Raw genomic sequence first — 167,886 nt, 5'->3', positions numbered from 1 at the left:
CTACCGGCCCACCACCATCCGCACCCAGGACCCCACCCCCGGCCGCACCCGGCCCCCCCCCGGCGACCGCCCCCGCCACGACCCCCGGACCCGCCGCCCCCCCGGCCCGGCCCCCCCGCCCGGACCGGCCGGTCCCCCCTGCCCGCAAGGCCACCGAAAGGAATCAGATGCCCCAGCACAAGGACCTCTCCCGGAGAGGGTTCCTCTCCCGGACCGCTGCGCTCGGGGGCGCGGTCCTGGCGCCGGGCCTGATCACCGCGTGCAGCCGCACCGAGGTGGGGTCCGGAGCTCCCGCCGACGACGGCGAACTGCTGGCGAAGCTGCGCGGGCAGGGGTACGTCCGCGTCGGGTTCGCGGGAGAGGCTCCCTACGGCTTCCAGGACGGCAACCAGCTGGCGGGCGAGGCCCCCACACTGCACCGGGAGATCTTCTCCGCACTCGGGGTCCGTGACATGCGCCCGACGCTGACCGAGTTCGGGGCCTTGATCCCGGGTCTGCTGGCCGGACGCTTCGACGTCGTGAGCGCCGGAATGGCCATCACCCCCGAGCGGTGTGCCAAAGTCGCCTTCTCCGAGCCAGAGTTCGTCTCGCCCACGGCGCTCATGGTGCCCAAGGGCAACCCCCGGAAGCTGAGCGATCTGGATTCGGTCGCCGCCGGCGGCGCCACGGTCGGGGTGCTGACCGCCGCCGTCGAGGCGACGTACGCGCAGGGGGCCGGCGTGGCCGCTTCGTCGGTCAAGTCCCTCGCCAAGCAGCAGGACGGCCTCGACGCGCTGGTGGCCGGGCGGATCGACTGCTTCGCGCTCACCGGCATCTCGCTGCGCTGGCTCGCCCGGACGAACTCCGACGCGCCGGTCGAAGTCCTGGAGCCGTTCCTTCCGAAGCTGAACGGGACACCGCAGTACAGCCCCGGAGGCGCAGTGTTCCGGCCCGGGGCGACGGCGCTGCGGGACGCCTTCAACGGCGAGCTGGCGAAGATCACCGGCGACCCCGCCCGCTATGTCGCGCTGATCGGCAAGTACGGGTTCACCGAGGCGGAGGTCCCCCCGGCGACGCTCCGGACCGCCGGACTGTGCGCGCAGTGACGAGAACCTCGACATGACCGACTTCTTCCACGAGTTCGCCCGATCGCTGCCCGGCATCGGCGAGGGCATCGGGGTGACCCTGCTGGCCACCGCGCTCAGCGCGGCGGTGGCCCTGCTGGTGGCCTTCGGCTTCGGACTCATGACGCGCTCGCCCCGGTTGCTGGTACGCGGACCGGCCCGGTTCGCCGTCGAGTTCTTCCGCGGTACGTCGCTGTACGTGCAGTTGTTCTGGCTCTTCTTCGCCCTCCCCGTCCTCGGTATCCGGCTGGAACCCATGGCCTGTGCCGTCGTCGCCTTCGGCCTGAACTTCGGTGCGTACGGCTCCGAGGTCGTGCGCGGCGCGCTCGGCTCCGTCCCGCGCTCCCAGTGGGAGGCCGCGCTCGCGCTCGGGATGAGCCCGCGGCAGCGCTTGACCCGGGTGATGCTGCCCCAGGCGTGGGTGCAGATGGTCCCGCCGTTCGGCAACCTCCTCATCCAGCTCCTCAAGGCCACTCCCCTGCTCTCCTTGATCACCATCGCCGACCTCACCTTCGAGATGGACCAGCTCAGGTCGCTCACGGGCAGCACCGCAGAGGCCTACCTCGCCATTCTGGTGATCTACTACGCCATCGCCGCAGCACTGAACTCCTTGATGAAGGCAGTGGAGTCGTCGGCGAAGACCCGGCTCGGCCAGGACGCGGGGGGCTCCTGATGTGGTCCTGGGAGACGGCCCGGGAAGGGCTGCCGGTCATCCTGAGCGGGTTCCGCACCACCCTGCTCGCCACGGTGCTGGGCTCCGCGCTCGCGATGGCACTGGGTCTGGTGATGGCGGTGCTGCTGCGCAGTCCGACGCGCTGGGTGACCCTGCCCCTGCGCCTGGCCGCCGACTTCGTGCGGTCCACGCCCGTGATGATCCAGCTGTTCGCCGCCTGGGTGCTCATCCCCGGACTCGACGCGCTGACCCTGGGCATCGCCGTACTCGGCGTCCACTACGCCTGCTACACGTGCGAGGTGTACCGGGCGGGAATCGACGCGGTGCCTGCGGGCCAGTGGGAGGCCTGCACCGCGCTGTCGCTGCCGCGGCGGCGGGTGTGGTGGGCGGTGGTCCTCCCGCAGGCGGTGCGCAACGTCCTGCCGGCGCTGGGCAACTACGTGATCTCGATGTTCAAGGAAACCCCGTTCCTCTCGGTGATCGCCGTGCAGGAGATGGTGCAGCGCGCGAACGAATACGGCAGCGTCCACTTCGCGTATCTCGAGGCCTTCACCCTGGCCGCCCTGCTCTTCCTCATCGCCGGCTACCCCGCCTCCGTGCTCATGAGACGACTGGAGAAACGCCTTGCCCAGTGAGATTCCGACCCCGGCGGCGGAGATGGTCCGCTTCGACGGGGTCGTCAAACGCTTCGGCGAACAGACCGTGCTGGACGGGCTCGATCTGAAGGTCGCCCGCGGCGAGAAGGTCACGCTGATCGGGCCCAGCGGCTCCGGCAAGACCACCATCCTGCGTCTGCTGATGACGCTGGAGCGGGTCACCGAGGGAACCATCCATGTGGACGGAAAGCCCTTCTCGCACATGCCGGACCGCCGCGGGGGCGGGCTGGTGCCCGCCGACGAGAAGCACCTCGCCGTAGCCCGCCGGCGCATCGGCATGGTCTTCCAGCAGTTCAACCTGTTCCCGCACATGAAGGTGCTGGAGAACGTGATGGAGGCCCCCGTCCACGTACTGGGCCTGAGCAAGGACGAAGCGGCCGAGCGCGCCCGGGAGCTCCTGGACCTGGTGGGGCTCGACGACAAGCACGGCGCGCACCCCGTACGCCTCTCCGGCGGCCAGCAGCAGCGGGTGGCCATCGCGCGCGCCCTGGCCATGCGACCGGACATCCTCCTCCTCGACGAGGTCACCTCGGCACTCGACCCGGAGCTGGTGGCCGGGGTCCTCGACGTCCTCAGGGACATCGCACGGACCACGGACATCACCATGCTCTGCGTCACGCACGAGATGGGCTTCGCCCGGGACGTATCCGACCGGGTCCTGATGTTCGACCACGGCCGGGTGCTGGAGTCAGGGCCTCCCGAACGACTCTTCGAAGCACCCGCCCACGAGAGGACCCGGTCCTTTCTCGGCGCCGTCCGCTGAGCCGGACAGCACACCCAGGCACCGCACCCGGTGCCGTCCACACGGAAACAGAAGGCCGTCAGCACTTGTCGACTCAGAGAACCATCCACATCGCCGGCACCTGGCGAGGCGCCCACTCCGGCGACACCCGCCAGATCATCGACCCGGCGGACGGTCAGCCCTTCGCCGTGGTCGCCGAGGGCGGCCCGCAGGACGCGGACGCCGCGGTCACCGCGGCGCGCGCCGCCTTCGACGCGGGTACCTGGCCCGGCACGCCGGTCCCCGAACGGGCCGCGCTGTTGCGCCGGACGGCTTCCCTCCTGATCCGGGACCGCGAGGAACTGGCCCTCCTGGAGAGCCGGGACGCGGGCAAGACGGTCGAGGAAGGACGGGCGGACGTGGACTGCGCCGCCGACGCCTTCCGCTATTTCGCCGACCTGGTCATCGGTGAAGGCGCCGGACGCGTCGTCGACGCCGGCACGGAGACGGTCCACAGCGTGGTCGTGCACGAGCCGGTCGGGGTCTGCGCGCTCATCACCCCGTGGAACTATCCGCTGCTCCAGGTGAGCTGGAAGGTCGCACCGGCACTCGCCGCCGGCAACACCTTCGTCGTGAAGCCGAGCGAGCTCACCCCGCTCACCACGGTCGCCCTCGTCGCGCTGCTCGCGGAGGCGGGACTACCGGCCGGCGTCGCGAACGTCGTGACCGGACCTGGCCACACCGTGGGGGCCCGTCTGGCCGAGCACCCCGACGTCGACCTGGTGTCGTTCACCGGCGGTGTGACCAGTGGCGTGAAGGTGGCGGAGGCGGCCGCGCCCGGCGTCAAGAAGGTGGCACTGGAGCTCGGCGGCAAGAACCCCAACGTCGTCTTCGCGGACTCGTGCGAGACGCCGGAGGGCTTCGACACCGCGGTCGACCAAGCGCTCAACGCCGCCTTCATCCACAGCGGGCAGGTCTGCTCCGCCGGTGGCCGCCTGATCGTCGAGGAGTCCCTGCGCGAACGCTTCGTCGCCGAGCTGAGCCGCCGGGCCGGTCGCATCCGGCTGGGCAGGGGAACCGAGAAGGGCGTCGAGTGCGGGCCGCTCGCGTCGCTCGCCCAGCTGGAGCGGACCGAGGCGTACGTCGCCTCCGCCCTGGCCGACGGCGCGGTGCTGCGCAGCGGCGGGGCCCGGCCGAAGCCGAACGGAGTCCTTCCCGAAGGCGGGTACTTCTACGAACCGACGGTGCTCGACCGGTGCCATCGCCAGATGCGCGTGGTGCGTGAGGAGGTCTTCGGTCCCGTGCTGACCGTGGAGACCTTCCGCAGCGAGGACGAGGCCGTGGCGCTCGCCAACGACACCGACTACGGGCTGGCCGGAGCCGTGTGGACAGCCGATGCCGGCCGCGCCCGGCGGGTCGCCGCGAGGCTCCGCCACGGCACGGTCTGGATCAACGACTACCACCCCTACCTGCCCCAGGCCGAGTGGGGCGGCTTCGGCAAGTCGGGCATCGGCCGCGAACTCGGCCCCACCGGGCTCGCCGAGTACCGGGAGACCAAGCACGTCTACCACAACCTCGCGCCGCGTCCCGTGCGGTGGTTCTCGGGATGACACGACGACCGGGCTGCCCGCGCCCCGGCAGCGGCCCGGTCCACGGCGCGACCCGCCGACACTCGCACCGACAGCACCACCCGCATCACCCGCATCACCTGGAGAAACACGTCATGCCCGACCACATATACGACTACGTCATCGTCGGCGGCGGCACCGCCGGCTCGGTGATCGCCTCCCGTCTCACCGAGCAGCCCGGGGTCACCGTCGCCGTCATCGAGGGCGGACCCAGCGACGTCGACCGGCCCGAAGTCCTCACCCTGCGCCGCTGGATGGGCCTGCTCGGCGGGGAGCTCGACTACGACTACCCCACCACCGAACAGCCCCGTGGGAACTCCCACATCCGGCACAGCCGGGCCCGCGTCCTCGGCGGCTGCTCGTCCCACAACACCCTCATCGCCTTCAAGCCCCTCCCTTCCGACTGGGAGGAGTGGGTGGCACACGGCGCGCAGGGCTGGGACGCCGCCGCCATGGAGCCGTACTTCGCCAAGCTCCTGAACAACGTGGTGCCGGTGGCCGAGAAGGACCGCAACGCCATCGCGCGCGATTTCGTCGACGCCGCCCACCGCGCGCTCGGCGTGCCGGTCGTGGAGGGCTTCAACGCGGAGCCCTTCCATGAGGGCGCCGGCTTCTTCGACCTGGCCTACGAGCCCGAGGGCAACCGGCGCTCCTCCGCGTCGGTCGCGTACCTGCACCCCGTCTTGGACCGCCCGAACCTCCACCTGCTGCTGGAGACCTGGGCCTACCGGCTGGAGTTCGAGGGCGACCGGGCGACCGGAGTCCACGTCCGCACCAAGGACGGCCAGGAGATCCTCGTACGGTCCAGGCGGGAGGTCGTCGTCTGCGCCGGGGCCGTGGACACTCCCCGGCTGCTGCTCCACTCCGGGATCGGTCGGCGCGAGGACCTGGACGCCCTCGGCATCGAGGTGCTCCACGATCTTCCCGGGGTCGGCGAGAACCTGCTCGACCATCCCGAGTCCGTCATCGTGTGGGAGACGCGGGGACCGATACCCGACAACTCCGCGATGGACAGCGATGCGGGGCTGTTCGTCCGGCGCGACCCGGACTCTGCGGGGCCCGACCTGATGTTCCACTTCTACCAGATCCCCTTCACCGACAATCCCGAACGGCTCGGCTACGAACGGCCCCGGCACGGCGTGTCGATGACTCCCAACATCCCCAAGCCCCGCAGCCGGGGGCGGCTCTACCTGACCAGCTCCGACCCCGCGGTCAAACCCGCCCTGGACTTCCGTTATTTCACCGACGAGGACGACTACGACGGCCGGACCCTGGTGGACGGGATCAGGATCGCCCGGGAGGTCGCCACGACCGAGCCTCTCGCTTCCTGGCTGGTCAGAGAGGTCTGCCCCGGCCCGGAGGTCACCGGGGACGAGGAGCTGAGCGAGTACGCGCGCCGTGTCGCCCACACCGTGTACCACCCCGCCGGAACCTGCCGCATCGGCGCGCCGGACGACCGCCTCGCGGTGGTCGCACCCGATCTGACGATCAGGGGGCTCCAGGGCATTCGCATCGCCGACGCGTCCGTCTTCCCCACCATCCCCGCCGTGAATCCCATGATCGGTGTGCTGATGGTCGGCGAGAGGTGCGCCGACCTCCTGGTGTCGGCCGCCGCGCCGGAAAGGACCGTCTGATGGACACCACCAGCGATCCCGTGTTCTCCGTGCGAGGGCTGTGGAAGGTCTTCGGCCCGAAGGCCGGACAGATTCCGGGCGACACCCGGTGGGCGGGACTCACCACCGAGGAGATCCGTGCCCGTACCGGCTGCACCGCCGCCGTCCGGGACGTGTCCTTCGACATCGGCAAGGGCGAGGTCTTCGTCGTCATGGGCCTGTCCGGCTCGGGCAAGTCCACCCTGGTGCGCTGCCTGACCCGGCTGATCGAGCCCACGGCCGGATCACTCGCCATCGACGGCGAGGACGTCCTCGCCATGGACCCGTCCCAGCTGCGCGAACTGCGACGGCACCGTGCCGCCATGGTCTTCCAGCACTTCGGTCTGCTCCCGCACCGCACCGTCCTCGACAACGTCGCCTACGGGCTGCAGATCCAGGGGGTCTCCAGGGCCGGGCGCCGGGCCCGCGCGCTGGAGGTCATCGAGAAGGTCGGGCTCACCGGTCTGGAGGACCGCCGCCCCGACCAGCTCTCGGGCGGTCAGCAACAGCGGGTCGGTCTGGCGCGGGCCCTGGCGGCAGACCCCGAAGTGTTGCTGTTCGACGAGCCGTTCAGCGCCCTCGACCCCCTCATCCGACGGGACATGCAGGAGGAGGTCATCCGTCTGCACCGGGAAGAGGGCCGCACGATGGTCTTCATCACCCACGACCTCGCCGAAGCGCTCAAACTCGGCGACCGCATCGCCCTCATGCGCGACGGCGCCGTCGTCCAGCTGGGTACGCCGGAGGAGATCGTGACCCGCCCCGCCGACGACTACGTGCGGGAGTTCGTCCGCGACGTCCCGCGCGAACAGGTCGTGACCGTGGCCCGGGCCATGCGCCCCGCCCGGCCGGAGGAGACCGGCGCCGGCGCGGCCCTGGCCCCCGACGCCACGGTCGCGGAGGGCATCACGGCCGTCGCCCGGGACGGTGTGCCCGCCAGGGTGATGGCCGGGGACCGCCTGCTCGGTGTCGTCGACCAGGCCGCGCTTCTTGCGGTCGTCGCCGGACTGGAGCCGCGCGCCGCCGACGCGGGCGTGGTGACGGCATGAGCACGACCGCCCCGGACCCCGTCGTGGAGGCCGATGCGCCGGAGGTCCAGCAGCAGGGCCTCTCGTCGTGGACGGCCTGGCGGCCCTCGCCTCCTTCCGCCCGGACCCTGCTCCTGGCGTTCGCCCTGCTGCTGCCGGCCATCGCGCTGCTCGGCGACGCCGGCTGGCCGCAGGCCCTGCGCATCGATCTCGTGCCCACCCTGGACTCGTTCGCCGACTGGGTGGTGGACAACCGGGACACCCATCCGGTGTTCCTGTACTTCCTGCTGCACCTGTCGAACACGGCCACCGCATCGGTGGACTGGGTACACGGGCTGCTGACCTCCGCCGGCTGGACCGGCCTGCTGGCCGTCTCGGGAACGCTCGCCTGGTACGCGGCCGGCGCGGGCCGCAACGGCTTGCGGCACGCGGCCGTGGCGTTCGGGGCACTGGCGGGATGCGGGCTGCTGGGGCTGTGGGAGCCGGCGGTGGAGACCCTCGCCCTGATGCTGGTCGCCGTGGCAGTGGCGGCGGCGCTCGGCCTGCTGCTCGGGCTGGCCGCCGGCCTGTCGGACACCGCCCAGCGGGCGCTTCGCCCCGTACTGGACACGATGCAGGTCCTGCCCTCGTTCGCGTACCTGCTGCCACTGGTCCTGGTCTTCGGTATCGGCACCCCGTCCGCTCTGATCACCACGGTCGTCTACGCGACCCCGCCCATGGTCCGCATGACCGCGCTGGGTCTGCGGGGGGCCGACGCGTCGGTACTGGAGGCCTCCCGCTCGCTCGGTTCGACGAAGTGGCAGCGGCTGCGCACCGCGCGGCTGCCGCTCGCCCGGCACCAGCTGCTCCTGGGACTCAACCAGACGATCATGATGGCGCTGTCCATGGTGGTCATCGCCTCCGTGGTCGGCGCGGGCGGTCTGGGCGAGAGCATCTACCAGGCCCTCAAGACCCGTGACTTCGGACAGGGCCTGACCGCGGGCCTGGCCATTGTGATGATCGCGGTGTGGCTGGACCGGACGACGGCCGCGGCCGGAGCCGGTACCGGCGCGCGGCCCGGGCAGCGGGCGGCCGCGGTCGCCGCCGTGGTGGCCGTCGTGGGCCTGTTGTCGGGGCAGTTCCTGGCGCGGGGCTGGCCCGAAGGCCTGACCGTGGACTTCGCCGCCCCGCTGAACACGTCCATGGACTGGATCGTCGGCCACTTCTACCAGGACGTTCCGGTCCTCGGCGGCACGGACGTCTGGGCGGGGGGCATCACCACATGGGTGCTGAACCCGCTCAACGACGGACTTCAGGCCCTTCCTTGGTGGTCGCTGCTGATCCTGGCCGGGCTGACCGCGCGCGCCGTGGGGACCTGGCGGGGCGCCGTGACCGCCGTGCTCGCGCTCGCGGCCGTCGGGGTCCTCGGCATCTGGGGCAAGTCGCTCTACACCCTGTCCCAGGTCCTCGTCGCCGTGGCGCTCACGCTGCTGCCGGGCTTCGCCCTCGGCGTGCTCGCCGCCCGGGTCGGGCGGGTCGAACGGCTGCTGCGGCCGGTCCTCGACGCAATGCAGACCCTGCCGCAGTTCATCTACCTCATCCCGGTCGTCCAGCTCTTCAACGCCGGCCGGGTCGCGGCGATCACCGCGGCGGCCGTCTACGCCCTGCCCGCCGTCGTGCGGATCACGACCCAGGGCCTGAAGCAGGTGGACCCGGCCGCTGTGGAGGCGTCGCGCTCGCTCGGCGCCACCACCTGGCAGCAGATCCGCCAGGTGCAGTGGCCCCTGGCCAGGCCTGCGCTCTTGGTCGCCGCGAACCAGGGGGTCGTACTCGTCCTCGCCGTCGTCGTCATCGGCGGCCTGGTCGGCGGCGGCGCTCTCGGCTTCGACGTGGTCAAGGGCCTGACGGGCGGTGAGCTCGGCACCGGGCTCGTCGCCGGCGCGGGCATCGTCTGCCTGGGTCTGATGCTCGACAAGCTCACCCAGCCGAAGACGCCGTCGGCGTCCGCGGCGCCGGCGGCCCGGCACTGAGGCCGGGCCGCCTCGACCGTTCCCCCGTCCCCTCCCCTCGTTCTGTCCCCTCCCCCCTTCCCCTTGTGAAAGGCATGCTGAAATGATCACCACCATCCGTCACCGCGCTTCCTCCAGAACCGGGGTCGCCGCCGCGGGCCTGCTCGCGCTGCTGACCGTCAACGCGTGCAGCGCGGCCGAGACCACCAGCAGTTCCAAGGTCGTCAACCTCCACACCCCGTCCTGGGTGGGCGCGGAGGTCAACACCGCCGTCGCCGCGTACCTCCTGGAGCACGAGCTCGGCTACACCGTCAAGACCAAGCAGATGGACGAGACCCCGGCCTGGGACGCGATGAGCCAGGGCAAGATCGACGCCATCCTGGAGGACTGGGGCCACCCGCAGGAGGAGAAGCGGTACGTCGAGGGCAACAAGAGCGTCGTCGCGGCGGGCGATCTCGGGGTCACCGGCCACATCGGCTGGTTCGTTCCCAAGTACGTGGCCGACGAGCACCCGGACGTCACGGACCACAAGAACCTGAACAAGTACACCGATCTCTTCAAGACCCCGGAGAGCGGTGACCAGGGCCAGTTCATCAAGGGCGACCCGTCCTACGTGTCCTACGACAACGCTCTGATCAAGAACCTCCAGCTCGACTACAAGCCGATCGAGGCCGGTGCCGAGGCGACCCATCTCGCGCAGCTGGAGCAGCTGTACAAGAACAAGAAGCCGTTCCTCACCTACTGGTGGACGCCGCAGTGGATGAACGCGACCCTGGACCTCGTCGAGGTGAAGCTTCCCGAGTACAAGGAGGGCTGCGACCAGGACAAGGACGCCGTGGCCTGCGCCTATCCCGACGTACCGCTCAAGAAGTGGATGAACGCGAAGTTCGCCGCGGAGGACAGCGACGCGGCGAAGTTCCTGAAGAACTTCCAGTGGACGACCGAGCAGCAGAACCTCGTCGCCAAGTACGTGGCCGCCGACAAGATGACCTCCGAGAAGGCCGCCGAGAAGTGGGTCAAGGAGAACGAATCGGTCTGGAAGGCCTGGCTGCCGAAGAAGTAGCGCACGCAACGGCCGGCCCTGCCCCACTCGTTCATGAGGCAGGGCCGGCCGATGGCGCCACCGGGGTGGCGCGGCCCCGTCGCGTCACCGGTGGCCGGACAGAGTTGATCCGCCGGGTGTACCGGCGGCCGCACTGCCGGGAAGCGGCGGCGCGGGTCGCGGACTCCGCGCGGTCCAACTGCCCAGCAGCCTCAGCGCCTCCTCCGCGTCCGCGTCCGGGGCGGTGAAGACGACCAGTGTTGTGTCGGTGTCACCGGCCAGCGCCATGGTCTCGTAGTCCAGCTCGAGGCAGCCGATCAGAGGATGACGGAAGCGCTTCGTCCCATAGCCCTTCTCGCGCACTTCCTGCGACGCCCACAGGTCCCGGAACTCCGGGCTCCGGCTGCTGAGCCCGACTACCGTCTCGGCCAGGTGCGCGTCCTGCGGACGGCGGCCGGCCGAGAAGCGCAGGAAGGCGACGGTCTGGCGGGCCACGTCATCCCACTGGGGGTAGAGAGCCCTCGCCTCAGGGTCGAGGAAGACGTGGCGCGCGAGGTTCGGCGGACCGGTCGAGGCTCGGGCGAGGCCGGTGACGAGCGCCCGGGCGAGATGGTTGGCGGCGAGGACGTCCATCGCGGCGTCCAGCACGTACGCCGGGACCGCGCTCACAGCCGCCAGCAGACGGTGCACCTGATCCCTGACCGCCCCGCCGGGCGCATCGCCGGTACCCCCCGCGCCGACGCCTCCCCGGGGAGCGGAGGAGGACGCCTGATCGCCAAGGCGCTGCGCAGGGCCCTGCACGGGCACGCCCCCGCTCGAAGGCGCGGCGCGGCGGGTGAGGTCGTACAGGTGGGCGCGCTCCGTCGCGTCGAGGTGCAGCACCCGGGCCAGCGCGTCCAGCACCGCGTCGGACGGGTGCCGGGCGCGCCCCTGTTCGAGACGCGTGTAGTAGACGGCGCTGACGCCCGCGAGTTCGGCGACTTCCTCGCGGCGAAGACCCGGGACCCTACGGGGGCCGAAGACCGGGATGCCGGCGTCGGACGGGCGCACCCGGGACCTCCGGGACACGAGGAAGGATCCGAGCGGGTTGGATGAGTTCACGCGAGCCAGTATGCGCGCGCACCGGTGCCGCCGCCTCTCCCTGCCAGTACCCCCCTTCGCCTGCGGCCCGCGTCCCGTCCGTGCCCCGCCTGGTACTCACGAGGTAGTGGCTGTGCCGGCGCCGGACCGCCAGGGTGATCACAGGTGCACGACCGCACCGCGCCGCGGCCCGACGCACTCGATCGTCCGGGCGGCAGCACACCGATGTGAGACAGGACAGGAGCGACTTCGATGCGCGCAGTGGTCTTTTCCCGGTACGGCGATGAGAACGTCCTTGAGGTCACGGAGCGGCCCGCCCCGGTTCCGGCGGAGGGTGAGGTACTGGTGAGGGTCCTGGCGGCCGGGGTGAACCCGGTCGACTGGAAGCACCGCGCCGGCGAGGTCCGCAACGACCGGCCCTTCCCCCTGGGGATGGGCTGGGACGTCGCGGGCGTCGTGCTGAGCACGGTGCCCGGCGGCCCGGCCGTCGGGGAGGCCGTGTACGGGATGCTGCCCCTGCCGTACGGCGGCGCCTACCAGGAAATCTGCGTCCTCCCGGCCTCGGCCGTAGCACCCAAGCCGGCCTCGTTGTCCTACACGGAGGCCGCTGCGGTCCCGTTGGCCGCTCTGACGGCGTGGCAGGCTCTGGAGGCGGCCGGGGTGCGGGACGGCCGGCGCGTACTGGTCCATGCGGGTGCGGGCGGCGTGGGGCACTTCGCCGTACAGTTTGCCCGGCACTTCGGAGCGCATGTCACCGCCACCGGCTCCGCCCCCAACCTGGAGTTCATCACGCACCTCGGCGCCGATCGCGCCCTGGACCGGGCGGAGACCGATCTCTCCTCCGCGGGACCCTTCGACGCCATTGTCGACACCGTGGGCGGCGCGGTACAGCGCGCGTCGTGGCGGCTCCTGCGCCCCGGTGGCACGCTCGTCACCCTGCCCGAGGACGTGGACGAGACTCACCGCGTTCCGGGGGTCGACGCCCGGCGCATCATCGTCTCGGCCGACGGCACCGCACTGCGACGGATCGGTTCGCTCATCGACGCGGGCTCGGTACGGGTCGTGATCCAGTCGGTCCTCCCCCTGGAGGACGCAGCCAGTGCGCACCGGATCAGCAAGGAGGGCCGGGTGCGCGGGAAGCTGGTCCTCAGCCTCTGACCGGTCGGCCCGCGCCGGGACCGCGAGGCTCGGGCGGGTGCCCAGGTGCGCGGTGCCCAGGTGCCCCGGCGGTCACTTGGGTATCGAAGAGGCGACGTCGTCCAGCGTGGCGTCCGTCACGAGCCCGGTGTCCTCCAGGACGTCCATGTGGTCCTGGACCGTGATGTTGGCCTGCGTGGACAGCCTCCTGACCGTGGGGCTCTTCGTGGACGCGCGGACCTCGCCGATGGTGATGAAGACCTTGCCGTGGGAGGCCCGGAGCAGATCCACGAAGAGCCGGTCGAACGCCGGCCCCTGGGCCCGCTTCAACTGGTCCACCCAGCCTTGCTGTTCGGCGGTCGCCTGGTCGGGGATCGGGACGTTCAGCGCGAGCGCGTCCTCGCGGACCAGTTGGTCGAGTTTGCTGTGCCCGTCGAGAAGGTGCAGCCCGGCCCGTTTCACCGCTTCGCTCGACGCGCGCGTCTGGGCGAGTCGGCCCGCCGGGATCTCCCACAGTCCGGCCTGCCTGACCTTCGTGAGGAAGGTCTTGTCCAGGTCGGTGAGGGCGCCGGTATCGGCCACGTCCGCTGCTGGGCCCGTCGCCGCCGCGGGGAGTTCGCCGGACACCACCTCCACCCGCGAGTCGTTGCGCTGGGAAAGCCACACGCTGGTGGTGGCGATGGCGGCGACGAGAACGACGACCACAGCGGTCAGACGCCCGCGGCCCCGGTTTCGACGGAATGAGCGCCGGTTGCCGGCGTGAGATTTCATCATGCCTCCTCAGGTGCCCGTCGGTCCGATGTGCTGTGGTGGCACCCGATCCCGCCGAGGCCCTGGCCACGCTAACCTTTGCCCTGGGCAAACGATTCGATTCAGCAATGATGCTCAAAAGCCCGGGACCTGCGGCGGCGGTCGGATATGCTCCCCGCCCTTCGGGCCGGGTCGGCACGCGGCCGGTCCGGGCGGGCGATCCGCTCCCGCCCGCGGAGGCGGACGCCAGGGGACCTCCGGACCCGGCGGCCGCGCTGCCCACCCGATTCCCCTCGGGATAATTGGGTAAAAAGGATAAAAGCTTTCATTTCATCGCCCTCCGCCGGGCGGGAGGTGTGCGCCATGGATCCCTGGCTGGTCTGGCTGATCACCGCGGTGGTCCTGTGTGCGGCGGAGATCTTCACCCTGACCGCCTCCCTTGCCCTGCTCGGCGGCGCGGCGCTGATCACGGCCGGCTTCGCCGCGCTCGGGCTCCCGCTTCCCTGGCAGTTCCTCCTCTTCGCTGCGGTGTCGACCGCCGGCCTGATCTTCGTGCGCCCGGCGGCACTCCGCCGCCTCTCCCCGCGGGCCGAAGAACGCTTCGGCGTGGACGCCCTCGTCGGTGGCGCCGCCTACGTCACCTCGGAGGTTTCGAAGCTGGGCGGACGGGTCCGTGTCGGCGGCGAGGAGTGGACCGCGCGCTCCTACGACGAGACGCTCGTGATACCGCCCGGCACGACCGTGGACATCCTCGAGATCAAGGGCACCATCGCACTCGTCTACCCACGGGAGTGAAGCATGGAGATCTCCGCGTTCCCCGTAGTCGGCCTGCTGGTGGCCCTGCTGGCGGTGTTCACCGTGGTCCGGGCGGTGCGGATCGTCCCGCAGGCCCGCGCGCGCAACGTCGAACGGCTGGGCCGCTATCACCGGACCCTGAAGCCCGGGCTCAACGTCGTCATCCCCTACATCGACCGCGTGTATCCCGTGATCGACCTCCGCGAGCAGGTCGTCTCCTTCCAACCACAGCCCGTGATCACGGAGGACAACCTCGTCGTCGAGATCGACACCGTCCTATACTTCCAGGTCACCGATCCGCGCGCGGCGGCCTACGAGATCGCCAACTTCTTGCAGGCCGTGGAGCAGCTGACGGTCACCACCCTGCGCAATGTCGTCGGATCCATGGACCTGGAGAAGACCCTGACCTCGCGGGACACGATCAACAGCCAGCTGCGCGGGGTGCTCGACGAGGCCACCGGCAAATGGGGGCTCAGGGTCAACCGGGTGGAGATCAAGGCGATCGACCCGCCGCAGTCCATCAAGGACGCGATGGAGAAGCAGATGCGGGCCGAGCGGGACAAGCGGGCCGCCATCCTCGGGGCCGAGGGGCAGCGGCAGTCCCAGATCCTGACCGCGGAGGGGGACAAGCAGTCCGCCGTCCTGCGCGCCGAAGGCAACCGGACCGCCGAGATCCTCCGGGCGGAGGGCCAGTCCCGGGCCATCGACGAGGTGTTCCAGGCCGTCCACCGCAACGACCCCGACCCCAAGCTGCTCGCCTACCAGTACCTCCAGATGCTGCCGCAGCTCGCGCAGGGCCCGGGAAGTACCTTCTGGGTGATCCCCGGCGAGGTCACGTCCGCCCTCCAGAACGTCACCCGTGCCTTCAGCGAAGTCCTCCCCCAGTCGACCGCCACCCGCGAGGCGTCCTCCGACGGACTCGCCGTCCAGGCGGCCAACGACGCGGCGAAGGCCGCGGAAGCCGCCGCCGAAGCCCTCGCCGACGCCGCGGAGGCGGACAGCGAGGCAGGCAGCGTGCTCGCGGCACGGCCCCGGGCCGCCGAGCAGGGCGGCGACGCAGCCCCGCTGTCCGGTTCTCCGGACTGACTCCCCTGCCCGGACCAATCCGGGCGGCGGCGGGGCGGGCACCGGCGGAAAGGGCTCCTCCCCGCCGCGCCGCGGCCCTGTCCGTCAGCCGCGCTCCGGTACGTAGGCTCCCGCCTCGCGCTGGTAGATGTCCGGGATGCCATCGGCGTCGGCGTCGATGTTCTCCTCCTCGCACAGGCGCCGGTACAGGGCGTTGCGCCGGCGCAGGAGGACGGTCGCGATCAGGGCCGCGGCGACGGACGCGATCAGGACCGCCGCCTTGACCTGCTCCCCGACGCCTGCGCCGGGGAAGGCGAGTTCGCTGATGAGGAGGGCGACGGTGAAACCGATTCCGGCCAGGACGGACAGGCCCAGGACGTCGGCCCAGGCGAGGTCCGGGTTCAGTTCGGCCTTGGTGAAGCGGGCGGCCAGGTAGGTGCCCAGGAAGATGCCGAGGACCTTGCCCACGACCAGGCCGATGACGACACCGAGCGGTTCGGGGGTGGTGAACACCGCCGCCAGCGCCGGGCCGGAGACGGTGACGCCGGCCGCGAAGAGGGCGAACAGCGGCACCGCGACCCCGGCGGAGAAGGGGTGCATGAGGTGCGAGACCCTGGCGGCCGGAGAGGCCTCCTCGCCCTTGTCGCGCGTGGTGCGCAGGATCAGGCCCATGGCGACGCCCGCGACGGTGGCATGCACGCCCGCGTTGTACATCAGGACCCAGATGGCGATGCCGAGGGGGACGTACCACCACCAGCCGCGCACGCGGAAACGCTGGAGGGCGTAGAAGATCACGAGTCCGGCGAGCGCACCGCCGAGCGCCCAGAAGTTCATGTCGGACGTGAAGAAGACGGCGATGATGAAGATCGCGCCGAGGTCGTCGACCACGGCGAGCGTGAGCAGGAAGGCGCGCAGAGCCGCCGGCAGGTGGGTGGAGATGACGGCGAGGACGGCGAGGGCGAAGGCGATGTCGGTGGCCATGGGCACGGCCCAGCCGTCCATGCTGCCGCCGCCCGCCCACGCCGTCGCGGCGTAGAGCACGGCGGGTACGGCCATGCCGCAGACCGCGGCGATCACGGGCAGGGCCGCCGTGGCGGGGGTACGCAGCTCACCCAGGACGAGTTCTCGTTTGAGTTCGATGCCGGCCACGAGGAAGAAGACCGCGAGGAGTGCGTCGGCGGTCCAGTGTCCGACGGAGAGGTCCAGGCCGAGCGCGGGTATGCCGAAGTGGAAGTCGCGTATCGCCTCGTACGCACCGCTCCACGGCGTGTTGGCCCACACGAGGGCGACGACGGCGGCGGCCAGCAGGACCAGTCCGCCCACGGTCTCGGTCCGAAGGGCCGAGGCGATCGCCTGCCGCTCCGGCCAGGGCACGAGTCCGAACACGATACGCGGGCGCGGGCTGCTCATGATGATTACCTTCCGGGGCGTCGGCTGAGAACGGGCACACGGCCCCTATCGCCGACCAGACTTCCCGGCACACCCCGCGTCCTTCATCCGTACGGATGGTTGCATTGACGCGTTCTTTACACCCTATCGGCGATTCCGCGAACCCGCCAGAGGGGTTCCCACCTGCTGAAACACCAAAAAGCGGGGGCCGTCCACACCAAGGCGCAAGGTGTGGACGGCCCCCGCGGGAACCGGGCCGCCGGGGCGACGGTCAGACGGTGGTCTTCACCGGTTCCTGGTCGTCGTCCCCGTCCTCTGCGGTGTCCTGGCCGGCGTCGCGGCGGCGGACGTAGTCGAGGAAGGAGCTCAGCTCCCGCTTGACGACGGGGGCCAGCAGGTACAGGCCGATGATGTTGATGACGGCGAGCATGAACAGCACCGCGTCGGCCATGTCGATCAGGGTCTGCAGGGTCAGCAGGGAGCCGGCGACGGCGAACAGGGTGTAGAAGACCTTGAAGGTCAGCTCACTGGTGCGGCTGCGGCCGAAGAGGTGCGTCCAGGCCTTCATGCAGTAGTAGCCCCAGGTCAGCACGGTGGAGATGGCGAAGAGCATCACCGCGATGGTGAGGATGTAGGGGAACCACGGCATGACGGTGCCGAAGGCGTCGGAGGTGATCGTCACGCCGCCGATGGACTCGCCGTTGCGCGCCTCGCCCCAGCTGGCCGGGTTGGCGATCACGATCGTCAGCGCGGTCATGGTGCAGATGACCACGGTGTCGATGAACGGCTCCAGCAGGGCGACGAGGCCCTCGCTGGCGGGGTGCTTGGTCTTGACGGCGGAGTGCGCGATCGGGGCGGAGCCGAGGCCCGCCTCGTTGGAGAACGCGGCCCGCTTGAAGCCGATGATCAGCGCGCCGAGGACACCGCCGGCGACGCCCTCGGGGTTGAAGGCGCCCTCGATGATCGTGGAGATCGCGGCGGGAACCTCGGTGACGTTGACGCCGATGACGACCAGGCAGGCGACGATGTAGATGCCGGCCATCGCCGGGACCAGCTTGCTGGTGACCGAGGCGATGGAGCGGATGCCGCCGAGGAGGACGATGCCGACGATCGCGGCGATGAGGATGCCGAAGAACAGGGCGCCTGCGGAGGAGCCCATCATGCCGCTCTCGCCGCCGGTGACGGAGACGAGCTGGGCGTAGGACTGGTTGACCTGGAAGAGGTTGCCGCCGAAGAGGCCGAAGAAGAGGATCATCGCGGAGGCGAGGACCGCCAGGACCTTGCCGAGGGTCTTGCCGCGGGCGCCGAAGCGCTCCGTCAGGCCCTTGGGCAGGTAGTGCATCGGGCCGCCGGAGACGGTGCCGTCGGGGTGCACCTCGCGGTACTTCACACCGAGCGTGACCTCGACGAACTTCGTCGCCATGCCCAGGAGGCCGCAGAGGATCATCCAGAAGGTCGCACCGGGACCACCGATGGACACGGCGACGGCGACACCGGCGATGTTGCCGAGGCCCACCGTTCCGGAGACGGCCGCCGTCAGCGCCTGGAAGTGGTTGACCTCGCCGGTCGAACCCTTCTCGTCGTACTTGCCGCGCACCACGTCCACCGCGAGGCGGAACTTGCGTATCTGGACCAGCCCGAACCAGCCGGAGAAGACCAGGCCGGCCACGACGAGCCAGGCGACGATCAGCGGAAGCTGGGTCCCTCCCACAGGGACGGAGTAGAAGACGATGTCCCCGAGCCATTTGGCGATGGGCTCGAAGAAGCCGCTGACGGCGTCGTCTACGGCGTTGGTGATGGTGTCGAGTGACATCTGGCTTTACCTCGATGCGCAGAACCGGCGCAGTGCGGTGCGTCGGTGTGAGTGCGGGCTTTGAGCGAACGCCGCCGTCCGGGCGGCGACCCTGGGCGTCTCGGTCCGCGGACGTGGACCAAGGCCTCCCAGGCCGTGCAGAGCCGGTGCGTGCCGGCACTCCGTTGTCCGGTGAGGGGTGGGCCGAAAACGGAGTTGCGCATTCTTAGCACGGCCTTTATCGATTACTTAGTGACGTGGATCACTCTCCCGGGCCCGCACCCCGGAATCCCAAGGGCCGGTGATGCGATCGTTATCCGGATTTGAGGTTCCGATGAGCGAACTGCCCTGTCCGGTCTGTTGCGGTTCGGCCAGCCGGACCGGCGGGCGAACGGACCATGGCGGGCAGGAGGAAGTCCAGTGAACTGGCTGGTCAACACCGTCGGAGCGGCCTGTGTGCTGTTGGTCCTGAGGGACGTCTTCCACACGCTGTGGCATCCGACGGGCCACGGCGGCCTGAGCAGGCTCGTCATGACGGGCCTGTGGCGGCTCTCCGCCGCAACGGCACCGCGCCGCCGCGCGGCCGGACTGGTGGGACCGATCGCGATGGTGGTCGTCGTGGTGATGTGGGCATTGATCGTGGTCGTGGGGTGGGCGCTGATCTACTGGCCGCACATGCCGGAGGCCTTCGCCTACGCACCCGGGCTGATCCCCGCCGAGCACGCGTCCTTCACGGACGCGCTGTACATCTCCCTGGTCAACATCTCCACGCTCGGCCTGGGGGACATCGCACCCGCCGAGGGGTGGCTGCGCATCGTCGCCCCGCTGGAGGCCGTCGTGGGCTTCGCCCTGCTGACCGCGACGGTGTCCTGGACGCTGGGCATCTATCCGGCCCTGGCCCGCCGCCGGGCGCTGGCCCTCCGCCTCTCCCACCTCGCGCGGACACATCCCGCGGCGGAGCAGATCGACACGGACTCGGGCGCGGCGATCCTCGACAGCCTGGCGGCCGGGATCTCGGTGCTCTCGGTCGACTTCATGCAGTACGCCGAGTCGTACTACTTCCACGACGGGGACGATCGCACCTCCCTCGCCTGCCACCTCGGCTACGTGTGCGACCTGGCCGACCGGGCCGCCGGCGCCCGGCACGCCGATGTGAGGCTGTCCGCCGCGGTCCTGAACGCCGCCCTGGAAGACCTCGCCGCCATCCTCGACCAGCGCTTCCTCCGCACCCGCGGCACCCCGCGGCAGATTTTCCGGGCCTTTGCGGACGATCACGGACGCCGGTCCGGTACCTGACGCGCCCCACCCCTGCCTCCGCCGCCCGGAGAAGCCGCGGGCCGCGTACGGGGCCGGGCGCTGCGCCGCGGGCCTACTCCTCGCCCCCGCGGGGCGCGGGCCCGCCGCCGGCGCGGCGGGGCAGGTCTCGGGGGCCGGTGGCTCGGGTGATGGCGCTCTCGACGGCGGCCACCCGGTCCGCGAGCAGACCGAGGGCGGCCACCGCGCGGCTCACGGAGTCCTCGCCGGAACCGCCGAGCGCCTGGCTGCGGACGTACGCCGCGGTGATCTCGGCCCAGCGCGCGGCCGGGCCGTCGGTGAGGGTGCCGCGGAGGGCGGCGAGCTTGAGGAGATCCGCCTCCGCGCCCGTGGTGAGGGTCTGGGCCTCCGCCGAGTAGTGGTCGTCGATCAGCGCGGACAGCTCCGCGTCGTTCATGGCCGGAGAGATCCGGGCCGCGATCTTGTTCATGTTCCGGTACGAGCCCTGGAGCCGGAAGGGAGGTTCGGTGCGGCTCGTGCCGCTCCGGGCCGCCGAGGCCATGTAGGCCCCGTTCACCGCGAGGACCGTCCGCCGGGCGGTGAGCAGGTGCCGGAGGACCACGAGGATCCGGTCCAGTTCGGCCGCCTGGAACGGGTGGGTGAGCCGGTCTCGGCGCGCGGTGGGGTCTTCGGCCGCGAGGCGTACCAGCAGCTCCAGATCGGCCCGCTCCCGTCCGGCGAGCGGGGCGAGGACGGGGTTGGAGGTGAGGGCGTTCTCGACGAAGCTGAAGGCGAAGGCGTCTTCCTTTCCGTTCAGCACGTCGCCGAGGTTCCACACGTCGGCCCGGTTCGCGAGCATGTCGGGAACCCGGAAGCGCTGCCCCGACTCGGTGTACGGGTTGCCGGCCATGCAGACGGCGAAGCGCTTCCCCCGCAGGTCGTGTCCGTCCAGCGTGCGGGTCGCGTCGCACAGCGGAATGAACTTCTGGAGCAGCTCGGGCGAGGTGTGCTGGATGTCATCCAGGTAGAGCAGGACGTTGTTCCCGGCGGCGAGCGCGAAGGCGATCTTCTCCAGCTCGCGGCGGGCGGCGGCATCCGGCGCCTCGGCGGGGTCCAGGGAAGTGGTGCGACCGAGGGCCGGACCGTCGACCTTGACCAGGAGCAGCCCGAGGCGTTCGGCGACGTATTCCATGAGGGTGGTCTTGCCGTAGCCCGGCGGTGAGACCAGCAGGAGCAGGCCGTGGCTGTCGGTGCGCTTGGCGTCTCCGACCGCGCCCAGCTGCTTGGCGAGGTTGTCGCCGATGAGGGGCAGGTAGACCTCGTCGACGAGCCGGTTGCGGACGAAGGAGGACATGACCCGGGGCCGGTACGCGTCCAGGCGCAGCTGTGCCCGCTCGGCTGCGAGCAGGCCGCTGCGGCGCTGCTGGTAGGCGCGGAAGCCCGGGACGGCCTGGGCCGCGAAAGCCGCCGTGCGGGTGAGGAACTCGTCCAAGCGCACGTCCATGGCACGCCCGGTGATCCGGGGATGGGCGCCGAGCAGGCCGGTGACGGTCGCCGTCGTCGCGCCCGTGGCCTCATAGCGGTCCAGGGCCGGGCACAGTTCGACCGCTGCCGCCTCGGCGATGTCCCCCGCGTCGATGTCCTCGCCGCACGCCGTCGCGTAGGAGGTGAGCCAGCCCTCGACGAGGTGCCGTCGTGCCGCCAGGTCGGGGAGGACGGCGAGGTCCTCGTCGTACGGTGAACTCCCCACGGTCCGGCGGAACGTGTCGAGCAGGGTGTGGGCCGCGGCGGAGAGCGCGAATCCGTCGGGGCCGGTGGTCAACTCCTCGAAGAGGTACGCGGCGGCGTGCGCGGCATCCGTTTCCCGCTCGATGGACCGGGAGATCTCCGAGGCGAGTTCCGCCCGGAGGCCTTCGATCGCCGGCGCGAGCCCGAAGGTTTCGCGGGCCCGGACCAGGGACATCGCCCGCCGGACGAAGGCATCGCGGAAGTCCGCCCTCGCGCCGTGGGCCCAGAAGAGTACGGCCGCCGCCCGGACGTGCGGCGGGTAGCGCAGCAGGCCGGCCTTCTCGTGCAGCCTGAGCACCGCGTCGAGGATCACGGTGGCGTCGTGATCGTGGACGCCGCGTTCGTAGCCCTCGTCGTACGCGGCCTCGGCGGCCCGCCGTACGACCGCCGGCAGGTCGGCGTCGGCCAGGGCGGCGGCGCCGTGGTCGGCCAGCAGCCGCGCGGCCAGGTGTTCGGCCCGGTACACCTCGGGGGACTCGGACGGCAGCAGCCGGTCCCAGTAGGGACGGGTGTCGGCGAAGTCCGGGTCGGTGACCGGACGGCGGTAGTCGGTGCCGGTCAGGGCGAAGGCCTGGCCGTCGTGGTGCGGTACGAGGGTCAGCTCGGGGCTCTGGCGCGTGACGGCGAAGCGGTGGCGGCCCAGGCGGATCGTGTCGCCGCCGTCGCCGAACAGCTCCCCGCGGTCGCGCAGGGCGCGCCCGGCCTCCTGGCGGGCGGCCAGCAGCCGGCCTTCCAGCTCTTCGGCCCGCACGGCGTCGCCGAGCTGCCTCAGCTGGTCGGCGGTGCGGCGGACCTTGTCCGCCATGGGGTCGGAGGTGAAGTAGGTGTTGATCTCGTCGAGGCTGGCGAGTCCCGACGTGCGGCGGGCGACCGCTTCCAGGACACGGCGCGCGGAGTCGGAGAGGGCTTCGGCGCGCCGGGCCCGGGCGTCGCGCAGGGTCTGCTGGCGGGAGGAGAACGCGTCGTGGACCTCGGTCCGCTTCTCGGTGATCTCGGCCAGGAACCCGTCGTGCTCGGCGAAGCGCGACTCCAGGTTCTCCAGCTGGAGCAGCAGGCGCGCGAGCTGGGCCTCGCACTCCTCGGGCGTGGACGCCGTGGCCAGGGCGCCGGTGACGGCCTGGCCGAGCAGCGCGAACTCGGCCGCGAACTCGGCCCGTCCTTCACGGTCGAGGAGCTCCCGGCGGCGGGCGGCGAGCGTGGCGCGGGCCCGGTTGACGGACCCGAGGACCTCGGCGATCCGCTCCAGGATGGTCGTGCGCACGGTCGCGTCACCGATGTCGAGGCCCGCGACGACCTCGACGAGGGTCTGGAGGCCGAAGGTCCGCTCGGCCAGCCGCTCCTCGACGGGGACGGCTTCGGCGACGGTGGTGATGGCCTCGGCTTCGGCAGTGAGCCGTTCGGCCTCGACGTGATGGGCGGTGAAGGCGTCCTCGCGGTGCAGGAAGGCGACGGCACGCCGGGCCGCGGCGGTGATGTCGCCTTCCACGCTCGCGGCCAGGGCCTCGATGCCGTCGGTGTCCGCGTGGCGCATCTCCTTGAGGGTGACCAACCGGCCCTGTGCCCGCCGCAGCTCGGTGATGCGGTCGATCCACTCCTCGGCGGTGGCCGGGGCCTCGCCGCGGATGCGGCGGACCAGCCGGGCGATCGTCCGGGCGGCTTCGCCGAGGGCGTCGGCGGCCTGACGGGTGAGGGCCTGGACGCTCTCGAACTCCTCCAGTACCTGCGCGGCCGTGGACCGTACCTCCTCCAGGGGGCCGCGCAGGTCTCCGGTCTCCGCGTCGCCGAGCCAGGGGAAGCGGTCGGCGGCGCGGACACAGGCGGCGAGCAGCGTCTCGTAGGCCGCCCCCACCGGAGCGGCCCCGGTCTCCATGGCCTGCCGGGCGATGGAGAGGCAGTCGGCGATGCCCCGCACCAGGTCGGGGTTGCCGATGCGGGCGAGTGGTCCGTCCGCGGACGAGGGGACGTGGGTGTCGGACGTGTAGGGCGTGCGCCAGATCTGTACGGGGTGCATCCGCGCGGGCTCGCCGGAGCCGGCGCGCAGCACGACGAGTGTGCCGTCGTCGAAGAGGGCGTGGCCGTGGCAGGAAATCGGGGCGGCGACCTCTTTGCGGATCAGGTTGTAGGACAGCAGCAGGCCGCGCCCACCGGAGCCGGCGTGGAAGGCGAAAAGGACGTCCTCGCCATGGGGAGAGCGCACGGCCTTTTCGAACGCCAGGTCCGTGGTGTCCGTGTCGAAGGTCTTCACGGTGCCCGAGGCGAGGCAGTATCCGCCGGGGAAGACGATGCCCTCGTCGTCGGGCAGCCGGCGGCAGGACCGGCCGATGCCGTCGAGGCGGACGACCGTGTTGGTGACGGTGTTGTAGACCAGGTGGCGCCTGGTCTCCTCCTTGTAGGGGCGGACGCGGAGCAGGATCAGCGCGCCGACGGTGGCGTGGGCGATCTCGGCGTCGGCGAGGGACTGGAGGGGCTCGTCGACCGGCTCGCGGTGAATGCCCTCGCCGGTCTCGGTGTCGTTGTCGGTCTTGACGACGAGGGCGCCTCCGACCGTGGAGACGAAGATCCGTCCGTCGACGGATGCGTGCGGGTACCGGCCCGGGACGTGGTCGTCGCGGGTGGTCTCGCACCACTCGACGTCGTGGGCGGGCGGGAAGACGTGGTCGCGCTCCCCCAGTGCGTCCAGGAACCTCGCCTCGCCGTCCTGGGTGAGGGACCAGCGCAGGACGCGGATGTCCTCGGCCTGCTCCCCGGTCCGGAAGACGGCCAGCAGCCTGCCGTCGGCGTGACGCAGCCGCAGCAGGCGCGCGCCCTGGTAGTAGCGGTGCAGCGCCCCGAACTCCCGGGTGAAGGCGGGGTCTTCGAGGAGGCCGGGCACGGCGGCGGCGGGCAGCGGGTTCAGGTCGCGGTCGTACAGGGCCAGCACATCCGCGACGGACGTCTCCTGGCCATGGCCGGCGGCGCCGTGGTAGCCGAAGAGCAGTGCGTCCCCGATGGCGACGATGTCGCCGGGCACCCGGCTCTGCTCGGTCCGCAGGCGCTCGGAGCCCGAGAGCGTGAGCCCGGCCCCGCCGAACTCGGCGGTGCGGGCGGCGTTGAGGGCCTCCGCGCGCCGGGCCAGCTCGCCGGCCTGCGCTGCCAGGCGGTCGCGCAATACCTCGTACGTACCCGCGTCCAACAGCGTCGTCATCTGCTCCAGCTCCCTCGCGTACAAGATGGTGTGCGGTTGCGGAGCCGCCACTACTGCGGCGGCTCCGCAACCTTGACCGCACCCCCGTGGCGGTCAGTTCTTGGCGGCGCCGTTCAGGACGGCACCGCTGGGCCCGGCGAGTCCGCTCACCGGCAGGTCGGCCAGGCCCAGCTGTCGGGCTCGTGCCAGCAGCTCGTCCAGCTGCCCGGATCCGGCCGGCATCAGCTTCATGAGAAGGGCAGAGACGGTCAGGTTCTGCACGTCGGACGTGGACAGCGAGCCCAGCATCTTGGTGAGGTCCTCGGTGAAGGAGGAGGCTGCGCCGTCCAGCCAGGGCCCGGCCAGGGTCCGGGCGGTCTGCGAGTGCTCCATGAACCCGTCCACGGCCCGGCCCATCGACATCGCGCCCACGATCCGGTCGAAGAAGGCCGCCTCACCGCCGACGATGCTGATGTCGGCGCTCTCCAGTCCCGTCGCCAGCACGGTCGCCTGGGCCTCGGCCACCTGCCGCTGCATGTCGAGCCCGGCGAGGCGGACTTCCTTCTCCGCCTCCAGCCGCAGCCGGTACTCCTCGTGGCCGCGCGAGGCCTCGTCGAGGGCGGCCATGGCCGCGGCCTTCTCGGTGAGGCCCTCGGCCTCCGCCTTCAGCTTCTCCCCGATCGCGGCCGCCTGGGCCAGTGCCATTTCGCGGGCGCCGTCCGCCTCGGCCCTGAGACGTGCCGTGGTGGCTCCGGCCTCGGCCAGGCCGGTCTTCTCGATCGCGTCCGCTTCCTTCTCCCGTACGGCGACGGCGGCCAGACCCTCGGCGGCTGCCTCCGCCTGAATTCCTTCAGCGAGCCGGATCTTGGCCCGGGCGTCGAGGTCGGCGGTCTTGTTCCTGGCCTCGGCGAGGGTGAGCTCCTCCGCCGCCCGGTGCACGGCCGCCTGCTCGGCGGCCTCCGCCGCCTTGATGTCCTTGACCAGCTTCTCCTGCGCCTGCGCCTCGGCGGCGATGACGACGGCCTGACGCTCCCGCTCGGCCTCTTCCACCGTCCGCAGCCGCTTGATGGACTCCTCCTGCTCGGCGACGGTACGGTCGACCGCGATCCGCTCCCGCACGACCTCGGCGATGTCCCGCTTCTCGGTCTCGACCTCCTTGTCGGCGGCGATCCGGGTCAGCTCGGTCTCCCGTTCCCTCGCGATGACCTCCAGCAGGCGGTCCTTCTCGATCCGCTCGTTCTCGATGGCGATGACCCGCTCGCGGTTCTTCTGTGCGACGGCGACCTCACGGGCCTGGTTCTCACGCTGGATGCCGAGCTGCTCCTCGGTCTTGAGGAAGGCGCTCTGCGCCCGCAGCCGCTCCTCCTCCACCACACGGGCGGTTTCCGCCTCCTCCCGGGCCCGGACCGTCTCGATCTCGCGGCGCTGCTTGATCTCGGCGTCGGCCTGCCGACGCTCGAGTTCCAAGATGGCCTCGCGTGCGTCGACGTTCTGCCGGGTGAGCTCCTTCTGCTCGTGCTGGCGGAACTCGTTGGTGCGCACGCTCTCGACGGCCGTCAGCTCGGTGATCTTCCGGATGCCCTGGGCGTCCAGGATGTTGCCTGCGTCCAGCTGGGCGAGCGGGGTCTGCTCCAGGTAGTCGATCGCCGCGTCCTCCAGGCTGTAGCCGTTCAGATCGGTGCCGATGACGTGGATGATCCGGTCGCGCAGTTCGTCGCGCATCGTGTAGAGATCGGTGAAGTCGAGTTGCTTGCCGACCGTCTTGAGCGCCTCGGAGAACTTGGCGTTGAACAGCTCCTGCAGCGTCGCCTTGTCCGAGGCCCGCTGGGTGCCGATGGCCTGGGCGACCTTGATGACGTCCTCGACGGTCTTGTTGACCCGGACGAAGAAGGAGATCCGGATGTCGGCGCGGATGTTGTCCTTACAGATGAGACCGTCGCGCCCGGTGCGGGAGATCTCGATGGTCTTGACCGAGATGTCCATGATCTCGGCCTTGTGCAGCACGGGCAGCACCACCTGGCCGGTGAAGGTCACATCGACCTTTCTCATCTTGGAGACGATCAGGGCCTTGCCCTGCTCCACCTTGCGGAACAACCGCGTCAGCACGATGAGGGTGACGACCGCGAGAACGAGGACGACGATGACGAGCGTGCCAAGGCCCAAAGAGATGGCATCCATGAGGAATCCCCACGTGAGAAGTCGAAGCCGGTAGGCCCGGAGGCCGGGAGGGGCGGCGGGTCAGCCGCGCGGGTCGAGCGCCGCGTCGAAGGGCGCGACCCAGAAGAATTCGCCCGCGTCGTCGTACGCGTACAGCAGCGCGGTGCTGCCGAGCGTGAGCGGATCACTGCCGTGCTGGCGGACCTGGACGATCGCGGTGGCGCCGTCACCTGCCGCGACTTCCGCCTGACCGAAGCCCTGGTCCACCCGCCCGGTGCGGATGACGCAGGTCAGGCCGACGAAGTCCAGCCGGGACGGCCCGGGTTCGTCGGGGAAGAGCTTGGCCAGCGGCCGCAGGAGGTGTCGGGTGACGCGCCACGACAGCAGGAGCGAGGCGAACAGCAGGGCGGCGCCGAGGAAGTTCTCCACCCCACCCGGCCATCCCGTACGGGCGAGGAGCACGGAGCCGACAAGGCTGGTGAACCAGGCCAGGCCGATCAGCACCGACGCCGACACGGTGACGGGCACGCCGCCGAGGCCGAGGACACCGCCGCCCGAATCGGCGGCGTCGTGGTCGGCGGCCCCGCACAGCACGAGCAGCCAGAACCCGAGGACGACGGCCAGGGCCGATGTCAGCAGCACCGTGGGAAAGCCGAGAGCGGCCCCGATGAACTCGTCCACGTCTCCCCCTCCCTTCCGGCACCCGGCATCAGGTGCGTGGGCCGGTGCGGCCTCGCTCCATCCTGCCCCGGAGGCGACCCCACGCACATTGCCGACCATCGGCAATCTTTACGCCTCTTTCACGCCGACCGCAGGATGGCCGGGCGACGAGCATTGGCGTTAGCATCTAACTAAAGTTAGCGACTAACGAAAGGTGGAGGCATGCTGTCGACGACGGTGGTGGTGGCCGGCGCCGGGCCGACCGGATTGGCGACCGCCTGTGGACTGCGCGCCGCGGGCGTTCCCGTCCGGGTGCTGGACATGGCGCCGGGACCGGCGGCGACCTCGCGGGCCCTGGGCCTTCAGCCGCGCGGTGCCGAGGTGCTCGACCGACTCGGCGCTCTCGGCGACCTGGCCGAGCGATCGGTGCGGATCTCCCAGGTCCTGACGTACGTCGACGGACGCCCCCTGGCGAGACTGCCCGTCGGGCGGCCCACCAGGCTGGTCACCAGGCCCGGCCTGCTCATGTCCCAGGCCGAGGTCGAGGCCCGGCTCCGGGACCGGCTGGCCGGGCTCGGCGTCGAGGTCGAATGGGGCCGCGAGGTGCTGGACGTGCGCCAGGACCCGGAGCGGGTCGTCTTGCGCCTCGACCACGGCGAGGAGGAGGCCGGCTGGCTGGTGGGGTGCGACGGCGCGCACAGCCGCGTGCGCAAGGCCGCCGGGATCGCCTTCCCCGGCGTGCCGGTGGTGGAGCGCTTCCTGCTGGCCGACGTGACGGCCGGCCTGCCGGTCCCCCGGGACACGGTGGCGGTCTGGCTGCGCGGGGACACGATGCTCGGGGCGTTTCCGCTGCCGGGAAAGGACCTGTGGCGCCTGATGGCGCCCGCCGCACCCGGATCGGCGGCGGACCCGGCGGACAGCCTGGCGGAGCTCCTGCGGCGGGAGGCCGGCGTTCCCCGCACCGCGGTACGGGAGGTGCACTGGACCTCCACCTTCCGGATCAACCGGCGTCTCGCCTCGTCATACCGCAGCGGCAGGCTGCTGCTCGCCGGTGACGCCGCGCACATCCACAGCCCCTTCGGCGGTCAGGGCATGAACACCGGCCTGGGCGACGCGGAGAACCTGGCCTGGAAGCTCGCCCTGGTCGCCACCGGGCGGTCCGACGACGCCCTGCTGGACACCTACGAGGCCGAACGCAGACCGGTCGCCCGCGAGGTGCTGTCGTCCACCACCGCCATGACGGGCGTGGTGCTCGGCCGGAGCACGTGGGCCCGGGCCCTGCGCGACCACGTCTTCGTCCCCCTGCTCGACCGGCCCACCGTGCAACGCCGGCTCTGGGAGAAGTCCTCCCAGCTGACCCTCAGCTACCGCAGGGGCCCCCTCGGCACCCTCCACCGGCTCCCCAGGCCCCTCCCCGGACCTGCCCCGCACCCCGGCGACCGCGTACCGGACGGGCCCTGCATCCGTCAGGACGGCAGCACCACGCGCCTGTACGAGGAACTGCGCACGGGCTGGGCCCTCCTCAGCCCCGGGGCGCCTCCCTCCGCCCAGGAGGCCGTCGCCTTGCGGCACCTCGGTGCGGACAAGGTGACCGCACTCACCGTGCCGGGCGGCTCCCGGCGCACCCTGCTGGTACGACCCGACGCCCACCTGGCCTGGCGCGGAACGCGGGCGGCCGCTCTGGACCGGGCGCTGACACGCATACTCGGGAACGGCACAGGACAGTGAGCGAGCACCGAAAACGCCCGGAGGCGGTAGTTCCATGAGTACGTCCCCCACGCCGGTTCCCGGCCTGCGCGAACGGAAGAAGGCGCAGACGCGCCGGACGATCCAGGAACAGGCCCTGCGCCTGTTCCTGGCCCAGGGGTACCAGAACACCACCGTCGAGGAGATCTCGGCCGCGGCGGGGGTCTCGCACATGACGTTCTTCCGGCACTTCCCCACCAAGGAGGCCGTGGTGGAGTCCGACGACTACGATCCGCTGATCGCCCGGCTCATCGAGGAGCGGCCGCGCCACGAGGACAGCCTCACCGCCCTGTGCAGCGCCCTGAGCCAGGGCCTGCGGGCGGTGTACGCCGACGGCAAGGACTCCCTGCTCGCCCGTACCAGGCTCATCCTCGGCACGCCCGCCCTGCGCGCCCGGACCTGGGACAACCAGTACGCCACCCAGCGGCTCTTCGCCGACGCCCTCAGATCGCGCCACCCCGGCGAAAGCGACCTCTCCGCCCGGGTCGTCGCGGCGGCCGCCCTCGGGGCCGTGACGACGGCACTCGCCGCCTGGGTCGAAAGTGACGGCGCCCTCGACCTCCCCGCCCTGGCCGACGAGGCCTTTCGCGCCCTGCGCCCGTCATAGCGGCCACCGCCCCCGCGGGCGGTCCCCGGCCCGGTCCGGTGCCGCCACGGGCTCCCTGCCGACCCTCCGCCGAGGACCCGCCGTCCCCTACCGCTCCACGTCCTGCCCGCCCAGAGCCATCACGACTCCGGTCAGGAACAGGCTCAGGCCGATCACCACGAAGGGGAAGCCGGGACCCGGCAGGACGTACATCACCGCTCCCAGGCAGGTGACGGGAAGCCCCGCGGCGGCGAGTACGAGACCGAGACGGCGCTCGGCCGTGACCCAGCGGTAGAGGGCGGCGCGGCAGGTTCGGAACCGCATCAGGCCGCCCTCCGGACGGTGCCCGTCATCGGGGGAACGGCATTCGGGGGAACGGCACCGGGCAGATCGGCACGGCACGGCAGCGGCACCACCGCCGGCATGAGCAGCGGCATCGTCGTCCTGCCCAGCGCTGTCGCGTGGATCATGTGCTTCCATTCGTGGGCGCCGTTCCGGAATGAGGCGCTCACCTTACCTGGACCATACGTGGCGTGTTCATGCCGGTGATCGGCAACGAAGAAGGCCGAGCACTGCCGCCAGGGGCCCGTCAGAACCGCGTAAGGGATCCGTAAAATCCATAGCGGTGTGCCGGGAAGCCTGGTCGGCGGTCAAGGGGACACCTCTCACTCGCCGATCGGGGGCTCGTTTTCCATGGTGCTCGTCGCTGTCTTCGGGGTCGTGCTGCTCATCGCGGTCCTGCTGTCCGGGCTCGCCGCCCGGACCGTCCTGTCCACCTCACTCCTCTTCCTGCTCGGCGGCGCTCTGGTCAGCGACGGCTTCCTGGGCCTGATCCACGTCACACCGGACAGCGAGATCGTCGCGGTGACCGCGGACCTCGCGCTGTTCGCCGTGCTGTTCACCGACGGCATGCACGTCTCGTTCCCGGCCCTGCGCCGGAACTGGCGGAACCCGGCACGGGCCCTGGGCCTGGGCATGCCGCTGGCCCTCGTCGGCATGGCGCTGGTCACCCACTACCTCGTGGGTCTCGACTGGACGACGTCGTTCCTGGTGGGAGCCGTTCTCGCGCCGACGGACCCGGTGTTCGCCTCGGCCATCGTGGGCCGCAAGGAGGTGCCGGCCAAGCTCCGGCAGCTGCTGAACGTGGAAAGCGGGATCAACGACGGACTCGCCCTGCCCGTCGTGCTCGTCCTGATCGCCGCCGCCGGTCCCACGTCCGGGCATGCGGAGGCCTCGCTCGGCAAGATCGGGCTGGAGCTGCTGCTGGGCCTCGTCTTCGGTGTCGTACTGCCGCTGCTGCTGGCGGGCCTGGTCCGGGTACGGAACCTGGGCGCCGAGCCCCGGCTCCAGCCGCTGCTGCCGCTGGCCACCGGGATCATCCTGTACGGACTGTGCCACCTCACCCACGCCAACCCGTACCTGGCGGCCTTCTCCGCGGGCGCCGTCATGGCGAGCGTCTCGCCGACGGCCAAGGAGGTCTTCGAGCCCCTGGGAGAGGCGGTGGCGGAACTCGCCAAGTTCGCCGCCCTGCTGGTGTTCGGCGCGCTGCTCACTCCGGCGCTCTTCGGCGACCTGTCGTGGGGCGGGTACGCGGCCGTGGTACTGGCCATCGTGCTCATCCGGCCCGCGTCCCTGCTGGTGTCGCTGCTGGGCACGAAGTTCGAGAAGCGGGAGAAGCTGGTCGCGGCGTGGTTCGGCCCCAAGGGATTCGCATCGGTGGTCTACGGTCTGCTGGTCCTCCAGGCCGGTATCCCGCAGGGCGAGACCGCATACACCCTGATCGCGGTCTGCATCGCCTTCTCCATCGTCGCCCACAGCAGCACGGACGTTCCGGTGGCCCGCCTGTTCCACATCCAGGGCGACGCCGGCGTGCCGAGCGGCGAGCTGCTCACGGCGGCTGCAGCGGCACCGGCCGCGGAAGCCGCACCGGCCGCAGAAGCCGCACCTGCGGCCGAGGCGTACGACCGCGCAGAGAAGGCTCCGCGACAGGAGGGCCGTGTCCGGAGCTGAGACGGAACGCCCCGCTCGCCGGGGCATACGCAGAGAGGGCCGGCGCCCGGTCGGGGGAACCCTGGCGGGGCTCGGCGGCCTGGCCTCGCTCGGCTCGGCCGCGGTCGCCTTCGCCGCTCTCCGGGCGGACGTTCCGCACGAGCCGGACGAGCGGACCTATGCAGCGACGCTGCCCGCCGCCGACGAGTTGAGCGCGTACGCGGCGCAGGCGGACATCTCGGGCGGCGGGTCGAGCGACTTGGCTCCGGCCGTCGTCTCCCTGTCGACCGAAGGCCCGCTCTACTCCGTGGCCCTGGCGCTCGTCACCCTGGTGATCGGCGCGCTGGGCCTGTTCGCCTGCTGGTGTCTGGTCGGCCCGCCGGGGCGGATGTCCTGGGGTCGGTCGAAGAGCCTCACGCTGGCCGCATGGGCCGCCCTGGCCCTGATCGCCGACGCGTTCCTGATCCTGTGGCTGCTGGTCTGGCTCGGCGGGCCCTACTGGCTGCATCCGACGCTCTGGCTGCTGACGGTGCTCCCCGCCGCCGTGTCCGCCGTTGCCCTCAGGACGAAAGGCGCACGTACATGACCTCGACACGTACCGTACGGGCCCTGGCCGGGGCGGCGGCCTGGTGGGGCCTGGTGACCCTGGCGCTCTGGCTGGTCGGTCTCCTCCTCGGCCAGTCGGCTCCCCTGTCGGGATGTGCTCTCGGCGCCCTGGCCGTCATCGTGATCGGCGAGATCGGCGACCGCGTCCGCAGGGCCTGGAAGCACATGCGGCAACGATCCCTCTGATCGCCCCGAGGGCCTCTGACCGCATCGACTCCTTCGGGAAAGGTAGGACGACCTCATGAAGACCAGCGACTCCGACGGCGTCGGGGACCGCCGGTGAACGACGAACCCGTCTTCGTACGACACGCACGGACCCGCCGGTACGTCTACAACCCCCGCAACCCCGTGGGTCGCGCCTTCATCGTCATCGCACCGCTCGTCGCGATCGGCATGCTCTACTCGCTCTACGCCGGCTGGCACTGGAGCGAAGGCGAACTGCGCACGGCCGTCCGCCAGGCCGCCGACGCACTGAACGCCAGGCCCCACTACGCAAGCGGCACCACGGCCCAGGACGACCTCGTCCGCAGCGCCGTCAAGGAGACCGGAACGGGTCCGGGCCACGGGCTGACGGTCCGGGGAAACGGCGCCACCGGCTACACGATCTCCACGGACGACACCACAACGGAGTTCTGCATGCACGTGACCTTGACCCCGGTCGCCCCCGACGAGCCGTATCCCTCGGCCTTCGAACTCCACCACGTCACCGCGACCGTCGACGAGGGCGCCTGCCGGCAGCCGTGACGGGGAACCGGCCTTCGCCCTTGGAGGACGGCGAGCGCCGCTGGACCGTCCCAACCCACGACGCCGGCGGGCGGTGTTGCACGCGCGTCGCCGGGCCCCGATCGTCACTGCTCCTGCTGCGGCCAGTCCAGCAATCGGGCTCCGATGACCGCGGTCTGCAGGGTGTAGCGGTGACGCGGATCACCGGGGTCGGCTCCCGTGAGCTTGTGGATGCGTTCGAGTCGGTAGGTGAAGGCGCGCACGCTCAAGGACAGCGCGCGGGCCGCATCGGTGGCCACACAGCCCGCGTCGAAGTAGGCGTGGAGGGTGTCGATGAGCGGCCTGGCACCGCCCCGGGCCTCCTGGAGCGGGCCGAGAACCGTACTGACCAGATCGGCCATGGCCTGCCGGTCGCGCCCGAGGACCGGGTAGACCAGCAGGTCCGCCGCGTGCAGGACCGGGCCTTCCAAGGCGATGCTCCGGGCGAGGTCGAGGGCGTTGAGGGCCTCCTCGTACGAGTGGACCACTCCCCCGGCGCCCGCGTGCGCCCTGCCGATGGCCACCAGGCCGCCGTCGGTGGCCGCGTAGGCCCGTTTGGCGAAGTACGCGAGGACCTCCGGCCGGTCACCGGGGGCGACGCAGATCAGCCGGCCCTCTTTCGTGGTCAGCAGGATGCTGCGGTTTCCGAAGCGGGCCAGGACGGCCGCTTCTATGCCCCGGACGATGCTGTAGCCGTCCCCGTACGGTTCCGGCCCCTGGGCCACCGCCACCGCATGGGCCTGGGAGAGGCGCAGCCCGAACCGTTCGGCGCGTTCCGCGAGCCGGCCCAGGTCGCTGCCGCCGTACAGCAGGTCGTCGATGAACTCCCGGCGCGCGGCTTCCTGCTGCCGCACGGCCTGCTGCTGGGCCCGCTCGTAGCCCTCGGCGAAGGCGTCGACCGCATGCTCCACCGCGCCCAGCAGATACGGCAGCTCGCCTGCGGGAAGCTCCGACTGGATGTCGCGGGCGAGGGCCAGGTGGGCCCGCACGAGAGCCCGCAACCCGATACCCGCCTCGGCGGCCCGTTCTCCCGCGTCGCGGCGGGCCTCCAGCTCGCCGCGGGTGAAACGGCGTCCGGTGGCGCAGGCTTCGCGCAGGAGGTCGGCACTGCCCTCCAGGTACTCGTCCGTCATCCGCTGCTCGTCGCTCAACCTTCGCCCCGCCCCTTCGTGCATGTCACTGGCCGGGGGCCAGCCTGCCATGCCCGGGGCCCACGGGGCCGCGCAGGTCAGGCCGCGGCCACAGCCGGGCGCCGGGAGTGCACCGGGTGGCCGTCGGCGTGTGCGAGAACGGGACGCATGCGCCGCGAGGACGCGCCGCGCCGGAGCGCGGCCGACATCCGCTACGCCCCGGCGAGTTCCGCCGCCCCGAAGGAGACGTCGAAGCGGTCGCACCAGATCGCCACGCTGGAGTAGTCGGCGAGGTTCACGTCCGCCGGGATCTCGTAGTTCTGGTCGCCCTTGTTGCCCTTGAGCTTGCCCAGGCTGACGTACTTGCCGTCGTCGAACACCCGCCAGCCCGCCACCCCTTCCTTCACCGGGGCGTCGGTCAGCCACACCCGCAGGTCGGGCCCGTTGCTCGTGTCGAGCCCCTCCAGCCGGAGCACGTGGGAGCCGTCTGCCAGCCGGACGACCTTCGCCGTGCCCTTGGTGTCGTGTTCGTGGCTGATGAAGGAACCCTGGCTCAGGGTCCGGGGCGTGGCGGGCGCCGCCGGGGCGGCGGACGCGGACTCCGAAGCGGAACCGCCGGGTGCGCTCGGCGCGCTCGGCGCTGCGGTGGGCAACGCCTCGCTGACCGTCTCGTCCTGCCACAGCTTCCACGGCTGGAACAGGTACAGCCCCACGGCCAGGGCAGCCGTCACCAGCACGGCGACACCCGCCGCCAGAGGCCCGCGCCGCCCACGACTCAACTTCATTCCACAACTCCCTGTTCCGCGCCCGACGGGCGATGTACCTACCGTGCGCATTCAACTGGATGCCGGGCCCGCAAACCATTACGCCCGCATTACGGACGCGGGGATGCGGCGCGCGCGGCCTTGCGGCCACGCGCCGGGCGGGAGCGGTCCCTTGCGCACTTAGAGACTCCCGGAGGGCTTCCGCCGGCGGTGGTGGAGATCCTCGACCGGGGAATTCATGGCGAGGCGACCTCCCGTGCCGCGTCCCCGTACTGGTGTGGCCCCGTGGCCCCCGGTGCGTCGTCGAGCATCGAGTGCTGGGCCGCGTGGGGTTTCTCCCCCGTCAGGCTGGCGACGAGTCCGCCGGGGCGGCGCAACGGGGTGGCCGTCGGCCGGGCCGTCGCGTCTGACCTGCGTCGCGGCGCACCGGCGGGGGCGCTCAGGGGTCGCAGGCGTCGTCGGCGGGTTCTAGCGTGGAGTGAGGGGTGTCGGTTTCTCCCGGCTGAGAGGAGTGGTTGACATGGCGGGCCGCCCCCGGAGCGAAGTCGAGTCGGAGATCAAGGAGACCTTGGGTCTTGTACCTCATTTCTTCTCCCGCATCCCCGACGAGTTGCTGGACCACGAGTGGGAGATCTTCAAGAGGATCGAGCTCGGGGAGACGCTCATCCCGAACAAGTACAAGGAGCTCATCGGGATCGCGTTGCACTCGGAGACGAAGTGCCGTTACTGCACCCTCTTCCACACCGAAGCGGCGAAGCTGTTCGGTGCCACGGACGAGGAGATCCAGGAAGCCGTCCACTACGCGAAGAACAGCCTCGGCTGGAGCGGCTACCTCAACGGCATCCGTGAGGACTACGACGACTTCGAGCAGGAACTCGGGCAGATCAAGGAATACCTCGCGTCGAAGGGCTGATCATGCAACTGGAGTGGGCCCGGCCCGGAGTCCTGAAGGCGACCGCTCACGCCGTCGAGTTCGCCGCGCTGGTGGCGGCCGCCCGCTTCGTGGCCGAGTCCGCTCCCCCCGACATACCCGAGGAGTCGCTGCGGCAGCTCCGGCACATCCTGCGCGACTACGACGCCCAGGCACGCCGTCTGCGGGACGCGCCGTCTCCCCCGGGGCCGCACGGCACGGGGCGGCGGTGAGGACGCCGTGAGCAGGCCGCCCTGAGCGGCGGCTGCTCCGCGACGCGCACCCCGCCGCCCGTGCGGCGAGGGTCCGGCCGGTCAGGCTCCCCGGCGGCTCCGCTCCCGCACGTCGGCCATGAGCCGGTCGAGGAACTCCGCCGCGCCGAGGGCGCCGACGGCCAGGGCCGCGGCCTGGCCGGCCCACAGGCTGCCGAGGTCCGCCTGCCCCTGGACGCCGGCCTCGTGGCGGACGGGCTGCATCAAGGCGCTCTGCACGGGGTACCGGGGCACGGTCTCCTCGTACGGGGCCATGTCGCGGACGAACCGGTTCACGATTCCGCGGGCGGTCCGGCCCGTGAAGAGACGCGTGAGGACGGTGGTGCGCGCCTCCGGTGAGCCCAGGGCGCGTTTGTGGGCCTCGCTCGCCCCCGATTCGCGCGTGGCGAGGAAGGCCGTGCCGATCTGGACGGCGTCGGCGCCCAGGCCGAGGGCCGCGGCGACTCCCCGGCCGTCGGCGATCCCGCCGGCGGCGATGACGGGGACGCGTACGGCGTCGGCGACCTGGGGCACCAGCGAGAACGTCCCCACGAGCGACTCCCGCACCGGCCGCAGGAAGGCGCCCCGATGCCCACCGGCGTCGGCGCCGGAGGCCACGACGGCGTCAACGCCCGCCTGCTCCAGTACGACGGCCTCGTCCACGGTGGTGGCCGTGCCGATCACCGCGATGCCTCGGCGGCGGGCCTCGTCCATGACCCTGCGGGGCGGGACACCCATCACGAAGCTGATGACCGGGGGCGCGGCCGCGAGCAGCGCGTCCACCTGGGCGTCGAAGTCCGGCCCCGGCCTGACGTCCTCGGCCGCGACCGGGCGCAGCCCGAGTTCGTCGTAGTAGGGGCGCAGCCGCCCGATGTGGGGGGCCAGTGCGGCAGGGTCCGGCCACGGTCCGGCCTCGCCCGGCTGGGGGACCCAGAGGTTGACGGCGAACGGGCGGCCGGTGCGGGCCTTCAGCTGCCGGACGAGGTCCGTGATCTGCTCCGGGGCCAGGACGTGCGCACCGTAGGAACCCAGCCCTCCCTTCTCGGAGACCGCCGCGGCCAGGGCGACCGAGGACAGCCCCCCGCCGAACGGGCCCTGCACGACGGGCAGGTCAATGCCCAGCAGGTCACCGAGGCGTCCGGCGTTCACGCGGTCACCGCCAGGGCTTCGACGGCCCGGCGGCCGTGGGCGAACTGCAGTGCGGTCCGGGCGACGTGTTCGCCGAGATGCCGCGCGGTGCGCAGATCGGCCTCCGCGGGCGACTCCTGCGGACCGAGATCGGAGGGCGACTGCGCCATGGCGCCCACGAACGAGCCCAGCCGGTTGAGGTCTTCGGGGCTGCCGTCGGAGCTGTAGATCCAGCCGGGCGGCAGGCCCAGCGGAACCCAGTGCATCCCGTGCTGCGCCGCCAGGACCGTGAGTGACAGCAGTGCGTTGTCCTTGTTGCCGTTCGCCCCGGCCGAGTTGGTGAACCCGGCGGCGAGCTTGCCCTGCCAGCCGCGTGCGGCCCAGACGGGGGCGCCGGCCTCCGCGAAGCGCTGGAACGCCGCCGAGGTGGCGCCCATGTACGTGGGGGAGCCGAAGACGATCGCCTCCGCCTCGGCCAGGGCCGCCCACAGGCCCTCGTCGAGGGTGGAGACGTCCCGCAGGTCCGCCCGGACTCCGGGCACCGCAGCGGCGCCCTCCGCCACGGCCGCGGCCTGCCGGGCGGTATGCCCGTGGCCGCTGTGGTAAGCGATGACGACAGAGATGGGTGCGGACACGGCGGCCCTCCAGAAAGTGGTGTGCCCCGGGGACGGGGTGAACGGTCGGCCGGACGCGGGGACCGGCTTCGAGAAGACTATAGACGACCGGTCAACTAAAACGCCACCGGTGGCGCCGCCGAGGAGTTGACCGACCGTATACTCCGGCCATGGGACGGACCAGCACCGCGCGCGAGCGGCTCCTCGACGCCACGGGCGAACTCATGCAGCACCGGGGGTACAGCAGCCTGGGCGTGGCAGAGATCTGCGCCGCGGCCGAGGTCAAGAAGGGCAGCTTCTACCACTTCTTCGCCTCGAAACAGGACCTCACCCTGCAAGCGGTCAACGCCTACTGGGAGGACCAGCGCCGCGTCTGGACCGCCGAGCTGAACAGCCCGGATCCCGCCCTGGTCCGGCTCCGCCGGCTGTTGGAGGGCATGGCGCAGGCCCAGCGGCACCGGAGGGAGAGCTGCGGCACGGTCGACGGCTGCTTGCTGGGGAACCTCGCCCTCGAACTGAGCACCCAGGAGCCGGACGTCCGCGCCAGGCTGGAGGAGATCTTCGACGAGCAGACCGCGCTGATCTGCGCCCTGCTCGGTGAGGCCGCGGACGCGGGCGACATCCCGCGCGAGCGGGCCGACGCGTCGGTGGCGCGCGCGGTGATCGCCCACCTGGAGGGCCTGGTGATGTTCGCCAAGCTCAAGAACGATCCCGCGGTCCTCGACCCCCTCTGGCCGCACACGCTGCTGCTGGTCACCGCCGCGAGGCCGTAGGGAGCCCCGGCCCGCACCAGGGGCGGCCCCGTCAGCCCATGTCCATCTGCTCACCGGAGGGGCTCAGGCCCGGCACCAGGGCGTCCTGGAAGAGGCCGAGGGCCGTCACGACGGCCAGGACCACGAACAGCACACCGACCACGTTGGCCAGGACCGGCCCTCGGCTCCAGAGCTTCTCCACGAAGATGACCACCGAGACCGCCGCCATCGCCGCGATGTTCATGGCGCCGAGCGGCACGAGGACGAGCATCAGGCCCCAGCAGCAACCCACGCAGTACAGACCGTGGTGGATCCCCACCCTCAGGTCCCGGGCGACCGGGCGGAAGGCCGCGTAGCGCACCAACTGGGCCAGCGGACTGCGGCAGTGACGCAGGCAGACGTCCTTGAGCGGACCGAGCTGCTGCAGCCCGGCGAGCAGGAAAGCGGCGGCACCGATCCAGCGGCCGACCGCCGGATGCGCGTCCACGGCGTCCCCGGTCAGCGCGAGAACGCCGTAGGCGATCAGTCCGAAGAGCGTCCACGCGACCAGGTAGCCACAGGCGAACTGCGCGACCCGGGCCGCCCGCCCCCACCCCGACGCCTGGCGCCCGATGGACCGGGCCCAGGTCACGGCGACCGGTGCCACGGAAGGAAACATCATCGCGGCCATCATGACCGCCCACAGCAGCAGGAAGAGCGGGAGAGCCATGCCCATCGTCCCCGCCGAGACCCCCATGTCACCGGACTGGGCCACGATGACGAGCCAGCAGAGCAGGGCGATCAGGGCCATCACCGACCAGGCGACGGCCATCGTGCGTGCCGGGAGAAGATTGCCGGGCCGCAACGGAGGCAAGCTACGGGCCGCGTCACGCGCCATGGCTACAGCGCAGCACACGAACACGCGGCGCGCACGCCGGCAGCGGTGCCACGGAATGCGATCAACGGTCCGGGCGAGAAGGATGGGATCCAGAGCCCGGCATGCCGGGTAGGCACAGGGCTGGAACCTCCCCCTCCCACCCGGTCGACCGGTGGCCGTGGCCGGTACCCGCATCACCCGGGTCCGGGCGCGAGGAGGTGGCGGCATGACCGAGACGACACAGACGATTCCCGCCTGGCACGTGTCCGGCGACTGGTTCGACACCTGCAGGTGCGACATTCCGTGCCCGTGCTCGTTCGCCCAGCCCCCCACCTACGGGGAGTGCGACGGGGTGCTCGCCTGGCACGTCCGCGAGGGCCACTACGGGGACGTCCGACTCGACGGGCTCAACGTCCTCATGGTGGCCTCCTTCGTCGGCAACGTCTGGGCCGAGCACTCCGACGCGTACGGGGCGGTCTTCCTTGACGAGCGGGCCGACGAGCAGCAGCGCGAAGCCCTTCAGATGATCTTCGGTGGGCAGGCGGGCAGCTGGCCGCAGCAGATGCTCACCATGTTCGCGGGCGAGATGAAAGGTATGGACGTCGCCCCCATCGCCTTCGAGGCCGACGACGACCTCGGCGGCTGGCGGGTCTCCGTACCCGGAAAGGTCGAGGCGAGCGCCGTCGCCCTCACCGGCCCGACGACACCCGAGGGCGCGCGAGTGCAGTCGACCAACCTGCCCGGTTCCGAGACCGGCCCCGGCCAGGTGGCGACGTGGGGCCGCACCACGGTCAACCGCGCGGACGCGTTCGGCTTCCGCTGGGACCGCGAAGGCCGGTCGAGCAAGCACATCACCTTCGACTGGACCGGGCCCGACTGAACCCGTCCGGTGCCCGGTCGTCACCGGCCACCGGCCACCGGCTCGGGGTGAGCGCTGCAGAAGGCCCGGACGGCCAGGCCGAACTCCTCGGGCCGTTCCAGGTTGCTGACGTGCCCGGCGCCCGGAATCACGACGAGCTCGGCCGCCGGGATCGCCTGCCGGAACTGCCGCGCGACGGACAGCGGCGACCGTGCGTCCCGCTCTCCCCAGAGCAGGAGGGTGGGCACCGAGACGGTGGCCAGCACGTCCCGCAGGTCCGCCTCGGCCATGAGGGCCAGCTGTGTCCGGAAGGTCCGCGGCCGCACGGCGGCCGCCAGCTCGGCCAGCAGGGGCAGGTAGGCGGCGGGCGGCTCGCCGGCGAACAGGCCGGGCAGGGTCGGATCGAACGCGCCGCGCGGCGCGGCCAGCATCCGGCGCACGCCGGCGACCCGGGCCCGGACCTCGTCCGCCGGAAGGGAGCCCGCCCAGCCCGCGTAGGTGTCGGCGAGGATCAGCGTCCTCACGAGGTCCGGACGGCGGCGGTAGAACTCCAGGGCGACCGTGCCGCCCCAGGAGAGACCGGCGACGTGCGCCGGACCCAGCCGCAGGGCCTCGACCACCGCCGCCAGACAGCGGGCGTAGTCGGCGAGCCCGAAGGACTCCGGAACGTCGCCGGAGCGGCCCGCTCCCGGTTCGTCCCAGGCCACGACCGTGAACGCGTCCGCCAGCGCTTCGACCTGCGGCCGCCAGACACGGGCGTCCTCTCCCGCGCCGTGGAGGAACACCAGGGGCGGTCCCTCGCCGGCCCGGTCGTACGCGACCTCCACCCCGTCGACCCGCAGCGTCGCCATGTGCTTCAGGATAGGCCCGTCCCTCCTCCGCGGCGCCGAACACCGGCCGCGGCCACGGCCGGAGCGCGCTCCGGCCGCCCCCGGCGGACCCGGGCGGCACCGATCCCCGCTCCGCCGTCACGGTATGGTGTCTGGTGGTGCGGACGGCCCGGCGGTCGTCCCGCCGGCTACCGTGCCGGGGCCTATGGCGCCCCCGGCGAGTTCCGATCCGTGCAGGAGGGAAGCGTGGGCGAGCGCATGACGTTCGACGCCGCCTGCCCGCCGTGACGCTCCGCACCCGGTAGCACCCCCCGTACTCCTCGCCCGCAGGGGCAGACATCCTTCCCCGGCATGCCCGCTCCGGGCCCGTCGGAGCCGCCCGCCGGGTTGCCCCGCCGCCCGGCGCCCTCCTGCCCGCCCCGTCCCCCGCCGGGCAGGCTGCCCCCCGAACACGACAGGTCCCGTCTCCTTTGTCTTCTGCCGCCACTGCTGTGTCCCCGGCCGCCCGTCTGCGCGGCCTGAAGCCGGACTGGATCTCCGACCCGAAGGTCTGGCGCACCGAGGTGCTCGGCGGGCTGGTCGTCGCGCTGGCCCTGATCCCCGAGGCGATCTCCTTCTCGATCATCGCCGGCGTCGATCCGGCACTCGGCCTGTTCGCCTCGTTCACGATGGCCGTCGTCATCTCGATCGTCGGCGGTCGGCGGGCGATGATCTCCGCCGCCACGGGCGCCGTCGCACTTGTCATCGCCCCGCTGAACCGCGAGCACGGTCTGGGTTACCTCATCGCGGCCGTCATCCTGGCCGGCGTCTTTCAGATCGTGCTCGGCGCGCTGGGGGTGGCACGGCTGATGCGGTTCATCCCCCGTTCCGTCATGGTCGGCTTCGTCAACTCGCTGGCCATCCTGATCTTCATGGCCCAGGTGCCCGAGATGCTGGACGTGCCCTGGGCCGTCTATCCGCTGATCGCCGCCGGCCTGGCGCTCATGGTGTTCTTCCCGAGGGTCACCACCGTGGTCCCGGCCCCGCTGGTCTCCATCGTCGTCCTGACCGTGATCACCGTCGCGGCCGCCATCTCGGTGCCCACGGTGGGCGACAAGGGCGAGCTGCCCTCGTCCCTCCCGGTGCCGGGCCTGCCGGACGTGCCGTTCACCCTGGACACGCTGTCGACGATCGCCCCGTACGCCTTCGCCATGGCCCTGGTCGGCCTGATGGAGTCGCTGATGACGGCGAAGCTGGTCGACGACATCACCGACACCCACTCCGACAAGACCCGCGAGTCGATCGGCCAGGGCATCGCGAACGTCGTCACCGGCTTCTTCGGCGGCATGGGGGGCTGCGCCATGATCGGCCAGACGATGATCAACGTGAAGGTCTCCGGCGCCCGTACCCGCCTGTCGACCTTCCTGGCGGGCGCGTTCCTGATGGTGCTGTGCATCGTCTTCGGCCCGGTCGTCTCCGACATCCCCATGGCCGCCCTGGTCGCGGTCATGATCATGGTGTCGCTGGCGACGTTCGACTGGCACTCGGTCGCGCCGAAGACGCTCCGGCGGATGCCCGCGGGTGAGATCTCGGTCATGGTGATCACCGTCGCGTGCGTGGTCGCCACCCACAACCTCGCCGTCGGCGTCGTCGTCGGCTCGGTGACCGCCATGATCATCTTCGCCAAGCGTGTCGCACACCTCGCCGAGGTCACCGCGCTGCCCGACCCCGACGGGAAGAGCGTTGTCTACCGCGTCACCGGTGAGCTGTTCTTCGCCTCCTCCAACGATCTCGTCGGTCGCTTCGGCTACGCCTCCGACCCCGACCGGATCGTCATCGACCTGAGTGAGGCGCACATCTGGGACGCCTCCTCCGTCGCCGCCCTGGACGCGATCGAAACCAAGTACGCCCAGCGCGGCAAGACCGTCGAGATCACCGGCCTGAACGACCCGAGCTCCGACCTCCACGGCAAGCTCACCGGGGAACTCGCCGGCAGCCACTGACACGGCGCGCGGACGGACGACCGGAGCCCCGGCCCCTGCGGCCGGGGCTCCGTCCCGTCCGCGCCGCCCCGTCCGGGCCGGTGGGCGGGGTCCGGGCCGGGCCCGGTCCGATCGGGTGGATCCGCCCCGCACGGCGCAGTGCGGGCCGGCCCCGCGGCTAGAGATGGGACGTGATCGTCCACGACCCCGAAGGATGGAACAGCGGCCCCTACGCGGCGGCGATCCGCACGCAGCAGGGTGATCTTTCGCTGCGGGACGCCGAGGGCTGGTGTCTGCCGCTGGACGTCGAGCGGTGGTGTGCACGGGCGGACGTCGGCGATCGTGCCGTGCTGCGGCGGTGCCGGGGCCGGGTGCTGGACATCGGCTGCGGGGCCGGCCGGCTCGTGGAGGCGCTGACGCGCCGCGGGCACACCGTGCTCGGCATCGACGTGTGCTCGTCGGCGGTCAGCTCCACGGTGGGCCGAGGAGGCGCCGCGCTGCGCAGGTCGGTGTTCGACCCGCTGCCCGACGAGGGCGGATGGGGAACGGCTCTGCTGATCGACGGGAACATCGGCATCGGTGGTGATCCCCGCAGGCTGCTGCGCAGGATCAGGGGTCTGGTGCACGGACAGGGGCTGCTCCTGGTGGAGACCGCCGCGGCGGACGTGGACGAGTGCCGCCGGGTCCGCGTCCACGCAGGCCGCCACCCCGCGGGCGCCGTCTTCCCCTGGGCGGCCGTTGGCGCCTCGGCGCTGGACCGTCACGCCACCGCGGCGGGGTGGACGGCGACCGAGCGGTGGTCCTCCGCCGGGGGCCGTCACTTCGTGGCCCTGCGCGCCCGGGCCTGAGCCCGCGCGGCGCGCCTGCCGGCCCTGGTGCCGTGCCACATCCGTACGAGGAGGACGGCCGCCGAGGCAGCGAAGAGAGCGGCCGTGATCAGCAGCCAGCGCGTCAGGAAGACGTCGGCGGGAAGGGCCGTGGCCGCCGTGAAGTGGTCCACCCGGCGCAGGACGAGGGGCCACCAGACGAGCAGCAGGACACCGGCGACGAAAGCGGGGACCCGCACGTAGTTGACGCTCACCCGCACCGCGCCATGCCCGGCGCCCGAAGGCCCGCACCAGGCCTGCACCGCCCGGTCCGTCACCGAGTACAGCGGCAGCAGCACCAGGTCGTGCACCAGCGCCGCTCCGACGAACCACAGGGCCACGCCGATGCTGTCTCCCCTGAGGAGTCGCACGCCCGCGTAGAGGGCGAGAGCGAAGGAGGCGAGGACGAGGAGGAGGTGGAGCGGGGAGGCGCCGTAGCGGCGGCGGAAGGCGAACGTGCCCGCGGGCGGGAGGCGGAATGTCATGCCTGCTCCCCGAAGGTGAGGCGGGTGACCCACTTCGTGTTGTGCACACCGGGTGCACCGGGGACGATCACGCGGGCCGGGTAGCCGTGGTCGGCGGAGAGGACGGCACCGTTGACGCGCACGGCGAGGAGCGAGCGCGCGTCCCTGGCCTGGTTGTCGCGCAGGACCACGGAGCTGAACGACCCGCCGCGCTGCACCGACTCCACCAGGACCTTCGGGGTGTCCGTGCCGAGCCCGACAAGAGCCGCCAGGTCGGTGAGGCGGACCCCGGCCCAGTCCTGGTCCGATGTCGACCAGCCCTCCACGCAGGCGATCGGCAGGGACGATCGGCTCTGGGGCAGGGCCAGCAGCTGGCCGTAGGTCAGGTCCACCTGTCGGCCCGCACCGCGGACGGTCAGCCGCCAGGCGGGGCCGATGTCGCTGGGCCGGATGCCCACGGAGGCCGCGGTCTTGTTGATCTGAAAGCCGTTGGGCCCGGAGCCGGGCTCCTGTCCGTGCGGGGCGAGCAGCGCCGTCTGCCGGAACCAGCCGCCCACGCTCTGGCCGGCCGTGACCACCAGCAGCGCCAGTGATCCGAGCCCGACCATGCCCAGGGCGCCCCGGCGGGAGATCGTCGGCGCCGCCGGGCGGGGCGAGACCAGTCCGGCCGCCTCGGGCGCACCGGCCGCCGGCTCCCGCCCCCGGCGCCGCACCGCGCGCAGGGCCCTCGGCAGGCGGAAGACGACGTGGACCACGAAGGCCCCGATGAACACCCAGGCCCCGTAGAAGTGCAGCACGTAGAAGGAGCCCGGGAAGATGTAGTGCAACTGGACGTTGAGGATGCCGGTGACGAACTCGAAACCGGCGCCTCCGACCAACAGGAGCAGGGACAGCCGCTCGATGCCGTGGGCGACCGACCGCACCGGGGGCCACTCGAACAGCTTGGGGATCACCGACCACAGCTTCGCCAGGAGCACCGGTACCAGGACCACGCCGAGCGTGACGTGCACCCCCTGCGTGACCCGGTAGAGCCAGTACGGGGAGGTCGGCCAGGAGAACAGGTAGAAGCCGAGCCACCCCTTGTCCGGGGTCTGGTCGTTGCGGACCGCCAGGTCCGGGTTGTACGCCGCGTAGGAGACCAGCCCCGTCACGAACAGGACGGTGATCCCGGCAAGGAGGACCAGCCCGAGCACCGAGGTCAGCCACGGGCCGCGCAGCGGGCTGCGCCAGAAGGCCGGACGCGAGGGTCCGGGCGGCGGACCGGCCGTCCGCGCGGCCTCCAGAGCCGATCGGAACCGCTCCGGCAAGCTGGGCCTGGACTCGTCCGGCTCCCCGCCCGCCGGGCGTGTCGACGTGTCCGCTTCGCCGTTCTCCCGCGGTCCCGAATGCCCTGGCCCCCTTGATTCCGGCGAGGGCCGCGGCGCCTCCTCGGGACCGTGCTGCCCGCTACCGCTCGCGCCCAAGGGACACCTCCGCAGACTCCCGCAATCGAGGGGTTCGGGACATCGCCCGCCGAGGAGAAGATGCCGCACCGGGGCCCTGAGCGCCCTCGTGACACGCCAGACCCGGGAGCGAGTCGCCACGGGTGTGGTCCCCGGCTCCCGCCCGGCGGGACGGTGCGGTGCGCCGGCCGCGGTGGCGCCGGCCCCGCGGTGTCAGCGGGCGCGTCCGCGTACGGTCACCGCCTCCCCTCCGGATCCGGGCGACGGCCGCGCGCCGCGGCCTGCAGGAAGAACACCGCGGCCACGACGCCGAACGCCACCCCGATGGCCGTGCACGCCGTGGTCAGACCGGCGGGGGCGTCCAGCATGCGCGGCACGGTGTTGAGGCATGCCTGGGCGTAGAGGCCGAGCATGGCGTAGGCGTAGGGCCTGGCCACGACTCGACTGTGGAGCCTCGCCGGAGTCCACCCGCGCAGGAGTGCGACGGGGAGCGGAAGCAGGAGGAGCGTCGCCGCCGCCAGAAAGGCGGCGGGGACGGCCGGATGTGCGTTCATGGGTACCTCTCTGGTGCGGCTGCCCACACTAGGTCCGGACACCTGCCGGCCCCATGCCGGAGTCCGGCAGTCTCGGCGCCCTGTCACTGCCGCCGGTCACTGCCGCCGGTCACGGCCTCCCGGACGCTGCTGCCGCACGCCGGCCGGAGGAGCCGGCTCAGGTCCCGGAGGCGGAGACGGCGCCGCGGCCGAGCAGCTCGGCCAGTCCCCGGCGGGTGGCCGCCAGGACCACCCGGTCCTGCGCCTTGAGGACGTACCCGGGGTGCAGGTCCCAGACCAGGCCCGCCTGGGTGAGCCGGCTGTCCTCGGGTGCCGCGGCCAGGTCGGGACGCCGGTCCTCGGGGGCAGTGGTGTCCAGCGCGATCACACGCCAGGCACCGGGCCGGAAGGACTCCGCGATGGTCCGCCCCTCCAACTGTGGATGGCCGGCCACCACGAGCGCGGCGAACAGCAGCACGCGGCGCTCGACCGGGATCGCCCCCAGGACCTGCCGGCCCATCATCGCGCCGGCGAAGGCGGGTGCCGCCAGGTGGGTCACGCTGCGGCTGCGGGTGAGAGCGGCGGGGTGGGTGGCGCGCAGGGTGCGGTAGACGGCGGTGGCGAAGTCGTCCTCGTACAGGCGCATCACGACACGCAGATCGGGCCGGACCGCCCGCGCGTACAGGGCGGCCTCCAGGTTGGTGATGTCCGCACTGGTCAGGGCGAGCAGGGAGTGCGCCCTGCCGACCCGTGCCGCGTCGAGCACCCCCTCTTCGGTGACGTCGCCGAGGACGACCGGTACGCGCAGCCGGCGGGCGAGTTCGATACCGCGGGCCTCCGGATCGGATTCCACGCACACCACGGGGATCTCCAGCTCCCGCAGTCGGGCCAGCACCCGTGTCCCGATCTTGCCGAGCCCCAGCAACACGACATGGCCGGAGGTCCTGCGGGCCGGCCGGCGCAGCGCGGTCGCGGTCCGGAAGGCCCCCAGGCCCTCAAGCGCCGCCGCCACGAGGACCGGCAGCAGGAGCAGGCCCACGAATCCGGCGAGGATCTGCAGCGTCTTGCGCTCGGGCGGCTCGTCCACCGCCGGGTCGTTGATCGCGAAGATGTCGAGGAGGGTGATGTAGGCCCCGTGCAAGAGGTGGTCCCCGGTGGTGATCCAGGACGCCACCGCCAGTGCGGCCACGGCCGCGAGTATCCCTGCCAGGGACCAGCGCAGCCGTCGGGAGAACAACGAGGCGACGGGCAGGGACGCCCCCGCCAGACGGCCTGCCGCCATGGCGGGGCCGATGGGGGACACCGCTTCCAGGGCCACGATCCCGCGGCCGGTCGCGCCGGCGACCGCCCGGTCGTCGGGCAGCAGTTGCGGTCCGCGGTCACCGCTGTGTTCCGAGCCCTCCGTGCCGGCCGGGTCGCCCGTGGTCGCCGACAGCAGGGCGAGGGTGCACAGGCCCGGGTCCGCGACCTGGCCCGGGCCCGGCGGCGTGCGTTCGACCGCCCTCAGCAGCAGGCCGTCAGCCTGCACGATCTTGCTGGTGCCGGCGACGGCAGAGGCGGCCAGGGCCGGTGCGGCGGTGTCGGCGTCGGACAGGACCGTGGTCGACACGTCCAGTTCCTGCGGGTCCAGTCCGGGCTCGGCGATGATCGCCGCCTGGTCGAACAGCTCCTCCAGGTGCTGTCCCAACTTGCGGTTGTAGAGCCTGATCACCAGCCGGAGCCGGGGGTTGAGGCGTCGGGCCACCAGCGCCGCCCGTACGTTGGTCTCGTCGTCCTCGTACACCAGCGCCAGGGCGGCGGCCCGCCGCACTCCGGCCTCGGCCAGCAACTCCTCGTCCGGTTCGGCCCCTTGCACGACACGCAGGTACGGTTCCGTCTGCTCGGTCCCCGGCAGACGGGAGCTCCGGGCCACGGGTACCCGCCCGAGCAGTCCGAGGGCCCGCCCGGACCGCCGCCCCACCGCCGGCTGCGGTGCGCGGGCCTCGGGCACCACGAGCGTCACCCGCTCGCGGTAGACGTCGCGGAGTTCACCGGCGAGCCGCCTGGCCAGACCGTCGTCGCCGCAGACGACCATCCAGCCGCCGGGCGTGGGAAGGGGGGACCGAGAGAGATTCGACACCGCCCAAGAATGCCTCGTCAGGAGGGCAGTTGTCGCCGCGGGTCCGGATCATGCGCCGGTCGCCGCAGGGCCATGCCGGCCCCGGGAACGGATCCCCCGGCTGCCCGCGCCGGACCGCCTTCGGCCGGGCGGGCAGCCCCCTGCCCATGGGGCTGCCCTACTTGGGCGGCAGTCGGGGACAGCGGAACGCCCCCTGCGAGCTCTGCCGGGGCAGAGCGGCGTTCACCCACACGAGAGTGCGGCGCCGCGGCGGCCCCGGGTACGGCTACCGTGGGGCCCGGGCCGGAACCGAACCAGTCCGCGGTGTCCGGCCCACCGGCGGGGAACGGCCCCGAACCGTGCCCCGGCGGCGTGGCCCCGGCGGCGAGCCGGGGCCATCAGCGGCTGCGCGACCGCGTCCCCCGACCGGCCCCGCACCGCGGGCGGATCCCCGGCACCGGTATGACGGAACTCTTACGTCCGCGCGTGGGAGGTGCCCCGGCGGCCCCGCACTGCGTAGCGTCCGGAGCATGCGCGTACTCGTCACCGGAGGGGCCGGGTTCATCGGCTCCCACATCGTCACCGCCCTCACCGACCGTGGGCACGAGCCCGTCGTCCTCGACGCCCTGCTGCCCGCCGCCCACCCCGGTACCCCGCCCCTGCCCGAGGCCGAGTTCGTCCATGCCGACGTACGGGACGCGGACGCCGTCCGGGTAGCGCTGCGCGGAGTGGACGCGGTGTGCCACCAGGCGGCGATGGTCGGCCTCGGCAAGGACTTCGCCGATGCCCCCGCGTACGTCGGCTGCAACGACCTCGGCACGGCGGTCCTGCTGGCCGAGATGGCGGGGGCGGGGGTCCGGGAACTCGTCCTCGCCGGGTCGATGGTGGTCTACGGCGAGGGTCGGTACACGTGCGAAAGGCACGGAACGGTGCGCCCCGGAGCACGCCGGACCGAGGACCTGGCGGCCGGCCGGTTCGAACCCCGCTGTCCCGACTGCGGGGCCGAGCTGACGCCGGGTCTGGTCGGCGAGGACGCGGCGACCGATCCGCGCAACGTGTACGCGTCGACGAAACTGGCGCAGGAGCACCTGGCGGCGTCCTGGGCCCGCTGCGTGGAGGGCCGTGCGGTGTCGTTGCGCTACCACAACGTGTACGGGCCGGGCATGCCCCGCGACACCCCGTACGCCGGCGTCGCGTCCTTCTTCCGCTCCTCTCTCGCCCGCGGCGAGGCCCCGCGGGTCTTCGAGGACGGCGCCCAGCGCCGAGATTTCGTCCACGTCCGGGACGTGGCCGCGGCGAACGCGGTGGCGCTGGAGGCCGCCGGCACCCGGCCGGCGGGTGCCCTGACGGCGTACAACACCGGCAGCGGGGATCCGCACACGGTCGGCGAGATGGCCGCCGCGCTGGCCTCGGCGCACGGCGGACCGGCACCGGTGGTCACGGGCGAGTTCCGACTCGGCGACGTCCGGCACATCACCGCCGACTCCGCACGGCTGCGCGAGGAGCTCGGCTGGCGCCCGGTGGTCGACTTCACCGACGGCATGGCCGAGTTCGCACGGGCGGGTCAGCGCGCATCGGCCGGCCTGCCCGGCTGATGCCGGAACCGGCCGGCGCGGCCGGCCGGTTCCGCGCCCGCCGGGCACCGTGGGCGTCCGGCCGCCGGCGTCGAGGACGTTCGGCCGCGCGTCGCCGGTACGAGGGCGGTCCCGTGATCCCCGGCGGCCTCGGGCGTGCTCGGGGGCGGGCTCCGCAGGGTTCCGGCGAAGTCCCTCCCGCTCTCGCCCGGTGCGCTCTACGCGGGGGCCGGGAGGGTCAGTTCGAAGCGGCACCCGCCGGGCACGTTGTGCACGTCCGCGTGGCCCGAGTGCGCCTCCACGATGCCCCGGACGATGGCCAGACCGAGGCCCGCGCCCGAGGGGGGCGTACGCGCCGGGGAGCCTCGCCATCCGGTGTCGAAGACGCGGGGCAGGTCCTCCTCGGGGATGCCGCCGCAGGCGTCGGTGACGGACAGCACCACCGCGTCCGCGCGGCGTTCGGCGGCGACGGCGACCGTCCCGTCGGCCGGGGTGTGACGGATGGCGTTGACCAGCAGGTTGGACAGCACTCGGGTCATCTCCTTGCCGTCGACCTCCACCGGCAGCGGGGCGACGCTGCCGCCGGCCAGGCGCACCCCGTGCTCGCGGGCGAGTGCGTCCGCGCCCGCCAGCGCGTCACCGACCAGGTCGTACAGGGACATGCGGGTGGGGCTGAGGGAGAGCGCGCCGGCATGGATCCGGGACAGCTCGAAGAGGTCGGTGACCATGGAGTTGAGGCGCTCCACCTCGGCGCGCATCTGCTGGTGGTAGCGGGCGGGGTCGGCCACCACTCCGTCCTCCAACGCCTCCGACATCGCGCGCAGCCCCGCCAGCGGGGTCCGCAGGTCGTGGGAGATCCAGGCCACGAGCTCACGCCGGGAGGTCTCCAGGGCCCGCTCGCGTTCGCGTGAGGCCAGCAGCCGGTCACTGGTGAGGGCCAGTTCGCGGCTCAGCGCGGCCAGTTCGGCGGGGGCCGGCACCAGGGGGACCCGGAAGGTGCCTTCTTCTCCGAAGTCGCGAGCGGCGCCGACGAGTTCCCGACAGCGCAGCACCACCTGGCGGCCCAGCAGCAGCGCCGTTCCCAGCGATACGGCGGCGGCCATCGCGACGACCGTGGTCACCACGGCCAGGTCGTGGGAGGACAGGAACATGGCCCACGCCACCATGAGGGTGCCGGCGAGCATCGCGGACACCGCGACCGCGGCGACGACCGCGAGGGAGACGGCGACGCTGCGCCGCCGCAGTATCCGCAGCGCGAGGGCGCCGAGGAGTCCCGCGGCCGCCGCGCCGAGGAAGGCGTACAGGGCTATCAGCAGCAGGTCACCCACGGCCGTCCTCCGTCCGGGCCGGGTCCGGCGCGTCACCGGACGGACGAGGTCCCGCCTCGAACCGGTATCCGGCGCCCCATACCGTCCGGATCAGCCGGGGGTCGGCCGGATCCTTCTCGATCTTGCTCCGCAGTCGGCGGACGTGCACGGTCACGGTGGAGAGGTCGCCGTAGTCCCAGCCCCAGACCTCGCGCATCAGCCGCTCCCGGTCGCAGACCTGGCCCGGGTGCCGCAGGAAGTACACGAGCAGGTCGAACTCCCTCAGGGTCAGCGCCAGCTCCCTTCCGTCCCGCGTCGCACGACGGGCCGCGGGGTCCACGGTGAGGCCCGCGACCACCAGCAACGGTTCGTCGGCCGGAGCGGTCGAGGAACTGCGGCGCAGGACCGACCGCACGCGCAGGACCAGCTCCCGCGGGCTGAAGGGCTTGGTCACGTAGTCGTCCGCACCCACCTCCAGGCCCAGGATCCGGTCGTCCTCGTCGCCGCGCGCGGTGAGCATGACCACGGGGACGGAAGGCCTTCCGCTCCCGCTCGCACGCAGCCGGCGGCAGACTTCCAAGCCGTCCATACCGGGCAGCATCAGGTCCAGGACGACCAGGTCGGGACGGTGACGCGCGGCGCTCTCCAAGGCGGCCGGGCCGTCGTCGGCACGGTGCACGGTGAATCCGGCCCGCTCCAGATAGCCGGCCACGACCTCGGAGACGGTCGGATCGTCGTCCACGACCAGGACGCGGCCCGTGCCGTCACCGGGGGCGGGCCCGGGGCCGAGCCCGGTTTCGTTGCTGATTGCCATGCCCCCAGGGTGCACCACGCCGCGACGTCCGGAGCCGGGCCGTCCGCCGTACGGCACGGCGTCCGCGTTTCGTAAGGTCTTCGGGCGCCTTTGGGCGCCTTCCGGTTCCTACGGTGTGGAGGGTGACTCCTTCTGCTCGTCCGCCCCGCGCGGACCTCGTACTTCCCTGCCTCGACGAGGCCGAGGCACTGCCCTGGGTTCTGGCGCGGGTGCCGTCCGGCTGGCGGGCCATCGTCGTCGACAACGGCTCCTCCGACGGCTCGGCCGACATCGCCCGCTCCCTCGGCGCCACCGTCGTCCACGAGGCCCGGCGCGGTTTCGGCGCCGCCTGCCACGCCGGGCTGCGTGCCGCCCGCGCCGAGTTCGTCTGCTTCTGCGACTGCGACGCCTCCATGGACCCCGGCCTGCTCGCCCCGATGGCCGAGCGGGTCGCCGCCGGCGAGGCGGACCTGCTGCTCGGCCGCCGCCGCCCACAGGGACGCGGCGCCTGGCCCGCGCACGCGCGGGCCGGAAACATCGCGCTGTCCCGGATGCTGCGCCACCGGACCGGCCTGCGCCTGCACGACCTCGGCCCGATGCGGGTCGCGCGCCGCGAGGCACTGCTCGGCCTGGAGCTGACGGACCGGCGCAGCGGCTATCCGCTCCAGATGGTCGTACGGGCCGCCGACGCCGGCTGGCGGGTGGCCGAGACCGATGTCCCCTACCTGCCGCGCTCCGGCAAGTCGAAGGTGACGGGGACCTGGCGGGGCACCTGGCACGCCGTGCGCGACATGCGCCGGGTCCTGGCCGAGCCACCGGTCACCCACGGCGCACCGACCGAGGGGATCTCCGCATGAGCACCGTCCTCGTCATCGCCAAGGCTCCCGTCCCCGGGCGGGTGAAGACCCGGCTGACCGCGCAGTTCACCCCGCAGCAGGCCGCCGACCTGGCGCGTGCCGCGTTGGAGGACACCCTCGCGGCGGTCCTGGCGACGCCGGCCCGGCGCCGCGTCCTGGTCCTGGACGGAGAGCCCGGGCCCTGGGTCCCGCCCGGCATCGAGGTCGTCCCCCAGTGCACGGGAGGCCTGGACGTGCGGCTGGCGGCAGCCTTCGCCCTGGCGGCGGGGCCCGCCTTGCTGATCGGGATGGACACCCCGCAGGTGGCCCCCGGCCTGCTCGCGCTCGGGCTCGACTTCACGGAGGCGGACGCCTGGTTCGGGCCCGCCGACGACGGCGGGTTCTGGGCGCTCGGCCTGGCCGCACCCGACCCGGCGCTCCTGCTCGGCGTCCCCATGTCGGCGGCTCACACGGGTGAGGTGCAACGGCAACGGCTGACCGGCGCGGGGCTGACCGTACGGGACCTCCCCGAGCTCTGCGACGTGGACACCCCCGACGACGCGCAGCGGGTGGCCGCGGCCGCGCCGGGGACCCGGTTCGCCGCGCTGCACGCCGGACTGTGTGCGGTGACACGATGACCGCCCAGCTCACCGAGCCGGCCGCGCGGGCCTGGCAGGCCGACCCGTACGCCGACGCGCTGCGCGCCGGGCAGGGCCCGCTCTACCTCCGGCGTCACGACGGCTGGCTGCTCCCCCTGGACGTCGAGCGGTGGTGCGCCGAGCCCGACGCGGCCGACCACACCGTGCTGGCCCGGTGCACCGGGCCCGTCCTCGACATCGGCTGCGGACCGGGCCGTCTGGTCGCCGCGCTCGCCGGACTGGGACACACCGCGCTCGGTGTGGACGTCACTCCCGAGGCGGTGACGCGCACCGTGCGGGCGGGCGGCAGCGCGCTGTGCCGGTCCGTCTTCGACCCGCTTCCCCGTGAGGGCGGTTGGGGCACGGTCCTGCTCATGGACGGCAACATCGGCATCGGCGGCGACCCGGCCGCCCTGCTGCGCCGGGCGGCCGAACTGACCGCGCCCGGCGGCTCCCTGCTGGTCGAGGCGGCCTCCTCCGACGTGGACGAGCGCGTGGAGGTCTCCGTCGAGGACGGCGCGGGCGGCCGCGGTGCTTCCTTCTGGTGGGCGCGGCTCGGGACCCGCGCCCTGCGGGCAGAGGCGGGGGCTGCGGGCTGGACCCCGTACGACACCTGGCAGGTGGCGGGCCGGCATTTCGTGCACCTGACGCACTGACCGGTGGACCGCAGGGGGAAGCCGGGGGCGGAATCCGCAGTGGTACGGATTCCACCCCCGGTTTCTCCGCGCCGGCCGGTCCTCAGCGGCCCGCGCGGCGGACCCTGCCCACCATGGCGCGCACACCGGTGTACGCCGCGGTCAGCACCGCGATGGCCGCCATGAGGAGGAGCCAGTTGCGCAGGTAGTCGAGCGGGAGCACGGTGGGGTTGGCCACGCCTGCCGGACGCAGCAGCGGGGGAAGCGCGATCGCGGTCAGGGAGCCCGCGACGATCAGGGCTCCGCGCACGACACCGCGCAATCGCAGCCCGACCGCGCCGACGAGTGCGGCGACGGCCAGCACGAGCGGCGCGACGAGTCCGTCGTGCACCACGACCGCTCCCCCGAGCCACACGGCGATCCGCCACGGCTCGCGCTGCTGGAGCAGCAGCCAGCCTCCCCAGGCCGCACACATGGCCCCCGAGACTCCCACCGCGTACCGGATGCCCATCACACGACCTCCAGCCGGCCGACCCACTTGGTCTGCAGAACACCGGGCCGGTTCGGGGCGATGATCCGTGCCGGATAGCCGTGGTCCAGGGACAGCACCTCGCCGTTCAGCCGCAACGCCAGCAGGGTGAGCGGATCCTGCGCGTAGTGCCGGCCCATCTCCATGACCCGGTAGGCGCCCGCCTCCTCCACCGAGACCACGCGGGCCCGCGCACCGGGGCCACCGCCGGCCCTCTCCAGGAGGTCCCGTACCCGTACCCCGGTCCACCGCGCGGACTTGCTCCAGCCCTCGACGCAGGCGATGGGCAGGGTCGCGTGGTGCTGGGGCATGGCGCGCAGTTCCTCCAGCGTGAGGGTGTACGGGCGCGGCCCGTCCACGGTCAGCCGCCAGTCGGCCAGCGAGGCCCGGGAGACGCGCGCGGCTGCCGCCGTCCGGTTCACGGGCAGCCCCTGCACCCCGTGGGCGGGGCTGCGCGGGCCGAACAGCTCCAGTGCGCCGAGTGCGGTGACGGACTGTCCGGCGGTGGTGACCGTCACCGCTCCGACCGCGGCGGTGACACCGAGGAGGAGCTGGCGCCGGTCCGGACCGTCGGCGGCGGGCAGGGCCAGAGTTCCGGGGGATCGACGGGTGAAGTGGTCGCGGATCTGCGGCCATCGCACGGCCAGGTGCAGGAGCAGCGATCCGAGCAGGAGCCAGGCGACCGCGTAGTGCACGGGAACGAAGTTGAAGGGCCAGGGGTACCACTGGAAAGTGTTCAGCAGCCCGGTGAACAGTTCGAACAGTGCGGCCGCGACGAGGACGGCCACGGAGATCCGCTCCAGGGCGTGGCGCAGCGAGCGGACCGGCGGCCACGCGAACAGCCGCGGGTAGACGGCCCACAGCTTCGCCAGCAGCAACGGGACGGCCGCGATCCCGGACGCCACGTGGAGTCCCTGGGTGAGCCGGTAGCCCCAGTACGGGCGGCTCGGCAGCCGGTCGGCCAGCCAGCCCGGCGGGTGCTGAAGGTAGTGGCTCAGCACACCGGTCGCGAAGCAGACGACCATGGCCAGGCCGAGCCAGCGGCCGATCGCGGTCGCGGTACGGGCATCGTGCAGGCGCCCTTTGAAGGTGACGGGCGGCCCGGAATTCAAAGTCCAACGCATGCCCCCATCACACCCCCGGCGAGGGCCGCGCAGGTGGCCGGAACACCTTACGAAACACGGACGTCCGAGGTGGCGAGGCCCCCGGACGGGCCGATACCTGGAACGCTTCCGCAGGTGAAACCCCTTACCGCCATCTCCTCTCGCGCCGCACTCGTGACCACCGCCCTCGCCCTCGCCGCACTCACGGCGGTGCTCGCCCTCACCGTCATGTACGGGGGCTACTTCAGCAATCCCGGCGGACTTTTCGGGTGGTACGCGGTCTGCTGGGCGCTCTTCGCGGTCGCTCTGCTCGCGCTGCGCCGGGTCCCGCCCCGCCGTGTCGCGGGGCTGATTCTCGCGGGGGCGGTCGCCGTCACGGTGACCGGCCTGCTGGCTCCCCCGCGGACCAGCACCGACTCCTACCGCTATGCCTGGGACGGCCGTGTCCAGTCGGCCGGCGTCTCCCCGTACGACCATCCTCCGCAGGACCCGGCTCTCGCCCGGCTGCGCGACCCCTGGCTCTTCCCCACCGGGGCCGCCTGCCAGGGCCCCGACCTCGCCCGCATCCCGTCCGCCGAGGGCACGGGCCACTGCACGCGCATCAACCGACCCGCCGTCCACACCATCTACCCGCCCGTCGCCGAGGCGTACTTCCTGGCCGTCGACCGGCTGTCCCCCGAGGGCGCCCGGCACAAGCCGCTCCAGACCGGTGCCGCCCTGATCTCCCTCGGCGTCACGGGCGCCGTCCTCCTGGTCCTGCGACGGCGCGGCGACGACCTGCGCACGGCGGCGTACTGGGCCTGGTGTCCGGCCGTTCCGCTGGAGGCGGTCAACAACGCGCACGTGGACGTGCTGGGCGTGCTCCTCACGGTCGCCGGACTCGGCCTCGTCGCGTCCCGGGCCCTGGCCGGGCGGGCGGCGGGCGGCGTGCTGATCGGCGCCGCGGTCGCGACGAAGCTGATGCCTGCCGTCGTCCTTCCCGGTGCGCTGTCGGGGGTCCGGCGCCTGCGCGACGCGGTCGCGGTGCTGCTGCCGGTGGCGGCGTTCACCCTGCTCTCCTACCTGCCGTACGTCCTGCTGTCGCACGGCTCGGTCTTCGGATACCTCGGCGGCTACGTCGAGGAGGAGGGCTACGACGACCCCTCGGCCGGATCCCGCTACTCGCTCCTGCGACTGGTCCTGCCCGACAGTTGGGCGTTTCCCGTACTGCTCGTCATCGTCGCGGCCGTGTCCCTCCACGTCATCCGGCGCGGCGATCCGCAGCGCCCCTGGAGCGGCGCCCTGCAGGTCACCGGCTGGTCCTTCGTCCTCCTCACTCCGGGCTACTCCTGGTACGCGCTGCTGCTGATCGCCCTCGTCGCCCTCGACGGCCGCTGGGAATGGCTCGGCATCCCCCTGGCGGGCGCCGCCGTCTACGTCCTCGGCCCGACCTTCGGCTACCAGCCGGCCCTGAGCAACATCGCCTACGGAGCGGCGACCGTCCTCGTTCTCGTGAGGGGCCGCATCCGACGGCGGCCGTGCCCACCGGGGGCCGGCGGGTCCGAGCCGCTGCCCTCGCCCGGTGCCGCCCGCTCCCCGCGCTGAGGGGCGGGCCCGCACGGTGGCACCCGCCGCAGGTGGTCGGCCGCATGCGACGGCGGTCGGGGACCGGCCCGCGGGTGTGCGGGCCTCCGACGGGGTGGTCCGCACCCCCGCGGGCCGGCGGGCGCTCGTGCCGAACGATGGCCCCCGCGGAGCCGACCGCTGAGGTCGGGCGCACGGGGTACCGCCTCCGCTCGCGGGTCGCCGGCCCCTGGTGGCTGCTCAGTTTGCCGGGACGGCTGGGTCGGTGATCCGATACCCCACGCCGGGCGTGGTGGCGATGACCGGAGGGGCACCGAGTTTGCGGCGCAGACGGCTGATGGTCACCGTGACGGTGTTGGTGAACGGGTCGGCGTGTTCGTCCCAGACCTGTTCGAGGAGGTTCTCCGTGCTGAGGAAGGCGGGGCTTGCGTTCAGGAGGGCTTCGAGCACCGCGAATTCCTTGATGGAAAGGTCGAGTTGGCGGCCGTCGCGGCTGGCGGTGCGGCGGGTCGGGTCGAGTTCGATGCCCGCGCTGCTCAGGGTGCGGGAGCGGGCGGCGGGCCGGCGGCGGGCCAGGGCGCGGATGCGCAGGACGAGTTCGGGAAAGTGGAAGGGCTTGGCGAGGTAGTCGTCGGCGCCCAGGGTCAGGCCGCTGACGCGGTCGCCGGGCGAGTCGGCGGCGGTCAGCATCAGGACCATCACGCGACCGTCCCGCTCGGTGATCATTTGGCAGAGGGTGTCGCCGTGGATGCCCGGCAGGTCGCGGTCGAGCACGACGACGTCGTACGCGTTGACGTCCAGTTTGGCCGCGGCGTCGAGCCCGTCGTGGGCCATGTCCACGGCCATGCCCTGGTCGCGCAGTCCCTCGGCAATGACTTCCGCGAGGGGGCGGGCGTCCTCGACCACCAGGACTCTCACCGCACCACACCCCTCTCCGTGTGGGGAGTTTCCGCCGTCGCCCTGCCGTCCGTACGGGGGAGGGTGACGGTGACGCGCAGGCCGCCGTCGGGGCGGGCGCGCAGGTCCAGGGTGCCATGGTGGGCCCGGGTGATGGCGGCGACGATGGAGAGGCCGAGGCCGCTTCCCCGGCCGCTGCCGGTCCGGTCGGCGCCAAGGCGGCGGAAGGGCTGCCCGAGGTCCGCCACTCGCCGCTGGTCGAGGACCGGTCCACTGGACTCGACGACGAGGGACACTGCGCCTGCGCCGTCTCCTTCGGCCCCTACCGCGACACCGATCCATCCCCCGGGGTCGTTGTGCGCGATCGCATTGTCGACCACGTTGTCGACCGCACGGCGCAGCAGCGTCTGGCTGCCCCACACCCACGCGGAGCCGTCGATCCGGTTCTCCCGCACGGTCAGGTCCTTGGCCGCAATGTCCTTCGCCCGGCCGGTCAGGGCAGTCAGCGCTAGTTGGCCGAGGGGGAGGCGCGCCGAGTCGGTGAACTCGCCGTGCTGGGTGCGAGCCAGGACGAGGAAACCCTCCAGCAGCCGGTCCACCTGGTCGAGTTCGGCGCGCATCCGGGCGGCCAGCGTGGCCGTGGTCTCGGGCACCGGGCCCGGCTTGGCGAGGGCCACGCCCAGGGAGGCCCGCATCGTGGTGAGCGGGGTGCGCAGCTCGTGGGAGGCGTTCGCGACGAAGAGGCGCTGCGCATCGAAGGAGTTCTCCAGGCGGCCGAGGAGATCGTCGATGGTATCGGCGAGGTCCTTCACCTCGTCGCCGGGGCCGCCGATGGCCAGGCGTTCGTGCAGGCTGTCGGCGGTGATCCGGCGGGTGGCCGCTGTCATCACCCGCAGCGGGCGCAGCACCCGGCCTGCGACGAACCAGCCGAGGCCGACCGAGATCACCGCCATGACGCAGAGGGCGATGGCGGAGCCGAGCAGGATCTGCCGGGACTGCGTGTCGTGCGCCTGGGCCAGTTGCTGCTCCAGGCCGTCGATGCGGGCCTGGGCCTGTGCCGCCGTGGCTCGCTGATCGGTGCCACCATCGGGGGCGGTCTGACTGGAGCGCGATCCGCCGGATGCCACCAGGGCCGCGATGGCGAGCAGCCCCGTTCCCGACAGCAGGAACAGCGTCGCGTACAAGGCGGTGAAGCGGGTGCGGACAGTGCCACGGCGCAGGCCGAGCCGGGCAGTCAGGCCCGCGAGCCGTCGGGGCGGACCCCAGTTCATCCGTATGCTCCCTCTCGCCACTGCACCGGGACACGTACCGGGCCAGGCTAAGCCGAGGCACCTAACAGCGAGATGACAGAGGCCGTTCGGCCGCTGTCACGCGCTCCGTCGCAGGGTGGCGTCCATGAGCGATGAGAGTACGAAGGCGACGATCGAGGTCATCGGTCTGCGCAAGCGCTTCGGGCCGCGGCTGGCTCTGGACGGGATGACGTTCACCGTGCGGCCCGGACGGGTGACCGGCTTCGTCGGCCCGAACGGCGCGGGCAAGTCCACCACCATGCGCGTGATCCTGGGCCTTGACGCAGCTGAGGGATCGGCCCTGGTCGGCGGGGTGCCGTACCGCACCCTGCGGCGCCCGCTTCGACATCTGGGGGCACTGCTCGACGCCTCCGCGCTGCAACCGAGCCGCACCGCCCGTAACCACCTGTTGTGGCTGGCCCACTCACAGGGCGTGCCGGCCCGGCGGGTGGACGAGGTCATCGATCAGGCCGGCCTGGGCACAGCGGCCCGGCGCAAGGCCGGCGGCTTCTCGCTGGGCATGCGCCAGCGCCTGGGGATCGCGGCGGCGCTGCTCGGTGACCCGCCGGTGGTCATGTTGGACGAGCCGTTCAACGGCCTCGACCCCGACGGCATCGTGTGGATGCGCGGCTTCCTGGCGGAGCTGGCCCGGCAGGGCCGCGCCGTCCTGGTCTCCAGTCACCTGATGAGCGAACTCGAAGACACCGCGGACCATCTCGTGGTGATCGGTCGCGGCCGGGTCGTCGCGGACACCAGCGTGTCCGACCTGCTCGCCGAGGCGTCCGGCGGCCGGGTCACCCTGCGTACCTCCGCACCTGCGCGCGCCGCTCAGGTGCTGCACGGCGCGGGCGCCGCCGTCCTCACCACCGGCCCCGACACCCTCGGCGTCACGGGCCTGCCCGACGAGGAGATCGTCGCCCTGCTCGCCCGGAACGGGGTGCCGTTCTCCCAGGTGTCCGCGCACCGGGCGACGCTCGAAGAGGCGTACATGGAGCTCACCCGGGACGCGGTGGAGTACCGGGGCATCCCGGCGGGGGAGGCCGCGCGATGACCGCCGCCCTCACCCCTCGCCCCCCGGCCACGGAGCGCGCCGAGCGGGGCGGGTTCCTCAGAACGCTGCACGCCGAGTGGACGAAGTTCCGTACGGTACCCGGCTGGGTTCTCGCCATGGCGGGGGCGCTCCTGGTGACGATCGTGGTCGGCCTGCTCGGCACGGCCGCCCCCGCTCCCGGCGGTCGCGGCGCCGACTCCGCCTCGTATCCGAAGGGCCCCGGCGGCGAGGCCGTCAATGACAGCTTCTACTTCGTCCACAGGACACTCACCGGTGACGGCGCCCTCACCGTTCCCCTGCGGTCCCTGACCGGTGCGGCCGACACCGGGATCGGCGCGACGGTCCAGGGCGCCCAGCCCTGGGCGAAGGCAGGGATCATCGTGAAGGAAAGCCTCACCCAGGGATCGCCGTACGCGGCGGTCATGGCCACCGGTGGTCACGGTGTGCGCATGCAGTACGACTACACGCACGACACGGCGGGCCCGTCCGACGGGGTCACCCCGGAGTCCCCGCGCTGGCTTCGGCTGGTCCGCTCCGGTGACAGCCTCACCGGTTACGCCTCCACCGACGGCTCCCAGTGGACCTGGGTCGGCCATGCGAAGCTGCCTGGGCTTGCGCGCACCGTGCAGGCCGGGCTCTTCGCCACGTCACCGGAGGCGAAGCAGGACACCGCGGCGGGTACGGGCTTCAGCCCCGCCGTGGCCACCGCCGCCTTCGGCCGCCCCGGCCTCACCGGGCGCTGGTCCCCGGGTGCGTGGAGCGGTACACAAGTGGGCGGCGACGCGGGCACGTCCGGCAGCTACACGAACACCACTGAGGGCGGCTTCACGCAGACCGACGGCGGCGGGTTCACCGTGACCGGGGCCGGTGACATCGCGCCGGTCGTCGGCGGGCCCGTCATGGGCGTCGGCTTCTCCGTCGAGAACTTCCTCGTCGGCACCTTCGCCGGGCTGATCGTGGTGATCGCCGTGGGCACGGTGTTCATCACCGGCGAGTATCGGCGTGGTCTGCTGCGTACGACCGTGGCGGCAACTCCCCTGCGGGGCCGGGTGCTCGGCGCCAAGGCGCTGGTGGCCGGGGGCATCGCGTTCGCCATCGGCCTGGTGGCCGCCGCGATCACCATTCCCGTCGGGGAACACGGCGCACGCGGCAGGGGCTTTCGAGTCTTCCCCGTCACATCGGCGATCGAAGCGCGCGTCATGATCGGAACCGGCCTGCTCTGCGCAGCCGCCGCCGTGCTCGCTCTCGGCGTCGGTGCCGTGCTGCGGCGCAGCGGCACGGCGGTCGCCCTGGTCATCGCTTCGATCGTGCTGCCCTTCCTGCTAGCCACCTCCGGGGTACTGCCCCCGGGTGTCTCGGAGTGGCTGCTGCGGGTGACCCCGGCTGCGGGCTTCGCCGTCCAGCAGACGCTGCCGCAGTACGCGCAGGTGCTCAGCGTGTACGAACCGTCGACCGGCTACTACCCGCTGTCTCCGTGGGCCGGCCTCGCCGTGTCGTGCGGATACGCCGCGCTCGCCTTCGGTGTGGCCGTGGTGCGACTGCGGGGGAGGGACGTATGAGCCTCATGGGCGGTGCACGACGCGCGCGTGCGGCGGACGGCTCGTGGCGAGGGGGCTTCGGCCGCGCCCTGCGCGCCGAGTGGACAAAGCTGCGCACCGCAGGGGAAACGGGCAGGTTGCTTCTGCTCGCCGTCGCACTGACCGTGGCCGTCGGCTGCGGCACCGCCAAGGCCGTGACGTGCCCGGACGCGGGGTGTGGCCAGGACGCCGTCAAGCTCGCCCTGACCGGCGTCACCGTCGGGCAGGCGGTCATCGCCGTTCTCGCGGTGCTGGCCGTCAGCGGCGAGTACGGCACCGGGATGATCCGCACCACGCTCACTGCGGTGCCGAACCGGATCACCGTACTCGCCGCCAAGGTGACGATCCTCACCGCGGTCGTCCTCGCCTCCGGGACGCCTGCCGTCCTGGTCTCCCTCCTCGCCGGCCGCTCCATCCTGCCCGGCAACGGATTCACCGAGGCGCACGGCTATGCCCCGCTTTCCCTGGCCGACGGCCCGACCCTGCGCGCGGCCGTGGGCTCGGTCCTCTACCTCGTCCTGATCGCCCTGCTCGGCCTCGGCGTGGCGACGGCGGTACGGGAGGCGGCGACCGCGATCGGGATCGTGCTCGGGCTGCTCTACCTCTTCCCGCTCGTCACCCATGTGGTCAACGACCCGGCGTGGCAGCGGCACCTCCAGCAGATCTCGCCCATGACCGCCGGACTCTCGGTCCAAACCACCGTCCATCTGCACGAGCCGCCCATCGGCCCATGGGCCGGCCTGGGCGTGCTCGGGGCGTGGGCCGCGGCGGCGCTGCTGGTCGGCAGCCTGCTGCTGCACCGGCGCGACGGGTAGCCGAAGGGAGCCGTACGCGAGCACGGTGGCTTCTGGCCCCTCCCCGGCCCGGGCGCCTCACCCGGGCGCCTCGCCCGGTCGACTCGACGCGGACAGCCGCCTGCACGGGAAGCATGTCACCGCGGTGGGCGCCGCCTTCCCACCGGCCGAGGCCCTGGCCTCGCAGCTCGCCACGCCGCCCGGGTGAGCCGGCCCGCACCGCGCCCGACTGCCCGACGGCCCGACCGTCCGACGACCCGACGACCCGACCACCCGACCGCACCGCATCACCGGCAATCCGCCCGGCCCTCGGCTGCGAAGTACGGGTGAACCAGCCGCTCACCAGCGGCGTGTCGAGTGGCGGGAGCGGCAGTGGCGGAACACCGGAAAGCGGCGGACACCGGCGGGGCGGGGCCGGCCGCCGCCGGCGTGTGGACGATCTCGCGCGGGAGGACCCCGTACGGGGCGGGCGGACGCCTCGGCAGCCGGGCCCACCGGCGTGCGCTTCCCCGCCCCGCGGGGCGGGCCAGGCTCTCCCGTGCGGTCGCCGGCGGCGCCCGCCGGCCCCTCCTCGCCGCAGGAGACCACCGATGAAGCCCGCGGCCGAACGCCTGACCGCTCTGATGGGCCACCTCTTCACCGGCCCCCTCCCGGTACGGCTGCGCGACTGGGATGGCGCCGAGTCCGGACCCGCCGACGCGCCCGTGGTCGTGCTGCGCTCCCCCGACCCCCTGCGCCGACTGCTCTGGCAGCCCGGCGAACTGGGTCTGGCCGAGGCCTACATCAGCGGCGACCTCGATGTCGAGGGCGACCTCGCCGGCGCTCTCTCCCAGGCCCGTCGGGCTGTCCGCGACCAGGGCATCACACGACCGCGGCCGGCCCGGATGGCGTCGGCCGCAGCGCTCGCCGTCTCCCTGGGCGCGGCCTCTCTGCCGCCGCGCCGACCCGACGGGCGCGCACGGCTGACCGGCCGCCTGCACAGCTCTTCCCGGGACCGCGCCGCGATCAGCCACCACTACGACGTGTCCAACGACTTCTACGCGCTGCTGCTCGACGAGTCGATGGCATACTCGTGCGCCTACTGGGCCCGGCCCGCGGACGCCTCGTACGGCCTGGCCGAGGCCCAGCGGGACAAGCTGGAGCTGATCTGCCGCAAGCTCGGGCTGGGGGCCGGCGACCGGCTGCTGGACGTCGGGTGCGGCTGGGGCTCCCTGGCCGTGCACGCCGCCCGGGAACACCGGGTGCGCGTCACCGCGGTCACCCTGTCGCGGCAGCAGCGGGACTTCGTCGCCGCGCGGGTCGTGCGCGAGGGCGTGGCCGGACTGGTGGAGGTCCAGCTGCGGCACTGGCGCCACATCGACGGCGGGGGCCACGACGCGGCTGCCGCCGTCGAGATGGGCGAACACGTGGGCGACACCGAGTACCCGGCCTTCGCCGCCAAGCTGCACGACGCACTGCGCCCCGAGGGCCGGCTCCTGATCCAGCAGATGTCGCGCGGAGCCGACGCACCCGGCGGAGGGCCCTTCATCGAGACCTACATCGCGCCCGACATGCACATGCGCCCCGTCGGACGCACCGCCGACCTGTTGGAGGCAGCGGGTCTGGAGATCCGGTCCGTCGAGTCCCTGCGCGAGCACTACGCGGCCACCATCGACGCCTGGCGCACCCGTCTGGAAGACCGCTGGTCCGAGGTGGAGAGCCTCGTCGGCGAGACCACCGGCCGGGTGTGGCGCCTCTACCTGGCCGGCGCCTCCCTGGCCTTCACCGAACGCCGCATGGGTGTCGACCAGCTGCTCGCGGTGCGCCCCACCCGCGACGGCGGATCAGGCATGCCCGCCACGCCCACCGCCTGGTACCCGTCGGCGGGCCGCCGGTGAGCGGCCGGCGCTCGGCGCGCGCCCCCAGGGCGGCGCTCACGCCGGGCGCCGGCCGACACGGGTCTCCAGCAGCCACAGGTTGCCGTGTTCGATCGTGAACTCGATGTCGCACACGTCGCGGTAGTGCTCCTCCAACTGCTGCGCGTACGTGCACAGGCGATCGAACGCCGCCGGGTCCAGCGTGGCCAGCTCCCGAAGCGGCAGGCTCTCGCGGGCGCCCGCGACGACCTCCTCGCCCTGGGCGTTCGGGAGGTACGTACCGTACGGCCCGGGGCGGCCGTCGGCCGGACCGCCGCAAGACACGACGCCGCTGCCGGAGTCGGCTCCGGAATTGCCGAAGACCATGCTCTGAACGGTGACGGCCGTCCCGGAGCGCAACGCGTTGAGGACCGCCTGCCACAACTGCTCGGCCGGATCCTGCGGAAACGCCCTGCCGGTACGTTCGAGAACGAGGTCCTTGAACGTTTCCACGACCCGGATGAGGTCGCAGGCGTCCAGCCGGGAGTCGTCCGCGACGCGGTGTTGGACCCTGATGCGCCGGAGCGCGTCCTCGAACGCGGAACTCTCGACGCCCATGACCGTGCTGCCGAACATCTGAACGAGACGCCGGTAGGAATCCCAGCCGAACCTCTCCCGATCGGGCATCCTGGCCAGCCCCAGCACGGACAGGTCGTTCAGGCCGATGTCCAGGATCGTCTCCGGCACACCCGGCACGGAGTGCCCGGCCCCCGCCCTGACCGACAGCAGAAGCGGCTTGTCCACCTGTCCCAGCCGCTTGCCGGCAGCCCGCTCCAGCGCCGCCAGGTGCTCGCCGACCTCCTCTTCCAGGCCCTCCGGCGGCTCGCCGGTGGCCAGGAGCACGGCGCCGGCTTCGGCGGTGATGGTGAAGCCCGGCGGTACGGGCAGGCCCATGGCCGCCATCTCCGCGAGGTTCGCGCCCTTGCTTCCGAGAAGCTCGGCCATGCCCCGGTCGCCCTCGCTGAAGTCGTACACATACACGCCCATGCCTGCCACCGGCTTCTTCACCCACTCCTGCCCGTCGGGTCGCTGATCACTCAGGCGCGGCAGAATGCCGCCTTCCGGTTTCCTCTTCTGTGCGGCGGGTGCCGACGCCGGGCCCGCCCCGCCCCGTCCCGGTGGGATCGGTTCAGCTCTCTCTCGGTCCCGGTCGACCTCGGCTCGGCCCGTGCGCGCGCAGCGTGTCCAGACGCTGTTCGTACTCCTCTTCGTCGATCTCCCCCCGGGCGAACCGATCGGCGAGCACCTGCTGGGCGGACGGCGTAGCCGGAGGCCGCGCCGGACCCGAAGCGAGACGGTCGACGCTGCGAAGGAGCAGGACGACTCCCGCGACGGCCAGGGCCGCGACGAGGACCATGCCGAGCGACATGGCGACCCAGCCCCATCCGCCCATTCCGTGGTCGTACCAGAACATGGCTCACGCTCCCTGTGCGGTGGCCCGGGACACGACCGGCAGGGCGTGTCCCCCGTGCCCTCACTGTCACCCGGCGCGTGCCGTCCGGGCATGGGCCGATCGGGTCCCGGCCGGGGACGACAGGCCCATCGCGCTCGCCCCGTCTCCCCGTCCGGGGAGCGGGAGACGCGCACGGTGGCGGGCAGGGGCGGGGCTGATCGGTCCCACATGGGGCCACTCGGCCCCTGCTCGGTCGGCGCGCCGCGGGTGACGCTGGAGGAGAGCCGCTGGTCCGCGGCACCGCGAGGAGGTTTACGTCATGAAGCACCATGTGACCGTCGGCATCGACGGCTCGCCCGAGAGTCGGGCCGCGGCCCGCTGGGGGGCGCGGGAAGCGGCCCTGCGGGACGTACCGCTGAGGCTCGTCCACGCCGTCGACTGGCTCATCAGCCCGGCGGTGCCACGGCCGGGCCGCGAAGTGGCCGACCGCTGGGCCGACGAAGCGCTCGCCGAGGCGGTGGAGGACGTGCGACGCCGGCATCCCGGGCTGGACGTCTCGACGAGATGCCTTTCCGGCAGGCCCGCGGCAGCCCTGGCCGCGGAGGCGGCCGACGCCGGACTGCTCGTCCTCGGCTCGCGAGGGGTGGGAGGCCTGGTCGGATTCCTCATCGGTTCGGTGAGCCTGTCGACACTGGTGGCCACCGAGACGCCGGTGGTGCTCGTACGCGTGTCGGACACGCCCGAGGAGGCCCGGCCCACCCGCTACGGGGAGATCGTCCTGGGCGTCGACATCCACGAGGCGGCGGACAGGGTTCTGGCGTTCGCCTTCGAGGAGGCCGAGCGCCGCGGCTGCGCCCTGCGTGCGATCCACAGCTGGAAGATGCCGTCGATGTACCGGTACGCACCGTTCTTCGACCCGGAGAACGAACGGGAGGTCGGCCGTAGTGTCACCGTGATGCTCGACGACATGCTGATGCCGTGGCGCCACAAGTTCCCGTCCGTGAGCGTCACCCACGAGGCGTTCGAGGGATCCGCGGGTGAGCGGCTCGTCCAGGCCGCGGCAAGGGCGGACCTGGTCGTCGTGGGCCGACGCCTGCGCCGCTCGCCTCTGGGCGTGCATCTGGGGTCCGCTGCCCACGCGGTGGTGCACCACGCCGCTGCGCCCGTCGCGGTCGTCGCCCACGACTGACGGCCCCTCACAAGGAGATCGGACCATGTCCCATCGCACTGTTGCAGACGTCATGACCCGGAACGTGGCCACGGTGAGCCCCGAAGCGCCCCTCAAGACAGTCGCCCGGAGCCTCAACGACCACGAGGTCTCCGCCCTGCCCGTCGTGGACCCCCGCCGCCGTCCGGTCGGCATCGTCTCCGAAGCCGACCTGCTGCGCAGGCAGGCCGGGCTGCCCGATACCGAAGGGCGCGACGCCCTGCACGCCACGGCATCCGCGGTCCGGGCATCCATGGAGGCCCGGACCGCCGGCGATCTGATGTCCGCCCCCGTCCTGACCGCGCGGCCGGAATGGGGCATCGTCGAGACGGCCCGCTTCCTGCACGAGCGAGGCGTCAAGCGTCTGCCGGTGGTCGACGAGACCGGGACCCTGGTGGGCATCGTCAGCCGCACCGACCTGCTGCGCCCCATGCTCCGCCACGACGACGCCATCCGCGACGAGATCGTCGACGACGTGCTGGGCCGTACCCTCAGGATGACCCCGGGAGGGGTTGCGGTGACCGTGAGCCAAGGCGTCGTCTCGTTGAGCGGGCGGGTCGAGGAGCGGTCGGCCATTCCGATCGTCGAACGACTGTGCCAGTCGGTCGACGGGGTCGTCAGCGTGGACCAGGCCCTCGGCTACGCGGTCGACGACCTGTCCGGGGTCGCCGCCCCTCGCCGTGCCGCGCAGTGAGCGCACAGGACGAAGGGCGGAAAGAGCCCGCCCGCTTCTCGCGGAACCCGATCGTGCGGTGCACGGCCACCAGCCGCTTCTCCACATCCTCTCGGGAACTCTTTCCGCCCCTTCCATGACAGCACGCCCGGTTTCGGGAGAACAGGGCCGACCGGTCCCGGACGGCCCCCTGACGGCCCTACCTCCGACGGGCACGGGGGTCCATGCTCGAACCTGCCGGGACGCCGCGCTGGAGGCATCATGAAGCACCTTCGCACCGTCGAGGACGTCATGACCCACGCCGTCATCTCCGTCGATCGCAGAACACCGTTCAAGGAGGTCGTGGAGGCCATGCGGCAGTGGCGAATCAGCGCTCTGCCCGTCCTGTCGGAGGAAGGACGGGTGGCCGGCGTGGTCTCGGAAGCGGATCTGCTGCTCAAGGCCCAGGGTGCGGACGAGTCCCGCGCCGTCACTGCCGGGCAGCTGATGACCGTACCGGCGGTCACCGTGACCCAGGACGCCACCATCGCCGGCGCCGCCCGCCTGATGGCCCGCGGCCACCTCAAGCGACTCCCGGTCGTCGACGGCGACGGCCGCCTCATCGGCGTGGTCAGCCGGGGCGACCTCCTCAAGATCTATCTCCGCCCCGACGCCGACATCGCCGAGGAACTCCGGGAGCTGATCGTGGCGAAGCTCATCCCCGCGGGATCGGCCGTGGTGCAGGTCCACGTGGCCGACGGCATCGTGCACCTGCGCGGTTCCGTCCCCGACCCGGCGCTGAAGGACGTGCTGGTGCGTGTCGCACGGACCGTACCAGGCGTCGTGGACGCCACGGCCGTGCATCTCGACACCGAAGTCCGCGCGTGAGGGAGGGCGCAATGAGGCACCGCAGTGTCGCCGACCTGATGACCCCGACAGCGGTCAGCGTCCAACGGGGCACTCCGTTCAAGGAGATCGCCAGGCTCCTCAAGGAGTTCGACATTTCCGCGGTGCCCGTGGTCGACGAGGCCGAACGTCCGGTGGGCGTCGTCTCGGAAGCGGATCTGCTCCGCAAGCGGGGCCCCGGCAGCGGCACGAACACCGCCGCCGAGCTCATGACCAGCCCCGCCGTCACGGCCCGGACCGAATGGAGCGCCGTCCGGGCGGCGCGGGTCATGCGGGGGCGGCAGGTCAAGAGACTGCCCGTGGTGGACGCCGCCGGCCGGCTGGTCGGCATCCTGAGCCGCAGCGACCTGCTCCAGCTCTTCCTGCGCAGGGACCACGCGATCCAGGAGGAGATCCTCGAAGACGTGGTGACCCGCACCCTCGGGCTCAGCCCGTCGTCCTTGACCGTCGAGGTCGACGACGGGCTGGTGACCCTCAGCGGCACCGTGAGCCGGCGCAGCCTGGTCCCGATCGTGCTGCGTCTGTGCCAGAGCGTCGACGGCGTCGTCGACGTGGTCAACCGGCTCGACTACGCGCAGGACGACGTGTCGGTCGGCGCCCCAACGCCCTCCGAGCGGTAGGAGAGGAACATGAAGCATCGGGAAGTCCGCGAGCTGATGACCCGCGAGGTCGTCACCGTCCCCAGCAGCGCTCCGTTCAAGGAGGTCGCGCGCACCCTGACGGAGCACGGGGTGTCGGCCGTTCCCGTCGTCGACGCGGCGGGGCGGCCGCTCGGCGTGATCTCGGAACGGGACCTGCTACCGAAGTCCGCCGGCCAGAGCGACTACTTCCGGTCGCTTCCCGCACGGGAGGCCTGGGAGGAGGACAAGGCCGCGGGTACGCGCGCCGAGGAGCTGATGTCCTCGCCGCCCGTGTGCGCCCGACCGGACTGGACCGTCGCCGAGGCCGCCAGGCTGATGGAGGCCCAGGGAGTCAAGCGGCTCCCGGTCGTGGACGGCTCGGACGTGCTGATCGGGATCGTCAGCCGCCGGGACCTGCTGCGGATCTTCCTCCGCGACGACGAGGACATCCGTCGCGAGATCATGGGTGAGGTGCTCGGACTCGGCGTGCGCCAGAGCCCCTCGGCCATCACCGTGACCGTCACCGACGGCCGGGTGGAACTGGACGGGACCGTCGGCCTCAGGAGCCTCATCCCCCTCGTCGAACGCCTCTGCCGAACCGTGGACGGTGTGGTCTCGGTGACCCAGCGTCTCGGATACTCCACCGACGACACGAATCCGGTCTGAGGGAACGCCGCGCCACCTGTGGCCGGCCGGCCGCGCCGGGGCGTCGTCAGTGGGTGCGTTGGATGTCCAGTTCCAGGAAGTGGGCCGAACACGAGATGCACGGGTCGTGGTTGCGGACGGCCCGCTCGCACAGCCGCGTGAGCTCGGCCTCGGAACCCTCACCGCGGTCGAGCCCTGCCTGCACCAGCCGACGCAGGTCCTCCTCGATGGCGCCCTGGTTCTGGGCGGTCGGCGGCACGATGCGGGCACCGGTGACCCGGCCCCCGCCGTCGAGCGCGTAACGGTGGTAGAGCAGGCCGCGCGGTGCCTCCGTGGCACCGTGCCCGGTGCCGGCCCGGGGCGGTACCTCTGTGTACGGGCGGGCCGGACGCTCGTACTCGGCGATGATCCGGAGCGCCTCTTCCACCGCGTACAGGACTTCCACCGCCCGGACGAGGATGCTGCGGTAGGGGTTCCTGCAGGCCTCCCCCCGCCCCGTGCCCGCGCGCGACGGGGGGTCGCCGAGGCCGGCCGCCCGTGCCGCTTCCAGCGCCAGCGGGGACAGCAGATGACCGCTGACCGCCCAGCGGGCGAGCGAGCCGGTGAGGTGCCTGCGGCCGTCCAGCCGGGAGTGCAGGGCTGTGGAGTGGGGGACCTGCTCCTCGGCCACGTGGGCGGTGAAGTCGTGCAGGGGGAAACCGTACGGCGGGGGCGTCGCGGCGTACGGGAGCACGGTGGGGACGCCGGACTCGATGGCGTAGGTGCCGGGCTCGGCGAGGGCGAGCAGGTCGGCGTCGCACTCGGCGTCGGGGAACTCGAAGCCGGCGACCCAGCGCACCGTGTCCCACGCGTCGTCGAGGGCGGTGCGCAGCCGCTCCTCCAGGGGGCGGAGCTCAGCACGGGTCGGGGCGCGGTGAAAGCCTCCGAGCCGGACGTTGACGGGGTGGATGGCCCGTCCCCCAAGCAGTTCGACCACGGCGTTCCCGGTCTGCTTCAGGCGCAGTCCGCGCCTGACGTGCTCCAGATGGGAGCGGGACAGACCGATGACATCATCCTCGCCGAGGAAGTCCGGTGCGTGCAGCATGTGGATGTGCAGCGTCTGGCTCTCGATCCATTCGCCGCAGTACAGCAGGCGGCGCAGGGCGGCCAGTTGTCCGTCGACGACCACGCCGCACGCGTCCTCGATGGCGCGGCAGGCACTCATCTGGTAGGCGACGGGACAGATCCCGCAGATCCGGGAGGTGAGATCGGGTGGTTCCGTGTGCGCCCTGCCCCTGAGGAAGGCTTCGAAGAACCGCGGCGGTTCATAGATGCTGAGCCGCGCCTCGGTGACGGTGCCGTGGCGGATCCTCAGGTGCAGCGCGGTCTCGCCCTCGACACGGGCGAGGGAGGGGATGCGGAGCTCCCGGGCGGGGGGCGTGGGCTCGCTCATCCGGGTCCTTCCGCGTCGGCCGTGCCGGGTTGCGCCTGTTCCTCCACGGCGGTGAAGGCGGTCACGTTGAAGGTGTGCAGGAACCTGGCGATGTCCTCCTCGCCCATCCCGTCACGCTGCATCAGCGGGACCAGCGCGGGCAGGTTCGTGGTTCCGGCCGGCCCGAAGCAGCCGTAGCAGCCGCGCCCGTACGTCGGGCACAGGGCTCCGCAGCCCGCGTGGGTGACGGGGCCGAGGCAGGGCGTGCCATGGGCGACGGTGACACAGACGTTGCCACGCCGCTTGCAGGAGAAGCAGACGCTGTGGTTCGCGATGGCGGGCTTGCGCCCGGCGAGGAACGCGGTGATGACCTCGACGAGCTGACCGCGATCGATGGGACAGCCGCGCAGTTCGAAGTCGACCGGCACGTGGGCCGAGACCGGCGTGGACGTCGCGAGCGTCTCGATGTATGCGGGGCGGGCGTAGACGGCCGCCAGGTACCCCTCGACGTCGGCGTAGTTGCGCAGCGCCTGCACGCCGCCGGCCGTGGCGCAGGCGCCGATGGTGACAAGGTGGCGGGCATCCGCGCGGATGCGACGGATACGCTCCAGGTGCTCGGGCGTACTGACCGACCCTTCGACCAGGACGAGGTCGTAGGGGCCGGGAGCGATGTCGCCGGACGCTTCCAGGAAGTGGGCGATGTCCAGTTCGGCGGCGATGCCGAGCAGTTCGTCCTCGCAGTCGAGGAGGGTGAGCTGGCAGCCGTCGCAGGAGGCGAGCTTGAACACGCCGAGTCGGGGGCGGGCGGGAGGCTGGGGTGGGGTGGGGGTGCTCATCTCACAGTTCCCGGACGGTGAGCAGGGGTTCGGCCTGGTCGTAGCGGACGACCGGGCCGTCGCGGCAGAGGAGGAGGGGCCCGAGCTGGCAGTGCCCGCAGTGGCCGGTGGCGCAGCGCATGTTGCGTTCGAGGGAGACCTGGATGCGGTCGGGGCGTACCCCTCGGTGGATCAGTGCCCGTGCGGTCGCGCGCATCATCACCTCGGGACCACAGACGAAGGCCACCGTGTCCGACGGCGTGAACCGGGCCTCGCGCAGCAGGGTGGTGACCACGCCGACCCGGCCGGTCCAGCCGCTGGAGGGCCGGTCGACGGTGACGGCGCCGAACGGCCTCTCCCAGCCGGGGAACTCGTCCGTGTACAGCAGATCGGCGGGGGTCCGGGCCCCTGCGAGGACGTTCAGCCGCCCGAAGGCGCGGGGGTCGGCCAGAACGGTGTCGACGAGGGGACGCAGTGGGGCCAGCCCGATGCCGCCGGCGATGACGAGCAGGTCGTTGCCGTGAGCGGCGGCCGTGTCCCAGGCGGTGCCGAAGGGACCGCGCACGCCGACCCACCCGCCGCTGCGCAGGCCGTACAACGCGCGGGAGACGGCTCCGACGGCGCGCACCGTGTGCGCCAGCCGGTAGCCGCCCTCGATCCGGGATACGGATACCGGGATCTCGCCGACGCCGAACGCGTACAGCATCGCGAACTGGCCGGGTGCGAAGGGATCCAGGGCGTCCCCGGCAGGCTCCACCACGAGCGTGACCGTGTCGTGCGTCTCGTCGCGGCGGTCCACCACGCGGCAGGGAACCGGTGCCGACGTCACGGTGCGGCTCCGCTTCCCCGCGGTCCCGGCGGTCCCGGCGGTCCGTAGAGGTCCAGCAGCCGGGTCCGGGTGGCCCGCAGCCGGTCGCCGATGGTCTCGGCGACGGCGGTGACCAGCGACAGGCCCAGTGCCGTGTCCTCGGCGCACAGGTCCTGGACGGCGTCGGCATCGAACTCCCAGGCGCGGACGGGCTCCCGGGTCTCGGCCGCCAGGTGCCACTGGCGCGGGGGACACAGCCAGGACCAGCCGAGCAGGCTGCCCGCGCCGACGGTCTCGACGACCGCACGGCCCCGACCGGGCACGTGGATGTCGAGCGCGACCGTGCCCGAGCGAATGATCCAGAAGCGGTCGGCCTCCTCCCCTTCCTCGAAGATCCGGGTGCTGCCCGGAAGGGCGACGTCACGGGCGAGGGCCATCAGCCTCCCGTGGTGCTCCGCCGTCAGCGCGGCGAGCACGCCCTCGCCGGGAGGCCCACCCGGATGCGCGGTCACGGCGTGTCCTCGCGCCGCGCGGCCTCCTGGTGCAGGGCGTGGGCTTCCTCGGTGAGGTCGATCCCCGTGGGACACCACACGATGCACCGGCCGCAGCCGACACACCCCGAACTGTCGAACTGGTCGTGCCAGGTGCCCAGCTTGTGGGTGAGCCACTGACGGTAGCGGCTGCGGGGAGAGGACCGGACGGGGCCGCCGTGCAGGAGCGAGAAGTCCAGGTCGTAGCAGGAGTCCCAGAGGCGCCAGCGCTCGGCGTGATCGCCGGTCAGGTCGGTCACGTCCTCCGTGGTGGTGCAGAAGCAGGTGGGGCAGACCATGGTGCAGTTGCCGCAGCTCAGGCAGCGGGCGGCGACGTCGTCCCAGCGATCCGCCTCCAGATTGTCCCGCATCAGGGTGCGCAGGTCCACCGGCGGCATGGAGCGGCCCATGCGTTCGGCGGCGGCGCCCACGGCCCGGACCGCGGCCGTCCGGGTGGCGTCGTCGGGGCTCCGCCGCGGCAGTTCCGCGAGGACCGCGGCGCCCTCCTCGCTCCCGCTCCGACACAGGAAGCGGTGGCCCGCATCGTCCACGATCTCGGTGAGGGCGAGGTCATACCCGGCGTCGGCGGCCGGCCCCCCGCCCATGGAGACGCAGAAGCAGGTGGCACCCGGCTCGGTGCACTCGGCCGCGATCAGGAAGGCACCCGTCCGCCGGGACAGATAGGTGGGGTCCCGGTACCTGCCTGCGCCCATCACCCGGTCCAGGATCCGAACGGCGCGCAGGTCGCAGGGCCGCACGCCGAGGAACGCGTACGACGTGCCCGGCCGCTCCTCCTCGCGGACGACGGGAGTACCGTCCGGACCCCGGTCCGCGGACCACTGGCGGACGCGCTGCGGGTGCAGGAACGACTTCCACGACTGGGGTCCCGCGCTGTGCGCGAAGGCCGCCCCGTCCTCGCGGGGGCGGAGCCGGTACCGCCCGGCCTCCAGCTCGACCCCCCAGCCGTAGGGGAGTGCGTCGGCGGAGTCCAGTTCGTCGAGGACGATCGCGCCGTCGCGGACGGTCGGGCCGATCACTGTGCGGCCGCGCCGCTTCAGGACACGTACGAGGGCGTCCAGCCCGTCGCGGTCCAGGACCGCCTCGGCCTGATGGTCGGGGACGGCTCCGGCGTCCGAAGCGTCGGTCATGGTGCACCTCTCGGTTTCCACGTGCCTGGATCCGGCAGCATGTCAGACCTGCGGGCTCAGGCGGTCGAACCCGGTCCGGCGAGTCCGATCGCCGTGCCGGTGGGCGTCCGCCTCGATGCGTCGGGCCAGCAGCGGCAGGGCTCCCGCCACCGCCGGGGTGAGCCCGGGGCCCAGCGAGCGGTCCGCCCCCTCGACCGCGTACACGATGAGACGGCCGGGGCCCCGCCCGACGCGCTCGGCGAGGACCAGGGCCTCGGCGAGCCCCAGGCCGTGGGTGCTCTGCCGGCCCGCGGCGGCCGGGTGGGGCGTCCCACCGGGAGTCGCGCACCACCGGTGCGTCCGCCCGGGCTGCGCCGCGGGCGGGAAGCAGGCGTCGACGACGACGGCGAGGGCCCTGCCTTCCCACAGGCCGATCAGCCGGCCGGGATCTCCGTCGCACTGTGCGAGCTCGGTGCCGGGAGGGAGGGGCCGCCGCGCCCTCCGTGCGCGCAGCAGCGCGATCGTTGCCCACCCCGCGCCGTCATCACGTCTGAACTCGTTTCCGATCCCGATGATCGCCGTACCGGCGAGGGGCTTCATGGGTACCCGCTTTCCTCTTCCGGGTGTCTGCGGGCACAGCCTGCCCTGCGCGCGGGACGGTCACCTGCGCCACGGGCCGAACGGCGTACGGCGCGGGCACCGGGTCGGGGGACGGGCCTGCGGGTCGGGCCTCGACGGGTCGGGCCTCGACGGGTTGGCCCTCGACGGTGGCGGCCGTGGTCAGGATCCGAGGCGGAAGCCCGTGACGAGTTCGGACCGGATGCGCAGGACGTCGGCCATCGGTCGGTCCCTCCACGGGTCGAGCAGGGCCGCCAGCCGTTCGGCTTCGTCGCGGTTCACGATGAGCTCGGCGTGACCGATCACGACGACGCTCCAGCCGAGATGGGTGCAGGCGTCGATGGCGTCGGCTTCGTAGCCGAGGACGAGACCGGGTTCGCCGGGCGTGGGCGCCAGTGACGCGCGTGAAACGCCCTCGTCCACCCCGACGAGAACGTCCTCCCCGTCGACGTGGTGGCTCGTCGGCCGGATGGCCGGCAGCGCCCGGTGGGTGAAGACGAGGCGGCCGAGCGAGACGGTGGCCAGGAGCCGCAGCGCCTCGGTACGGTCCAGTTGCCGTGTGGGCCGCACCCGGTTCGCCGCGGGGCCGTCGGCCGGTCTCCTGCTGGTTTCCTGATCCATTCCGCGGCCCTCCGCTCCGGCCCCGTGACCTCGGCCTCGGCTCCACCCAGCGTCCGTTCCGTTCCGTACCCCGGGCCAGGGCCGAATGGGCCCCTGTCCCGGGGAACCGGGGGCCGGTCGGCCCATCCCCGCCGCCGGCGGTACCGCCCAGACTTGAACCGGAACCGACCGGAGGCCGCCATGAGGACCACTCCCCCTACGAAAGTCGCCGGTGCGCTGCCGGCTGAACACCGTTCCCGGCTGATGGGTGTTGCCCGGGAGGTCAACTTCCCCGAGAGCGCACGCCTCTTCGACGAGGGTGGGCGCGCGGACAGGTTCTGGATCGTCCGTACGGGCCTCGTGGCCTTGGACGTGCCCGTGCCCGGCAGACCGCCTGCGGTGATCGAAAGCCTCGGACCGGGTGAACTCGTCGGGTGCTCGTGGATGTTGGAGCCCCGTTCCTGGAGGCTGGGGGCCGTGGCCACGACGCCGGTTCGCACCTACGAGTTCGACGCCGCCGCCGTGCGCACGATGATGGACGCCGACCCTGCCTTCGGCTCCGCGATGGGCCACTGGGTCGCGCAGGTGCTCGCACACCGGCTGCACTCCGCCCGGGTACGGCTGCTCGACCTCTACGCCCCGCACGGCAGCGGCAGCCGTGTCTGACGGCCGTAGCCGTGTGACGGCGGGCAGCACTCACCCGGAAGGCGGGCGGTGTCCCACGGCGTCCAAGGGGACCCGCCAGCGCAGCGTCGTGCCCTGACCGTTCGGCCCGGGCACGGACACGGAGAGTTCGCCTCCCAGGCGTTCGGCCCGTTCCGCAAGGTTGCGGAGCCCGCTGCGGCGGCCTCCCTCCGCCATCCCGACTCCGTCGTCGCCGACCAGTACGGTCAGGACTCCTTCGGCGGCCGAGATCGAGACGTCCGCCCGGCGCGCCTTGGCGTGCCGGGCGACGTTGGTGAGCCCTTCCGTGATCACGGCGAGCACCTCGTCGGCGGTCTCGTCGGACACCTCGGTGTCGATCAGGCCCTCCATCCGCAGGGCCGGGGTGAAGCCGAGTACCGGGGCGGCTTCCTCCACCGCCCGTACGGCGCGGACGCGCAACTTCGGAGGACCTCCGGGAGCCTCGTGTTCCCGGAGCCCGAAGATCGTCGAACGGATGATCTTGATGGTGGCGTCCAGATCGTCGATCGCCCGCGCGAGGCGCTCGGAAGCCTCGGGGTGCTCCACGAAGCGCTGGGCGCTCTGGAGGGTCATGCCCGTGGCGAAGAGCCGCTGGATGGCGAGATCGTGGAGGTCGCGGGCGATGCGGTCGTGGTCCTCCAGCATGCTCGTCTGCTCGGCGTCCCGGCGGCGGGCGGCGAGCTCCAGCGCCACCGCGGCCTGGCCGGCGAACCCGGGCAGTGCCGCGATCTGCGCGCGGGCGAACCCCGGGCGACCACGCCTGCGGGCCAGGGTGAGGACGCCGCTCACCCGCTGCCTGGTGCCGAACGTGACGACGACGGCGGGGCCGAATCCCCGCCACCGTTCCGGCTGCACGGTGATCCGGTCGTCGGCCTCGACGTCGGCCACGGCGATCAGTCGGTCCTGCTCGCCGAGGGCGACGGCTGCCAGTGTGCCGCCGCTGCTGGGCAGCACGACGCCGCGGTGCGCCTCGGCGCCCTCCCCCACGGCCAGCGAGTCGCGCAGTTCACCGCTCTGGCCCACGACGGAGAAGACACCGAGGTCGGCGCCGGTGATGTCGCGGGCACGCTCCAGCATCCCTTCCAGCACCTCCGTCTCGGCCGAGCCGGAGAGCAGGGCACTGGTGAATGCGGAGCTGGCGGCCAGCCAGCGCTCCCGGAGGCGCACCTCTTCGAAGAGGCGGGCGTTCTCGATGGCGATGCCGGCCGCCACCGCCAAGGTGGACAGAACGCCCTCGTCCTCCTCGTCGAAGGCCATGCCCCCGCGCTTCTCGGTCATGTAGAGGTTGCCGAACACGGCCTCGCGGACCCGGATGGGAACCCCGAGGAAGGAGTGCATCGGGGGGTGGTGGGCCGGGAAGCCGTAGGAGGCGGGGTGATCGGACAGTTCGGCGAGGCGGAGCGGCTCGGGGTGGCGGATGAGCTCGCCGAGGATTCCGTGGCCGGAGGGCAGGTCGCCGATCTCGGCCCGGAGGTCGTCGCCGATGCCGACGGGGAGGAACTGGGCGAGCTTCCGGTCGTCGCCGATGACCCCCAGCGCTCCGTACTCCGCGTCCACGAGCACGACGGCGGCTTCGACGATGCGCCTCAGGACCTGCGGCAGGTCCAGCTCCCGGCCGACGGACATCACGGCGTCGAGGAGGCCGTTGAGACGGTCCCTCGCCCCACGGACCTCGTCGATGCGGACCTGGAGCTCCGCGAGCAGTTCGTCCAGCCGCAGCCCCGGGAGCCCCGGGCGCGCGGGATCCCGCTCGTCCCCGCCCATGCGCACCTCCAAGCGACGCCCGGGGAAGTCCGGCCTGCCTCCTCACCGTATCCCCGCCCCCGCGTTCCCGCTCAGGCCGTGGGCGTCATGCGGAGTCGTCCGGGCCCAGATGCCGGATGTGGGCGTCGGGCCCGGGGAAGTACAGCGTCGTCCTGCCGGTGTCCGACCAGCGGACGTCGTACGGCGGAGTGCCGTCGTCGTGGTGCAGGCCGACGACTTCGCCGTCCCGGCCCGGCTTGCCCACCGTCGGCCCTCCCACGACTATCTCGTCGCCGAGACGGGCCCGGGTGCCGTGCCCTGACATGCGGTTCTCCATGACCATCAGCTCCTTCGGAATGCGTGCCTCACCAGTCGGGCCGCCGCGAAGCCGCTCAGGAGAGCGGCTGCGGCCAGGGCCGTACCCCGCAGTCCCAGAGGTTCGGTCTCCAGGACCGACCGCAGCAGCGGAAGGTGCAGCGCTGCCGCCCCGAGCAGCGCGGAGGCGAGGACGGACAGGGGCAGGAAGAGGTTCTCCCGAGTCAGCAGGCGCGTCCGCAGTCCCAGCACGACGCCGAGCTGCCCGGCCAGCAGGGAGAGGAAGAGGACGCTCTGCCAGGGCAGGCCCCAGGCCCGTGCGATGGTTCCGGCGGTGAGGCAGGACGCGGTGACCACGGCGGCGAGCACGAGGAGCCTCTGCCACGCGCCCGCGCCGAGGATGTGCTGGCCGGGCGGCCTCGGTGGCTTGCGCATGGCGTCCGGCGCCACCGGCTCGGCGCCCATGGCCACCCCGGTCAGGCCGTGGGTCAGGAGGTTGATCCACAGGATCTGGCCGGCTCGGAGCGGCAGCGGGAGGCCCAGCAGGGGGCCGATCAGCATGACGAGGATCTCGGCGGCACCCCCGGCCAAGCCGTAGACGAGGAAGCGGCGGATGTTGTCGTAGACCCGCCGGCCCTCCTCGACGGCCGCGACCACGGTCGACAGGTCGTCGTCGGTCAGCACGAGGTCGGCCGCCTGGCGGGCGACCTCCGTGCCCTGCTGCCCCATGGCCACCCCGATGTCGGCGCGGCGCAGCGCGGGCCCGTCGTTGACGCCGTCTCCGGTCATGGCGGTGACGGCTCCCCGGGCCCGCCAGGCGTCGACGATGTCCAGCTTCTGCTGCGGGTCCGTCCGGGCGAAGACGCGTGCGGCGGTGAGGTCGGCTACCCGGCCGGCCGCAAGATCGGGTCCGCTGACCACGGCTTCGCCGTCGGCGTCCCGGCCGACCAGGCCCACCCGGGCGGCGATCGCGCGAGCCGTCGCCGGGTGGTCTCCGGTGATCAGGACCGGGGTGATGCCGGCCTCGTGACACGCGGCGAGCGTGGCGGCTGCCGCGGGCTTGGGCGGGTCGCTGACGGCGACCAGCCCCAGGAGCCGCAGTCCTGCCTCGGCCGCCTCGGCACTGTGCGGCCGCTCGGCGTGTTCGGCGGATGCCACGGCGAGCACCCGGTATCCGCGGGAGGCCAGGCTCGCCGCCTGCTGCCGGGCACCGGCCACCAGATCTGCGCGGTCGGCGAGAACCGCTGGGGCGAGCACCACCTCCGGGGCACCCTTCAAACACACGAGGGCACCACCGGACGGCAGACGGTGGACCGTCGTCATGCGCTTGCGTCCGCTGTCGAACGGCACCTCCCACGTCCTGGGGTGCGTGCGCCGGAGCTGCTCCGGCTCGCCGCACCCGGCCTTGACGGCCGCCGCCAGGAGGGCGGCCTCCATGGGGTCGCCGACCGCGGTCCACCGGTCCTCGTCCGGCGGCGTTGCGTGGGGCGGCCGCAGGGAGGCGTCGTTGCAGAGCGACGCGGCCGTCAGCAGGTCCCGCACGGGGCCGAGCTCGGCCGCCGTCGGCGACCGCCCCTCGACCCGGACGTCCCCCCGCGGTTCGTACCCCACTCCGAAGAAGTCGGCCGCGACCCGGGGGGTCCACACGTGCTGGACGACCATGCGGCCCTCGGTGAGGGTGCCGGTCTTGTCGGTGGCGAGGACCGTGACGGACCCGAGGGTCTCCACCGCGGGGAGCCGCCGGATGAGGGCGTGCCGGGCCACCATCCGGCGGGCTCCCAGGGCGAGGGCCAGGGTCACGACGGCCGGCAGGGATTCGGGAACCGCCGCCACGGCGAGGCTGATCGCCGTCACCGCCATGATCCCGGGCGGCAGGCCCTGTACCAGCCCGAGGGCGAAGACCAGCAGGCACAGCACCAGGGTGACGACGGCCAGGACACGCCCCAGCGAGGCGAGACGGCGCTGCAGGGGTGTCGGCTCCCGCTTGGTGTCGAGAAGGGCGGCGATCCGGCCGAGAGCGCTGTTCGGTCCGGTGGCCCTCACCGTCGCCACGCCGCGGCCCTTCACGACCACGGTCCCCGCGCTCGCGGTCGAAGCGGCCGTCTTGTCCACGGGTACGGACTCCCCCGTGAGCATGGACTCGTCGATCGTGAGGGCGGACGCCTCGTCGACCTCGGCGTCGGCCGCCACGATGTCCCCCTCGGCGAGCAGCAGGACGTCACCGGGCACCACGGCGGCTGCGGGGATCTCGCTCGGGGCTCCGTCCCGCAGGACCCGGGCGTTCGGTGCCGACATCGCGGAGAGGGCGGCCACGGCGTGGTCGGCGCGGATCTCCTGCACGACGCCCACGGTCGTGTTGACGACGATCACCACGGCGATGACCACCGCGTCGGGGTGGTCGCCGATCGCGATCGTGAGGACCACCGCGCCCAGCAGCACCATGATCAGCGGGTCGCGCAGCTGAGCCAGTACGCGGGCGTACCAAGGGGTCGGCGGGGCGGGCGGGATCTCGTTGCGGCCGTGGTCGGCGAGCCTGCGTTCCGCCTCGCGGCCGGTGAGTCCGCCGGGCGTGCGAACCAGTGCGTCTGTGGTGGCCGGGGTGATCGCCATGGGGGTCCTATCCGGCGGGAACCGTGATCACCGGGCAGACCGCCCGGTGCAGCAGTCCGTGGACGACGGAACCCAGGCGCATGCCGGTGTAGCCTCCCTGTCCGCGACGGCCCACCACCACGGCCAGGGCGTGCTCGGCGGCCCGCGCGAGCTCTTCCACCGGATGCCCGATCGGCACCTCGTGGGAGACCACCACGTCCGGGTACTTCTGCGACCATCCGGCCGTGGTCTCGTACAGCATCCGCCGCTGTGCCCGCAGCGCGACCTCCTCGTCGTGGAGGAGGAAGACCGGCGGCTGCCACACCGCGACGGCACGCAGCACGGCGCCGCGCAGATCGGCCTCCTCGTAGGCGAGCGCGAGCGCGGCCCTGGAGGACTCGCTGCCGTCGATGCCCACGACCAGTGAGGGTGGCTGCCGGGTGGTGTCCTCGGGGTTCGCGACCACGACGACGGGGCAGGGCGCCTGGGCCGTGACCGGGACCACCGTGGAGCCGGCGCTGAGGATCTCCGCGGTCCGGCTCAGACGGCGCGATCCCAGCACGAGCATGCGGGCCCGGCGGGACATGCGGCCGATGGCCGGGACAGGAGGTCCTTCGATCAGATCGGCGGCGACGTCCGCTCCCGGGTGGCGTTCCCTCGCCCAGTCGGAAGCGGCCGCGAGGGCTTCGGAGCCCTCGCGGCGCCGAGCCTTCACTCGGGGGGTGTCGTCGACCTGTCGCGTGTGGGGCGGCGCGGGGACCGCCACGACGAGCCGGAGCCCAAGCCCGCGGCGGTGGGCCTCGTCCGACGCCCAGGCGAGGGGCAGGTGCCAGTCCCTGGCCGGGTCGATGCCGACGGCGATCTCGCGGTGTTCGGCGGGTGCCCTCACGATGCGCTCTCCTTCTCGTCCTTGTGGCGCGGAACGAGCAGCACCGGACAGTGTGAGTGGTGCACGAGGCTGTGGGTGTGCCGCCCGAGGGTGGGGCCCAGGTACGCGGACGCCCTCCGCCCGCCCATGACCAGCAGGTCGGCGTGCCGGGAGGCCTCGACCAGAGCGGCGGCGACGGACGTGCTCTTCTCGGCGTCCGCCCGGACGGTGAGGTCCGGGAATTCCCGGCGGATCTGCTCGGTCACCGCCGTCAGGTGCCGGACGTACTCGTCGGCGATCTCCGTGAGGTCGTCCATCATGGTCACGACGTCGCCGACGGACTGGAGCACGTTCCACACGTGGAGCAGCCTCAGCTCGGCCTTGCGGAGCTCTGCCTCGTGCGCCGCGTGGCGCACACAGTCCAGATCGTGCGCGTCGCGGACCCCGGCGAGGACCGTCCCGTTCTCCGGGCCGCTGCCGGTTCCCCTGACGACGATGACGGGCGTCCTCGCACCGGCGGCGACCTTCAGGCCCACCGAACCGAGCATGAGGGAGCTGAACCCTCCCAGCCCCCGGTTGCCGACCACGATGGTGCCGCGGAGACCGGCGGCCCGGTGCAGGCCGGCCGCTGCGTCGCCCCGACTGAGTTCCGTGGTGACCACCAGGCCCGGGTACGTGTCCTTGACCGCGACCACGGTTTCGTCGAGCAGTTCGCGGCCGGCGGCACGGACGCGCTCGATGGTCTCGGCCGATGCGTAGAGGGCCCGGCCGTCCGTGTCGGCGCCGTACACGATGCGCAGGGGGCGCCCGCGACGCTCGGCCTCTCCGGCTGCCCAGAGCGCGGCCTGACGGGCGGGCTCGGAGCCGTCGACACCGACGACGACGGGGCCGGGCTCCGGGCCGCTGACGGTGTTCTTCATGATTCCTCCTCGCCCGGGGCCACTCAGGGTGTGACCTCACGCTGTCACCACGGATCGTGCTGCGAAGAGGGCCGCTCAGGACCCTCCTGGGGGCCGAAGGTCCCGGTCGGACCCCCTGCGTGCGCACGCTTCGCTGTCCGGCCACCCGCGGTACGCGGTGCGGGAGGCCTCCGGACCGTCGCGACGTCCGTGGCCCGGCGGGTCCGCCGGGCCCAGCGCCGCAGTTCGTCGGTGCCCCATACGAGAACCGGGAAGGTCGCGATGAGCGCGACGACGTCGGGGGAGAGGGCGGCGGTGCCGAACAGGTCCTGCAGCGGCGGCGCGTAGACGAGCGCTGCGGTGAAGGCGAGCTCGAAGGCGATGCCCGCCAGGAGCAGGCGGTTGGTGAACAGGCCGATCTCGCGCAGGGCTGCGTGGTCGGTGCGGGCGGCCATCGCCGTGCCGACCTGGCAGGTGACGATGCCGGCGAACGTGGCCGTGGTCGCAGTGACGTACGCGTGGTGGAGCGGGGTGCCGGGGCCCGTGGGGTCGCCGGGGTGCCATCCCGCCCGCCACAGCACGGAGAAGAACGCGGTCATGACCAGGGCGGCGGACACCGTCCCGAGCCATCCCCAGCTCCGGATGAGCATGTCGCGGGAGATGACGCCCTGCGAGCTCGGCCGGGGCGGTCGGCTCATGACGCCGGGCTCGGCGCGTTCCCGGCCGAGGGCGAGGGCGGGGAGGGTCTCGGTGCCGAGGTCGATGGCGAGGATCTGCAGGACGGTCAGGGGCAGCGGGACGGCGCCGGCCGAGAGCGCGAACACCAGGAACGGAACGACCTCGGGGGTGGTGTGGGCGAAGATGTAGACGATGAACTTGCGGACGTTGTCGTAGACGCGGCGCCCCGACTCGATGGCGGCGACGATGGTGGCGAAGTTGTCGTCGGTCAGCACCATCGTGGCGGCCTCGCGTGCCACGTCCGTCCCGGAGCGTCCCATCGCGACCCCGATGTGCGCGCGGTGAAGCGCGGGGGCGTCGTTGACGCCGTCGCCGGTCATGGCCACGATCTGCCCGTGTGCGCGCAGGGTGTCCGCCACGTGCAGCTTGGTCTCGGGCGAGGAGCGGGCGAAGACGACTTCGGCATCACCGGGTGCCAGGAGCCGGTCGAGTTCCTGGTCGCCCACCGTCTCGGCCTGCGCCACCAGCGCGAGGCCGGGGACGCCGATCCCGACCTCCCGCGCGACGGCGGCCGCGGTGGCGCCGTTGTCACCGGTGACGACATGGACCCGGACGCCCGCCTCGTGGCATCGGCGGACGGCCTCCGCGACCTCGGGCCGCGGAGGGTCGTACAGGCCGACGAGCCCCAGCAGGCGCAGGCCGCTCTCCGCTTCATCGCGCCGCGCCGGTATGACGGCCCCTTTCGTCAGGTCGCGCACGGCGACGGCCAGCACACGCATGCCGTCGTGGGCGAGCCGGTCCGCGGCGGCGAGAGCGGCGTCGCCGCCCCCGGCGTCGCCCTCTCCCCCGGCGTCGAGAGCACGCGCCACCGCCTCCGGTGCGCCCTTGACGACGACGCGGGCGCCGCGTGGCGCCGTCTCCTGCACGACGGACATCAGGCGCAGCCGGGGGTCGAACCGGAAGACCGCCCGACGGCCGGAGTCCCGGTCGGCGAGGTCGACTGGGGCGCCGCGGGCGGCAGCTCCCTCGACCAGGGCCACCTCGGTCGGATCGCCGTGCAGGTGACCCTCGGCATCCCGCGTGACCGTGGTGCACAGGGCACCGGCGCGGGCGAGTTCGGCTGCCCAGGGACCGTCGTCCGTACCGTGTCCAGGTGTCCACACGGTCTGGAGCCGCATGCGGTTGCGGGTGAGGGTGCCGGTCTTGTCGGTGCAGATCACGTTGGTGGACCCGAGCGTCTCCACGGCGCTCAGCCGCTTGACCACGGCTCCCTGGCGGGCGAGGGACCGTACCCCGACGGCGAGGGCGAGGGTGATGATCGGCAGCAGGCCCTCGGGCACATTGGCCACCAGCAGGCCGATGGCGAAGACCAGCGAGTCGGTCAGCGGGAGTCCCACGGCCATCCCTGCCAGGAGGAACACCACGCCCATGGCGCCCGCGACCGCGGCGATCAGCCAGGCGACCTTCTTGACCTGCCGTTCCAGGGGGCTGGGGTCGCGTCGGGTGCGCTGGCTGAGCGCCGCGATCCGTCCCAGCTCGGTGTGGCCGCCCGTGGCGAACACGATCGCCCTGGCCTGCCCTTCGGTGCAGGTCGTACCGCTGAAGACGAGGTTCGGCTCCTGAAGCGGCGGTGCCCCTGCGAGGCCGGGGCCGGCGACGCGTTCGGCGGGGGCGGACTCCCCGGTCAGCATCGACAGGTCGACCTCGATGCCGCCGTCGGTCAGGCGCGCGTCGGCGGGCACTTTGGCACCCTCGTCGAGGACGATGAGGTCGCCTGGCACGAGCTCGCGCGACTCGACGGCCGACGGTTGTCCGTCGCGGATCACCCATGCGCGCTCGGGCAGATACCGGGCCAGGGTCTCCACCGCCTGCTCCGCCTGGCGCTCCTGCAGGAGCGCGAAGGCGGCGTTGACGACGACCACGGCGACGATGGCGCAGCCGAGGACGGGCGTGTCCGCCACGAAGGCCAGTGCGGCAGCCGCCCAGAGCAGCAGGGCGAGCGGGTGGACGAGCTGGCGGACGAGTTCGCGGCCCAGGGAGGTACGGGCCTTGCGGTGGACCTCGTTGGGGCCGTACACGGCGAGGCGGCGGGCCGCCTCGCGTGCGGACAGTCCGCTCGGCCCGGTACCGAGTTCGCGCCGCAGGAGCGGCAGCGGTTCGAGAGGGTCGGGGCTCGGGGGCGGACCATCGGCCGGAAAGCGGGGCCGGCCGGCCGGCTCAGTCATCGCCGGGGCCCTGCTCGCGCCGCAGCCGGCCGGACCAGCGTGGCTCCACGGCCTCCCACTCGTGCTCCCACCCGGCCAGGCTGCGGGCATCGGCGAGGAGCAGGCGCAGGCGGACCGTTGCCCCCGAGGCAAGGACGAGCACGCCGAAGGAGCCGGCTCCGGCGACCGCGGCCGTGAAGACGCGCTGGGCGCGGGACGCCGGGGGCTTCGCTTCCATGCCCGCGTCATCGACCCAGACCGTGACCGTCCGGCCTGGCGGTGTTCCCGGCGGAACGGAGACCGTCCCGGTGTGCCGTTGGGCGGCAGGGTACTGCCAGACGGCCGGCGCAACCGTCCCAGAGGCGGTGCCGGAGCGGTCGGAGACGGTGTGCTCCGCAGCGCCTACCGTCGTCGCTTCGATCCGGTGGCGATGGCGGGCGGCTTCCCGCGCCGTCCGGTCTTCCGCGTCGTGGACGGCCGTGGCCACGGCGACGCCGCAGGACAGGGCGATCAGGAAGGACAGCACGAAGGCGATGTGCCACCGGCGCCGGGTCCGGTCGACCGGACGGCGCAGCGCGTTCGCGCGTCCGCCGAGCAGTCGGCGGACCCGGCCGCCCGTCGCCGGACGCGCTCGTGCGGGCCCGTCTCCGGGTGTGCCTGCCTCGGGCATCGTGCACCTCCGCGCTCGGACGCCGTCCGGCCGCTCAGTGGGGAGCGGCGAGTTCGGCGCTGATGTGGTGGGCCCACGTCCGAATCCGTTCGGGATTGCGGAAGTCTCCTCCCTTCCCCGCCCGGACCATGGCCCGGGCGATGAACCCCGGGGTACTGGCCGTGACGCTGCCGCCGAAGGTGACGTGCTCGCGTGCACCGAGGCGCTCCATCTCCCGGGCCACCGCGGGCACCGGCGCAATGTCGTGCGTCTCGGCGGAACGGTCGACCGGGCCGCTGCTGAACAGGTAGACCGGGCGGTGCTGGAGATCACCGGCGTTGCGCTCGGCGCAACGCCTGGCCTTCCCGCTCCAGTGTCCCGCGTACAGGGCGCCGCCGAGCACCACGGCGTCGTAGCCGCGGACGTCCTCCACGTCGTCGGCCGGGACCACGACGGCGTCGAGGCCGTCCTCACGCAGGGTCTGGCCGATCTCGGAGGCGATGCCGGCGGTGGCACCGTGCTTGGTGCCGTAGGCGACGAGGACACGCTTGGACGTCATGACGACTCTCCCTTGCCGTCTGCCGCGGTACGTCGGACGGGGATGCTGCGCCTGGACTCCTCGGGCGCGGCCGGCATGGGCACGCGCACGGTGAGGATGCCGTCCTCGTACGCCGCCTCGACGTCGTCGGAGGGGATCGGCCCGGGCAGCCGGACCGTCCTCTGGAAGGAGCCGTAGCGGAACTCCGAGTGGTCCTTCTCCTCCTTGCTCTCGGTGTGCTCGGCGCTGACGGTGAGGGTGTCTCCCTCGACCGTGATCCGGATGTCCCGGTCGGGGTCCATCCCGGGAAGTTCGGCGCGCAGCGTGTACCGGCCCTCCTTGTTGGTCACCTCGATCGGGATCGGGAGGGTGTCGAACGAGGACCGCCACAGCGGGAACCGGGGGAAGTCGGTGCCGAACCAGTCCCTGAAGTCGGGGAACGGGCTGCGCCTGCGCTCCAGGTGCGTTGCTGACATGGTGTGCTCCGTTCCGGCGCCCGGTCAGCGCCTTCATGCGTCGTCTCCCTTCACTGTCCCGAGGGGGAGGCTGCGCCGCTTGAGACCATCGGGTCCCCGATGGGGCCGTTCGGCCCTCCCTGGGCCGGTTCGGCGGCGGCGACGTGCTGCTTGACGGCGGCGAAGCTGTCCGGGGCCACGGAGATGGAGTCGACCCCGGCCCCGACCAGGAACTCGGTGAAGGCGGGGTCGTCGCTGGGACGCTGGCCGCAGAGGCCGACGGGGCGGCCGGCGGCCCGGGCGCGGTGGACGAGGGTTTCGATGCTCCGGGTGACCGCCGGATCGGTCTCGTCGAAGACGTGGGCGAGGGCTTCGGAGTCGCGGTCGACGCCCAGGGTGAGCTGGGTCAGGTCGTTGCTGCCGATGGAGAAGCCGTCGAAGCGTGCGGCGAATTCCCGGGCCAGGATGACGTTGGCCGGGATCTCCGCCATGACGTAGACCTTCAGCCCGTTCTCCCCGCGCCGGAGGCCCTCCTCCGCCATGACGCCCAGCACCCGGTCGGCCTCGTCGAGGCTCCGGCAGAAGGGAATCATGACGATGACGTTGGTCAGGCCCATCTCGTCGCGGACCCGGCGCAGGGCCCGGCATTCGAGGGCGAAGCCCTCCCGGTATCCGTCGCTGTAGTAGCGGCTCGCGCCGCGCCAGCCGATCATCGGGTTGGCCTCGGCCGGTTCGAACGGCCCGCCGCCGACCAGGCGCGCGTACTCGTTCGTCTTGAAGTCGCTGGTCCGTACGACGACCGGGGCGGGCCACCGGGAGGCGGCGATCCGGGCGATACCGTACGCCAGGCGGTCACTGAAGTACCGCGTGCGGTCGAGGTGTCCCCGTGTCAGCCGGTCGACGGCGGCACGGTCGGCGGCGTCCAGGCGTTCGGGGTGCAGCAGGGCCATGGGGTGGACCTTGACCTGGTGCGCCACGATGAACTCCAGCCGGGCCAGGCCGACGCCGTCGGCGGGCAGGCGCCACCACCGGAAGGCCGCGGAGGGATCGGCGAGGTTGAGCATGACGCGTGTCCGGGTGGCGGGGATGTCCGCGAGGTCGGTCTCGGTCTCCTCGTAGGCGAGAAGCCCGTCATAGACCATGCCGCGTGCGCCTTCGGCGCAGGAGACCGTCACCTTTTGACCGTCGTGCAGGGCGTCGGTCGCACGGCCGGTGCCGACGACGGCGGGGACTGCGAGTTCGCGGCTGACGATCGCGGCGTGGGAGGTACGGCCGCCGTGGTCGGTGACGACGGCGGAGGCCCGCTTCATGATCGGTTCCCAGTCCGGGTCGGTGATGCCGGTGACGAGCACCCCGCCGGCGGGGAAGCGGTCGAGATCGACGGGCGAGTCCAGGACGACGACCGGCCCGCTGCCGATGGCTTCGCCGACGGCGATGCCGTCCACGACGGGGGCGTCGGGCACGGCCGTCAGGCGGCAACGGCGCAGGGTGGAGGCGGCACGACGGGACTGCACGGTCTCGGGCCGGGCCTGCACGATCCACAGCTCTCCGGTGAGGCCGTCCTTGGCCCATTCCAGGTCCATGGGGCAGCCGTAGTGTCCTTCGACCGCCAGTGCCCACTCGGCGAGGAGCCGTACCTCGGCGTCGGTCAGCACCCGCTGCGAGCGCTCCTCGGCAGTGGTGTCGACGGTCCGGGTCAGGCCGTGTTCGGCGTAGACCGCCTTCCGCCGCTTCGCCCCGACGCGGACGTCGATCAGCGGGTCCAGCCGGGGGGCCTTCAGGCTCGGCTTGAAGACGGTGTATTCATCGGGGTCGACCTGCCCGCTGACGACCGTCTCCCCCAGTCCGTACGCCGCACTGATGACGACGACCTCGGGGAATCCGCTCTCCGGGTCGAGGGTGAAGATCACCCCGGCTCCGGCCAGGTCCGACCGGACCATGGCCTGGACACCGACGGAGAGGGCGACCTGGAGGTGGTCGAAGCCCATCCGCTCCCGGTAGTCGATGGCACGGTCGGTGTACAGGGAGGCGTAGCAGCGGTGCACCGACTCCAGCAGCCGGGCTGCCCCGCGCACGTTCAGGTACGTCTCCTGCTGGCCGGCGAAGCTCGCCTCCGGCAGGTCCTCGGCGGTGGCACTGCTGCGTACGGCGACCTCCGGATCCTCCCTGCCTTCGTCGCGCCCCAGCTGCTCGTAGGCCGCGACGATCTCGGCCCGCAGCGCCGGGGGCAGCGGCTCGGCGAGGGTCATCGACCGGATCGCTGCCCCGACCTCGTCGAGCGCGTCGCCTTCGCGCAGGCGCGCGATCTGCTCCTCGATCCGCCCCCGCAGTCCGTGCCCGTCGAGCAGCTCTCCGTACGCGTCGGCCGTCGTCGCGAACCCGGGGGGCACGCGCACGCCGGCACCGGCCAGGTGGGCCGTCATCTCCCCCAGTGAGGCGTTCTTGCCCCCCACACTGCCGACGTCCTGCCGGCCGATCTCCGCGAACGGGACGACACGCCGGGTGCTTGCCATGACGACCTCCGGGCTCAATACGGGAGCGGGCGGCCGGACGGGGTGCGCAGGTCCGGCGGCGCGGGCTCGATGGGCTGCTTCGGGCGGGACCGGATCCGGATGTTTCGCTGCCCGCTCACTGCCTGACCACCCGGCGCCCGGTGATCCGGATCGCGGTGACCTTCATCCAGTGGGTCCGCGGACCGCCGGCCCAGGGCAGGGAGTACGCGACGGCGTCGAGCCGGGCGAGCTCCTCCGCATCCGTGACCCCCTCCGCCTCGCCCACGGCCAGGACGCTCCAGCCCAGGCGCGTGACGTCGTCCACATGGTCGACCTCGAAGGCCACCTCGGTGCCGGCGGCCCGCGCGAGCACCGCCTCGCCCGAGGTCCGGAACGCGATGTCGCGGCCCGCCACGACGTAGTTGACCGGAAGTATGGCCGGGCCCTCCGGCGTGAAGACGGCGACCCTGCCCACACCGTGCGTGGACAGCAGCCGCCGGCACTCGCCCTCGGACAACTCGACCAGCCTGGCATCCGACATGGCCGTCCCCCGACCCGGCGGGAATTCCGTCGTCGCGCCCGAGAGTTCGGCGGCGGTCGTCCCCAGCGCATCGGCGAGTCGCAGGAGGGAGCCGATCGCCGGCGCTGCCGCGTGCTCCTCCAGGTAGGTGATGTAGGCGCCGTCAGCCCCGCAGCGCTCGCCCAGTTCGTCCCGGGTGAGGCCGAGTTCCTCACGGCGCAGGGCGATCCGCCGCCCGAGGTCGGTACGTCCGGCCGGCGCCTCCGCGGCACCCGGCCCGTGCTGGGTTCTGCTCATCGTCTTCCCGTCCTCTCGGAGTCGCAGTTGTGTGGGGTGGCCCGGACCGTCGCAGCGCGTGCTGCGGCCGGGGAGACCGGTGGTCACGGTGGGTGCCCGTCCGATGCGTCCCGTGCCGGCCACGACGGCGGGGGCCTCGGGCCGACGTCCCCGTTCAGGACCCGGCCGCGCACGGTGACGGCTTCGGCGCGGACGACCGCGTCGGCTGCGGTCCGTCCGGAGTCCTGGAAGACGACTGCCTTCACGACACTGTCCTCCTGACTCACGTGCCTCGGGAGTTTTCACCGCCAGGCTGGGCCGGGCCCGACCGCCCGCACATGGGCCGGTCGGGCCCCTGGACGGGCCTGTCGGCCCCCTGCACGTCCGTGCGCGCGGTGCCATGGTGGAAACCGGACCCCCTCACCGAAGGGAGGGCGGGTCATGTCCGGGACAGCCCCGCGCCCCGCTGCCGCGTCGCCCAGACCCGCACTCCTGCGGTTGCTCGGTGCGGTACGCACGGTCACCGGTAGCAAGTTCCTCGTCGAGAGCGACCACGCCCGCGTCCTGGTCGACTGCGGGCTCTTCCAGGGTTTCGCGGATCTGCGCCGGCGCAACTGGGACAAGCCCGGATTCGATGCCGCGGACCTCCGCGCCGTCGTGGTGACGCACGCCCACCTGGACCACTGCGGCTACTTGCCGCGGCTGGTCCGTCACGGCTTCCGCGGTCCGATCCTCAGCACCCCCGGAACGGCCCGCCTCGCCGAGATCGTGCTCCGCGACAGCGCGCGCCTCCAGATGGAGGCCGCCGAGCACGCCAACAGCCACGGCTGGTCCAAGCACCGCCCCGCAAAACCGCTCTACGACGACACGGACGTCGAGAACACCTTGAAGTTCTTCGACCCGGTCGAAGTCGGCGGCGAAGTCGAGATCATGGCCGGAACGAAGCTGCGGCTGCACCACGGGGGGCACATCCTCGGTTCCGCCTGGGCCCGCCTCACGCTGGAGGACGGCCACACCCTGGCCGTCAGTGGCGACCTCGGCCGCCCCGGACACCCCCTGCTGCTGCCTCCGGAGCCGTTCACCGGTGCCGACGTGCTGCTGCTGGAGTCCACCTACGGCGACCGCCACCACGACCACGAGACGGCTCGGCGCGAGTTCGCCGGCGTGATCACCCGCACGCTGGCGCGGGGCGGGACCGTGGTCATCCCGGCGTTCGCGATCGACCGGACCGAGGTGGTCCTGCACGAGCTGGCCGCGCTGCGCCGGGAGGGCACGCTGCCGCGGAGCGTACCGGTGTACGTGGACAGCCCCATGGCGCTGGCCACCCTGGACGTGTACCGCGCCGCCCTGCGCTCCCGCGCTCCCGAGCTGCGGCCCGAGATCCTGGCCCAGGGCGAGGCGGCGCTCAGCCCGGAGCCCTTCCTGGCCGCCCGTACCGTCCAGGAGTCCATCGACATCAACAGCACCACGGGCCCCGCGGTCATCGTCTCCTCCGCCGGCATGGCCACCGGCGGCCGGGTCCTGCACCACCTGCACCGGCTCCTGCCTGACCGCCGCAACGCCGTCGTCATCGTCGGCTTCGCGGCCGCCGGCACCCGGGCGCGTGACCTCGTCGACGGCGCCCGCACGCTGAAGATGTTCGGCGAGTACGTTCCCGTACGCGCCGAGGTGGCCGACGTACCCCACTTCTCCGCCCACGCGGATGCCGACCAGATCATCGACTGGCTGCGCTCCGCACCGCCACCGCACACCACCTACCTCGTCCACGGTGAGGAGACGGCCGCCGAGACGCTCCGGGACCGCATCGACCGCGAGCTGGGCTGGACGGCCGTCGTACCCAAGCCCGGGGAGGCCGTCCTGGTCCGCTGACCGGGGCGATACGGACCCTGCCCCACGCACCGCACGCACCGCGGACACCCCAGACACCCCAGACACCCCAGACACCGACTAGGGAGCCAGGTCCCGCCTCTTCAGCAACACGTGGCCCAGGGCGAATCCCACCACTCCGACTCCGACCAGGACTCCCAGCTGCGCCCACAGCGGGTGGCCCTGTGCCAGCGCGTCACCCGGCGTGTAGTAGTGGAAGGGGCTGACGAACCGCAGGGGCGCCGCCGCGGACCAGGCCAGCGCGATGAAGTTCACCGCGAAACCGACCGCGCCGAAGGCGATCGTCGCACCGATCACCTGGGCGCGCCGGCTCCCCCACGCCGACACCGCCAGCGCCGGTCCGGCCAGGCACAGTGCGAAGCCGAAGCCCATCAGCCCCGCGGCGAAAACACCGCCCAGCGGCACGTCCCGGTGGATGTCCGGCGACAGCCAGACGCCCGCCGCGACCGTCAGCGTCGCCGCGGCGTTGAGGGCGAAGGCGGCGATCACCACGGCGGCCGTCCGCTCGGCGAGGAGTCGGCTGCGGCTCACCGGGCGCACCATGACCAGCTCGATCGTCCCGGATTCCACGTCGGCCGCCACCGCGGCCGCGGCCAGCGCCCCGATCGCGGTCAACTGCATGGCGATCCAGAACGGATGCACCAGTCCGGCCCCGAGCAGCCCGGGATAGCTGGCGATCGAAACGGCACCGCCCGACCCGCTGAACGCCCGGTACGCCGATGGCGGACCCTTGCCCCCCGCCGAGAACAGCTGCCCCGGCGCGATGGTGTTCGCCACCACCACGATCAGGGCCTCGAAGACGACCATCCCGGCCAGGAGGGCCAGCAGCATCCGCCGGCGCCGGTGCAGCGCCAGCCACAGCAGGGGCCACCGCGTCGTCACGGCGCGGCCCCCTCGGCGCTGCCCTTGCGGTAGAGGTCCAGGAACGCCTCGTCCAGCCCCGCCTCCTCCACGATGACGTCGGCCACTCCCGAGGCCAGCAGGGCACGCAGGGCTTCCACCACTTCGCTCGGGGGGACGAGGAGCTCCACCCGGTCGCCCTCCCAACCCAGCACCCACCGGTCCGCGCTCCCGAGCGGGCGCGCCCCTCTCCCGTCGTCGAAGGCCAGCCGGATCCGGCGTGCCCGCGCCTCGCGGAGGGCAGCCACGCTCTCCACCGTGACCAGGCGCCCGTCCCGGACGATCGCCACGCGTCCGCAGGCCCGCTGCACCTCCGGCAGCACGTGGCTGGACAACAACACGGTACGGCCGTCGGCCGCGGCCTCCTCCATCAGCTCGAAGAAGGTCTGCTGCACCAGGGGGTCCAGCCCCTCGGTCGGCTCGTCGAGGACCACCAGCCGCGGATCGTGCTGCAGCGCCTGCACCAGGCCCAGCTTCTGCTTCATGCCGCGCGAGTACCCGCCCACCGTGCGCCGCAGGACCGCGGGCGTCAGGCCCAGCCGCTCGCACAGTTCCGCTCGCCGGGAGCACGGACGGCCCTGGAGTGCGCACAGGAGGTCGAGGGTCTGTGCTCCGGTGAGCTCCGGGTACAGCCGCAGCTCGCCCGGGAGGTAGCCGAGTTCCCGAGCCACCCGGCGGTGATCTCCGAGCGGGTCCATCCCCAGCACCCTGACGTGCCCGGCGGTCGGACGCAGGAATCCCGTCAGGCACCTGAGCGTCGTGGTCTTCCCCGCCCCGTTCGGCCCGAGGAAGCCGAACACCTCGCCGGGGCCGATGCCGAGGGTGAGGTCCTCCACCCCGACCACCGTTCCGTAGCGCTTGGTCAGTCCCCTGAGCTCGATCACATCCACGGTGCCCACCCCACCAGTCTGTGCCCTGGCCCGGACCGACGCGCGTGCGGCATCCCGGCGGGTGCCCCGGCACGGGTGCGCCGGTGGGTGTGGCTCCCGTCCCGGGCCCGGTGCGGGAAGCCGGCGCCCGCTCCGCTGTCGGCCGTCTTTCCCCGCAGTGGTGGCATGATGCCGACCGGCGGGTTGTCATGAGCCATGCTTCCAGACCGATCGGTTGACCGCGGCATCCCCGCGGAAACGACGAGCCTCGTGGGACGGAGCCATGACCTGGCCCTGGCCCGCCTGCTCCTGACACGGACACGCCTGCTGACCGTGACGGGGACCGCCGGCATCGGCAAGACCCGTGTCGCCCGCCGGGCAGCGCGCGACCTCCAGTCGTCCTACCCGCACGGGGTCTGTCCGGTGGACCTCTCACTCGTCCGGGACGGCTCCCTTCTCGTACAGGTCATCGCCCAGGCCCTGGATCTCCGGTGCCCGGACGCCGGCCGGGAGGGCTCTTTGACCGAGTACCTCGCCGACCGCCACCTGCTCCTGTTCCTCGACAACTGCGAACATCTCGCCGCCCACTGCGCACCGCTGGTCGGCGCCCTGCTCGCGGCAGCCCCGGACCTGAGGGTCCTGGCGACCAGCCGACACCAGTTGGGGGTGTACGGGGAGCACATCCTGGACCTGCGTCCGCTGGCCACCCCCGACCCGGACCGGTTGCCCGCGCCCGATTCCCTGCCCCGGTACGCCTCCGTGCAGCTCTTCGCCGAGCGTGCGGCGGCAGCGTCCGGAGGATTCCCGCGCCACCATGACGACTGGACGGCGGCCGGGCTGCTCTGCTCCAGGCTCGACGGCATCCCGCTGGCCATCGAACTCGCCGCCGCCTGGTTGCGCGTCCTGCCGGTCCGGCAGATCCTCGACCGCCTCGACCAGTGCACCCGTCTGCCCGCGCGGTCGGCCCCCACCGGCTCCGCCAGGCACCGGACGCTCCACGACGCGATCGACTGGAGCTTTCAGCTCTGCACCCCCGACGAACGCCGCATGTGGACCGAACTGTGCGTCTTCCACGGCGGGTTCGGGCTCTGTGCGGTGGAGGCGGTGTGTTCCGTGGCCGGCCCCGCGCGCCACCACACGCTCACCACCCTCGCGGCGCTGGTCGACAAATCCCTGCTGATCCGGGAGGACCATCCGGATGAAGCCCGCTACCGCATGCTGGAGACCATTCGCTGCTACGGCCTCGGCCGACTGCGTGCGGACGGCCGTGAAGCACAGACCCGTCGACGCCACCTCGATCACTACCGCAGCCTCGTCGCGGACGGCGAGACGGACTGGTTCAGCCCCCGGCAGAGCGCCTGGTTCGCCCGCCTGCACCGGGACCAGGCCAACCTGCGGTCGGCCGTCGAGTTCGCGCTGACCGCTCCGGGTGAGGGAGAGGATGCCCTGGAACTGGTCGCCTCCCTCTGGAGCCACCACCTCGGCAGCGGCAGCCAGGAAGAGGAACGGCACTGGCTCGCACGCGCTCTCGCCCGCCACACCGCTCCGACTCCGGCGCGGGCCAAGGCCCTGTGGGCCGACTGCTGGCTTGCCCTGCTACGGGGCGACACGTCCACCGTCACCACCCGCATGGCCGAGTGCCTGGCTGTCTCCGAGGACCTGGGCCACGCGCCGATCCGGGCCCATGCGCGGCAACTCAGCGGCCTGCGCGCTCTATTACTGGACGATCTGAGCGGCGCGGTCGCCTCTCTCGAAGAGGCTCTGGAGCTCTACGCGACCGCAGGCGACCGCGGCAACCAGTGGACGACCCTCTTCCTGCTCGCGGTCGCCTGCTCCCTGACCGGACATCCTGATGCCGCCGACCGGGCACGCCAGAGCCTGGCTCTGTGCGACAGCCACGGTGCTCGCTGGTCGCGCTGCTACGCGTTGTGGCTGATCGGCCTCCAGGCCTGGTTACGGTCGGACACGGGCGAGGCCGTCGACGCGCTCAAGGACGCGTTGCGCACCGAAGAGCCGGAGCGCAACCTGCTGGCCGTCGCACAGTCACTGGAGCTGCTTGCCTGGATCGCCGCGGCCGACGGGTCCGCGGGGCACAGTGCCGTCTTGTTGGGAATGGTCAGGGCCCTGTGGCGACGGATCGGTATCGCGCGGCCCGCGCTCGGCCGCCTGCTGCGGCACCGCGGCGCCTGCGAGGAGCAGCTGCGGCGCGCCCTCGGCGCGCAACCGCTGGAGGACGCGCTGCGTGCCGGTGCGGAGATGCCCTTGGCACGGGGTGTGGAAGCCGCCCTGGCATGGGAGCCCGCCGACACGTCGAAGGAGGGCGGCCCGCCGTCGCCGCTGACCCGGCGCGAGACGGAAGTGGTCGAGCTCCTCGTCCAGGGGTTGGCGGACAAGCAGATTGCCGCCCGACTGGTCATCTCGCCGCGCACCGTCGAGGGCCACGTCCAGCGGATCCTGGCCAAACTCGACCTGTCCTCCCGGGTCCAGGTCGTCACGTGGGCCGTCGGACTCGATCCGGCCGGAGAGCGGCGGGCCGCCGAAGCGCCCCCTTGGCAGAGTGCGTAGTTCCACCCGGTCGGGTCGGCCGGGTGAAACGGGTGGTAACGCGCTGCTGCGGCCCGCTGTCCGTGACGCAGACTGTGCCGTGCCTCCGGGTCCGAGCCAGGATCCGGTCCTGCCCCCTGGGCGTTCCGCGGAACGCCTCCCCGGGGCCGGAGCACGACCGGCTTCTCCCGGGGCGCCCCGGCCGAGGCCGTGCGGGCACGTGCCTGCGCTCCCGCTGTGCCGAACCCTTCCCGTGCCGCGCAACGGGACCGCCCGGAGTGGACCACGTACCGGTGGTCTTCGAAGGCGGTCCCCACGTCGGTCGAAGAGCAGCGCATCCCCATGGTTGTCATGCACGCGACCGTCGTCGCGGATCTTCCCGACGGCGGCACCACCCCCACACCCGCCGGGCCGCGCCGCCCGGCACATCCCCGAGGAGTTCGCCTTGCCCGCGAGCCGTCGCACACTCCGCCTCCTCACGCCGCTGACCGCGGCTGCGCTCGCCCTGCCGCTCGTCGTCATGGCGCCACCCGCCGGCGCCGCCCCCGCGCCGGATCCCAAGCCCACGGCCTCGGTCGCTCTCGGCGACAGCTACATCTCCGGTGAAGCCGGCCGCTGGAAGGGCAACAGCCTGACCAACGCCCAGGACCGCGCGGGGACCGACCGGGCCTGGACCGGAAGCGGCTACGACCCGGCCCGGATCTACGGCGGGTCCGCAGCCAACGGCTGCGACCGCTCCGACGTTTCGGAGGTCCTCAGCGCGCCCACCGTCGCCGAGAAACAGATCAACCTCTCCTGCTCCGGTGCCGTCACCGCCAACGTTCCGCGCGCGACCCACGGCGGTCAGCCCCTCAAGGGCGAGGCACCGCAGGCCGATCAGCTGGCCGCGGTGGCCGAGCGGTACGACGTGCGGTTGATCACCCTGTCGATCGGCGGGAACGACCTCGGGTTCGCCGACATCATCTCCACCTGCGTGCAGGACTACCTGTTCTGGTGGTCCTACTGCCATGACGACCAGCAGGACGCCGTCGACGCCCGCATGGACAGGGCGATGGCGGGAGTGCGCCAGGCGATCGACGAGATCCGTGCGGTGATGACCACGGCCGGATACGCCGGCGACAGCTACCGGATCGTCCTGCAGTCCTACCCCTCGCCTATACCGCGCAGTTCGGAAAACCGCTACCCGGAGAGCGGGTGGAGCCGCTACAGCACCGGCGGCTGCCCGTTCTGGAACCTGGACTCCGACTGGGCCCGGGACCGCCTCGTCCCGCAGATCTCGCGCGAGATCTCCAAGGTCGCTGCCGCCAAGGGCGTCCAGTTCCTCGACCTGCGCGACATGCTGCAGGGACGGGAGGTCTGCTCCAGGGCCACCCGCATGGCCACCCCGAACACCCCGCCGACCGCGACCACCAGCGACTGGGCCCGCTTCCTCGACATCGGCTCCAGCACCCAGGGCACCATCGAGGAGTCCTTCCACCCCAACTACTTCGCCCAACAGGCCCTCGGGCGTTGCCTCACGCTGCTCCACGCCGAACCGAACGGCAACTGGTCCTGCCGCAACACCAGCGGCCGCGATGCGAGCGGCATGTACCTCACGGCCGCCCCGTAGAACCACCGCCGAGGAGACGGCCGCCAAGGCGGTCGACGGCGACACCGACGGAGGGAACAGCGACCCGTGGACGACGCAGGCAGGCGCGCGGCTCCGCGGATTCCACACCCCTCTTCCGCTCCAACGGAAGCCGGCCCCGGGGATCGGATGGAGCGGTGGGATTCGTGGGGCGCATCGTTGCCCTTCCCCCTGTTCGTGTATGCGGTCAAGGGGTGAATGTAGCGGCCACGGAAATGTGGGCGTGAGTCCGTACCGGGCCCAACCGATCACGGGACGGGGCGTGGTGCGGTGTGCGCTGTCGACGGCGGCGCACACCCCCGAGGGTCAGTCGTCCGAGCCCTGCCGAGCAGGAGGTGGACGGACCCGGCGGCGACCCTCCCGGCGATGGCCGCGGGCGCAGTGATCGCCGGGGACTTCGCACGGCGGGTCTCCGCCCGGTGACCGGCCGAGCGGAAATCCGCCAGGTGCCGAGAACCCGTGGGCGGACGGACGGCACCACCCGCCGGTCGCGGCGTCTCCTGCCCCCCTTGGGCTGCCGGTGGGCTGCTGCCGGTGCGCGTCCCATCGGGTGAAGACCCGGGGATGCGTGAATCCGCGGAGGCGAGGACCGGGGAAGGCACTGGTGGTCACACCCGCTCAGGGTGAGGCGACCACCCCTCCCCCGACACCGGAAAGCACACGCACATGACCCTGAGGAAGACCACCCGCGCCGGGCGAGCACTGATGGCGCTCGGTGCCCTGACCATGGCGGGGCTCCTGCCTGCCACCGCTGACGCCGCCATCCTCAATTCCGACCTCGAAGTCATCAGCGGCGACCCCGACCCGGCCCCACCCGGCGCCCTTGCGCCAGTACGCGCCCTGATCGCCAATCTGGGGCCCGCCACGACCACGGCACGCTTCACCGTGAACGTCCAGTTGCCGGAGGGAACCACCGCGGAGTCGCCGTTCTACCCGGACAACTGCCACGTTCTTCCCGGCAGCCGGGGCAGGCGTGTCCGCTGCACCGTGCCCGCAAGGCTCGCCCCGGAAAGGACGGCCTCTGTGCTGATCCCTGCCCGGATCGGCCAAGACACCGAATCCGGAACCCTCAGCGGTGGGCTGGTACAGATCGTCGCTCCTCTCGACGACCGCACTCCCGACAACAACGAGGCGCCCTTCACCATCGCGGTCGTAGAGTAGGCGGATCCTCGCGGGTCCGGCAGGTCGCTGCCGATTCGATCCCGCTGATCACGACTTGGATCGCCACGGCCCGGTCGGGTGACCCTGCCGCCCGCCCGGCATGCGGGCACAGCCGCCAGGTGCGGCTCGGCTTCACCGGCTTCCTCCCCGCACGGGTCGGTTCCGGCCCGGGAAGCGGGGGGCCTGCCGAGCGACCGGTTTCGAGGCGATGGTGATCCGTTCCCGCCGGATGGCGGCCGCCTCGTTGGGCCGGGCGACGGCCTCCTCCCCGGAGAAGGCCTGGTCGTTCGCCGAGGGCGGGCCATAGGCCTGCAGAGGCTGTGTCAGAGCACCCGACGGGGTCCGGGCCGTTGGACGCGCACGCGGATGCGGGTCTTCAGGTGCCGGGGGGAGAGCACGGCCGCAATCTGCGTGAGGACGCCGTGCGTCACCGCGGCCAGGACCTCACCGGGGTGGGCTCTGCTGTCCACGGTGAGGGTGACGGCCAGGGTCATCGTGGGCCCACGACCGGTCAGCCGGCAGCGGGCCCGCACGATCCCTGGGACGGCCGAGCATCCCGTTCGGACGGCACGGCGGACGGCCGCGCTGTCCAGGTGGCAGCCTGGCGCCAAAAGGCCCAGGCGGCGCGGAGCGCGCCGCGGGATCTGTGCGGTGAGCAGAACCAGGGAGGCCGCGAGGGCCAGCAAGCACACGAGGATCAGCAGCCCGGGCCCCGCTTGCCGCACCTGCCGGACTGCGGCGTCGGCGGCCTCGCTCTCGACCCTGCCTGCCGTGGCGGCCGCGGCAGTGAGAAGGGCGAGGCCGGCGACGGCGAGCACCATCCGGTTGAACACGGTGCGGCTACCCATCCGCGACCTCCGCTCCAGGCCGAACGGTTCCCGCAGGACGTGCCTCCCGGGCGCCGATGAGCACGAGCCGCACCTCGGGTTCCCCTGCCAGGCCCATGGACTCGACGGTCCGCGAGAGGACCTCGGCCGTCGCCTGGCGGAGTTCTGGAGGCCTGCCGAAGGCTGCTCGGGCCCGTACGGTGATCTTGCGGGTGGTGAAGCGGACGCTGCGCACCCGCAGTCCGGGTACTTCGGCGACGGCCGCCAGTACCCTACGGGCGGCGTGTTTCCGCGTCATCCGGGCCAGGACCGGGACCGGCTGCGGGCATCCGAGTGCCGACGTGCGCCGATGGCCGGGGGTGAGCGCCAGGAGGATCAGCCAACCCCCGGCGACGGCCGCCGCGAGGGCCACAGCCGGGCGCACGAAGGAATGGCTTGCGGACGTGCGCGCCAGTTCCTCCGCCTGTTTCCAGGGTGGTGGGGGCAGGCCGGGGGCATACCTGTGGCAGACGGTCCACAGCAGCAGGACCGACACGACCGCCGCGGCGGCACCCAGTCCTGCGGCGGCGGTCCCGCGTCGGGACCACGGCCGGCGTCCCGTGAACGGTGCCGGGACGGCGGCCTCCGAGCCGGGGCGGCCCGGTTCGGCGGTGAGCTTACGGACCCGGATGTACGCGGGCTCGACGTCCAGACCGGTCAAGTGCCGGGTCCGCCCGACCAGGTGGTCGTGGAGGTGGGCCATCCGGTTGATGCCGTCCGGCGGCGTGAGCGGCAGGTCCACGTCCACGGTCACCTCCACGGAACGTCCGGTCCTGCTCGCGGTGCTGCGAAGGACGTGCCCACCGGCCGGCACGGCGATTTCGGCGCAGGCCTGCCGGGCGATCTTGGCCGCCACCCGGTCGGACACGACGGTGACACCCCGCTGGGCGGAGCTCACCGCTGCCCGCGCTCGGCGACCAGGAGATCACGCAGATCCCCGCCCCGCTCGGTGTAGCGGCCGGCCGCGTAGCCGAGCCCGCCCAGGGCTGCGACCAAGAGGAACGCGCCGAAGCCGCCGAACCAGCCGGCGAAACCCAACGCCATCCCGACCACCATCCCGAGAACGTCCCTGCCCATGACCGTCTTCCCTTCCCTCATCGACGACGTGCCGTACCGTCCGCAGACGGATCCAGGTGCGGGCGTCAGGACACCCGCGCCTCGGCGGTGTCGTCCCCGTCATCGCCGGGCAGGTGGACGTCGGTGATCGCGATGTTCACCTCCACCACCTCCAGTCCGGTGATGCGCTCCACCGCGGCAATCACGTTCTCCCGGACATCGCGGGCCACGTCGGGGGCCGGGACGCCGTACTCCAGCACCAGCTCCACGTCGATGGCGGCCTGGCGTTCACCGACCTCGACCTTCACCCCGCGTCCGACGTTGGGCCGCCCGCCGGGCACCCGGTCGCGTACGGCGCCGAGCGTCCGGGACAGGCCGCCGCCCATGTCGTGGACACCGGGGATCTCCCGGGCCGCCCGTCCAGCGATCTTGACCACCACGGTGTCCGCGATCGACGTCCTGCCGCGGGTACCTGCGGGTTCGCTCACTTCGGTCCGGCCCGCCCCGGGCACCGTGCCGTTGGCGTGTTCCGGGCGGGCCAGAGTCTTCTCCTGCGGTGCGGTCATCGCTTCTCCCTGGACTGGTGCGTCTGCGGTTCGTACTCCTTTGACACCGCGAGACCGCCGTTCGTTACGGGACCTTTTGCCGTGAACGGGTGAACAGCAGTGCGGATCGGTGCGGCGTAACGAAAGCCGGGCAGGCGGTGTCAAAGCAGTGGAGGCTGGAAGGAGCTCGTGTTGAACGCTCGGTGGGGTCCGGACGACGATGAGGCCGAGGCGGGTGACCGGCTGTTGGCCGTCCGGGCAGCGGAAGGGGACGAGGAGGCGTTCGAGGTGCTGGTACACCGTCACTCCCCGGCCGTGCTGCAGCTCGCCGAACGCCTCATGGGCAGTCGGTCCGAAGCCGAGGACGCCGTCCAGGACGCCTTCGTCAGCGCCTGGCGCAGCCTGCCCGAGTACCGGGGCGAGGCCGGGTTCGGCACCTGGCTGCACCGCATCGTCACCAACCGGTGCCTGAACCTGCTGCGGGCCCGCAGACACGCCGCCGACCTCGACACCATCACCGAGCCCGCGGCACCCGAACACCAGTCCTCGCCCGCCCGCGCCGCCGAGTCGCACGCGGCCGTACGCGACCTCGCCCAGGCCATGGGTGCACTCTCCGCGGAACAGAAGGTCTGCTGGGTGCTGCGGGAGATCGAGGGCCAGCCCTACGAGACGATCGCCCACACGGTGGGGATCCGGCCCGAAGCGGCCCGCGCACGCGTCTTCAGGGCCCGCCGCATGCTGACGGAGGCGATGGCCGCATGGCGATGAACACCCCCGATTCCCACGACCCGTTCGAGGACGAAGACCTCGAACTCCTCGCCTGCGGGCGGGACCTGGCGACCGTGTGGGAGCAGGCCGGCACGGCGGAGACCGACCCCCACAACGCCGACTGCACCTACTGCCGGCAGGCCGTCGCGGACCTGGAACACCTGCGCGCCGCCCTTCCCCCGACCACCGCACCGTCCGCCGACATCGACACCGCCACCGTGGTGCGGCGGGTCATGGACGCGGTCCGCATGGAGCTGCGCCCGGGACGCAACCTGCCGCTGGGCGAGGCGGACGAGGACAGCTGGATCTACGAATCCGTGGCCGCCCGCACCCTGCGCACCGCCGCCGAGGAGGTGCCCGGAGTACGGGCCGCCAGTTGCCGCATCACCCCGCCCGGCAGCCGCACCAGCCCGGCACGCGGTCCCGTCTCCGTCCGCCTCGGCATCACCGCCGCCTACGGGCTCGACCTGCAGGCCACCACCCGTGCGGTACGCGAGAGCCTCGCCCGCGCCGCCCGGGACCGACTCGGCCTGGCCGTCGCGGACCTGCACGTCACCGTCACCGACCTCCACGAACCCTCCGACCCGTCACAGGAGGCCGGGCCATGAAGAGCGAACGGGCCAAGGACCTCGCCCTGATCGTCGCCGAAGCCGTCCTCGCCGTCCCGGGCGTCGCATGCCTGCGCCCCGGCCTGCGCAGCTTCCTGCACACAGCGGGCACCCGACCGTCCGCCGCCCGTGGCCCCGGAGCACCGGGGGCCGCGGTGCGCATCACCTTCGACTCCCAGGGGTCGGTTGCCGGGCTGCAGGTCGATGTGGTCGTCCGCGCACCACAGCAGGCGGCCCGTACGGCCAGGGCCGTACGGGCGGCGGCCGCCGAAGCGGCAGCGGCCACACCGGTGACGGTGAAGGTCACCGTCACCGGCATGGTGTAACCGTCCCGCACAGCCGGCACCGCGCTCAGGGGAATCCGGGCCCCCTGTCGGCCGTGACGGCCGACAGGCGGCCGTTGCCCGCCGGTGCGGGGGAAGGGCTGGTCCGGGTGGCCCGTGCCCGTCGAGTGCGGGCACGGGCCACCCGTTCAGGAGCGCCTCAGCTTGCTCTGCCGCTCGCGCGATGGCGGCGCGCGGGATGTCTCGGTTCCCTGAGCGTCAGGAAGAGCGCGAGGAGAAGGGGCACGGTCGTCATCACAACGAACGTCATCGTCCGGTTGCTCCCCGCGCGCAGGGGGCTTTCCGCAAGGCCAGATCGCGGTCCAGGGCCAAGAGCCGGTGGACGGTCGCGGATGTGGCCGTGTGGGACAACGTGCGGCCGCGGCTGCACCAGCCGGAGAGGGCGCTGAGCAGCGCGGAGTCGCAGAAGGTGACGGCAGTGGTGTCGAGCTCGACATGCCGGTAGCCGTAGACGGCGGCCGCCGCCAGCGTGATCCGCAGGGGCGCGGCAGTGAAGTGGTCGACCTCACCCGTGAGCCGCACCCTCAGGACGTCGCCACCGGAAGTACAGCCGAGCTCTATGCCGGAGGTCTCCGTCTCGTCCGAGTCCGGCGGGGCAGCTATCGGGGAACTGATCAGGATGCTCACGCACCCACAACACCACCGGCCGGGCCCTGGGAAACGATGAAAACGCCCGCTTCACCCGGCCGGTGAGCAAGACGTGCGCACACGAGGGACCGCCCTCCCCGGCGCGTCACAAACCCGAGGCTGCGGTGTCGCCCCTCCCACCGGTGGGTGAAGCCGCTCCGCGGCCGCGTCACCCGGCATTTCGGTCAGGGCGCGCCAGTGTGCCCGTGCAGTGGCGCGCCGGCGGGTGGCGCTCCGCCCGGGCGGCTCAGGCCTGGCGGGCCGCGTCCCAGGAGTGCCACAGGGCGGCATAGGCACCGCCGGCCGCCAGCAGTTCGTCGTGGCTGCCGAGCTCGACGATGCGTCCGCCGTCCATGACCGCGATGCGGTCCGCGTCGCGTACCGTGTCCAGGCGGTGCACGATCGAGATGACCGTACGGCCCTCGATGAGCGCGGCGAGCGAGCGTTCCACCCGGCGCGACGCCGTGGAATCCAGCAGGGCGGTGGCCTCGTCGAGGACCAGCGCGCAGGGGTCGGACAACAGCAGCCGGGCGAGGGCAAGTTGCTGAGCCTGCGAGGGGGACACCAGGGCCGCGCCCGGCCCGATCTCGCTGTTCAGGCCGTCGGGCAGGGAGCGCACCCAGTCCGCGAGGAGGACGGTCTCCAGCGCCTTCCACAGCCGCGCGTCCACCGCACTCGGCCCGGTGCCGTGCTCGGCGCCGCCCTCGGTACCGTGCTCGGCGCCGTCGGCCAGCAGCAGGTTGTCCTTCACCGTCCCGGTGAACACGTGCTGTTCCTGGGTGACGAGCACGATCTCCCGCCTCAGCTGGCCCACCGGCAGGCTGGTGATGTCGGCGCCGCCGATCCGCACGGTCCCCCGGGTGGCGTGGTGTACGCCCGCGAGCAGCTTGCCGAGAGTGGACTTGCCCGCGCCGGAGGCACCGACGACCACCAGTCGTTCACCGGCGGCGATGTCGAGGTCGATGCCGGTGAGGACCTCGCGGCCCGGTCCGTACCCGAAGCGGACCTCTTCGAGGCTGATGGCATGGCCGTCGGTGGGGGCCGGCGGCTGCGGCACCTCGCGGGGCAACCGCTCGACGCCGAGGATCCGGCGCAGCGCGGCGTTGCCGATCTGGAGTTCGTCGGTCCAGGTGAGGAGGTCGTTCAGCGGCTCGCCGAGGGCCTGGACGTAGAGCACGACCGCGGTCAGCTCCGCCAGCCCGACCTCGCCCCGCTGGTAGGCGAGTCCGCCGATGAGCAGGGTGAGCGCCATCGGGACCATGGTGGCCAGGTCCAGGCTCGGGAACCAGATGGTCTGCAGCCACGTGGTGCGCTGCCGGGTGCGCACCACCCGGTCGACCGCCGTGCCGTGCCGCCGGAGCTGGCGCGGACCGAGCCCGAGGGCCTCGACGGTGGCGGCGCCGCGTGTGGTCTCGTGGGTGACGGCCAGCACGTCGGCCTCCTGCGCGAGGAGGAGCTCGTACGCGCGGGTGGCGCGCGGCCGGTACCACCCCGTGGAGAGGACGGCGAAGGGTACGCCGGCCAGCAGACCGAGGGCGAGCAGCGGTGAGGTCAGCAGGATCGCCGCGAAGGTGAAGAGCAGGGTGACGGCGGCCAGCGCGATGCGCGGGACGGCCTGCCGGATGCTCTCGTTCAGGCGGTCGGCGTCGGTGGTGGCGCGGCTGAGCAGATCGCCGGTGCCGACCGCCTCCACCTCGGACAGCGGAAGCCCGAGCACTCGGCGGACGAAGTTCTCACGGGTGCGGGCGAGGACGCGTTCGCCGAGCAGCGTGGCCCGGGTGCGGGCGGCGCGGGCGAGGAGGGCATGGCCGACCAGGATGGCGACGAAGGCGAGGGCGAGCATGTCGACGCGGCCGGTGGTGGTGCCGTCCTTGACCGACTCGACCAGGTGTCCCAGCAGTCGGGGGCCGATCAGACTCGCCACCAGAGCCGCGGCGAACAGCAGGAAGGTCGCGGCCAGTCGGCAGCCCTCGCCGCGGAGGAAGACGCGGGTCCAGGCGCGGACCTCGGCCCGGCCGGCGAGCGGGAGCCTGCCGCCGCCGGACGGTGCGGCGGCGGGGTCCGGGGCGGCTTCCAGGCGGGTGGGGGTGGTGGTCATGAGGGCACTCCTGCCGGGCGGTCGGTGCCGCCGGGGGCGGACTCCGCGTCGAGGCGGACCACGTGGTCGGCGGCGGCTCGCCACAGTGGGCTGTCGGTGAGGACCACGGTGGTCCGACCCGAGCGCAGGGCGGCGACCCGGTCGACGATGCGGGCCTCGGTGTGGGCGTCGACCGAGGCGGTGGGGTCCTCCAGAATCAGCAGGTCGGGTGCCGCGAACAGGGCGCGGGCGAGGATCAACCGCTGGCGTTGGCCGCCCGACAGGGCGCGGCCTCCCTCGTCCAGCCAGGCCTCCGGACCGCCGGGCAGGGCAGCGACGACGTCGGCGGCGTCGGCGGCGAACAGGGCCCGGTCCAGGGCCTCCCGCGAGCGGGCGGACCCGGCGGTCAGTTCCTCCCGTACGGTGCCGCTGAAGAGGACGTCGGCCGGACCGGAGCGCAGCAGCCTGGCCGACAGCTCCTCGGGATCCGCCCGGTCCAGGGCTACCCCGCCGAGCCGGACGGCCGAGGGGCCGCCGCGGGCTCCGGGGCGGCTGAGGCGGTCGGCGAGCTCGCCCGTACGGTCGGCGGGAGCGGTGACCACGGTGAGGCGGCCGGCGGCGGCGGTCAAGCCGGTGTCCGCATCGGCCAGTGCGAGGGCCCCGGGCGGCAGGGCAACGGGATGGGCGGGGCGGACGGTCTCGGGGGCCAGCCGCAGCAGGTTGCAGACCCGGCCGGCCGCGACCTTGGCGAGGCTGAGGGTCTCGGCGGCTTCGGTGGCCGTGCTGACCGGCAGGGTGAGGAAGGCGGAGGCGCCGTAGAACGCGACGAGTTCACCGGCGGTGATAGTGCCGCTTAGGGCGAGACGGGCGCCGAGCCAGACGATGCCGACGGTGACCAGTCCCGGCAGGAGGACTCCGGCCGCCTGGAGCCAGGCCTCCATCCGGCCGGCCGACTCACCGGCCCGGCGCACCTGCTGGCTGGTGCGCCGGAAGCGCTCGGCGAAGCCGGCCTCTCCGCCGATGCCGCGCAGGATGCGCAGCCCGGCCACGATGTCGCCGGCCTGGGAGGTGGCGATGCCCATCTGCTCGCGCTGGGCTTCGTCGCGTTCCTGGAGGGGCCTCAGCAGGGGGCCGATCCCAAGGACGGCGGCGGGGACACCGATGAGCACGGCCAGCCCGAGGACCGGCGAGGTGAGGGTGAGGGCGACGGCCACCACCACGGCGGCGACCACCGCCCCGACGGTGCGGCCGACGACCTCGAAGGCGTTGCCGATGCTCTCCACGTCGGCCGTGGCGGAGGCGGCCACGTCCCCTGAGCGGGCCTTGCCGCGCAGGGTGGCGCCGAGCCGCACGACCTGCCGCATCAGCACCCGGTGCGTGACCGACAGGGCGTGGGCCTCGGCGCCGACGGCGGCCTGGATGAGGCCGGCGCCGGCGAGGGCCTGGAGGAGGCCGAGGCCGAGGGCGAGCAGCGACCACAGGTAGAGCCCGGTCTGACCGGTGTTGCGCCCGGCTTCGTCGATGGCCCGCCCGAGGACCAGCGGGATCAGCGCCAGGGGGACCATCCAGAGGGCGCCGAGCACAGCGGCGAGGACCAGCGGCCGGGGGCGGATCCGTGCCAGCCACCACAGGTAGGCCCAGGGGCCGCCGGCCTGCGCCTCGGGGACGGCGGCAGGGGCGACCGAGGCGTCGAAGAGTCGGTTGGTCACAGATACCGGTCCCTCGTGCCCGCACGGTCGACCTTCCCGGTACGCGTGTGCACCAGCTCGGGCACGGCGACGATCCGATCGGGCACGAGGGGGCCGGGGACGGCGGCCCGCAGCTGCTCGCGCAGGGCCGCGGCGTCGTCGTCGGCGCGCTGTCCGCCGGCCACCGGGTCCGGTTCCCGCGGCACGCCCCGTACGCCGACTGCCCCGGGACCCCCGGTCACCCCCGTCCGGTCGGTCGTCCCGGTCGCTTCGGGCGCGAGGACCACGAAGGCGACCAGGACCGTGTGCTCGCCCTTGGCGTGCGCCACGGCGGCGACGGCCGTGACGCCGGGAAGCCGCCCCACGGCTCCTTCGACGTCCAGCAGGTCCACGCGATGCCCGCGGATTTTGACCTGGTGGTCGATGCGTCCGTGGAAGACGAGCGAACCCTCGGCGTCCTCGGTGACGAGGTCTCCGGTGCGGTACCACCGGTCGGTGCCGCTGCCGGGGTCGGTTTCGACGAACCGGGCGGCGGTGCGCTCGGGGTCGTCGACGTACCCGGTGGCCAGTTGGGGTCCGGCCACGAGGAGTTCGCCGGGCCCGTGCGGCACGTCGGGCCTGGACACCACGGCCTGCCGGACGGAAGGCAGCGGTCGACCGATCGGTACACCGTCCGGGAATGCCGCGGCCGCACCCGGGCCGGCGAGCACGGCGCTATGGGTGACCAGCGCGGTTTCGGTGGACCCGTAGGTGTTGAGCAGGACGACGTGGTCGGCGCCGAGCCGCCGCCAGCGCTCCAGCATGTCCGGCCGGACGGCCTCGCCGCCGATCACGACGGTCTCGACGGAGCCGGGCAGGGCGCGGCCGGTGTCGAGCAGATGGCCGGTGTAGAGGTGCCAGTAGTCGACGGGCAGGTTGACGAGGGTGACCTCGTGGTCGGTCAGGACCCGGTCGAGGTCGGCCTCACTGTCCTCGTCGAGGATGACGAGCCCGCCGGCCAGCAGGGTCGGCAGGATCTCCTCCAGGCTGGTGTCGCCGTCCGCCCGGTGGAAGTTGAGCGCCACCGTGCCGGGGCCGACCCCGTACTGCCGGCCCAGGTGCGGCAGGACCGCGTGGAGGGCGCCGTGCGGGACGACGGCCGCCTTGGGGGCGCCGGTGGAGCCGGAGGTGAACAGGACGTAGGCCGGGTCCTGCGGCCGGACCGACTCGCCGGCCTCGGGCAGGGGCGCTTTGGAGCGGCCCCAGTTGGGCCGCAGGACGCGGTCGACGGCGGGCAGCCGGCCGGACTCGGCGGTGGCGACCAGCTCCCGACAGCCGAGTGCGCGCAGGGCTGCCTCGGTGTGCTCGACCGGCTCGTCGGCGAGGGGGACGTAGCCCCGGCCGGCGGCCAGGACGCCGAGGACCGCCGCGATGTCGCGGACGCTGTGGTGCGTCTGGACGGCCACCACCGGTCGGCCGGCCGCCGGGCCGCGGGCGGCCACGAGGTCCGCGACCGCCCCTGCCCAGCGGGCCAGCTGGCCGTATCCGACGGTCACGCCGTTGTCGACGACGGCGGGCCGGTCCGGGTCCGAGCGGGCGATGGCGAAGAAGGGGTCCAGCATGCTGGGCAAGGTCATGGCAGGTGTCTTCCGGTCCGTCCGTGCGGCGGTCAGCGGGTGGGGGCCTCGGCGTCCGGCGCGCCGGGGGCGGCCAGGGCGTCCACGAGGGTGACGAGGGCATGGCGGTGGCGGGCGGCGAGCGCGCGTACGGTCGCCTCCTCGTGCAGGGCCGTGGAGTACCACCATTCGACGCGCAGGGCCCCGTCCTCCGTGGTGGCGATGACCTCAACGGCATGGGGGCGGGTCCAGTGCGGGGCGGTGATGTCTCCGACCGGTTCCGGGGCCACGTCCGGCAGGAGGGTGCCCAGGGGCAGCGTGTCGGCGTCGTCGCCCTCGAAGTCGTAGGAGACGTCGCTGGGCGGTGCGGCACGCAGCACGGCGGCGATCCGCGGCCGGCCGTGCCGGGCGAGCGCGCCGTGGCCCACGCCGCCGCCGGGGAGGGCGGCGAGGTGGCTCACGGTCGTGGCCAGGCGTTCGGCCGGGGTGGCGGCGGCCAGATCCAGGCGGACGGGGACGGTGGTGGTGAACCAGCCGGTGGTGCGGGCCAGATGGGTGTCCCCGACGGTCTCCTCACGGCCGTGGCGCAGCACGTCCACGCGGACCGCGGGTTCGCCGAGCCGTTCGGCCAGGATCTCGCCCAGGGCGTGCAGGACGAGGTCGCCGGCGTGGGCGCGGTGGGCGCGGGCCGCCGTCCGCAGGCGTGCGGTGAGCTCGGCGGGGAACTCCTCGCGGTGGATGGCCGCGGTGGCGGCGGTGTTCACGGCCCGCGGGTCGGCCACGGGGTGGTCCGGGGGCAGGGTGGCGGGGGTGCGGGCCACCTCGGTCCACCACTGCGCCTGCTCCTCCGCCTCGGGGGTGCGGGCGTGGGCAGCGAGGGCCCGCGCCCACTCCGGGTAGGCGGTGCCCTCGGTGGGCCACACGTCGTGGCGGCCCTGTTCGAGAGCGGTGTACACCTCCTCCAGGTCGGCGAGCAGGACGGACCAGGACACCATGTCGATCGCGATCTGGTGGATGACGATCAGCAACCGGCCGGCCCGGGCGGGTCCCGCGTCGAAGCGGACGAATCGGGCCACGCGGCCCCGGCCCGGGTCCAGGGAGCGCTGTTCGACGGCGCAGCGCAGGGCGACTGCGGCCGAGAGGTCGGCGTCGGCCAGCTCGGAGACGTCGACGGTGTCGAGCGCTGCTCCGAGGGCGGCGCCGGGCGGACCGTCGGTGTCCAGAGCGGCGGTCTGCTGCCGGGGGCGACGGGCCGGGCGGTCCTCGACGGCCAGCCGGAGCGAGGCGTGGCCGGCGACGAGCCGGCGGACGGCCTCGGCGAACAGGCCGGGGTCGATCCCCGGTTTGGTGGTGAAGAGCAGGGCCTGGTTCCACTGGCCGCGCTCGCCGGTCTGCTCCTCCCACGCCTGCTCCTGGGAGGGGGTGAGGACGACGGGCCCGTGGGCGGCGCCGGGCGGGGCGGCCTCGGCCCCGCCGCGCAGGGCGGCCCGCCCGGCGACGAGCGCGGCGAGCCCGGCGGTGGTCAGCCCGGGGGCGAACATCTCGCGCAGCTGTACCCGTACGCCGAAGGACGCCTCGATGCGGCGGGCGGTGCGGATCAGGTCGAGGGAGTCCACGCCGAGGTCGATCAGTGGGCCGGTGGGGTCGGCACCGGGGTCGAGTACGGCTTCAGCGAGCCAGCCCGCGAGCAGGGCGCGGATCTCCTCCTCGGGCGGACCTCCGGGGGCGGTGGCCCCGGCCCGGGCGTCGGGGTCCGTGACCTCGGGGTCCGGGGCGCCGGGGGCGCCCTGCTGCCGTACCGGGGCGGTCACGCGCTGGCCTCCCCCGGGAATCCGGCGGGACGGCGTATCAGGAACGGGCCGAGGGCGAGGGCGTCCAGCGGCAGCCGGTGGAAGGTGGCGAGGGCGTCGCGGGGGCTGCACACGACCGGCTCGTCACGGCCGTTGAAGGAGGTGTTCATGATGACCGGGGTCCCGGTGTGCCCGCCGACCGCGCCGATGAGGCGGTGGTAGAGCGGGTCGACCGCGGCCGAGACGGTCTGCGGGCGGGTGGTGCGGTCGCTGTGGACGACGGCGGGCATGGCCGCGGCGCCGGCCTCGGTGACGGGTGTGGTGACGATCATGTAGGGCAGGGGGGTGGCGGTGCCGATCAGGGCCTCGGCGGCCTCCTCCTGCATGCTCGGCGCGAACGGCCGCCAGGCCTCGCGGTCCTTGATGCGTACGTTGACCCGGTCGCGGGTGGACTCCGGGTCGGGTACGGCGACCAGGCTGCGGTGTCCCAGGGCGCGCGGGCCGCCCTCGGCACGGCCCTGGAACCAGCCCGAGACCCCGCCCGCGGCCAGTACGTCGGCGGTGGCGGCGGCGATGTCGGCGGGCTCGGTGTAGGAGGTTCCGGAGGCGTCCAGGATCCGGCGGATCTCGTCGGGGGACCACTGCGGGCCCCAGGCGACCGAGCCGTCCATGGGCCGGATGCGGTCGCCCTCCTGGGCGGCGACCCAGACCGCGGCGCCGAGCGACACGCCCTGATCGCCGGCGAGGGGCTGCACGAAGAGGTCGTGGACCTCGGGCATCCGCATGATCTTGCCGTTGAGGGTGGCGTTGAAGCCGACGCCACCGGCGATCAGCAGCGTGGTCTCGCCGGTCTCCCGGAGCAGGCCGCGGACCAGACCCATGACGGCGCGCTCCAGCGCGGCCTGGGCGGTGGCGGCGATGTCGCGGTACTCGAAGGGGTCCCGGTCGGTGACCCTGGCGTAGCGGCCGGTGCGGGGGTCGAAGCGGCGCACCCGGCGGTTGGGGGTCTCGGGGAGGGTCTTCTCCAGGTGCTCCATCCAGTACCGGATGGTGGCGGTCTCCTCGTCCGTGGTGCCCGTGGAGCGCAGGTCGGGAGGGACGACGCCGATGGTGAAGTCCTCGTCGGTGAAGCCGAAGGCGCCGCCGAAGCCCAGGTCGCCGGGGGTGCCGTAGGAGGCCAAGCCCATCATCTTGCCCGCGGCGTCGGCGCCGAGGCCGGCGTACTCGCAGACGGCGGCGTAGAAGTAGCCCAGCGACCAGCCCGGGGTGTGCGCGCGCAGTGTCTTGATCTCGCCGTCGATGCCGACGGCGAGGGTGGTGCTCTCGTTCTCTCCCTGGCCGTCCAGGACGAGGATCGCGCCGCGGTCCCGGCCGGAGAGGTGGTAGGCGCTGGCGGCGTGCGCGATGTGGTGGTTGACGAAGGTCAGCCGCGGGTCGCGGGTCCGCGGGAAGAGCGCCTTGGGCAGGAGGTGTTCGAGGGCGGCCGCTTCGCTGTCGAACCAGTCAAGCCCGCGATCCGCGAACAGGGTCGGCAGGTCCCAGCCGTGGGCGACCACGTCGATGTCGTCCAGGGTGAGACCGCCCTCCGCGAGGCAGTGGGCGGCCGCGTGGAGGGGCGCTTCACCGTAGGCGTGCTTGTTGCGGGTGAAGCGTTCCTCCTCGGCGAGGGCGATGACCTCGCCGTCCACGACGAGGCAGGCGGCACCGTCGTGGCTGGCGCCGGGCCAGCCGTTGACTCCGAGCACACGCATGATCAGTCCCCAAGGGTCGGTCGGCATCCGCCGGATCCGCCTCGGGCCCGTGGGGCGCTCGGCGTCCGGTCACGCCAACGGATCTTGTCGGTCCGACGGGTTGTACACGACCTGGGAGTTTGTGCGGAGATCCGCGGCGAAGATCGCGGACGCCGCCTTCAGCACCGCGTTGGCGTGCCGCAGTTGCTCGACCTCGCGGCGCAGCCGCCGCAGTTCGGCCCGCTCGTCGGCGGTCAGCGCGCTCTGGGCGGGGCGGCGCGCGGCGGCGACGGGCGGGGCGACGGCGCGGGCCGCGGCGCCCGGCTCGGTCCGTCGGGCCGCGGCGGCGGAAGCGCCCGCTCCGGGGCGGCGGCCGGCCGTCGGCCGGGTGGGGGGCAGGCCGTTCCCCGGCTGGCCCCGGACGGGGACATCGCGTCCTTCCAGGACCGCGCTGAGGCGGTACCAGCGGCGGGTCCACGCTTCCGGATCGCCCTCGCAGGCGGCCACGTAGGCGAGCGTCACCTTCAGGGAGGGCTTGTGCAGTCCGCGGGCCGCCTCGGCGAGGGTGGCCACGGAGTAGTGGGCTCGTTGCGCCATGATCCGGTAGGAGGGGTTCCCGGCCTGCTTGCGCAGAGCGCGCAAGGTGTGGGCGAACTCCTCCAGCGGTCCGGCTGTGGGGTCTAACAACCGCTCTGGCCTGGGCATGCCTCTCCCCTGAATGTTCGACGGTGCCGGGTGAAGCGCCGGCTCTCCCGTGCCGTACAACCTGGTCAACGGCGTACGGATCCGACACGAGAACCGGTCCGACGCGCCGGGCGCGGCGGGAAACCATCACACCGGATCTCTCGGACATTGGTACATGCCACTGACATATCCATCAATCTGCAATCGACGCTTCCGGCCACGCGGAGGGCGGTTCGTCCGAATGAGACTCCTCGGATCGAGACCGCCGTATCGTCCGTTCGCAAGCGTTTCCCGGACGTTCCCCTTCCCGCCCCGGAACGCCGCGCCGCGCGGGTGCCCGCCCGTTCGTTGCCCGCACAACCATCCGCCTTCGGCGGTCTTTTGTACAGGGGCACTCGGCCCGAGTGCCCCGTACAACCGCCCCTCGTGTACAACGCCGGGGCTCTGCAAGATCGGTTGCTGTCAGGCGATACGGCCGAAACCGACGGGAATGGGTGGCGGGTGGTGGACACAGCACGCGGCCAGACGGAACCGGCAGCACTCCAGGACGTCTACGAGTACCGGAGCAGTCGGCTCGTGGAACCGGACTGGCGGCGCTTCCCCGGATGGCGCGAGGTCACCGAGGCGGAGTGGGCGGACCCGCAGTGGCAGCGCGCCCACTGCGTCAAGGACGCGAAGGGACTGCGCGCGGTCGTCGGCGACCTGCTCGACGAGACGTTCTACGAGGACTGGGAACGGGACAGGCTGCACCGCGCCACCATGTCGGTGCTGCTACCGCCGCAGATGGTCAACACCATCGCCCCGGAGGCCGCGGCGGCCCGCCCGGGTGAGCTGACCAAGGCCTTCTACGACGACCCGGTACGCCGCTACATGCTGCCGGTGTTCTCCGACCGGCACCCGCAGTGGCCCTCGCACCCGATGGCCAGCCGGGACTCGCTGCACGAGCAGGACATGTGGGTGGTGGAGGGACTGACCCACCGCTACCCCACCAAGGTGCTGGCCGAGTTGCTCTCGACCTGCCCGCAGTACTGCGGACACTGCACCCGCATGGACCTGGTGGGCAACTCCACCCCCCAGGTCACCAAGAACAGGCTCCAACTCAAGCCCGTCGACCGGGCCGAGCGGATCCTGGAGCACCTGCGCTCCTCCCCCGGCATCCGGGACGTGGTGGTGTCCGGCGGCGACCTGGCCAACATGCCCTGGCCGCGGCTGGAGCGCTTCGTGGACGGACTGTTGGACATCGAGTCGGTCCGCGACATCCGCCTCGCCAGCAAGGGGCTGATCGGACTGCCCCAGCACTGGAACTCCGCGCCCGTGCTCCAGGGCGTCGAACGCATCGCCCGCAAGGCCCGCTCGCGCGGCGTGCGCGTCGCGCTGCACACCCACGCCAACGCCGCGCAGCAAGTGACGCCCGCAGTGGCCCGGGCCTCCTGGGCCCTCCTGGGCGCCGGTCTGCACGACGTACGCAACCAGGGCGTACTGATGCGCGGGATCAACGACAACGCGCACGACCTGCTCGACCTCTGCTTCGCGCTCATCGACCACGCAGGCATCACTCCCTACTACTTCTACATGTGCGACATGATCCCGAACGCCGAGCACTGGCGGGTACCGCTGCACCGCGCCCAGCTGATCCAACATCAGATCCTGGGCTACCTGCCGGGGTTCTCCACCCCGCGGATCGTCTGCGACGTACCGATGGCCGGCAAGCGGTGGGTGGACCAGGCCGACTCGTACGACCGCGAGCTCGGGGTGTCGCACTGGAGCAAGAGCTACCTCACCCCGCTGGAAGCGGCGGACCCGGACGCCCACAGCGGCTCCTACCACTACTACGACCCCATCGACACGCTCCCGCTCTCCGGGCAGCGCTGGTGGCGGGAAGCCCGTCAGGGGTAGAGAAGGGACAGTTGCACAGCATGAGCAGTCTCCGTCCACGGCGTGAAGACCCTCCGGTGCTGGAGGAGTGGTACCGCCGGCACCTCGGCCCGGACATCCACGACATCAGCTCCAGCGGCGTCCACCCGTACACCTTCGCCGAGATACGCGACCTGTGCCGCATCCCGGCCGCCGACCTCGACGACATCGTCATGGACGACAGCGTCTCGCAGGGCGGCGCCGGCATCCGCCAGGCCATCGCCGACCGCTATGCCGGCGGCGACGCCGACCGGGTCCTCGTCACGCACGGGTCCAGCGAGGCCATCGCGCTGACGCTGAGCGCCCTGCTGCACCCGGGCGACCGGGTCGTCGTCCAGCAGGGCATCTATCACTCCCTGGGCCACTACCCGCGGGCGGGCGGCTGCGACGTCCTCGAACTGCCGGCGCGGGCCGTGCGCGACGGCGAGATCGACCCGGAAGTGCTGGACGACCTGGTCACCCCCGGCACCTCCGCGGTGATCGTCAACTTCCCGCACAACCCCAGCGGCGTCACGCTGTCCCCGCAGGGCCTCAAGGCGCTGACGGAGCGCACCGCGGCCACCGGCGCCGTGCTCGTGTGGGACGCCGCCACCGCCGAGATCGCCCACCGCTGGGAGGTGCTGGCGGACCCCGGTGCGGAGGGCGGCGACACGGTGTCCTACGGCACCTTCTCCAAGACCTTCGGCCTGCCCGGTCTGCGGGTGGGCTGGGCCGTCGCGCCGAAGGAGCTGATCACCGCCACCTTCCCGCTGCGCGACCGGACCACGCTCTTCCTCTCCCCCTTGGTCGAGCTGGTCGCCGAGCGTGCCATGCGGCACGCCGACGAGCTCATCGGCCGCCGGGCGGCCGAGGCCCGGCGCAACCTCGCGCACCTGACGGAGTGGATGGCCGGGCACGAGGAACTGGTCCGCTGGACCCCGCCGGAGGGCGGCGTGTGCGCCCTGCCCGTCTTCCGGGAGCTGGAGGAGACCGAGGCCGGACCGGAGGCGGTGGAACGGTTCTGTCTGGAACTGCTGGCCCGCCACCGCACCCTGCTGGTACCCGGCACCGCCTTCGGCGCGCCGCACGGCGCCCGGCTCGGCTTCGGCGGCCCGGAGGAGGGCTTCCGGGCCGGTCTCGCAGGGCTGTCGGAATTCCTGCTGGCGCGGAGGGCCGGACGGTGAACGCCGTGACCGAGCCCGACGTGCTCGACCTGTGGGAGCACTCGGTCCGCGAACACGCTGACGGGCCCGCCCTCGTGACCCCGCACCGGGTACTGACCTACCGGGGCGCGGACCGGCTCACCGACGCCTGGGCCGGCTTCCTCGCGGAGCGCGGCGCGGGCCCGGGAGAGCTGGTGGGCCTGGCCTTCGGCGACCCCGCCCGTACGGTGCTCGGCATGCTGGCCGCGCTCAAGGCGGGCGCCGGATTCACCGTCCTGGACGACCGGCTGCCACCCGCCGCCCGCACGGCACTGGTCGCCCGCACCGCCGCCGCGGTGTGGCTGGGCGACGGGGCGCACGCGCCCGAAGGGGCCCACGTACCGCACGGCCCCGCCGATGACGCGGCCACAGAGCCCGAGCGCCCGGTGCGCCGGGCCGGCGGATCCGACGTGGCGTACGTACTGTTCACCTCCGGCTCCACCGGCCGGCCCAAGGGCACGGTGGTCGAGCGGGACGCGCTGCGCCGCTTCGCCGCGGCGGTCGCGAGCCGGCTGGAACTGACCGCGCACGACCGCTGGCTCCAGGTGGCCTCGCTGGGCTTCGACGTGCTGATCGAGGAGGTGTTCCCCGCGTTCGCCGCGGGCGCGGCCGTGGTGTGCCGCGAGGACACCCGGGCGCTGGACGCCGAGGAGCTGCACATCGCGCTGGCCCGGACTCGGATCACCGTGGTCGAACTGTCCACCCAGTACTGGCTGGAGTACGCCCGCTGGCTGGACGGGAACGGCGCGGCCACACCGAAGACGCTGCGCACCGTGGTGGTGGGCGGCGAGCGGATGGACCCGGCCCCCTACCGGCGCTGGCAGGCACGCCAGCCCGCCGCCCTCGCCCACGTCTACGGGCTGACCGAATGCACCGTCAGCTCCACCTTCTACACCGGTCTGCTGCCCTCCGACGCCGAGGAGGTGCCGCTCGGCACCGCCCTGCAGGACGTGGAGATCAGCATTCGGCAGAACGGCCGCCCGGTCCCGGACGGCGGGACCGGGGAGATCCACATCGGTGGTCCGCTGCTGGCCCGCGGCTTCCTCGACGACGAGGAGGCCACCGCCATCCGGTTCGTGCCCGACCCGTACGCCGCCCGACCCGGCGCCCGCTTGTACCGCACGGGGGACCTGGGCCGGATCGGCCCGGACGGGCAACTGGTCTTCCTCGGCCGGGTCGACGACCAGGTCAAGATCCGCGGTCACCGGCTGGAGCCGGCCCGTGTGGAGCGCGCCCTGTGCGAGGGCGGCTGCGTCGGCCAGGCCGTGGTCTTCCCCGACCCGGAGACCGGCACCGTCCTGTGGGCGTTCACCGTGCCGGCCGACCCGGCGGCGGCGCCGCTGCCCGGCGAGGCCGTCCGGCTCACGGGCGCCGACCGGGACGCCCTCGTGGCCCCGCTGGAGGCACAGCTGCCCGACTGGGCGGTGCCGCGGGTGCTGTACCGGGTGTCCGTCCTGCCGAAGAACCCGCACGGCAAGGTCGACAAGCGGCGGTTGGCCACGTGGGCAGCCGCGGCTTCCGCCACCTCCGGCACGCCGGCGGCAGCGTCGACCGCGGAAGCCCCGGGGATCGCGCAGGAGCCGCTGAACGGGGTGCTGGCCCTCTTCCGCGAGGTCCTGGACGCCCCCGGTCTCGGCCCCGACGACAACTTCTTCGACCACGGCGGGCAGTCCCTGCTCGCCCTGCGCCTGCTCGCGCGCCTGCGCGAGTCCCAGCCCGCCGCCGCCGGGCTGAGGGCGAGCGCGCTCTTCACGGCCCCGACGCCCCGGCTCCTCGCCGACGCGCTCGCCGGCCGCGCGGTCGCCCACCCCTGACCAACACCTGTCCGGCGGGAGGGCATCTCTCCCCGTCCCGCGCAGCCGTACCACCCGAGGGCCCGCGGCCCGGCTCCGGCCGCCCGCGAGCAGCAACCATCCCCCGACCACTCAGCGAGAGTTGGCATGTCGAACCTCACCGACCAGTCCACACCCGGCTACACCCTGACCGCCGACGAGGCATCCTCCATCGCGGAACTCGGCCTCGAACTGGCGTCGTCCTACCCGTCCTTCGGCGACTCCGTGCTGCTGCGCGACCTACCGCGGCTCGCGGCCCGGCTGCCCGAAGGCGTGCAGCACTTCCTGCGCGACTTCAAGCTGGCCGACCGCCACGGCCACGCCGTGATCCGCGGTCACGATTTCGACCAGCTGCGCATCGGCCCCACCCCCGACCACTGGCGGGGCCGCGGACGGCCCGGTCCGGAGTTCCCCGAAGAGCTGCTGCTGATGCTGTACTCGGCGCTGCTCGGCGAGCCCTTCGGCTGGGCCACACAGCAGGACGGGCACCTCGTGCACGACATCTTCCCGATCCGCCAGCACGAGAACGACCAGCTCGGCATGGGCAGCAAGGAGCTGCTGACCTGGCACACCGAGGACGCCTTCCACCCCTACCGCAGCGACTACCTGATCCTCGGCGCGCTGCGCAACCCCGACCACGTGCCCACCACGGTCGGTGAGCTGGACCTGTCCTCCCTGTCGGCCGAGGACATCGACATCCTCTTCGAGCCGCGGTTCTACATCGCGCCCGACGAGTCGCACCTGCCGAAGAACAACACGATCGCCTCCGAGGAGGAGGCGGCCCGGTTCACCACCATTCAGCGCATGATCGACGAGCGGCCGCTCGGCCCGCTGCTCTACGGCTCTCGGCTGGACCCGTACATGCGCCTCGACCCGTACTTCACCTCCGTACCCGAGGACGACACCGAGGCCCGGCGGGCGTACGACGCACTGTTCAAGGTGGTCGACGCCGGGATGCGGGAAGTGGTCGCGGACCAGGGCGACGTGCTCTTCATCGACAACCACCGGGCCGTGCACGGCCGGCTGCCGTTCCAGGCCCGCTACGACGGCACCGACCGCTGGCTGAAGCGGGTCTGCGTGACGACGGACCTGCGCCGCTCCCGCGAGATGCGGGCCACGGCCGCCACCCGGCTCCTGGGCTGACGCGCCGGTGGCCCTCACGCTCACCGACCTGTCCCGCGATCCGTGGCTGCTGCCCGAGGTCGACGCCCTGATCGCCAGCAACATGCCCGCGTTCATGAGCTGGGAGTCCCCCGGCAATTGGCGCTGGCACGGCATGTACGACCGCTACGCCGCGCACCAGCTGTGCCTGGTGGACGATGGCGGGCGCCTGGTCGCGGCCGCCAACGGCCTACCGGTCCACTGGGACGGCACGCCCTCGTCGCTGCCGTCCGGCAGCGACGAGGTCCTGGTGCGGGGGGTGGACCGGGCCCCGCCGGACCGCCCGGACGCCGTGTGCATGCTGTCGGTCTCCGTGGACCCCGCGCACCGGGCGGCCGGCCACGCCGAACGGCTGCTCACCGAGGTCCGGCGGCGAGCCGCCCGGCACGCCCCGCGCGGGGTGATCATCCCGGTCAGGCCCACCCGCAAGCCGCTCTACCCGCTGATCCCGATCGACGAGTACGCGGCCTGGCGGCGGCCCGACGGGCGCTGCTTCGACCCCTGGCTGCGCACCCACCTGGAGTTGGGAGCCCGCCAACTCGGCATCGCAGGAGCCTCCCTGGTGATCCGTCAGCCTATTTCCCGCTGGGCGGAGTTCCTCGGGCACCCGCTGCCCGGACCGGGCGAGCACCCCTTGCCCGGAGCCCTCGTACCGCTGCGGGTCGCCGCGGACGGGCACGGCACCTACACGGAACCGAACGTGTGGGTGCACCACCCCGCCGGGCCCGGCACGCCGTGACCGGCTCCGGGCCGCGCGCCCGGCCGCCCCACCCCACCCCCGAATTCCGACGAACCCTGGAGAGAACCATGCCTCCCGTACGCCTCGCCATCGTCGGGTGCGGCGCCGCCGCCCGCGGCTGCCACCTGCCCGCCCTGCCCGCGCTCAAGGGCGACGTACAGCTGACCGCGCTCATCGACCGCGACCCGCGCCAGGCCGAGGACGCCCTCGCCCTGTACCGGGAGCTCGGCGGCACCGACGCCGACCGGGTGGTGCTCGCGACCGACCCGGCCGGAGCCGCCGACGCCTTCGACGCGGCGGTCGTCGTGGCGCCGCACACGCTGCACGCGCCGATCGTCCAGGCGCTGCTGGCGGCCGGCAAGCACGTCCTGCTGGAGAAGCCGATGACCACCTCGGTGGAGGACGCGAAGGCGCTGGCCGCCACCGCAGCGGCCGAGGGCGCCCCGGTGCTCGCCATGGCCCACCCGCGTCGGCTGTTCCCGGCGTACGCCTGGGTCAAGCGGCTCATCGACGGAGGCGAGCTCGGCGACGTGGTGCGGGTCGACTGGTCGGAGGGCCACCCCTACGCCCACGAGCCGGTCTCCTGGTCGATGTTCGACCGGCGCCTCGCGGGCGGCGGCGTGCTCACCGACACCGCCTCGCACGTCTTCGACACCCTGCTGTGGTGGCTCGGTCCCGAGGTGGACGTGGTCCGCTACGAGGACAACTCCCTCGGCGGGGTGGAGACCGACTCCTCCGCCCACCTGCGCTTCGGCACTGCCGACGTGCACTGCGCGTTCAGCCGCCTGCGTGACCTCGGCATCAGCTGCAAGGTCACCGGCACCCGGGCGACCGTGACCATCGGCACCGACTTCCCGGCCGGCGAGTGCACGCTGATCACCGCGGACGGGGTGGAGCTGCACCGGGGCGACGTGGACGCCGTCGCCCCCGCGCAGGGCGAGTGGGAGCTGCTCTTCACCGAACAGCTGGGCAACTTCGCCGCCGCGGTGCGCGGCACCGCCGCCGCCCACTCCACGCCGCAGGACGGCGTCCGCGTCGTCGAGCTGATCCAGGAGTGCTACGGCAGCCCCGGCCACCAGCGGGCCGCGCAGCCGTGGACCGTACGGGACGGCGCGGCCCCGGCGGGGCCCGTCCTGGCCGGCCGCACCGTGGCGGTGACCGGCGCGAGCGGGTTCATCGGGGGCCGGATCGTCGAACGGCTGATCCTCGGCACCGAGGCCCGGGTCCGGCCGGTGGTGCGCGGCTTCGGCCGGGCCGCTCGGCTGTCCGTCCTGCCGCAGGACAGGCTGGAGTTCCGCCAGGGCGACCTGCTGGACCCCGAGACGCTGCGCGCGGCCTTCGAGGGCTGCGACACCGTCGTGCACTGCGCCTTCGGCAGCGCCGGTGACGAGGCCGGCCGCTGGGCCGCCTCCGTGGAGGGCACCGCACACGTCCTGGCCGCGGCTCGCGCCGCCGGCGTCCGCCGCGTGGTGCACCTGAGCACCGTCGACGTCTACGACCCGGCCGTCACCGGCGCCCTCACCGAGGACTCGCCCGCCCGACCGGCCGACCCCGCCGACCGCGAGTACGAGCAGCAGAAGCTGGCCGCCGAGCAGCTGGTCCTGGAGGCACACGGCGACGGCCTGGAGACGGTCGTCCTCCAGCCGGGCGTGGTGTACGGCCCCTGGGGCGGCCAGTGGACCACCGCCCAGCTCCGGCGTCCGGCGGGCGACTTCGCGCAGCTTCCGGCGGGCCCCGACGGCGGCGTGTGCAACGCCGTGTACGTGGACGACCTGGCCGACGCGGTGCTCCTGGCCGCGGACACCGGGGCCGCCGCGGGCGAGCGGTTCCTCGTGGGCCACCCCGAGGAACTGCATTGGGGCACCTTCTTCGACGGGATCCGTGCGCTGCGCGGCCCGCTGGACACCGCGGGCGGGGCTGCCGGGGAGCCGGTCGCCGACTGGGAGTTGGAGCTGTACCGGGCGACGGCCCGCGCCGGCTACGACAAGGCCCGCCGGATCCTGGGCCACACGGCGCGCGTGCCGTTCGCCGAGGGTGCCGCGCTGACCGGGCAGTGGGCCCGCTGGGCCGGGGAAGCGCCGGAGGCCGGCGCATGAGCGGCATCACCGACGTCCTGGTGGTGGCGCCGCACCCCGACGACGACGTCATCGGCTGCGGCGGCTCCATCGCCAAGCACGTGCGCGACGGGGCCCGGGTGACGGTGGTCATCGTCATCGGCCGCGAGCGCAGCGCCCTCGACGACGCGGTCAGCGACGCCGAGTTCGCCGCCGAGACCGAGAACGCCGCGAAGGCCCTGGGGGTGCACCGCTGCGTGCGCTTCGAGGAGCCCTCGCGGGACTTCGTCCTCTCTCGCCGGGTGCACATGGACCTGGTCCGGGTCATGCGCGAGGTGCGGCCCCAGGTGGTGTACCTGCCGCACGACAACGACGACGACGTCGAGCACCGCATGGTGCACCAGCTGACCACCGAGGCGCTGTGGATGGCGCAGTCGGACTTCTTCCAGGAGACGGGCGGCAGGGCGATGCCGGCCCCCCGGCTGGTGCTCGGCTACGAGGTGTGGGCGCCGATGGCGCGCTTCCAGTACGCCGAGGACATCGACGGGCAGATCGAGACCAAGGTCGAGGCGATGCGAGCGTACGTCTCCCAGCTGCGGCACGCCGCGTGGGACGAGGGCATCCGCGGTCTGGCCCGCTACCGGGGCGCGGTCTCGGCCGGTTCCGGGCACGCAGAGGTGTTCCAGGTGCTGAGCCTGGGCGCCCCGCCCGCCGGGCCGGTGTCCGGTGGCGGCCATGACTGACCGGCTCCTGGTCTGCGGGCTCGGCACGGGCATGGACCGCTCCCTGACCGAGCTGCGCTCGCCCCGGCGGGAGCTCGTGGTGGTCACCGGCCACCCGACCGACCGGGTGCGGGCGGCCGCCGACGTGCTGCTCGTGTGCGACCCGAACGACGCGGTGGCGGTCCTCACGGAGCTGTCGGCGGCCGGGATCGACCGGATCGACGGGGTGTTCTCGCTGGGCGCGGACAACCCTCCGGTGATCAGCACCCTCGCCCGACGCTTCGGCTGCCCGGGGCTGCCGCTGGAGACGGCCTTGGACTGCACGCTCAAGGACCGGAGGCTGCGGATCCTGCGCGCCGCCGGACTGGACCTGCCCCGGTTCGCCACCGCCGAAAGCGTCGGCGAGGCGGAGCGGGCGGTCGCGGACATCGGCCTGCCGGCGGTGCTCAAGCCCAGCGACCAGACCGGATCGCTGGGCGTGTTGAAGGTGGAGACCGCCGGGCAGGTGCGGGGGCTGGCGGAAGAGGCGCTGCGGCTCAGCCCCGGCGGGCGGATCGTGGTGGAGGAGTTCCTGGAAGGAACGGAGCACACCCTCGCGGCCTTCATGGTCGACGGGGAGCTGCACCGCTTCGGTTTCGCCGACCGGGAGTACGGGCGCAAGGAGGAGTTCGCCCCGCACTTCTTCGAGGGCGGCGACACCCTTCCCAGCCGGCTGACCGCCGAGCAGATCGAGGAGGTCACGGACGTGGTGCGGCGCGGGGCACGCGCCCTCCGCCTGGACCCGGCGGTGATCAACACCGACATCCTGCGCACGCACGACGGCCGCGTGATCCTTCTGGAGATCACCTGCCGCCTGACCGGTGCCCGGATCGCCACCGAGGTGATGCGGCTGGCCACCGGAGTGGACCCGCTGCCCAATCTCGTCCGGCTGGCCCTGGGCCAGCCCCTGGAACCGGGCGAGCTGACGCCCCGACACAGCCACGCCGCGGTACAGCGTTTCGTCCCGGCGGACGGCGGCGTGGTCGAGTGGGTCGGCGACCCGCGGGACGTCGCCCGCCGGTCCGGGGTGCACGACGTCTTCTGGGGCCTCGAACTGAAGCCCGGCACCGTGGTGCCGCCCTACCGCGGCGGCGCCGACGTACTGGCCGGGGTCATCGCCCACGCGGCGCACGCCGGGGAGGCCGAGGCCGTCGCCGAGCGCGCCCTGCGGGCCTTGCCCCTGCGCTTTAAGGCCGGCTCTCCATGACGGGGCCCGAGGAGCGGGCCCGCCATACGCACACGAGTTCGACGAGGGAGAACTGAGATGACCACCGAACCGGTGGACGAGGCGGCGGTCGAGAAGGGCATCGCCCGGACCAGCGTGATCATCGCCCTGCGTGACGACCTGCGGATCGCCGACTGCATCGCCTCGATCGACGAGGACGTCGAGATCGTCCTGGCGCTCAACGGCCCGAGCAACGCCGTCCTGAAACTGATCGCCGAGCACCCCCGCCCGCTGACCGTGACCGAGATCGAGGACGTCGGCAACCTCGGCGCCGCCTACAACGCGGGGGCCGCCGCCACCGACCGGCAGTACCTGCTGCTGATGGACTCCGACTGCGTCTTCGCCCCGGGGGTGGTCCGCGCCATGGTCCGCGCGGTGCTCACCGACCCGGTGGTCAAGGGGCAGGTGGTGTACGGGGAGTCGGACGGGACACTGAGCAGACTCACCGCCCGTGTCAGGGAGTTCGACGAGGGCGACTACATCAGCGCGCTGTCCCCGCCGCTGATCTACAACCGCGACATCGTCGAGCACATAGGCGGCTACCACTTCGACGAGCTGATCCACTGGTGTGAGGACCGCGAGTTCGACTTCCGGCTCCAGCTGGCGGGCATCCCCGTGGTCTACCTTCCTCAGGCGCGGATCTTCCACGACGCGCAGCACGGCTTCGGCAACATGCGCAGCTACTTCCGCTACGGCGTCGGCGAGGGCATCGCCCAGGAGACCGGCGTGTTCACCACGCCGGCAGTGCCGGTGGTGTGGCGACTGTTCGAGGCGTCGCGGACGCTGGTGCACTGCGCCCGCAACAAGGGTGTGGGTGCGGCGGCCTACTACGCGCTGCTGAAGGCGGCCTTCCACACGGGCACCGTCCACCACCTGCTCAACGACCCGTACCAGGTGCGCGACCGCTACCCCGCCTCGGCGAAACGGGCGCGCATGGTGCGGTCGATCCCGCAGCACAGCACCAGGCTGAGCAGCGCCCAGCTGCGACGGCTGCGACGGGCCCACTGGGAGGCGGGCCGGCGGATCGAGAAGGTGGCCGACCTGTCGGTCTTCCACCCGGACGCCGCTGGCCCTGGCGGACCGTCAGTCGCCGGGCAGGCACGGCAGCAGCAGGCGTGAAGGGTGGTCGCCGCCGTGATGGACGGTGTGGTGGGCGAGGACCCGCGGGTGGACGTCGAAGCGTGGCGCGTTGCTCGCCGCGATCTCCAGACGGATCCGGTGGCCCGCGCGGAACACGTGACCGACCGGACCCAGCGCGACGGTGACCTCGGCCGGCTCGCCGGGGGCGGATGCAGCATCCGCCTCCGGCGCCAGCCTGCGCACGCTGTCACACAACAGCTCGGCCCGGCCGTCGGGGTGCACGTCGACGAGCTTGCCGGTCACGTCGGCCCCCGCCGCGTCCGGGGTCACATAGACCGTCAGGACGGTGTCGCCGATGACGGTCAGTGGCGCCGTGAGCCGTTCGCCCGTGAAGCACAGCACGTCGGCGCGCCCTTCTACTCCGCGCTGGTCCAACGGACCGCAGTCGCCGCCGGTGAACTGGCCAGGGAGCGCGGTGGCGCCGCCGGTGGTGGGCACCGGGTCGGCCGGATCGTGACGGATGCGGTCCGTTCCGGGGGCCTCCGGGGCGGGGCCGGGCGTCAAACCTCGGCCGCGGAGGTGCAGGACGAGGTCCCGGGTTCCGGGAACGGGCCAGTCGGGGAAGACGCGCCATGCATCGACGCCGGTGACGAACAGCCGCACCGGGTCGGCTGCCGGGACGTCGGGGCGCAGTCGCAGATGCCGATCGAAATGGTCCAGATGGAGACCGGTGACATCAATACTGCGTTCATCGGCCGCCAGTCCGTAACGGCGCTGCGGAAATATTCCGCCGGTGACGCAATGGGACCACGGCCCGACCACCAGCTGCGACGGAATTCCGCATTCACGAATTCCCCGGTAATTCTCCAGGGCTCCGGCGAGGAAAATGTCGTACCAGCCGGTGAGGTGGAGGACCGGGACGTCGACCGCCGCGTAGGACTCGCGCGGGGCGGCGCGCCGCCAGTACGGGTGGCCGCCCGGGTGCGCGCGCCACTGGCGGTAGTACGGGGCCAGCCGGTCCAGCAGGCCTGCGGCGGCGTCCGGGTCCCGGTAGAGCTCGTCGATCCGGTCGACGGCACGGGCCACCTCATCCAGATCGGCCCCGGTCAGCCCGGCCCCCTCCAGCAGCAGGTCGTAGAGCACCCAGTACAGGACGAAGCCCAGCTGGAAGGCGCCGCCCTGCCGGGTCCAGCCCTCGTCGAATCCCGATCCGGCCACGTGCGGGGCGATCGCGCCCAGGCCGGGCGGGCGTTCGGCCGCGGCGAGCAGTGCGGCCATCGCCTCGTACGAGCGGCCGAACAGGCCGGCCGAGCCGTCGCACCAGGGCTGCCCCACCGCCCAGGCAACGGTGTCCGCGCCGTCCGCCGCCTCGTGCCAGTACGGCTCGAAGGAGCCGTCGGAGCCGAACCGGCCGCGCACGTCCTGCACCAGCACGGCGTATCCGGAGCGGACCAGCCGCAGGCCGTCGACGGAGGCGCCGCCCGGGCTGCCCGATTTCCCGTAGGGCGTCCGGCGCACGAGCACCGGCACAGGTCCTTCGACGTCGGGACGGTAGAGATCGGCACTCAATAAAGTCCCGTCACGCATGGGCATTTTCAGATCGTGTTCCACAATGATTCGCACCCGCCCATATTCCATCAGGACGAGGGAATTCACAATGCACCCCTCAGGAATCCATTTCCTGGAACCGTTCTTCGAGACGGCACGTACCGATCCGGCCCGACCGGCCGTGGTCGACAACGGCCTCGTCGTCGGCTACGGCACCCTCGCCGCCTGGGTGCTGGAGGTGGCCGGCGCCGTCGCTCCCCGGACGGATCAGCCCCAACCTCCGGTCGGGGTCGTCGTGCACCATTCGGCCCGCGACGTGGCGGCCCTCCTGGGCGTTCTCGCGGCGGGCCGCGCCTACGTGCCCCTGGAGGCCGGTCACCCCGGAGCCCTCCTGGACTCCCTCCTGGCCCGGCTGGGGGTCTGCGAGGCCGTGGCAACGGCCGACGCCGGCTGGCAGCCGTCCGTCGCACGGCTGATCCGCCCGCGCTGGGCGCCGTCCCCGCCGACGCCCCCCGTGCTCCCCCGCTCCGGCGTACGCCCCGAGGATCCGGCGTACGTGCTGTTCACCTCCGGTTCCACCGGCAGACCCAAGGGGGTCGTGGTGCCGCACCGGGCCCTGGCCGCCGTGGTGCCGCCGCTGCGCGCGCTGTACGGCATCGGCCCGGACGCCACCGTGCTGCACTTCCACGGCGCCGGCGGCGACACGAGTCTGGAGGAGATCCTTCCCACCCTGACCGGCGGCGCCACCCTCGTCGTCGACGACGCGGCGCGCGAGGGCTTCGCGCAGGTAGCCGAGGACCAGGAGGTCACCGTCGCGGTGCTGCCGACCGGATTCTGGTACAGCTTGACCGGTGACCTGCTGGCGCAGGGCGCCGGCCTGCCCCCGTCCCTGCGTACGGTCGTGATCGGCGGGGAGGCGGTGCGCGCCGACATGCTGGCACGCTGGGGGCGGCTCGACGCCCACGGCGTGCGGCTGCTCAACACCTACGGATCCACCGAGACGGCCCTGGTCACCCACGCCGCGCAGCTAGCCGGGCCGGGCGCGCCCGCACTGCCGGAGACGGGCGGGGACCTGCCCATCGGGCTGCCCTTGCCGCACGTCGGACAATACGTCGACGACACGGGCGAGTTGTACGTGTCCGGGCCGGGTCTGGCCCTCGGGTACCACGCAGCCCCTGGGGCGACGGCGGCCAGGTTCACCGAGGACGGAGGAACCCGCTGGTACCGCACCGGGGACCGGGTCTCCGTGGCGCCCGGGGGTGCCCTGGTGTTCCAGGGCCGCTCCGACCACCAGGTCAAGATCCGCGGCCACCGGGTGGACCTGGTCGACGTGGAGGCTGTTGTCGGAAGCTGCGAGGGGGTCCGGGAGGTGGCGGCCGCACGGGTCGACCGGGCGGAACACAGCACGCTGGCCGCCTTCTTCGTGCCGCTCGCGGGCCACGACCCCCGCGAGGTGGCGGCGGACGTCCGGGCCCGGCTGGCCGACACGGCGGCCCCGCACCTGGTGCCCAGCCTGCTGGTACCGGTCGCGGAACTGGAGCGCACCCACACCGGCAAGGTGGACCGCAACGCCACCCGGGACCGGTACCTGCCCGCGACCGGGGAGGGGCGATGAACGCCGCGACCGGCGCCGCGGGGACGGCATCCGGGGGCGTGCCGGACGCACCCGCCGAGGCAGCGCGACCTGTCGGATCGGCAGCCGCGCCGGAACGGGCCCTGCCCGGGTCCACCGCGCCTGACGTGGCGGACTCCGGTGCCCGCGCCGACCGGTCGGAGCTCGCCGCGTACGCCTCCCGCCGCCTGGGCGTGTCCCTCGACCCCGCGACCGCCCGCGCCGACGAGAGCGGCTGGGACTTCCGGGTCACGCACGTCCGCGCGGCCGACGGCACCTGGTGGATCCTGCGCCAGCCGCGCCGGTCCGAGGCCTCCCGGCAACTGGCCTTCGAGGGTGCGGCCTTGGCCGCGGTGCGCGGTCGGACGCCCGTACCGGTACCCGACTGGTGCCTCCACGGCCCGGACCTGGTCGCCTATCCCCGCCTGCCCGGCGAGGCGGCGGGCACCGAGGATCCCCGCACTCTGGTCTACCGCTGGTCCATCGACCCGCTGTCCCACCCCGGCCGCTACCTGGAACCCCTGGCCCGGGCCCTGGTCGCGGTCCACACGACGGCGCTGGACAGCTCCCCCGTCCTCGCGAGCCGGGGCCAGGCGGACCCCGGCACCGTGCGCACCCGGATCGCGGACCGGCTCGCCCGGGCCCGCGCCGAACTCCCGCTCCCCTCGGCCGGGCTGCGGCGCTGGAGGACCTGGTTGGACGACGACCGGCTGTGGCCCGATCGACTGGCCCTCGTCCACGGCGACGTACACCCCGGGCACACCCTGGTGGCGCGCCCGGACTCCGGCCCGCCCACCCTGTCGGGGCTGCTGGACTGGGCCAATGCCGATGTCGGCGATCCGGCCGTCGACTTCGTCGACATGCTGTACGCCGGCGGCCCCGCCGTCCTGGACCGGCTCCTGGACGCCTACCGGACGGCGGGCGGCGAGGTGCGCGACGGCATGCGGGCGCACATCCTGGCCCGGGCCTCCTTCCTCTGGGTCCACGTGGCGCTGCGGGGCCTGGACACCGGCCGACCCGCATGGGTGGAGACGGCCCTGCGCAGGATGGCGCCGTGAGGGGCCCGGCGCCGAACCCGCGGCCGACCCAGGACGCGGCGCGTTCCGCGCATAGGACGGGACGCACCCCCGGCGGGACGGCGTACACCCGCCACGGAACGGGGGACCTTCCGGTCGTGCTGGTCGCGGGCGGGGGCGGCGCGGGACGGATCTGGGAACACCACCAGGTGCCGGCGCTGACCGCCGCGGGCCGACAGGTGGTCACCTTCGACCACGGGCCGACGGCGGTCGCCGGAGCGGCCGAACTGGCCGCCCGGACACGGGAGCTGGTGATCTCCCTCGATCTGCCGCCCTGCCCGCTGGTCGGTCACTCCCTCGGCGCCCTCGCCGTCCAGGAGCTGCTCCTGACCGATCCGCATCTGGCGACCGGGGCGCTGCTCACGGCGACCCGCGGCCGACCCGACCCGGTGGCGGAGGCCCTGGCCCGCGCGGAGGCCGCGTCCGCCGGAACGGGAAACCGCCCGCCGCCGGAGTACGAGGCCTTCGTCAGCCTGGTGCAGAACCTCTCTCCCCGGACGCTGGCCGACGAGCACGCGGTCGCAGAATGGCTCGACTTGTTCGAACTCGCGGCGCTGACCGGCGCATCACCCGCGAAGCGACCGGGCCGGCCGATCGCCGACCGGCTGGCCGACTACGGCCGGATCCGCGTCCCCGTGCTGGTTCTGGGATTCGCCGACGACGTCCTGGCACCCGCCCCGCTGGGCCGGGAGGTCGCCGCCGCGATTCCGGGAGCCCGGTACACGGAGCTGCCGGACACCGGCCACCTCGGGTTCCTGGAACGGCCCGAGGCCTTCAACAGCGTCCTGCTGGAGTTCCTCACCACCCTGGCCCCGACCGACCCCGGAGTGTCCCATGCCCCTTGACCCCCGCACCCCCGTCACCTCGGAGATCGAGGTCGTCCACGTCGGCCAGGAGCCCCCGGACTGCTGGGCCGCGGCCGTGTACCTGTGCGGCCCGACCCCCGCCGACCCCGCCGAACCGTCGTGGCGGCCGGGCGCCGTCGATGCGCTGCGATCCGCGTGGTCCGGTGCCGGACGCCTGGTGGTGTTCCTGCCCGAACCGGTCCCCGGCGGCGGCTACCCGGCGTACGGGGACCAGATCGCATGGGAGGAGGACGCCATGCGCCGGTCCGACGTCATCCTGTTCTGGATCCCCCGCGCCATGGCCACGCTGCCCGGCCTGGTGTCCAACATCAAGTGGGGCTCGTGGTGCGACTCGGGCCGCGCCGTGCTCGGTGCGCCGCCGGAGGCCGAACGCATGGCCTACCTGCTCCACTTCGCCGACGCCCTGGGGGTGCCGGTGGAGCGGACGCCGGCGGGTGCGGCCGAGGCCGCGCTGCGCGCGGTCGGGCCGGGCTGCGCGCGCAGCGGTGGCGAGCGGGCGGTACCGCTGACGGTGTGGCGGACCAGGCCGTTCCGGACGTGGTACGCCGCACGCCGCGAGGCCGGGGACCGGCTGCTGGACGCGCGCGTGGAGTGGTACACACCCACGGCCGGGCCGGACGGGCCCGCGTGGCTGCTGACCGCCACCGTCGCGCCCGCCGACGGCTCCCGCCCCGCCGTGGTCCGCCTGCTGGCTGCTCAGGGACAGGGCATGCTCATGTAGAGCGCCTGCTCACCCTCGGATTCGGTGCCCAAGTACAGGGCGGTGTCCAAGCCGCAGAGGGAGAAGCCCATCCGCCGGTAGGCATGGATGGCTGGGGCGTTGACGTTGGTCACCTCCAGCCAGACGTGCCCGGCGCCCCGCTCCCGGGCGAAGTCCAGCACGTGTCCCATCAGGGTGCGGCCGACACCCCGGCCCCGATGGTCGGCAGCGATCTCGATGTCCTCGATGGTCAGCCGCCGGTTCCACGGGGAGTAGGAGACGGCGGCGAAGCCGACGAGTGCCCCGGCCGGGTCGACGGCCACGAAGGTGCGGCTGTCGTCGCCCTCGGCGTCCGTCTCCGCGCCGTCCCCCTCGTCTCCTCCGTCATCCTCGGGGAACACCTTGACCAGCGGCGGATCCACGGGAACCTCGCGGAGGGCGAAGCCGTCGCCGGTGACGGCCACTTCGAAGACCGTGCTGGTGGTGAACGACCCGTCGATGGCCTCGATGGCCTCGGTGTCCTCGGGGCGGGCGATGCGGTACTCGTACGTCGTGTCATTGATCGTGGTCATGGCACGAGACTAGGGCCGCACTGACCCAGTATGGGCGGGTTTCAGCCGAATAGGCCGGGCTCATACGCCGCACTGGTTGACGCGCAGTACGAGGCGGACGTCCGCGGCGGACGCCTGCGCCGCAGGGGTCGGCGGTCCGGCGGCGCGGGCGGACGGGGACGTGCCGGCCCTCTCTCAGCAGTGACGGACGGCGGTGGCGGAGGACGTGGCCCGGCCCCGCCGGTCGCCCTCGCCCGGACGGACTTCAAACGCGTGATCGCCTCCACGTCGGTCAACCGCGTGGGTCACATCACCGGTGGCCTCGCGGGGCGGCTCCCGGTCGCGCGCATCGCGAGCGACGCCGGGCAGGTGGGCGTCGGCCGGAGAGTGCTCCGTCGGCGCCACGCCCTGCCGCGGGAGTCGGCGGCGTGTTCAGGCGGTGAGCTCGGCGAGCTGTGCGGTCAGGGTGGCGGCGGGGGGGTAGGTGGCGCCCAAGGCGGTGACGTGTTTCCAGTGCAGCCGACCGGTGCCGGTGAGGATGAACACCGCCCGGCGCAGCCCGATCAGGGGTGCGGTAATCCCGAAGGACCTCGCCACCGCCCGCCCCCGGTCGGACAGCAGGGGCATGCGCAGACCCCGGTTGCGCGCGAACCGCTCGTGGCTGTCCAGTTCTTGGGGGCTGATGCCCCACACCGTGGCGCCGGCGGACTGGAGCTCAGCCAGGCCGTCGGAGTAGGAACACAGCTGGGCAGTGCACACCGGGGTGTCGTCACCGGGGTAGAAGGCGAGGACCAGGGGCTTGCCGCGCTGTTCGCACAGGGTGTAGTCGCGGCGGTGGAAGATTTCGCCGTCCAGGTGTCCGCCGGGCAGGCGGAAGTCGGCGACAGTGTCCCCGATTTTCGGGGTGTGGGCCATGGGGTGGTACCTCGATTCCTTGGTCGGAGGGGCAACCGGGCTGCTCGTGGGAGTACGACCGTGGACAGTGCGGGCGCCGGACTCGGGCCGGTGGCGGGCGGCCTGCCACCACAGGTCGATCACGACTTCCTGAGCGACCTCCTCGGACCGGGTCCGGTCACGTACGACCGTGACCAGGATCCCCGACACCAGCGGCGGGAGGGCGTCGTAGAGGGCGGAGAAGGCCGTTTATCGCCGTGGGCAATCTTCTGCATCGCCTCCCTGAGGTCGTTGCGGGCGCGGTCGTAGGGGTGGCCGGTGCAAGGCGTCGGCTGAAGCGGCGGCCGGGGCGGCCGTCGGAGGGCGGGGCGTCCATCGCATGCCGGTCCTTGTGTCGTCGCTGGTGCGGGGCCGGACCGCCCCCGAGGACGGTCCGGCTTGCGGAACCTGTGCGTGTGTCGCCCGTTCTTCGTAGCCGACGGGCCTGCGGATGGGAGACCTCCGCGTCACGCACCGACCGCGGCTCATCCGTTCGAGGGAAGCCGGAGCGGGCGGCCAAGCCGGCAGGGAAGCGGCGGCGAAGACCGGGCGTGAGGGGTCCCGAGGTGTTCACGAGGCTTCCTCACCGGCCGCGCGGGACCTCCCCGCGGCCGTACACCCTCACGGGAGGTACGAGAACATGGCTGATGTGCGACAAGGTCTGGCCGTTGCCCTGGCGGCCGGTGCGTTCGTGGTGGCGGGGGCGTCGGTGGCTTCCGCCGATGCGGGTGCGCAGGGGGTGGCCGCGAACTCGCCCGGCGTCGGCTCGGGCAACCTCGTTCAGGTGCCGATCCACATCCCGGTCAACGCCTGCGGCAACACCGTCAGCCTCGTCGGTCTGCTGAACCCGGCATTCGGCGACACCTGCGTCAACGCCTGACACCGCTCCGACTCCGGTCCGGCGCCGTCACGACGGGGAGGCACGGACCGGTGACCCGAGCCGGCGCGGGTCCCGGCACGGCCTCTGTGCCACGCCGCATCCGCTGCCGGGCGGGTCGGCTGCGGGTGGCTGTCGGCACAGCCACCCGCAGCGCCCCGACCCTTCATTCGGCCCACCAGGTGAGGACGGCGACCACCCGCTTGCCGCTGCCCGCGCGGCTGCCGAAGAGGTCCGCGCCGAGCGTACGGATGATCTTCAGCATGTGGCCGCCGGGCCCGAGCCGCCGCTTCCCGGCGTCCGAACGCCGACCTGAGACGTCGTGGGAGCCGTCGCCGAGGGCGATGCCCGCCTTCCCGGCCGCGACCGGGGCCGGGAGCACGGAGGACCCTGCGCGTGCAGGACCGCGTCGGTCACCGACTCGGAGACGATCAACACGCGTTCCTCGGCGACAGCGCACGGCAGCGGAACAGCGGCTTCGAGACCCTCCGGAAGCACCCGGCCGCCCTGTGCTCAGTGGGGGGCGGGCCCGGCCCGGCGCGGCGGTCCCGGGGTCGGGACCGGTCGCCCGCGCCGGGCGACAGGGTGTGCCGCTACTTCTGGTTGAGCGGCAGGGCCAGGTCGGTGACCTGGTACCTGGCCGGGAAGGCGCCCCTGCCAGTGGCCCTGCCCGTCAGCACGTCGACCGCGTACAGGCGGTAGGAGCCGCCGGTTGCGATGGTCGCGAACCCCTGGTTCGTCCCGAGGGCCGGGTTGTAGTAGATGTCGAAACCGGCGTCGAGGGCGGCTTCCACACCGAGATTGCCGGTGGGGGCAAGGGTGCCGGAGTTGGCCGGGGACTGCAGGGAGATCCGGTCGGCCATCGTGTCGAGATCGAACAGCGTCGTCGCGGTCGCGGCGTTGAGGTCGTTGTTGGTGTAGGCGGCGCCGGTGACACCCACGGCCGTCGACGTCGGGGTGGTGGGATGCGTGAGGGTGCCGTCAACGGTGGTCGTCAGCGGGGCGGCCGCATCGTCGATGTTGTGGCGCAGGTTCTGTCCGGTGTCGGAGATGACCCGCAACCGGTTGGCGGCGGGGTTGAAGTCGACGCCGAAGGAGGTTCCGGCCAGTGCGACGGTCAGCTGGGACACCTTCATCGCCTTGGCGTTGAAGGTGTCGAGGGTGTAGATGCCGCCCCTGTCCCCGACGCCGTAAAGCTTCTCGTTCTGGACGCGGAAGTCGATGCCGACGAGCTTGGTGTCGCCGGACAGGCCGGAAACCTTGCCCAGCGGCCAGGTCTTGTCCGGCCTGTGGGCGTCGAACTCGACCAGGCGCTGGTCGCTGGTGAGACCGATGGCGTGCAGGGCCTTGCGGTCGTGGGCGGGCAGGGTCTGCGGCGGGGCGTCGGCCGCGGCCAGGGCGGGTGCCGCACACAGGGCGGCGAACACGGCGGCGGATACTACGGTCATGGCGCGCTTGCGCATGGATTCTCCCGATGATGATGCCTCGGCCCGACGACCGACGGCCTGTGGGGATTCGAAAGCGCCACAGCACTGGATGGGGCGTGCGCGCGGACACCACCCTCTCGGCCCAAGCGGCGGACGCATTCTTGCTCCAGCCGGGGGTCTGGCGGCGCGTCGTCAGCCTTGGGGCGCGCGACCTGTGCACGTACCGGGGGCAGTGCGGGCATGGATGCGTCATCAGACCGGCCCCCGACGGACGGTCCCGGACACGAACTCTGCCGCACAGGCCCCGTCGTGCAGGGGATCCGACTGCCGCACCGGTCCGAGGTCCCGCCCTGGCCCTTTGTTGCACATGACGTGCAGGAGTGCGCTGTTGACTCGTTCGGCCTAAGTCAACCGGTCGTGTCGGGGGCGTTCCGCGGCGGCCCGGTCTCTTCATCTTCAGCGCCCTGAACTGCACTTCTACCAGTATCGCTGCACCACCGTGTCGGCCGGAGGCCGACCGTGCGCCCCGCGGCGGCACCCAGGCGTGGTTTCCTTCGGCCTGCGCAACCCTTGCGCGATGGTGTGTCCGGGCCCGGCCAGTCCCCGTTGCCTTTCCTGGCCCTGCCCGGGCAGTGCGAACCTCCCGGTTCGCCGCGGTGCCGACCGCCACCCCGGACCTGCGCCACCGCGCCCTGCCCCGAAGCAGCGCCCGGTACGCAGTCAGATGGGAAGGAACCCCTCTTCGTGAAGGCAACACCTGCGGCCTCCGGCCGGCGCCGGATGCTGGACCACTCCCTGCTCGTCCTCGGTTCCGGCGCACTCGCGACCGCGCTGGCCGTCCTCACCATCGGCCCCGGCGTCAGCTCCGCCTCCAGCCACCGCGAAGCGCCGCTGATCGCCGGCGACCCGCGCGCCGACAACACGGACGTCTACGCGTTCACCAGCCCCGACAAGTCCGACACCGTCACCCTGCTGGCGAACTGGATCCCCTTCGAGGAACCCAACGGCGGCCCGAACTTCTACGCCTTCGGCGAGGACCTCCGCTACAACATCAAGATCGACAACGATGGTGACGGTGACTCGGACGTCACCTACACCTGGCGGTTCAAGAACCGGATTCGCGATGCTGCGAACCAATTTCTCTACAACACCGGCCAGGTGACCACCCTGGACGATCCCGACCTGAACTTCCGGCAGGTCTACGACCTCGTCGAGACCCGCGGCGGCAGGAGCAAGGTCCTGCTGTCCAACGCACCCGCCGCGCCGTCCCGGGTCGGGCCGGCCTCGATGCCGAACTACGCCTCCCTGCGGGCCCAGGCAGTACGCGGCCTGCCGGGCGGCGGGAAGGCCTTCGCCGGGCAGGCCGAAGACCCGTTCTTCGCCGACCTGCGGGTCTTCGACCTCCTCTACGGCGGAGACCTGTCCGAGCGCGGGCAGGACACCCTGGCCGGCTACAACGTCAACTCCGTCGCCCTGCAGATCCCCAAGAAGCACCTCGCCCTGGGCGGCAACGCATCCCGGAACCCGGTGGTGGGGATCTGGTCGACGACCGACCGCAAGGGCGTGCAGCTCTCCGACTCCCGCGACAAGCACCGCGACCAGTGGAAGCAGGTCTCCCGCCTGGGCAACCCCCTGGTCAACGAGGTCGTCGTCCCGCTGAAGTACAAGGACGCCTTCAACACGCTCAACCCCGACCAGGACCGCACCGTCCAGCCCGTCGTCGACAAGGTCCTCGACCCGATCCTGCCCAAGCTGATCCAGAAGGTGTACGGCATCCAGGCCCCGCCCGCACCCCGCAACGACCTGTTCGAGATCTACCTCACCGGCATTTGCAAGGCGTGCGGGCCCATCCAGGCCGACCTCAACGCCCACCGCCTCAACCGCGACGCCAACCTCCGCAAGATTGTCCCCGCGGAGGAGCTGCGCCTGAACATGGCCGTACCCCCGACCGCGAACCCGAACCGGTACGGCGTCCTCGCCGGCGACCTGGCCGGATTCCCCAACGGGCGCCGGTTGACCGACGACGTCATCGACATCTCCCTGCAGGCCGTCGAAGGCGCCGCCCAGAGCGGACAGCTCATCCCCGCGCTCGCCGACGGCGACAAGGTCAACACCAACGAGGTCCCCTTCGGCACGTCCTTCCCCTACCTGGCCCTGCCACACACCAAGTCCGTCAACAGCGGACCGTCGGGCACCGCCATGTCGAAGGAGAAGTCCGCGGCCTCGCTCGGAGGCGTCGGCGCCGGACTGCTCGCAGCGGCCGGATGGCGGATGCGACGTCGCAACCGCGCCTGATGTGACGTCACCCCTTGATCAGGGCCCTGGGGCCGGACCGCGCCCGGTCCGGCCCCGGGGCACGTCACCTCACCCAGAAACGGCACCTTTTGATGCACCGTGATCCGCGCACGCCTGCACCCGGCCGCCGACTGAAAGCCGTCGCCGCCGCCCTCGCACTGGCCACCGCGATGTTCGCCGCCGGGGCCGTCCTCATCGACCCCGTCAGCCCGCGCCCGCCCGAAACCACCACCCCCGTTCGTGCCGGCGCGCGGCCCGCAGGCACGGTTCAGTCCCTGACCGCACGCCTTGAACGACTGCCCGGTGACTGGAACGCCTGGTCGGCCCTCGGCATGGCCTACATCGAGCAGGCCCGCGCCACCGGCGACCCCGCTCTCTACGCGAAGGCCGAGAAGGCCCTGCGCCGCTCCCTCACACTGCAGACCCACGGCAACACCGGAGCCGAATCCGGCCTCGCCGCGCTCGCCGCTGCCCGCCACGACTTCACCGGCGCCCGCACCCAGGCCGAGGTGGCGATCGCCGGCGACCCCTACGGCGCGGCCGCCTACGGCGTCCTCGCCGACGCCCACACCCAGCTCGGCAACTACCGGGACGCCGAGCAGGCCGTGCAGAAGATGAACGACCTGCGCCCCGACGCCGCCTCCCTGGCCCGGGCCTCCTACACCTTCGAGCTGCGCGGCATCACCGACCGGGCCGTCGGCCTCATGCGCCGTTCCCTGACCGCGGCCACCACTGCCGGCGAACGTGCGTTCGCCCACGCCTGTCTGTCCGGCCTCGCCCTGGAAGCCGGTGATGCGCGGCGCGCACTGCAGGAGGCCGAGCAGGGCCTGCGGGCCACTCCGGGCGACGCTGCCCTCCTCGATGCCCGGGCACGCGCCCGGGCAGCCCTGGGCCAGTCGGAGCGAGCGCTGGCGGACTGGCAGCGCGCGGTGGAGATCGCGCCTCTGCCGCATGTGGTGCTGGCCCTGGGCGAGATGCACCAGGTCCTCGGGCATGGGCCGCAGGCCGACGCACAGTACGCGCTGCTCAAGGCCCAAGATCGTCTGCGGGCAGCGGCCGGCAGCCCTCCCGACACCGACGCGATCCTCTTCGAAGCCGACCACGGCAGCCCCGCGAGGGCCGTGGCCATGGCTGAACAGGCCCTGCGGACGCGGCCTTTCGTCGCCGTCCACGACGCGTACGCCTGGTCCCTGCACCGCGCGGGCCGCGACCGCGAGGCCCTCGCCCACGCCGACCAGGCCCTGGCCCTCGGTACCCGGCAGGCTCTCTGGTCCTACCACCGCGCCATCATCCGTCACGCGCTGGGCGACCACAACGCGGCGCACGAGGACCTCGAAAGCGCCCTCGGACCCACCTCCGCCCTCCATCCCCTGCACGCCGGCCACGCGCGTGCTCTGCTCGAGCGAATCGGCACCCACCCATGAACCCTGTCTTCCGCGCAGCCTTCGCCCGTCTCGGACTGCTGGCCGTCTTCTGCTGCCCGGCCACCCCGGCTGCCGCAGCGGCACCCGCCCACCCTCTGGGTAACTTCACGGTCAACTACCACACCGGCCTCGTCCTGCACCCCACCCGCATCGACGCCACGGTCGTCGTCGACCGCGCCGAAATCGCCGCGCTCCAGGAACGCCCCGCGATCGACACCGACCACGACAGCACCCTCACCGAAACCGAGTCCCGCCGGTATGCCCAGGGGCGGTGCTCCGAACTGGCCGGCCAACTCCGGGTGCGTACTGCCGCCGGACCTGCCCGCTGGCAGCCCAAAACCTCGGCCCTGACGTGGGAGCCAGGCGAGGCAGGATTGCAGACCAGCCGCCTCACCTGTACCTTCTCCGCTCCGGCCGCCCTCAGGCGCGGTGGCGGCGTCAGCGTCCGCACCGCCTATGACACCACCCGCGTCGGCTGGCGCGAGATCACGGCCAGGGGCGTCGCACTGGGCATCACCGGCACCGATCTGCCCGCCACCTCACCCACCGGTGAACTTCGCACCTACCCTGCGGACCCGCTCGCCTCCCCCCTGGACCAGCGCACCGCCGAACTGCACACCACGCCCGCCGCCTCCGACACGGCCGCCACGCCTGCCGCGAGCACCCCGGTCGGGCGGACGGCAGACCGGGTGGCGGGCTGGTTCGACTCCTTGGTCGCGCGGCGCGAACTGACCATTCCGGTGGGACTCCTGGCACTCGTGCTCGCACTCGTCCTCGGCGCGTCCCACGCCCTGCTCCCCGGCCACGGCAAGACCCTCATGGCGGCCTACCTCGCCGGACGGCGCGGCACCCGCCGCGACGCCGTCACCGTCGGCGCGACAGTCACCCTCACCCACACCGCCGGCGTCCTGGTCCTCGGCCTTGCGCTCCCCGCGGCAACCCACCTCGCGGGCGAAACCGTCCTGGCCTGGCTCGGCGCCACGAGCGGGCTGATCATCACCGTCATCGGCCTGTGGCTACTGGCCGGAGCGCTCCGCAACCGCCGGCATGGCCACGGCCACCACCACCACGGGCACGGGCACGGGCACAGGCACGGACACGCACACGGGCACGGGCACGGGCACGGGCACCATCATCACGATCACGATCAGGAGGAACGCCCGCACCGCCAGGGCGGGGGACGCGAGCCCGCAGTGCCGTCCGCCCGCCCTTCTGCCGCCGGGCCCGCGCCGTCACCCGTAGCACGAAAGACCGCCGTCCTGGTCCTGCCCGAACCGGCTGCGGACACGGCACACCCCCACAACCAGACCCGCGAACCCACGTCGCACCGCCACCGCACCGACCGCCGCCTGGGGAAGGCGGGCCTGATCGGGATGGGCATCGCGGGCGGGCTGGTACCCAGCCCCTCCGCACTCGTCGTCCTTCTGGGCGCCGTCGCCCTCGGCCGCACCGCCTTCGGAGTACTGCTGGTCCTCGCCTACGGACTGGGCATGGCAGGCACCCTCACCCTGGCCGGGCTCTTGCTCCTGCACCTCAAAGAACGCCTGCAGACCAGCCCCAAGAACACCGCCGCACGCACGCTGCGTGCCACCGCCGCACGCGTCGGACCACTCTGCACCGCCGGCCTCGTCGTGCTGGTCGGAGCCGGGCTCACCCTCCGCTCCCTGGCCGGTTGAAGCGGTCGTCAGGCGATGATCGTGGTTCTCTGGCGACTCGGCCTCGTGGACCGGGCAGTGCGGTTCTCGACCCCATGCTGTGGCTGCCCGCCGGCGCCCTGGCACGTGCAGGAGCGGACGGCTTGGCCACTCGCCGTTTCCCACACCCCGGGCGTGTTCACCAGCGCCCTCCTCGGTGGACTCGGGGACACTGAGCAGATGAGGCTGATCAGCGAAGGGGACCGCGCCGGACGACTGGAGCTGTGGAGAGCGTACGCGTGCACCGCGGCGGCGGTCGCCGCGACGGCAGCTGCCGGAGCGAAGGCCGTGGACGCCGACAGCTCCTGGTACCGGGCGCTGAACAAGCCGTCCTGGCAGCCGCCGCCCGCGGCGTTCCCCGTGGTGTGGACACCGCTGTACGCGTCGATCGCCTTCGCCGACGGCCGAGCGCTCGGCCGCGCACGGGGACGCGCCCGGGCTCGTCTGGCCGGCAGTCTGGCGGTGAACCTGGCGCTGAACGCGGGATGGACCTGGGTGTTCTTCCGTCTGCGCAGTCCGAAAGCCGCTCTGGTGGGCACACTGCTGCTCGACGTGAGCAACGCGGACCTGATCCGCCGCACCGCCCGCGCCGACGCCGCCGCGGCCGCCGCCCTGATTCCGTACGGCGCCTGGTGTGGCTTCGCCACCTGGCTGAACGCGGCTGTCGCGCGCCGCAATCCGCACCACTGAACGTCGTAGGTCCGACAGCACCGTCACGCTCGGGCCGGGTGGGCCGGGTGCCCCTCGCCGAGCAGGATCGTGGCGTCGTCGCGCAGCTGGTGACCGGGGCGGCTGAGCGCCCCGAGGGGGAGGAGCGGACCGCCTTGGCCGCCGCCCGGTGCGGGCCGGCCGGACTCCTCGGCCGCGGCGCCTCCTCGCTCGGCCGACCCGATGGCCGGATCTGAGAGAACCTCGTCATTGCGGACGCCCGGTTGGGGGAACGAGGATCAGTACATGACCGCACCCCACCGCGTCGTGATCGCCGCCTTCCCCGGCGTGGAGCTCCTGGACATCACCGGCCCTGCCGAGGTGTTCTCGGTCGCGTCCCGCGTCGCCGAGCAGGAACCGCCCCGCTACACCGTTCAGGTCGCCACCGGGGACGGCGGTCCGGTAGCCACCTCCAGCGGCCTGCGGGTCCACTCCGACCTGCGGCTGGACGAGGTGACCGGCCGCGTGGACACCCTCCTGGTGTCCGGGGCGGTCACTCGGCCCGAAGCCGGCAGCGTCCGGGCCGTCGTCGATCCGGTGGTCACCGACTGGCTCCGTACGGCGGCGCCGCAGGCGGGGCGTACCGGATCGGTGTGCGCCGGTGCCCATGTGCTGGCCGCGGCCGGCCTGCTGGACGGCCGAAGCGCCACCACCCACTGGCTCACGGCGGCGCAACTGGCCGCCGCGCATCCAGAGGTCGAGGTGGACCCCGATCCGATCTTCATCCGCTCCGGTTCGGTGTGGACCTGCGCCGGAATCACCTCGGGAATGGACATGGCACTGGCGATGGTGGCGGAGGACCACGGTCAAACCCTCGCGCTCGCCACCGCGCGCATGATGGTCATGTACGTCAAACGATCCGGCGGCCAGAGCCAGTTCAGCGTGCCCCTCTCCGTCCGGGCCCCCGCCGAGGACCGCATCGGCGAACTCCGCCGGTGGATCACCGAACACCCCGACGCAAATCTCTCCGCCGAGGCCCTCGCCAAGCGCCTCGACCTCAGCACGCGGCACTTCTCCCGGCTCTTCGCCCAGCGCACCGGCACCACGCCCGCCGCCTACGTGGAATCCGCACGGCTGGAGGCCGCACGGCGCCTCCTCGAGGAGAGCGACGCCGCTCTGCCGCACGTGGCCGCAGCCAGCGGCCTCGGCTCCCTGCAGACCCTCCACCGGTGCTTCCAACGCCACCTGGGGACGACCCCCGCCGAATACCGCCGCCGCTTCCGCTGAGGCCGCCCCCTCCCCCACCACCCAGCCCCACTCTCCCCGGCCCGTCGTCCCTGCCCAGGGCCGTCGGATGCCGAGGCATGCCCGCCCGCCCCGGCTCGTACACGAAAGGCCCCCATGTCCGGCACGAAGATCATTCCGATTCCGGTGCTCGGCAAGCACGCGGTCAACGCCTACCTACTGCTCGGCCGCCGCCCCGTCCTCGTCGACGCCGGTACGCCGGGCAGCGGACGCCTCATCCACGACCGGATCGCCGGTCACGGGGTGGACCCCGCCGACCTCGCCCTGATCGTCATCACCCATGGCCACATCGACCACTTCGGCTCCGCGGCGGAACTGCACCGCCTCACGGGCGCACCCGTCGCAGGCCACATCGCCGACCTCCGCCCCTTTCGCACCGGCCGGCCACTGATGCCGTACCTCCCCACGGGCCCCATGGGCCGCCTGATGAACAGGAACAAGAAGCTCCACCTCGCGGCGGACCCGTTCGAACCTGGAATGCTGCTCAGAGGCGAAACCGACCTGGCGGACTTCGGGCTGGCGGGACGGATCATGCCCACCCCCGGGCACACCGCGGGCTCCGTATCCGTTCTCACCGAGGACGGGGCCCTCGTCGCCGGCGACCTCGTGGCCAACTCCTTCATGGGCCTCATCCCCGGCAAACCGGCGAACCCGCCCTTCCACGACGACCCGCTGGGCAACCTCACGAGCCTGCGCGCCATGCTGGGGCTCAACCCCAGCCGCCTCCACGTCGGCCACGGCCCCTCCCTGGACCCCGAGCGGGTCCGCCGATGGGCGCGGCGGGAAGAGCGGCGGCTGACCCGCCTCCACTCCCGGGGGCGCCTTGGCAGCCGCACGAGGAGCTGACACAGGAGACCCGCGCACGGCTCGCTCCTGACCGCCGGCCCGCGACCTCACAAACCGCGACCGCACACCGGTCGAGCCCGGAAGCCGTCCAGCGCATCGGTCCACGGCACGCCCGTAGCCGGACCGGCGGCGTCAACGGGATCGAGGAGCGGGGGAAGTGATCAACCCGAGCGTCGCGGCCGTGCGGCACCTGTGCCGGGCGGGGTGGACGCGCGGATGACCGCCGCCGCGATCCGCTCATGGCTCCGGCCGTGAACGCTCGACAGGAGCTCGCCCTGATCAGGGCTGGCAATCCCGCCACGCCGCAGTTCGGTTCACCTCGGCGGATCCTCGCCCGTGAGTCCGTCGACGGACTCACGGATGAGGTCGGCGTGAACGGCGTGGCGGGCGTACTCCTCGATGAGGTCGAGGAGGATCCTGCGGAGGTTGGAACGCGCGCCGCTCCGGGTGGTGTAGGCGCCGAGTTGGTCCAGCCCGCCCGTAGTGAGCGCCTTGTCGACGATGGCGCGGGAGCGGTCGACCGCTTCCTGCCAGAGAGCGTGCAGTTGCTCAGGGGTGTCCTCGGCGGCAGAACGGTAGTCCCAGTCGGGGTTGTCGTCCCAGTCCAGGGTGTCCCAGGGAAGACCGACTGGGGAGCCGAGCCACAGCCGTGCGAAGTGGCTGTCCTCGGTGTGCGCCAGGCGCTTGAGGAGGCCGCCCAGAGTGACGGTGGACGGGCCGAGTGTGGCGCGGAGGACAGTTGCTGCCTCGGTGGCGGCAAGTGGAGGCTCCGGCCAGGCTTCGGTTCTGCTCTGAGTCATGATCGCCGACCCTGGCGAACGCAACTGACCGTGCACCCGACGGGGGAACGGCGACGAACCGATCGGCGATGCCACAAGAGCCGTCGGACAGGGTCTCTGCGCGCAGGGCCGCGCGTTCTCGTACCCCGCCGGCCACTACCAGCACCGTGACCAGCGGTCTGCGACAGCCCTCCTCTGGAACTCTCTCGGGTACAGCTCATATTCGTCACCGTCACCCTGAACCAGAGCTGGATCTGCTGGGACGTCCCGGACGGGGACGGTCGGGACGCACGCCCGTCCCAGCGGTACGCGATCGTCTACCCCTGCTCGGGCGTCTTGGCGGACCGGAACCGGCATCAGGCACCCGGAGCTCTCGCCGCGCTGCGCGAGGCACGCCGGGCCGATCGCCGGCGCGCGGGCCGTTCGGTCCTGTACTACCTCACCTCGGCGGGCCAGGTCCTGCTGGGAGCACAGGGGGCCGGGCTCGACGGCTGCTGACAGCCCGTCGGACCCAGGATCGTTCCGGGCGCGGGCTGGGCGAGGGCGCCGTAGGGGTTCAGCGGGCGGGAGTCTCCCGTACCGGATGCTTGCTCAGGATCGAGACCCTGTTGAACGCATTGATCGTGATGGCTGCCCAGATGGCGGCGGAGATCTCGTCGTCGTTCAGGACCTCGCGGGCCTGCGCGCATGCCCGCTCCTGGGCGAGGGCGTCGGCGGGGTGGGTGGTGGCCTCGGCGAGGGCGAGGGCGGCGCGCTCGCGGGCGGTGAAGAGCTCGGTGTCCCGCCAGGCGGCGAGCACGCCGAGGCGCCGGGTGGTCTCCCCGGCGCGCAACGCGGCCCGGGTGTGGACGTCGAGGCAGAAGGCGCAGCCGTTGAGCTGGGACACCCGGAGGTTGACCAACTCCAGCAGGATCCGGTCGAGTCCGGCTTCGGCAGCGGTCGCGCGGACGGCGTCGGCGGCCTTGACCAGCGCCTGGTAGGCGGCGGGGCTCTGCTGGTCGAGGTAGATCCGATCACCGGCCCGGTCGGCCGCCACGACCTGTACCGTCTCGCTCACGCCGCACTCCTTTTCACCTGTTGTCCCGGGTTGCCTTCGGAACTATGATCACCCACAATTGTTGAAAGTGAAACTATTTTGGCGGCGGAGAGGCTGGGAGATGGATCACACGGCGGCCGGTGACAGGGCGGTGGCGACCGAGGTCGAGGTCCTCGCCGCCCGGGACGTCCCCCTGGGAGGGCCACGGGCGATGACCGTACGGCGGACTCTGCCTCAGCGGGCCAGGACGCTCATCGGGGCCTGGTGCTTCGCCGACCACTACGGGCCCGACCGGGTCGCCGACTCCGGGGGCATGGACGTCGCACCCCACCCCCACACCGGACTCCAGACCGCCAGCTGGCTGTTCAGCGGCGAGATCGAGCACCGCGACAGCATGGGCACCCACGCCTTCGTGCGGCCCGGCGAGATCAACCTCATGACCGGGGGCCACGGCATCAGCCACACGGAGGTCTCCACCCCCGCCACCACCGTCCTCCACGGCGTCCAGCTCTGGGTGGCCCTGCCCGGCGAACACCGGCACGCACCGAGCGAGTTCCAGCACCACGCCCCCGGGCCGCTGCGGAGGGACGGCGCGGAACTCCGGGTCTTCCTGGGCACCCTCGCCGGCGACACCTCCCCCGTGCGCACCTTCACCCCGCTGCTCGGTGCCGAGGTCCTCATCGACGCCGGTGCCACCGTCACCCTCGACGTCGACCCCGGCTTCGAACACGGACTCCTCGTCGACGAGGGCGACGTCCGCCTCGACGGAACTCCCCTGCTTCCGGCGGAACTCGGCTACGCCGCCCCCGGGCGCACCACCCTCGCCCTCGCCAACGACTCCGATCGCCCGGCCCGGACGGTCCTCTTGGGCGGACCGCCCTTCGAGGAGGAGGTCGTCATGTGGTGGAACTTCATCGGCCGCAGCCACCAGGACATCGTCGAGGCGCGGGACCAGTGGGAGCGCGCCTCCGACCGCTTCGGCACCGTCGACGGCTACCCCGGTGAACGGCTGCCCGCCCCCGCCCTGCCCAATGCCGTCATCGCCCCCCGCAAGAACCCTTCCCCCCCCCCGCTGACCCCGTACCGACAGGACGCCTCCGCCATGACCGACCGGAACTCCACCGCCGCCCCTGTCGTCCGCCGCGTCGACGCCCGCCACCGCTACGAGATCCTCATCGACGGCGAGCGGGCAGGCCTGACCGCCTACCGCGACCGCGACGACCAGCGAGTGTTCTTCCACACCGAGATCGACGACGCCTACGCCGGCCGGGGACTCGCCGCGATCCTCGTCGAGCAGGCCCTGACCGACGTCCGCGCCTCCGCCCAGCGCATCGTGCCCGTCTGCCCCTACGTCGCCAAGTTCCTCACCAAGCACCAGGAGTTCGCCGACATCACCGACCCCGTCACCCCCGACGCCCTCACCTGGCTCGACGCCCAGCTGGGACGGTGAGCCCCCGCGGGAACACAGGGTGCGGGGTGCGGGGTGCGGTCGAGCGCGGTGTGTTCACAAGGAGTGGAGGCGACCGCGGCCGGCCGTGAGCGCTGCACCGTTGCTCCCGGCACCGCGAGGTGACCCTGCTGGTGGCCCGCCGCCTCGACCCCGGGCCGCGAAGCCGGCTTCGAGCGGTGGGGGAAGGGCACCCTCGAAACCGCGGCATCGCTCCCCGGCCGGCTGGGGTGCGGACTGTTCCGCCCCTCCGGCCTCCGAGTGGAAGGCCGTCACGGCCCGATGGGGGCCGATCGTCGACGAGCCCGACGAGTTCGACGGAGCCGCGGACGCCCGCGGCGGGAACTGCCGGGGGGCGGAGGCGGACTCCCGCGAACGTCAGAGGTGCACCCATCTCGGGTTCGTGAGGGCGGCTGGTGGTCCGGGCAGGGGCGGCATCTGGGCCGGTGTGGCGGGTACGAGGGGCCCGCTCCCCGAGTCCGGTCCTCGCCCACCGTCCCGTGTCAGCGCCCGCCCGGCCATCTCCGCGGCAGCGTCCACGACGACGGAGGGGGCGACCGGGCGGCGCCGTGCCACCGATCGACGCGCCCATGACCCCCGCGCACGCGCGACGCGGAGGGACGGCAGGCACGGCTGCCCCGGAAAGACCTGTACATCTCCTGGGCACATCCGACAACACAGAGGATTGCATACCCCTAGGGGTATTTTCGGAAGGTCGGAATTCCGACCCCGACTTCGCGCTCTGCGGAAAGGCCCTTACGATGCCGCTATGGATCAGCAGGCGAAGCGCGCGAGGACGCCCCTCGGGCTGCGCTCTTGCCTCCTGCTGGTCCTGGCCGTACTGACCGGCCTCGTGGCCATGCACGGCCTGGGGCCCGGCGCCGTGGCGGCTTCGGCCGCCCCACCCGGGTGCGCGGCCGCCCACGAGGCGGCCCCCACGCACGGCATCCCTGCCGCCGGCGGGCCCGTGAGGCATCACGACCCGGCTGTGCATGCCGGTGAGTCGACCGGCGACGGAAGCGGCGGGCACGCCCAGCACGCGGATGCGACCTGTGCTGCCGCGGGCACGGCGGGCGCCCCTACCCTTTCCTTCCCGGCCGCCGGGCCCGGCGGGGTCGCGGACGCGCCGGCCCTGGGGCCCGGGACCCACGCGAACGGTGCCGCCGGTGGACGCGCGCCGCCGTCACTGAGCGAACTGCAACTCCTGCGCATATAGGGCGGCCCCGAGCTCTCGGACCAGCCCACACCCCGGCACGCCCCTCCGCGCGTGCCTTCACCGCAGGAGTTGCACCACCATGACCACCAAGCGTTCCCTGACGCGCCGCGCCACCGCTGTGGCCGCGACCGCCACCGCCGCCCTCGTCCTCGCCGCCTGCGGTGGGAACGGCGACGACACCGGTTCCGCCCAGAACGGCAACAGCCCCGCTGCGCCGTCCGCGTCAGCGTCCGCCCCCGCGCAGCGGGGCGAGAACAACGCCGCCGACGTCGCGTTCGCCCAGGGGATGATCCCCCACCACCGCCAGGCCGTCGAGATGGCCGACCTCGCCGCGACCCGCGCCGAGGCGGCCGAGGTGAAGAAGCTGGCCGCCGAGATCAAGAAGGCCCAGGACCCGGAGATCAAGACCTTGTCCGGCTGGCTGACCTCCTGGGGCGAGCAGGTCCCTGCCGAAGGCGAGGGCCACGATGGGCACGACATGTCCGGCATGATGTCGGCCCAGGAGATGAAGCAGCTGGAGTCCTCGTCCGGCAAGGCGTTCGACACCGCCTTCCTCCAGATGATGGTCGAGCACCACGAGGGCGCAGTCGCCATGGCCAAGACCGAACAGTCCGACGGGAAGTACGGACCCGCCAAGGACATGGCCGGAGCGATCATCACCTCCCAGAGCGCGGAGATCGCCCAGATGAACACCCTCCTCGGCAACAAGAGCTGACCCGGTCCGGCACGTCTCGGTGCGGGCAGCCGGCATCGGCTGCCCGCACCCCGCCGAACAGCCTCTTCTCACACTGTCTGGACATCACCTATGACCATCCGCTTTCGCCTACCCGCGCTCGCGGCCGCCGCGACGGGCGTCGCCCTGCTTCTGACCGCCTGCTCCACCGCGGACCCCCGGCCCACCGCGACCAGGGCCGGCGATCCCGACCCCGGAACGGGGCACCTCCACGGTCTCGGCGTGGACCCCGTCGACGGCAGCCTCTACGCCGCCGGACACCTGGGCGTCTTCCGCCTCAGCCCCACCGGCGCCGTACGGATCGCCGACCGCTACCAGGACACGATGGGGTTCACCGTCGTCGGCCCGCGTACCTTCCTCGCCAGCGGCCACCCCTCCCCCACCGACCCCGCCGCCACCTCGCCGCATCTGGGGCTGATCCGCAGCACCGACGCCGGGCAGACCTGGACCACCGTCTCCGCCGGCGGAGAGGCCGACTTCCACTCCCTCCAGCAGGCAGGCTCGATGCTCTACGGTCTCGACAGCCAGACCTCCCGTATCTGGGCCAGCGAGGACGGCGGCACGACCTGGGACCGGCGCGCGAAGCTCCCAGCCGGTGACCTGGCCGCCCACGCGGCGGCGCCCCAGGAGGTGTGGGCGACCACCCGCGAGGGCCTGCTCCACAGCACGGACGGCGGCACCACCTTCGAGCCGGTCCCAGGAGCACCGGCCCTGACAGCCGTGGAACGGCCCGCCCCGGACCAGTTGATCGCCCTCGCTGCCGACGGCACGGTCGTGGCCAGTGGCGATGGCAGCTCCTGGACCGAACGCGGCCACCTCCCGGGCGGTGTACGGCCCGCCGTACTCAACGCGGCAAGCCCCACCCACCTGCTGGCCGCCGACACGAACGACGCCGTCTACGAGTCCAAGGACGGCGGACGCACGTGGACCGCCGTGCACCGGCCGGACCACGCGGGGACGAGCCACTGAGCTGCCCAAAGTCAGCTGCAAGATCACCCATCGGAGTGAGGACGGAGCCTCCCGGGGCCGCCCGGTAGGGCGCCACGGGGCCGTGGATAGGATCGCGACGTGAACACCGCCCGGCCCCGTACCTCCGCGCTGCGGACCCGCATCCTCGCGGGCCCGCAGCGCGTGCTGCTGGTGGCCCTGCTCGTGTTCGCCTTCCTCTACTCGCACGGAGTGAGCCCGGACGGCGTGCGCGGCCACACCGACACGGCCGCCGGCGTCATCACCCCCACTGCCGATCCGGTGCTCGCCGAAGGCGCCCCGGACGACCGTCACGGCGGCGGGCACGGAGCCTCCCACGCCGCGGAGGAGTGCGCCACCAGCCAGCCGCAGCAGCCGCCGACGCTGAGCCCTCCCCCCGAGCACGCCCTGCTGCGGATCCTGCCCTCGGTGCTCGGCGCGTCCCAGGACCGGTATCCGGGCACGGCTCCTGCCCCGGGCTGCTCGCGCCCGCCGGGCACAACAGCGATCCTGCGCATCTAGACCACTCCCGCTCCCGGCGCCTCCGTAGGCCGTCGGTGAGCCGATGCTGCCCACACGCACGTCACTCTGCCCGTCCCGAACAGGGGCCGGGCCGGTGCAGCCTGCCCTCCGGTGGCCGCTCCTGCCCCTACCACTGCGACGCGACCGTCGCCGATTCGGCCTGGGCTGCACCCGTACACCTGCAAGGAGTTCCCATGACACCCGCCCAGCTCGCCGACGGCGCCCCCGCCGCGGCCGTCCCCACCCCCCGGTCGGCCGGCCGCACCGAGATCCGCGAAGCCCGCTCCCGCCGAAAGAGGCTCCTGGCCCGCTACCTCGGATACGTCGGCTACTTCGTCGGCGCCGGCCTGATCAGCGGTGCCGTCGTCCACCATCCACTGGATCCCGCCCGCTACACCCGCATCGCCCTGTACGGCGTCCTGGTATTCCTCGCCGCGACAGCCCTCAACGAGTTCCTGCTCACCCGTCGCAAGCCGACGTTCCGGCAGGTGGCGGGCATCATGGTCGCCTCCTTGCTGCTCTCCTTCGGCATCGGCATGCTCAGCGGCGGCCTTCAGCACTTCGAGGACTTCCCCACCCGCGCCGCCACCCTCGTCCCCGTCGGCATCCTGCTCTCCTTCATCGCCTTCGTGATCAAGGACGAGGACGCCTCATGGCGGCGGATCTTCGGGCTGACGGGGCTCGCCGTCCTCCTCACGGCCGTCGCCGCCTTCACCGGCCTGCGCTACGTCGCGTCCTCCATGGCTCCGGAATCGGCCGGGCACAGCCACGGGACCGGCGCCGATGAGAGCGAGACCCACGACGAGGAGCCGACCGTGACCAGCAGCGGGCAGCCCGCCCCGCAGTCCGAGCCGGCAACCCCGGCCCGCAGCGCTCCTGCCACTTCGTCGGTCGGGCAGTCACGCGACGACGGGCACGCGCACGGGCACTGACCCCGAGGTCACGCCGTCGTCGGCGGCTGCTGCCCGGCGCCACCCAGCAGCACGGCCAGCAGCCGCCCGACGACCGTTTCCGGCTCCTCCCCGCTGCCGGGAACGCGTGTCATCAGCAGGTGGTGCATCGTGCCGACCAGCGCCAGCGCGATGGTGGGAGTGTCGGCGTCCGGTGCGATCCGGCCACCATGCTGCTCCGCCTGCAGGTACGCGACGAAGGCGTGCTGGATTGCGTCGAAAGCAGGTGCTCCGGCCCGAAAGCCTTCCCGGGTCCGGAGTGCCGCCGCCGGCCGCGTGAGCGCCAGGCCCACCACCGCCGGAGGTAGCGCATCGAGCAGGGCGAGAACGACGCTCCGGAGGTTCTCCGCGACCGTGGCCTGCCCCACCTTCTCGTCCAGCGCCCCGGCTTGTCGGGCGCTGCGCGCGAACCGGTCCAGGACCAACTCGGCGACGAACTCGTCCAGTCCTGCGAAGTGCGCGTGCAGGACGCCCTTGCCGCAGTCCGCTTCCACGGTGACGGACCGGCTCGTGAGGCCCGCTGCGCCGTCCCGCGCCACCACACGCTCCGCCGCCGCGAACAACCGCTCGCGCAGGTCTGGAATCGCCACTCCACGAGGTGACACAACAACCCCTCCCATCAAGCCCGTTGCAAGTACGGGCGATCGCCCATACTGTTTGGGCACTTGCCCATACTAGGTCGGGACGCCACGCTGCGCCCCGGCGGGACGGAGTTCACCCATGGGTCGATTCGCCAACACCGCACAGGCCGAGGCGTGGAACGGCTACGAGGGCGAGCAGTGGGCCCGCAGCCAGGAGCGTTGGGACGCCGTCAACAACGGCTTCAACCAGCCCCTCCTGGACGCCGCGGCCATCACGACAGGCGATCACGTGCTGGACATCGGCTGCGGGGCCGGGCGCAGCACCCGCCTCGCGGCCCGACGCGCCGCCCGGGGCCGCGCGCTCGGCCTGGACCTGTCCGGCCCCATGCTGGAGAGGGCCCGCGAGAGCGCCCGGCGCGAAGGCGTGGAGAACGTCTCCTTCGTTCAAGGCGACGCCCAGGTGCACCCCTTCGACGCCGAGGGCTTCGACGCGGTCATCAGCCGGTACGGCATGACGTTCTTCGCCGACCCGGTCACCGCGTTCGCCAACCTCCACCGCGCGCTGCGGCCCGAGGGCCGGCTGGCCTTCGTCTGCGCCGCCGAAGCCGAGGCCAACGAGTGGCTCCAGGCACTGGCCTCGCTGGAGGGCCTCCTCCCGCTCGGCGGCTTCGGCAGGCCCGGCCGGCCCGGCATGTTCTCACTCACCGACCCCGACCGCATCCGCACCCTGGTCACCGCGGGCGGATTCGCCGGAGTCGACGTGCAGCGGATCGAGGTGCCGGGCAACTGGGGCACCACCGCGACCGATGCCGCGGCGTTCCTGCTGGACTCCGGCCCAGGACGCCACCTGCTCAGCCAGGTTCCCCCACCGCAGCAGGCGGAGGCGCGCCAGGCACTGGCGGACACCCTGCGCCCCCACGAGGAGGACGGGGCGGTGTGGCTGCGCAGCAGTTCCTGGCTGGTCACCGCCACACCCAGCGGGGTCGGACGAAGCTGACATCCGCCCCTACCGGGCAGTTGCCGTTCAGGAGTGGACCATGCGGACGATGGCCCGGGAGGCGGCTCCGACGACCCGATCGCGTCGGGGACGCAGGAGTGGAGCTGGACCTCCAGCACGCTGAGCCCGAAGGGTCACGGGCCCCAGGGGTGGCACCGACCCGGGAATCACCGGCGGCAGCCCGCAGCGGCTCGGGGGCGCGGGCGGTGACGACACCTTCGTCCGCGGCCTCCGCCTTCCCGGTGACGCGGTTGACACGCGACGCACGGCGTGTCCGTCTCCACGGCCTCGCCCTCACAGGACGACTCCCGCCGCATGCGGGACCTGAGGAGTCCACGGGGGACCGGCCTGGGGGCATATCGGGGCAGCCGATATGCCCCCAGGCCGCAGACGGCTCCGCCGCCTCGCGCTCCCGGAGGAGCATCAGGTGAGGCAGAACTCGTTGCCCTCGATGTCCTGCATCGTGATGCAGGACTCGTTGACGCCATCGGCGCGCTGCGTCAGCACGTGTTGCGCGCCGAGCGCCATCAGCCGCCCGCATTCGGCCTCAAGTGTGGCCAGGCGCTCCTCACCCACGAGCCCGACGCCGACCCGCACATCGAGATGCACCCGGTTCTTGCCGACCTTGCCCTCGGGAACTCGCTGGAAGAGCAACCGCGGGCCCGCACCCGAGGGATCAGTGCACGCGAAGTAGACCTCGTCCTCTGGCGGCAGCGTGTGGTGGTACTCCTCCCACGTGCCAAAGCCCTCCGGGACCGCCGGTACGACGTACCCCAGCACCTCGCACCAGAAGGCGGCGAGGCGCGCAGGCTCCGCACAGTCGAAGGTCACTTGGAACTGTTTGATCATTGACATCGGCGCACGATAACAGGGGCCCTGCTCATCTCCCCACGTCGGGAGGTCCACGGTGGGCGAAGAAGGCCTCCACACCCGCAACCGCATCCTTGCCGCACCAAACCCTGGCCGTGGACCTAGGCCCACCCGACCATCATCCCCCTCCTGAACGGCATCACGACGGATCAGGGGCTGGCGCGGCGCTCCCGGTCAACGGGCGCCGAGACAGGCGCTGCCTGTCGATCCGACCTCGCGAGTCGGTCTCCCCACCGTCCGGGGAGACCAACGGCGGTCAGGACGCGCCGACCACGACGATGTGCGCAGAGGCGTCCGTGAACACGCCCTGCTCGTCCGCCAGGCGGGCGGTGGCCACCGCGTCCGCAACCAAGGCCTGCGCGGCCTCCTGCGAGGAGCATTCGCCGCATCGGGCGCGGCCAGACGTGTCCAGCGGGTTCGGCCAGCTGGCAGCAGTTCTTCCGCTCCGTCTTCGACAGTGCCCGAGCAGAAGGAGGATCGGCTGGCTCTTCAACTACCGCCGGATCACCGTCCGGTACGAGCGAAAGAGCTCCCGCTTCCTCGCCTTCCTCGGCCTCGCCGCAGCCCTGACCTGCTACAAGAAGCTCGCGAAACTCGCCACGTGAGACATGCTCTTCACGACCGCTCGTCAGGGCCTGCTTGAACTGGCCTGCAGCGTCCTACGCCTCCGCCGCCGAACCTCGATCTGAAACGATCAGTAAGACTCGGCACTCCCGAGGGTGTGGGTGATCACCGATCCCGTACGCTGGGCGCCTTTGAAGTGCGGCGAGGGGTGGGGACCACATGTCGACGGGTACGGGCGCGGGCGCTGATGGGGAGGCTGTGGCGGACGTGGTTCCCGCGCGCCGCCTCGGGCGCCGCAGGCGGAAGTGGGTGGCCGCCGTGGTGGGCACGCTGGTGGTCGTGGGCGGTGCCGGTGCCATCGCCGGCGGCATCCTCTCCGACATGGGTCTGCTGCCCGGTGACTCGATGGAGCTTGCCTGGCAGGCCCCGGTCGACCGTAGTGCTGCCGCGTACGGCAACGGCGACTGGCTCGTGGGCGACACCGTCGTCCGTAGCAGGTATGACGCTGTCACCGCCTTCGACGCCGGATCGGGGCAGCGGCGCTGGGAGTACGCCGTACCGGGCCGGGATGAGATCTGCGCCGTCAGCAAGGCGGCCGACGGCTCCGTCGCCCTGCTCGCCCATGGCGAGAGGGGAAAGGCGGATGCCGACGATGAGGCCGAACAAAACGGGGGGTGCGCCACCGTCAGCGCCCTCGACCTCTCCAATGGCCGGGAACTGTGGCACACCCGCCGCGCGCCCGGGAGCGGTGAGCTGACCGCCGAGGTTGATCTCATCGCGACCGGCGGCGGTCTCGCCGTTCTGCGTGACGTGGACGACGACTGGCGGTACGAGCCGTCTGAGTATCGCCGTGTGCTGCGCGGTGACCAGGCTCTGCGCGCCTTCGACCTGCGGACCGGCGTCCCGCGTTGGAAGGCTGCGGTTGCCGAGGGATGCGTCCCGCACCGCGTCGCCGCCGCTGCGCGGCAGGTCGTCGCTGTCCTTGTCTGTGGGCGCACGGAACTCAGGCTTGCCGCTTTCGACCCGGCTGACGGGAAGGAGCGGTGGATGGTGCCCCTGGACCGGCGTTCGGTCGACCTGGGGGCCGATGTGACGTTCGTCGCCGCCGACCCGCCGGTCGTACGGGTCGCGGCGGTACAGACAGGCGGGCTGCGGGCTTACCTCGCGTTCAGCCCCGACGGTCGTCCCGGGGGGCGCGTCGAGTTCGACGGCGACGCCGGGAAGATCCTCCAGTACGAGCCGGCACGGGTGACTGTGGACGACGGACGGCTCTATGCCGTCACCGAGGTCCGGTGCGGGAAGAGCGGGTGCGATCAGGTCGTCGCCTTCGATCTGGCCGGTGGCCATGAACTGTGGCGCACAGTCCTGCACCACCAGGACGAGGGGCTCGCGCTGCGGGCCGTCGGTGACCGGGTGACGGTCCTGGTCGACCGTGGCCTCAAGCAGTCGAGGAAAGAGGGACTGTACGTCTTCGACGCCGCCACCGGAGAGAAGAAGGACCGGCGCAGCTACTCGCAGGACGTCGACCACGACAAGCCCGTCGCCGACCTGATCGTCCACGACGACCTGGTCATCGCCGTCCAGTCGGGCGACGGAGTGCGTCCCTTCGCGGCCTACCGCCCCTGGTGACCCGAAGCCCGACCCCCTCCCCTCCCACGCCCAGCCCCGGCCGGGGACCTCGCCTCGGCCGCGTGCCGGCCCGCTCGAAATGCGGGGCTGCGCCCGCACTGGGGCGGGGGCGGGTCGGACGTGACTGCGGAGAGCCAACCGCCACTTCGCTGGCGGCTTCGGGCGTACCGGGCCTGGACAGCCCGCCCGCCCCTGGACCTGGCTGGTTACCGGACGGTTTCTCCCTCACGTCGACCGCCCGCAGGTCAGGTGCCGCAGGGGTGGCGGGGTGCCCCTTTCTCTTTGGTCACCATGGATGGGCGCTGTTTCCGTGGCCGTTGAGAGGCGGTCTAACGTGGTGGCTCGGCCATCCGACCGTGCTCGTGAGATCGTCCGTCATGGCTGTGGATCTTGCGCGGGAAGCGCCGGTGGCGGACCGGAAGGTTGTCACGGCGATGGTCTACGTGCTGAACAGCGGTTGCGTCTGACGCTGCCTGCCGCCGACGTTCGGCACCTCGCCCGCCACCGCGCATCACCGGTTCACGACGTGGACCAAGGCCGGTCTGTGGCGGCAACTGCACCGGGCGGTGTTGGACGAATTCGGTGCCACGGGCGAGCTGGATTGGACCTCAGCGATTCTCGACACCGCATCCGTCTACGCGAAGTACGCGGCGACCAGGAGCACGCGGTCCTCCAACGGCAGGCTCCAGGGCCGGCCTGTGCGTACCGGGTCCACACCCTCACGCCGCAGAGCGGTGATCAGCTTGCCGAACTGGCGCGGGCTCAGCCCGGACGCGTGGATGGTCCCGCCGTCCCACCCGCGGGGATGGTCCCCCGATTGTCAGGAACCGATCGCGCCTGGGTCGCCTCCACCGCCGTCGGCTCCCCGCGCGCGGCGATGGCCCCTCGCCAAGCTGGTCGAGTTCCACGAGCACAGGCCTCCAGGTCCACCTCTCGGTCGAGACCGGACCAGCGAGGCTGTTGTCACCTGTCCACAAGGGACTGGAACGCGCCCACGCACGCACCCCAGTGACGGATGGCAGCCCTTGGCTGCTCCGCCGACAAAATCTCAGGCTCCGACGCCGCAATGACAGATCCCGCCGACCGCTGCGGACACGGGGACTGGGTGCGACCCGCGAGCAGATCTAACTACTCGTCAGCAAAGTCAGCAAAAGGTCAGCCTTCGTCTGAGCAAAGTTGATTACAGCCTGCTACAGATAAAACTCGGCCACCGGCACCGGCGACTGTCTGAACATGCCCGGGAGCTTCTCGTCCAACAGGAGAAGCGGAGGGCTGGGCGCGAAAGCCACCCCCAGCCTTCAACCGCGTAAAATAGCAGGTCAACGAACCCTTCCCCTGGGCTTCAGGTGGGTAGGAGGCAGTTCCGGGGACGGAATCGGAGGGCCGTCGTAGCCCTTCACCTCACCGAATCGGGACCCGTTCATCCAGTCTTCGCGGGCCTGCGCGATCTCCTCGTGGGACCGTCCGATCCAGTTCCAGAACATCACGATCTCCTCCTCGAACGGCTCGCCGCCCAGGAGCATCAGGCCCGCGTCCGAGGCCGCGCGCAAGGGGAGTTCCGTGCGGCCGCAGCCGAGGTAGAGCATCGAGCCCGGGAGCACCGGGACGCCGTCCACGTGGGCTTCGCCTGACATCGACAGGACGGTGTACTCGAAGTCCGGGTCGAGGGGGAGGCGGGTCTCGGCGCCCGCCGTCAGGGTCAGGTCCGCGCCCACGATCGGGGTGTACGCCGTGCCGGGTGAGGTCGCCGTGTCCAGGGTGCCGAGGATGACGGTCGCCGTCAGGCCCGGGGCCGTCACCCGGGGCAGGTCCGCGTGGTGCTGGAAGTGCGGTTCCACGTTGCGGTGGGCATCGGGCAGGGCCACCCACAGCTGGGCGCCGTGCAGGAAGCGGGCGTGCGGGCGCGGGCTCTCCTCGGAGTGGCTGATGCCCCGGCCGGAGGTCATCAGGCCGAGCTCGCGCGGGCGGATCGTCTCCAGGCTGCCGACGCTGTCGCGGTGCAGTACCTCGCCCTCGTGGAGCCAGCTGACCGTCTGGAGTCCGGCGTGCGGATGCGGCGCCACCTGCATGCCGGGCTCGTCGGCGATGTCGTCCGGACCGTAGTGGTCCACGAAGCACCAGGCGCCCACCATGCGGCGGCCCAGGTTGGGCAGGAGTCGGCGGACTTCGGTGGACTCACCGAGCTTGACCGTGCGCGGGCTGAGGAGCTCGCGCACCGGTTCGGCCACGACGAAGCCGCGGCCGCCGCAGGCGGAGAGAGCGGGCTGGCGATCGAGATTGCTCATGGGCACAACCTAGCTCCGAGGGGCGGGGGTGTTGAGTGGAATGCTCCGGCCGTCGGCCGTGTTGCAGGCAGCGGACGAACCACCCGAACGGCGGAAGGAACGCGATGAAGGCGCCGACGGAGTACTACGAGCACGGGACGGCAGCCGAGCGCTGGGCGCGCGCCCAGCTCTTCTTCGACGCCCGGGAATACGCGACGGCCGCCCGGATCCTGGAGCCGCTGGCGGACGAGGCTCCCGAGCAGCTTGCTCCCCGGCTGCTGCTGGCCCGGGCCTTCTACCACTCCGCCCAGCTCTCCCGCGCCGAGCGCGAGCTGCGTGCCGTGCTGGAGCGCTGGCCCGTGGAGGACTACGCCCGGCTCATGCTCGGCCGCACCCTGGAACGCCTGGGCAGGACCGGCGAGGCCCGCCCCCACCTGCGGATGGCCGCCGCGATGGCCGGCGAGTTCCCCGAGTAGGGCTGGCTCCCCCGGGAGGGCGGGTTCCCGGAGCAGGGCAGGCTATCCGGGCTCCGCGGGCGTCCCGGGCGTCCCGGGCGTCCCGCCGCCGCGGCCGCCCGGCCCGTGTGTGCGGGGCCGGGCGGCCGTCTCGGTTAGCCTGGGGGCACGATGAACCGTCTGACCACGCCTTTCGGCTCCTACGAGCTCACCCGCTTCCCCGAGGACCCGCGCGACCGGCTCCGCGCCTGGGACGCCGCCGACGAATACCTGCTGCGCCACCTCGACTCCGGTACGGGGGAACGCGGTCCGGTGGACTTGGCCGGGGCCGGGCAGATCACCATCCTCGGCGACCGCTGGGGGGCGCTGACCACGGCACTGGCCGCGTACCGCCCGACGCAGATCACGGACTCCTACCTCTCCCGGGCCGGTACCGCGGCGAACCTGGACCGGGCCGGGATCGGCACCGCCAAGTCCACGGTGCGGCTGCTGACCACGCAGGACCCGCCGCCCGAGCGGATCGACGTACTCCTCGTCCGGGTGCCCAAGAGCCTGGCGCTGCTGGAGGACCAGCTGTACCGGCTGGCGCCGCACGTGCACGCGGGCACCGTCGTCGTGGGCACCGGCATGGTCAAGGAGATCCACACCTCCACGCTGAACCTCTTCGAGAAGATCCTCGGCCCGACCAGGACCTCGCTCGCCGAGAAGAAGGCCCGCCTGATCTTCTGCACCCCCGGCGCCGCCGCGACGCGGGGCGACGACCCGTGGCCGGTGACGTACCAGCTGGACGGCGACGCGGGCTCCGGCGCCGGGCTGACCGCCGTGAACCATGCCGGGATCTTCTGCGCGGACCGGCTCGACGTCGGGACGCGCTTCTTCCTGCAGAGCATCCCGACCAACACCAACGGCGCCCGGGTCGTGGACCTGGGCTGCGGCAACGGCATCGTCGGCACCGCCGTCGCCGTGGCGGACCCGCGCGCGGAGGTCGTGTTCACCGACGAGTCGTACCAGGCGGTGGCCTCGGCGAAGGCCACGTTCCGGGCCAATGTGCACCGCGAGCGTGAGCGGGCCGACTTCCTCGTGGGCGACGGCGTGGCCATGCTGGACCCGGGCTCGGTCGACCTGATCCTGTGCAACCCGCCCTTCCACTCCCACCAGGCCACGACCGACGCGACGGCGCTGCGCATGTTCGCCCAGTCCCGCAAGGTGCTGCGGCCGCACGGCGAGCTGTGGGTCGTCGCCAACCGGCACATGGGCTACCACACCCACCTGCGCCGGCTCTTCGGCAACAGCGAAGTCGTGGCGAGCGAGCCGAGGTTCGTGGTGCTGCGGGCGGTCAAGCAGGATCGTCGACGCCCTGTGTGACCTGCCGGTACGCCCTACACTCTGGCGCGTGAACAGCCAGGTGGGGGATGGAAGCGGTGGCGGGCGCTACCGCCGGGAGGACGTGGCGCGGGCAGCCGGCGTCAAGGTGCGCAACCTGCGCTACTACCAGGAGCGCGGGCTGCTCCCGCCGCCGCGCCGGGAGGGCCGGATCGCCTGGTACTCCGACGACCACCTGACCCGGCTGCGCCTGATCAGCGACCTGCTGGGACGCGGCTACACGGTCAACGGCATCGCGGAGCTGCTGAAGGCGTGGGAGGACGGCGGCGGCCTGTCACAACTGCTGGGCCTGGAGCGGGAGATGACCCGCGACTGGGTGCAGGAGGAACCGGTGACGATGAGCCGGGCCGAACTGCGCGAGCTGTTCGGCCCGACGGCCACCGCCGAGGACACCCGGCGGGCCGCGGAGCTCGGCTACGTCACCGTCGACGGGGACCTGATCACGTACCCGAGCCGGCGGCTGCTGGAGGCGACACTGGCGCTGGTGCGGCAGGGGGTGCCGCTGACGGAGATCCTGGACGCGGGCGAGTTCGTCCAGGCGCAGGCGGCCGCCCTCGCGGACCGGTTCGTCGGACTGTTCCGGCGGCACGTGATCGGCCCGGAGGGACTGGAGCCGTTTTCGGCCGCCCGGCTCCAGCACGTCACGGCGGCCGTGACGGCTCTGCGGCCGGTGGCGGGCGAGGTCGTGGCCACGGAGTTCTCCCGGGCGATGGCCCGGCGGGTGGACGCGGAGGTCGCCGAACTGCTGCGTACGGAGCAGTAGGAGTCGACTCAAAGGGTGCGCTCGCACAACCTTGCCAACCACCATTGGCACTCTTACATTCAACTCGTCGGTAACAACGGTGCACAGCCGAAATAAGGGACGATCTCATGACCGATTCCTCCCATTTATCCGACGATCACAGCGATTCCGGCCGGGTCCGCTGGCGCCGGTTCGCCGTCCTGACCGTCCCCGCCGCCGCGGTGACCGCGGGCCTCGGCATCGCCCTCGCCCAGGGCGCGTTGGCCGCCTCGTTCGCCGTGTCGGGACAGCAGTTCAAGGTGTCGGCGAGCAGCCTGGAGGGCGAGGGATTCGCCCAGTACGGCAGCGTCGACGTCAATGCCCGTGACGAACTCATCCCGGTGGCCGTGACCGCCATCCGGGAAGCGAAGCTCAACAACCTCTGCCAGTCCGTGGTCACCACGCTCCCGGTGATCGGAGACATCTCGCTCAACCTCACGGCGGGCCGGAAGACTCCGGTGGAGGCGAGCAACCTCTTCGTCGACGCGACCCAGCTCGCCGGTGACGCCGTCTTCAGCAACATCGAGATCGGGCGGGACGCCTCCACCCTCGACAAGGGACCGGCCGACGCGCAGGGCATGCAGGACCTCTTCGCCCAACAGGCCGACACGGTCCGCATCACCGGTCTCCAGCAGACGGCGTGGGCGACGAACGCCGGCACCTTCAAGCTCTCCGGCCTCAGCATGAACGTCAGCAAGGGCAAGAAGGAATGCTTCTGAGCCGCCGTCAGCGGTGGCGCCGGTGGCGACGCGGCAGGCCGTTCTGGGGCGGGCTGTTCGCGATTCTGGCCGGGGCGTGGATCTGCGTCCTTCCGCTGGCACCGTTGAAGATCATGCTCCAGCAGGGGGTTGCGGGGATCCCGTCCGTCCTGATGGGCATCGTGATGGTGGTGCTCGGCCTCACCGCCTGGTTCTCGCCGCCCCAGCGCGCCCTCGCGGGTGTCCTCACCACCCTGATCGCCACCGCCGCCCTGGTCCTGTCGAACCTGGGCGGGTTCCTGATCGGCACGCTCCTCGGCATCCTCGGCGGCGGCCTGATGTTCGCCTGGCAGCCGTACGCCGTCCAGCGCGCCGGGGGCGCGGCGCGGTCGGCGGATCCGGGCCGGGCCCCGGACCGTTCACCGCTCCCGGCCCCGGAGCAGGCCCCGACCACGGAGCAGGCCCCGCTCGCCTCCCCTGCCACACCTCCGGCCCCGCCTCGGAGCGCACCCCCTCCCCCGCCCCGCACCCCGCACCCCGATCCCCAAGGAGCACAGCCATGAGCCGCACGCGCACCGCGCTCGCCCTCGGGACGGCCGCCACCGGAGCCTTGGCGCTCGCCTCCGTCACCGCCTCCGCCGCCCCCACTCCCGCCCCCGCCCCCGCTCCCGTGGCCGTGGCCGGGTCGACCACGGTGACCCCGGCCGGCCACGACTTCAAGGCCGTCCTCAGCGGGAAGGCCACCCTCAAGGCCGGTTCGGTGACGGTGACCTGCACGGTCTCCGTCTCCACCGGCACGGTGCCGGCCGCCCCCGGCAACAGCAACCCGGCCGGGGCGGTGTCCTCGCCGATCTCGCCTCCGACGTACGGCTCCTGCACCTCCAGCATGCCCGGGGTGACCCCGACGGTCACCACCAGCGGTGCCTGGACGGTGTCCATGCAGGACGGCTCACCGATCACCGCCACCATGACCGTTCCGACCGGCGGACTGGTCCTCAGGACGACCGGGCTCGCCTCCTGTACGGTCACGGCGGCTCCCACGGCCGCGGCCAGCGTCGCCGGCACCTGGGCCAACGGCAGCCCGTCGAGCCTGACCTTCACCCATGCCTCCGTGCCGGTCAAGGTCACCGGCGGGTTCGGCTGCCCGACGAGCGCGACCGCCTCTGTCTTCAACGCGGTCTACAAGGTCTCCGACGTCACCGACCCGACCCAGGGGATCACCGTCAGCCCCTGATCCGACCGCTACGACGGCAGGCGGGTCCAGACCGGGCCGGCCCGGTCGGCTCCGGGCCCGGTCGGCTCCTACGTTGACCCCGCCTGCCGTTCGGCGCTTCCGGGGCGGTGGCCGTGCCGCGAAACCGCATCACCGGACCGTGCGGACCGCGGGCGGGACGACGGCATGCCGCAGAGCACCGCCCCGCCGGCCGCAGCGCGCTCGGACCGCCACGGCGTCCACGGCCTCTTCTCCGGCGCCCGCCCGGCCACGATCCCCGGCCAGGCCGCCCGGTCGCCCCGGGCCTGCTGACGCGGGCCCGCGAGGCCCCCGGCTACCGACGGTCCACGACCACCCTGTAGTGGGTCGTCAGCCCGCCGTCGTCACCCAGCACGTGGAAGGCGACCAGCACCGGGGTTCCCCGTGGGGTGTCTGCCAGGACGCGGTCCAGCCAGGCCAGCGTCGACTCCGCCAGGAAGCCGTGGTGCGCGCCCGGGACGGAGGAGTCGCAGGCGGCGAGCACAAATCGGTCGCCGCGCAGCACTTGGTCGACGGGCAGCGCGGACGGAGCCTCCTCCCCGAGCAGTCCCCGACGGAATGCGGCGCGCTCGTCGTGGTTGCCGGGACAGATCACCAGGGGGTGTCGCGAGCGCAGCAGTTTGGCGGCCTCCTCGTACTCCGCTTCCTCCCCGTGGTCGGCTATGTCCCCGCTCACCAGTACGGCGTCCAGGTCGTGGGGCAGGCCGTCGAGGTACTCCATGACGGGGCGGGTGCGGTCGGCCGCTCGCCGGTCGCCGTCGAGGTGGACGTCGCTGAGGTGGGCGATCACGATCACGTGCGGTGCCTCCTGGGTCCCCGGCCGGTGCATGTGGTCGACCGTTCAACGGTGCGGACCGGCCCCGTCGTTCCCCACCCTCCTTGTGGCGCCGCCCCAGCCGGGGCGGCGCGCCCTCCGGGTGTGGCGTACCAGCCCCCAGCCGGCCGCGGCGAGCGCGAGCGCACCGCCGGCGAGCGGGGCCACGGCCGTCCCGGTGGAGGCGAGCGCACCGCCTGCGGAGGTGGCGCCCGTACCACCGCCCGTACCACCGCCCGTAGCACCGTCCGTACCGCCGCCCGGGGTGCCGGACGCGCCGCCGACCGAGGCCGCGGCCGTACCGCTCGTACCGGCCGTGTCTGCCGTACCGACCCCGCCGATGGCGGACTCCGAGCCGCCGGGTCCTGCCGGCGTCGCCGAGCCGTCGGTGCCGCCCGCCGCGTCCCCGGTCGCGGGCGCGGTGCCGCCGCCCGTCGTGGTGTCCGCGCCGGTGACGGTGAGCGTGGCCGGGGCGGTGCGGCTGACGCCCGCGTCGTTGGCGAACTCCGCGCGGTGGCGGCGGCCGTCGTCGGCTGCGGCGGCCCTGAAGGAGTACCGGGTGGACGTCGCTCCCGGCACGGCCTGCCAGGTCCGGCCCCCGTCCGTGCTGGTCTGCCAGACGACGGCCGGGGCCGGGGTCCCCTCGGCCTGGGCGGTGAGTGTGACCTCGGTCCCCGCTGCGACGGTCCGGTCCTCGGGGCTCCGGGTGACCCTGGGTGGCGTCGAGCGGTCCAGCCGGGTGATCCGTCCGGCGGCCGGGTCCGACACGAACACGGTGGCGGCGCCGGGCCGGACAGCGACGGCCGCACTGCCCAACTGGACGTGGTTCCCCGGCAGTGCGACGGTGCCCGTGGCCCGGCCGGGGTCCCGGGTGCGGTGGACGGTGAGCGCGCCGTCGCCGTCGCTGCCCGGCTGGGAGGCATCCCCGGTGTCCTGCCACACCACGAAGGCCTCGTGTGTGACGGCGTCGAAGCCAGCCGCCCGGGGCACGTCGGCGCCGGCGCCCTCGACGGTGCCGATCCGCTCTCCGGCCGCGTCGTGGACGACGACGGAGGTGTCCAGTCCGACCCATACGGCGCCGGTCTCGGGGTCGACCTCGATGAAGCCCCCGAAGCCGTCGCCCGCAGGGAGTGCGACGGTCGCCGCGACCGTGAAGGCGGCGACGTCCACGCGGTACATCCGGCGGTTGCCGAAGTCGGCGAACCATACGGTGCCGCGCGCCCGGTCGTACGCGAACCGCTCGCCGCCCTCCAGGGTGAGGGAGCGTTTGACGGCCGCCGTGGCGATGTCGACCTCCGACAGTACGGGGCCCTGCGCCACCAGCACCGTCGAGGACACGGGCCCCGGGGCGGCGTCCGTGACGGGTCTGCCCGGCACCCATGCCCCCGCCGCGGCGGCGTCCCCGTCCTGGGCCGTGCCGATGCCGCGCAGCGGGTAGACGAAGACCGCGCCGTCACCGGGCAGCGGTACGACGAGCTGCCGGACGGACCGCCGGCCGAGGGTGCCGGTGGGGCCCGGGGCCCGGCCGACCGTGCTGAGGACGGTGCCGTCGGCGGGTTCCAGAACGTGCAGGCCGCTCTCGTCGACCTCGGCGGTCTCGGGCAGGTCGTCCGAACCGGCGTACAGTTTCTTCGAGTCGGGGTGCAGGAGCAGGTCACGAACCCGGCCGGCCGTTGTGAACTGTGCGGTGGTCCGGTACACGACGGTGCCCGCCGGCGCCCCGTCCCCCTCACCCCCGGCCGCCGGGACGGGGCCGCCGGCGGCGGCGGCCGGGGCGAGCAGGAGCACGAGCACGAGCGCCGCGGATACGGTGCCGGCGCGGCCGGGGGTGAGGGGGTGTCGGGGTGTCACGGCTTCCTCGTCGACGGGCGGGCCGGGGTGCGGCGGACCGGGGAACGGCCTGAACAGGGCGTGCAGTCGCGTCAGTTGAAGGACATCCGGACGTGGACGTCGTACCTGCGGTTCGAGGAGTCGAAGTGGTCGGCGCGCGTGACGACGGCGCATTCGACCGTCTCGCCGCAGATCCGGCCGCCGCCCAGGTCGGCCTTGACGTGGAGGGTGACGCTGAAGGAGCCGCCCGGACCGTACGTGGAGGTGTTGGCGAGGGTGCCACCGAAGGTGTCGTTGACCCAGTGCGAGGCGCCGGTGGTGCCGGACTGGTCCGAACCGCCCAGACAGGGGGTGGGCTTGCTCGCGCCCTGCGCGCCGTTCACCGCGCAGAGCCCGACGTATATGCCCTTGCCGGTGTTAAAACCGCTGCCGGTGACGGTGACGTTCTGCCCGGCCGCGGCGGCGGAGGACGGCGCCGTGACGCTGAGGCGGTAGGTGGCCGAACCGTCGGTGACCGTGCGCGTCGCGGTGGCGGCCGCGGCGGAACCGGCCGCGCCGACGGCGAGGGCGACGGCGGCGGAGGCGGCGACGGCCGCGCGGGCGGCGGTGCGGGGCAGGGAGGCGGCGTAGGCAGCGCGCATCGTGGGAGCACCTTCCAAACAGAGGAACCAGCGTAACTAAGGTGAGGCTAACCTAATTTCGATCACCCGTGTACTGCTGGTTCGCGCCACGTGACGGCCCGTCGGAACCGATGACGGGCCTGCCCGGCCAATCCTCCCGATGGCGGCCTTCCTGATGCGGGCGGGCCCGCCCGCAGGCAACACTGGGGGCATGGCGAACAAGGCAGCCCTGGAGGGCGGCCCGGACGACCTGCTGGACCGGGTCGTCGAGGCAGCCCCTCCCGGAGAAGACCTGAAAATTGCGCACCGCGGCGGCTACGAGCACTTCAGGATCACCTCGCGTACGCAGGAAGGCCCCGCGGGACCGATCCCGGTCTACGAGTGGTGGGAACGCACGGAGATCGCCGAATAAGACCGAAAACCGCGCCCCGGACACCCGGGGCACGGCAGGGACCTCACCGCACTAGGGTCTGTTGCGAAAGTGGATCTTGTTCGTTCATGATCACGTCTTGTGGGACGTGGAGATCTGACGAATGGCCAGTGGGCCCGGCTTGAGCCGTTGCTGCCGCAGGGCATCAAGCCGGGCCGGCCGCAGGTGTGGACGCGGCGGCAGCTGATAGACGGCATACGGTGGCGGACCCGCACCGGCGCCCCGTGGCGTGACGTGCCCGAGCGCTATGGCCCCTGGGATCGGGTCTACGACCTGTTCCGACGCTGGCAGCGGGACGGAACCTGGGCCGCGATCCTGACCCGGCTCCAGGCCGAGGCGGACGCGAAGGGCCTGATCACCTGGGAGGTCAACGTCGACTCCACCGTCTGCCGGGCCCACCAGCACGCCGCCGGGGCGGCGAAAAGGGGGATCTCCAAAAGGAGCCGCCCGGTGGTGTCTTCGTCGAGTCGGCCGACCACGGCCTCGGGCGGTCCCGGGGCGGCCTGACCAGTAAGATCCACCTCGCCGTCGAGCAAGGGCAGAAGCCCCTGTCTGTGGTGATC

At 72.6% G+C, this 167,886-nt stretch carries 158 protein-coding genes and 3 pseudogenes; 89 read left to right on the top strand and 72 right to left on the bottom strand.

The genetic code is table 11. The features are described 5' to 3' along the window. Positions 1 to 167: 167 nt before the first annotated feature. The 9 genes from ehuB to ACFW2G_RS06145 all read left to right on the top strand — a co-directional run bounded on the left by ehuB (position 168) and on the right by ACFW2G_RS06145 (position 10,512). On the top strand, positions 168 to 1,085 hold the full coding sequence (ehuB, locus tag ACFW2G_RS06185; RefSeq protein WP_037916858.1) for an ectoine/hydroxyectoine ABC transporter substrate-binding protein EhuB: 918 nt from the start codon (positions 168 to 170) through the stop codon (positions 1,083 to 1,085). Between the two features lie 13 nt (positions 1,086 to 1,098). Continuing rightward, entirely contained in the window at positions 1,099 to 1,776 is a 678-nt protein-coding gene (gene ehuC, locus ACFW2G_RS06180; protein ID WP_384581364.1) for an ectoine/hydroxyectoine ABC transporter permease subunit EhuC, read from the top strand. Further along, positions 1,776 to 2,411: an ectoine/hydroxyectoine ABC transporter permease subunit EhuD gene (ehuD, locus tag ACFW2G_RS06175; RefSeq protein ID WP_384451545.1), complete on the top strand. Its 636-nt coding sequence runs from the start codon at positions 1,776 to 1,778 to the stop codon at positions 2,409 to 2,411. Before ehuC ends, ehuD begins: the two co-directional genes overlap by 1 nt. A gap of 22 nt (positions 2,412 to 2,433) precedes the next feature. Further along, the gene (ehuA, locus tag ACFW2G_RS06170) at positions 2,434 to 3,195 is read left to right on the top strand and encodes an ectoine/hydroxyectoine ABC transporter ATP-binding protein EhuA (RefSeq protein ID WP_384451619.1); all 762 of its coding nucleotides are present in this window, start codon (positions 2,434 to 2,436) and stop codon (positions 3,193 to 3,195) included. A gap of 65 nt (positions 3,196 to 3,260) precedes the next feature. After that, a complete protein-coding gene (locus ACFW2G_RS06165) occupies positions 3,261 to 4,763 on the top strand; it encodes an aldehyde dehydrogenase family protein (protein WP_037916852.1) in 1,503 nt (500 codons plus the stop codon). Between the two features lie 113 nt (positions 4,764 to 4,876). Continuing rightward, a complete protein-coding gene (locus ACFW2G_RS06160; protein WP_037916849.1) occupies positions 4,877 to 6,415 on the top strand; it encodes a GMC family oxidoreductase in 1,539 nt (512 codons plus the stop codon). Continuing rightward, positions 6,415 to 7,482 (top strand): glycine betaine/L-proline ABC transporter ATP-binding protein, encoded by a 1,068-nt coding sequence (locus ACFW2G_RS06155; protein ID WP_384451550.1) that lies wholly within the window; start codon positions 6,415 to 6,417, stop codon positions 7,480 to 7,482. The genes ACFW2G_RS06160 and ACFW2G_RS06155 overlap by 1 nt, the downstream gene beginning before the upstream one ends. Next, a complete protein-coding gene (locus ACFW2G_RS06150; RefSeq protein ID WP_384680848.1) occupies positions 7,479 to 9,470 on the top strand; it encodes an ABC transporter permease subunit in 1,992 nt (663 codons plus the stop codon). Before ACFW2G_RS06155 ends, ACFW2G_RS06150 begins: the two co-directional genes overlap by 4 nt. An 82-nt stretch (positions 9,471 to 9,552) precedes the next feature. Continuing rightward, positions 9,553 to 10,512: an ABC transporter substrate-binding protein gene (locus ACFW2G_RS06145; protein WP_384581368.1), complete on the top strand. Its 960-nt coding sequence runs from the start codon at positions 9,553 to 9,555 to the stop codon at positions 10,510 to 10,512. Positions 10,513 to 10,596: 84 nt separating this feature from the next. Here ACFW2G_RS06145 and ACFW2G_RS06140 read toward each other — a convergent pair whose 3' ends face one another. Then, positions 10,597 to 11,592 carry a helix-turn-helix transcriptional regulator gene (locus ACFW2G_RS06140; RefSeq protein WP_384448634.1) on the bottom strand — a complete coding sequence of 332 codons (996 nt, stop codon included), beginning with the start codon at positions 11,590 to 11,592 and terminating at the stop codon, positions 10,597 to 10,599. Positions 11,593 to 11,823: 231 nt separating this feature from the next. On the opposite strand from ACFW2G_RS06140, the gene ACFW2G_RS06135 reads away from it, so the two are divergent. Beyond that, positions 11,824 to 12,729, top strand: coding sequence for an NADP-dependent oxidoreductase (locus ACFW2G_RS06135; RefSeq protein WP_384581370.1), 906 nt, complete (start codon positions 11,824 to 11,826; stop codon positions 12,727 to 12,729). Positions 12,730 to 12,801: 72 nt separating this feature from the next. Here the strand turns inward: ACFW2G_RS06135 and ACFW2G_RS06130 are convergent, their stop codons facing one another. After that, on the bottom strand, positions 12,802 to 13,482 hold the full coding sequence (locus tag ACFW2G_RS06130) for a DUF4142 domain-containing protein (protein WP_384448628.1): 681 nt from the start codon (positions 13,480 to 13,482) through the stop codon (positions 12,802 to 12,804). A gap of 339 nt (positions 13,483 to 13,821) precedes the next feature. Here ACFW2G_RS06130 and ACFW2G_RS06125 point away from each other — a divergent pair, with 339 nt between their 5' ends. Together ACFW2G_RS06125 and ACFW2G_RS06120 are read left to right on the top strand one after the other, a co-directional pair. Further along, a complete protein-coding gene (locus tag ACFW2G_RS06125) occupies positions 13,822 to 14,253 on the top strand; it encodes an NfeD family protein (protein ID WP_384581372.1) in 432 nt (143 codons plus the stop codon). 3 nt (positions 14,254 to 14,256) lie between these two features. After that, positions 14,257 to 15,339, top strand: coding sequence for an SPFH domain-containing protein (locus ACFW2G_RS06120; protein ID WP_384448624.1), 1,083 nt, complete (start codon positions 14,257 to 14,259; stop codon positions 15,337 to 15,339). An 84-nt stretch (positions 15,340 to 15,423) separates the two neighbouring features. On the opposite strand, the gene nhaA is transcribed toward ACFW2G_RS06120, so the two are convergent. Further along, a complete protein-coding gene (gene nhaA / locus ACFW2G_RS06115; RefSeq protein WP_037916842.1) occupies positions 15,424 to 16,728 on the bottom strand; it encodes a Na+/H+ antiporter NhaA in 1,305 nt (434 codons plus the stop codon). 250 nt (positions 16,729 to 16,978) lie between these two features. Continuing rightward, complete coding sequence (locus tag ACFW2G_RS06110; RefSeq protein ID WP_384448621.1) at positions 16,979 to 18,520, bottom strand: alanine/glycine:cation symporter family protein; 1,542 nt, start codon at positions 18,518 to 18,520, stop codon at positions 16,979 to 16,981. Between the two features lie 399 nt (positions 18,521 to 18,919). On the opposite strand from ACFW2G_RS06110, the gene ACFW2G_RS06105 reads away from it, so the two are divergent. Further along, on the top strand, positions 18,920 to 19,795 hold the full coding sequence (locus ACFW2G_RS06105) for a potassium channel family protein (protein ID WP_384581374.1): 876 nt from the start codon (positions 18,920 to 18,922) through the stop codon (positions 19,793 to 19,795). Positions 19,796 to 19,868: 73 nt separating this feature from the next. On the opposite strand, the gene ACFW2G_RS06100 is transcribed toward ACFW2G_RS06105, so the two are convergent. From ACFW2G_RS06100 to ACFW2G_RS06090, 3 genes are all read right to left on the bottom strand, one after another. After that, positions 19,869 to 24,725, bottom strand: a complete 4,857-nt coding sequence (locus ACFW2G_RS06100) for a DNA repair ATPase (RefSeq protein WP_384581376.1) — start codon at positions 24,723 to 24,725, stop codon at positions 19,869 to 19,871. Between the two features lie 93 nt (positions 24,726 to 24,818). Next, positions 24,819 to 26,882, bottom strand: coding sequence for a flotillin family protein (locus tag ACFW2G_RS06095; RefSeq protein ID WP_384581378.1), 2,064 nt, complete (start codon positions 26,880 to 26,882; stop codon positions 24,819 to 24,821). A gap of 60 nt (positions 26,883 to 26,942) precedes the next feature. Beyond that, positions 26,943 to 27,542: a hypothetical protein gene (locus ACFW2G_RS06090; protein WP_384581380.1), complete on the bottom strand. Its 600-nt coding sequence runs from the start codon at positions 27,540 to 27,542 to the stop codon at positions 26,943 to 26,945. Positions 27,543 to 27,743: 201 nt separating this feature from the next. Between ACFW2G_RS06090 and ACFW2G_RS06085 the strand changes: the two genes are divergently transcribed. Continuing rightward, positions 27,744 to 29,249, top strand: a complete 1,506-nt coding sequence (locus tag ACFW2G_RS06085) for an FAD-dependent monooxygenase (protein ID WP_384581382.1) — start codon at positions 27,744 to 27,746, stop codon at positions 29,247 to 29,249. A gap of 34 nt (positions 29,250 to 29,283) precedes the next feature. Next, on the top strand, positions 29,284 to 29,874 hold the full coding sequence (locus ACFW2G_RS06080; protein ID WP_037916823.1) for a TetR/AcrR family transcriptional regulator: 591 nt from the start codon (positions 29,284 to 29,286) through the stop codon (positions 29,872 to 29,874). 87 nt (positions 29,875 to 29,961) lie between these two features. Here the strand turns inward: ACFW2G_RS06080 and ACFW2G_RS06075 are convergent, their stop codons facing one another. Next, positions 29,962 to 30,177 carry a hypothetical protein gene (locus ACFW2G_RS06075; RefSeq protein ID WP_037916821.1) on the bottom strand — a complete coding sequence of 72 codons (216 nt, stop codon included), beginning with the start codon at positions 30,175 to 30,177 and terminating at the stop codon, positions 29,962 to 29,964. A gap of 369 nt (positions 30,178 to 30,546) precedes the next feature. Between ACFW2G_RS06075 and ACFW2G_RS06070 the strand changes: the two genes are divergently transcribed. The 4 genes from ACFW2G_RS06070 (at position 30,547) to ACFW2G_RS06055 (ending at position 33,192) form a co-directional block, all read left to right on the top strand. After that, positions 30,547 to 31,863 (top strand): cation:proton antiporter, encoded by a 1,317-nt coding sequence (locus tag ACFW2G_RS06070; protein ID WP_384448603.1) that lies wholly within the window; start codon positions 30,547 to 30,549, stop codon positions 31,861 to 31,863. Continuing rightward, positions 31,850 to 32,428, top strand: a complete 579-nt coding sequence (locus ACFW2G_RS06065) for a hypothetical protein (RefSeq protein WP_384581384.1) — start codon at positions 31,850 to 31,852, stop codon at positions 32,426 to 32,428. Before ACFW2G_RS06070 ends, ACFW2G_RS06065 begins: the two co-directional genes overlap by 14 nt. Beyond that, positions 32,425 to 32,634 carry a hypothetical protein gene (locus tag ACFW2G_RS06060; protein WP_384581386.1) on the top strand — a complete coding sequence of 70 codons (210 nt, stop codon included), beginning with the start codon at positions 32,425 to 32,427 and terminating at the stop codon, positions 32,632 to 32,634. Before ACFW2G_RS06065 ends, ACFW2G_RS06060 begins: the two co-directional genes overlap by 4 nt. 93 nt (positions 32,635 to 32,727) lie before the next feature. Next, a complete protein-coding gene (locus ACFW2G_RS06055; protein ID WP_384581388.1) occupies positions 32,728 to 33,192 on the top strand; it encodes a hypothetical protein in 465 nt (154 codons plus the stop codon). 104 nt (positions 33,193 to 33,296) lie between these two features. Here the strand turns inward: ACFW2G_RS06055 and ACFW2G_RS06050 are convergent, their stop codons facing one another. Both ACFW2G_RS06050 and ACFW2G_RS06045 read right to left on the bottom strand, forming a co-directional pair. Beyond that, a complete protein-coding gene (locus ACFW2G_RS06050) occupies positions 33,297 to 34,343 on the bottom strand; it encodes a CdaR family transcriptional regulator (protein WP_037916814.1) in 1,047 nt (348 codons plus the stop codon). Positions 34,344 to 34,552: 209 nt separating this feature from the next. Further along, on the bottom strand, positions 34,553 to 35,125 hold the full coding sequence (locus ACFW2G_RS06045) for a DM13 domain-containing protein (protein ID WP_052030099.1): 573 nt from the start codon (positions 35,123 to 35,125) through the stop codon (positions 34,553 to 34,555). A gap of 499 nt (positions 35,126 to 35,624) precedes the next feature. Here ACFW2G_RS06045 and ACFW2G_RS06040 point away from each other — a divergent pair, with 499 nt between their 5' ends. Together ACFW2G_RS06040 and ACFW2G_RS06035 are read left to right on the top strand one after the other, a co-directional pair. Next, a complete protein-coding gene (locus tag ACFW2G_RS06040; protein ID WP_384581390.1) occupies positions 35,625 to 36,017 on the top strand; it encodes a carboxymuconolactone decarboxylase family protein in 393 nt (130 codons plus the stop codon). A gap of 2 nt (positions 36,018 to 36,019) precedes the next feature. Continuing rightward, positions 36,020 to 36,247 (top strand): hypothetical protein, encoded by a 228-nt coding sequence (locus ACFW2G_RS06035; RefSeq protein WP_037916808.1) that lies wholly within the window; start codon positions 36,020 to 36,022, stop codon positions 36,245 to 36,247. Positions 36,248 to 36,328: 81 nt separating this feature from the next. Here the strand turns inward: ACFW2G_RS06035 and ACFW2G_RS06030 are convergent, their stop codons facing one another. Both ACFW2G_RS06030 and ACFW2G_RS06025 read right to left on the bottom strand, forming a co-directional pair. Continuing rightward, entirely contained in the window at positions 36,329 to 37,414 is a 1,086-nt protein-coding gene (locus tag ACFW2G_RS06030; RefSeq protein WP_037916806.1) for a nitronate monooxygenase family protein, read from the bottom strand. Further along, positions 37,411 to 38,028, bottom strand: a complete 618-nt coding sequence (locus tag ACFW2G_RS06025) for a flavodoxin family protein (RefSeq protein WP_384448588.1) — start codon at positions 38,026 to 38,028, stop codon at positions 37,411 to 37,413. The genes ACFW2G_RS06030 and ACFW2G_RS06025 overlap by 4 nt, the downstream gene beginning before the upstream one ends. Positions 38,029 to 38,177: 149 nt before the next feature. Between ACFW2G_RS06025 and ACFW2G_RS06020 the strand changes: the two genes are divergently transcribed. Continuing rightward, positions 38,178 to 38,780 (top strand): TetR/AcrR family transcriptional regulator, encoded by a 603-nt coding sequence (locus ACFW2G_RS06020; protein WP_384581392.1) that lies wholly within the window; start codon positions 38,178 to 38,180, stop codon positions 38,778 to 38,780. A 31-nt stretch (positions 38,781 to 38,811) separates the two neighbouring features. On the opposite strand, the gene ACFW2G_RS06015 is transcribed toward ACFW2G_RS06020, so the two are convergent. After that, positions 38,812 to 39,636: a DUF2182 domain-containing protein gene (locus ACFW2G_RS06015; protein WP_384448583.1), complete on the bottom strand. Its 825-nt coding sequence runs from the start codon at positions 39,634 to 39,636 to the stop codon at positions 38,812 to 38,814. 205 nt (positions 39,637 to 39,841) lie between these two features. Between ACFW2G_RS06015 and ACFW2G_RS06010 the strand changes: the two genes are divergently transcribed. Then, positions 39,842 to 40,495, top strand: coding sequence for a DUF1326 domain-containing protein (locus ACFW2G_RS06010; protein ID WP_384448580.1), 654 nt, complete (start codon positions 39,842 to 39,844; stop codon positions 40,493 to 40,495). Positions 40,496 to 40,515: 20 nt separating this feature from the next. On the opposite strand, the gene ACFW2G_RS06005 is transcribed toward ACFW2G_RS06010, so the two are convergent. Continuing rightward, on the bottom strand, positions 40,516 to 41,325 hold the full coding sequence (locus ACFW2G_RS06005; protein ID WP_384581394.1) for an alpha/beta fold hydrolase: 810 nt from the start codon (positions 41,323 to 41,325) through the stop codon (positions 40,516 to 40,518). 470 nt (positions 41,326 to 41,795) lie between these two features. Between ACFW2G_RS06005 and ACFW2G_RS06000 the strand changes: the two genes are divergently transcribed. Both ACFW2G_RS06000 and ACFW2G_RS05995 read left to right on the top strand, forming a co-directional pair. Beyond that, positions 41,796 to 43,286: a SulP family inorganic anion transporter gene (locus ACFW2G_RS06000; RefSeq protein ID WP_384448638.1), complete on the top strand. Its 1,491-nt coding sequence runs from the start codon at positions 41,796 to 41,798 to the stop codon at positions 43,284 to 43,286. 170 nt (positions 43,287 to 43,456) lie between these two features. Then, complete coding sequence (locus tag ACFW2G_RS05995; protein ID WP_384581396.1) at positions 43,457 to 44,113, top strand: class I SAM-dependent methyltransferase; 657 nt, start codon at positions 43,457 to 43,459, stop codon at positions 44,111 to 44,113. Here ACFW2G_RS05995 and ACFW2G_RS05990 read toward each other — a convergent pair. The 4 genes from ACFW2G_RS05990 to ACFW2G_RS05975 form a co-directional block, all read right to left on the bottom strand. Further along, the gene (locus tag ACFW2G_RS05990) at positions 44,083 to 44,616 is read right to left on the bottom strand and encodes a hypothetical protein (protein ID WP_037916791.1); all 534 of its coding nucleotides are present in this window, start codon (positions 44,614 to 44,616) and stop codon (positions 44,083 to 44,085) included. The genes ACFW2G_RS05995 and ACFW2G_RS05990 overlap by 31 nt on opposite strands. Continuing rightward, positions 44,613 to 45,902: a molybdopterin-dependent oxidoreductase gene (locus tag ACFW2G_RS05985; protein ID WP_078555893.1), complete on the bottom strand. Its 1,290-nt coding sequence runs from the start codon at positions 45,900 to 45,902 to the stop codon at positions 44,613 to 44,615. Before ACFW2G_RS05985 ends, ACFW2G_RS05990 begins: the two co-directional genes overlap by 4 nt. 371 nt (positions 45,903 to 46,273) lie before the next feature. After that, on the bottom strand, positions 46,274 to 46,591 hold the full coding sequence (locus ACFW2G_RS05980; protein WP_384581399.1) for a hypothetical protein: 318 nt from the start codon (positions 46,589 to 46,591) through the stop codon (positions 46,274 to 46,276). Positions 46,592 to 46,748: 157 nt separating this feature from the next. After that, entirely contained in the window at positions 46,749 to 48,644 is a 1,896-nt protein-coding gene (locus ACFW2G_RS05975; protein ID WP_037916789.1) for an NAD(P)-binding protein, read from the bottom strand. A gap of 554 nt (positions 48,645 to 49,198) precedes the next feature. Between ACFW2G_RS05975 and ACFW2G_RS05970 the strand changes: the two genes are divergently transcribed. Beyond that, a complete protein-coding gene (locus ACFW2G_RS05970) occupies positions 49,199 to 50,263 on the top strand; it encodes an NAD(P)-dependent oxidoreductase (RefSeq protein WP_037916786.1) in 1,065 nt (354 codons plus the stop codon). A gap of 197 nt (positions 50,264 to 50,460) precedes the next feature. On the opposite strand, the gene ACFW2G_RS05965 is transcribed toward ACFW2G_RS05970, so the two are convergent. Beyond that, positions 50,461 to 51,570: a sensor histidine kinase gene (locus tag ACFW2G_RS05965; RefSeq protein WP_384448564.1), complete on the bottom strand. Its 1,110-nt coding sequence runs from the start codon at positions 51,568 to 51,570 to the stop codon at positions 50,461 to 50,463. Then, entirely contained in the window at positions 51,563 to 52,363 is an 801-nt protein-coding gene (locus tag ACFW2G_RS05960; protein ID WP_384581401.1) for a response regulator transcription factor, read from the bottom strand. The genes ACFW2G_RS05965 and ACFW2G_RS05960 overlap by 8 nt, the downstream gene beginning before the upstream one ends. A 122-nt stretch (positions 52,364 to 52,485) precedes the next feature. On the opposite strand from ACFW2G_RS05960, the gene ACFW2G_RS05955 reads away from it, so the two are divergent. From ACFW2G_RS05955 to ACFW2G_RS05945, 3 genes are read left to right on the top strand one after another with little or no spacing between them, the layout of a single operon-like run. After that, a complete protein-coding gene (locus tag ACFW2G_RS05955) occupies positions 52,486 to 53,199 on the top strand; it encodes a glycosyltransferase family 2 protein (protein ID WP_384581403.1) in 714 nt (237 codons plus the stop codon). Continuing rightward, the gene (locus ACFW2G_RS05950; protein ID WP_384581405.1) at positions 53,196 to 53,816 is read left to right on the top strand and encodes a DUF2064 domain-containing protein; all 621 of its coding nucleotides are present in this window, start codon (positions 53,196 to 53,198) and stop codon (positions 53,814 to 53,816) included. The genes ACFW2G_RS05955 and ACFW2G_RS05950 overlap by 4 nt, the downstream gene beginning before the upstream one ends. Further along, on the top strand, positions 53,813 to 54,472 hold the full coding sequence (locus ACFW2G_RS05945) for a class I SAM-dependent methyltransferase (protein WP_384448555.1): 660 nt from the start codon (positions 53,813 to 53,815) through the stop codon (positions 54,470 to 54,472). The genes ACFW2G_RS05950 and ACFW2G_RS05945 overlap by 4 nt, the downstream gene beginning before the upstream one ends. Positions 54,473 to 54,554: 82 nt before the next feature. Here ACFW2G_RS05945 and ACFW2G_RS05940 read toward each other — a convergent pair whose 3' ends face one another. Then, positions 54,555 to 54,962 (bottom strand): hypothetical protein, encoded by a 408-nt coding sequence (locus ACFW2G_RS05940; protein WP_037916776.1) that lies wholly within the window; start codon positions 54,960 to 54,962, stop codon positions 54,555 to 54,557. Further along, on the bottom strand, positions 54,962 to 56,104 hold the full coding sequence (locus ACFW2G_RS05935) for a molybdopterin-dependent oxidoreductase (RefSeq protein ID WP_052030094.1): 1,143 nt from the start codon (positions 56,102 to 56,104) through the stop codon (positions 54,962 to 54,964). The genes ACFW2G_RS05940 and ACFW2G_RS05935 overlap by 1 nt, the downstream gene beginning before the upstream one ends. A gap of 114 nt (positions 56,105 to 56,218) precedes the next feature. On the opposite strand from ACFW2G_RS05935, the gene ACFW2G_RS05930 reads away from it, so the two are divergent. Next, positions 56,219 to 57,667 (top strand): glycosyltransferase 87 family protein, encoded by a 1,449-nt coding sequence (locus tag ACFW2G_RS05930; protein WP_384448551.1) that lies wholly within the window; start codon positions 56,219 to 56,221, stop codon positions 57,665 to 57,667. 219 nt (positions 57,668 to 57,886) lie between these two features. On the opposite strand, the gene ACFW2G_RS05925 is transcribed toward ACFW2G_RS05930, so the two are convergent. Together ACFW2G_RS05925 and ACFW2G_RS05920 are read right to left on the bottom strand one after the other, a co-directional pair. Further along, positions 57,887 to 58,564 (bottom strand): response regulator transcription factor, encoded by a 678-nt coding sequence (locus tag ACFW2G_RS05925; RefSeq protein ID WP_384448548.1) that lies wholly within the window; start codon positions 58,562 to 58,564, stop codon positions 57,887 to 57,889. After that, on the bottom strand, positions 58,561 to 59,814 hold the full coding sequence (locus ACFW2G_RS05920; protein ID WP_384581407.1) for an ATP-binding protein: 1,254 nt from the start codon (positions 59,812 to 59,814) through the stop codon (positions 58,561 to 58,563). The genes ACFW2G_RS05925 and ACFW2G_RS05920 overlap by 4 nt, the downstream gene beginning before the upstream one ends. 124 nt (positions 59,815 to 59,938) lie before the next feature. Between ACFW2G_RS05920 and ACFW2G_RS05915 the strand changes: the two genes are divergently transcribed. The 5 genes from ACFW2G_RS05915 (at position 59,939) to ACFW2G_RS05895 (ending at position 65,131) form a co-directional block, all read left to right on the top strand. After that, the gene (locus tag ACFW2G_RS05915) at positions 59,939 to 60,883 is read left to right on the top strand and encodes an ABC transporter ATP-binding protein (protein WP_384448543.1); all 945 of its coding nucleotides are present in this window, start codon (positions 59,939 to 59,941) and stop codon (positions 60,881 to 60,883) included. Further along, complete coding sequence (locus tag ACFW2G_RS05910; protein WP_384448540.1) at positions 60,880 to 62,442, top strand: hypothetical protein; 1,563 nt, start codon at positions 60,880 to 60,882, stop codon at positions 62,440 to 62,442. The genes ACFW2G_RS05915 and ACFW2G_RS05910 overlap by 4 nt, the downstream gene beginning before the upstream one ends. Continuing rightward, positions 62,439 to 63,275 carry an ABC transporter permease gene (locus ACFW2G_RS05905; RefSeq protein WP_384448538.1) on the top strand — a complete coding sequence of 279 codons (837 nt, stop codon included), beginning with the start codon at positions 62,439 to 62,441 and terminating at the stop codon, positions 63,273 to 63,275. Before ACFW2G_RS05910 ends, ACFW2G_RS05905 begins: the two co-directional genes overlap by 4 nt. Before the next feature lie 25 nt (positions 63,276 to 63,300). Then, positions 63,301 to 63,462, top strand: coding sequence for a hypothetical protein (locus ACFW2G_RS05900; RefSeq protein WP_384448535.1), 162 nt, complete (start codon positions 63,301 to 63,303; stop codon positions 63,460 to 63,462). Positions 63,463 to 63,844: 382 nt separating this feature from the next. After that, complete coding sequence (locus ACFW2G_RS05895; RefSeq protein WP_384581409.1) at positions 63,845 to 65,131, top strand: class I SAM-dependent methyltransferase; 1,287 nt, start codon at positions 63,845 to 63,847, stop codon at positions 65,129 to 65,131. A gap of 39 nt (positions 65,132 to 65,170) precedes the next feature. On the opposite strand, the pseudogene ACFW2G_RS05890 reads toward ACFW2G_RS05895, so the two are convergent. Further along, positions 65,171 to 66,136: pseudogene (locus ACFW2G_RS05890) on the bottom strand (PEP/pyruvate-binding domain-containing protein); the annotation flags it as partial. 142 nt (positions 66,137 to 66,278) lie between these two features. Further along, a complete protein-coding gene (locus ACFW2G_RS05885; RefSeq protein WP_037916767.1) occupies positions 66,279 to 66,563 on the bottom strand; it encodes an SHOCT domain-containing protein in 285 nt (94 codons plus the stop codon). Between the two features lie 298 nt (positions 66,564 to 66,861). On the opposite strand from ACFW2G_RS05885, the gene ACFW2G_RS05880 reads away from it, so the two are divergent. The 5 genes from ACFW2G_RS05880 to ACFW2G_RS05860 all read left to right on the top strand — a co-directional run bounded on the left by ACFW2G_RS05880 (position 66,862) and on the right by ACFW2G_RS05860 (position 70,593). After that, positions 66,862 to 67,731: a universal stress protein gene (locus ACFW2G_RS05880; protein ID WP_037916765.1), complete on the top strand. Its 870-nt coding sequence runs from the start codon at positions 66,862 to 66,864 to the stop codon at positions 67,729 to 67,731. Between the two features lie 25 nt (positions 67,732 to 67,756). Continuing rightward, positions 67,757 to 68,443: a CBS domain-containing protein gene (locus ACFW2G_RS05875; RefSeq protein ID WP_037916763.1), complete on the top strand. Its 687-nt coding sequence runs from the start codon at positions 67,757 to 67,759 to the stop codon at positions 68,441 to 68,443. A 237-nt stretch (positions 68,444 to 68,680) separates the two neighbouring features. After that, positions 68,681 to 69,289 (top strand): CBS domain-containing protein, encoded by a 609-nt coding sequence (locus ACFW2G_RS05870; RefSeq protein ID WP_384680851.1) that lies wholly within the window; start codon positions 68,681 to 68,683, stop codon positions 69,287 to 69,289. An 11-nt stretch (positions 69,290 to 69,300) separates the two neighbouring features. Beyond that, positions 69,301 to 69,927, top strand: coding sequence for a CBS domain-containing protein (locus ACFW2G_RS05865; protein ID WP_384448520.1), 627 nt, complete (start codon positions 69,301 to 69,303; stop codon positions 69,925 to 69,927). Positions 69,928 to 69,936: 9 nt separating this feature from the next. Beyond that, the gene (locus ACFW2G_RS05860) at positions 69,937 to 70,593 is read left to right on the top strand and encodes a CBS domain-containing protein (protein WP_384448517.1); all 657 of its coding nucleotides are present in this window, start codon (positions 69,937 to 69,939) and stop codon (positions 70,591 to 70,593) included. Between the two features lie 46 nt (positions 70,594 to 70,639). Here the strand turns inward: ACFW2G_RS05860 and ACFW2G_RS05855 are convergent, their stop codons facing one another. From ACFW2G_RS05855 to ACFW2G_RS05825, 7 genes are all read right to left on the bottom strand, one after another. After that, the gene (locus ACFW2G_RS05855) at positions 70,640 to 72,004 is read right to left on the bottom strand and encodes a Ni/Fe hydrogenase subunit alpha (RefSeq protein WP_384581414.1); all 1,365 of its coding nucleotides are present in this window, start codon (positions 72,002 to 72,004) and stop codon (positions 70,640 to 70,642) included. Then, a complete protein-coding gene (locus ACFW2G_RS05850; protein WP_384448511.1) occupies positions 72,001 to 72,819 on the bottom strand; it encodes an oxidoreductase in 819 nt (272 codons plus the stop codon). The genes ACFW2G_RS05855 and ACFW2G_RS05850 overlap by 4 nt, the downstream gene beginning before the upstream one ends. A gap of 1 nt (position 72,820) precedes the next feature. After that, on the bottom strand, positions 72,821 to 73,627 hold the full coding sequence (locus tag ACFW2G_RS05845) for an FAD/NAD(P)-binding protein (RefSeq protein ID WP_037916751.1): 807 nt from the start codon (positions 73,625 to 73,627) through the stop codon (positions 72,821 to 72,823). After that, the gene (locus ACFW2G_RS05840; protein ID WP_384581416.1) at positions 73,624 to 74,118 is read right to left on the bottom strand and encodes a cyclic nucleotide-binding domain-containing protein; all 495 of its coding nucleotides are present in this window, start codon (positions 74,116 to 74,118) and stop codon (positions 73,624 to 73,626) included. The genes ACFW2G_RS05845 and ACFW2G_RS05840 overlap by 4 nt, the downstream gene beginning before the upstream one ends. After that, entirely contained in the window at positions 74,115 to 75,284 is a 1,170-nt protein-coding gene (locus tag ACFW2G_RS05835; protein ID WP_037916745.1) for a 4Fe-4S dicluster domain-containing protein, read from the bottom strand. Before ACFW2G_RS05835 ends, ACFW2G_RS05840 begins: the two co-directional genes overlap by 4 nt. A 42-nt stretch (positions 75,285 to 75,326) precedes the next feature. Beyond that, positions 75,327 to 75,863, bottom strand: coding sequence for a hydrogenase maturation protease (locus tag ACFW2G_RS05830; RefSeq protein ID WP_384448502.1), 537 nt, complete (start codon positions 75,861 to 75,863; stop codon positions 75,327 to 75,329). Between the two features lie 180 nt (positions 75,864 to 76,043). Continuing rightward, positions 76,044 to 76,502 (bottom strand): pyridoxamine 5'-phosphate oxidase family protein, encoded by a 459-nt coding sequence (locus ACFW2G_RS05825; RefSeq protein ID WP_384448499.1) that lies wholly within the window; start codon positions 76,500 to 76,502, stop codon positions 76,044 to 76,046. A gap of 180 nt (positions 76,503 to 76,682) precedes the next feature. Between ACFW2G_RS05825 and ACFW2G_RS05820 the strand changes: the two genes are divergently transcribed. Then, positions 76,683 to 77,147, top strand: a complete 465-nt coding sequence (locus ACFW2G_RS05820) for a Crp/Fnr family transcriptional regulator (RefSeq protein WP_037916736.1) — start codon at positions 76,683 to 76,685, stop codon at positions 77,145 to 77,147. Between the two features lie 30 nt (positions 77,148 to 77,177). Here ACFW2G_RS05820 and ACFW2G_RS05815 read toward each other — a convergent pair whose 3' ends face one another. The 12 genes from ACFW2G_RS05815 to ACFW2G_RS05760 form a co-directional block, all read right to left on the bottom strand. Continuing rightward, positions 77,178 to 78,929: a GAF domain-containing sensor histidine kinase gene (locus ACFW2G_RS05815; RefSeq protein ID WP_384448496.1), complete on the bottom strand. Its 1,752-nt coding sequence runs from the start codon at positions 78,927 to 78,929 to the stop codon at positions 77,178 to 77,180. A gap of 85 nt (positions 78,930 to 79,014) precedes the next feature. Beyond that, on the bottom strand, positions 79,015 to 79,245 hold the full coding sequence (locus tag ACFW2G_RS05810; RefSeq protein WP_384581418.1) for a DUF1918 domain-containing protein: 231 nt from the start codon (positions 79,243 to 79,245) through the stop codon (positions 79,015 to 79,017). A 5-nt stretch (positions 79,246 to 79,250) separates the two neighbouring features. After that, positions 79,251 to 81,833, bottom strand: a complete 2,583-nt coding sequence (locus ACFW2G_RS05805) for a cation-translocating P-type ATPase (protein WP_384448493.1) — start codon at positions 81,831 to 81,833, stop codon at positions 79,251 to 79,253. A 7-nt stretch (positions 81,834 to 81,840) separates the two neighbouring features. Then, positions 81,841 to 82,701 carry a universal stress protein gene (locus tag ACFW2G_RS05800; RefSeq protein ID WP_384448490.1) on the bottom strand — a complete coding sequence of 287 codons (861 nt, stop codon included), beginning with the start codon at positions 82,699 to 82,701 and terminating at the stop codon, positions 81,841 to 81,843. Further along, positions 82,698 to 83,600, bottom strand: coding sequence for a universal stress protein (locus ACFW2G_RS05795; protein WP_037916727.1), 903 nt, complete (start codon positions 83,598 to 83,600; stop codon positions 82,698 to 82,700). Before ACFW2G_RS05795 ends, ACFW2G_RS05800 begins: the two co-directional genes overlap by 4 nt. Before the next feature lie 44 nt (positions 83,601 to 83,644). Beyond that, a complete protein-coding gene (locus ACFW2G_RS05790) occupies positions 83,645 to 86,482 on the bottom strand; it encodes a cation-translocating P-type ATPase (RefSeq protein WP_384581420.1) in 2,838 nt (945 codons plus the stop codon). Next, positions 86,475 to 87,131 carry a DUF3592 domain-containing protein gene (locus ACFW2G_RS05785; RefSeq protein ID WP_052030093.1) on the bottom strand — a complete coding sequence of 219 codons (657 nt, stop codon included), beginning with the start codon at positions 87,129 to 87,131 and terminating at the stop codon, positions 86,475 to 86,477. The genes ACFW2G_RS05790 and ACFW2G_RS05785 overlap by 8 nt, the downstream gene beginning before the upstream one ends. Before the next feature lie 34 nt (positions 87,132 to 87,165). Then, entirely contained in the window at positions 87,166 to 87,669 is a 504-nt protein-coding gene (locus tag ACFW2G_RS05780) for a flavodoxin domain-containing protein (RefSeq protein ID WP_037916724.1), read from the bottom strand. Beyond that, on the bottom strand, positions 87,666 to 88,124 hold the full coding sequence (locus ACFW2G_RS05775; RefSeq protein WP_037916722.1) for an Hsp20/alpha crystallin family protein: 459 nt from the start codon (positions 88,122 to 88,124) through the stop codon (positions 87,666 to 87,668). Before ACFW2G_RS05775 ends, ACFW2G_RS05780 begins: the two co-directional genes overlap by 4 nt. 50 nt (positions 88,125 to 88,174) lie before the next feature. After that, positions 88,175 to 90,616 carry a phosphoenolpyruvate synthase gene (gene ppsA / locus ACFW2G_RS05770; protein ID WP_384448482.1) on the bottom strand — a complete coding sequence of 814 codons (2,442 nt, stop codon included), beginning with the start codon at positions 90,614 to 90,616 and terminating at the stop codon, positions 88,175 to 88,177. Between the two features lie 115 nt (positions 90,617 to 90,731). Next, positions 90,732 to 91,412, bottom strand: coding sequence for a pyridoxamine 5'-phosphate oxidase family protein (locus ACFW2G_RS05765; protein ID WP_037916720.1), 681 nt, complete (start codon positions 91,410 to 91,412; stop codon positions 90,732 to 90,734). 83 nt (positions 91,413 to 91,495) lie between these two features. After that, entirely contained in the window at positions 91,496 to 91,657 is a 162-nt protein-coding gene (locus ACFW2G_RS05760) for a hypothetical protein (RefSeq protein WP_384448479.1), read from the bottom strand. Between the two features lie 175 nt (positions 91,658 to 91,832). Here ACFW2G_RS05760 and ACFW2G_RS05755 point away from each other — a divergent pair, with 175 nt between their 5' ends. Next, a complete protein-coding gene (locus ACFW2G_RS05755; protein ID WP_384581422.1) occupies positions 91,833 to 93,260 on the top strand; it encodes an MBL fold metallo-hydrolase RNA specificity domain-containing protein in 1,428 nt (475 codons plus the stop codon). 78 nt (positions 93,261 to 93,338) lie between these two features. Here the strand turns inward: ACFW2G_RS05755 and ACFW2G_RS05750 are convergent, their stop codons facing one another. Beyond that, positions 93,339 to 94,160 (bottom strand): ABC transporter permease subunit, encoded by an 822-nt coding sequence (locus tag ACFW2G_RS05750; protein WP_384448476.1) that lies wholly within the window; start codon positions 94,158 to 94,160, stop codon positions 93,339 to 93,341. Next, positions 94,157 to 95,077, bottom strand: coding sequence for an ABC transporter ATP-binding protein (locus ACFW2G_RS05745; RefSeq protein WP_384448473.1), 921 nt, complete (start codon positions 95,075 to 95,077; stop codon positions 94,157 to 94,159). The genes ACFW2G_RS05750 and ACFW2G_RS05745 overlap by 4 nt, the downstream gene beginning before the upstream one ends. 240 nt (positions 95,078 to 95,317) lie before the next feature. Here ACFW2G_RS05745 and ACFW2G_RS05740 point away from each other — a divergent pair, with 240 nt between their 5' ends. The 3 genes from ACFW2G_RS05740 to ACFW2G_RS05730 all read left to right on the top strand — a co-directional run bounded on the left by ACFW2G_RS05740 (position 95,318) and on the right by ACFW2G_RS05730 (position 100,379). Continuing rightward, the gene (locus tag ACFW2G_RS05740) at positions 95,318 to 97,612 is read left to right on the top strand and encodes an ATP-binding protein (protein ID WP_384581424.1); all 2,295 of its coding nucleotides are present in this window, start codon (positions 95,318 to 95,320) and stop codon (positions 97,610 to 97,612) included. Between the two features lie 424 nt (positions 97,613 to 98,036). Then, a complete protein-coding gene (locus ACFW2G_RS05735; protein ID WP_384448467.1) occupies positions 98,037 to 99,200 on the top strand; it encodes a GDSL-type esterase/lipase family protein in 1,164 nt (387 codons plus the stop codon). A gap of 684 nt (positions 99,201 to 99,884) precedes the next feature. Continuing rightward, a complete protein-coding gene (locus ACFW2G_RS05730) occupies positions 99,885 to 100,379 on the top strand; it encodes a hypothetical protein (RefSeq protein WP_384448464.1) in 495 nt (164 codons plus the stop codon). Between the two features lie 323 nt (positions 100,380 to 100,702). Here ACFW2G_RS05730 and ACFW2G_RS05725 read toward each other — a convergent pair whose 3' ends face one another. The 4 genes from ACFW2G_RS05725 to ACFW2G_RS05710 form a co-directional block, all read right to left on the bottom strand. Then, positions 100,703 to 101,227 (bottom strand): hypothetical protein, encoded by a 525-nt coding sequence (locus tag ACFW2G_RS05725; RefSeq protein ID WP_384448461.1) that lies wholly within the window; start codon positions 101,225 to 101,227, stop codon positions 100,703 to 100,705. Next, positions 101,220 to 102,113 (bottom strand): DUF6286 domain-containing protein, encoded by an 894-nt coding sequence (locus tag ACFW2G_RS05720; RefSeq protein WP_384581426.1) that lies wholly within the window; start codon positions 102,111 to 102,113, stop codon positions 101,220 to 101,222. Before ACFW2G_RS05720 ends, ACFW2G_RS05725 begins: the two co-directional genes overlap by 8 nt. Positions 102,114 to 102,139: 26 nt before the next feature. Beyond that, complete coding sequence (locus ACFW2G_RS05715; protein WP_037916696.1) at positions 102,140 to 102,322, bottom strand: hypothetical protein; 183 nt, start codon at positions 102,320 to 102,322, stop codon at positions 102,140 to 102,142. A gap of 65 nt (positions 102,323 to 102,387) precedes the next feature. Continuing rightward, positions 102,388 to 102,867, bottom strand: coding sequence for an Asp23/Gls24 family envelope stress response protein (locus ACFW2G_RS05710; RefSeq protein ID WP_037916693.1), 480 nt, complete (start codon positions 102,865 to 102,867; stop codon positions 102,388 to 102,390). Positions 102,868 to 103,038: 171 nt separating this feature from the next. On the opposite strand from ACFW2G_RS05710, the gene ACFW2G_RS05705 reads away from it, so the two are divergent. From ACFW2G_RS05705 to ACFW2G_RS05695, 3 genes are read left to right on the top strand one after another with little or no spacing between them, the layout of a single operon-like run. Continuing rightward, entirely contained in the window at positions 103,039 to 103,614 is a 576-nt protein-coding gene (locus ACFW2G_RS05705; protein WP_052030088.1) for an RNA polymerase sigma factor, read from the top strand. Further along, the gene (locus ACFW2G_RS05700) at positions 103,605 to 104,222 is read left to right on the top strand and encodes an Asp23/Gls24 family envelope stress response protein (protein ID WP_384448454.1); all 618 of its coding nucleotides are present in this window, start codon (positions 103,605 to 103,607) and stop codon (positions 104,220 to 104,222) included. The genes ACFW2G_RS05705 and ACFW2G_RS05700 overlap by 10 nt, the downstream gene beginning before the upstream one ends. Continuing rightward, positions 104,219 to 104,548: a hypothetical protein gene (locus ACFW2G_RS05695; protein WP_384448451.1), complete on the top strand. Its 330-nt coding sequence runs from the start codon at positions 104,219 to 104,221 to the stop codon at positions 104,546 to 104,548. Before ACFW2G_RS05700 ends, ACFW2G_RS05695 begins: the two co-directional genes overlap by 4 nt. Before the next feature lie 264 nt (positions 104,549 to 104,812). Here ACFW2G_RS05695 and ACFW2G_RS05690 read toward each other — a convergent pair whose 3' ends face one another. The 7 genes from ACFW2G_RS05690 to ACFW2G_RS05660 all read right to left on the bottom strand — a co-directional run bounded on the left by ACFW2G_RS05690 (position 104,813) and on the right by ACFW2G_RS05660 (position 114,778). Continuing rightward, positions 104,813 to 105,193: an STAS domain-containing protein gene (locus ACFW2G_RS05690; protein WP_384448448.1), complete on the bottom strand. Its 381-nt coding sequence runs from the start codon at positions 105,191 to 105,193 to the stop codon at positions 104,813 to 104,815. 247 nt (positions 105,194 to 105,440) lie between these two features. After that, positions 105,441 to 107,291 carry an ABC transporter ATP-binding protein gene (locus tag ACFW2G_RS05685; protein WP_384581428.1) on the bottom strand — a complete coding sequence of 617 codons (1,851 nt, stop codon included), beginning with the start codon at positions 107,289 to 107,291 and terminating at the stop codon, positions 105,441 to 105,443. Further along, the gene (locus ACFW2G_RS05680) at positions 107,288 to 108,979 is read right to left on the bottom strand and encodes an ABC transporter transmembrane domain-containing protein (protein ID WP_384581430.1); all 1,692 of its coding nucleotides are present in this window, start codon (positions 108,977 to 108,979) and stop codon (positions 107,288 to 107,290) included. The genes ACFW2G_RS05685 and ACFW2G_RS05680 overlap by 4 nt, the downstream gene beginning before the upstream one ends. Continuing rightward, positions 108,976 to 110,574 (bottom strand): AMP-binding protein, encoded by a 1,599-nt coding sequence (locus ACFW2G_RS05675; protein ID WP_384581432.1) that lies wholly within the window; start codon positions 110,572 to 110,574, stop codon positions 108,976 to 108,978. The genes ACFW2G_RS05680 and ACFW2G_RS05675 overlap by 4 nt, the downstream gene beginning before the upstream one ends. 32 nt (positions 110,575 to 110,606) lie before the next feature. Then, positions 110,607 to 112,364, bottom strand: a complete 1,758-nt coding sequence (locus ACFW2G_RS05670; protein WP_384581434.1) for a condensation domain-containing protein — start codon at positions 112,362 to 112,364, stop codon at positions 110,607 to 110,609. Beyond that, positions 112,361 to 114,094 carry a carbamoyltransferase gene (locus ACFW2G_RS05665; protein ID WP_384581436.1) on the bottom strand — a complete coding sequence of 578 codons (1,734 nt, stop codon included), beginning with the start codon at positions 114,092 to 114,094 and terminating at the stop codon, positions 112,361 to 112,363. The genes ACFW2G_RS05670 and ACFW2G_RS05665 overlap by 4 nt, the downstream gene beginning before the upstream one ends. A gap of 69 nt (positions 114,095 to 114,163) precedes the next feature. Further along, positions 114,164 to 114,778, bottom strand: coding sequence for an XRE family transcriptional regulator (locus tag ACFW2G_RS05660; RefSeq protein WP_384581438.1), 615 nt, complete (start codon positions 114,776 to 114,778; stop codon positions 114,164 to 114,166). 483 nt (positions 114,779 to 115,261) lie between these two features. On the opposite strand from ACFW2G_RS05660, the gene ACFW2G_RS05655 reads away from it, so the two are divergent. The 9 genes from ACFW2G_RS05655 to ACFW2G_RS05615 all read left to right on the top strand — a co-directional run bounded on the left by ACFW2G_RS05655 (position 115,262) and on the right by ACFW2G_RS05615 (position 126,743). Next, a complete protein-coding gene (locus tag ACFW2G_RS05655) occupies positions 115,262 to 116,653 on the top strand; it encodes a KamA family radical SAM protein (protein WP_384445029.1) in 1,392 nt (463 codons plus the stop codon). A 20-nt stretch (positions 116,654 to 116,673) separates the two neighbouring features. Next, positions 116,674 to 117,834, top strand: a complete 1,161-nt coding sequence (vioD, locus tag ACFW2G_RS05650; protein WP_384581440.1) for a capreomycidine synthase — start codon at positions 116,674 to 116,676, stop codon at positions 117,832 to 117,834. A gap of 5 nt (positions 117,835 to 117,839) precedes the next feature. Then, on the top strand, positions 117,840 to 119,666 hold the full coding sequence (locus ACFW2G_RS05645) for an amino acid adenylation domain-containing protein (protein ID WP_384581442.1): 1,827 nt from the start codon (positions 117,840 to 117,842) through the stop codon (positions 119,664 to 119,666). A 126-nt stretch (positions 119,667 to 119,792) separates the two neighbouring features. Beyond that, the gene (gene vioC, locus ACFW2G_RS05640) at positions 119,793 to 120,827 is read left to right on the top strand and encodes an arginine beta-hydroxylase, Fe(II)/alpha-ketoglutarate-dependent (protein WP_384445035.1); all 1,035 of its coding nucleotides are present in this window, start codon (positions 119,793 to 119,795) and stop codon (positions 120,825 to 120,827) included. 7 nt (positions 120,828 to 120,834) lie between these two features. After that, positions 120,835 to 121,584: a hypothetical protein gene (locus tag ACFW2G_RS05635; RefSeq protein ID WP_384581444.1), complete on the top strand. Its 750-nt coding sequence runs from the start codon at positions 120,835 to 120,837 to the stop codon at positions 121,582 to 121,584. A 68-nt stretch (positions 121,585 to 121,652) separates the two neighbouring features. Beyond that, entirely contained in the window at positions 121,653 to 123,680 is a 2,028-nt protein-coding gene (locus tag ACFW2G_RS05630) for an NAD-dependent epimerase/dehydratase family protein (protein WP_384581446.1), read from the top strand. Next, positions 123,677 to 124,381 (top strand): PIG-L deacetylase family protein, encoded by a 705-nt coding sequence (locus ACFW2G_RS05625; protein WP_384445041.1) that lies wholly within the window; start codon positions 123,677 to 123,679, stop codon positions 124,379 to 124,381. Before ACFW2G_RS05630 ends, ACFW2G_RS05625 begins: the two co-directional genes overlap by 4 nt. Further along, positions 124,374 to 125,606, top strand: a complete 1,233-nt coding sequence (locus ACFW2G_RS05620; RefSeq protein ID WP_384581448.1) for an acetyl-CoA carboxylase biotin carboxylase subunit family protein — start codon at positions 124,374 to 124,376, stop codon at positions 125,604 to 125,606. Before ACFW2G_RS05625 ends, ACFW2G_RS05620 begins: the two co-directional genes overlap by 8 nt. A 57-nt stretch (positions 125,607 to 125,663) precedes the next feature. Next, on the top strand, positions 125,664 to 126,743 hold the full coding sequence (locus tag ACFW2G_RS05615; RefSeq protein ID WP_037916665.1) for a glycosyltransferase family 2 protein: 1,080 nt from the start codon (positions 125,664 to 125,666) through the stop codon (positions 126,741 to 126,743). On the opposite strand, the gene ACFW2G_RS05610 is transcribed toward ACFW2G_RS05615, so the two are convergent. Continuing rightward, on the bottom strand, positions 126,708 to 128,297 hold the full coding sequence (locus tag ACFW2G_RS05610) for a CocE/NonD family hydrolase (protein WP_384581450.1): 1,590 nt from the start codon (positions 128,295 to 128,297) through the stop codon (positions 126,708 to 126,710). The two genes, ACFW2G_RS05615 and ACFW2G_RS05610, sit on opposite strands and share 36 nt — an antisense overlap. A 64-nt stretch (positions 128,298 to 128,361) precedes the next feature. Between ACFW2G_RS05610 and ACFW2G_RS05605 the strand changes: the two genes are divergently transcribed. The 4 genes from ACFW2G_RS05605 (at position 128,362) to ACFW2G_RS05590 (ending at position 132,527) form a co-directional block, all read left to right on the top strand. Then, the gene (locus ACFW2G_RS05605) at positions 128,362 to 129,867 is read left to right on the top strand and encodes an AMP-binding protein (protein WP_384581452.1); all 1,506 of its coding nucleotides are present in this window, start codon (positions 128,362 to 128,364) and stop codon (positions 129,865 to 129,867) included. Further along, positions 129,864 to 130,922: a macrolide 2'-phosphotransferase gene (locus tag ACFW2G_RS05600; protein WP_384581454.1), complete on the top strand. Its 1,059-nt coding sequence runs from the start codon at positions 129,864 to 129,866 to the stop codon at positions 130,920 to 130,922. The genes ACFW2G_RS05605 and ACFW2G_RS05600 overlap by 4 nt, the downstream gene beginning before the upstream one ends. 116 nt (positions 130,923 to 131,038) lie before the next feature. Continuing rightward, entirely contained in the window at positions 131,039 to 131,785 is a 747-nt protein-coding gene (locus ACFW2G_RS05595; protein WP_384581456.1) for an alpha/beta fold hydrolase, read from the top strand. Then, positions 131,775 to 132,527: a nucleoside 2-deoxyribosyltransferase domain-containing protein gene (locus ACFW2G_RS05590; protein WP_384445053.1), complete on the top strand. Its 753-nt coding sequence runs from the start codon at positions 131,775 to 131,777 to the stop codon at positions 132,525 to 132,527. The genes ACFW2G_RS05595 and ACFW2G_RS05590 overlap by 11 nt, the downstream gene beginning before the upstream one ends. On the opposite strand, the gene ACFW2G_RS05585 is transcribed toward ACFW2G_RS05590, so the two are convergent. Further along, positions 132,503 to 133,078: a GNAT family N-acetyltransferase gene (locus tag ACFW2G_RS05585; RefSeq protein ID WP_384445055.1), complete on the bottom strand. Its 576-nt coding sequence runs from the start codon at positions 133,076 to 133,078 to the stop codon at positions 132,503 to 132,505. The genes ACFW2G_RS05590 and ACFW2G_RS05585 overlap by 25 nt on opposite strands. 411 nt (positions 133,079 to 133,489) lie before the next feature. Continuing rightward, positions 133,490 to 133,972, bottom strand: a complete 483-nt coding sequence (locus ACFW2G_RS05580; protein WP_037916650.1) for a peroxiredoxin — start codon at positions 133,970 to 133,972, stop codon at positions 133,490 to 133,492. Between the two features lie 658 nt (positions 133,973 to 134,630). Here ACFW2G_RS05580 and ACFW2G_RS05575 point away from each other — a divergent pair. Beyond that, positions 134,631 to 134,870, top strand: coding sequence for a chaplin (locus tag ACFW2G_RS05575; RefSeq protein WP_384581458.1), 240 nt, complete (start codon positions 134,631 to 134,633; stop codon positions 134,868 to 134,870). 163 nt (positions 134,871 to 135,033) lie between these two features. Here ACFW2G_RS05575 and ACFW2G_RS05570 read toward each other — a convergent pair whose 3' ends face one another. Together ACFW2G_RS05570 and ACFW2G_RS05565 are read right to left on the bottom strand one after the other, a co-directional pair. Beyond that, a complete protein-coding gene (locus tag ACFW2G_RS05570) occupies positions 135,034 to 135,249 on the bottom strand; it encodes a hypothetical protein (RefSeq protein ID WP_384581460.1) in 216 nt (71 codons plus the stop codon). A 211-nt stretch (positions 135,250 to 135,460) separates the two neighbouring features. Continuing rightward, complete coding sequence (locus tag ACFW2G_RS05565; protein WP_384581462.1) at positions 135,461 to 136,315, bottom strand: DUF4394 domain-containing protein; 855 nt, start codon at positions 136,313 to 136,315, stop codon at positions 135,461 to 135,463. Between the two features lie 759 nt (positions 136,316 to 137,074). Here ACFW2G_RS05565 and ACFW2G_RS05560 point away from each other — a divergent pair. The 7 genes from ACFW2G_RS05560 (at position 137,075) to ACFW2G_RS05530 (ending at position 144,506) form a co-directional block, all read left to right on the top strand. Continuing rightward, the gene (locus ACFW2G_RS05560) at positions 137,075 to 138,589 is read left to right on the top strand and encodes a DUF4331 domain-containing protein (RefSeq protein WP_384581498.1); all 1,515 of its coding nucleotides are present in this window, start codon (positions 137,075 to 137,077) and stop codon (positions 138,587 to 138,589) included. 92 nt (positions 138,590 to 138,681) lie between these two features. Next, positions 138,682 to 140,013 (top strand): tetratricopeptide repeat protein, encoded by a 1,332-nt coding sequence (locus ACFW2G_RS05555; protein WP_384581464.1) that lies wholly within the window; start codon positions 138,682 to 138,684, stop codon positions 140,011 to 140,013. Continuing rightward, on the top strand, positions 140,010 to 141,689 hold the full coding sequence (locus tag ACFW2G_RS05550; RefSeq protein ID WP_384581466.1) for a sulfite exporter TauE/SafE family protein: 1,680 nt from the start codon (positions 140,010 to 140,012) through the stop codon (positions 141,687 to 141,689). Before ACFW2G_RS05555 ends, ACFW2G_RS05550 begins: the two co-directional genes overlap by 4 nt. 198 nt (positions 141,690 to 141,887) lie before the next feature. Then, positions 141,888 to 142,397: a TspO/MBR family protein gene (locus tag ACFW2G_RS05545; protein ID WP_384581468.1), complete on the top strand. Its 510-nt coding sequence runs from the start codon at positions 141,888 to 141,890 to the stop codon at positions 142,395 to 142,397. A 38-nt stretch (positions 142,398 to 142,435) separates the two neighbouring features. Then, positions 142,436 to 142,612, top strand: coding sequence for a hypothetical protein (locus ACFW2G_RS05540; RefSeq protein ID WP_384581470.1), 177 nt, complete (start codon positions 142,436 to 142,438; stop codon positions 142,610 to 142,612). Between the two features lie 49 nt (positions 142,613 to 142,661). Continuing rightward, positions 142,662 to 143,642, top strand: coding sequence for a GlxA family transcriptional regulator (locus ACFW2G_RS05535; RefSeq protein ID WP_384445067.1), 981 nt, complete (start codon positions 142,662 to 142,664; stop codon positions 143,640 to 143,642). A 114-nt stretch (positions 143,643 to 143,756) separates the two neighbouring features. After that, on the top strand, positions 143,757 to 144,506 hold the full coding sequence (locus ACFW2G_RS05530) for an MBL fold metallo-hydrolase (RefSeq protein WP_384581472.1): 750 nt from the start codon (positions 143,757 to 143,759) through the stop codon (positions 144,504 to 144,506). 314 nt (positions 144,507 to 144,820) lie between these two features. Here the strand turns inward: ACFW2G_RS05530 and ACFW2G_RS05525 are convergent, their stop codons facing one another. After that, on the bottom strand, positions 144,821 to 145,306 hold the full coding sequence (locus tag ACFW2G_RS05525) for a DUF664 domain-containing protein (protein ID WP_384581474.1): 486 nt from the start codon (positions 145,304 to 145,306) through the stop codon (positions 144,821 to 144,823). Positions 145,307 to 145,621: 315 nt separating this feature from the next. Between ACFW2G_RS05525 and ACFW2G_RS05520 the strand changes: the two genes are divergently transcribed. Further along, positions 145,622 to 145,783 (top strand): hypothetical protein, encoded by a 162-nt coding sequence (locus tag ACFW2G_RS05520; protein WP_384445073.1) that lies wholly within the window; start codon positions 145,622 to 145,624, stop codon positions 145,781 to 145,783. A gap of 58 nt (positions 145,784 to 145,841) precedes the next feature. Here the strand turns inward: ACFW2G_RS05520 and ACFW2G_RS05515 are convergent, their stop codons facing one another. Continuing rightward, positions 145,842 to 146,342 (bottom strand): carboxymuconolactone decarboxylase family protein, encoded by a 501-nt coding sequence (locus ACFW2G_RS05515; RefSeq protein WP_384445075.1) that lies wholly within the window; start codon positions 146,340 to 146,342, stop codon positions 145,842 to 145,844. A gap of 100 nt (positions 146,343 to 146,442) precedes the next feature. Here ACFW2G_RS05515 and ACFW2G_RS05510 point away from each other — a divergent pair. The 7 genes and pseudogenes from ACFW2G_RS05510 to ACFW2G_RS05480 form a co-directional block, all read left to right on the top strand. Continuing rightward, positions 146,443 to 147,387, top strand: a pseudogene (locus ACFW2G_RS05510) (pirin family protein); the annotation flags it as partial. Positions 147,388 to 147,423: 36 nt separating this feature from the next. Beyond that, on the top strand, positions 147,424 to 147,771 hold the full coding sequence (locus tag ACFW2G_RS05505) for a GNAT family N-acetyltransferase (protein WP_384581501.1): 348 nt from the start codon (positions 147,424 to 147,426) through the stop codon (positions 147,769 to 147,771). A gap of 766 nt (positions 147,772 to 148,537) precedes the next feature. Next, positions 148,538 to 148,984, top strand: a complete 447-nt coding sequence (locus ACFW2G_RS05500) for a DUF6153 family protein (protein WP_384445077.1) — start codon at positions 148,538 to 148,540, stop codon at positions 148,982 to 148,984. Positions 148,985 to 149,063: 79 nt separating this feature from the next. Beyond that, complete coding sequence (locus ACFW2G_RS05495) at positions 149,064 to 149,699, top strand: DUF305 domain-containing protein (RefSeq protein WP_384581476.1); 636 nt, start codon at positions 149,064 to 149,066, stop codon at positions 149,697 to 149,699. 90 nt (positions 149,700 to 149,789) lie between these two features. After that, entirely contained in the window at positions 149,790 to 150,686 is an 897-nt protein-coding gene (locus tag ACFW2G_RS05490; protein ID WP_384445081.1) for a F510_1955 family glycosylhydrolase, read from the top strand. Between the two features lie 99 nt (positions 150,687 to 150,785). Further along, positions 150,786 to 151,205: a hypothetical protein gene (locus ACFW2G_RS05485; protein WP_384581478.1), complete on the top strand. Its 420-nt coding sequence runs from the start codon at positions 150,786 to 150,788 to the stop codon at positions 151,203 to 151,205. A gap of 194 nt (positions 151,206 to 151,399) precedes the next feature. Next, positions 151,400 to 152,137: a hypothetical protein gene (locus tag ACFW2G_RS05480; RefSeq protein ID WP_384581480.1), complete on the top strand. Its 738-nt coding sequence runs from the start codon at positions 151,400 to 151,402 to the stop codon at positions 152,135 to 152,137. A gap of 8 nt (positions 152,138 to 152,145) precedes the next feature. Here the strand turns inward: ACFW2G_RS05480 and ACFW2G_RS05475 are convergent, their stop codons facing one another. After that, positions 152,146 to 152,760 (bottom strand): TetR/AcrR family transcriptional regulator, encoded by a 615-nt coding sequence (locus ACFW2G_RS05475; protein ID WP_384445087.1) that lies wholly within the window; start codon positions 152,758 to 152,760, stop codon positions 152,146 to 152,148. A 115-nt stretch (positions 152,761 to 152,875) separates the two neighbouring features. Here ACFW2G_RS05475 and ACFW2G_RS05470 point away from each other — a divergent pair, with 115 nt between their 5' ends. Further along, positions 152,876 to 153,733, top strand: a complete 858-nt coding sequence (locus ACFW2G_RS05470) for a class I SAM-dependent methyltransferase (RefSeq protein WP_384581482.1) — start codon at positions 152,876 to 152,878, stop codon at positions 153,731 to 153,733. 423 nt (positions 153,734 to 154,156) lie between these two features. Here ACFW2G_RS05470 and ACFW2G_RS05465 read toward each other — a convergent pair whose 3' ends face one another. Continuing rightward, the gene (locus ACFW2G_RS05465; protein ID WP_384445091.1) at positions 154,157 to 154,588 is read right to left on the bottom strand and encodes a VOC family protein; all 432 of its coding nucleotides are present in this window, start codon (positions 154,586 to 154,588) and stop codon (positions 154,157 to 154,159) included. 419 nt (positions 154,589 to 155,007) lie between these two features. Here ACFW2G_RS05465 and ACFW2G_RS05460 point away from each other — a divergent pair, with 419 nt between their 5' ends. Further along, a complete protein-coding gene (locus ACFW2G_RS05460) occupies positions 155,008 to 155,208 on the top strand; it encodes a hypothetical protein (RefSeq protein ID WP_384445093.1) in 201 nt (66 codons plus the stop codon). Positions 155,209 to 155,386: 178 nt separating this feature from the next. Continuing rightward, on the top strand, positions 155,387 to 156,796 hold the full coding sequence (locus ACFW2G_RS05455; RefSeq protein WP_384581484.1) for a PQQ-binding-like beta-propeller repeat protein: 1,410 nt from the start codon (positions 155,387 to 155,389) through the stop codon (positions 156,794 to 156,796). A gap of 640 nt (positions 156,797 to 157,436) precedes the next feature. On the opposite strand, the pseudogene ACFW2G_RS05450 reads toward ACFW2G_RS05455, so the two are convergent. Then, positions 157,437 to 157,577, bottom strand: a pseudogene (locus ACFW2G_RS05450) (IS5/IS1182 family transposase); the annotation flags it as partial. 538 nt (positions 157,578 to 158,115) lie between these two features. Then, positions 158,116 to 159,081, bottom strand: coding sequence for a pirin family protein (locus tag ACFW2G_RS05445; protein ID WP_384445097.1), 966 nt, complete (start codon positions 159,079 to 159,081; stop codon positions 158,116 to 158,118). A gap of 104 nt (positions 159,082 to 159,185) precedes the next feature. Here ACFW2G_RS05445 and ACFW2G_RS05440 point away from each other — a divergent pair, with 104 nt between their 5' ends. The 7 genes from ACFW2G_RS05440 to ACFW2G_RS05410 all read left to right on the top strand — a co-directional run bounded on the left by ACFW2G_RS05440 (position 159,186) and on the right by ACFW2G_RS05410 (position 163,902). Further along, positions 159,186 to 159,536, top strand: coding sequence for a tetratricopeptide repeat protein (locus ACFW2G_RS05440; protein WP_037916592.1), 351 nt, complete (start codon positions 159,186 to 159,188; stop codon positions 159,534 to 159,536). A gap of 159 nt (positions 159,537 to 159,695) precedes the next feature. Continuing rightward, positions 159,696 to 160,880 (top strand): methyltransferase, encoded by a 1,185-nt coding sequence (locus tag ACFW2G_RS05435; protein ID WP_384581503.1) that lies wholly within the window; start codon positions 159,696 to 159,698, stop codon positions 160,878 to 160,880. Between the two features lie 28 nt (positions 160,881 to 160,908). After that, entirely contained in the window at positions 160,909 to 161,661 is a 753-nt protein-coding gene (locus ACFW2G_RS05430; protein ID WP_384581486.1) for a MerR family transcriptional regulator, read from the top strand. Positions 161,662 to 161,768: 107 nt separating this feature from the next. Then, positions 161,769 to 162,398: a DUF6230 family protein gene (locus ACFW2G_RS05425; RefSeq protein WP_384581488.1), complete on the top strand. Its 630-nt coding sequence runs from the start codon at positions 161,769 to 161,771 to the stop codon at positions 162,396 to 162,398. Further along, entirely contained in the window at positions 162,389 to 162,940 is a 552-nt protein-coding gene (locus tag ACFW2G_RS05420) for a DUF6114 domain-containing protein (protein ID WP_384445104.1), read from the top strand. The genes ACFW2G_RS05425 and ACFW2G_RS05420 overlap by 10 nt, the downstream gene beginning before the upstream one ends. Then, entirely contained in the window at positions 162,937 to 163,611 is a 675-nt protein-coding gene (locus ACFW2G_RS05415) for a hypothetical protein (RefSeq protein WP_384445106.1), read from the top strand. The genes ACFW2G_RS05420 and ACFW2G_RS05415 overlap by 4 nt, the downstream gene beginning before the upstream one ends. Positions 163,612 to 163,776: 165 nt before the next feature. After that, positions 163,777 to 163,902: a hypothetical protein gene (locus tag ACFW2G_RS05410; RefSeq protein WP_384445108.1), complete on the top strand. Its 126-nt coding sequence runs from the start codon at positions 163,777 to 163,779 to the stop codon at positions 163,900 to 163,902. Positions 163,903 to 163,924: 22 nt separating this feature from the next. On the opposite strand, the gene ACFW2G_RS05405 is transcribed toward ACFW2G_RS05410, so the two are convergent. The 3 genes from ACFW2G_RS05405 to ACFW2G_RS05395 form a co-directional block, all read right to left on the bottom strand. Then, positions 163,925 to 164,425, bottom strand: a complete 501-nt coding sequence (locus ACFW2G_RS05405) for a metallophosphoesterase (protein WP_384445110.1) — start codon at positions 164,423 to 164,425, stop codon at positions 163,925 to 163,927. Between the two features lie 45 nt (positions 164,426 to 164,470). Next, positions 164,471 to 166,294 carry a hypothetical protein gene (locus tag ACFW2G_RS05400; protein ID WP_384581492.1) on the bottom strand — a complete coding sequence of 608 codons (1,824 nt, stop codon included), beginning with the start codon at positions 166,292 to 166,294 and terminating at the stop codon, positions 164,471 to 164,473. 71 nt (positions 166,295 to 166,365) lie between these two features. Next, positions 166,366 to 166,914 (bottom strand): hypothetical protein, encoded by a 549-nt coding sequence (locus ACFW2G_RS05395; protein WP_384581494.1) that lies wholly within the window; start codon positions 166,912 to 166,914, stop codon positions 166,366 to 166,368. 190 nt (positions 166,915 to 167,104) lie between these two features. Between ACFW2G_RS05395 and ACFW2G_RS05390 the strand changes: the two genes are divergently transcribed. Together ACFW2G_RS05390 and ACFW2G_RS05385 are read left to right on the top strand one after the other, a co-directional pair. Next, entirely contained in the window at positions 167,105 to 167,305 is a 201-nt protein-coding gene (locus ACFW2G_RS05390) for a DUF5988 family protein (RefSeq protein WP_037918149.1), read from the top strand. Positions 167,306 to 167,404: 99 nt separating this feature from the next. Next, the gene (locus tag ACFW2G_RS05385) at positions 167,405 to 167,830 is read left to right on the top strand and encodes an IS5 family transposase (protein ID WP_384581496.1); all 426 of its coding nucleotides are present in this window, start codon (positions 167,405 to 167,407) and stop codon (positions 167,828 to 167,830) included. The last annotated feature ends 56 nt before the right edge of the window (positions 167,831 to 167,886 follow it).

The sequence above is a fragment of the Streptomyces sp. NPDC058880 genome, assembly GCF_042742535.1.
GTDB lineage: Bacteria > Actinomycetota > Actinomycetes > Streptomycetales > Streptomycetaceae > Streptomyces.
Note: the sequence above shows the minus strand (reverse complement) of the source record. Positions and strands in the feature narration are given on the sequence as shown.

What these genes read in the sequence shown, in the direction of transcription:
- ehuB (WP_037916858.1), top strand. Translation starts at nt 168, where the DNA reads ATGCCCCAGCACAAGGACCTCTCCCGGAGAGGGTTCCTCTCCCGGACC.
- ehuC (WP_384581364.1), top strand. Translation starts at nt 1,099, where the DNA reads ATGACCGACTTCTTCCACGAGTTCGCCCGATCGCTGCCCGGCATCGGC.
- ehuD (WP_384451545.1), top strand. Translation starts at nt 1,776, where the DNA reads ATGTGGTCCTGGGAGACGGCCCGGGAAGGGCTGCCGGTCATCCTGAGC.
- ehuA (WP_384451619.1), top strand. Translation starts at nt 2,434, where the DNA reads ATGGTCCGCTTCGACGGGGTCGTCAAACGCTTCGGCGAACAGACCGTG.
- ACFW2G_RS06160 (WP_037916849.1), top strand. Translation starts at nt 4,877, where the DNA reads ATGCCCGACCACATATACGACTACGTCATCGTCGGCGGCGGCACCGCC.
- ACFW2G_RS06155 (WP_384451550.1), top strand. Translation starts at nt 6,415, where the DNA reads ATGGACACCACCAGCGATCCCGTGTTCTCCGTGCGAGGGCTGTGGAAG.
- ACFW2G_RS06150 (WP_384680848.1), top strand. Translation starts at nt 7,479, where the DNA reads ATGAGCACGACCGCCCCGGACCCCGTCGTGGAGGCCGATGCGCCGGAG.
- ACFW2G_RS06145 (WP_384581368.1), top strand. Translation starts at nt 9,553, where the DNA reads ATGATCACCACCATCCGTCACCGCGCTTCCTCCAGAACCGGGGTCGCC.
- ACFW2G_RS06135 (WP_384581370.1), top strand. Translation starts at nt 11,824, where the DNA reads ATGCGCGCAGTGGTCTTTTCCCGGTACGGCGATGAGAACGTCCTTGAG.
- ACFW2G_RS06130 (WP_384448628.1), bottom strand. Translation starts at nt 13,482, where the DNA reads ATGATGAAATCTCACGCCGGCAACCGGCGCTCATTCCGTCGAAACCGG.
- ACFW2G_RS06125 (WP_384581372.1), top strand. Translation starts at nt 13,822, where the DNA reads ATGGATCCCTGGCTGGTCTGGCTGATCACCGCGGTGGTCCTGTGTGCG.
- ACFW2G_RS06120 (WP_384448624.1), top strand. Translation starts at nt 14,257, where the DNA reads ATGGAGATCTCCGCGTTCCCCGTAGTCGGCCTGCTGGTGGCCCTGCTG.
- nhaA (WP_037916842.1), bottom strand. Translation starts at nt 16,728, where the DNA reads ATGAGCAGCCCGCGCCCGCGTATCGTGTTCGGACTCGTGCCCTGGCCG.
- ACFW2G_RS06110 (WP_384448621.1), bottom strand. Translation starts at nt 18,520, where the DNA reads ATGTCACTCGACACCATCACCAACGCCGTAGACGACGCCGTCAGCGGC.
- ACFW2G_RS06100 (WP_384581376.1), bottom strand. Translation starts at nt 24,725, where the DNA reads ATGACGACGCTGTTGGACGCGGGTACGTACGAGGTATTGCGCGACCGC.
- ACFW2G_RS06095 (WP_384581378.1), bottom strand. Translation starts at nt 26,882, where the DNA reads ATGGATGCCATCTCTTTGGGCCTTGGCACGCTCGTCATCGTCGTCCTC.
- ACFW2G_RS06085 (WP_384581382.1), top strand. Translation starts at nt 27,744, where the DNA reads ATGCTGTCGACGACGGTGGTGGTGGCCGGCGCCGGGCCGACCGGATTG.
- ACFW2G_RS06080 (WP_037916823.1), top strand. Translation starts at nt 29,284, where the DNA reads ATGAGTACGTCCCCCACGCCGGTTCCCGGCCTGCGCGAACGGAAGAAG.
- ACFW2G_RS06075 (WP_037916821.1), bottom strand. Translation starts at nt 30,177, where the DNA reads ATGCGGTTCCGAACCTGCCGCGCCGCCCTCTACCGCTGGGTCACGGCC.
- ACFW2G_RS06070 (WP_384448603.1), top strand. Translation starts at nt 30,547, where the DNA reads ATGGTGCTCGTCGCTGTCTTCGGGGTCGTGCTGCTCATCGCGGTCCTG.
- ACFW2G_RS06060 (WP_384581386.1), top strand. Translation starts at nt 32,425, where the DNA reads ATGACCTCGACACGTACCGTACGGGCCCTGGCCGGGGCGGCGGCCTGG.
- ACFW2G_RS06050 (WP_037916814.1), bottom strand. Translation starts at nt 34,343, where the DNA reads ATGACGGACGAGTACCTGGAGGGCAGTGCCGACCTCCTGCGCGAAGCC.
- ACFW2G_RS06045 (WP_052030099.1), bottom strand. Translation starts at nt 35,125, where the DNA reads ATGAAGTTGAGTCGTGGGCGGCGCGGGCCTCTGGCGGCGGGTGTCGCC.
- ACFW2G_RS06040 (WP_384581390.1), top strand. Translation starts at nt 35,625, where the DNA reads ATGGCGGGCCGCCCCCGGAGCGAAGTCGAGTCGGAGATCAAGGAGACC.
- ACFW2G_RS06035 (WP_037916808.1), top strand. Translation starts at nt 36,020, where the DNA reads ATGCAACTGGAGTGGGCCCGGCCCGGAGTCCTGAAGGCGACCGCTCAC.
- ACFW2G_RS06020 (WP_384581392.1), top strand. Translation starts at nt 38,178, where the DNA reads ATGGGACGGACCAGCACCGCGCGCGAGCGGCTCCTCGACGCCACGGGC.
- ACFW2G_RS06015 (WP_384448583.1), bottom strand. Translation starts at nt 39,636, where the DNA reads ATGGCGCGTGACGCGGCCCGTAGCTTGCCTCCGTTGCGGCCCGGCAAT.
- ACFW2G_RS06010 (WP_384448580.1), top strand. Translation starts at nt 39,842, where the DNA reads ATGACCGAGACGACACAGACGATTCCCGCCTGGCACGTGTCCGGCGAC.
- ACFW2G_RS06005 (WP_384581394.1), bottom strand. Translation starts at nt 41,325, where the DNA reads ATGGCGACGCTGCGGGTCGACGGGGTGGAGGTCGCGTACGACCGGGCC.
- ACFW2G_RS05990 (WP_037916791.1), bottom strand. Translation starts at nt 44,616, where the DNA reads ATGACATTCCGCCTCCCGCCCGCGGGCACGTTCGCCTTCCGCCGCCGC.
- ACFW2G_RS05980 (WP_384581399.1), bottom strand. Translation starts at nt 46,591, where the DNA reads ATGAACGCACATCCGGCCGTCCCCGCCGCCTTTCTGGCGGCGGCGACG.
- ACFW2G_RS05975 (WP_037916789.1), bottom strand. Translation starts at nt 48,644, where the DNA reads ATGGTCGTCTGCGGCGACGACGGTCTGGCCAGGCGGCTCGCCGGTGAA.
- ACFW2G_RS05970 (WP_037916786.1), top strand. Translation starts at nt 49,199, where the DNA reads ATGCGCGTACTCGTCACCGGAGGGGCCGGGTTCATCGGCTCCCACATC.
- ACFW2G_RS05960 (WP_384581401.1), bottom strand. Translation starts at nt 52,363, where the DNA reads ATGGCAATCAGCAACGAAACCGGGCTCGGCCCCGGGCCCGCCCCCGGT.
- ACFW2G_RS05950 (WP_384581405.1), top strand. Translation starts at nt 53,196, where the DNA reads ATGAGCACCGTCCTCGTCATCGCCAAGGCTCCCGTCCCCGGGCGGGTG.
- ACFW2G_RS05945 (WP_384448555.1), top strand. Translation starts at nt 53,813, where the DNA reads ATGACCGCCCAGCTCACCGAGCCGGCCGCGCGGGCCTGGCAGGCCGAC.
- ACFW2G_RS05940 (WP_037916776.1), bottom strand. Translation starts at nt 54,962, where the DNA reads ATGGGCATCCGGTACGCGGTGGGAGTCTCGGGGGCCATGTGTGCGGCC.
- ACFW2G_RS05935 (WP_052030094.1), bottom strand. Translation starts at nt 56,104, where the DNA reads ATGCGTTGGACTTTGAATTCCGGGCCGCCCGTCACCTTCAAAGGGCGC.
- ACFW2G_RS05920 (WP_384581407.1), bottom strand. Translation starts at nt 59,814, where the DNA reads ATGAACTGGGGTCCGCCCCGACGGCTCGCGGGCCTGACTGCCCGGCTC.
- ACFW2G_RS05915 (WP_384448543.1), top strand. Translation starts at nt 59,939, where the DNA reads ATGAGCGATGAGAGTACGAAGGCGACGATCGAGGTCATCGGTCTGCGC.
- ACFW2G_RS05910 (WP_384448540.1), top strand. Translation starts at nt 60,880, where the DNA reads ATGACCGCCGCCCTCACCCCTCGCCCCCCGGCCACGGAGCGCGCCGAG.
- ACFW2G_RS05905 (WP_384448538.1), top strand. Translation starts at nt 62,439, where the DNA reads ATGAGCCTCATGGGCGGTGCACGACGCGCGCGTGCGGCGGACGGCTCG.
- ACFW2G_RS05895 (WP_384581409.1), top strand. Translation starts at nt 63,845, where the DNA reads ATGAAGCCCGCGGCCGAACGCCTGACCGCTCTGATGGGCCACCTCTTC.
- ACFW2G_RS05885 (WP_037916767.1), bottom strand. Translation starts at nt 66,563, where the DNA reads ATGTTCTGGTACGACCACGGAATGGGCGGATGGGGCTGGGTCGCCATG.
- ACFW2G_RS05880 (WP_037916765.1), top strand. Translation starts at nt 66,862, where the DNA reads ATGAAGCACCATGTGACCGTCGGCATCGACGGCTCGCCCGAGAGTCGG.
- ACFW2G_RS05875 (WP_037916763.1), top strand. Translation starts at nt 67,757, where the DNA reads ATGTCCCATCGCACTGTTGCAGACGTCATGACCCGGAACGTGGCCACG.
- ACFW2G_RS05865 (WP_384448520.1), top strand. Translation starts at nt 69,301, where the DNA reads ATGAGGCACCGCAGTGTCGCCGACCTGATGACCCCGACAGCGGTCAGC.
- ACFW2G_RS05860 (WP_384448517.1), top strand. Translation starts at nt 69,937, where the DNA reads ATGAAGCATCGGGAAGTCCGCGAGCTGATGACCCGCGAGGTCGTCACC.
- ACFW2G_RS05855 (WP_384581414.1), bottom strand. Translation starts at nt 72,004, where the DNA reads ATGAGCGAGCCCACGCCCCCCGCCCGGGAGCTCCGCATCCCCTCCCTC.
- ACFW2G_RS05850 (WP_384448511.1), bottom strand. Translation starts at nt 72,819, where the DNA reads ATGAGCACCCCCACCCCACCCCAGCCTCCCGCCCGCCCCCGACTCGGC.
- ACFW2G_RS05835 (WP_037916745.1), bottom strand. Translation starts at nt 75,284, where the DNA reads ATGACCGACGCTTCGGACGCCGGAGCCGTCCCCGACCATCAGGCCGAG.
- ACFW2G_RS05830 (WP_384448502.1), bottom strand. Translation starts at nt 75,863, where the DNA reads ATGAAGCCCCTCGCCGGTACGGCGATCATCGGGATCGGAAACGAGTTC.
- ACFW2G_RS05825 (WP_384448499.1), bottom strand. Translation starts at nt 76,502, where the DNA reads ATGGATCAGGAAACCAGCAGGAGACCGGCCGACGGCCCCGCGGCGAAC.
- ACFW2G_RS05820 (WP_037916736.1), top strand. Translation starts at nt 76,683, where the DNA reads ATGAGGACCACTCCCCCTACGAAAGTCGCCGGTGCGCTGCCGGCTGAA.
- ACFW2G_RS05815 (WP_384448496.1), bottom strand. Translation starts at nt 78,929, where the DNA reads ATGGGCGGGGACGAGCGGGATCCCGCGCGCCCGGGGCTCCCGGGGCTG.
- ACFW2G_RS05810 (WP_384581418.1), bottom strand. Translation starts at nt 79,245, where the DNA reads ATGGAGAACCGCATGTCAGGGCACGGCACCCGGGCCCGTCTCGGCGAC.
- ACFW2G_RS05805 (WP_384448493.1), bottom strand. Translation starts at nt 81,833, where the DNA reads ATGGCGATCACCCCGGCCACCACAGACGCACTGGTTCGCACGCCCGGC.
- ACFW2G_RS05795 (WP_037916727.1), bottom strand. Translation starts at nt 83,600, where the DNA reads ATGAAGAACACCGTCAGCGGCCCGGAGCCCGGCCCCGTCGTCGTCGGT.
- ACFW2G_RS05790 (WP_384581420.1), bottom strand. Translation starts at nt 86,482, where the DNA reads ATGACTGAGCCGGCCGGCCGGCCCCGCTTTCCGGCCGATGGTCCGCCC.
- ACFW2G_RS05785 (WP_052030093.1), bottom strand. Translation starts at nt 87,131, where the DNA reads ATGCCCGAGGCAGGCACACCCGGAGACGGGCCCGCACGAGCGCGTCCG.
- ACFW2G_RS05780 (WP_037916724.1), bottom strand. Translation starts at nt 87,669, where the DNA reads ATGACGTCCAAGCGTGTCCTCGTCGCCTACGGCACCAAGCACGGTGCC.
- ACFW2G_RS05775 (WP_037916722.1), bottom strand. Translation starts at nt 88,124, where the DNA reads ATGTCAGCAACGCACCTGGAGCGCAGGCGCAGCCCGTTCCCCGACTTC.
- ppsA (WP_384448482.1), bottom strand. Translation starts at nt 90,616, where the DNA reads ATGGCAAGCACCCGGCGTGTCGTCCCGTTCGCGGAGATCGGCCGGCAG.
- ACFW2G_RS05765 (WP_037916720.1), bottom strand. Translation starts at nt 91,412, where the DNA reads ATGAGCAGAACCCAGCACGGGCCGGGTGCCGCGGAGGCGCCGGCCGGA.
- ACFW2G_RS05755 (WP_384581422.1), top strand. Translation starts at nt 91,833, where the DNA reads ATGTCCGGGACAGCCCCGCGCCCCGCTGCCGCGTCGCCCAGACCCGCA.
- ACFW2G_RS05730 (WP_384448464.1), top strand. Translation starts at nt 99,885, where the DNA reads ATGACCCTGAGGAAGACCACCCGCGCCGGGCGAGCACTGATGGCGCTC.
- ACFW2G_RS05725 (WP_384448461.1), bottom strand. Translation starts at nt 101,227, where the DNA reads ATGGGTAGCCGCACCGTGTTCAACCGGATGGTGCTCGCCGTCGCCGGC.
- ACFW2G_RS05715 (WP_037916696.1), bottom strand. Translation starts at nt 102,322, where the DNA reads ATGGGCAGGGACGTTCTCGGGATGGTGGTCGGGATGGCGTTGGGTTTC.
- ACFW2G_RS05710 (WP_037916693.1), bottom strand. Translation starts at nt 102,867, where the DNA reads ATGACCGCACCGCAGGAGAAGACTCTGGCCCGCCCGGAACACGCCAAC.
- ACFW2G_RS05700 (WP_384448454.1), top strand. Translation starts at nt 103,605, where the DNA reads ATGGCGATGAACACCCCCGATTCCCACGACCCGTTCGAGGACGAAGAC.
- ACFW2G_RS05695 (WP_384448451.1), top strand. Translation starts at nt 104,219, where the DNA reads ATGAAGAGCGAACGGGCCAAGGACCTCGCCCTGATCGTCGCCGAAGCC.
- ACFW2G_RS05685 (WP_384581428.1), bottom strand. Translation starts at nt 107,291, where the DNA reads ATGACCACCACCCCCACCCGCCTGGAAGCCGCCCCGGACCCCGCCGCC.
- ACFW2G_RS05675 (WP_384581432.1), bottom strand. Translation starts at nt 110,574, where the DNA reads ATGACCTTGCCCAGCATGCTGGACCCCTTCTTCGCCATCGCCCGCTCG.
- ACFW2G_RS05665 (WP_384581436.1), bottom strand. Translation starts at nt 114,094, where the DNA reads ATGCGTGTGCTCGGAGTCAACGGCTGGCCCGGCGCCAGCCACGACGGT.
- ACFW2G_RS05660 (WP_384581438.1), bottom strand. Translation starts at nt 114,778, where the DNA reads ATGCCCAGGCCAGAGCGGTTGTTAGACCCCACAGCCGGACCGCTGGAG.
- vioD (WP_384581440.1), top strand. Translation starts at nt 116,674, where the DNA reads ATGAGCAGTCTCCGTCCACGGCGTGAAGACCCTCCGGTGCTGGAGGAG.
- vioC (WP_384445035.1), top strand. Translation starts at nt 119,793, where the DNA reads ATGTCGAACCTCACCGACCAGTCCACACCCGGCTACACCCTGACCGCC.
- ACFW2G_RS05630 (WP_384581446.1), top strand. Translation starts at nt 121,653, where the DNA reads ATGCCTCCCGTACGCCTCGCCATCGTCGGGTGCGGCGCCGCCGCCCGC.
- ACFW2G_RS05625 (WP_384445041.1), top strand. Translation starts at nt 123,677, where the DNA reads ATGAGCGGCATCACCGACGTCCTGGTGGTGGCGCCGCACCCCGACGAC.
- ACFW2G_RS05620 (WP_384581448.1), top strand. Translation starts at nt 124,374, where the DNA reads ATGACTGACCGGCTCCTGGTCTGCGGGCTCGGCACGGGCATGGACCGC.
- ACFW2G_RS05615 (WP_037916665.1), top strand. Translation starts at nt 125,664, where the DNA reads ATGACCACCGAACCGGTGGACGAGGCGGCGGTCGAGAAGGGCATCGCC.
- ACFW2G_RS05610 (WP_384581450.1), bottom strand. Translation starts at nt 128,297, where the DNA reads ATGCCCATGCGTGACGGGACTTTATTGAGTGCCGATCTCTACCGTCCC.
- ACFW2G_RS05605 (WP_384581452.1), top strand. Translation starts at nt 128,362, where the DNA reads ATGCACCCCTCAGGAATCCATTTCCTGGAACCGTTCTTCGAGACGGCA.
- ACFW2G_RS05600 (WP_384581454.1), top strand. Translation starts at nt 129,864, where the DNA reads ATGAACGCCGCGACCGGCGCCGCGGGGACGGCATCCGGGGGCGTGCCG.
- ACFW2G_RS05590 (WP_384445053.1), top strand. Translation starts at nt 131,775, where the DNA reads ATGCCCCTTGACCCCCGCACCCCCGTCACCTCGGAGATCGAGGTCGTC.
- ACFW2G_RS05585 (WP_384445055.1), bottom strand. Translation starts at nt 133,078, where the DNA reads ATGACCACGATCAATGACACGACGTACGAGTACCGCATCGCCCGCCCC.
- ACFW2G_RS05580 (WP_037916650.1), bottom strand. Translation starts at nt 133,972, where the DNA reads ATGGCCCACACCCCGAAAATCGGGGACACTGTCGCCGACTTCCGCCTG.
- ACFW2G_RS05575 (WP_384581458.1), top strand. Translation starts at nt 134,631, where the DNA reads ATGGCTGATGTGCGACAAGGTCTGGCCGTTGCCCTGGCGGCCGGTGCG.
- ACFW2G_RS05565 (WP_384581462.1), bottom strand. Translation starts at nt 136,315, where the DNA reads ATGACCGTAGTATCCGCCGCCGTGTTCGCCGCCCTGTGTGCGGCACCC.
- ACFW2G_RS05560 (WP_384581498.1), top strand. Translation starts at nt 137,075, where the DNA reads ATGCTGGACCACTCCCTGCTCGTCCTCGGTTCCGGCGCACTCGCGACC.
- ACFW2G_RS05555 (WP_384581464.1), top strand. Translation starts at nt 138,682, where the DNA reads ATGCACCGTGATCCGCGCACGCCTGCACCCGGCCGCCGACTGAAAGCC.
- ACFW2G_RS05550 (WP_384581466.1), top strand. Translation starts at nt 140,010, where the DNA reads ATGAACCCTGTCTTCCGCGCAGCCTTCGCCCGTCTCGGACTGCTGGCC.
- ACFW2G_RS05545 (WP_384581468.1), top strand. Translation starts at nt 141,888, where the DNA reads ATGAGGCTGATCAGCGAAGGGGACCGCGCCGGACGACTGGAGCTGTGG.
- ACFW2G_RS05535 (WP_384445067.1), top strand. Translation starts at nt 142,662, where the DNA reads ATGACCGCACCCCACCGCGTCGTGATCGCCGCCTTCCCCGGCGTGGAG.
- ACFW2G_RS05530 (WP_384581472.1), top strand. Translation starts at nt 143,757, where the DNA reads ATGTCCGGCACGAAGATCATTCCGATTCCGGTGCTCGGCAAGCACGCG.
- ACFW2G_RS05525 (WP_384581474.1), bottom strand. Translation starts at nt 145,306, where the DNA reads ATGACTCAGAGCAGAACCGAAGCCTGGCCGGAGCCTCCACTTGCCGCC.
- ACFW2G_RS05505 (WP_384581501.1), top strand. Translation starts at nt 147,424, where the DNA reads ATGACCGACCGGAACTCCACCGCCGCCCCTGTCGTCCGCCGCGTCGAC.
- ACFW2G_RS05500 (WP_384445077.1), top strand. Translation starts at nt 148,538, where the DNA reads ATGGATCAGCAGGCGAAGCGCGCGAGGACGCCCCTCGGGCTGCGCTCT.
- ACFW2G_RS05495 (WP_384581476.1), top strand. Translation starts at nt 149,064, where the DNA reads ATGACCACCAAGCGTTCCCTGACGCGCCGCGCCACCGCTGTGGCCGCG.
- ACFW2G_RS05490 (WP_384445081.1), top strand. Translation starts at nt 149,790, where the DNA reads ATGACCATCCGCTTTCGCCTACCCGCGCTCGCGGCCGCCGCGACGGGC.
- ACFW2G_RS05480 (WP_384581480.1), top strand. Translation starts at nt 151,400, where the DNA reads ATGACACCCGCCCAGCTCGCCGACGGCGCCCCCGCCGCGGCCGTCCCC.
- ACFW2G_RS05470 (WP_384581482.1), top strand. Translation starts at nt 152,876, where the DNA reads ATGGGTCGATTCGCCAACACCGCACAGGCCGAGGCGTGGAACGGCTAC.
- ACFW2G_RS05465 (WP_384445091.1), bottom strand. Translation starts at nt 154,588, where the DNA reads ATGTCAATGATCAAACAGTTCCAAGTGACCTTCGACTGTGCGGAGCCT.
- ACFW2G_RS05455 (WP_384581484.1), top strand. Translation starts at nt 155,387, where the DNA reads ATGTCGACGGGTACGGGCGCGGGCGCTGATGGGGAGGCTGTGGCGGAC.
- ACFW2G_RS05445 (WP_384445097.1), bottom strand. Translation starts at nt 159,081, where the DNA reads ATGAGCAATCTCGATCGCCAGCCCGCTCTCTCCGCCTGCGGCGGCCGC.
- ACFW2G_RS05440 (WP_037916592.1), top strand. Translation starts at nt 159,186, where the DNA reads ATGAAGGCGCCGACGGAGTACTACGAGCACGGGACGGCAGCCGAGCGC.
- ACFW2G_RS05425 (WP_384581488.1), top strand. Translation starts at nt 161,769, where the DNA reads ATGACCGATTCCTCCCATTTATCCGACGATCACAGCGATTCCGGCCGG.
- ACFW2G_RS05420 (WP_384445104.1), top strand. Translation starts at nt 162,389, where the DNA reads ATGCTTCTGAGCCGCCGTCAGCGGTGGCGCCGGTGGCGACGCGGCAGG.
- ACFW2G_RS05415 (WP_384445106.1), top strand. Translation starts at nt 162,937, where the DNA reads ATGAGCCGCACGCGCACCGCGCTCGCCCTCGGGACGGCCGCCACCGGA.
- ACFW2G_RS05410 (WP_384445108.1), top strand. Translation starts at nt 163,777, where the DNA reads ATGCCGCAGAGCACCGCCCCGCCGGCCGCAGCGCGCTCGGACCGCCAC.
- ACFW2G_RS05395 (WP_384581494.1), bottom strand. Translation starts at nt 166,914, where the DNA reads ATGCGCGCTGCCTACGCCGCCTCCCTGCCCCGCACCGCCGCCCGCGCG.
- ACFW2G_RS05390 (WP_037918149.1), top strand. Translation starts at nt 167,105, where the DNA reads ATGGCGAACAAGGCAGCCCTGGAGGGCGGCCCGGACGACCTGCTGGAC.